Here is a 221,830-nt window from a genome sequence, read left to right on the forward strand (position 1 = left end):
TTCCCCGCCGGCGCGATCATCGCGGGACTCGGTGCCGCGGTGCTCATCCGCAGCTTCGGTTCGGCGAAGGTTGCGGTGATCGGCACCATTCTGACCAGCCTGGGCCTGCTCGGCGCGGGCATTGCACCTTCCGTTATCTTCTTCGCACTCGGTCTCCTCCTCGGCGGGGCAGCGGATGCCATCACTGACGTCGCCCAGAACGCACACAGTCTGCGCGTGCAGCGTGGCTACGGGCGTTCGATCATCAACTCCTTCCACGCGATCTGGTCGATCGGCGCGGTGCTCGGCGGATCGATGTCGGCTCTGGCGATCGCGTTGGCGCTGCCACTCGGCATCCATCTGACGATCTCTGCCGTCGTGTTCTGCGCCGTCTCGCTCATCGCGCTGCGAATGTGTCTGCCCGGCCGTGATGATGTCGTCGAAGAGGAGGCGATCGCCGGCGGCTCGGAGATCGGCGGCGCGCTGCGTCTCGGCATCTCCGGAAAGACGGTCGCCGTCATGGGTGCGCTCGTGCTGATCGCGATCGCTGGCGCCGTGGTCGAGGATGCCGGAATGTCCTGGGCGACCCTCTACCTCGGTGCCGATCTCGGCGCCCCCGCGGCGATCGCCACCACCGGATATATTGCCCTCGTCGGCGCCCAGTTCATCGGCCGGATAATCGGCGACGGCATGGTCGACCGCTTCGGCCAGCGCACGGTCGCCCGCTTTGGCGGAATCCTCATCGCTGTCGGCATGGGGCTGGCCTTGGCGTTCCCGAGCATTCCGGGCACGATCCTGGGATTTGCGGTGGCAGGGTTCGGCTCAGCGACGCTGATCCCGGCAGCCATGCAGGTCGCCGACTCGCTGCCGGGCCTGCGGCACGGCGCCGGCCTCACGATCGTGTCGTGGCTGCTGCGTCTCGGCTTCCTGTTGTCGCCGCCGTTCGTCGGGTTCGTGGCCGACAATGCCGGGTTGCGCGCGGGACTGCTCGTCGTGCCGATCGCCGGTGTCGTCGCGATCGTGTTCGCGGGGGTGCTGGAGGCGCGCCGCAGGCCGTGACGCGGGTGGCGCGGGTGGCCTGTGCCGCGCCGCGGGCGATGTCACGGGAAGAAAAACCCGGCTTGTGCGCGAGTTTGAGCTGTGTTTTCCTTCCCGCCACGGGCGTGGATCGCGATGGCTCGCACAGCAGCACATCCACTTTCTTGCCTCTAAAGGCTCGACCTTTTCCCTGGGTGCTCGGTGGCGACAGTGAGATCCTCGACTGGGGGTCGGGAGAAGCGTCTATTCACTCGAGCTCAGCGACTTGCGCTCGTCGAACGTGATGGTGGGTGCGCCATGTGTGCGCTCCCACCCGAAATGGTCAAAGTGCATCACATTCGCTGGTGGAAACGACACCACGGACGAACCGACCTGTCGAACGGAATCCTGCTGTGCGAAACCTGCCATCACCGCATTCATGACAATGGCTGGGGGATACGCGTCGACGGGGCGGGCACTGCTGCGCACGTCTGGTTCATCCCGCCGTCGTATGTCGACCCCGCACAGACGCCACGGCTCGGTGGTCGAGCGCGATTCGACATCGCGGCATGAGTGCCGGGGCTTCCCTAACGATACTGAACGATATATCGTTAACGTCCATCGTTCCCACGATCGAGGAGGTCAACATGAACGGTTCGTTCCCGACAGGCGGATTCAGCGGCGCGGCAGGTTTTGGCGGTCCGGGTGGTTCCGGTGGCCCGGCATCTATGATTTTCGAGGCCATGGACCAGCTCCGCAAATCATTCGAACAGCGCCCCGGTGGTTCTTCGCGCATGGCGCGCGGCGACGTGCGTGTGGCGGTCATCACGCTTCTGACCGAAGAGCCCATGCACGGCTACCAAATCATCAACGAGATCGCCGAGCGCTCCGGCGGTGCCTGGAAGCCGAGTGCCGGTTCCGTTTATCCGACCCTGCAGTTGCTTGCGGACGAGGGCCTCATCACCGCCGAGGAGCAGAACGGTCGCAAGACGTACTCGCTCACCGGAACCGGACGTGAAGAAGCAGAGATCGCCGCGGAAAAGCCGGCCCCGTGGGAGGCGTTCTCCTCTCGTGACGGCGCACACATCACGGCATTGCCGAAGGCCGGGATGGATCTCGCCGGTGCCGCCGCTCAGGTAGCCCGCACCGGTTCGCCCGAACAGGTGCAGGAAGCGGTGACCGTGCTCGAGGAGGCCCGACGTAGGCTGTACGCGATCCTTGCTCAGGACTGACACCACGCCTGAAACCAGGAGCCGCGAAAGGATGACTCGATGACGGATGCCGCGGGTCAGGGTGCCCATCGCGCCCGTTATCGCCGGATCCTTGGGTTCGCTGCTCGGCAGCTCACGCAGCTCTGGTGGTTCGAGCTCTTTCTTCCGCGGATCGGGCTCTCGCGGATCGCGGAGCGCACCCGCGCTGACCGGATGCGACGCCTCGCGCAGCGCTTCCACATTCTCGCCGTCGACCTCGGCGGGCTGATGATCAAGGTCGGCCAGTTCCTCTCTTCCCGCATGGATGTGCTGCCTCCCGAGATCACGGAAGAACTCGCTGGCCTGCAGGACGAAGTCCCCGCGGTGCCCTTCGTCGAGATCCGAACACTCGCCGAGGCGGAGCTGGGTGTGCCACTGGAGCGTGCGTTCGCATGGGTTGACGAGCAGCCGCTGGCCGCGGCATCCCTCGGCCAGGTGCATCGCGCGCACCTCTCCGAACTTGACGCCGCCGACACCGGGTTTCAGCACGTCGTCGTGAAAGTACAGCGCCCCGGTATCGAAGAGATCGTCGCGACAGATCTCGCGGCCCTCCGCCGTGTCGCGGGCTGGCTGCGTCGCATCCGCCTCGTTTCCAACCGTGTCGATGCGCCCGCCCTCGTTGAGGAGTTCGCGCAGACGAGCCTCGAGGAGATCGACTATCTGCACGAGGCCGCCAACGCCGAACGGTTCGCCGAGAACTTCGCGGACGACCCGCGAATCGATACTCCGGAGATCATCTGGGAGCGCGTGACGCGCCGAGTGCTCACGCTCTCCGATGTCACCGCGATCAAGATCAACGACACGGCCGCACTCCGCGCAGCCGGCATCGACCCGAGCGAGGTCGCGAGTGTCTTCGCCGAGGTCATGTTCGACCAGGTCTTCACGCATAGCTTCGTGCACGCCGACCCGCACCCCGGCAACATCTTCGTCACGCCGATTCCAAAGCGAGCGGATGCCGCCGGCCCCACCTGGCGACTGACGTTCATCGACTTCGGGATGATGGCCGAGGTGCCCGACAATCTGCGCGACGGACTGCGCACGCTGCTCATTGCCGTCGCGGGCCGCGATAGCAAGGGGCTGGTGGCTGCCGCCCAGGCGATTGGCGTGCTGCTTCCGTCTGCCGATACTGCCGAGCTCGAACGCGCACTGACCGCGTTGTTCGCCCGCTTCGGAGGGATGGGCTTCGCTGAGCTGAGCAAGGTCGATCCGCGCGAGTTCCGCGACTTCGCTAACGAGTTCGGCGACATGGTGCGCTCGCTGCCGGTGCAGCTGCCGGAGAACATGCTGCTGCTCTTCCGTTCGGTCGCGCTGACCTCGGGAATGTGCAGCGGACTGGACCCTGCCTTCAACGTCTGGGATGCCGCGGAACCCTACGCCGCGCGCTTGCTCCGCGACGAGGCAGGCAACATCGTGCAGGAGTTCGCCCGCCGCGCGCTCACGACCGCCGATGTCACGTGGCGGCTACCGCAACGCATCGACAACGTCATCACCCGCATCGATGACGGAACGGTGACGTTCGACACCTCCCGCCTGGAACGACGCCTCGACTCGCTCATGCGGATCGGTCGCCGTGCAGTCGCTGCCGTGCTGTTCGCAGGACTACTCGTCGGAGGAGCGCTGCTGCTCGCGCCGTTGCCGGCGCTCGGAACCGCGCTCATGGTCGTGTCGGCGGTGCCGCTGCTGTACGCGGCGTTCGCCGGGCGGCGCTGAGTCGGACGGTACCGAGCAGGACGGTACCGAGCAGGACGGTACCGAGCAGGACGGTACCGATCAGAACGGCGTCTCGTCCGATACCGACCATTCCGCATTAGGAGTCGACCACGAATCGGTCGCGGCTGCCGCCGGAGCGGTAGAAGCAGGTGCCGCTGGCACCGGCGCCGCACTGCCGCCCGATCGATCGCCGCGGGCGACCTGTGCGGTCGCGTACTTGAGCGACGGGCCGATCTCGTCGATCTGCAACTCCATGCTCACGCGGCTGTTGCCCTCGCGGTCTTGATAGCTGCGCTGCTGCAGTCGTCCCGATGCGATCACTCGGCTGCCCTTGGTCAGCGATGCGGTGATGTTGGTCGCGAGATCGCGCCACGCGGAGCAGCGCATAAACAGCGCTTCGCCGTCTTTCCACTCGTTCGCCTGACGGTCGAACGAGCGCGGCGTGCTGGCAATTGTGAAGCTTGCGACCGCGACCCCGGACTGCGTCTGGCGCAGCTCGGGCTCGGCGGTGAGGTTTCCCACGATGGTGAGGACTGTCTCATTCATGTTGTTCACTCCGGTTCCGTATGTTCTTCATCTCGTGTCGAGACCGTCTCATCGGTGAGACGTGATCACTGTAGAGCGAGCATCCGACATTCGCGCCTCGAATCGAGCGCCACCCGCGCACGTGTCGCCGAGTCGCACGGGGCCGACAGGTGCGATGATCGTTGGGAGTTGAGGGTTAGGTCGGGGTGAGAATGAGTGCATCGGATACGCGGCACGCGATTGCTGAGGCAGCGGCGCAGGAGATTCTCGCGCGCGGGTACGCAGGGGCATCTCTGTCGGCGATCGCCGCGAGGCTGAACCTGACCAAGGGTGCGCTGGTGCACCATTTCCCCGCCAAGTCCACTTTCGCGAGTCACCTCGTGGGAGTCGTGCGCGCGGCCACCCAACAGGCGATCGATTTCTCCACGAGCGCGTACCCGGACTCCGGGTCCCGCCGCCTGATCCTCTACTTCATGCTCATGAGTCGATGGCGGGCGCACGAAGCGCAGTACGCCGCGGGGATGAGTCTCTTCTCCGACAAGGCATCGCCAGCATTCGAATCCGGTGACGTCATCGACAGTTGGCTGGCGCTCAGCATCGATGCGCTTGAGGCCTCACGGAAGTGCGGTGAGATCGTCACGGACATCTCCACGCAGGAGGCCGCAGAGCTCTTCCTCGTCACGAACCTGGGCGCGCAGATCTTCAGCCGGTACGTACGTGCGGATCTTCCGGGGGCGGCGCCGTTGCGGTTCGTGCTGTTGTCGCTGCGCGTCGTCGGGGATGCTGACGTGGACGTGCACGCCGAGGAAGTGCTCGCCCGTTTCGAGGGCAAGCTGCCCGATCTCGCAGCCGGCATTCTCGCGTAGCGCACGGGGGTTTCCGGATCAAGGATCCTCTTGACACGGCATCCACCTCGTCGTAATGTACAACCAAATGGTTGCACAACATGAATTGAGCGAAGCGGAGGTCGACCGTGTGTTCCACGCACTGGCGGCATCCACCCGGCGTGACATCCTGCGCCGAACGATCGAGCGGGAGCACTCTGTCTCCACGCTGGCGTCCGAGTATGAGATGTCGTTCGCGGCAGTGCAGAAGCATGTCGCCGTGCTCGAAGCCGCGCACCTCATCATCAAACGTGCTGAGGGACGCGAGCGGCTCGTCCGCGCGAACCCTGAAATGATCGCGCGCGCTCGGGCGCTCCTAGCCCGCTACGAAGAGCTGTGGCGCACCCGCATCTCCCGCCTCGACGACCTGTTGGCGTCCGAAGCACCGAACTCCTCGAACACCTCTGATCCATCCGACCCAGATTCACCGAAGAGAAGGAACTGAAATGCCTGTCACCGACATCAGCACAGACGCTGAGAACCGCACTATGACTCTCATCGCTGACTTTGCGGCCCCGGTCGAACGCCTCTGGAAGGCATTCACCGATCCGAGCCAGCTCGACCGCTTCTGGGGTCCTCCCGGATGGCCGTCGACTTTCCACCAGTTCGACTTCACCGTCGGCGGCAAGGCGGTCTATTACATGACCAGCCCGCAAGGCGAACGCTCCGGCGGATCGTGGGAGTTCCTGAACATTCTCGAACCTCACGGATTCGAGGTCATCGACGCCTTCGTCGACGCCGAGGGCAATCCGCTCGAAGGCTTCCCGTCGATGCGCATGTCGTTCGCCTTCGAGTCGACCGCCGACGGCAGCCGCATGATCAACACCACCCACTTCGACTCTGCCGAAGCGTTGGAACAGGTCGTCGCGATGGGCGCCGTCGAGGGTTCGCGCATGGCGATGAACCAGCTGGATGCCGTGCTGCAAGACCTGCGCGAATACGCCCAAGGCAAGGGCACGCGTGTCGAGTTGCTCGACGACACGCACGTGCGCATCACTCGTCTCGTCGACGGTCCGCGCGACCTCGTCTGGCGTGCCCATCACGAACCCGAACTGATGAAGCAGTGGCTGCTCGGGCCCGACGGCTGGGAGATGACGGAGTGCGTCATCGCGACCGCGCCCGGCGACGCGCACCGCACATCCTGGGCGCCGGTCGGCGACACCGAGGGTGAGGCATTCGGGTTCGAGGGCGAGGCTGTGCTCGTTGACGCACCGAGCCGCGAGGTGAGTACCGAGCGGATGCAGGGCATGGAAGGTCCTGGAACGGTGAACGACCTGAACCTCTACGAAGAGGACGGCGCGACGCTCATCACTCTGTTGATCGAATACCCCGACAAGGAGATGCGCGACATGATCCTCGCCACCGGCATGACCGACGGAATGGAAACGTCGTACGCGCGGCTGGAGAGCGCCCTGCTTACGGTGTGAGTTGCGGGGCGAATGCGCCTACCGCCCCATCGCCCGCTGGGCGGCGAGTCGGATCGGCGCATTCGCGCCCCCGTAACCGTCGTACTCTCCACGTCGCTCGACCACCTCGAAGAACACGTCACCAATCGTGCGTGTGTAGAAGTGGATGAATTCCCCCGCGGAATCCCGGTCGTAGAGCAGATCCAGCTCGCGCAGCGAGGAGAGCAGTTCTTCCGAAAGGCCGAACCGCGCTGACAGATCGTCGTAGTAGTTCGCCGGAATCCGCAGATGATCGATGCCCCGCTCGCGCGCACGCCGCGCGACTGTGAAGACGTCATCCGTCCTGACCGCGATGTGTCGCGCGGGCGTCGGCGCCGTGGGAGGCGCCAGGTTGATCGGCAGACGCACGATGCCGTCCGGCGTACGCATCACCTGGCTACGAATCAGCCCGCGCGGGCCGGGCACATCGGCGGGCGGTTCGGCTCGCAGCGACAGCACGCTCGACATGAACAGCACCGCCTCATCGAAGTCCTGCCAGGCGTACGCGAGGTTGATGTGGTCGATGTCGCCGACCAGCGGGTTCACTGCGCCGGTGCCGCCATCGAACTCCTGCAGCCACGACTCCGCGATGGGCAGCGAGCTCCAAAACACCTGCGTTCCATCGGGAGCAGCGACGCCACGCAGCTCTTGCTCGCCTTCATACGTCCGACGGAATATAGCGGTAGAGCCCAGTGCGATCGCGCGTTCGACAGCGGCCTCGGCGTCTGCCACCTGCAGTCCGATTCCCGACAATCGTGGCTCATCATGGCGCACCTGCTCGTTGAGGATCACGCGTGCAGAACCGGCGCTCCACAGACGGACGGGCTTGGTCCGGTGGCGTCCCTCGAAAGCAAACCCGAGCTGGGCGAGCAACTCATCGACCTCGGCGAGATCCGCTCCGGCGACCTCCACGAAATCGAGGCCACTCGCCTCTGACGCGTCGCCCAGGCGCCCGTCGCTCCAGTCGTTCGCGGCTGCCGTGCGGTCGGCCAGCCACACCAGCGACCGCTGCGCATGCGCGGCCGTGCGCACTGTGTCGGTCTGGCGATAGGTGTCATTGAACACCTCGAGCGACCACGGACCGGTGTAACCGGCGCGCACAACATGCGTCATGAACTTCACCAGATCGAAGTCGCCCTCGCCAGGGAACAGCCGGTGGTGGCGGCTCCAACTGAGCACGTCCATGTCGAGAGTCGGAGCATCCGCCAGCTGCAGGAAGAAGATCTTCTCGGCATCGATCTCCTCGATCCCGGCCGGGTCATGCCCGAGCGAGAGAATGTGGAAACTGTCGAGGCAGATCCCGAGGTTGGGCCGATCGGCCTTCTTCACAATCGACCAGGTGCGTCGGTAGTCATCGACGTACTTTCCCCAGGCCAGCGCCTCATATGCAAGCCGAATGCCGTGCACCGCTGCCCTGTCGGCCAGCTCGCCCAACTGCCGCGCTGCCACTTCGTCATCGTCGATCGTGGCCGTGCCGACGTTGCTGCAGACCAACATCAGATCGGTGCCGAGGCGCTTCATGATTTGGAACTTCGCCTCGGCCCGCCTCAGTGTGTCGGCGAAGACGTCATCTGCCACGCCCTCCACGTCGCGGAATGGCTGGAACATGTCGATCCGCAGTCCGAGTCGGTCACAGAGTGCGCGGATCTCCTCTGGTGACTCGGGCGCGGCGATGAGATCGGCATCCATGATCTCGACGCCATCGAAGCCAGCTTCGGCGCAGGCGTGGAGTTTGTCGACGAGTCCGCCGGATAGGCAGACGGAAGCGATTGAGGTGAGCATGGCAGTGAACGTACCAGTTTGTACATTAATTTCCCAGGGGTGTTGCCTAATCAATGTACTAACCGGTACATTCGGTTCTGCATCACTCAACTCGAGGGACAAAGGCGTCGTGACTCAAGAACATCAACCCCAACGCACCGGCACTCTGCGCCGCATCGCGCGTGTCATCACCGGCATAGAACTCACCATCGGCGCTGTCGCCGTCATGGTCATCCTCGTCCTGGTGTTCTACCAGGCACTGCAGCGATATCTGCCGATCGAAAGCATCGCGTGGACAGGTGAGCTCTCCCGCTTCGCCCTGCTCTGGGCGACCTTCTCCGCGATGGGCATACTCGTCACGAGCCACGGCCACATCGCTCTCGAACTCGTCGACTCGATCCGCAACCCCATGGTGGTGCGCATCATCCAGGTGTTCGCACTCCTGGTCGTCGCCGCTGCCGGTTTCGGGCTCAGCCTCGAAGCGTGGGCGCTCGTAGAGACTCAGGGAATCGTGAAGTCACCCGTGCTGCGCATCCCGATGTCGTGGGTCTACGTCCCCGTACTCATCGGCACCATCAGCACCACGATTCGCGCGCTCATATCCGCCGCCGATATTGCAATGCACGGCCCCGTGGCCGCCGTTGTTGAGGAAGACCTTCCGGAGGCTGCAGGACTATGACTCTTCTTTTCCTCGCCCTCGCGATCGCGCTTCTTCTGGCGCTGCGCGTACCGGTGCCCTTCGCTTTCCTCGGCCCATCCCTGGTCTATATGGCCATCGAAGGACAGTCGGTCGGCATGGCGCTACGTACCGTCACGAACGCCGCCAGCAGCTTCCCGCTGCTCGCCGTGCCGCTGTTCATCTTCCTCGGCGCTCTTGCCAATCACGCCGGCATCGCCGACCGCCTCTTCCGCTTCGCACAGGAGGGGCTCGCGAACATCCGCGGCAACCTCGGGTACGTCGCCGTCGGCACCAGCGTCGGCTTCTCCTGGATGAGCGGATCCGCAGTCGCGGATGCTGCAGCCCTTGGCAAGGTGCAGATCCCCGCCATGATCCGCGCCGGCTACGGCCGCCGCTTCGCCACAGGCGTCTCCGCGACGTCCTCCCTCATCGCGCCGGTCATGCCGCCGAGCATCCCCGCGGTGATCTACGCCGGACTCGCCGCCGCGTCGACCGGAGCGCTGTTCGCGGCATCCGTCATCCCCGCCTTACTCATGGCCATCGGCATGTGCATCGTCGTCTGGGTGCTTGTGCGGCGCATGCCGAACGTCAAGAAGGGCACCTTCAATAAGGCGGAGTTCCTCGACTCGACGAAGGGCGTCATCCTGCCGTTGCTCGCGCCGTTCATCATTCTGGGCGGCATCCTCGGTGGCTTCTTCACTCCGACCGAAGCGGCAGCCGTCGGCGTCGTCTACATCATCTTCGTCGGCCTGGTGCAGCGCTCGCTGAGTATGAAGAGCTTCATCAAGGCGCTCACCGAGACCGTCACCATCACGGCATCGATCATGATCATCGTGGCTTCTGCGTCGCTGCTCGGTTACATCCTCGCTCTCGAGCGGCTGCCACAGATGCTCACCGAGTTGGTGTTCGCGATCACTGACAGCCCGACCATCTTCCTCATCCTCGTGGCGGTGATGATGCTGATCCTCGGCACCGTCATCGATGCGACTGCGATCCTGGTGCTCACCGTGCCCATCATCCTGCCGATCGCGAACCAGATCGGCGTCGATCCGATCGTGCTCGGCGTGCTGATGATCCTGTCGCTCATGATCGGCCTACTCACTCCGCCGGTCGGCACAGTGCTGTTCGTCACCGCCGCGGTGTCGAAAACGCGCATCGGCGAGGTGTTCCGTGGCTCGCTACCGTTCATCCTTCCGCTGCTCGTTATCTGTGTGCTGATCATCGCGTTCCCGAATGCTGTGATGTGGCTGCCGGAGGTGCTGGGTCTATGACGCTCGCTCCCTCCGCGACACTCGTCGCCGCTCGTCGGCGGGCCGTGCTCATCGGCCTGATCGGCGAGGGAGTATCCCCATCGCTCACGCCAGCCATGCACGAGTACGAAGGTGCGCGGCACGGAATGCACTACGTGTATCGCACGATTGATCTCGCCCCGAACGAGGGCACGACCGCCTCGCTCAGTGCGCTGCTCGCCGCTGCTCGCCGCCTCGGATACGACGGGCTGAACATCACGCATCCGATCAAGCAGGCGATCGTACCGCTGCTCGACGAGCTGACCGAAAGTGCACGTGCCGTCGGTGCGGTGAACACGGTCGTATTTACGGATGCCGGAACCGTTGGCCACAACACCGACGTGTCGGGTTTCGATGCCGCATTGAAGGATGCCTTTGGCACGGAGCGGCTCGGACGGGTCGTGCTGCTCGGCACCGGTGGTGCAGGCTCCGCCGTCGCGACGGCGCTGGCGCAGCATCCGATTGATGAGCTTGTGCTGATCGATCAGGTGACAGAGCGTGCAGAGGCGCTCGCCGCACAGGTCAGAGCGCTGGGCGGTGTGAACGAGAGCGGTGTGAATGTGAGCCGCCCGAACGTGCGCGCAGCCGGTGTCGACGAGTTGGCGCAGCTGGTGGGCGATGCCGATCTGATCGTGAACGCGACGCCAACTGGCATGGCTGCTCATCCAGGAGCACCGTTCGACGTCGCGTTGCTGCCCGACAGTATTCGCGTCGCCGACATCGTCTACCGTCCCGTCGACACCGCGCTGCTGCAGGCGGCCAGCGCCAGGGGCATCCGCACCATGTCCGGGCTCGGCATGGCCATGCACCAGGCAGCCGACGCCTTCGAGATCTTCACCGGGGAGCGCGCAGACCGCAAGGCCATGCTCGCCGACCTGAATGACTTGGTCGCCGCTGAGGCGACCACGACCCCCGCCACCGTGACATCGACACGCGTGGCACCAGAAACAGCACCAAAGACAGCACCAGAAAGAGGAGAATAACCATGAATGCATCACGCACTCGGCGAACAATGTGGCTCGCCCTGATCGCGGCACCGGCAATGATGCTGGTCGCCTGCTCCGGCGCAGGAGACAGCACGACCGGATCCGACACTGGCGATGGTGGCGGCGATGCCGCCACCGTACAGAAACTCACACTCGCCCACAGCTACAACGAGGACCAGCCGCAGCACCGCTGTGGCGCACAGATCATTGCCGATGAGGTCGCTGCCGCTGACGTGGGACTCGAGATCGAGATCTTCCCGTCCAGCCAGCTCGGTGGTGACGCTGATCGCATTGCCTCGGTCGCGTCCGGTGACATCGACATCGATATCCAGGGCGCTTCGGCACTCGGTGCCGTCTACGAACCGATCAGCGCGCTCGACGCCGCCTACGCGTTCGACGACCCCGACCACCTCGCCGCTTTCATGGCGAGCGACGCATCCGATACCGTCACCGCGGCCTTCGAAGAGGCAGCCGGCGTGCACACGCTTGGTGCATGGTCGGCGGGTGCCCGCCAGTTCACCGCGAACAAGGCGATCCGCACGCCGGCGGATCTCGAGGGTCTGCGGATGCGCTTCCCCGGTTCGCCGCAGTTCCTCATGAACGCCAAGGCGCTCGGCGCTGAGGCAACCGAGGTCGCCTACGAAGAGCTCTACCTCGCTCTGCAGCAGGGCACAGTCGACGGCCAGGAAAACCCGATCACCAACATCGTGGCCTCGAACCTGAAAGAGGTTCAGGACTACGTCAGCATGAGCTCGCACCAGCTGAACACCAACTTGGTGATCATGAGCCCGATCTGGAACGACCTGAGCAGCGAGCAGCAGGATGCCCTGACCGCCGCAACCGAGAAGGCCGTCGCCGAGGTCACCACCTGCGTCGCCGAAGACGAGGAGGCCCTCCTCGAGGAATGGCGCACCGGTGATGACTGGGAGGTCGTCGAGGACGTCGACCGCGATGCATTCAGTGAGAAGGCCGAGGAATACCTCTCCGGCGTTCTGACCGGCGACTCGCTCACGGTGTACGAGGCCATTCGCTCCACCTCGGAGTGACTCTTCCTGCATGACGCGTTCGGTCCCCACGTTCACGGGGTCGGTGAGCGCAGATGAACTCGGGATGACTCTCATCCACGAGCACATCTTCGTCACCGACCCCGAGCTCGACCTCAATATGCCTCATCCGGAATGGGATGAACAGGCGATGATCGAGCGTGCCGTGGAGCTTCTATCGGAGCTGTACGAACAGGGCGTGCGCACGGTCGTCGATCTCACCGTCATCGGGCTGGGCCGCGATGTGCGCCGCGTCGCGAAGGTCGCGGCCCGGGTGCCGGTGCAGATCGTGGCCGCGACCGGATGCTACGCCGCAGAAGTTCTTCCGCCGTTCTTCCGGCTGAACGGGCCGGGGCTTGTCGTCGACGGCCCCGACCCGCTCATCGACCTCTTCATCGGCGACATCGAACAGGGCATCGCCGGTACCTCGGTGCGGGCAGGCATGATCAAGATCGCCTCGGATGCCGCGGGCCTGACCCCCGACGCCACGCGAGTATTCGCGGCTGCCGCTGCGGCACACCTGCGCACCGGTGTTCCGATCACGACGCATTCGCATGCGGCATCTCGCGGCGGATCGGCGCAGCAGGACGCACTGGAGCGCCTGGGCGTGCCGCTGGATCGAGTGGTGATCGGGCACAGCGGCGACTCGACCGACATCTCCTACCTGCGCGGCCTCGCCGATCGCGGGTCGTTCCTGGGCTTTGACCGGTTCGGGATGGAGCACGTCGCACGCGATGCGGATCGGGTGCGGATGCTGCTGCAACTGCTAGACGCCGGGTATGCCGCCCGCATCGTGCTGTCGCATGACGCCGCTGTCTTCAGTAGAGTGACGCCGCCGTCATGGCGCGCCGCCCACGTACCGTCCTGGCACATGTCGCACCTGTTCGACACGGTGCTGCCGCAACTGCGCGCGGGCGGGGTCGATGACGCCACACTGCAGCAGTTGATGGTGGTGAATCCGCGGCGGGTGCTGACGGGTGCGACATGATGTGTGCACAGCGAACTGTTCTGGATGCCGAGGGGAAAGAGAAGCGATGACAGGCAGCGTGACCGAACCGGTGGTGCGTAAACGCGACGCCGAGCGCACGCGCGCGGACCTGCTCGCGGTCGCCACAGAGGCCTTCGCGGAGTCAGGTTATGCCGGCACACGGGTCGACGAGATCGCCGAGCGCACGCAGACGACGAAGCGGATGATCTATTACTACTTCGGCGGCAAGGAGCAGCTCTATCTTGCGGTGCTCGAGAACGCGTACCGCGGCATCCGTGAGACCGAGCAGTCGATCCACGCCGGCAATCTTCCGCCGGTCGAAGCACTGCGCCAGATCGCTGAGCTCACCTACGATCATCACCGCAATCACACCGAGTTCATCCGGTTGGTCTCGATTGAGAACATTCATCGCGGCGAGTTCATCAAGCGACTCGACGGACTGCGCACCCTGAACCAGCCGGCGGTCGATGTGCTTGAGGTGGTGCTCGCTCGTGGACGCGAAGAAGGCACTGTGCGCTCGGATGTCGACGCCCTCGACGTGCACCTGCTGATCAGCTCGTACTGCTTCTTCCAGGTCGCCAACCAGCACACCTTCGGGTACCTGTTCGACCGCGACCTGCTCGCCGAGGAGCGCCGCGATCACCTCCGCTCGATGATCGGCGACGTGGTCGTGGCCTGGCTCACCACCGGAGTGTGAGTCTTCTCTGGTAGAGAGGGAACATGGAACTCATCGACCTTCTGCGCGAACTGGATGCCGGACGCACCATCGTGGGCGACTCACCGCTGCACGAAGTGATGCATCGGACGAGCCAGGAGGCGCTGCGCATCACCGGCGAGCTGAACGGCGGATATCACGAGCCGCAGCAGGTACGCAGCCTGCTGGCCGAGCTGTTCGCGAAGAGCGTCGATGAGACGGTCACACTGTTTCCGCCGTTCTCAACGGACTTCGGCAAGAACATCACCCTCGGCAAGCGAGTGTTCATCAACTCCGGATGCAAGTTCCAAGACCAGGGCGGCATCAGCATCGGCGATGACTGCCTCATCGGCCACAATGTCGTCATCGCCACGCTCAACCATGACCTGGCTCCGAGCCGCCGTACCGACCTGCATCCCGCCCCCGTCGTGATCGGGCGCAATGTCTGGATCGGGGCGAACGCGACGATTCTTCCTGGAGTGACGATCGGAGAAGACGCCGTGATCGGCGCGGCGTCGGTGGTCACCAAGGATGTTCCCGCGAGGGCAATCGTCGTCGGCTCGCCCGCCAGGTTCGTGCGCTCAGTCAGCGACTAAGCGGTTCCTGAGCCGTTCGAAAGCTCAGATCAACCGGCGCAGCGCGTCTTCCAGCGAGATTCCCTGGGCGTCGGCGCGGTCCCGCAGTCGCGCGTGCTCATCGGATGTGAGAACGACGCGCAGGTCGACGGGCGACGTCTCGAGCGGGCCGTCCAGACTGTCGAACAGGCTGGATGCCTCAGCCCATAGCGGGGCGGATGCCGATGGTGCTGCGGCAGCCGGTGCCGGGGCAGTTGCGGGGGCAGTCGCTGCGACGGGCGCTGCGGTACTGGCACGCGAACCCATCGCGAACCCGGGCCCACGCTTCGGCTCCTGCTTGGCTTGGTATGCCTTCGCCGCCGAATTCGCGCGCACATCGGCGGCCTCGTTGAGGTCGTGTCCCGCGTGGCCCTTGACCCACTCGAACTTCACGTTGCGACCCTGCATCGCCTCGTCCAGCGACTCCATGAGCTCGCGGTTCAGCACAGGAGCGCCATCTGCCTTGCGCCATCCGCGACGCTTCCAACCAGGCATCCATTTGGTGATGGAGTCGATCACGTACTTGCTGTCGCACATGATCAGCAGCGGCTCATCGGTGCCGGCCGTCGCGATTAGCAGTTCGAGGACCGCTTGCAACTCACCCTGATTGTTGGTGCCGTGCGGGGAGCCACCCGCCGCCCAGTTCGAATCGTCGATGTACCAGGCCCAGCCATTGGGGCCGGGGTTTCCCAGGGCGGAGCCGTCTGCCGCGGCGGTGATCGTCATCCTTCAACCGTAATGGGGATGACCGGTCGTCTACGCCCGCCGGAATCACTCGTCGGCGGGCTCCGGCGGCACGACCGGGAACGAGATCGAAGTGACGCCCGTTCCCAATCCGAGGCTGAGTGGGGAGACGTCTGACTCGGGCAGGGAGTCGACGGATCCCTCGCGCTCCAACGGTTCGCCAGGCAGCGCGGCCCAAGAGCTTTTCTCCGCTGGTTTTTGTGTGAACAGTCCCATGGATTCCTCAGAAGTCGGCGACGATGAGCTTCTTCATCTTCATCATCTTCTCGTACGCACCTGGCCGTGACATGAGTTCGCCCATGTTCTCCGGCACTATCTGCCAGCTGAGCCCGAACTGGTCGGCGAGCCAACCGCAGACTTCGGCTTCGGGCACGGTGGTCAGCGCATCCCAATACCTGTCGATCTCGGCCTGATCGGCGCAGCGCACTTCAAGTGAGACACCGCACGTGAAGGTGAAGTCCTGCTCGACGGCCGAATCCATCATCGAGAACCACTGCCCCGCCAGGCGGAACTCGCCGAACATCACACTGCCGGCATCCGCTGGGCCCGTCTTCTCCGGATAGTCGGCGACGAAGCCGACCGCGGCATCCGGGAACAGTGAAAAGTAGAACGTTGCCGCCTCACGTGCTCTGTTCTGCACGGGACCTGCGAACATCAGCTGCGGAATCAGGAACGGGCGCGGGTCGCCCTCGGGGCTCGTGAGCAGTAGCTGCCAGTTGACGCCGTAACGGTCCTGCACCCAGCCATAGCGGGGGCTGAACGGATATTCGTCGAGCTCCATGAGCACGGCGCCGCCGTCGGACAGCTTCGCCCAGGTCTGATCGAGTTGCGCCTGGGCTGCATCCCGGTCGTCATCGAACCGAAGCGGATCGAAGTTCAGCATGAACGACACCGAGCCGTTCGGCCGATACTCGTCACCCGCGTTGACCAGCGTCAGCAGATAGCCGTCGATCACGAGATCGACCGTCAGGGTCTTGCCCGCGAAATCTGCCTGCCAGTCGGGCACGTCGTCGGGGTATCGCGCGCCGATGGTGGCCGTGGCGCCGGGGAAAATGTCCATGTAGAACGCACCAGCTTCATCGGCGTTCCGGTCGAACCAGACGTTCGGAATGATCTTCTGCGACATGACAGCTCCCTGCTGCGGATGGTCCCTCTCGTGCGATTAAGCGTGCGCCGTCTGCATCGCGGATGCAAGGGGGTTGCGGCGCATCTGGGCACACCTGCCTAGGGTGGGGAGATGGCTCCCCTCACTACATTCGACATCGACTGGGCTTCGTGGCTGGGAACGCTCGTCGCCCTGCTCGTGGGAATCGCCGCCGTCGCAGCTCTCGTGATCACCGTGCGCTTCATCGCCAACCGTGTGCGCGGACGCTCCGCCTGGATCGGCGATCTGGAACGTCGCATCCGCGTGCCAGGCATGACGCTGGCGTTCCTCATCGCCGGATGGATCGCGTGTGCGGTGACCGCTCCGTCGACGCTCTCCTGGTGGGAGGTGCTGGACCGCATCTTGCTGATCTGCGTGGTGCTGGTCGGGGCCTGGCTGCTGTCGACCCTCGTCACGTTCGGCGTGGAACGACTCATGCAGTACGACAGCGCACGGGATGATTCCGGCCCAGAGGCGCGGCGTCGTCAGACTCAGCTCACCGTGCTGAACAGGCTTGTCATTGTGCTGATCTCGATCATCGCGATCGGTGTCGTGCTGTTCTCGTTCCCCGAGGTCAGGGCCATCGGCACCAGCATCCTGGCATCCGCGGGTGTCGTCAGCATCGTGGCCGGCCTGGCGGCGCAATCAACCCTGGGCAACCTCATCGCCGGTGTGCAAATCGCATTCACCAATGCGATCAGAGTCGGCGATGTCGTCGTTGTCGAAGGTGAATGGGGGCGCATCGGAGAGATCAACCTCTCGTACGTCGTCGTCTACATCTGGGACGAGCGCCGCCTCATTCTGCCCTGTACTTACTTCACCTCGCAGCCCGTCGAGAGTTGGACGCGCAAGTCGGACAAGATTCTCGGCACTGTCCTCATGGACCTCGACTGGCGAGTGCCAGTGGATGCTGTGCGCGAGAAGTTCATGGAGATCATTGAAGCGTCAGATGCCTGGGATCGGCGTTCCGCGAACGTGCTGGTCACGGGATCCGAGGGCGGGTACGTGACGGTCAGGTTCAAGATCTCGGCCGCGAACTCGGACGATCAGTGGGATCTACGCTGCCTCGTGCGCGAGAAGATCATCACCTGGTTGCAGCAGGAGCACCCAGAGGCTCTGCCCGTCACGCGCGTGACGCTGGAGAGTCCGGAGTAGCCGAAGCCTCGCGGACCGCATCAACCAGCCTGCGCCACGGACCGTCGAGCGCGGACTCCGGGAGCTCGCGTTCATGCCGCACATCGGGGGTATGGGCGCGGATGCTCCAGATATAACGGTCGGCACCGCGCTGCGTCGGACACGGCTCTTCCCACGGGCAGCGATCGATCAGCTCGACCCAGCGCGGCATCTCTTCGCGAGGCGGCTCGACCTGCCAATGACGCCGGATGCCAGCGATGCCACCGGTGCGGATGACGGCGATGAGGATGCGGGGGCCGTCGTCCGGCTCACTCTGCGGGGCTACGTCGCTCATCTTCCAACACTCCCACGCTCTTCCAGGCAGCGCGCACTGCTGCGGCGACTTCATCGTCGACAGCGGCGGCGAGTGTGGCATCCGCGAACTGGCGGAACGTCGCCGTGCTCGGCAGGCTTCCGGTCAGCGTTCGATACCAGGTGAGGCCCGCACGCTCCCAGGCGTTGCCGCCGAGCGTTGTTGCCGTGAGCGCGAAGGCGCGGTTCGGGATGCCGGAGTTGATGTGTACCCCGCCGTTGTCCTCCGTCGTCTGCACGAAGTCGCGCATGTGTGCGGGTTGGGGGTCCTTGCCGAGCTCGTCGTCGTCGTACGCCGTGCCCGGTTCGAGCATGGAGCGAAGTGCCTTGCCCTGCACCTCGTCGGTGAAGATGCCTGCGCCGATCAGCCAGGTCGCCTGGTCAGCGGTTTGACCCTCGGTGAACTGCTCGGTGAGCGCACCAAACACATCGGCGATCGATTCGTTCAGTGCGCCAGGCTGACCCTGATACTCCAGATTCGCCGTGTGCTGAATGACGCCGTGCGCGAGCTCGTGGCCGATGACCGAGATCGACCCCGTGAAGCCACGGAACACTTCGCCGTCGCCATCTCCGAAGACCATGCGCTGGCCATCCCAGAAGGCGTTGTCGTAGTCGGTTCCGTAGTGCACTGTCGCATCGAGTGGTGCTCCCGAACCATCGAGGGAGTTGCGACCGAACGCAGCGAGCAGCAGCTCGAACGTCGCGCCGAGACCGTCGAACGCCTCGTTCACCGAGGCGTCGTCGACGGGCGGCTCTTCCTCGCGACGCACCACGAGGCCGGGCAGCTTCTCGGTGTTCTGCGCGTCGCTGATCGTGCGGTTCGGAGCATCCGTCAGCTCGACGACGAGGTCACCGTGCTCATCGATCGAAAGGTTGATGCGGGCGCTGAACGGCGGGCGGCCGGCGAGCAGGGTCTGGCGCGCAGCATCCGCCGCCTTCGGGAATCGACCGGATTCCGCGAGGCGCGAGAGCAGGTATGCCGGGATGATGCCGCGTGCGCTGTGGTCCATACGGCGACGATACGCCGGGTGACGGACGTCTGGGGAAAGTGCGGACGCGGAAACTATTTTGTGACGTTCTGTGCCGCACGTGCGTCCTATCTATGACGCGGCTTCCGCGCACAGGCATCCACATCCGGATGCTGACACCGAACAAAGGACCGGAAATGGCGAACGTGACTGGTGGCACCCAGCCCAAGGCTCAGACTGTCGTGACGAACAACGTCGGCGCAGCATCGGGAAAGACGACCATCGATGACAGCGTGGTTGCGAAGATCGCGGGCATCGCTGCTCGTGATGCGGCCGGCGTGTACGCACTCGGCGGAGGTGCCGCCCGCATGGTCGGAGCGATCCGCGATGCGCTCAACACCACTGATCTCACTCAGGGCATCAGCGTGGAGGTTGGCGAGACACAGGTCGCCGTCGATGTGACCGTCGTCGCCGAGTACCCCGTTTCCTTGCAGAAGGTTGCAGATGACGTCCGCGCATCGATCTACCGCGCGATGGAAGATCTCGTCGGCATGGAGGTCACCGAGGTCAACGTGACGATCAACGACGTGCACATCCCCTCGGAAGATGAGGACGCTGCACCGCAGGAGACACGAGTCCAGTGAATGCCACTGTGAGCGGCGCCTTCGCGGCAGGTGCGCTTGCCATCATCTGGATCGTCCTTGGTTTCTGGGCGTTCGTGCTGGTGACCCTCGCTGCGCTCGTCGGCGCGGCCGTCGGTCGCATCCTGGAGGGACGCATCGACGTGCGCGCCCTGGCCGACGTCTTTCGCGGGCGGCGTTCATCGTCATGAGTGCCACGGACCGTTCCGATATCGCGGGCGAAGTCCTGCGGGGACGGACCACGCTCAGCGCTCGCGCTCTCCAGAATCTGGCCGTCGGGGTGGCGAAGGATGCCGCCAGCGTCGGACAGGGTGAGGTCGCGGTGACGCTGTCCGATGATGGTGGATCCCTCCGGGTATCCGTCGTCGTGCCGGCACTGATCACGACGCCGGCCATGTCGATCCCCGATCAGAGCGCCCGCGTGCGCGCAAGGATCATCGTGGGGATGCAGGAAGGCGCCGGCCGTCGGGTACGAGCAGTCGATGTCCGCTTCGCAGGAGTGCGACGCACAGCAGAAAGGAGAGTCGCATAATGGATCGCACCGCCGTTTATCGGCGACTCGTCCGCCGTGAGACGCACTCGTCACGCTCCGTGGCTGCCGTGTTCGTCGCCGCGGTCATCGCCGTGGCATTGTTCGTACTGCTCGGGCTCAGCGCCTGGGCTGCATTCGATGCCGGCTTCCGGGACGCTGCGACGACATGGATCACGGATACCGTGGCCGGCCTCGACGCCGAATCGACGTTGACTGTCGTCGGCATTGTGGCACTGATTCTCGCCGTCATGCTGTTCCTCATCGCGCTCACTCCCGGCCGTCGGGCTCGCCATGCGCGGGTGACGGATCGGATCGCTCTGGTCGTCGACGACGGCGTACTCGCGGATGCCGCAGCGGATGCCGTGACGCGGCAGTGCGCGCTCGCGCGGAACCAGGTGTCCACGACGATGACGCGTCGCGCGCTGACTGTTCGGGTCACGCCGACCAGCGGCCTCGGAGTCAACGGCGATCGTGTTAAGGCGGCGGCGCTCGCCGCGGTCTCCGGTGCGGGCTTCGACAAGGAAGCGAACGTCGACATCGCGCAGCGCGGAGTGATCGCATGACTTCCACGAACCGCACCCTCAATCGTGTTGTGCTCGTGTTGTGCGCGCTGCTGCTCACCGTGGCTGGCGCTGCGGCCCTTCTCTGGGCGTTCCGCCCGGGCTGGGCCGAAGAGTTTCTGACAGAGGCCGAACGGCTCATCGCCGGTGTTCTCGTCGGTGCCGCGGCATCCACGGTCACGATCTCAGGAGTCGGCGACGTTCCCATTGCCCTCATTGCGGCGCTCCTCGCCGCCCTCATACTGGCTGTCGCGCTCACCATCTTCGTGTTCGCTCGAGGACGTGGGGACGTCCGAGAGGTCTCGCGGATGGCAGCCTCCGACGGTCGAACGGACGTCGACCGCAACGTGGTCGACGTCGTTCTCACCGGCGCGCTGACCGCGCGCCCTGATGTGCTGTCCTCTCGCACCGGGGTCTACCTGGTCAGGGGCACACGAACCGTCCGGCTCGCCGTGACCGTCCGCCAGGGTGCGTCCCTCGGCGACGTGCTCGCCGCAGCCGAACGGGCGATCAAGGATTGGGATTCTCTGCTGGGGGGCGAGATCCCGATTCTGATCCACCTCACCGACCGCGGATGGCTGGACCGTTATCGCTCCGCCATCCGCGTTCGGTGAGTCAACCCTGGACGACATCCTCTTCTGAACACAGACTGAACACACAGCACGAAAGGCAACACTCATGAGTTTTCTCGGATTCCTTCTTCTCGGCCTGATCGCCGGAGCGATCGCCAAGCTCCTCCTCCCCGGTAAGCAGGCAGGCGGCTGGTTCATCACCCTGATCCTCGGCGTCGTCGGCGCGATCCTCGGCGGCTGGATCGGAAGCGCGATCTTCGGAGTCGGCGTCGATGCCTTCTTCTCGTTGAGCAGCTGGTTGCTGGCGATCGGCGGATCGGTGATCGTGCTGCTCATTTACGGTGCAATCGCCGGACGGCGCACGACCAAGTGACACGACCATCTCTTGTCCGCCCCGGCCCCCGCATTCTGCGGACGGCCGGGGCGGTTGTGCGTGGAGGGAAGCGCCGCGAATGACAGACGAAGAACAGCGGAGTGCTCGGCTCGCGGCCGCGGATGATCGTATCGTCGCCGGCCGCGCGATCGACGGTGATATTGCGGCCTTCGAGGTGCTGGTGCGTCGATATTCGCCCATGATGCGGGCATACGCCCGACGGGTGATGAGTTCCAACGCAGACGTCGATGACGTCGTGCAGGAAGCATTCGTCATCGCCTGGCAGCGGCTCTCAGAGCTTGAGGATCCGGCGGCGGTGAAGAGCTGGCTCATGCGGATCGTAGGTCGCAAGGCAATGGACCGCGTGCGATCAAGGCGTCCGCAGATCGACATCGATGAGATCGATCACCCGGCAGCCGTCGATGCGACGCCTGATCGCACGGCGGAGCATCGTGCAGGTGTGGAAGCGCTGAGTAAGGCACTGGGGGAGCTGCCCGATGGGCAGCGGCAGAGCTGGGTTCTGCGCGAAATCGGTGGGCTCACCTATGAGGAGCTGTCTGCTGAGCTGGGGATGCCCGTGACCACCGTGCGCGGGCTGCTCGCTCGCGCTCGAAAGCACATTATTGTGCGGATGGAGGAATGGCGATGACCGAAGAAGGCAGACTGCCGCTCGGGCTCGACCCCGGAGACCTGGGTGGACACACCATCGAGGAACTCACCGACTACCTTGATGCCGGCCGTACCCCGGCCGATCCGTCGATCGACGACTCTTCCGGCTGCGCCCTCGCACTTGAGGCATTGGCGCGACTGCGCGCACTCACGCCGGAACTGATGGCGCGGGATGCGGCGGCCGAGCCAGAGCCAGAGCCCGGCTGGATTCAGTCGATCCTCAGCGGAATCATGCTGGACGCTCGCTCCGGTCGGCGTATCCCGCTCGCGGATGCTGACGAAGCATCCGACCTCGCCATCACCGAGGGTGCGGTGCGCGGACTCATCCGCGCGGCCGAGAACGTCTTCCCCGGCATCCTCATCGGCCGCTGCCGACTCAACGGCGACGTGACCGAGCGGGATGCTCCGATCGGTGTCGAAGTCGACGTGAGCGTGCCGTTCGGCGAGCCGATCGTGCAACTGGCAGACCGGCTGCGATCCGAGATATTTGCCCGCCTGCGCGCACACACACGTTTGGCCGTCACAGGGATCGACATCACGGTGCACGACATCTCGACCTGGACGGAGGGAGACCGATGACCGAGCTCGTTCCGGATATCGAAGTTCTTGTTCTGGCGACGCCAGGCGTCCTTGCGCTCTATCGCACCGGCTCCGTGGTGACGAATCTGATCAGCGCGGCAGTCGAGCAGCTGGGAACGTCTGAGGATGCCGCGTCGCGGGTGGTCGTGACGCGCCGTGGAGATGTCGCGGAGGTGGATATAGCGATCGGGATCGAGTCGGCAGCAGGTGCTGTCGAGACCGCGCAGGCAGTGCATGAGCGGGTGCAAGCGCTGCTTCTGTCTCGAGGTGAGCAGGGGGCATTCGTGCGGATCACGGTTGCGCACGTCGCCGACGGGAGGCCGCTGGCGTAGCGACGGCCCGTCGGGAGCACTCTCCCAGCGCTCTGGCGTAAAATCAGCCCAATGACCGATGTGCCTGCAGCCGACACCTCTGACTTCGGCGACGGGCTTGACCCCGCTGATCTCGAGACCACGCTGCGCGTGCTCGCCTCGATGGATCAGATCGACGAAGAGCATCCCGACTATGTCGCCGTCCGCCGCGCGACTGCCGCGATGTTCAAAGCCGTCAAACGCGTGCGCCGCAAGGAGATTCGCGACGCGATCGCCGAGGCAGACAAGGCCGTGGTTGCGAACACCGCCACTGGGGCGCCAGACCGCATCGATGACGAGACCCGCGGGAACGATCTGCAGACGTCGACGGATGCTCCGATCGCAGGCGAGCTGCTCAAGCCGCGCAACTGCTACATCTGCAAGCAGCCGTACACGCTCGTCGACGCGTTCTATCACCAGCTCTGCCCCGAGTGCGCGCGCTTCAGCCACGGCAAGCGCAATGCCCGTACCGACCTCACCGGCAAGCGCGCACTACTCACCGGGGGACGCGCGAAGATCGGCATGCACATCGCGCTGCGGCTGCTCCGTGACGGCGCGCACCTCACGATCACGACGCGCTTCCCGCGCGATGCCGTTCGCCGGTTCTCTTCGCTGCCCGACTCAGCGGACTGGCTGCACCGATTCCGCGTCGTCGGCATCGATCTGCGCGACCCCGCTCAGGTGATCGCGCTCGCAGATTCTGTGGCGGCGCAGGGGCCGCTCGACATCCTCATCAACAATGCCGCGCAGACTGTGCGGCGCTCGCCGGGTGCGTACTCGTTGCTGGCGGATGCCGAGATGCAGCCGCTTCCGGATGGTCCGCTGCCCGAGATGGAGACATTCGGGCACACCGCGGACCCGCACCCGCAGGCGCTGCAGGCATCTGTTGCGGCGAACCCGCTGCTGTCGGTGGCAGCCCTCGGCGGCACGGTCGCCGAGCAGGGTGGGCAAGCGTTGACCGCCGAGGACCTCGCTCGCCTCGCGATGGCCCCCGGGTCGTCGTCGCTGGCGAAGCACGCCGACGGCTCGGCGATCGACGCCGGTGGCCTCGTGCCCGACATCGCGCACGTCAACAGTTGGGTGCAGAACGTCGAGCATGTCGACCCGCTCGAGATGCTCGAGGTTCAGCTCGCGAACACCACCGCGCCGTTCCTGCTGATCAGCCGGCTGCGCGCGTCGATGGCTTCTTCTTCTGCGGACCGGAAGTACGTGGTGAACGTCTCAGCGATGGAGGGGCAGTTCTCCCGCCGCTACAAGGGCCCGGGGCATCCGCACACCAACATGGCCAAGGCCGCTCTCAACATGCTCACGCGCACCAGCGCAGGGGAGATGCTCGAGACCGATGGCATCCTGATGACCGCGGTCGACACGGGCTGGATCACCGATGAGCGCCCGCACGCCACGAAGGTGCGCCTTGCGGAGGAGGGCTTCCACGCGCCGCTCGACCTCGTCGATGGCGCGGCGCGGGTGTATGACCCGATCGTGCAGGGTGAGCTCGGCGTCGATGTGCACGGAGTGTTCCTGAAGGATTACAAGCCGAACCCCTGGTGAGTTCGCGGGCGTTGCGCCGGCCGGGTGTTGCGCCGGCTGGGTGTTGCGCCGACTGAGTGTTGCGCCGACCGGAGCCCGTTACACTTGACGGACTTTTCGGCCGGAAAACTCCGACGTCCGTAACAGGCTCCGACTGGCGTCACACCAGCGGTCCTCAGCGCAGCGACCCGAAGAACTCCCGTAGGTCGGTCAGCAGAATCTCGGGCTCCTCGAGGGCAGCGAAGTGCCCGCCCCGGCCGTCGACATCCGTCCAGCGAACGATGTTGTTCGCCTTCTCCTCCGCGAAGCGCAGCCCCACGTCGTGTGCGAACACGATCACGGCGGTGGGCACGCCCGAGCTCTCCGGCACTGCACCCCACCCGGCATCCTGGGCATAGCCGACGTACGCCGCGGTGCCGCCAGTCGCCGTGAACCAGTACAGCGAAGCGTTGTCGAACAGGAACTGCGCGCCCACGATATCGGCGACCGGAGCGTTGGCGGGATGCGTCCATTCCTGCAGCTTGTCGAGGATCCACGCGAACTGGGCGACGGGGCTGTCCGCGGTCATCGCACCGATCAGGGCGGGCCTGGTCGACTGAATCGCGATGTACCCGAACTCCTTCTTCATGAATTCGCCGACCCTGCGCAGGCGATCCTGCTCGAGGGGTGTGAGCGAAGCCGCAGTCTTGTCGTCGATCTGTCCGACGAAAGTGCCGAGTGATCCGTTCGCATGGATGCCGATCACCCGGTCGGGAGCGAGGCGGCCCATCTCCGGCGCGACACCGGCACCCATGTCACCGCCCTGCACGGCGAAGCGTTCGTAGCCGAGCCTAGTCATCAGCTCGAGCATGACGACGGCGATGTCGCTGCGCTTCCAGTCCTTGCCGACCAGCGGCATCGAGAACCCGAATCCCGGATGCGAGGGGACCACCACGTCGAAGGCATCGGATGCTTCGCCACCATGTGCGACGGGGTCGGTGAGAGGTCCGATCAGCGACTCGAATTCGAGGAAGGATCCCGGCCAGCCGTGCATCAGCAACAGTGGGGTCGCATCCGGGTGTGGGGAGCGCACGTGCACCGCGTGAATGTTCTGACCGTCGATGTTCGTGATGATCTGCGGCAGGGCGTTCAGTCGCTCTTCGGTCGCGCGCCAGTCGTGATCGGCCCAGTGCGCGATGAGCTCCTGCAGCTCGGACGAGGGGATGCCGGTGCTGCGGTCATCGACCGGGAGCGGCTGCTCGAACCGCGCGTTCTTCAGTCGTGAGCGGAGGTCGTCGATGGCGGCATCCGCGATCTCGATGCGGAAGGACTGGATGCGAGCGTCGGTCTGGTTCGTGTTCATGTCTTCACTCTCTCGCTCAAAACGGTCACAATACGTCCTGATAAGGAATGAGGATGGGAACATGACTCGGACCACCGGCCGCACCCTCGCTCTTCTCGCTCTGCTGCAGGTGCGCAGGGACTGGAGCGGCGCCGAACTGCGTGAGCGACTTGAGGTGAGCGATCGCACGCTGCGGCGTGACATCGACGATCTGCGCGAGCTCGGTTACGGCGTTGAAGCCACGCGCGGCCGGCACGGCGGGTACCGACTCGGCGCCGGCGCAGAAGTCCCGCCCCTCACTCTCGCCCCCGATGAAGCTGTGGCGATCGCCGTCGGACTGCGGATCGCAGCGGGCAGCGTGGTGACGGGAATCGAGGATGCGTCGGCGCGGGCTCTCGCGAAGCTGGAACAGTCGCTGTCGCCGGCGACCCGTCAGCAGATCAGCGAGGTAGAGCAGGCAATGGTGCCGCTGGCGGGCGGACGGCAGAACGTCGACCTGTCCGTGGTGACGGTCGTCGCGGCGGCGATTGCCGGACGGTTGCCGTTGCGCATCGACTACACGCGTCATGACGGCACCGAGGTGCAGCGGATCATCGAGCCGCATCGGATCGTGCATACCGCCGAGCGCTGGTATCTCGTCGCCTGGGTTCCCGAGCATGAGGCGTGGCGCACGCTGCGGGTGGATCGCATTCGTCGCCCCGTCGCGCTGCGCGAGGAGTTCCCGCGGCGCGACATCCCTGACGCGGCGCTGCAGGAATTCACGACGCGGAGCATCACGACGGCGCCGTATCCTTATCGCGCGAGACTGCGAATGCACGCGTCGGCTGAGGTCGTATCGCAGCACTTCGACGCAACGGTCGCTGAGGTCGTCGAGGAGGGTGACGGGGCCAGCATCCTCACCGCCGGATCCCAGTCGCCGGAGGAATTCGCGCTCTATGTGGGGATGAGCGGAATCGAGTTCGAGGTGCTCGAGGGGGAAGAAGTACGGCGGGCGCTGGGGGAGATCGGGGCGCGGCTGCTGCGGGGCCAGGCGGCGTCACTCTGAGGGTGTCGACGGCAGGCGCACCGTGACGACGAGTCCGCCGCCCCTTCGTGACTCCAACTCCAGCGTTCCGCCGTGGGCGCGGCTGATTCCCTCGGCGATCGCGAGGCCGAGGCCAGTGCCCACATGGGCCGCGTCCGTGTTGCGAGACCTGGCGGCGCCGCGTTGGAATGGCTCGCGCAGTATCGCGAGGAGGCCTGCGGGGATGACCTCACCGGTGTTCTCGATGATCACGACGGCTCCCGCGGGGCCCGACTCGGTGTGCACGTCGATCCAGCCGTCGGCCGTGAGGTTGTGCACAATCGCGTTGTGGACCAGATTCACGATGAGCTGCTCAAAGAGCGTCGGCGATCCGCTGGTGACGGCCGTCGTGCCCCTGATGCTGATCGTGACGCCCCGCCGGTCGGCGAGCGGATGCAAGGTCTCAACGGCCTCTTCCGCCAGGAGAGACAGGTCCACACTCCGGCGCTCGAAGGTACCGCCATCGGCGCGTGCCAGCAGCAGAAGCGCGTCTGTCAGCGCGATCGCCCGCGCATTGACATCCTGCAGTCGGTCGATGAGCACATCGACGTCGCGGTCGGGATCGTCGCGTGCCACCTCGAGCATCGTCTGCGAGATCGCCAGCGGCGTGCGCAGTTCGTGTGAGGCGTTGGCGGCGAAGCGCCGCTGTTCCTCGACGTGCGCTTCGAGCCTGGCCAGCATCGTGTCGAAGACGTCGGCGAGATCGCGGAACTCGTCCTTCGGCCCGGCCATGTCGACGCGATGCGAGAGCGATCCCTCGGCAGCCAGACGCGCAGCGGCGTTGAGGCGGGTCAGTGGCGCCAGCATCCGTCCGGCCAGGAACCATCCGCCGACCAGACCAAGCGCGAGAAGGAAGAGGAGTGCGGCGGCGGCGGGCGGGGTGAACGCGCGAAGCAGGTCGGTGCGATTGGGGATAAACGGTCCAGGCCCGGTGAATTGCCCATCCGGCACATGGCGCAGCAGGAAGACGCCGACGATAGCCATCAGCAGCACACCCGCGATCATGAGGAAGCCGGCGTAGCTCAACGTGAGCTTCAGCCGAGCGCTCATGCCCGGTCGCCTAGGCAACATCCACGTCCGCATCGATCCGGTATCCCGCGCCAGGTACGGTGCGGATCAGCCACGGTTCACCCAGCCGCTTGCGCAGTGATGACACGGTGATGCGAACGGCGTTCGTGAATGGATCCGCGTTCTCATCCCATGCGCGCTCCAGCAGCTCCTCCGCGCTGACCACCCCGCCGGCCGCGCTGATGAGCACCTCCAGTACGGCGAACTGCTTTCTCGTGAGAGCCACGTATTGGCCGTCGCGATAAACCTCTCGGCGGAACGCATCGAGTCTGAGCCCCGCCATCTCCTGCACTGGGGGACGGGCATGGGCGCGGCGACGATCCAAGGCGCGTAGACGCAGTACGAGCTCTCGCAGTTCGAAAGGCTTGGTGAGGTAGTCATCCGCGCCGAGCTCGAAGCCGGAGGCTTTGTCATCGAGACGGTCAGCAGCGGTGAGCATGAGGATCGGGATGCCGCTCCCGGAAGCGACGATCTCGCGCGCGATCTCGTCGCCTGAAGGCCCAGGTACGTCGCGATCGAGCACGGCGATGTCGTAGGAGTTGATGCTCAGCAACTCAAGAGCAGTGTCGCCGTCGCCGGCAATATCGGAGGCGATCGCCTCAAGGCGGAGTCCATCGCGGATCGCCTCGGCGAGGTAGGGCTCGTCCTCCACGATCAGCACACGCATGGCTGAATCCTACGCATCGGCGCATATCGGGAGCGTATGAAGAAACGCATACGGCCTCGTAACAGCCGGATGCGTTCACTGGAGACATGAACACCACCCCCATGTCTCCCGCAGTGCGTCGACGACGCCGAATCCTGCTCCCCCTCGTGTTTCTGGCCCTCGCGGTGATCGCCGCTTTCGCGGTGCAGCAGTCGTTGGCGGTGGCATCCGCCCCGTCCTCTGCCTCAATCAGCGGAGCAGGAGCATTGGGTGAGGTCACGGAAGCGGACGGGGCCATTCGCGATGGCGGGCAGCCCTCGGTCTTCGATGACGCATCTCCCGCAGTGGAGGGCCTGCGACCGGACCTGCTCGCCGCGCTGCGCAGCGCAGCGACGGATGCGAGAGCGGACGGTGTCGAGTTCTGGGTGAACAGCGGTTGGCGCTCGCAGGCGTTGCAGGCGCAACTGCTGCGCGAGGCCGTCGTAACCTACGGATCGGAGGAGGAGGCAGCCCGTTGGGTGGCGAAGCCGGAGACGTCCTCCCACGTCACCGGGGAGGCCGTCGACATCGGGCCACTTCGTGCGTTGGACTGGCTGGCGCAGCACGGCGCCAACTACGGTCTCTGCCAGACGTACAGCAACGAGTCGTGGCATTACGAGCTGCGTCCGGAGGCCATCGAAGCCGGATGCCCGCAGTCCTATGCAGACCCGACCGAGGACCCCCGGCTGCAGTAAGGGGCCTACAGCCGATCCATGCCGGTGACGGTGACGACGGCTTCGCCCGCCTCATCGGACGCCGCGAGGTCGATCGTCGCGGCGATGCCCTAGTCGTGATCGCCGGTCGGATGCGTTCGCCGACACCGCGCGCGAGCTGAAGGAGAACGCGGAGGAGTCAGCGCGGGTCTACGGACAGGAACTGGCCGCCGCTCGCGGAGATATGGCCTGACCTCCGCCCATGCGCGGCGTGAGCCCCAGCATCCCGCCGTGGGCGAGATCGCGTGGTTCCGCGATCCTGCCGGAAATGTCCTCGTCGCCATGCGAATCTGAGCAGGTGGTTACTGCTGCGGTGCCTCGCGATGGTGGTCGACGGTGAGCTCGTACAGGTCGCTGCGGTAGAGCGATCTGGTTGATTCTGCGATCGCGCCGTGTTCGTCCTTGGCAGTAGCCTTCACCGCCAGGCACGGCGTGCCGGTTTCGATGTCCAGCATTCCGGCGGTCTCGGCATCGGGCAGCACGGCGCTGATCCGCGAGGTCGCGCGCTCGATGCTCGTGCTGTAGTGGTCGCGCAGCACCGTGTAGAGCGAACCGCTGAGGTCGTGCCCGAGCAGCCCGGGGAACCGGTCGGCAGGCAGCGTCGACACGTCGACGCCGATGGGCGCATCATCTCCGAAACGCAGGCGGCGGATGCTGTAGACGTGGGTTCCTTCGGCAACCTGCAGGCTCGCTGCGGTCTCTTCGTCGGCCGGTTCCATCGACATGCCGAGCACTTGCGAGTGCGGCACCCGGCCATGAGAGCGCATCGCCTCGCTGAAGGACATCAGCGTCATGGTTCTGGTCATCGGCCGCTGCGCGACGAACGTGCCCTTGCCGCGGATGCCCACGATGCGCTTGGCGTCGAGGAGGATCGTGAGCGCGCGCCGGGTCGTCATAGGAGAGACGCCGAACTCCTTCGACAGCTCTTCTTCGCTGGGCAGCGCATCGCCAGCGCTCATCGTGTCGATGCGCGAGGAGAGTGTGTGCAGAATCTGCTGATACTTGGCAACCATGTTCGATCTGACCCTATCGGTGTGTGATGACGCGCAACAGCTTTGATTCTGCGGACGGATTCTCGATGCGCAGCAGGCGCTCAGCGCCGTCGAGAGGGCTTCCCTCAGCAGGGACGAATTCGAGGGGGAGGTCAAGAGCGCGCGACCTGATCCCGGGCATGAGCAGATCGAGCGCGGCTGCCGCTCCGCCCGTGAATGTCGTGGTGATCGTCTCGCCATCGGTGGCTGCGGACCTGACTGCCGCGTGCAGGCGGTCAGCGATATGCGCTCCGGCCGCGGTGAAGATCGCCGCGGCGTCGGCGTCGCCCTCGCGGGCATGCAGTGCCAGTGGTGAGCAGAGCGCGGCAAGAGCGCGGGGTCCGGTGCTCAGAATGCGTTCGGACCACAGCGTGATCGGACCGAGTTCGCGGATGCAGAGCTCGAGGATGCTCTGGTGGTCGCTGACGCCTTCGTGGGTGTCGATGGCATCGCGCACCGCGCGCTGGCCGATCCACGCGCCGGAACCGCGGTCATCGAGCAGAAGTCCGTATCCTCCTATGCGCGTGAACGAGCCATCTGCCGTCATGCGCACGGTGACGAGCCCGGTGCCGATCGCCACAACGATGCCCGGGCGGCCTGTCAGGGCGCCCAGGTGCGCGGTCAGCCCATCGTCTGCGATGCGCACCTCGTGAGCGCCGAGCGGATGGAGAGCCGCGGTATCGAAGCGCGATGCATCCCCCCAGACTCCGGTCGCGCCGACCGCGACGCGTTCGCAGCGGATGTCGAGCGCGCAAAGCTGTGTGACCAGCTCCCCGAGGGATTCGGAACTAATCATAGAGTTGACCACAGCATGATCGCTTGCGCGCAGCAGTCTGGCGCGGACGCCGGTTCCCCCGATATCTATGCAGACATCGACGCTGCTCACGCCCCGGTGCTGATTATTGACGATTCCGGTCATGGCTGTTAGCTTATCGCATACACCTAGTGTTTAACCAGATCCCTAGGGTTGTTGTGATCTTGAGCAACGGGAACTCGTTGCAGGGAAATATTCGGACGGAGTAGTCGATGAAATTTCGCAGATTTGCGCAGCTGTCGGTGGCAGCGATCGCTGTTTTCGCCATCGCAGGGTGCGCCCCAGGCGGACAGGCGACGCAGAACAGCGCCGGTGCAGAGGATCGAGAGGTCTCCACGGAGATCGGTCCGGAGGAGGTCACCCTGCGGATGGCGACCACCGCACCTCGCGAGATGGTCGAGGCGTACATCGAAGGGTTCAATGAGCTGTACCCGCAGGTCACCATCGAACCCGAGTACGCGGAGTTCGCGGCGTACAACACCAGCGTCAACCTGACGATGACATCGAACACTCCGCCGGACATCGCCCAGTACGGCGTTGTGATGAAAGAGCTCGTACCGGGCGGTGAGCTGCTGTCGCTCGAGCAGTACCGCGAGGCCTATGGCTGGGATGACGTTCTCCCCGGTGCAGCCCTCGCGTTCTCCGAGTTCAGCGACGACGGCAAGCGCTTCGGCGAGGGAGACCTCTACGGTGTGCCGACGGCTCTTTCCGAGACCGGGATCTTCGTGAACAAGGCCATTGCCGCAGAGCTGGGCATCGAGCTGCCGATCGCGACTCTCGGCGACCTCGAAGACGCGATGGACAAGGCGCTCGCCGCCGGTTACACGCCGATGGAGGCGGGCGGGCTCGACACCGGAACGCTGCACCTGTGGGCCAACCTGCTGGATGTCCTGATGCCGTCGGATGACTTCCGAGCCTGGGTCAACGGCCAGGAAGGCGGCTCGATCACGGGTCCCGGCGCTCTCGCCGCCACAGAGAAGCTCGCCGACTGGGCTGCTCGCGGATTCCTCCCGGCCGACGCGAACGCGAACGGCCAGGCGCAGTCGACAGCGAACTTCGTCGAGGGCGACACGCTGTTCCTGTTCAACGGAACTTGGGCGGTCACGCAGGTCAACGACGTGCTCGGCGACGATGGCGGATTCTTCACCATGCCCGGTGAGACGGCGGATTCTCCCGCCACGATGTCAGGATCTTCGGTCGCGTTCATGGTCTCGAGCCGCACCGAGCACCCGGATGCCGCTGTGGCGTTCCTCGACTACATGGCATCCGCTGAGGGCGGAAAGGTCGCCGTCGATCAGGGCTACATGCCCCCGCACGTCGATACCAAGGTCGAAGCAGAAGGCGCCACCCGCGATCTGCTCGACGCGTTCGCCGCGGTGATGGCTGACGACGGCATGAAGCGCTTCCCGGACTCGGCAGCTCCCGGCATCATCGACCGGATGACACCCGGAATCCAGGCGCTCACGGCGGGCCGCGGCGACCCCGTCGCGTTCCTCGCGGAGCTGCAGGAGTTCCGCGACGAGTACCACTCGGAATGATCGAGTGACCTCTGCAGTTCAGACGCGCGCTCCGCGCGCCGGGGTGACGGCCACGTCGTCGCCCCGGCGCCGGCGCCCGCGTCGTCGCCTTCGAATCGCCGGGTACGGGTTCGTCCTGCCCGCGCTTGCGCTCTACATCATCTTCGCGATCATCCCCGCCGTGCAGACCCTGCAGTACTCGCTGTACGACTGGAACGGCATCTCGCCGAGCACCTGGGTCGGGTTCGAGAACTACGTCGAGGTATTCGCCGATGAGCGGCTCCGTCGTACGCTGCTCAACGCTCTGATCCTCGTGGCGTTCTTCTCGATCCTGCCGATCGGCATCGGGCTTCTCGTCGCCGGCATCGTGGCCAAGATCAAATCGCGCTGGATGACTGCGGCCCGCGTGCTGCTGTTCCTGCCGCAGATCTTCCCCCTCGTCGTCGTCGGCATCGTGTGGCGATGGATGTACGCCGACAGCGGTCCGCTGAACGAGCTGCTGCGTGCGGTCGGTCTCGAGTCCATCACCCGCGCGTGGCTCGCCGACTTCGGCTTCGCCCTCGTCGCGGTCGGTCTCATCGGCACGTGGGTGATGACCGGTTTGTGCATGCTGCTCTTCTCCAGCGGAGTGCAGAAGATCGATCACTCGCTGTACGAGGCCGCTCGCCTGGACGGCGCCGGGCCAGTGCAGGAGTTCTTCGCCGTGACACTGCCGGGCCTGCGCGGTGAGATCCGCGTGGCGCTCACGATCACGATCGTTGCGGCGCTCGCGAGCTTCGACCTGGTCTTCACCACGACCAACGGCGGACCGGCCGACCGCACGCTGGTGCCGAGCCTGGTCATCTACCGACTCGCCTTCACCGAGCACGACATCGGTCTGGCCTCCGCCGTCGGCGCCTGCCTGAGCGCGATGATCCTTGCCGTCGTTCTCATCGTCAATCGAATCACGAGGGAAGAATGACTCGCCATCTCGGCCGCACTCTCGCCTATGCCATCGTCGCTGTGCTCGTCGTCGTCACGATGGTTCCGCTGGTCGCGCTCGTTTTCTCGGCGCTCTACCCTTCGGGCAGCGCTATTCAGGGGATCGGCTGGCCGGACGAGCCCACCCTGTCGAACTTCGCGGAAGCATGGACTTCGGCCGGGATGGACAAGCTGCTCTGGAACAGCGTCATCCTCGCCGTCATCATCGTTCCGCTCACGCTGATCATCGCGACGCTGGCGGGCTTCGGCCTGGCCTGCCTCAATCTGCGATGGAGCAAGGGCGTACTCGCCTTCTTCGTCGCTGGCCTCACGATCCCGATCGAGCTCGTGATCATCCCGCTGTACTACAACCTGCAGTCGGTGGGGCTGACGGACACCTTCACCGGTCTCGTGCTCGTGCAGGTCGCGCTGTACATGCCGTTCAGTGTCTTCTGGATGTACACGCACTTCGCGTCGCTGCCCAGAGAACTCATGGAAGCAGCGCAGATCGACGGAGCCCGTTCGACCACGATCCTCCGTATCGTTCTGCTTCCGCTGTCGGGTCCGGCGATGACGACTCTCGCCGTGCTGGTGTTCATGTGGTGCTGGAAGCAGTTCCTGCTGATTCTGATCCTCATCCAGGATTCGTCCAAGCGCACAGCCCCTGCGGGCCTCGGCTTCTTCATCGGGGAGTTCACGATAAACATTCCCCTGCTGTCCGCGGCATCCATCATCGTGGTGCTGCCCATCCTCGTTCTCTACATCGCCCTCCAGCGCTACTTCGTTGAGGGCCTCACACAAGGAGCACTGAAAGGTTGACTGCCAACATGCATACGCAGACTGCATCCGAGAGCCTGCTTCGCCGCCTGCTGGGCGACAGAGCATCTGACTTCCGCGTTGAGATCGACCCGCAGGCCGGAGGGGATGAAGACTCCTTCGCGGTCTCAGCATCCGACGGAATCGTCACGCTGCGCGGCACGAACGGCGTCGCGATCGCCTCTGCCCTGCGGTTCTATCTGAGCAGCGCGTGCGGCCTGCAGATCGCACGCGATACCGGAGCAGTGGAGCTGCCCGCCCGTCTTCCCGACTTCGAGCTCACCGAGCGCACGTCGCCGTGGGAGCACCGTTACCACATGAACTTCTGCACGTTCTCGTACACGACGGCGTTCTGGGACTGGGAGCGCTGGGAGCGCGAAGTCGATCTGATGGCGCTGCACGGCATCAATCTGCCGCTGAACGTTGTCGGCAACGAGGGCGTCTGGTACCGCGTCTTCCAGGACTTCGGCATGAGCGAGGAAGAAGTGCTCGCATTCATGGGGAGCGCGGCCTTCCTGCCGTTCACCTGGCATGGATCCGTGCGCTACCACGGTGGCCCGATGACTGTGGAATGGATCGACTCGCACGTCGAGCTCGGACAGCGCATCATGGATCGTCAGCGGAGCCTGGGTATGAAGCCGGTGCTGCCGGGATTCGCCGGCTACGTGCCGGAGATCCTCAAGGGCGAGACCTCGTTCGAGGTCGAGTGGATGGACCGGTTCAACTACGTGCTCGGCACCGACGACCCGACGTTCGAGAAGCTCGGCAGTGCGCTGCTGCGCGAGCAGGAGCGACTGTTCGGCAGCGACGGCTATTACGCGATCGACCCCTTCATCGAGGGCCTGCCGCAGCTCCCCGCTGAGGACGGCGTCGAGCCCGGAGCGGCGATGGTCGCCAAGCGCGCCGCGCAGATCACGAAGATGCTGACCGGCCACAACCCGGCAGCGGTCTGGGTACTCATGAGCTGGGCCTTCCAGTACCGCACCGAGTACTGGACGCCGGCACGGATCACCGCCGCGCTGAACGAGATGCCCGTCATGAACACGCTCATCCAGGACACCTGGGGCGAGCACTCGCCGGTGTGGGACAAGACCGAGGAGTTCGAGGGTCGTCCCTGGGTATGGACCATGCTGCACAACTTCGGGGGTCGACCCGGTATGCACGGTGCGCTCGACCTCGTGGCGAACGAGCCGTTCCGAATTCTCAACCAGCCCGCGCGGAGCATGGCCGGCATCGGCCTCTCGCCCGAGGCCCTCGACCATGACCCGGTCGCCTACGAACTGATGGCCGACGCCGTGTGGCGCCGTGAGGCGATCGATCTGGATGCGTGGATCGACGACTATGCGCGGATCCGCTACGGACGGCTGGATGATGGTATCCGCGAGGCCTGGCGCATTCTCCTGCGAGAGGTGTACACACACGGTGAGCGCACCGGTCCTGTGCGCTCGGTCATCATGTGCCGCCCGCGCGTGGAGGGTGACCTCGCCGCTGAATGGACGGGCAACACCACGGAAGACTTCGAGCCGAAGGATCTCTCGGCCGACATGATCCGTGCGTGGGAACTGCTCATCGAGGCAGCGCTCGCAGACGGCGCGACACCAGGGCTCGAGCGCGACATCGTCGACCTCGGACTGGAGGTGCTCTCCCGCACGGCGAACGGCATCCAGATCCGTGCGCGCTCGGCCTTCGTCAAGCGCGATCGAGCGGAGTTCGACGAGGCTGCGGGTGCACTGCTCGACAGCATCCGGTCGATGGATGAGCTCGCAGACCGCTACCCCGGCTATCGGTTCCGCACCTGGCTGGACGCGGCACGCGGCTGGGCGACGAGCGAAGCGGAGGAGCAGATCCTCGTGCACGACGCCACGCTGATCAACACCTCGTGGTTCGCGCCGGGTCTTCCCATCCAGGACTATGCGGGCAAACACTGGAGCGGTCTCATCTCGGGCTACTACGGCGAGCGTTGGGCGCGCTGGGTGCACGCGCTGGAGGCGGCCTGGGAATCAGAACTCGACGTCGATGCCTTCAACGAGCAGTTGTCGCAGTTCGAAGCAGCGTGGCAGCATGCGCCGAAGTTCGAGGCCCCGGTGTCGGAGCGCGTCCTCGATACCGCAGTCCGGCTGCGGGAGTGGAATCGTGCCGTCGCCGCAGTGGCGCAGCCATGACCCGGACGGCCATCACAGGTGGGTGAGATGAGCGATCTGGTCCTCGGAGGCGACCTCGGCGGCTCGACGACGCGCATCGTCATCGCCGATGCCACCGGTGCCGTGCGCGGAGAGGGGACGGCCCCCGGGGGGAATCCCGTGTCGCAGCCTGAGACGGCGCACCTCGCTTTCGCCGCCGCGCTGCGCGCAGCGCTCGGCGACCTGGATCCGGCACGGATCCGCGGAGGCGTGATCGGGATGGCCGGGAGCACTGCGCTGCGAGAGCAGCCCGCGCGACGGGCCGGCTTCGACGCGGCGTGGGCGCAGTGCGGCCTGGCCGGAGTTCCGCGCATCGTCTCGGATCTCGAAGCCGCCTACGCGTCAGCGACCGATCGAGATACCGGTGTCGTGCTCATCGCAGGAACGGGCGCCTCTGCAGCGCTGATCGACGGATGGCAGGTGGTTGAGCGCCGCGGAGGCTATGGATGGCTGCTCGGCGATGAAGGCGCGGGGGTCTGGCTTGGACGCGCTGCGGTGCGTGCGACGCTGGCGGCATTGCAGGAGGGACGGGTCTCGACGCTCGCATCGTTGGTTATCGACCAGTTCGGCCTGACGATGCGACCCGGAGTGCAGCAGAGCGCGGAGGCATGGCCGGGGGAGGCGCAGGCTTCGGCTCTGATCCGGGTCGTGAATGATTCGGGGCCACTGGCTCTCGCGGAGCTCGCTCCTCTCATCACCCTGGCATGCGACGAAGGGTCCTCAGATGCGGCCGAGATCGTCGATGAGGCGGCCCGGCACCTGGTCCGGACGGTGTCCGGGCTGCTCTCGCGGGCCCAGGACGGGCCCGTGGTGCTCGCCGGGAGCATCCTTGAGGAATCGCTGCCGACCGGCAGGGCCGTCCGCGAACTCCTGACGCCCGACTACGGTGATCGGCTGCGCTTCGCGGCGAGCGGCACACAGGGCGCACTGGCGCTCGCAAGACGGGAGCAGCGATGAAGCACGGGGTGTTAGAAGCTCTGGCCGGAGGACTGATCGTGTCCTGCCAGGCATATCCGGGAGAGCCCATGCGTAATCCGGCGACGATGGCTCAGATAGCCCGCGCCGCCGTCATCGGGGGAGCCGCCGGCATCCGCCTGCAGGGCATCGATGACATCAGCGCAGCATCCGACCTCGAGGTGCCGATCATCGGCCTGTGGAAGGACGGCGACGACGCGGTTTTCATCACGCCCACGCTGCAGCACGCGCTCGCGGTCGTGGAAGCGGGGGCCGACGTGGTCGCGATCGACGGCACGCGCCGTCCTCGTCCGGATGGGCTCACTCTCGCGGAGACGATCGCGGGTGTGCGCGCGAGGAGCGACGTGCTGGTCATGGCTGACTGCGGATCGTTGGGTGACGCGCTCGCGGCTGAGGCTGCCGGCGCGGACATCCTCGGGACGACGCTGGCGGGATACACGGGAGAGCGCCCGAAGTCGGCGGGTCCGGATCTGGACCTCATTGCGCAGATTGTCGAACGGTGCCGGAAGCCGGTGATCGTCGAGGGGCGCGTCCGTGTGCCGGCCGATGTCACCGCTGCTCGGGATGCCGGAGCGTGGGCCGTCTGCGTCGGGACGGCGATCACCCACCCGAGCACGATCACGTCGTGGTTCGCGGACGCGATGCGCGCATAGGACGGGCGCCGGAACAGGACGCGCCGAGAACTGCGCCTGCGGCAGCGTCAGCAGCGGCACCTGCCACGCCCACCCGCGATCGGGGTCGGCGTAGAAGTGGAACTCGTCCATCACGACCTGACCGACCTCAGCCGAAGGCCCCTGGTAGCACCGCCCGGTCGGGAGGCCTGCGCCCGATCCGGAGCCAAATTGGGGCATCCGCTCCTCCCATTCGTGCGGAGTGCTCCGTTTCGGATGCCCAGGCTCGCACTTTTTGTTAACCTCCACGAGGTAAACCTCGTGTCATGTCTGCTTTGCGAATCTTGCACCTCACCGACACCCACCTCTTCGGGGATGACACCCTGCACTACGGGGTCGTCGACACTGCCGAACGGCTACGCCTGACGCTCGCGCATATGGCAGATCGCCCCTTCGATCTGGTCGTGTGCTCGGGCGATGTCAGCGAAGACGGGTCTGAGGGTTCGTACCGGCGCGCTCGTGATCTGATTGGCGAACGGGCGCGCGAGCACGGCGCGCGTGCGGTATTTGCGATGGGGAACCATGATCGCCGTGCCCCCTTCCGCGCGGTGCTTGGTGGCGGACAACCGGATGCTGACGAGCAGATCCTCGAAGGTGCAGATGCCCCTATCGCCTCAGTCGCAGAGCACGGCGGCTGGCGAGTGATCGTGCTGGATAGCTCGGTGCCTGGCCGAGGGTACGGCGCCATCGATCAGGCACAGAAGCAATTCTTTGAACAGGCGGTTCACAGCCCGGCCGAACACGGCACCGTCGTGGTCGTGCATCACCCGCCGATTGACGCGCAGACCGATCTCCTGCAGGCTCTCTGCCTCGATGAGCAGGATGCCGCGTGGCTGTTGTCAACGATTCAAGGCACCGATGTTCGGGTCATCCTGAGCGGTCACTACCACTTGCCGGTTGTTGAAACCGTGTGTGGGGTGCCGATCGTCGTCGCCCCAGGGGTAGCAAATATCGCCCGGGCTTTTGATCGCCGCACCGAGGAATCTGCCATCGACGCATACGGCGGAGCGACGGTTGATATCTCGGCTGACCGCGTGCGCGTCGTGCCTTTCGAGCAGCGGATGACGGCGGATGCTGAAGTCTTTCGGTTCACGGAGGATGCCGTAGTTCGCATCATCGCCGCCGCCGGGCGCTAAGCTCGACCCGATTCGTGCGAAGTCCTGAGATTCAGATGCCGCGGGCAGCGCCCAAACCCTCAGAGTGCGTCGTTGTCGTAGCGCAGCACGAACTTCGCTTCGTCGCCGCGTAGCCGGCGGCGCACATAAAACACGGGGGTTCCATCCGCATCGGCGGAGACGCCATCGCGCACCAAAAGCGCGGTTCCCGGGGGCACATCGAGCACATCGGCGTCGTCGAAATCGGCGGCAACAGCACTAAAAGCGCGCCATAAATAGCGCAGGTCAAGGCCGAATCCATCGGCGAATGCGCGCACGACGAGGCCGTGTTCACCGACCCGATCCAGTACCCCCGACCACTGCGCAGAGTGCCAGTACGAGTTGGCGATCCAGCGACGCCCCCCGCGCACCATCACAGTGTCGATCCGGTGCATATCGGCGACCGGAATCCCCAGGTGCCCAGCTGCTTCTTCGGCGAGCGAACCAGATGCAGGCCCGAACGACAAAACCCGCTCATCCACTTGGCGCACGGGGGCTGCGGAGCGCCGGAGTGCTGCCGAATCGAGGGCGTCGGCGGTGGCATCCGACTGTTGACGGGATCGCGGCAGGGTGGCAACAATCTCGACCAGATCGGGAGGGGACACGACGAACGTCCCTACGCCGCGACGGATCTCGACGGCACCCAGGCGCTGCAGTTCGATAATCGCCTGACGCAGGGTAAGTCGAGCCACCCCGAAGCGCTCGGCGAGCGTGGCTTCATTGGGCAACCGTGAACCGGCTGCGAGCGCACCCGACTGAATTTCTTCCCACAGCTCTGTCGCAATCCGACGGTAAACCGGCCCGCTGTTGTCCACACGGCTACGACCACTTTGCATACCGTTCACCTGAAACTCCTCATCGCGTCATCGACGATCCGTAGACATATAGACGTCTTGATCACAGCACGCAGGGATCCGAAAAATTACCTGCAAGAGAAAGGTACGTCATGCGCAGAATGATCGCCTCGACCGGTATGGTCCTCGGCGGAATCCTCCTGGTCGGTTGTGCGACCGGTGCAGGTTCAACTACACCGGCGAGTGACCCCACCTCGGTCGCATCCGATGCAATCGTCGACATCCGCGTCGGCCTCGAACCCACCAGCCTCGATGTGACCACCACCTCGGGCGCAGGCCTCGTGCAAGTCATGCGGGGCAACGTCTACGAAGGTCTCGTCGGTATTACCGAAGACCTCCAGATCGTTCCGGCGCTCGCCTCGGAGTGGGAGGTCAGCGACGACGGCCTGACCTACACCTTCACCGTTCGTGACGACGTCACATTCCACGATGGAACGCCCATGACCGTGGATGACGTCGTGGCATCCCTTCAGGCCGCCAGCGCCGAAGGATCGGTCAACCCGGATGCCAAGCGTATGACCCAGGTGGCAAGCGTCGAATCAACCGATGCCTCCACCGTCGTGATCACGCTCGAAGAGCGCGACATTAACTTCTTGGACACCCTCACCACCGCTGCCGGATACGTTGTGTCCAGTACGTCTGACGCAGACCTTGCGTCCGAAACCAACGGCACGGGCCCGTACACGCTCGACCAGTGGAACCGCGGCGCAACCCTCGCCCTCACGCCGGCCGACGACTACTGGGGTGACGCTCCCGCAAACGGCGGTGTGGTTTTCCACTACATTTCCGATGAGACCACCGCATCTACCGCTCTGCAGAGCGGCGAGATCGACATGATCGCCGGAGCGACAGCGGAAACAGCCGAACTGTTTGGTGCAGACGACGCCTTCCAGGTTGTCGAGGGTGACTCGACCAGCTGGATGACCCTCGGGTTCAACCACACTGTCGAGTCGCTGTCAGATCAGCGCGTACGCCAGGCCCTGCGCCAGGCAATTGACAAGTCAGAACTCGCCGAGATCGTCGGTCAGGCTACTGAAGCCGGAAGCATCACGGTTCCGAGCGACCCGTGGTTCGTAGACATGACTGAGTCGGCGCCGTTCGACCCGGAAGCTGCGAAAGATCTTCTCGCAGAAGCCGGATACAGCGACCTCGACCTGACGCTGACCGTGTCGAATACCTACGACACGATCATCACCGAGTTCATCGCCGCTGAGCTCGCCGACATCGGAGTCAACGTCACGATCGATACCGTCGAGTTCGCCACCTGGCTCGAAGACGCCTATACGAACAAGCAGTTCGAGCTCACGATGGTGCTGCACGTCGACCCGTCGACGGCCACGTACTACGGCAACCCGAACTACTACTGGAGCTACGACAACGCCGAGGCACAGGCTCTTGTTGCCGAAGCGCGCACAGCCACCACCACCGACGTACGCGACGAAAAGATGCGCGAACTCGTCACCCTGGTTGCTGAGGACTCGGCTAGCGACTGGCTCTACACGGCGCAGACCGTCGTTGTCGCGAATGCCGACGTTGCCGGATTCCCTGTGGATCGCATCTCGAACAACTTCCGCGTCAGCGGTATCACCGTCGCGGAGTAACGTGACCATCTCGGCGACCTTGAGCCGGCCACGTGCCGGGCGCGAAGAACTCCTTCGCGCCCGGCACGTCGTGGCCGAAGTACTCGGAGAGATCGGCATCCTGCTGCTCTCCCTGATTGCCGCGAGCATCGTGATCTTCGGCCTTCTGGCGATCCTTCCAGGAGACCAGGCCGCGATGCTGGGCGGGATGGATGCTACGCCCGAACAGATTCTCGCGTTGCGCGCCCAACTGGGCCTAGACCGACCCATCTGGGAGCGGTACTTCGACTGGATCGGCGGCGTACTTACCGGCAACCTCGGAGTCTCCGGGCTCGACGGTCGCGCGGTCGCCGCAGAACTCGGCGAGAAACTACAGGTCACCGTGCCCTTGGGTATCTTGGCCCTGCTGCTTAGCGTCGTCATCGCTCTGCCCGTCGGCATTCTCGCGGCGGTATATCGCGAGAACGCTTTTGGTCGTGCGATTGCGGGGCTCAGCCAGCTCGCCGCAGCCATTCCCACTTTCGTTTTGGGGCTGTTGCTCGTCGTCGCTGTCGCTCTTCCCACACGCCTCCTGCCGGTGCAGGGCTTCCCCGCTGATCGCTGGGCCGACCCCGCAGAAGCGCTGCGCTCACTCATCCTCCCGGCAACGGCCATCGCCATCGGGCAGGCCGCAGTACTGGTGCGCTTCGTGCGCAGCGCCACCATCGACGTGCTCATGAAGGACTGGGTGCGAACCGGGCTCGCCCAGGGATGGCCGCTCAGCTCAGTGCTGCTGCGACAGGGCCTGCGCAATGCGTCGCTTCCGTTGCTCGGCGTGCTGGGGCTCGAAATTGCTGGCGTTCTCATGGGATCGGTCATTGTTGAGCAGCTCTTCGCGCTTCCTGGTGTCGGAGGAATGCTGCTGGCGGATGTCGGTAACCGAGACATCGTCTCTATTCAAAGCACCCTGTTCGTGCTCACCGCGCTCGTCATGATCAGCACGATGGCACTCACCACTCTTTCCCGTGTTCTTGACCCCCGTATCCGGAGGACCCAGTGATCACTCGTTTCATCCGGCATCCGCTGGGCGCCATCGGCCTCGTGCTCGTGGCGATTCCCACGTTGGCAGCCCTGCTCTCGCTGGTGTGGACGCCCTATGACCCGGCCGCCTTCGACCCGATCAACCGCTGGTTGCCGCCCTCGCCAGAACACCTGTTGGGAACGGATGCCGGAGGGCGTGATCTCTTCAGCATTCTGCTTGCCGGTGCCCAATCGACTATGACTGCCACCGTGCTTGCCACAGCGATCGCCGTGGCGGTGGGCCTGCCGCTGGCTATGGCGACCGCCCTCGCGGGGCGGCGACTGGGGGCAGCCCTCGAGCGAGCAATTGATGTGGCCATTGCCTTCCCCACGCTGGTGCTCGCCATCATCCTGGTTACCTCATATGGAGCAAGCCTCTGGGCCTCGTCCGTCGCGATCGGCCTCGGCGGCGCCGTCGTCATCGCCCGCACGATGGTGCCCGAACTGTGTGGTGCGCTCGCCGCTGACTACGTGACGCTCGCCTCTTCTGGCGGGGTCGGCACCCTGGGTATCCTCTCGCGGCACGTCTTGCCCAACGTCGCACCCACGCTTCTGATTCGCGCCACGCAGCTCCTTGCGGCTGCCGCGCTCGCCGAAGCCGGGCTCTCGTACCTCGGTTTCGGAACCCCTGCACCGACGCCGTCGTGGGGTCGGACTCTTGCCGACCTGCAGTCACAGGTGCTCGTGCGCCCCGAAGTGCTGATTGCCCCGAGCCTTGCGATCACCACTCTCGTGATTGGGTTCGCACTGCTGGGCGATGCGCTGCGGGATGCCCTCGAACCCGGCCAGCGCAGCAGGCCCGTCACGCGTGCGCAACGCCGACATGCTGCATCCGTCCCCGACACTGTTTCCGCCCCCGACACCGAGAAGGTGACCGCATGACTCTCTTGGATATCCGCGACCTCACAATCAGCATCGGCGACCGCCGTCTCGTCGATGGGATATCGCTAAGAGTCGAAAGAGGAGAGCGAGTGGGGCTGATCGGTGAATCCGGATCAGGCAAATCACTCACCTGTATGTCGGTGCTCGGGCTGCTGCCTGCGCGCGGACAGGTCAGTGGCAGTATCACGGTCGAGGGTACGCAGATAATTGGCGCCGACCAGCGCACGCTCCGAGACCTGCGAGGTCGGCGGGTCGGCTGCGTGTTTCAAGAGCCGCAGAGCGCGCTCGACCCGCTGCTTCCCATTCGTCGACACCTCGTTGCACCGCTGCGAGCGCACGGACTGCTGCGCCGTGCGGATGCTAGAGCAACCGCCGTTCGCCTGGCGGAAAGCGTGGGGCTTCCTGAACCAGAATCAATGATTCGTCGGTACCCGCATGAACTTTCCGGCGGACAACGCCAGCGCGTCATGATCGCGATGGCCATGTCGACGAGTCCGTCGCTGTTGTTGGCTGATGAACCAACCACCGCGCTTGATGTCACGGTGCAGGCGAAGGTGCTCGACCTGATGGGCGACCTGGTTCAGCAGAGCGGCGCCGGCAGTTTGCTCGTGACACACGACATGGCCGTTGCCGCGTCGCACTGCGATCGCATTGTCGTGATGCGCGCGGGGCGAATCATCGAGGAGGGTACCGCCGAGCAGCTTATCCAGCGCCCGCGAGAGGGGTACACCGCCGATCTCATTGATGCGGCGTATGCGACAGGATGGCAGCCGCAGGTCAAGACCCGTGTGGCGGTGGCCGCATGAACAGCGAACTCTTCAGGGCCGAAAACGTGCGGATGGTGCACCCCGGCATGCGGCGACCGGCGCTGGATGGTGTGAACCTGACGATTGAATCGGGTCGTAACCTCGGCATCATTGGTGAATCAGGATCGGGTAAAAGCACGCTCGCACGCATCATGCTCGGGCTGCAAAGCCCGACATCTGGAACGGTTTTGTACCGCGGCGAACCGGTTCCAACCGGGCGCGGTCGTCGGGCGCGAGAGTTTCGCCGCAGCGTTCAGGTCGTACTTCAAGATCCGTTCACATCGCTGAATCCCCGGATGCCAGTAGGCAAGATCATCGCTGAACCAGTGCGTGCATTGCGGCCGAAGTGGGATGCTGAGGCGCGAACTTTCGAGTTGCTGGCCGCCGTTGAACTTCCGGCAGAGGTCGCACAGCGGCTTCCCCGAGAACTCTCGGGCGGTCAGCGTCAGCGGGTCGCTATTGCTCGTGCGCTCGCCGTGCGACCCAAAGTTGTTATCGCCGATGAACCCGTGAGCGCGCTCGATGTGTCGGTGCGCGCCCATGTGCTGCGGCTTCTTAGGCGACTAGTCGCCCATGAAGAACTGACCATTGCCGTCATTTCGCACGACCTAGGAATCGTCGACGGATTGTGCGCCGATGCAGCCGTCATGTCGGCGGGAAATATCGTCGAGCACGGACCCGTCTCGCAGGTGCTGGATGCGCCGCAGCATCCGTATACCCGCGAACTCATCGCTAGCGTTCCGGTACTTCCGGTACGAAAGACCGCATTTCGAGAGGAGGGCGAGCATGACGCTCCCCGCTGAAACCACTGCACGCCTACATAATTTGCGCCCCGTGGGCGGATTGCCCACCAGCAGCGGAGAGTGGGTGCGTGACGACCTGATGTGGCGTTCGGCAGCACCATTCGCCGCGCGCGCACATGCGAGCGATCTGATCGCCGGACTCGGCGTCACCTGCGTTATCGACCTGCGCGATAGGGGAGAGCGCGACCGCACCCCCGGGGCCTGGCGGCATGACGACCTCGCCGTGCGAGAGATGCCGGTGTTCGACGACCGGCTGCGGGACATCACCTTCGATGGTTTGCCCGAGCTTTACACGTATATGACCGGCGATTTCGCCCCATCTCTGGTCGCCGCATTCGCGGCGATCGCCGAGCAGGCCGAGCAAGGCGTGCTCATTCACTGCACCGCTGGTAAGGACCGCACCGGCATGCTCAGCGCTTTTGTACTGGATGTGTTGGGGGTCGACCGCGCGCTGATACTCGATGACTTCGCGGCATCCCAGAGCCACCTAGGGCCTGAGTATCTCGCTGATCTCTTTGCAGATGCTGACGTCGAGAACCTACCCGGAATCGTCGCCCACCGCGCCACGGCTTCACCGCCCGAGCTTCTCGCCGACGCACTCGACGCTCTGGAATGTGAGTACGGCAGTATTGCGGCTTTCCTGCTGGCACACGGAGTGAGTCAGGCGCAGCTTGAGAGCCTGCGCGCGGTGTTGGTGGTGCAGGGGCGGGACTAGCCCTTCGCAGGCGCGCCCGATTCGTGCCAATCCGGAGGTCTTCGCGCGATCTGGAGGCCACATTGTGGCATCCAGCCCTCCGTATCGGGTGTTTACCCCCGGATCGTGCGACCGAAAATGCCGGATGCCGCGGCTACAGCCGATTAACCCCGCTCACCGTGACCACGGCCTCGCCCGCCTCATCGGACGCCGCGAGGTCGATCGTCGCGGCGATGCCCCAGTCGTGATCGCCGGCCGGATCATCGAGAACCTGACGCACAGTCCAGCTGGCGGCGCCTTCGGTCAACAGCAGCAGCTTCGAGCTGCGCGCGTCGCCGCCGGTGAGGATCTCGTCATGGTCAGCGAAGTAGCCGTCGAGGGCGGCATCCCAGGCATCCGCTCCGAAAGTGGGGTCGAGCGCGGCCAGCGCATCGACGTCCTCGCGGGCGGCGAGCTGTACCCGCCGGAACATCTCGTTGCGCACCAAGATCCGGAAGGCGCGCACATTGCTCGTTAGACGCTTCGGCGCTGGCGGCACGATCGGCTCGTCATCATGGCGTGGAAGGTCGACCACGCCGTTATCGATTCCGGCGCGCAACTCTTCCCACTCATCGAGGAGGCTGGAGTCGACCTGGCGGACGAGCTCGCCGAGCCACTCGATCAGGTCGCGCAGGTCTTCGCTCTTGAGGTCCTCCGGGATGGTCTGCGATGCCGCGCGATACGCATCCGAGAGGTATCGAAGCACCACTCCCTCTGACCGCGCGATCTTGTAGTACGCGACATATTCCCCGAACGACATGGCTCGCTCGTACATGTCGCGCACGACGGCTTTCGGATGCAGTTCGAAGTCGCGGATCCACGGCTGAGCGGCGCTGTATGTCTCGAACGTCGCGCTCAGAAGCTCCTCGAGCGGCTTCGGGTACGTGATCTGCTCGAGCCGCTCCATCCGCTCGTCGTACTCGATGCCCTCACGCTTCATCTCGGCAACGGCTTCGCCCCGTGCGAGGAACTCCTGCTGGCTCAGCACCGCCCGTGGGTCATCCAGCGTCGCTTCCACAATCGAGATCATGTCCAGGGCGAAGGTCGCGGCATCCGGATCGAGTAGTTCGAACGCGGCCAACGCGAACGGCGACAGCGGCTGGTTCAGCGCGAAGTTCGGCTGCAGGTCGACAGTGAGGCTGATCGTTCCGTCGGCGGACTGCTCGACGATGCCCGATTCGCGCAGTGTCCGATAGATCCCGAGTGCTCGGATCGCCAGCATCCGCTGCCGCGCACGTGGCTCGTGGTTTTCATATACCAGCGCGCGCATATTGCCGAACACATCTCCACCGCGGCCGATCACGTTGAGCATCATCGCGCTCGTGATCTGCATGTGGGAGGTGAGTGTCTCCGGCTCAGCGTCGACCAGTTTGCGGAACGAAGGTTCCCCCCACGATACGAACCCGTCCGGCGCCTTCTTGCGGATGAGCTTCCGCTTCTTCTTCGGGTCGTCTCCGGCCTTCTTGATCGCCGCGGCGTTCTCCGTCTCGTGCTCCGGCGCCTGGGCGACGACAGTTCCCGCGGTGTCGAACCCCGCGCGCCCGGCGCGGCCGGCAATCTGGTGGAACTCGCGGGCGTTCAGCTGCCGCATCCGGGTGCCGTCGAACTTCGTCAACGCAGTGAACAGCACCGTGCGGATCGGCACGTTGATGCCGACGCCGAGAGTGTCGGTGCCGCAAATGACGCGCAGCATCCCGCGCTGCGCGAGCTGCTCGACCAGGCGCCGATACTTCGGCAGCATGCCGGCATGGTGCACGCCGATGCCCGCACGCAGGAACTTGGACAGCGTCTTGCCGAACGCCGTCGTGAAGCGGAACTCACCGATGAGCGCGGCGATCGCATCACGCTGTTCACGCGTCGCGATCTTCGTGCTCGACAGTGCCTGTGCGCGCTCCATGGCCGCGGCCTGCGAGAAGTGCACGACATAGATCGGCGACTGGCTGGTACCCAGCAGATCTTCCACCGTCTCGTGGATCGGCGTCATCTCATAGAAGAAGTGCAGCGGCACCGGCCGCTCGACACCGGTCACCGTCGCGGTCTCACGGCCGGTTCGACGGGTCAGATCCTCGGCCAACGCAGTGACATCGCCGAGCGTCGCCGACATCAGCACAAACTGCGCCTGCGGCAGCGTCAGCAGCGGCACCTGCCAGGCCCACCCGCGATCGGGGTCGGCATAGAAGTGGAACTCGTCCATCACGACCTGGCCCACGTCGGCCGCGGGCCCTTGGCGCAGTGCGAGGTTCGCGAGGATTTCTGCTGTGCAGCAGATGATCGGCGCATCGGCGTTCACCGAGGAATCGCCAGTGATCATGCCGACGTTCTCGGGCCCGAACGTGTCGACGAGCGAGAAGAACTTCTCGCTCACCAGAGCCTTGATCGGCGCGGTGTAGTAGCTGCGGCGTCCCTCGGCGAGTGCGGAAAAATGCGCACCGATGGCGACAAGCGACTTGCCGGTACCGGTCGGCGTCGACAGGATCAGGTTCTGCCCCGAGACGATCTCGATGACCGCCTCATCCTGCGCCGGGTAGAGCTGGATGCCGGTGGACTCGGCCCATTCGACGAATGCCATGTACACGGCATCCGGGTCAATGGCTCCTGCATCGTCGCGCAGGGAAGTCGGATCGAGGCGCGCGGAGGAAGTCATGGTTCTTCGATCATCCCCCACTGAGCTGACCGGCGCCGTCAGCCAGCGGCGGTCGCTGCGCGCAGCGCGATCTCGATCATGTCGCCGAAGGTCTGCTCGCGCTCCTTAGCTGTCGTCTCTTCGCCGGTCACGAGGTGGTCCGAGACCGTGCAGATACTGAGAGCCTGACGGCCGTAGTACGCCGCCAGTGTGTACAGCCCGCTCGTCTCCATCTCGACGCCCAGGGCGCCGTGTTTGATGAAGGCCTCGTTCAGCTCGGGGCGGGTGCTGTAGAACTGGTCGCTCGAAAACAGCAAGCCGACGTGAACACTCGAGGAAAGTGGCATCTCCTCGCTCGCCTCGACGGCGGCGCGCAGCAGCCCGAAATCGGCGACCGGTGCGTAATCGAGTCCGTTGAACCGTACGCGGTTGATGCCGGAGTCGGTGCAGGCGCCGTTTGCGATGATGATGTCGCGCATCCCGACCTTCTCAGTCAGGCCCCCGCACGAGCCGACGCGCACGATCTTTTGTACGTCGTATTCGTTGAACAGCTCGTTGGCATAGATCGCCATCGACGGCTGACCCATACCCGACCCCTGTACGGAGACGCGATGGCCGTTCCACGTGCCGGTGAATCCCAGCATCCCGCGGGTCTCGGTGTACAGCACCGCGTCGGAAAGGAACGTTTCGGCGATCCACTTCGCCCGTAGCGGGTCACCGGGGAAGAGGACGATGGGGGCGATCTCGCCAGTGGCGGCAGCGATGTGGGTGCTCATGCCTCACACCTTCTTCACGACGCTCGACTTCAGCAGCATGGCGCCGAAGCCGTCGATCTTGCAGTCGATGTCGTGTCCGTTCACGGGATCGATGAGGCGGATGCCGCGCACCTTCGTTCCCGCCTTGATGCTCAGCGATCCCTTGACCTTGATGCTCGTCGTCACGGTGACCGTGTCGCCATCGGAGAGAACGTTGCCGACAGAATCTTTTACGACCGTCGCGGCGGGCTCGCCGCTCTCGGATGCATCCGATGCGTCGGATGGCGACCATTCGTGGCCGCACATCGGGCAGACGAGCAACGCGCCCATCTCATAGGCATGCTCACTGGAGCACTCGGGGCACAGCGGGAGTGAATCAGACATAGCCCCAGCGTATCCGGGTGGTGCCCGCCCGCCTCATCCTTCCCGCCGCCGCACGATCTCGTTGATCCAGATCGGTGCGAATGGGGACGTGCAACCCGGGGGAGTCGGATAGTTGTGCCAGGTCGAGGCCGTCTGGCGTCTTCGCCACGCGCTCGGATGTCAGAGACCAGGCCGCGGCGGCGACCGTCGGGTCGGCATCACCGAACCAGCGCAGCCGCATCTCCTCGGCGAGCGGGGTCTTCTTGGCGATGTAGCTGACGAACCAGTCGTTGACCTTCGGCGGACGCGTCTCGCGGAGCATCGTGTCGAGCTCGTCGGCGGAGAACTCCCCGCGGCTTGCAGATCAGCAGCGCGAGCAACCGTGGCGCGGTCTCGCGGCCTCAGATCACCTGGACGGCGCAGCGGATGCCTGGGGCGTCGGCGATGCGTCGATCCCGGGTCAGCAGCACGCACTCCAGCACCTCGGCGAGGGCGACGTACGTCGCGTCGTAGGTGGACAGATTCTCTCGCAGCTGCATCGCGCGCGGGATCAGCATGCTGGATGAGTACCGGGAGGCTTCGAAATGGGCGAGGTCGTCGACCGTCGCGTGCAGTCGCCCGGTGTTGACCTTTCGGCCAAGCCAGAGCCCTCGAAGCGCGGACGCGACTTCCACATCGAGCAGATCGGGCGCGGCCAGGTCTGCACTGTCGATCCGCCCCGACACTGCCGCATCCAGATCGCCAAGAAGATGATCGAGAACAATGGACGCGTCCACGACGAACATCATTCGGCGCGCCCGCGATGGATTGCGTCGAGAATCTCCTCAGCTGTGAGGTGGATCCTGTCGCCGCGGGCGGTGATGGCGGCGGTCAGCTCTGCGTTCGTCTTCGTGCGCGCAATGCGGGTGAGCTCCTGCGTTAGGTGCTGCTGCAGCGACTGACCATTGGCCTCGGCGCGCGCGGTCAGCACGGCGTGCACCTCAGGGGGGAGGTCGCGGATCAGCACATTCGGCATGCTTACAGTATGCATGCGTTGCATCCCTGCCGGTAGAGCATCACAACAGCTGCATCCGGGCGAAGGCACGCACGGGTGGAGTGAGCATTCCATAACTCCCGGGGCCGCCGAGCGGGGCCAGCGTCTCCATCAGCCTTCGGACAGTTTCCCGCGCCTCTTGCTCCGAGCCATCCCCCGCACCCTTGAGCGTTCGCAGCCCCGCCGCGACCTGATCGATGACTCCGTCGACAGCTGCCCCGCTGCCATCGGCGATCGCGAGCAGCGCCAGGGTGCTCGCGTGGTCCGGACCCCAGGTGTAGACGCCCCGCCCCGAGTGGAGTGTTCGCCGTACATCCTCGAGCGCGCGCAGCGGCTTCTCCTTGATCGCTCTCGACTTCACTGTCGGCATGATGCTCCCCTTCAGCCTTCGAGTGAAGTGGGCAGACCGTGCGAGCCCGAGCAGAGCATGCCCTGGCGACGGCGGAGACCCGGATGCGGGAACCCACTCCATCGCCGTTTCCGCCTCGCGGGCCAGCCACTCCGGGAACCCGCCGTGCTCGTCCTGCTCGACACCCTCTGGCCCGAGCCGGTCGGTCAGCCAGCTCACGCCACTCATCAGGAGGCGAGCGGTCTTCGCGTCCATTGGCGGCGATTCGAGGAGCCCGGAATCCGTCAGATGGGCGCGAAGGGCAAGGCGCCGCGCCGGCGGCAGGGTGAGCAGCAGCGACGTCAGTGGAGAAGCGCCGAACTCGCGGGACAATTCAGTCGCGCCGGAGGTGTCTACCTCAGGCAACACGACTCCGAACATGCGAGTCAGCTCCTGTTGCACGTGCGCGTTCCGCAACGGCGCGGGTGCGCTCTGCCATGGCCCCGAGGTCCGTGCGGCTGAGTCGTCGTCGACGATTTGTACGCGCGGTTCGCCGACCTTTGAGTTTCGTGAACTCATCACGTCAACCAGGCGTCCTTCAGCGACGCCGGGAACGTCGATCGTGCGGTCGGCACCGAACGTGACTGATCGGACTTCTCGTTGGTAGCTGTCGTAGTCATGCGCCTCGCCGAGTTCTGAATGCCCGGTCGCCAGCAGGAATGCATCGATGAGCTGCGATTCGGACGCCCGCTGCGACATGTCGAACGTGCGCGTCGTCGGTGGCACGGTCAGCGCCGTCACTCGCACGCGCATGGACGAGCGCAGCATTGAATAACTGTGGTCGTGGTAGCCGTCGTAGAAGCCATTGTCGTAGTCGTCGTCGTAGGACATGACGCCCAAGCTAGGCGCTGACGCCACCGCCGCAGGGTCCAATTCACACGACCCGTGGAGAACTCCCTGTCGCCGCCGACGGTGCAGGAAGAGTGCGTCCGAGCTCAGTCCTCGACGAGCGCTTCGCGAATCCGGCGCAGGTCCTCCAGCAGCGAGCCGATCAGAATCCAGTGACCGGATGCCGGCGGCTTCACTCGCAGCGGGGCGGTCAGCGCGGGGATCGCCGAAGTCTCAGAAGACGGCTCTGGCGCGACATCGGCGATCTGCACGGCGAGCCGCACATCGTGGCCAGCTCGCCGCAGCTGCTCGGCGATCGCATGGACGGTCGGCTCATCGGCGAGCGCGTCGTCGTAGTGGTCGAAGTACGCGCGCGACATTCCGATCACCTGCGTCACGATCGGCGACAGCTTCTGCAGCAGCGCGCGCATCTCGGCAAGATCGCCTCGCGCCGAGCGGCGCGGGTTGAGCGTCAAAGATTCCTCGCCGGTGGTGACGGATGCTTCGGCCGCAGCCTGCATCGGCCGCAGCAACCTGGCCTGCAGCATCAGCTCCTGTAGCCGCGCCGGTTCCTGCACGCTCGGCAGGGCAACGGCGAGCCGGTCGAGGCTGGCGGCGAGCTCGGCGCCGAGCAGCCCGAGGTCGCGCCGTGCGGGAGCGGTGAGCACGGGTGGCACGATCAGGGCATTCACGATGATGCCGGTCACGACGCCGATGAGCGTCTCGAGGATCCGGTCCGTCGCATATTGCGGGCTTGATGACCCGAGGGCGAGTACGAGCATCGCCGAGATCGCGACCTGGTTCCCCATGCCGGGCGTTGCGCGGAAGACCCATGCCACGAGCATCGCCACCACGATCGCCAGCAGCACCACCCAGCTCTGCGGGCCCAGCAGCAGGCTCAGTCCGGTGGCGATCACGACGCCGACGATTACGCCGATGCTGCGTTCGATCGCCTTGGTGAACGACTGGTTGACGCTGGGCAAGACGACCAGCAGCGCGCCGATCGCAGCGAACACCGGTAGGGGGCCAGGGATCAGCCACCCCGCGATCAGCCACGCGCCGATCGTTGCCACGGCCGACTTCACGACCTGCAGTAGGGGAGCGCGCTTCGTGCTGCGCATCGCCGATGTCATCCGCATCTCCCCACGTTAGCGCCGGATCACAGAAAGATATCGACAACTGAGGCGACCCTAACCACGTGTTAGATTAGGCGAGGCTTACCAAAGTCTCACCCCCACATCACGAACCCGAAAGGGAAGCCTGTGCGCATCTCCCGTCTTCTGGGCATCGGCGCCGCCGCGGTCCTCACCGTTGGCCTTGCCGCCTGCTCGACGCCCGCCCCCGAAGGCGCCGCTCCAGAAAGCTCTGACTCCGCGGCCGGCTCGAACCCGGCATCCGACAGCGCATTCCCCGTCACGGTGAAGCACATCTACGGTGAGACGACCATCACCGAGAAGCCCGAGCGCGTCGCGACCCTCGCATGGGCCAACCACGAAGTTCCCCTCGCACTCGGCATTGTTCCGGTCGGCATGGGCAAGGTCAGCTGGGGCGATGACGACGACAACGGCGTGCTCCCCTGGGTTGAGGAAGAGCTCACCTCGCTCGGCGTCGACGTCTCGTTGTTCGGCGACACGAAGGCTGAAGAAGCCGGCGACATTCCGGTGCTGTTCGATGAGACCGACGGCATCGACTTCGAGGCCGTCTCTGACACGACTCCCGACGTCATCCTCGCCTCATACTCCGGCATCACGCAGGAGGAGTACGACACCCTCTCCAAGATCGCACCGGTGATCGCGTACCCGGACATCCCCTGGGCCACCTCCGTCGAGGACATGATCACGTTGAACTCGACCGCACTCGGCTTGGCCGACGAAGGCGAAGCGCTGATCGAAGAGATCCACATCGAGACGGATGCTGCGCTCGAGGCGCACCCCGCGCTGAGAGACGCGAAGCTGCTCTTCACCTACCTTGACCCGAGCGACCTCAGTCAGATCGGCTTCTACACGCCCGCTGACACCCGCCCCGGCTTCCTGCTCGATCTCGGACTGCCCGAGCCCGAAATCCTCGTCGAGAACGCGGACAGCATCGAGTTCTACCTGTCGCTGAGCGCCGAAGAGGCCGACAAGTTGAACGATGTCGACGTGCTCATCACCTACGGCGACGAGTCAGTAATTGCCACGCTCCAGGCCGACCCGCTGCTGTCGAAGATTCCCGCGGTCGCTGAAGGCAGGATCGCCGTCCTCCCCGATGCGACGCCGATCGCGGCATCCGCGAACCCGTCGCCGCTGTCCATCAAGTGGGGCATCGACGAGTACTTCGCGATGCTCGAGGCCCCATTGCTCGAGGCTCCGCTGCTCGCGGAGTGACCTCAGCCGCCACGACCTTGACACCGGGCGCCGCGAATCTGCGGCGTCCGGCGCTGGCGCGTGTGCTGTGGCTGCTGCTCGGCGTCGGAGTCATCCTCGTCCTCAGCATCCTCTCGGTCTCATTCGGCGTTCGCGCCGTCTCGATCGATGACATCTCGGCGGCGCTCACCGGGCATGACGACACCATCGCGCAGGCCGCGATTATCAAGCGCATCCCGCGGACGGTGCTCGCCATTCTCGTGGGCGCAGCCCTCGCCCTCTCCGGAGCGACCATGCAGGCGGTGACCCGCAACCCCATCGCGGATCCAGGCATCCTGGGCGTCACCAGCGGCGCGTCGCTCGCGGTCGTGTTCGGCATCGCCTTCCTCGGCGTCTCCAGCGCATACAGCTACATGCTCCTCGCGATCATCGGCGCTGCCGTGGCTGCCGTCTTCGTCTACTCCGTCGGCTCGCTCGGACGCGGCGGTGCCACACCGCTCAAACTGGCCCTCGCAGGAGCGGCGACCGCAGCCGCGCTCGGCTCGCTCATCAGTGCCATCATGCTTCCCCGCGTCGACCTGCTGCAGACCTTCCAGTCCTGGCAGATCGGCGGGGTCGGCGGTGCGGAATGGCCGCGCATCGCCATCACCGCGCCCGTGCTCGCGATCGGCGCCTTGATCTGCTTCGCCTGCGCGCGCGGCATGAACTCGCTCGCACTCGGAGACGACATGGCCGCTGGCCTCGGCGAGAATGTCTTCCGCACCCGGCTCATCTCCGCGGGCGGCGCGGTCATCCTCGCCGGCGCCGCCACCGCGATCGCCGGTCCGATCGGATTCGTCGGACTCGTCATCCCGCACATGTGTCGGATGCTCATCGGCACCGACCACCGCTGGCTGCTGCCCTTCTCGGCCATTGCCGGCGCTGCGCTGCTACTCGCCAGCGACATCGTCGGGCGCGTCATCGCCCCCTCGAATGAAGAGATTCAGGTCGGCATCATCACCGCGGTCATCGGCGCCCCCTTCTTCATCTGGATCGTGCGCCGCCAGAAGGTGAGAGAGCTGTGACCCTTCTTCAGACTCAGGGACCGGCCGTGATTGTCGCCGGACGCCGCTCCCGCCACCGCCGCCACGCCGTGGCCAGCATCGTGCTGGGCGTGCTGCTGTTCACGCTCGCCGCGGTGGCACTCATGGTCGGCAACACCTTCTACACGCCCGGCGAAGTCATCCGCGTCATTCTCGGCGAGACGGTCCCAGGAGCATCCTTCACCGTCGGAGAGTTGCGCCTGCCGCGCACAGCTCTCGCGATTCTTGCCGGAGTCGCCTTCGGCATCGCCGGTGTCTCCTTCCAGACGCTGCTGCGCAACCCGCTCGCCTCACCCGACATCATCGGCATCACCGAGGGTGCGAGCGCGGCGGCGGTCGTCGGCATCATCGTGCTCGGAGTCAGCGGCCCGATGGTGTCGATCCTCGCACTCGCGGGGGCACTCATCACCGCGATCGCGATCTACCTGCTTTCGAAGAAGGGCGGCTTCTCCGGCATCCGGCTGATCCTGATCGGAATCGGCATCGGGGCCATGCTGCAGAGCGTCGTCTCCTACGTGCTCTCACGCGCCGCACAGTGGGACATCCAGACGGCCATGCGCTGGCTCACCGGAAGTCTGAACAACGCCAGTTGGGAGGATGTCGCCCCGCTTGCGATCGCCAGCGTGGTCATCCTGCCGCTCCTGTTCAGTCAGGCAAAGGCGCTGGGGATGCTCCAGCTCGGCGACGACTCGGCCTCCGGCCTCGGCGTTCGAGTGAACGCCACACGGCTGACGTTCATCATCGGCGCCGTCGCGCTGCTCGGGTTCGCAACTGCCGCCACCGGCCCGATCGCCTTCGTCGCGTTCATGTCCGGCCCGATCGCCGCACGTATCACCGGCCCCGGCGCGAACCTGCTGCTGCCGACGGCTCTCGTCGGCGCGGTACTCGTGCTCGGTGGTGATCTGATCGGCCAGTTCCTGTTCGAGACGCGCTACCCCGTCGGCGTCATCACGGGCGTGCTCGGTGCGCCGTACCTGATCTATCTACTCATCCGCACCAACCGCTCGGGAGGCTCGCTGTGACCGAGGCCCACACTCTGTCGGCAGAGGGGATCACCCTCGGATACGGCGACCGCACCGTCATCGAAGGTCTCGACCTGGCCATCGCGCCAGGAAAGATCACGTCCGTCGTCGGGGCGAACGGATGCGGGAAGTCCACGCTGCTGCGTTCGCTCGCACGATTGCTCTCACCGTCATCCGGCCAGGTCGTCCTCGACGGCCGATCCGTGCATTCGCGCCCCACCAAAGAGATCGCACGCGTGCTCGGCCTGCTGCCGCAATCGCCGATCGCTCCGGAGGGGATCGCCGTCGCCGACCTGGTCGGGCGGGGGCGGCATCCGCACCAGAAGATGCTGGCGCGCTGGAACGCCCACGACTACGAAGTGGTCGCCGACGCACTCGAGGCGACCGGCATCACCGACCTCGCCGATCGCAGCGTTGACGAACTCTCCGGCGGGCAGCGTCAGCGCGTCTGGATCGCCATGGCGCTCGCGCAGGAGACCGACATCCTGTTGCTCGATGAGCCCACCACATTCCTCGACGTCGCCCACCAGGTGGAGGTGCTCGACCTGCTCACCGACCTGAGCGTCTCGCGCGGCACCACGATCGTCATGGTGCTGCACGACCTCAACCTCGCCGCCCGCTACTCCGACGAGCTCGTCGCGATGAAGAACGGGCAGGTGCATGCCCTGGGAGCGCCCAGCGTGATCCTCACCCACACGCTGGTCGAAGAGGTCTTCGGCATGGCGAATCAGATCACCACCGACCCGGTTTCCGGAAAGCCGATGGTCACACCAATCGGGAGGCATCATGTCCGCTGAACTCCGTCAGTCGAAGAGCGCGAGTACTCGTCCCTCCTATGTCCTCGCCCGCGCAGAGGTGCGTGGCGTCGATCGGGTGTCGCCGAACTTCGTCCGCGTCACCTTCGGTGGTGCGGAACTTGCCGAATTCGGCACACCCGGCGATGTCTACGACGCGCGGATCAAGCTCGTCTTCCCGCCGGCATCCGGCATCCTGCCTCCTGTCGCGCGTGACAACGACGACTGGTGGGGTTCGTACCTCGCCGTGCCTGAGGACGAGCGTGGATCGATGCGCACGTACTCGGTGCGCTCACTCAACGTGTCGGATGCCGGCACCGAGGTTGTCGTCGACTTCGTGCTGCATCTGCAGCCCGGACTCACCGGACCGGCGTCACTGTGGGCGAGCGCCGCGGCGGTGGGCGACGAGCTGCTGGTCGTGGGTCCACGGCGTGGGCGCGAGGATCGCAGTGGGATCGAGTACGCACCGGGGTCGGCATCCTCGGTCATCCTCGTCGGCGACGAGACGGCCGCTCCTGCGATCGCGCGCATTCTTGAGGATGCTCCGCGGAGCCTTCGCGGACTGGCGTTCATCGAGGTGCCGACCGCGGAAGACGCGCTCGCAATCGATGCGCCAACAGGCGTCGAGGTGCACTGGCTGCCGCGCGGGTCTGCCTCGCACGGCCAGCGCGTGATCCCGACGGTACTGGACTACCTCGGCGACAGCGATGCGACCGGCGAGATCAAGATCACCGACCTCGAGGGGGAGGAGCTGGTCTGGGAGACCCCGGAGTACTCGGGCAGCGGCGAGGACGTCGCGCCTTCTGCTTCGGGTGACGATCGGTACTTCTGGATCGCGGGGGAGAGCGGCGTCGTCACGACGCTGCGCCGTCACCTCGTGAAGGACATCGGCATCGACCGCTCGCGGGTCGCCTTCATGGGGTACTGGCGGCGCGGCGTCGCTATGCGCTGATTTTGCTCGCAGCCGCCCCGCCCGAGATCAGGACAACCGCCCGAGATCAGGACGTTTCGTGCGGAATCGTCCTGATCTCAGGAGAACCTCCTGATTTCGGATGCTGTGGCGAAGCCCCGGCGCGTGGTTCGATGGATGCATGAACGAGGAGCAGTAGATGGCGCGGGAGATGGCGCGGGAGACCCGGGCGATTTGGGCGACGCTCGTCTGCTTCCTCGTCGGCGCCGGCGTTGGCACGCTCGTGCTGTGGGGAAACCCTCGGCCGATCGCCGGAGACGGGTCCGTGGGACTGCCCGCAGCGTTCGTCGCCGGAGCGATTGCCGCGGCATCCTTCGTCGTCAGTACTTTCCTGCACCGCCGCGGTGAGAATGCCGCGATGCCGCGGTGGCAGGTCATCATTTCGGCATCCTCTGCCGTCGCCCTGACTGTCGCCTTCGCCGGAGTGACCGCGCTCGGGGTGCTGCTGGCGAGTGAGGTGCTCGGCGTCGGTCTGCAGGGCCTGGAGCTTCCCGCGTTCGGCGGCGGCATCATCACCGGCGTTGCCAGCGCCGTCGGCGGACGACTCGCATTCGATGCGGGCATTGGCCTGCGCACCACCGACCTCGCCACACTGCTGTTCAGCTACCTCGTGATCGGCACGCTCTTCGCGATGCTCACGGCCGCGGACCCGCGCTGGTGGGAGACGAACTTCTCGCAGCTCGGCATCGGCATCGGCGCCTGGGCATTCAACGGGACGCTCGTTGTCGCCGGCATCCTCATCTCGACCGTCGGGATGTACATCGGCCGTGACCTGCACCGTCTGCGCGGCGACGACTGGTTCGGGCGCATCGCCACCGTGGCGTTGCTGTGGGTGGGTACCGGAATCTCACTCGCCGGCGTCGGCCTGTTCCCCCTCGAGGAGAACATTGTGATGCACAACATCGCCGCGGTCGCCACGCTCGTGCTGTTCGTCGCCGCCGGAGTCGCGACGACTGCGGCGATGCCTGGGCCGCCGCGTCCGCTGCTGCTCACCACCGTCGGCATTGCGCTGATGCTCGTGGTCGCGTTCGTGCTGGCCGACAGCTTCCACCTGTACTCGGTCACTGTGCTCGAGGCGATCGTGATCGGCCTGGGGCTGCTCTGGCTCACCACGCTCGTGCGTATTCTTGCGGCGCTGGCGCCGGAGGGCAGCAGGCCGTCGGAGCGTGAGTCGCTGCTGCACGCGTGAGCTGCACTCGCCGTGTGAGCACCCAGATCCCACCCTCCCGAAATCAGGAGCTCAGCCCCAGATCAGGATGATCTGCGTGGAATCGTCCTGACCTGGGGACATGATCCTGATTTCGGATGCAGGGATGCAGGGATGCAGGTGCTGCGGCGCTCAGGCGCTCTCGCGCACGACCAGTTCGGTGTCGAGAATCACCGACCGAGGCGGCGCCCCGGCGATCACGTCGAGCAGAACGTGCACCATCTGCGAGCTGATCTGCTCCCAGGGCTGACGCATGGTCGTGATGGCAGGTTCGTGCGTTGCGGCCAGGCCCGAGTCATCGAAGCCGGCGACGGCGACATCCTCGGGCACGCGCAGTCCGGCCCGTCGCACTGCGGCAATCGCGCCGGCAGCCATGCGATCATTCGCGGCGAACACGGCATTCACGCCGCGTTCGAGGAGCCTGGTCATTGCCATCTGGCCGGATTCAAACGAGTAGTCGCCGGTCTCCACGAGTGCGTCATCGAACCGACCGCCGAGCTCCTCACGGAAGCCGACCAGCCGGTACCGGCCACCGGGGGTGTCATCCGGCCCCGCGATCATACCGATCCGCTCATAGCCCTTCTCGCGTAAGTAGGCGACCATCGTCCTCGCCGATGCCACCTCTTCCACCGAGACGGTGGACAGCTCGCTTTCGTGCCCCAGCGGAACGCCACAGCTCACAATCGGGATGCCGTCGTCGAGGAGCTGCTCCAGCAGCGGCTCCGACTCATGAGACGAGATCAGCAGCACACCGTCGACGTGCCCGGCGCTGATGAAGTGCGCCACGCTGTCGCGTTCGGCCGGGGTGCCGGCAACGAGGAGCACGAGCGTCATCGAGCGCTGCGCCAGAGCCTCAGCGGCCCCGCGCAGCAGCAGGGCGAAGGTCGGATCGTCGAACAGCAGCTGCTGCGGCTCGGTGAGCAGAAACGCCATCGAGCCTGCGCGACCGGTGGCGAGGCTGCGTGCGTGATGATTCGCGGTGTATCCGGTGGCGAGGATCGCTTCGTCGACCGCGACGCGCGCATCGGGCGACACCCAGTGCCCGCCGTTGATCACGCGCGAGACCGTGCTGCGGGAAACCCCGGCCTGCACGGCCACATCGCGGATCGTCGGCTTTCGCCTCGCCGTCACTTCGCTCACCGAAATGACTCTACCCACTCCCTCGCTGTGAGGCACGCGACGCACTGGGACCGGTCTCAGTTGTGTAACAGTTCACGTCGGAGATGCCTCGATCCATGCGCTGTTGAGGTAGAACTGAGACCGGTCCCAGTACGCGTTTGCTTCGAACTGAGACCGGTCCCAGCCGGAATAACCGGCCGGGCCGAGCACCACGCACCGACCCAATGGAGTGACGATGACCACCCCCCACGCCTGGCCCGAACTTCGGGGAATCGCCTACGGCGGCGACTACAACCCCGAGCAGTGGTCACGTGAGACCTGGCGCGAAGACGTCGTGCTCATGCGCGAGGCTGGCGTCAACATGGTCAGTGTCGGCATCTTCTCCTGGGCGCTCATCGAGGTCGCGGAGGGCGAGTTCGACTTCTCCTGGCTCGACGAGCTGCTCGACCTCCTGCACAGCAACGGCATCGCCGTCGACCTCGGGACTCCGACGGCGTCCCCGCCAGCCTGGTTCTTCGCCAAATATCCTGACGCCCGCGTCATCGACCGCGACGGTCGCGTCATGGGCTTCGGCTCGCGCGGCATGGCATCGCACTCCTCGCCCGCCTACCGCGAGGCCATCGTCCGCTACGCCGACACTCTCGCTGCGCGGTATGCGAAGCATCCGGCAGTCGTGCTCTGGCACGTGCACAACGAGTACGGCGTTCCGGTCGGCGAGGACCACTCCGCGCACTCGGCCGCGGCCTTCCAGCTCTGGCTCCAGGAGAAGTACGGCACACTTGACGCGTTCAACAGCGCGTGGGGCACCGCCTTCTGGGGCCAGCACTACACAGCGTGGGAGCACATCAACACCCCCGCCGCAGCACCCAGCGTCGTGAACCCGGCTCAGCGATTGGACTTCGCACGCTTCACCGACCACCAGTTGCGCGCCTGCTACATCGCTGAGCGCGACGCGATTCGCGTGCACGCCGACCAGCCGATCACCACGAACTTCATGGCGAACCAGAGCTGGACCACTGACCTGTGGGCCTGGGGCCGCGAGGTCGATGTCGTCTCCGACGACCACTACCTGTGGGCACCGGATGAGGACGCGCACATCGGCCTTGCCATCGCGGCAGATCTCAGCCGTTCGGTCGGCGGGGGCAAGCCGTGGATTCTCATGGAGCACTCCACCTCTGCCGTGAACTGGCAGCCCCGCAACATCGCCAAGCGCGCGGGGGAGATGGCGCGCAACTCACTCGCGCACCTCGGCCGCGGCGCCGACGGCATCCTGTTCTTCCAATGGCGTGCCGGCCGCTCGGGGGCAGAGAAATTCCACTCCGCGATGCTTCCGCATGCGGGCGTGAACTCGCGCGTCTTCCGTGAGGTCACTGAGCTCGGCGCTGACTTGGGTCGTCTCGCAGAGGTTCAGGGCTCGACGGTCAAGGCCGACGTCGCGATCCTGTGGGACTTCGAATCGTTCTGGGCTCAGGATCTCGAATGGCGACCTACCGATGATCTGTCGCACCAGGAACGCATCCGTGCTTTCTACGAGCGGCTGTGGCGTGATGGCATCACGTGCGACTTCGCGTTGCCGGGGCAGGATCTCTCGGGCTACAAGCTCGTCATCGCACCAGCCCAGTACCTATTGACTGCGCCGGATGCCGACAACCTCACCCGCTACGTCGCTGGCGGCGGCACGCTGCTCGTTTCGTACTTCTCGGCCGTGGTCGATGAGAACGACGCCGTGCACCCCGGTGGATTCCTCGCCCCGCTGCGCGACGTGCTCGGTGTCGACGTCGAAGAGCACCTGCCGCTGCGCGAGGGTCAGACGGCGGCCGTCACGAGATCCGCCGGCGAAAGCCTGAACGCCGATCACTGGCAGGAAGCGTTGCGTCTGCATGCTGTCGATGGAGTGCACGGCGCTGAGGTATTCGCCACCTACCAGGAGGGTCCCGCCGCCGGCGAACCAGCCATCACGCGCAACTCGCGCGGCCAGGGCACCGGCTGGTACGTCAGCACCCGCCTGGACGCGGAGGGGCTGAACAGCCTCATGCAACAGGTGTATGCCGATGCCGGCATATCTCCGAGTGGGTTGCCCGAAGACCTCGAAGTCATCACGCGTCACGGCGAGGATGCGACCTACCTGGTCGCCGTCAACCACGGTGATGAGGATGCGGTGCTCCCCGTCGCCGGGCAGAATCTGCTCGCCGACACAGGCGGCACCGGCACCGAGGAAAGCTTCACGATCCCTGCGGGCGGCGTCGCAGTCATCCGCTCTTCGAAGACCCGCACCGCCTGACAACTGAATCGCGCGAGGTCACCCGACCCCGCTGCACACCCCCGGTCGTGACGATGCGACTCGCTCTGCGAAACGCATCGTTGGCCACAACAGAATGGAACCAGCATGCGCAAGTACATCGGAGTCGGCGCCTTCGCTCTGGCGGCGGCTGTCGCCCTGACCGGTTGCAGCTCGACCGCGCCCGAGGCAGCCGAGGAGGCCCCCGCCGGCGACGCCGCGGAGCTCGTCATCTGGACGGATGCCGAGCGTGAAGCCGCACTCACTGTCGCCGCCAAGGCGTTCGAAGAGGAGACCGGCGCGAAGGTCACCCTCGTGCAGAAGAACTTCGAAGACCTCCGCAACGACTTCATCGCGCAGGTGCCGACCGGCGAAGGCCCCGACATCACGGTCGGCGCGCATGACTGGCTCGGTGCACTCGTCGCGGCCGGCGTTGTTGACACGATCGACCTCGGCGACGCCGCCGGCGAGTTCGAGCAGGTTGCTCTCGATGCAATGACCTACGACGGCCAGCTCTACGCGCTGCCGTACTCGCTCGAAGCGGTCGCTCTTATCCAGAACGTCGACCTTGTGGGAGATGCGGCTCCGGCCACCTGGGACGAGATGATCCAGAAGGGCATCGATTCGGGCGCCGAGCGTCCGTTCGTGATCAACACGGCCGGCGAAACCGGTGACGGCTACACGATGTACGGCTTGCAGACCTCGTTCGGCGCTCCGGTCTTCGTGCAGGATGAGTCCGGCTCGTACACTAACGAGGTCGGCATGGGCGGCGCCGCGGGCGAGGCCTTCGCGACGTGGCTCGGAGCCAACGGCTCCAACGGCACCGGCTACATCTCCACCACGGTCGATTACGACATCAACAACGAGCTGTTCACCTCAGGCAAGGCGCCCTACACGATTCAGGGGCCGTGGGCGATGAGCCTGTTCGAGGACATGAACGTCACGGTCAACGCGATCCCGTCCGCCGGTGGCGAGGCCGCGGCGCCCTTCGTAGGTGTGCAGGGCTTCTACCTCTCCAGTGCGAGCAGCAACGCACTCCTCGCCCAGGAGTTCCTGGTGAACTACCTCGGCACTGAAGACGCGCAGCGCGCTCTCTACGAGGCCGACCCGCGCATTCCTGCATGGACGAGCCTTGCCGAGGAGGTCTCGTCTGACCCGATCACCGCCGGCTTCGTCGCATCCGCTCAGGGTGGCGTGCCGATGCCGTCGATCCCCGAGATGGGTTCGGTCTGGGATCTGTGGAACGCCGCGCAGGTGCAGATCATCAACGGATCCGACGCGGTCTCGACGTGGAACACCATGGTCACCGACCTCCAGGCCACACTGGCTGGTTGATCCATCAGGTCGGGAGGCGTGCGCGCCTCCCGACCTTCAAGAAGGAGTGATGGATGTCGACTGAGGCACCGACCGAGACCGCTCAGACCGAGCGGGCACCGCTGCGTGAATCCCACGCCAAACGCTGGCGCGGCCCCGGCTGGGGATTCATGATCAAGCTGGCGCTGATGGCGTTGGTCAACGCTTTCGGCATCCTCACGGCGATTTCCGCGTGGCGCGCCGAGTCATGGGTCGTGCTGAGCGTCGTCGTGCTGCTCGTCGTCGTCGTCGACATCGTCTACTTCGGCAAGCGTGCGCTGCCGATGAAGTACCTGCTGCCTGGATTGATCTTCCTGCTCATATTTCAGGTATTCATCTTCGGGTACACGGCGTACATCGCATTCACCAACTACGGCACCGGTCACATCGGCTCGCAGGAGCAGGCGGTTGAGGCGGCACTCATCCAGGGCGAGCGTCGGGTCGATGACTCGCCCACCTACCCGCTCTCGGTCGTACAGCGCGGAGACGAACTGGGCTTCGCGATCGCCACAGACGACGGTGAAGTACTGGTCGGCTCTGCGATCGAGCCTCTTTCCGAGGCATCCGGTGCCGATCTCAGCAGCACCGGCGCACCCGGCGAGGTGCCGGGCTGGACGGTCATTCCGCGGGCCACGGTGCTGACCGACTCTGTACTGCAGGCGCAGATCAACGACCTTCGAGTCCCCGTCTCGGATGACGCGAACGACGGTTCCGTGCGTACACGTGACGGGTCATCCGGAGCGATCTACGAGTCCACGCTGGTGTGGGATGCCGATGCGCAGGCCATCACCGATACCACCAGCGGCACCGTCTACGCCGCGACCGACGATGGCTCATTCGTGGCGGAGGATGGCACCGCGCTGCCCACCGGCTGGTACGTGAATGTCGGGTTCGCGAACTTCCTCACGCTGTTCACCGACTCCGCGCTCGCGGGGACACTCGGCAGTGTCACGATCTGGACGTTCGCGTTCGCCATCTTGTCGGTCGGGCTGAGCTTCGCCATCGGTCTCGGTCTCGCGATGGTTTACAACGATCCGCGGGTGAAGGGGCGTCGCATACTGCGGGCGCTGTTCATCCTGCCGTACGCCTTCCCTGCATTCATGGCCGCACTTCTGTTCCGCGGCATGTTCAATGCCGAGTTCGGCATCATCAACGACCTGTTCCTCTTCGGCGCCCACATCAACTGGCTCGGTGATCCATGGCTCACCCGAGCCGCGGTCATCTTCGTGAACGTCTGGCTCAGCTATCCCTACTGGTTCCTGGTGTGCACGGGTGCACTGCAGTCGTTGCCAGGCGACACGCTGGAAGCGGCAGAGATCGACGGCGCGAACCGCTGGCAGCGCTTCCGCTCGATCGTGCTGCCACTGCTGCTCGTGTCGACGGCGCCGCTGCTGATCGCCTCGTTCGCGGTGGCGTTCAACAACTTCACGGTCATCTACACCTTCAATAACGGCGGACCGGCGATACCGGGAGCACCGTACGCACTGGGCTCGACAGACATCTTGGTGTCGGCGATCTACGACGTCTCTGGCGTCTCCGGCGGTGCCTCTGACTACGGTCTCGCGAGCGCACTGTCGATCGTCGCCTTCATCGTGGTCGGCATCATCTCGGCGCTGAGCTTCCGCCAGACCCGCAAACTCGAGGAGTACCAGTGATGTCCACGCAGACCAGAGCAGTGGTGACAGGTTCTTCAGCGGATGCCGCGGCAGTTCGAGCCGGCGCGAGGCGGCGTCGATGGTGGGCTGAGGTCGGCTGGAAGTACATCCTTGCGGCCGTCGTGCTGTTCTTCGCCGCCTTCCCGCTCGTGTACGTGCTCTCGGCTTCGCTCAATCCCAAGGGCAGCCTCGCGGCAAGTAACGACCTGTTCGCCATCGTTGGTATATCGAACTACATCGCACTGGGTGAGTCCCGATACTGGGTGTGGTTCGGCAACACCTTGCTGATCGGCGTCATCACCGCGGTGAGTTCGGTGGTCATGGGGGCCGCCGCGGCGTATGCGTTCTCGAGATTCCGATTCACAGGGCGGCGCGTGAGCCTGACGACGCTGCTGGTTGTGCAGATGTTCCCGCAGGCACTCGCATTCATCGCCATCTTCCTGATGCTGCTCACGATCGGCGAGGTCGTGCCGGCGCTCGGCATCAACTCGAAGCTCGCGCTGATCTGTGTGTACCTCGGCGGCGCGTTGGGTGCGAACACCTTCCTCATGTACGGGTTCTTCAACACGATTCCGATCGAGATTGATGAGTCCGCGAAGATCGACGGCGCCAGCCACGCGCAGATCTTCTGGAAGCTGATCATGCCGCTGGTCGTGCCGATCCTCGCGGTTGTCGCGCTGCTGTCGTTCCTCGCCTGCTTCGGCGACTTCATCCTGTCGAAGATCATCCTGACCAGCGAGGACAACTGGACGCTCGCGGTCGGTATGTACCAGTGGGTGTCGAACCAGCTCACCTCACGTTGGGGGCTGTTCGCTGCGGGAGTCGTGATGGCAGCGATCCCGGTGCTCGCACTGTTCTTCTCGTTGCAGAAGTACATCGTCGGCGGGCTCACTCAGGGCTCCGTCAAGGGGTAGTCCCCGGCATTCGCTCGTCTCCTTCATCCTCGAAAGGTCGTCATGCACCGTCGCACACGCCGCTTACTTTCGGCAGCTCTCTCCACTGTCACCGCACTCGCCATGATCGGCATTGCGATACCCGCGGCGGGTGTCACCGCTGGTGCTGCCTCCGAGCCGGTCGAGGCCACGATCACCGTGCCACGGGTCGAGAATCTGCCTAGCGACTTCATCGGCGGTGTGGACGTCTCGTCCGTGCTGTCGCTGGAAGCGTCTGGCGTTGTCTTCCGTGACGCCGACGGTGCGCCGGGCGACCTGTTCGAGATCCTCGCCGCTGCGGATATCACCGACGTGCGCGTGCGGGTATGGAACGACCCTTTCGATGCATCAGGGAACGGTTACGGCGGCGGTGACGTGGACGTCGACCGCGCGATCGAGATCGCCCAGAGAGCGACGGATGCCGGACTCGGCGTGCTCGTCGACTTCCACTACTCCGACTTCTGGGCAGACCCAGCCAAGCAGCAGGTGCCGAAGGCGTGGGAAGGGCTGAACGCCGACGAGGTCGCTGCGCAGGTCGGTGTCTTCACCAGCGACGCCGTGCGCCGGATGGTCGCAGCAGGAGTCGATGTGCAGATGGTGCAGATCGGTAACGAGACGAACAGCGGCGTGGCCGGAGTGCGCGGCTGGGACGACATGTCGAAGGTATTCTCCGCCGGCTCTGCCGCGGTGCGTGCCGAAGCCCCGGATGCCCTGGTCGCCCTTCACTTCACCAACCCAGAGCGGGCGGGCTTCTACGCGAATGTCGCCGCGCAGCTGGATCTGCGCGATGTTGACTACGACGTCTTCGCTTCGTCGTATTACCCGTTCTGGCACGGCACACCTACGAACCTCACCGCAGTACTGAAGGACATCGCCGACACCTATGACAAGAAGGTCATGGTCGCAGAAACCTCGTGGGCGTTCACGCTTGAAGACGGTGATGGCCACGGCAACGTGATCGACCTGCCAGAGGAAGCGACGCAGTACCCGGTGAGCGTGCAGGGTCAGGCGAATGCCGTACGCGCGGTCGTGCAGGCAGTGGCCGACGTCGGAGATGCCGGTATCGGTGTCTTCTACTGGGAGCCGGCATGGCTGCCCGTCGGCACTGCGGAACAGCTCGAACAGAACCGCGTGCTGTGGGAGCGCGACGGATCCGGGTGGGCGTCGAGTTTTGCCGGCGAATACGAACCGGATGACGCCGGTCAGTGGTTCGGTGGATCAGCATGGGAGAACCAGGCACTGTTCGGATTCGATGGCACAGCATCCGACGCGCTGAACATCTTCTCCTATGTGCGCACCGGTGCCACAGCTCCCCGACAGGTCGAGTCGGTGCAGCCGGTCGCACTGCAACTCACCGAGGGCGACACCGTGGTGCTGCCCGGTGAGGTCACTGTGCAGTACAGCGATGGAACCTCCGAGCAGCAGGCGGTGACGTGGCCGGAGGCCGTGCAGTACATCGAGGGCGTCGGAAACTACACGGTCGTCGGGCGAACGGGCGCCGGTCTTGAGGCATCCGCCACGATCATGGTTACCGCGCACAACTTTCTGCTCAATCCCGGATTCGAGGAGTCAGACACGAGCATGTGGGCGGTGACCGGGGCTGGGCTGACGCTGCGTTCCTGGGATGACCCGCACGGTGGGTCCTACTCGGCGCACTTCTACGCGGCATCCGCATTTTCCTTTGAGCTGTCGCAGACGGTGACGGGATTGCCGGAGGGCGCTTATGTCGCTCGCGCCGCGTTGCAGGGCGACGGCGAGGGTACCGACGGGAACGTCACACTTTCGCTGGCGACAACGGAGCAGACAGGCACACCGGTCGCCTTCACGCTCGACGGATGGCGTGCGTGGTCGACTCCGACCACCGAGGCAGTGCACGTCGGTGCCGATGGTGTCGCAACGCTGAGTCTGACGGGCGCATTGCCCGCTGGCGCGTGGGGCACGATGGACGACTTCGAGCTGGTGCAGATGCCGGAACCTGGCGCCGACACCACGCAGTTGCGTGCGCGGCGGGATGTCGCCGCTGCGATCGATCCGGCGCAGTATGTTGCTGATTCGACGGCCGGATTACAAGGCGCGATCGAGCGCGCGGACATCGTGCTCGCCGCGGCGAACCCGCATGACGAGGCGGTGGCGGGTGCGCTTCAGGAGCTGAACGCTGCCCTCGACGCTCTCGTACTGTTCGATGACGCGCCGGCCGCGCCGGCCCGCGGGGTGTTGTCGCACGACAACGGACACGACACCGGGCTGCTCGACGGTGACTTCACCATGACGATGAATCTGTGGTGGGGGCAGAACGCCACCAAGCTGCGTCTGTTCGAGAACGGCGAGCAGATCGCGACCGTGCCGCTGACGTACGGCGGCACCGCAGCGCAGACGGCACAGATCGCCGTGAGCGGCAAGGCGAATGGCAGCTACGTCTACACCGGAGAGCTCGTGAACTCGCGCGGCATGACCGCTGTGCAGTCCGTCACCGTCACGGTGAAGGATGCCGCCCCCGGGGTGCCGGTCCTCTCGGCCGAAAATCGGGATCGCGACGGGAACTACACGGTCACTGCCAACATGTGGTGGGGCACGAACGCGACCGGCTACCGCCTCTTCGAGGACGATGTGCTGCTGGCCGAAGGGGCGCTTTCCTCGCAGACCCCGGCCGCGCAGCGCGTCTCGGTGCCGGTCACCGATCGGACGGCCGGGACGTATACGTACCGCGTCGAGTTCGTGAACTCCGCCGGAGTCAGTACGAGCAAGGCGTTGACGGTCACCATCGGGTAGGGCTGGCCCCCGGCCTCTGGCCCTGCCAGGATCGAGTGACTGCACCGATCAATACGAAGGGACGACGATGTCCGATCAAGTGTTCATCTTCATTGCACTGGGGCTGTATTTCGCGGCCATGCTCATCATTGGCTACATTGCATTTCGCAAGACGGCCGATCACGAGGACTACATGCTCGGCGGGAGAAACCTGCCCCCGTGGGTCGCGGCGCTCAGCGCCGGAGCATCCGACATGTCCGGCTGGCTCGTCATGGGGCTGCCAGGAGCCATCTATCTCTCCGGACTCATCGAGGCGTGGATCGCCGTCGGACTCACTATCGGCGCGTATCTGAACTGGCTGCTCGTGGCCCCGCGCCTGCGCGCGTACACACAGGTGTCGCGGAACTCGATCACGATTCCGAGCTTCTTCGAGAACCGGCTGCGTGACTCGTCACGGCTGCTGCGCATCCTCGCCGGCGTCGTGATCCTGGTGTTCTTCACGCTGTACATCTCTTCGGGCATGGTCGCCGGTGGCTTCTTCTTCGAGAGCTCGTTCAACTCCGACTACCTGCTCGGCATGGTTCTGGTCGCGGGCATCACACTGCTGTACACCCTGTTCGGCGGCTTCCTCGGAGCCTCGTTCACCGACGTCGTGCAGGGGCTGATGATGCTGATCGCCCTGATCGTCGTTCCGATTGCTGCGATCATCGCCGTCGGCGGTTTCGGCGAAGTGGCCACCTACGTCGAAGACCTCGCCCCGAACCACATCTCGCTCATTGGCGGAACGGCTCTGACCGGTGGAACGATTCTGGCTATCATCTCGTCGCTCGCGTGGGGCCTTGGCTACTTCGGCCAGCCGCACATCATCGTGCGGTTCATGGCGCTGCGTAACCCCGGTGAGGCGAAGGCGGCACGCCGTATCGGCATGAGCTGGATGATCATCTCTCTGACCGGCGCAGTGTTCTCCGGCTTCGTCGGCATCGCCTATATGGCACACCAGGGCATCGACCTCGCGAACGCTGAGACGGTCGTGCTGGTGATGGCGCAGACGCTGCTGCACCCATTCGTCGCCGGTCTCGTGCTGGCAGCGGTGCTCGCGGCGATTATGAGCACGATCTCGAGCCAGTTGATCGTCGCCTCTTCCGCGCTCGTGGAAGACCTCTTCAAGATCGTCAAGAAGGAGCCCTCGCCCAAGTTGCTGATGACGCTCGGGCGGATGACCGTGCTTGGCGTCGCCATCATCGCCGGGCTGCTGGCGATCGTGCCCAATGACACGATTCTCGGGCTGGTCTCGTTCGCGTGGGCAGGCTTCGGGGCGGCGTTCGGTCCGCTGATCCTGCTCAGCCTGTTCTGGCGCAAACTCACCAACTGGGGTGCGCTGGCCGGCATGTTCGTCGGTGCTGCTGGTGTCTTCATCTGGAAGGCCATGTGGCCGGAGATGTACGAGCTGCTGCCGGCATTCATCTGCGCGATGATCGTTGCGGTGGTGGTGAGCCTGCTCACCCATCGCGAAGGATCCGAGCAGCAGAACGAGATCCTGCAGGAGTTCACCGATACTGGCACCCTGCTGACTGTGAACGGTGTCGGGCGCGGTGCGCGGACGGACCGGATGACGCCGTAGCGGCTGTCATCTAACCACCCGAAATCAGGAGCAACGCCCGAGATCAGGACGATTCGTCCAGAAACGTCCTGATCTCGGGGCATCTTCCTGATTTGGGATGCCGATGTGCGGCCCTACTTGGCCAGGAACGCAGCCAGCGCAGCGTTGACCTCGTCGGCGTGGGTCCACAGCAGTCCGTGCGGGGCGCCCTCGATCTCGACATAGTCAGCTTCGGGGAAAGCCTTGTGGAAACGTCGGGCGGTGGCATCGATCGGCAGGATGTTGTCGCCGGTGCCGTGCAGGATCAGTGCGGGCTTGCCGCTCGCGCGAACGGCCTCGACATCGCCGCGGAAGTCCTCGAGCCAGGCCGGGACGACCGCGTATGCGGCAACGGGGGCGCTGCTGGTCGCAACGTTCCAGCTGCCGGTGACGGCCTCCGGGCTGATGCGCGTGCCGAGATTCTCGTCGAGGTTGTAGAAGTTCTGGAAGAACTGTGTGTACCAGGCGTAGCGGTCACCCTTGGCGGCAGTGGCGATGCCGTCGAACACGTCCTGCGGTACGCCCTCTGGGTTGTCGTCGCGCTGCACGAGGAATGGCTCGAGTGAGGCGAGGAAGGCGAGCTTCGCGACGCGCTCGTGTCCGTAGCGGGAAACATAGCGGGCGAGTTCTCCGGTGCCCATCGAGAAGCCGACGAGGATGACGTCGCGAAGGTTCAGGGTCTCGAGCAGTGTGTTCAGATCTGCGGCGAAGGTGTCGTAGTCGTATCCGCTGTCAACCTTGGATGACTGGCCGAAGCCGCGGCGATCGTAGGTGATGACGCGGTAACCGTTTGCGAGCAGCTCGCGGGTTTGGCGCTCCCAGCTGTGTCCGTCGAGCGGGTAGCCGTGGATGAGCACGACCGGCTGGCCGGAGCCCTGATCTTCGTAGTAGAGCTCGATGGCGGTGCTGTTCTCGGTTCCTACGGTGATGTTTCCCATGATCATGCCTTTCGCTTGCGGAAGAGAACGAGCGTTCTCCAGTGATGAGTCCAAACATAGAGAACGATCGTTCTCGTGTCAAGTAGGATGGAGAAATGAATTCGGAAGAAGCTCGCGAGCGCATCCTCGACGCCGCAGAGGGGCTCTACTACGCCAAGGGATACGCGGCTGTCGGCATGGACGAGCTGCGCACCGCCGCGGGCGTCTCGCTGAAGCGCGTCTACACGCTGTTTCCGTCGAAGAACGACATCATCATCGCCGTCCTCGCGCGCAAGCATGAGGAGTGGGAGAGTTTGCTGACCGGCGCCGTGGCGGTCGCTGGCGACGATCCACGCGCGCGCTTGCTGGCCGTGTACGACTTTCTGGAGGGCTGGTTCTGCACCGACGACTTCCGCGGATGCGCGTTCATCAACGCGTTCGGCGAACTCGGCGGCACGACGCCCGAGATCGCTCAGATCGTCCGCGAACACAAAGCGTCGTTCCAGCAGTACATGGCCGGACTCGTCGCCGAGATCGGCGCTCCTGATGCACTTGCCGCGCAGTTGTCGATCCTCGCTGAAGGTGCGCAGAGCACGGCTGCGATCTCCTCGGATCCGAGGGTTGCGGCCCAGGCGCGTGGGGCCGCTGAGGTGCTCATCGCCGCGGCGATGGCCGCGGTCTGAGGCATCCGCCCGCGCGGAAATAGGGCATCTGCCCGATGTCAGGCGGGTGCCTTAGAGCGGAATGTTGACTCAGCGCATCAAAACGAAGCGCCGAGGAGGAGTCAGCACCATGTACGAGCACCCGGCGATACGCCGCCTCTGGTCAGAACTGCCTGACACCGTGCGCTCTGACGACTGGGCGACGATCCTCGACGCGATGCTCGACCCGTCGATCGACGCGCTGCGTGCGGCGATCGACGTCTCCGAGAAGCACGACATCCCGGCGACAATGCGCGGCGTCACCCGTCTCGAACTGGCGCGGATGCTCGTCGCGACGGGTGACAGAAGCGGCGCTCAGGCTGTGCTGGCAGATGCGTCGAAAGCGGCAACGGCAATTGGACACGTGCCACTTCGGGAGAGCGTCGCAGCGTTCGGGCTGGCGAGCGGAATCACTGCCAGCGAGCGTATGACCGACGAGCTCGAACTCACGACCCGTGAGCGCCAGGTGCTCGCACTGGTGGGCGAGGGCCTCAGCAACAGGCAGATCGGAGAGCGGCTCTTCATCAGCGCGAAGACTGCGAGCGTGCACGTGTCTGCGATCCTGCGAAAGCTGGGTGTCGCCACCCGCACCGAGGCGGCGTTGGTGGCGGCCAGGCGCTGACAACCTGGCGCTCGCACCCTCGGCGTGAGCTTCCGGTCGGCGCTCTCGCAGGTTTCCTGTCTAGCGTCGACGCATGGCGCCAACCGAATCGACCTGGGAATACGCACCCCATTCGGCGGTCGCTACCTTGACGCTCATCGGCGGATGGGTCGTCTGCGCCATTCCGCTTCTCATCGTGTTCGGCGCACTGGTGTTCGCTACGCCCTGGGATCCGGACGATCTGACACCGCAGATGTGGCTTGCGCAGGTGGACGGCTACCGCGAGACGCGGACATTCGCGCTGACTCTGCTCGCACCCCTCGCGTGCCTTGCACTGATTACGACGATCGGCGGGATGCTGCGGCGCTGGGTCGCGCCACTCGTGTTCGCCGGTGGGCTGTGGCTGAGCGTCGGCATCCTCGCTCTCGGCGCCACGGTCGGGTTGGGGCAGGAGATCGAGGCAGGTCTCGCGTATGCCGAGGAACCGGTGCCGGGGGATCTCGAGATACTCGCTCCTCCTGCGCCGACTTTCACGACGACCGAGATCGAGGCCGCCGTACGCGATCGGCTCGATCGCAGCCTCGAGGCCGCCACTGGTCCGGTTGTCTTCGCGGACGCCGAGCCGGTCTCCGGGGCGGATGCCATCGTGATCGACTTCGTCGCGTGCGAGACCGGCGGCAGTGCTGCGGCCGTCAGGATCGAGATCCGCACCGGCGACAACGTGGCGAGCGAAGAGGCTATCCTCAGCGCCTGGGTTGCGGACGGATTCACCCGGGATCGCGCGGCCGGCACGAACCTCCTCTACGGCGATGAGACAAGCGCGATCCAGCAGGGAAGCCTGCGTGGCAATTCGGATGGCCTACTGCGGCTGACGATCCAGAGTCGCTGCGCTCTCAGCTGATGCTCGGCATCCGCTCGCAGCGAAACGCACAGCGTGTTCTGAACACGGCCGCGTAACGTCGGTCTCATGACGACCCTTCAGGTCAGCGAAGACGACATCCATCAGGCCCGCGAACTCCGAGACGAGTTCCAGCGCTTCCTGCGCGAGTACGAGTTCGGGATGCGCGAGGTCGAGACGAAGATCTCGATCCTGCGAGATGAGTTCCTGCACGATCACGCCTACAACCCGATCGAGCATGTGAAGAGCAGGCTCAAGACGCCCGACAGCATCGTGGAGAAGGTCGCCCGAAAGGGGATCGAAGAGCCGGACTTCGCACGTATCCGCAAGGAGATCACCGACATCGCCGGTGTTCGCGTGACGTGCAGCTTCGTCGCCGACGTCTACCAGTTGTTCGATCTGCTGACCGAGCAGGATGACATCACAGTGCGCGCGGTGAAGGACTACATCAAAGAGCCCAAGGCCAACGGCTACAAGAGCCTGCACGTGATCATCGAAGTGCCGGTGTTCCTGTCGACCGGGCCACTGATGGTTCCCGTCGAGGTGCAGTTCCGCACGATTGCGATGGATTTCTGGGCGAGCCTGGAGCACAAGATCTATTACAAGTTCTCGAACCGGGTGCCTTCGCATCTCGTGGAGAGCCTGGCGGACGCCGCGGATGCGGCGAGCGAGCTCGACAGCCGCATGGAACGCCTGCACCGAGAGGCGCACGGCGTGCCCAGGCGGCAACTGGATCCGCCCCCGCCCCGCGTCATGAAGGTGTAGCGGCGTTCGTCGATCGAGAACACACAAACCGTCCCTCCGGACTAGCAGGAAGGACGGTTTGTGTGTTCTCGGCAGCTCTTTAGCCGACGGCACAGCCCAAGCACTCTCGCACGGCCGTCGCTCAGGTCTGCGGAACGTCGAGGCGCACGATGAGGCAGGTGCTCGACGCGGTGGCCAGGATCAGTCCAGCCGCGTCGCGGAGGTCAGCCTCGGTGAATGCCGCGTTCCGGCCGCCCTTCGTTACCCAGCCGTGCGCGGTGACCGTGCCGGTATCGGCGGTCACGGGCCGCAGAAACGAGACCTTGAGATCGAGGCTCGTGTACCCGACACCAGCCGGCAGCGTCGAGTGGGCGGCGCAGCCGCACGCCGCGTCGAGGATGGTGGCGAAGAAACCGCCTTGGACGGAGCCAAGCGGGTTGTAGTGCGACTCGTTAGGCTCGGCGGTCATCACGATGTCGCCGTTTTCGACGCTCACGACGCGCAGGCCGATGTGGCTGCCGATTGGCGGATACGCCACCGCACCAGTGGCCATCGCTCGGAGGTACTCGAGCCCCGACCGTGCGAACACCTTTCTAGCGTCGCTTTCCGCCGGGTGGTACTCGAGCGTCTGCGTACGGATCTCGGGGTCGGTCATCGCATCTCCTTCGAGGCGATCGGTGTGCAGCAGCCAGGCAAGCGGCCCTGGTCTGCTCTTTCGACGGTGCCTCAGGCCAAGAACTCCCGCACGGCCGTGGACATCGCTGTCACGCCGATCTCGATGGTCGGGTGGATCTCCGGCGCGAAGAACGGCGAGTGGTTCGTCGGAATGTCGCTGTCGACGGTGCCACCGGCCACTGCGGCGGCGTACGTTGCCGGATCAAGCCCGCCCCAGAACCAGAACACCAGCGGTGCGCCGGCATCCCGAGCGAACCAGGACACGTCTTCACTGCCGGTGAACATGCCCGGATCGATCACGGATCCTTCGCCGAGCACGTGAGTCAGCGCGGTGACCACTCGTGAGGTCGCGTCCTCGTCGTTGATCGTCGCCGGGAGAGTGTGATCGGTGCGGATTTCGGGCTCGCGCTCAGCGCCGGATGCCGCAGCCTCTGCGCGGACGATGCGCTCGACGCTCGCGAGCACCTTCTTGCGCATTTCGTCGTTGGGGTAGCGCAGGCTCAGCTCGAGCGTCGCCTCGGTCGGGATGATGTTGTTCTTGAGCCCGGCGTGGATCGAGCCGACGGTGACGACCGCCACGTCCTTGGGATCGATCTCGCGGGATGCGATCGTCTGCAGCCGCATGACGGTGGCCGCCGCCATCACGATCGGGTCGATGGTGGTGTGCGGACGGGAGCCGTGCCCGCCGCGGCCATGCAGGGTCACGGTGAGGCCATCGGATGCCGCCATCTGCGTGCCGCTGCGCACGCCGATGATTCCGGCCGGGAACGGAGTGACGTGCTGGCCGAGCACAATGTCGGGCTTCGGGTAGCGGTCGAGGATTCCGGCATCCAGCATCGCCCGCGCGCCCGCACCATACTCCTCGGCCGGTTGGATGAGCACGACCAGTGTCCCTGACCATTCGCCGCGCTCGGCGACGAGCTTTTCGACGGCGCCGACCATTGCGGTCACGTGCATGTCGTGGCCGCATGCGTGCATCACGGGCACGGTGTGCCCGGCAGGATCTATGCCGGTCGCGGTGCTCGCGTAGGCCAGCCCGGTCTGCTCCTCGACGGGGAGAGCATCCATGTCTGCGCGTGCCCAGACCACGGGACCATCGCCGTTGCGCAGCAGAGCGACGACCCCGGTGATGCCGACACCTTCTTCGACCTCGAGTCCGAGATCGCGCAGATGCTGGGCGGCGATGCCCGCGGTGCGTGTCTCCTGGAACGACAGTTCCGGATGCTGGTGCAGATCGATGTACAGCGCCTCAAGGTCGATGCTCATGGCCTCGACTCTATCTGCGGGAGGGGCTGTGGTGTCCTCATCTCAGGACGCTGCGCGAACGTAACTTTCCAACTCCGGCCCCGGGCGGAGAACGCCGTTCACGATCGCACGGATCGCGAACTCGCTCGCTTCGCCGAGTTCGACGATGTCAGGATGCAGCAGCCACTGCAGTTGCAGTCCGTCCATCACCGCGAGGATGGCGGCGGATGCCGCGGACACAGTGTCTGGTTCTGCCACGCCCTGCTGGACGCACAGCGCGTGAAACGCAGTCGAGACCTCATGGCGGAGAGTCGTGTAGCGCTCCTCGAAGAAGCTGCGCGCCGCGTGGTCGTCGGTCACAGACTCAGCGGACAGCACCGTGTACGCCTGCACGATGCCAGGCCGCTGGGCGTTGGTGAAAGCTGTGCGAACCAGGTGCAAAAACAGCTCGGCCCCGCCGGGGATGTGCTTTTCGAGCAGTTCGGCGACATCGTCTTGGTCGCGGAAGGCGAGCACCTCGAGCAGCAGGTTCTGTTTCGAACCGAAGTGATGGAGCACGCCGGCGTGCGTCAGCCCGACCTGCTCCGCGACGTCGGAGAGGGTGCCGTTCGTTGAGCCCTTGTTGCCGAAGATGTCGATCGCGGCTTTCAGGATCTCGGTGCGCTTCTCGAGCGTGGCGGGGCGCGTTCGCGTCGTCTCTTTTGGGTCGGTGGCCACGGCATCCTCCTGGGGCGAGTGTAACGGTCTGGTAATGGTGACTTGCAAAGCTTACTTACTTGTAGGTAATCTCACTAAAGTTTACTTTCTCGTGAGTAAGTAAAGCCCCTGCACAAAGACCGTGTCCAAGGAGAAGCAATGAAGCTCAGCAGATCTCTGATCGCCATCGGCGCGATCGCCGCCCTCAGCACTGGCGTCCTCGCCGGCTGCTCCTCGCCGTCGTCCGACGGCTCCAATTCGAACGACCCCAGCGGTGCGGCGCTCACCATCGCCAAGCCCGACGGCGCGATCACCACCGAATCGCACAACCCCTACCTCGGCGACTCCTCCGCCTCGAAGTACGGCTACGCGAAGGTGATCTTCGAGCCCCTCGCCCTCGTCAACCCGACTGGCGACCTCGCCACCACCCCGTGGCTGGCCGAATCGGTCGAATGGAACGACGACTACACCGAGGTCACCGTCGTGCCCCGCAGCGGCGTCAACTGGAGCGATGGCACGCCCTTCACCGGCGATGACATCGTGTTCACCTTCGACCAGTTCCTCAGCGGCAAACTCGCCGACTCCCAGGGCCTGCACTACGAGGGCGCGACCGTCGACGGCGATGCCATCACCTTGAAGTTCGCCGACTCGAAGTACACCGCCCAGGCACGCGTGCTGCACACGCCGATCGTCCCCAAGCACATCTGGGAGAACATCGAAGACCCCAACACCGACCCGCTCACTGCAGACGGGCTCGCCGTCGGCACCGGCCCCTACGCGCTATCGAGCTGGACCACGGAGTCGGTCACCCTCACCGCGAACGAGGACTACTGGGGTGGCGAGCTCGCGGTCCCCGAACTGCACTACGTCTCCTACGGCGACAACGCTGCACTCACGACCGCGCTCGCATCCGGCGAAGCAGACTGGGCACAGGCATTCATCCCGCAGATCGAAGCAAGCTATCTGTCCGTCGACGAGGACAACCACTACCTCGTCTCATCGACGGCCGGTGCAGGAACGCTGTTCTTCAACCTGCAGACCAAGCCGTTCAACGATCCGGCACTTCGCGAGGCTCTGGCGTGGACGATCGATCGTCAGGCCTACGTCGACATCGCACGTGAGGGCGCGAGCGAGGTCATCTGGAACGCGACGGGACTCGGATCCCTGCTCGAAGACGAGATCATTCCCGAGTACCAGGGCGCTGACTACTCCGTCGACATCGACAAGGCGAAGCAGATCCTCACGGATGCCGGCTACACCTGGAAGGACGAAGACCTGATCGACCCCGACGGCGAGGCAGTGTCCTTCTCGATCTCGGTCCCTGCCGGATGGAGCGACTGGAACACCGAGCAGGCCCTCATCGCGGAAGAGCTTGACGAGGGGCTTGGCATCGAAGTCAAGATCGACCAGCCCGACTGGGGCGGCTGGGATGCCGCACGCCAAGAGGGCACGTTCCAGGCGATCATCCACTGGCTCGAGGACACCGGAAACGCCTACGGTCTCTACACCTCAACGATGGACCCCAAGTGGATCGTCGACGGCAAGGCGCAGTTCAACTTCGGTCGCTTTGACGACCCGGAGGTCACCGCGGCACTGAACACCTACGCGAACGCGTCCTCTGATGAGGATCGTGCAGCCGCCCTGACGGTGATGGAGACGGCTTTCGCTGAGAACGTACCGGCGATCCCGCTCGGCTCACACCCTCTGCTGGGTCAGTACAACACCCGCAACTACGTCGGATGGCCGACCGAGAGTGATCAGTACGCCTCGGCCGACCCGACTCAGCCGGGCATCGTCCAGATCCTGACGGCACTGACCCCCGCGTCCTAAACCCTCCCGCGAGACTTCGCGTGTGTCACCGTTTCCCTCGGATTCCGTGACACACGTGAAGTCTCGCGGGTGCGGTGAGCATGAAAGTGATACCCATGTCAGACCCACTTCTTTCCGTACGCGACTTCTCGGTCGTGTACGACGTGGACCCGCCCGTGGCGGCGGTGAAGAACGTCAGCCTCGAACTGCAGCGCGGCGAGATTCTCGGCCTTGCCGGAGAATCCGGATGCGGCAAGACCACCCTCGCCTACGGCATCCAGCGCCTGCTCAAGGCGCCCGCTGTGATCACGAGCGGCTCCGTCACCTTCCACGACGGAATGGGTGATGACATCGACGTCGGCACCCTCGACGCCGAGCAGATGCGACGGTTCCGCTGGGACAAGATTTCGATGGTGTTCCAGGGGGCGATGAACGCGCTCAACCCCGTGGCCACGATCGGCTCCCAGCTCGGGGACGTCTTCGAGATCCATCGCCCAGGCATGAGCAGGCGGGAGCACCGTGAGGCGGTCATCGAGCTGCTCGAGATCGTCAAGGTGGGCGCGCAGCGCATCCGCTCCTTCCCGCATGAGCTATCCGGCGGCATGCGCCAGCGCGTGATGATCGCGATGGCGCTGGCTCTGCGACCGCAGCTGATGGTGATGGACGAGCCGACGACCGCGTTGGACGTGCTCGTCCAACGCGAGATTCTGCGTCAGATCTCGCAGCTGCGCGAGGCCTTCGGCTTTTCGGTCATCTTCATCACCCACGACCTCCCGCTGCTGCTGGAGATCAGCGATCGCATCGCGATCATGCGCGAAGGCGAGATCGTCGAGCTCGACACCGCAGAGCGCATCTGGAACGCCCCGCAGGACGAGTACACCCGTACGCTCCTGTCGTCGTTCCCGCGCCTGACCGGAGAGAAGGGGGTGGTCCTCCGATGAGCATTCTCGAGGTCCGAAACATCACGAAGATCTACAACGTCCGAGGTGCCGGTCAGATCACCGCGCTCTCCGACGTCAGCTTCACCCTGGAGTCAGGGCGCACCCTGGGCCTGGTCGGCCAGTCCGGCAGCGGCAAGTCGACGATCGCGAAGATCCTCACTCAGTTGGAGAGGCCCACCAGCGGCGAGGTGCTGCTCGACGGTGCCCCGATCCCGCGTCGCGGCAAGGGTCTGCGCACGTACCGTCAGCAGCTGCGCATGGTCTTCCAAGACCCCTTCGCCTCCCTCAACCCGTACCACTCGATCCGGTATCACCTGGAGCGTCCGTTGCGTCTGGACGCCGTCGTGCCGAAGGACGAGACCGAGGCCGAGGTGCGCCGCCTGCTCGAGCGCGTGCGGCTGGATCCGGATACTGTGATCGATCGCCGTCCACACGAACTCTCCGGCGGGCAGCGTCAGCGCGTCGCGATTGCTCGAGCGTTGGCATCCCATCCTTCGATCCTCGTCGCTGACGAACCGGTGTCGATGCTCGACGTCTCCATCCGGCTCGGAGTGCTGAACCTGCTCGCCGACCTGCAGCGAGAGGAGGGACTCGGCGTGCTGTACATCACGCATGACCTCGCCACCGCTCGCCATTTCAGTGACGAGATCATGGTGCTCAACCAGGGTCGCGTCGTCGAGCACGGCCCGGCCGATGATGTCATCCTGCGGCCGAAGGACCCGTACACGCAGGAGCTGCGCGCCGCATCCCCCGACCCTGAGCGATTCTTCGCCGACACCCTCGGAGGTGCACGATGACCACCGTTGAACCCCAGGCCCCTCTCGCCGAACAGCATGAGAGCGTAAACGCCGTCGAGATCGGCACCACGGCGACGAAGGTCATCGCCGGTCGCTCGCGCATCCCGTGGCGCTTCCTCGGCGGACGCGCCGCGTTCTACCTCTTCACGCTGTGGGCGGCTCTCACGATCAACTTCTTCCTGCCCCGCATGATGAAGGGCGATGCGGTCACCCAGTACCTCGCGCGCAACCGGGACGTCTCCCCGGAAGCGGCCGACGCGCTGCGTGCCCTGCTCGGCCTCGACACAGACAAGAGCCTCTTCCAGCAGTACCTGGACTACTGGGGATTGCTGCTGCATGGAGACCTCGGCGTCTCGCTGCTGCATGGCCTGCGCCCAGTCACCGAGGTGATCAGCCAGGCGTTGCCGTGGACGATCGGGCTGGTCGGCTTCGCGACGATCGTCTCTTTCGCAATCGGCACGATCGGTGGCGCGATCATCGGATGGCGCCGGGGCAGCCGCCTGGAGGCGTTCATCCCGATCACCACGTTCCTCAGCACCATCCCCTACTTCTGGCTGGGTCTGCTCGCGATCGCCGTCTTCTCGGTGAACCTCGGCTGGTTCCCGATCGGCAAGGCCTATGGCGTCGGGATGGTGCCCGGCTGGAACCTGGAGTTCATCGGCCAGGTCATCCACCACGGCACGCTTCCCGCAGCGACCATCGTCATCGCCTCGCTCGGCGGATGGATGCTCGGGATGCGAAACATGATGCTCACCGTTCTCGATGAGGACTACATCACTGTCGCGCAGGCGAAGGGCATGCCGAACCGGCGTGTGCTGTGGCGGTATGCCGCCCGCAACGCCGTGCTGCCGCAGATTCAGAGCTTCGCGCTGTCGATCGGCTTCATCGTCGGCGGCACGATCGTCATGGAGATGGTCTTCAGCTATCCCGGCGTCGGCAAGCTTCTTCTGGATGCCACGAACGCGAAGGACTACGCGCTCATGCAGGGCGTCTTCCTCGTCCTCACCCTGTCGGTGCTGGTGGCGAACATCCTCGCTGATATCGCCTACGCATTCCTTGACCCGCGTACGCGCCAGACGGAGGCCTGAGCGATGACCATCACTACATTCCTGACGAAGACCGCCAGCGCCTTCGCGATGTTCCGCAATGCGAAATCGATCACTGGCCTGTCGATCCTCGCGTTCTTCGTGCTTGTTGCGATCTTCGCCGATGTGCTCGCACCCTTCTCGCCGACGAAGATTGACAACTCGGCCCGGTTGCAGCCGCCCTCCGCAGCTCACTGGCTGGGGACGACCCATATCGGTGAGGATGTTCTCAGCCAGGTCATCCACGGCACCCGCGGTGTCATCGTCGTCGGCTTCCTCGCAGCTCTCATCGCAACCCTCATCGCGATCACCGTGGGTGTGATCGCGGGCTACCTCTCCGGGTGGAAGAGCGAGGCGCTGTCGGCGCTGACCAACGTGTTCCTAGTGATTCCCGGCCTTCCACTGATCATCATCGTCTCCTCACTGTTCGAAGACCCGCCGTTGGTGCTCATCGCCGGGGTGCTGGGGCTCACCGGATGGGCGTGGGGAGCGCGCGTGCTGCGCGCGCAGACCATGTCGTTGCGCAACCGAGACTTCGTCCAGGCCGCTCGCGCCAACGGAGAGCCGTTGCGCCGCATCATCACCGTCGAGATGCTGCCGAACCTCATGGCACTGATCGCCGCGAGCTTCGTCGGCACGGTGACTGCCGCCATTCTGGCGCTGACGACGCTGTCGTACATCGGGGTGATCCCGATGACCACCTACAACTGGGGCACGATCCTGAACTGGGCCTCGGCGCAGGGCGCCTTCGGTCAGAATCAGTGGTGGTGGTACATGCCTCCGGGGCTCTGCATCGCAGCCATCGGCGTCGCCCTGTCGCTGATCAACTTCGGCATCGACGAATACGTCAATCCGCGGTTGCGCTCCGCCGGCGAACGCGCCCGCGCCATGAAGAAGAAGGGGCTCGACGTCAACGACGCCGTCACCGTCGTGCGCACCGAATCCTCCCTGAAGACCATGACAGAGATCAAGAAGTGATGACACACCCCACACTGAGAACCGTCCCCTACCTGAACGCCGATCTGCCCATCCCGGAGCGGGTCGCCGACCTCCTCGGGCGCATGACGCTTGAGGAGAAGATCGGGCAGATGCTGCAGCTCGACGCGCGCGATGATCTCGACGATCATGTGCTGCGCCGCTCGGTCGGATCGATTCTGCACACCTCTCCGGAGCGTCTCTTGCGCGCGAACGAGCTGACCGCTCAGACGCGGCTGCGCATCCCGCTGATCGTCGGGGAAGACTGCATCCATGGCCACTCCTTCTGGCCGGGTGCGACGATCTATCCGACCCAGCTCGGAATGGCCTCTTCATGGGACGCTTCGCTCATCGAGCGCGTCGCCCGTGCAACCGCGGTCGAGGTGGCAGCCACCGGCATCCACTGGACATTCTCACCAGTGCTCTGCATTGCCCGTGACCTCCGCTGGGGGCGCGTGAACGAGACGTTCGGCGAAGACCCGTTCCTCATCGGCGAACTCGCCTCCGCCATGGTGCGGGGATATCAGGGCAAAGGGCTCGACGACCCGACCGCGATTCTCGCCTCGGCCAAGCACTTCGCCGGATACTCCGAGACCCAGGGCGGACGCGACGCCAGCGAGGCGGACATCTCGCGCCGCAAGCTCCGTTCGTGGTTCCTGCCACCGTTCGAGCGCGTCGCACGGGAAGGATGCCGCACCTTCATGCTCGGATATCAGAGCACCGACGGCGTCCCGATCACGATCAACGACTGGCTGCTCAACGACGTGCTGCGCGGTGAGTGGGGCTACACCGGCACGCTCATCACCGACTGGGACAACGTCGGCCGAATGGTGTGGGAACAGCACGTGCAGCCCGACATCGCGCACGCCGCCGCCGCCGCGGTGAAAGCCGGCAATGACATGGTCATGAATACGCCGACCTTCTTCGAAGGTGCGCTGGATGCTGTCGCCCAGGGCTTGCTCGACGAGAACTCCTTCGACGCTGCTGTCGAGCGGATCCTGACGCTGAAGTTCGAGCTCGGCCTTTTCGAGAACCCGCGGCTTCCTGTCGAAGCTGTCGAGCAGCTCGTCGGGACGGCCGCGCACGCGGAGCTGAACCTCGAGGTCGCCCGCCGCTCGCTCGTGCTTTTGGAGAACGACGGTACGTTGCCACTTGCGCCGGCTGCGCCTGGTGGGCCACTTGCGCCAGCGACCGTGAAGCGCGTCGCCGTCGTCGGGCCGCTCGCGGATGATGCGCAGGAACAGCTTGGCGACTGGGCCGGTGGCTCCGGTCAGGCCGGCTGGCTCGACGGACAGCCACGCGAGATGATCACGACCGTGCTCGACGGTCTGCGCGAGATCGCGCCATGGGAGGTCGTGCACGCACGCGGTGCGGACATCCTCACTCTCGAACCCGACCCACGCGGCGTGACCTGGCCGGATGGCCAGCCTCGGCCTCCGGTCGTGTCGCCCTGCGCACCGGATGCCGATCAGATCGCTGCGGCTGTCGCGGCGGCCGAGTCTGCGGATGCCGTCATCGCTGTCGTCGGCGATGCGTTGGGCCTTTACGGCGAGGGCCGCTCGACCGCGACGCTCGAACTAATCGGCGGGCAAATCGCCCTGCTCGACGCACTGATCGAGACCGGTAAGCCGGTGATCGTCGTGCTGCTCGCGTCGAAGCCGCTCGTGCTGCCGGCATCCGTTTCGCGTGCCGCGGCGGTGCTGTGGGTGGCGAACCCGGGCATGCAGGGCGGACGCGCGATCGCCGAGCTGCTGACGGGTGTGACCGAACCAACCGGCCGTCTGCCGATCTCGTTCGCCAGGCATGCCGGTCAACAGCCGACCTACTACAACCAGATCCGCGGGCAGCACGGTGACCGCTACGCCGACCTCACGCAGTCGCCGGCATGGGCGTTCGGTGAGGGTCTGTCGTACACGACGGTTGCGTATTCCGATCTCGTGGTCGAAGAGGCGACGCTCGCGGCATCCGACACCGTCGTCGCACAGGTGACGGTGACGAACACCGGTGAGCGTCCGACGATCGAGACAGTGCAGGTGTACGTACGGGACGCCATCACCAGCGTCAGCTGGGCCGACAAGGAGCTCAAGACCTACCGCCAAGTGGCACTGGCGCCGGGAGAGAGCGCCCGGGTGCGGATCGATCTGCCCGTCGCGGACTGCACGATCGTGGACGCCGCAGGCAACAGAGTCGTGGAACCAGGAGAGTTCGAGCTGCTGGTGGGCCCGAGTTCGCGGGATGAGGTGCTGCTACGCACCGGTTTCGTGGTCGCCTGAACGCGGATCGTTCCCCGGCTACAGTGGATCTGCCCCGGTCGGGGCGTTCACCTCTGGAGTCTTCATGACCACTGCCGCTGACGATCGCGCCCGCTATCGCGCGAATCCGTCTGTTCTCACCGCTCTGAAGAACCCGCGGATGCTGACGCGCGAAGTCCTCGCGGGGCTCGTGGTCGGTCTCGCCCTCATCCCCGAGGCCATCGCGTTCTCGGTGATCGCCGGAGTCGACCCCAAGGTCGGCCTGTTCTCGTCATTCATCATGGCGGTGTCGATCGCGTTCCTCGGTGGACGTCCGGCAATGGTCACCGCGGCCACCGGTGCCGTCGCACTGGTCGTCGCTCCGGTGGCGCCGGCCTACGGCCTGGACTACCTCATCGCCACCATCCTGCTCGCCGGGCTGTTCCAGGTGCTGCTCGCTGTGCTCGGAGTCGCGAAGCTCATGCGCTTCATCCCCCGCAGCGTCATGACCGGGTTCGTCAACGCGCTGGCGATCTTCGTGTTCAGCTCGCAGGTGCCGCACCTGCTGAACGTGCCCTGGCTGGTGTATCCGCTGGTGGCGCTTGGCATCGTCGTCATGATCTTCATGCCGAAGATCACCAAGATCATCCCGGCGCCACTGATCTCGGTGATCATCGTGACCGCCGTGGTCATGGTTTTCGCGATCAGGGTGCCGACGGTCGGCGATCAGGGCGAGCTGCCGCAGAGCCTCCCCGAGCTTTTCATCCCGAATGTGCCGCTCACCTGGGAGACGTTCACGATCATCGCGCCATTCGCGCTCGCTGTCGCCGTGGTTGGCCTCATGGAGACGCTGATGACGGCCAAGCTCGTCGACGAGATCACTGACACGCACTCTCGCAAGACGCGTGAGGCCTGGGCGCAGGGCGTATCGAATATGTTGTCCGGGTTCTTCGGCGGCATGGGCGGATGCGCCGTGATCGGCCAGACCATGATCAACGTCAAGGAATCCGGCGCGCGCACCCGCATCTCGACGTTCTGCGCCGGGATCTTCCTGTTCCTTCTCGTCGTCGTATTCGGCGACTTCGTCTCGACGATTCCGATGGCCGCGCTCGTCGCCGTCATGGTCATGGTCGCGATCGGGGCATTCGACTGGCACAGCATCCGTCCGTCGACTCTGAAGCGGATGCCGAAGAGCGAGACCGCGGTCATGCTCGTCACCGTGCTCGCGGTTGTCATCACCAACAACCTGGCGATCGGGGTCATCGCCGGGGTGCTCATGGCGTCCGTGCTGTTCGTCAGGCGGGTCGCACACTTCGTGACGGTGGTCCGAACGGTGGCGGGCGACACTGCGCACTACGTCGTCGACGGCCAGCTGTTCTTTGCCAGCAGCAACGACCTGACCACGCAGTTCGAGTATGCCGACGATCCGGGCCGTGTCGTCATCGACCTGTCACGATCGCGAATCTGGGACGCGTCGACCGTCGCCGCACTGGACGCAATTCAGACCAAGTACGCACAGCACGGCAAGTCCGTCGAGCTGGTGGGGCTCAACGACGCCAGCGGAATGTTCCACGGCCGGCTGAGCGGCGGCTTCCCGCCCGCCTGATCCGCGGAACCTGCTGATCCGCGGAACCGCCTGATCCGCGGGAACGGTGCGGGTCAGCGTCGCGCGGTCGTCCCGCGAACCCGCAGTTCGAAGGGCAGTGCCTCGTGCTCCTGAGGGGTGGTCGAATCCGCGCTCAACCTGGCGAGCACGGCATCTGCTGCCCGCTCGCCCTGCTTGAACGGGAACTGGTCGACAGTGGTGAGGCGGAAGACCCGGCCCAGGTCGTGGCCATCGATACCGATCACCGACAGATCTTCGGGAACGCGGTAGCCGAGGTCACGTGCGGCGAGGATGGCGCCGACCGCCATCTCATCGGATGCCGCGAACACCGCCGTCGGGCGGGCGCCCGGGCGCCCGAGCAGCTGCTTGCAGGCGCGATAGCCGCCCTCGACCGTGAAGTCCGCTGGCTCGAGCAGGGCGGGGTTCAGGGTGATCCCGGCATCCGCCAATGCCTTCTCGAAACCGAGGCGGCGATTGGTGGGGATGTGGAAGTCGATGTCGAACTCTGGGTTCGCACCGATATGCGCGATCTCGGTGTGACCGAGGCCCAGTAGGTGCTCAGTGGCGAGCTGGGCGAGGGCGAAATCGTCGACGGTGAGGGTGTCGAGCTTCGGATTCGGGCCACCGATCGCGATGACGGGCAGCCCGAGCGCGAGCAACCGCGTGGTCTCTGCCTCGTCGAGTTCGATCGACACGGCGATCACGGCATCCACTCGCTGCCTGCGCAGCGCCGTCTCGAACACGTCCTTGCGGGCATCCGCATCCGCCGTGATGTTGTAGAGCGTGATGTCGTAGCCATGGCGCATCAGGGCGCTGGAGACACCGGAGAGCACGGTGCTGAAGAACCAGCGATCCAGGAACGGCACGACGACGCCGATGTTCCGGGTGCGGCCGGAAGCGAGGCTCGATGCGCGTGACGAGACCACGTAGCCGAGCGATTGCGCGGCTACGTGGACTCGCTCACGGGATACTGCTGACACATAGCCGCGACCGCTGAGCGCGCGCGAAACCGTCGCCGTGGAGACTCCGGCCAGCTTGGCGACCTCATCGATGCTGACCATGTGGCGGGGTCAGGCCTTCAGATACCAGGCGGCGGTGTCCGTCGGCAGTGCGGTGCCATCAAAAGCCTGACTCTGCACGACGAACGTCACGCCTTCGCCCAGCTCGAGCGGAGCATCACTCAGGTTCACTGCCACGTGCAGGTCGCCGCGGCGGAACGCGACAGCATCCGTGCCGAGGTCTTCCCACACCAGCGAACCGGTGCCCAGCGCGCGTTCGCGACGCAGGCGCAGCAGTGCCTTGTAAAGGTTGAGGGTGGAGGTGGCATCCGGCTCCTCGACGTCGCGGGCGAATGCCGCCCACTCGGCCGGCTGCGGCAGCCACGCATCACCGGAGTCGTTGAAACCGTAGGCAGGAGCATCCGCTTCCCAGGGGATGGGCACGCGGCATCCGTCACGCCCGTAGCGCTCACCATTCGTGCGGAACCAGGTCGGATCCTGACGGAACTCGTCGGGGATCTCCATGGCCTCTGGAAGACCGAGCTCTTCACCCTGGTAGAGATACGACGAGCCGGGGAGTGAGAGCATCACCGTGGTCGCTGCGCGTGCGCGGGCCAATCCTGTTGCCTGGTCGGGCTTGCCAGCAGAGAGTGGGCCGATCCCATCGCCCTGCGGGCTGTCGGCGGTGAGTGCGAGGCGCGAAGCGTGACGGATGACGTCATGGTTCGACAGTACCCACGTGCTGGGCGCGCCGACCTCACCGAACTGAACCAGCGACTCGCGGATGACGCTGCCGATGCGCTCGGCATCCCACTCGGTCATCATGTACGGGAAGTTGAATGTCTGGTGCATCTCGCCCGGCCGCACCCAGAGTGCGGTCTGCTCGAGCGTCGGCAGCCAGGCTTCGCCGCAGAGTGCGCGTTCGCCGTCGTACTCGGCCAGCACGTTGTGCCAGTCACGGTAGATGTCGTGAACGCCGTCCTGTCCCCAGTACGGCACGTCGTCCACGCCGCCCATCGAGCCGGCATCTGCCGGAGGCGTGTAATCGGGCAGGCCGTCGGCCTTGATCATGCCGTGGGCGACATCGACGCGGAAGCCGTCGACGCCGCGATCGAGCCAGAAGCGCAGGACGGAGCGGAACTCCTCACGCACCTCTTCGTTGGTCCAATCGAAGTCGGGCTGCGTCGCATCGAAGATGTGGAGATACCACTGGCCGAGGTTTCCATCGGCCTCGGTCACCCGCTCCCACATGCCACCGCCGAAGACGCTCTCCCAGTTGTTCGGGGGCAGCTCGCCGTTCTCGCCCTTGCCGTCGCGGAACATGTAGCGCGCACGCTCGGGGCTTCCGGGCGCGGCCTTTAGCGCCTGCTGGAACCAGACGTGCTGGTCGGAGGAGTGGTTCGGAACGAGGTCGACGATAACGCGGATGCGGCGAGCGTGAGCCTGCGCGAGCATCTCGTCGAAGTCGGCAAGGGTGCCAAAGATCGGGTCGACGTCGCGGTAATCGGTGACGTCGTAGCCGGCATCCTTCTGCGGACTCGTCATGAACGGGCTCAACCAGATCGCGTCTACGCCGAGATCTTGCAGCGCATCGAGACGGCTGGTGATGCCAGGCAGGTCACCGATTCCGTCGCCGGAGGCATCGGCGAATGAACGCGGGTAGATCTGGTAGATCACGGCGCTGCGCCACCACTCGGAACCGGGCGCGGCGGACTGCTCAAGCTCTGTCATGCGATGAGCCTACTGCAAGCGCTTACAGAAACGCTAGGGCGCCGATCGAATCGGTTCGGTGTCAGTCGTTGATCACGACGTTGACAGGCGCGCCACCGCTCAGCATCCGCTCGATCTGCGTGCGGACCAGGCGGGCGATGCGCGGGTTCATCGCGGTGGATGCCCCGCCCACGTGCGGCGAGATGAGTACGCCGTCAGTCTTCCAGAGCGGATGCTCCGCCGGAAGCGGTTCCGGATCGACGACGTCCAGGGCTGCGCGGATGCGTCCGTTCTGGCGCACGAGCGCATCGCTGTCGACGAGTGTGCCGCGTCCGACATTGACCAGCAGAGCGCCGGCGGGCATCAGGGCGAGCAGCTCGTCGCCGAACAAGTGATGCGTCTCGGCTCCGCCGGGAAGCGCGAGGATGACGATCTCGGCGTCAGGGAGCAGAGTGGGCAGCTCCTCGATCGAGTGCACCTGCACCCGGCCGAGGCGTTCGTGCCATACCGGGCGTGCGGTGCGTGCGACCACGGTCAGCTTGATTTCGAACGGTTCGAGCCGCACGGCGATCGCTTCTCCGACACCACCGAAGCCGACCAGCAGCACCTTGCGGTCGGCGAGGCTCTCGGCGAACACCGGCGACCACTCGCCCTGCTGCTGAGCGAGCACAAACCGCGGGAACTGCCGCTGCGCGGCAAGGGTCAGCGCCAGAGCGATCTCTGCGGTGGACGTCTCGTGCACACTGGCGGCGTTCGCGAAAGGGATGCCGGTGGGAAGGGCATTCGCCACTCCGTCGTATCCGATCGACTGGCTCTGGACGAGTCCGATGTCGAGGCCGGCAAGATTGCCGAGCACCGTCGAGCTGCCCATGTACGGCGTCACCGCGAGGTCGATGCGCTCACGCGGCGCTGGCGACTTCATGTCCCAGACCTCAAGTTCGACGCCCTCGGGGAGAGTGCCGATGTTTTCAGCCAGGCGGGCGGTGGGGACGGTGACGAAGAGGTTCACACCCTGAGCCTATCGACCGCGGAGGGCCTATCGATCGCGGACGGGCGGGGGAGTACTCTCGGCCACAACGGCGACGCTCGGTCGCGCAGATTCTCGAGGAGGAGCAATGATTCCGGAGATCAACTACTGGGCGGTGCTGCTGGCCATGCTTTCGAGCATGATCGTCGGATCGATCTGGTACACCCCGAAGGTATTCGGCACGAGATGGGCGAGACTGGCGAACGTCGATATCTCGGGCTCAGCCAAGAGCGCCGTGTGGCCGATCATCACCACGGTGCTCGTGAGTTTCATCACGGCATGGGTGCTGGCCGGAGCATCCGCCATCGCCTGGCACTTCTACGAGGGGTCGTTCTTCAGCGCGGCTGTGGTGACGTCGATCCTGCTGTGGGCAGGGTTCACCGCCGCCCGGTTCATCACGCATGATGCCTTCGAAGGGCGTCCGACCCAGCTCACGACGTTGAACATCGCGCACGAGCTCGTCACCCTCGTGATCATGGCCGTACTTATCGGGGTGTGGCCGCCAGCCGGCATCTAGTTCTGACGCGTTGCGGCTGCGGGAGGCTACGCGGCGACGCGGCTGACCGCGGCGATCGCGCTCGTGAAGAACGCCAATCCGTCGATGCCGCTGCGCATGGCGGTGGCAGTGTCGGGGCCGAATCCAGGCTCGGTGGCGTGCTCGGGGTGCGGCATGAGCCCGACGACGTTCCCTGCCTCGTTGCGGACGCCGGCGATATCGCGCAGCGAGCCGTTCGGGTTGACCCCGGCGTAGCGGAAGGCCACCAGGCCCTCGCCCTCCAGGCGGTCCAGCGTCTCGTCATCGGCGATGTAGCCGCCCTCGCCGTTCTTCAGCGGGATGATGATTTCTTGGCCCTGGGTGAACTCGTTGGTCCAGTCCGAAGTGGTGTTCTCGACGATTAGCTTCTGGTCGCGTCGCACGAAGTTCTGGTGGTCGTTGCGGATCAGGCCGCCGGGCAGCAGGTGCGCCTCGACGAGCATCTGGAACCCATTGCAGATGCCGAGAACGGGCATGCCCTTGGCCGCGGCATCCTTCACCTCGGCCATGATCGGCGAGAGCGCAGCGATTGCACCGGAGCGCAGGTAGTCGCCGTAGCTGAAACCGCCAGGCAGGACGAGCGCGTCCACGCCTTCGAGATCATGGGAGCCATGCCAGAGCGCGACGGGCTCGGCACCGGCGAGGCGCACGGCGCGCTGAGCGTCGCGATCGTCCAGGGAACCCGGCCAGGTGATGACGCCGATGCGGACGGTCACTCGACGACCTCGATGCCGACGACGTCCTCGATCACGGAGTTCGAGAGCACCTCATCGGCGATTCTCTTCACCTCGGCGAGTACAGCTTCGGTCACTTCGCCATCGACTTTGAGTTCAAAGCGCTTGCCGATGCGGACGTCACTGAAGTCGGTCACGCCGAGGCGTGCGAACGCGCCGGAGACGGCCTTCCCCTGCGGGTCGAGCAGTTCAGACTTGGGCATGACGTCGACGACGATGGTGGGCATTGAAGGCTCCAGAAGTCGCGGGAAGGCGGGCATGCCCAGTCTACCGTCCCGCCAGCTCTCGCTCAGCGCCGGAGCGGTGTCAGGATCACGCGCACAAGAAGGCCGGCCAGCAGCGCCCAGAATGCGGCACTGATTCCGACGAACGAGAGCCCGGATGCCGCGATGAGGAAAGTGACGACGGCCGGCATCCGCTCTGCGGGTTCAGCCACGGCCTGGTGCACAGAGGAGCCGAGGGCGGCGAAGAGCGCGAGACCGGCAACGGCCGGAATCACGGCGGCAGGGGCAAGGAGTACGAGCGTCGAGAAGGCCGCGGCGCAGCCGCCGAGAACGATGTAGGAGAAGCCCGTCGATACGCCAGCAACCCAGCGGCGCCTCGGATTGGGGTCTGCTTCTGGGGCTGCGGCGAGAGCAGCGCTGATCGCCGCGAGATTGATTCCATGGCCGCCCGCGGGGGCGCCGAGTGCCGTGCCAATGCCCGTTACGAACATCGCCGGACGCCACGGCACCTCGTAACCGTAGCTGCGCATGATTGCGACGCCTGGCACGTTCTGCGAGGCCATCGTCACGACAAACAGCGGCAGGGCGATGCCGACGAGCGCGCCGACGGTGAAGGTCGGGGCGACGAGTTCAAAGCGGGGGATGAGAAGCCCGGTGTCCACGGCAGCCCCACTGCGGATCAGCTCCACGCCGACCACGATGGCGGCAGCGACGAATGCCAGGGGGACTGCCCAACGCGGCGCGAGTCTGGCGAAGATCAGCCAGGTGACCACCACCGGAATCACACCCCAGGGATTCTCAGCGATGCCGACGATGGGGGCGAGGCAGAGGGGGAGCAGGACCCCCGCGAGCATCGCCTGGGCGATGGATGCCGGAATCCGCGCGATGAGTTGGCCGAACCCTGGCCATAGTCCTGCGAGCAGAGTGAGCGCTGCCACCGTGAGAAATGCGCCAATGGCGGCGGGCCATCCGCCTTCGACCACTCCGGTTGCGGCGAGAAGTGCGGCACCGGGCGTCGACCACGCGACGGTGATCGGCATCCGGTATCGCCAGGCCAGGATGACGCAGGCCAGCCCCATCGTGAGACTGAGAATCAACAGGCCGCTGGCTGCCTGAGCCGGTGTCGCGCCGACGGCGTCGAGTCCGGTGAGCACGACGGCGAATGAGCTGGTGAAGCCGACGAGTGCGGTGACGATGCCCGCAAGGACCGGTCGAGACAGCGGGGCGGGCGCGTCGGTCATAGGGGTGAGGCTAGCGCGAGACGGCACTCACAGGGAACTGATTGCATGCGTTGGAATACAATCCTTCATGCGGTCGTTGCCCACTTGAGACCGCAAACGGTTCAGCCTGATCTCAAAACAGAAGGAATACCAGTGACTCGCACCATCGGATACATCGTCGGCAGCATCTCGAGCACGTCTATCAACCGTCGCCTGGCGCGCGTGCTGACGAACCTCGCTCCCGAGGGTGTCGAGCTCGTGGAGATCTCGATCAAGGATCTGCCCTTCTACTCGCCCGACTACGACGGCGACTTCCCTCAGGTTGCGCTCGACTACAAGAAGGCAATCGCCGACGTCGACGGCGTCATCATCGTCACCCCTGAGTACAGCCGCTCCATCCCCGGCGTGCTCAAGAACGCCCTCGACTGGTCAACCCGCCCCTACGGCGAGATGTCCTTCTTCGGCAAGCCGGTCGCCGTGATCGGCACCTCAGGCTCGGGTGTCGCGACCGCTGCTGCTCAGCAGCACCTGCGCGCGATCCTTGGCCACTTCAGCGCGGTTACCATGGGTCAGCCCGAGGGCTTCATCCAGGACCGTCCGGGCCTCTTCACCGAAGACGGCCAGGTCACCGATGACAGCACCGCCGGCTTCCTCGTCGGCTACCTCGAGGCATTCAACGGCCTCATCGCTCGCGTGCAGCACTCCGCCGAGCTCGTGAACGCCTAATCGTTCTTGCTTGATCGGATGCCCTGCAGCCTCGTGCTGCGGGGCATCCGTCGTTTTCGCGCATCCGTCGCCCTCGCTGTCGCGCCCTCCGTGTGCGGAGAACAAGAACCCGGCTTCCCATGCGGATTCAGCCAGGTTTTTCTTCCCGCGCCAGCGGGGCCTGCGCTACGCCAACCCATTCCGCAGCGCCAGCACCACGGCCTGCACCCGATCGCGGGCACCGAGCTTCTGCAGCACGCGTGAGACGTGAGTCTTCACCGTTGCTTCGCCGATGAACAGTGCTGCCGCGATCTCCGCATTGCTCATCGCTTCGGACAGGAGCGCGAGAACTTCTGCCTCACGCTCGGTAAGCGGCTCGATGAGATCGAGTGAACAGGCGGATGCCGTGGCCACAGCGCCGTCGCCCGTCGCGGCCGTCGCATACCGCTGCACGACACGCCTGGTGACCTCTGGTGCCAGCATCCCGGAGCCTGCGGCGAGCACGCGCACCGCGGCGACCAGATCCTCCGGGCCACCGTTCTTCAACAGGAAACCGCTCGCGCCAGCATCCAGAGCGCTGAACAGATAGTCATCGCGATCGAAAGTCGTCACGATCGCGATAGCGGCGTGCACGTTCGGATCGGAGATGATCCGTCTGGTCGCCTCGATGCCATCCATATCGGGCATCTGTACATCCATGCAGATGACATCCGGGTCCAGAATGGATGCCGCAGCCACCGCTTCGGCGCCGGTCGACGCTTCGCCGACCACGGTGATGTCGGGCTGGATGTCGAGGATGGTGCGGAACCCGGCACGCAACATCGCGTGATCGTCGACGAGAAGAACGCGGATCGGGTCGGTCATGCGGGGGCTCCTGCCAGTTCAGCGTGCGCGTCCAGCGGAACCTGCACGCGCACGCGCCAGCCTCCGCGCTCGCGAGGTGCAGATTCAATCGTGCCACCCGAGGCCAGGGTGCGCTCACGCATGCCCAGCTGCCCCATTCCCGGCCGGGGCGCGAGTACCAGGCGGCCCGTGTTCACCACTTCGAGCTCGACGTCCTCTGCTGTGTAGCGCAGACGCACGTCGGCTGTAGCTCCGATGCCCGCATGGCGGCGGGCGTTGGTGAGTGACTCCTGTGCGATGCGATACAGGTTTACCTGCACGACCGACGGCACTGGCCGTTCTTCGCCGACGACCGTGTATTCGGTCGGGAGTCCTGCGCCATTCGACGCCGTGACGAGTCGCGCGATGTCGGCGAGCGAGACGGTGGACGCAGCATCTTCGTAGTCCCCGTTCGACCGCAGGGTCTCCAGTAGGTGTCTCAACTCGCTGATGGCTTCGCGTGCCGATTCTTCGACGCTGGAAAGGATCTGCTTCGACCGAGCGGGATCCTGATCGAGGACCATACGCGCGGCCCCTGCCTGCACGCCCATCACCGATACATGGTGCGCGACGACGTCATGAAGCTCGCGCGCGATGCGGACGCGGTCGAGCGCCACCGCCTGAGCTGCAGTGACCTCGCGTTCGCGCTCCAGGTCTTCTGTGCGCTGCTCGAGGGACTGGCGCTGCATCGCGGCTTTCCAGGCATGCTCTCCGAAGTAGTAGGCGCCGCCGAAGTAGAGCACGTTCACCAACAGTTGCAGCATCATGAAGGCGAGATACGGCGACATTGCCCCCGCGACAATCTCCTCTTCGTTGGCGGTGTCGATCGCGTCGCGGTACATCGTGATCATCAGCCAGATGAACATTCCGACGATGATCGACACCCGCACGATCATCGCCGCACGGCGGTTGGCCATCCACGCGCCTACCGTGTACAGCCCGATGAACATCGCGATGTTGCCGGCATACATCTCCGGCACCCGCAATGTCGCGGCGAAGAAGTACGCGACTGAGACGATGACCGCGACCTGAGCAGGCCAGATGCGGCGCGCGGCGAGCGGAAGCGCGAGCACGAGCAGGTAAACGATCGCCTGCCACAGTGGTGCCTGCTCTTCGCCGTACAGGCCGGAGACCGCCGACAGCGCGGCGCTAATGATGCCGGCGACGAACACGACGCCGGCGAGCAGCAGGTCGGACTGTCGTTGGCGCGCGGTCAGCGCGCGTGATGATGCGGACATGCTTCCACGGTACGGGCAAGCGGATGCCGGGACATCCGCCGTACGACGGACTCGGCGGCCCGACGCAACTTGCTATTGAAAAGCGCGGTTGTTGTTCGCAAGCTTGAAGAATCGATACGACAAAGGAGCCAGCATGCCCACGAAGGTCTTCGTCAATCTCCCCACGTCCGATGCGATCCTCGCGAAGGGCCTCGCCGCCGAACAGGGCGGCGCATTGTGACTGGCCGCATCATCATTGATCTGTTCACCACACTCGACGGCGTCGCGCAGGCGCCCGGCGGCCCAGAGGAGGACGCCTCTGACGGCTTCCCCTTCGGCGGCTGGCAGGCCGGAGTTCCAGACGAGGCCGTCGGGAAGTGGGTCCTGGAGGGGATGTCGACGCTCGACGCGCTGTTGCTCGGCCGCCGCACCTACGACCTGTTCGCGTCGTACTGGCCGCGCCACACGACGGGCCCGGAGGGTTGGATCGGGCAGCTGTTCGATCGCGTTCCGAAGTACGTCGCCTCGCGCGACGCAGACATCGATCTGGAATGGCAGGGCAGTTCGCGGGTCGGCGCAGACCTCAAGACCGAACTCGCCGGGCTGCGCGAAAGTCACCGCGACGTGCATGTGATCGGCAGTATCGACCTCGTGCAGACTCTGCTCGCTGAGCAGCTCTTCGATGAGCTGCAACTCTGGGTATATCCGCTCGTACTCGGTCGGGGCAAGAGAGTGTTTCCAGGCGGCTCTGCCGCCGCGAATCTGACGCTGCTCGGTGCTGAGGTTGGCGAGAACGGAGCAGTGAGTCTGCGCTACGCGCCCGCTCCTGGTCCGGTGCGCACCGGCGTCAGGGGGTCATAGCGCCAACGCGATCGTGCGTTTATAGGTGCAATTCCTAGGTAGATTTGCGGTACATTTCGGCGTACACTGTGGTCATGACCACCACCGTGAGCTCCGACCAACGACCGGGTCTGCGTGCGTACGAGGACTCGATCAGGCTTCCGTTCCCCGAGCTTGTTTCCAAGTTGCGCGAGATGCTCGGGGTGCGGCTGGTGGCCTACATTGGCGGCGTGAAGTCCGCGAGGTCTGTCTCCGCGTGGGCTGACGGCGCCGGGCAGCCTAGCGAGGTCGACCGCGAGCGGCTGCGTCATGCATTCCATGCTGGCGCGTTGTTGCGCGAGCGATACGACACAGTGACTGTGCAGTCGTGGTTCAAGGGTATGAACCCGTCGCTAAACGACGAGGCCCCCGCACAGGTGCTACGCGAAGAAGAACCGCTGACCGGCGCGCGAGAGGTAGTCGCCGCGGCGAAGTCGTTCGCATACATCGGATGATGTGCGAGGAACGCGAGCTGGAGCTCGAGGTCGCGGACGGTCTTGGAGATGTTTGGCATGTCGGCTACGGGCCGGATCCATGGGCGTGGGTGCCGTGGCGATACGCCAATGACGAAGGTCTCTTCGGAGGGCGCTGGGATGACCAGTTAGGTCAGTTTCGCGCGCTCTACACTGCCGACAGTCTGCTCGGGTGCTTGCTCGAATTGCTCGCGAGATTCCGCCCAAGCCGAACTGTGCTCGACGGGCTCGACGACATCGTCGACGATGACGGCAGCATTGGTCAGTTCCCCGAGGGTGCTGCAGGAACCATTGGTTTCTCATGGCTCGACGGTCGCGAATATGCCTCTGCCCGCCAGGTCGGTCGGTACTGTTTCATCACCCACTCCCGTAGCCTCGCGGCGCTCATTGCCCACTATCCACTCGATCGCCACGGACTCGCGACGAACGATATGGATGCAGCACTCTTGAAAGATGCGCACGACCGCGTGCTGACAAGATCGATCGCGCGCTGGCTCTACGACCTACACGGCGACGATGACGCCGGGGTGGTGGTCGACGGCGTGCGTTTCCAATCACGACACGGTGACGAGATTCGTGCCTGGGCTGTGTTCGAGCGTGCCGACGATCCCGCGAGAAGCCCTCGGATACGCCCCACGAGCGAGCCTGCACGCGTTCATTCAAATCTTCCAGAGCTACGTGAAACATTCAGTCGCTTCGGGCTGAGATGGGACGAAGGTTGAGAGCGCCGTCGCTCGACGCCCGCCTGCGTCTGGCGCCGAGCGCAGTTCTCATGGGGTGAACAAGGCGACATTTGTGGGTGGCTGACGTTCTTTATGCAAGCATTGCGTCATGTCCAGCACAGCCAAGCTGACCGCGACCCTTGTCGCCTTCGTCTTTGTCGCAACCGCGCTCGCCGGGTGCACTGCAGCGACGCCGCCGCAGGCAGATCCGTCACCGAAGCCCACCGCGAGCCACGCTCCGAAGCCGAACGCCACGCCGGCCTCAGCCGAGACTGACGCCGATGCCTGCCCCCACTTCCGCGCCAAGATCCACATCGGCGGCATGAGCGCGAGCATCAGGGGGACGCTCGTGGACAACGGCGCACGTGGCCTCGCCGCGGGCACGGTGGGCCTTGACGACGAAGGCAACATCGTGTCCTACACAGTCGCCCCCGGTGACGCTCTGGACGCGATCGGCGCGCGGCTCTGCATCGAGTACGCGTATCCTCTCGCGGAGCTGAACCACACGCGGACGATTCATCCTGACCAGGTGCTGCGACTCAACCCCGACCCCGAAGTTCCATGGGTGCCCTATTACAACCCCGTCGACGCGGCAGCCGGGTTCCAGCAGATTCCCTACCAGCAGGCGATCGAGGCGATGGCTGCAGCGGGGGACGCGGGCGACGTTGACACCATGCGCGCGATCTGGACCGACGAGTTGTCCGGAATGTTCACCGACCAGGCGGTCATCGACATGATCCAGCAGGCGATTGATACCGGTGACATTGACGTGCTGAGCCAGATGTTCTCCTGAAGGTACATTTACGCAATTCTGCGGAGCCTTGAGTTCTACGGTTTGTCGGATCGGTGCCAACTTCATGCAGGCTCTGCTCGCCATCCCTTGACCCACGCTCGAGGTGCTGCGCTTCGTTGACCTCGATGGAGGCCGCTCTGCCATTGACGTCGTGTCGACCTACACCTCGAAGGCAGCCTGCGACGCCGTGCTCGAAAGCGGAATCGATGGTGGGATGGACGAGAACTTCGACCGTCTCGAAGAACTGCTCACCGGTCAGTGACACTCGCCGCAGAAGACCCCCCGCATGTGACTTCGATGGCCAGGCGAGGGGGTCGGCTGTCGCCGTCGACCATGCGCCGGCTCGGGTTCAGACGTGCGCGCCGAGCACCCGTTCGAGCATCAGCGCGACGCCATCTTCGGTGTTGGATGCGAGTGAGATCTCGTCCGCGGAATCCTTCACCACAGCATCCGCGTTGCTCATTGCCACGCCGTGTCCTGCCCACCGCAACATCTCGACATCGTTCGGGGCGTCACCGAAGGCGAGCACTTCGCCTGCGGCGATCCCCAGGTGTGCGCACAGCTGCTCGAGCCCCCACGCCTTGGTGACGCCTGCTGCCATCACCTCGACGAATGGCGCGCCGGATACCGTCGCCTCGAAGCCGCCGAGGCCGAGGCCAGCGATTGCAGCGAGGATCTCAGTAGGAGGAAGCTTCGGATGCCGGATCACGAGCTTCAGACTCGGTGCCGACAGCACTTCCGAGAGCGGCACTTCGGTCATGCCCGCCGGATCGCGCTTGTGATCGGATGCTTCGGCGATCGCCGCGTATCCCTGCTGGGGGAAGAATCCCTCGCCCGCATCGCGCACACTGACGTGCAGCAAACCGGGCACGCGCTCTGCAAGCGCGGCGGCCAGCGCCTGCTGAGCGTCAACGGTCACCGCGCGCTCGAACAGTAGCTCACCCGTGGTCAGGTGGATCGCGAAGGCACCGTTGCCGCACAATGCCCACTCCTCGAACCCCGCACCGTCAGCGATCGCACGGATGCCGATCGGCTGCCGCGCGGTGACCGGCACCACGTGGATGCCCGCGGCCCGCGCCGCGTCCAGTGCCGCGCGCGTGCGCGGTGAGACTGTGGAGTCTGCGCCGAGAAGGGTGCCGTCCAGATCGCTGGCGATGAGTCGCGGCAGCACGCTCACGCGAAGATCATTGGCATGTCGTCATCATCATCGGTGCCGCCGAAGTCGAGGTCGACGACCACCGGAACATGGTCGCTGGGCTGGGTGCCCTTGCGCTCGTCCCGGTGGATGGATGCTCCGGTCACGGCATCGGACAGTGCCTTCGAGCCGAGCACGAAGTCGATGCGGACACCCTCGTTGCGAGGGAACTTCAGGCGCTGGTAGTCCCAGTAAGTGAAACCCTCCGGCAGCAGCGGACGCACGACGTCGATGAGACCGGCATCCTGGAACGCGAAGAACGCCGCGCGCTCCTCGGGAGAGACGTGCGTGGAGACGCCCTCGACGATGTCAGGGTCGCCGTTGTCAGCGTCGAACGGGATGATATTGAAGTCGCCGACCAGAGCCAGCGGCAGGTCGGGGTTCTTCTTCAGCTCGGCGGCAGTGTGCTGGCGCAGCTGCTCGAGCCAGTGCAACTTGTATGCGTAGTGCGGGTCATCAAGGGAACGGCCGTTCGGCACGTACAGGCTCCAGATCTTCACGCCGTCGATGGTCGCGCCCAGCGCACGCGCCTCGAGCGGAGCATCCGGTCCCTCATGGCCCTTCGCGAAGCCAGGCATCCCGGTGAATGCCGTGTCGACGTCGGTGACTGGCAGTCGGCTCGCGATCGCGACACCGTTCCACTGATTCAGCCCGTGCACCTCGACGTGGTAGCCGGCCTCCTCGAACGGTGCGTACGGGAACTGCTCAGGCTTGCACTTGATCTCCTGCATCGCGAGCACGTCGATGTCTTCCCGCACGGCGAACTCGACGGTGCGGGTGACACGGGTGCGGATGGAGTTGACGTTCCAGGTGGCCAGGCGCATGCATCCAGCCTACTTGCGGGGTCGGACGTCAGTGCTCCGAAGGGTCGGCGGTGCCAATGAGGATGCCGCGGGCGAGCGAATGGAAGTGTCGGTTGAATCCGAGCACCGCCGGCGTCGATCCAGGGGTGATGTCGAGGGTCTCGACATCGAGGGCGTCGACAACGAAGAAATACCGGTGGATGCCGGTGCCCTTCGGCGGTGCGGCGCCGATGAAACGCTCCAGGCGTGACTCGTTCGGCAACACCGTCGCGCCGTGCGGAAGAGCGGCCAGATCGCCGTCGCCGCTTGCCAACGAGGTGGTCGTCGCGGGCAGGTTGAACGCGGCCCAGTGCCAGAACCCCGAGCCGGTCGGAGCATCCGGGTCAAAACATGAGATCGCGAAGCTCTGGGTGCCAATTGGTGGCGTCGACCATTGCAGCGTCGGCGAGCGATCCTCGCCGCCACGGTCGGCCGACCAGGCGAACAGCGGCAACGCACCGCCAGGCTCGAAATCAGGGCTGGTGAGCTCGAGCGGCGCGAAGTCGCGCAGCGTAGCGAGCTGCGCATAGGGGTCGTACGAGAACATGAGGCCTCCAGGAATCTGATCCACCGCCACGATAGGCGAACGGCGCATGCGTGGCCAGCGGCGCCGCGCCCTACACTTAATGCCGTGACTCTCGACGCTGACCGCCAGTCCCTGCTCGCTCTCATCAAGGATGAGGCGGTGTTCCACGGCGACTTCATCCTTTCCAGCGGTAAGCAGGCGACGTACTACGTCGATATGCGCAGGCTCACCCTCGACCACCGCGCAGCCCCGGCCATCGGTCGAATCATGCTCGACCTGGTTGGCAACCTCGACGTCGCCGCTGTCGGCGGCCTGACGCTCGGTGCCGACCCGATCGCGAACTCGGTGCTGCACGCATCCGTTGCCGCCGAGCGCCCGGTGGACGCTTTCGTCGTGCGTAAGGAGCCGAAGGATCACGGGCGGGGTCGGCAGATCGAGGGCGCGGACATCGCGGGCAAGCGCGTTGTCGTCCTTGAAGACACGTCGACCACCGGACAGTCCGCGCTCAAGGCTGTCGAGGTGTTGCGCCGCGAAGGTGCGGAGGTCGTCGCCGTCGCCGTGATCGTCGACCGCAAGACCGGCGCGCAGGCAGCGATCGAAGCCGAAGGACTGGAGTGGCGCGCGGCGTTCGATCTCGATGATCTCGGGCTTGCCCCGCAGTGACCCGTTACGCACTGGCTGTCGACGTCGGCGGCACCAAGCTCGAGGCTGCGCTCGTTTCTGATGCCGGTGTGCTCGTCGAGGGCAGCCGTAACCGCCAGCCCACCGGTCGCGCCGCAACTTTCGAATCGATGGATGCCGCGATCGCCGCGGTCACGGAGCATGCCCTCGCAACTCTGCCCGCTGGTGCTGAGCTCGCCGAGGCCGGCGTCGGTAGTGCCGGTCCTGTTGACCGCACGACCGGCCAGATCTTCCCGGTGAACATGCCCGCGGTGCGCGGCTACAAACTGGCGGACGCCGTGCGGTCCGCAGCATCGGCCGTCGTCGGACGCGACGTGCGCACGGTCTTCGGGCACGACGGTGGCGCGCTTGCGCTCGCCGAGTCCTGGTTCGGTGCGACGCGTGAAGCGCGGGCATCCCTGTCGATCGTCGTCTCCACCGGCGTCGGCGGCGGCTTCGTTGTCGGCGGCGCGTACATCGCTGGAGCATCCGGAAATGCCGGACATCTCGGCCAGGTGCGTCGCGAGGGTGGTCTGACACTCGAGGAGATCGCGTCGGGACCCGCCAGTGCAACATGGGCGCAGACCCAGGGCTGGACCGGTTCGACCGGCGAGGACCTCGCCAGGGATGCAGCGTCCGGCGATGCCGTCGCCCGCGCCGCGATCGAGCGCTCGGCGCGCGCAGTCGGGGAGGCGCTGGCGGATGCCGCGACCCTCGTCGACCTCGATGTCGTCGCGATCGGTGGCGGATTCTCCCGCGTCTCAGACGACTACATCGATCTCGTGCAGCAGGCACTCACTGCCAGTGCCGCACACGAGTACTCCCGTCGCGCGCGCGTGGTGCGCTCGGGGCTGGGGGATGAGGGTCCACTGATCGGTGCCGCGGCGTTCGTGCTGCGGTAGACGGCTCGAGCCCACGCGTCGGTGGGTTGACCCGAGTTCGTACCACCTGCAGGGTCGAACAGACCTGCAGCTCGGAAGACGACGGAAGGACCACGGATGCGCGTACTCGGCATGCTCTCGGGCACCTCGCACGACGGGATCGACGTCACGGTCGTCGACTTCACCGAGACCGATGGTGCGCTCCACGCCGCCGTGCTTCACGAGGACAGCGTCCCCTATTCGCCGGGCCTTCGGGCGCGACTCGTCGCTGCCCTTCCGCCAGCGCCGACGACGCTGGCCGAGATCTGTGAGCTCGACACTCTGATCGGGCAGGCTTTCGCCGAGGTGGCAGCGGATGCCGCAGCATCCGTCGGCGGGATCGACGCAGTCTGCACCCACGGCCAGACCGTCTACCACTGGGTCGAAGGTGGCCGAGCGCGTGGCACACTCCAGATCGGCCAACCCGCCTGGACTGCGGAGCGCGTTGGCGTGCCGGTCGTTTCGGACGTCCGCATCCGCGACATCGCCGTTGGCGGACACGGCGCCCCGCTGGTGTCATTCCTTGACGAGCTGCTGCTCCGGGGCCGCGCGGGCACGTCGGCTGCGCTCAACCTCGGCGGCATCGCGAACATCACGATCGTCGGGCCCGACGGCATCTCGGCTTACGACGTGGGTCCGGCGAACGCTCTCGTCGACGCGGTTGTGGTCGCCGAACAGCTGAACGATCTCGGTTACGACGAGGATGCCCGTATCGCCCGATCGGGCGCGGTCGATGTCTCACTGTTGGAGTCGCTGCTTGCCGATCCGTACTACGCGGTCGCCGCTCCGAAGAGCACGGGTAAGGAGCACTTCCATCTCGACTACGTGCGCGGGCACCTGGCGGGCCGGGCCGTTCCGCTCGCCGATGTCGTGCGCACCCTCACCGAGCTCACCGTACGCACGGTCGCCCAGGACATCCGCGCCGCTCGCGCCGGTTTTCTTGCCGTCTCAGGCGGCGGATGCCACAACCCGTTGATCATGGACGGGCTGCGGGCCGCGCTCCCCGAGGTGGAGGTCGTGCTCGCTGACGCGCTCGGCGCCTCAGCGGACAATAAGGAGGCGATCCTTTTCGCGCTGATCGGCTGGTGCACGATGCACGGAGTACCCGCCGTCACCCCCGGTGGAACCGGCGCGCGCGAGCCGCGCATCCTCGGCACGATCACTCCCGGTTCTGGTCCGCTCCTGATGCCGCAACCCGTCGCCGAGTTGCGCACCCTCACCCTTAGTTCGACCGGAAGTTGAGCTGGTCCGTCCGACACGGTGGGTCTGCCCGGCCGCATGAAATCAGCGTTTCCGGTCGTCGTCCCATGGGCCTTCCCACCAGTTGCCGGATCGGGTGTCATCGTCGGGCCCGCGTCGACGCGAACGAACAAACTGCACGATGATGATCGTCAGCGAAGACACCCCGATCAGGATCATCACGAGAAAGAGCAGATCCTGCTGGGTCACGGTCGCTTCCCCTCTGCGGCATCCGCCACGATCTTCGCGATGCGGGATGCCCGGGTCTCGGGTCGTTTCGCCGTCGCGATCAGGGCGCCCATGTCAGCTCGCAGCAGCCTCGGGGAGCAGATCGGCAACCGAGTTGACGATCTCGTCCGGGCGGAACGGGTACTTCTCGATCTCGGCCTGATCGCTGATGCCGGTGAGCACGAGCACGGTGTGCAGACCTGCCTCGATGCCGGCCACGATGTCGGTGTCCATGCGGTCGCCGATCATGCCGGTCTTCTTGGAGTGCGCGCCGATCTTGTTCAAAGCAGAGCGGAACATCATCGGGTTCGGCTTGCCGACGACGTACGGCTCGCGCCCGGTGGCCTTGGTGATGAGTGCTGCGACGGCACCGGTCGCCGGCAGGGCACCCTCGGCGCTGGGGCCGGTGGCGTCCGGGTTGGTGATGATGAAGCGCGCGCCGTTGTTGATCAGGCGGATCGCCCTCGTGATCGCCTCGAAGGAATAGGTGCGAGTCTCACCGACGACGACGAAGTCGGGGTCGGTCTCGGTCATGATGAACCCGGCGTCGTGCAGGGCCGTGAGGATCCCGGCCTCGCCGATGACGAATGCGGATCCGCCCGGCACCTGCTGCTGCAGGAATGCCGCGGTGGCCAGAGCTGACGTCCAGATGCGTTCCTCAGGAACATGCAGGCCGCTGGAGCGCAGACGCGCGGAGAGGTCGCGCGCAGTGAAGATCGAGTTGTTCGTCAGCACCAGATACGGGATGCCGCTGCTCTCCCAGCCGGCGAGCAATTCAGCAGCACCAGGAATGGCGTCGTTCTCATGGACGAGCACGCCGTCCATGTCAGTGAGCCAGCATTCGATTTCAGAGCGATCAACCATGTGCTCAGCCTAGAGGCTGAGGGGGTGAAATTCCGCCGTCAGCGACCGGCCACATAGAGCTGGCGCTGCGGGCCTTCGAAGCGTGCAACAGCGATCTTCAGATCGGTGATCTCGGTGGCGAGAGCGTCGATGCGCGCGCCGAGCGTCAGAACGATTCCAATCGCACTGACGATCACGGTGATCACCTCAAGGGACACGTACACGGCTCCATTCTCCACAGATCGCGGGCGGTTCGCCACCGACAATACAACCGATTTATGCCGTGGGATCAGCGATTACGTGATCGGTGGATAGAGCGTGAAGTGCGCCAGATGTGGAGAACGAGTGGAGCCCGGATGCTAGGCGCTGAGCCAGACGATCCCGGATGCACCGTCCGGCAGCGCCGCCGGTGCGCCGTCGAGCTCGATACCGTCCGGGGTCACTCGCACTAAGGAAGAGACCGCAAGCCCGAGCGCTTCGAGCGCGCGCAACAGCTCCGCATCGGTGTCGGCGACACGCAGCACGCGACCCTGGTGTCCGAGTGGCGCGTCAGCAAGCAGCACAAATGGTTCGCGAACGACTTCGCCCGCGGCATCCGGAATGGCGTCCCCGTGTGGATCGAATCGAGGCCGACCCAGACGTGCGTCGATACCCTCCAGCAGTCGGTCGCTGATGGTGTGCTCGAGAACCTCAGCCTCGTCGTGCACTTCATCCCACGCGTAATCGAACTCCCGCACAAGCCAGGTCTCGATGAGCCGGTGCCGACGCACGATGGCGAGGGCACGCTCTGCGCCGGCATCCGTCAATCGCACCGCGCCGTAAGGGACATGCGAGACGAGTCCGGAAGCAGCGAGCTTCTTCACCATCTCGGTCACGCTCGATGGCGCGATGCCGAGTTTCGCAGCGAGCACGGATGGAGTGATCGGAGCGTCCTGCCACTCGGTATGCGCGTATACCGTCTTCAGGTAGTCGTCTGCTGCCGGGGATGCCACGGCTCCAGACTACGCTGACTGAGTGACCGAGACTCCTGAGCGCACCACCCACGGCCTCGGCCCCTGGGAAGGCGAGTGGCCTGAGGGCGACCAGTACGACCCTGAGCTGCTGGAGAACGGCGACACCCGCAACGTCATCGACCGCTACCGCTACTGGCGGATGGACGCGATCGTCGCCGACCTCGACACGCACCGGCATCCGTTCCATGTCGCGATCGAGAACTGGCAGCACGACATGAACATCGGTTCCATCGTGCGCAGCGCCAACGCGTTCCTCGCTGACACCGTGCACATCATCGGTCGTCGCCGCTGGAACAAGCGTGGCGCGATGGTCACCGACCGCTACCAGCACGTCGTCCACCACGAGGATGTCGCTACCTTCGCCGCGTGGGCCGCGGCAGCAGGCATCCCGATCATCGCGGTCGACAATGTCGACGGCGCAATCCCCGTCGACCGGGCGGACCTTCCCGAGCGGTGCGTGCTGCTGTTCGGCCAGGAAGGGCCGGGGCTGACGGATGAGGCGATCGCCGCGGCCTCCGGCCACATCGAGATCACCCAGTACGGCTCGACGCGCTCCATCAACGCCAGCGCTGCGGGCGCCGTGATCATGTACGAGTGGTGCCGCCGCTACGCGAATTAGCCTCAGCGGAAACGCGCTGAAACGCTGAGCTGATCGCCGGTCTCGATGCGCACATCGTGGAGGCGTGTCGGCGTGCCGTCTTCGGCGATGATCTCGTTGAGGTCGAACGTCTGCCCGATGACCCCGCGAATGCGCTTGCGCGCGAACAGCAACCCCGCTTTGACAAACAGGTTGCGGCTGCCGACCGTGAGATCACGCACGGTGATGACGGCATCCCGCGTTACCTGGATGCGCGCATCGGCGCGTGCTGACGCCATGAGCAGCTTCCAGCGCAGTCCGGCATACGCCGTGACGCGGATGCCGTCGTCGCCGTCGTCGGTCAGATCGAGTTTCACGCGGCCGAGGTGCGCACCCGCCTCACGCAGCATCGGGCCTGTGACGGAGGTGATGAGGGGGACAAGATCCTTCGTCGCGATGGTCGCGTGGAAGATGCCGTGCAGCCCGTCGAGGTCACCGTCCGGGACGAGCATGTGGATGCTCTCAGGTAAATCGGGTTCGGTGGGTTCGGCGAAGGTCAGCCAGGCGATCGGGACGTCAAAGGCCTGCACATCGATGCTCAACGGAGTCTGTTCGATCCGCATCGGTCGAGCCGTGAAGCGGAACGTCTTCACGATGCCGGACTCCCGGGTGAGGGAGTCGGGTTCGTCTTGTTCAGCCGCTGCGCTGGAGGGAGCCGGATGCGCGGGCGGGGTGGAATGCCACCCGAGCCGCAGCCTCACACCGGTGGCATCCAGCGTCAGATGCTCGAGGTCGTTGCCGGCGAGACTGGCTGTGACCGTGATGTCATCGAGCCCTTTCAGCTCGACGTCCCCCGAGTCCTTCGCTGCGTGCTGGATGACGGCGCGCACCCAGCGCGCGACGGTCGCGGAGTCGCCGGGCCAGGATGCAGTCATACGACCATCCTGGCTCACCGGCCGCCAGCGTCAATCGCGATCGTTGCCGAATGAATGGCGGTACAGGGCGTTAACATCGCGATCCAGATTGTCGATGCGGCGGTGGATGCTGCCGAACTCCGCCTTCATGACATGGATGAACAGCGTCGACACGATCGTCAACATGCCGAAGATTGCTGCGGCGAATACGCCGATCAGCACCCAGACCTGGGGTTCGTTCATCGTCAGCATCCCTTCATTGTCGTCGCCTGCTCATCAGAATGCCAGAGACATTCGGCCCTACCCACGAACTGTGGACAACTCCGAATTACGTGCGACCGTGCAGAACAGGTGGCCTACGCCGAAGCGCTCAGCCACCTGCCGGTCTTCACGCGCCAGCCCAGCGTCGCGAAGCGCGCGAGCATGTAGACGCCGAAGAAGCAGACGGCGAGCCAGGTGATCCCGGCCGTGCCATCGACTCCGACGAGCGTGAAGATCCACAGTGCGGGCAGGAACGGCACGAGGTTCAGTGCACCGGCGATCGCCAGGTAGCGCACGTCACCTGATCCCATCAGCACGCCGTCGAGTACGAACACGATCCCTGCGATGGGCTGCGCCACCGCGAGCACGAGCAGCGCAGGTTGGATCAGCGCCGCGAGCGCGGGGTCCCCGGTGAACGCGAGTCCGATCACCCCAGACAGCGCCGCGATCACGAGACCGACGATCACGCCGAACCACGCACCCCATGCGACCGTTCGGGCGAGTACGTGCTTCACGGCCGGGATGTCCCCAGCGCCGAGGCCTTTCCCGATCAGCGCCTGGGCTGCAATAGCGAGGGCGTCCAGGGCGAATGCCGCAGCGGAGAAGATCGTGAAGATCACCTGCCACCCGGCGAGCTCAGTGGTACCGATGCCGGTGGCGACGCCCACCGTGATGAGGAGTGCGACACGCAGGCTCACGGTGCGCAGGAACAGCCAGCCACCAGAGCGCGCTGAGCCACGTACGCCGTCGCGCTGCGGACGGAAAGTGGCCGAGTGCTTACGCGCCATCCTCCCGATGATCACGACATAGGCGGCGACCATGCCCCACTGCGCTGTCACCGTACCGATGGCGGATCCGGCGATGCCCCAGCCGAAGCCGTAGATGAACACGACGTTGAGCAGTGCATTCGCGCCGAACCCCGCTCCGGCGATCCACAGCGGTGTCACGGTGTCCTGCATCCCGCGCAGCAGACCGGTCGCGGCGAACACGATCAGCATCGCCGGAAGTCCCCACATGCTGATCACAAGATAGGTGTCGGCCTGTGCTGCGACTTCTTCGGTGGCGCCGAAGAGGGAGACCAACCAAGGTGACGACAGGGCTCCGACGACGGAGAGCACCGCTCCGAGCCCGAGCGCGAGCCACATGCCATCTATGCCTACGGAGACGGCGTCCTTGTGCTCGCCAGCTCCGAACTTCCGTGCGACGGCCGGTGTTGTCGAGTACGCGAGGAAGATCATTAGTCCGACGATCGTCTGCAGTACGGCGCTTGCGATGCCGAGTCCCGCGAGCGGCACAGTGCCGAGATGGCCGACGAGCGCAGCATCCACTATCAGGAAGGCAGGTTCGGCGACCAGCGCGCCGAGTGCGGGGACGGCGAGCCGCAGGATCTCCCGATTGAGGGATGCAGGGCGCGCGGTCATCCCTCGAGCCTATCGACGGGCGCGGGCGCAGTTGCGCTCAGAGCAGTTCAGCGCGCAGCTGCTCCGGAGACTTCGGCGAGAGGAGTCCTGGGGCGATGTCGTACACGGTGTACGCGCCCACCTGGCCCGCGATGCTCATGCGGTGCACGGCGCGCGCATAGGCGACCAGGACGCTGGCGGTGAACTCCGGGTTGCTGCCGAGCGTGAGGCTGTACTCGACGGTCTGCGTCGCCCCGTCGCCGGTAACACCACTGCGGATTACGAAGCCGCCGTGCGGCATGGCGGAGTGGTCGCGCGCAAGTTCCTCGGCGGTGATGAACGTAACGGTCGTGTCGTAGTCCGCGAAGTAGTCGGGCATTGAGACGATCGCCTGGCGAGTGGCATCGGCATCCGCACCGTCATCCAGGACCACGAAGCAGTCGCGGGTGTGCTTCTGTCGCGTCGTGAGCTCGGGACGATCGCCTGCACGCACCGCTGCGATGGCGGTCTCGCTCGGCACGGTGTACTGCACACCCCCGGCGACGCCGGCGACTCGTCGGATCGCGTCGGAGTGCCCCTGGCTGAGGCCGCGGCCCCAGAAGGTGTAGGTGTCGCCATCGGGCAGTAGCGCTTCGCCGAAGACGCGGTTGAGGGAGAACATTCCCGGGTCCCAGCCTGCCGAGATCAATGCCGTCGTGCCGGCAGTGCGCGCCGGAGCGTCGACCGCGGCGAAGTGTTCGGGGATGCGTGCGTGCGTGTCGAAGCTGTCGACGATGTTGAACCGCGTCGCCAGCTCGGGAGACTGCGCCGGTAGATCGTTCTTTGAACCGCCGCAGAGGATCAGCACGTCGATATCGTTCGTGTGCTCGGTGAGGGCATCCATCCGGTACACGGCGATCTCAGGGTCGCGGGTCTCGACGGTTGCCGGATCGCGACGTGTGTAGACGCCGATCAGCTGCATGTCGGAGCTGCGATCGATGGCAGCTTCGACGCCGCGGCCGAGGTTGCCGTAGCCGACGATTCCGATGCGGATCTGAGCGGTCATGCGTGCATGCTCCTTTGAAGGATAGGCGGGACGGAACCCAGCGTATCGGGGTCGGATGTGCCTCTCGCGTGGGAGTCACGGCGTGGTTGTCGCCGAAGACAGTGGCGGCCGAACACTCGGCCATCCGCCGGGCTTCTTGTTCCGCCGGGTGTGACGACGTCGGAGGCCGGACATAGGCTGGGACGTATGACTGATGTTCTCCCTGCAGGTCTTGCCACCGAAGAGTTCAGCTCCGAGATTCGCCCGCAAGACGACCTCTATCGGCACGTCAACAACGAGTGGTTCAAGAAGACCGAGATTCCGGCTGACAAAGCCCGCTGGGGCTCGTTCCATCTGCTCGCAGAGCAGGCTGAGAAAGACGTCCGCACGATCATCGATGAGGCGCAGGCTGCCGAAGGCGGCACTCTCGAGCGCAAGATCGGCGATCTGTTCACGAGCTTCATGGATACCGAGCGCATCAACGCCGCGGGCTCCGCACCGCTCGCGCCCACTCTCGCCGAAATCGACGGCATCGACAGCATCCCCGCCTTCCTGCAGACCGCCGGCGCCTACGAGCGCGACGGACGCGCCCACCTGATCGGGTTCTACGTCGACGGGGATCCCGGCAACCCCGAGCGGTACCTGCCTGTCCTCGTGCAGTCCGGACTCTCGCTGCCCGACGAGAGCTACTACCGCCTCGACAGCTTCGAGGGAACCCGTGCTGTCTACCGTGCGCACCTCGAGCGTCTGCTCGCGCTCGCCGGAATTTCGGATGCTGCTGGTGACGCCGAGCGCTCCTTCGCACTCGAGACCGAGCTCGCCTCCCACCATTGGGACAATGTCGCCAGCCGCGATGCCGTGAAGACCTACAATCTCAAGACCTGGGACGAGTTCCTGACCCTCACCGGCGTCGACCTCGCGCCCTGGCGGGACGCCGCAGGTCCCACGAACGCGGATGCCTTCGCCGAGGTCGTCGTCTCCCAGCCGAGCTTCTTCGAAGGCCTCGGAACGCTGTTGACCGTCGACCGTCTCGATGACTGGAAGGCGTGGCTGCGCGCGCAGGTTGTGCACGCCGCCGCCGCCTATCTGACCGACGACTTCGTGCAGGAGAACTTCTCGTTCTACGGCACCGAGATTTCCGGGGTTCCCACGATCCGCGAGCGCTGGAAGCGTGGCGTCTCGGTGACCGAGGGTGCCCTCGGCGAAGCCATTGGCGAGGTCTATGTCGCGCGCCACTACCCGCCGACGGCCAAGGCAGCAATGGATGAGCTCGTCGCGAACCTCATCGAGGCGTACCGTCAGAGCATCACGACGCTGGAGTGGATGAGCCCTGAGACCCGCGAGCGCGCGCTCGCCAAGCTCGATGCCTTCACTCCGAAGATCGGACACCCCGACCAGTGGCGCGACTACTCCTCGTTGGTCAGCGATCCCGCCGATCTGTTCGGCAACGTCCGCCGCGCGAACGTGTTCGAGCACGACCGCAACGTCGACAAGGTGGGCAAGCCTATTGACCGGAACGAGTGGCACATGCCGCCGCAGATGGTCAACGCCTATTACAACCCCTCGATGAACGAGATCGTCTTCCCCGCGGCGATCTTGCAGTACCCGTTCTTCGACGCCGGCCGTGATGCCGCCGCCAACTACGGTGGTATCGGCGCGGTGATCGGTCACGAGATCGGCCACGGCTTCGATGACCAGGGCAGTCGCTACGACGGATCGGGCAAGCTCGATGACTGGTGGACGGATGCTGACCGCGCCGCGTTCGAGGACCGCACGAAGGCACTGATCGCACAGTACGACGCACTCGTCCCTGCCGGGCTCCCGGACGAGAACCACGTGAACGGTGCCCTCACGATCGGTGAGAACATCGGCGACCTCGGAGGCCTGAGCATCGCGCTGAAAGCGTACGAGTTGTCGCTCGGCGGCGTTGAGGCTCCGGTCATCGACGGCCTCACCGGAGTGCAGCGGTTGCTGCTCAGCTGGGCGCAGGTTTGGCAGCAGAAAAGCCGGGATGCCGAGACCATCCGCCTGCTCACGATCGACCCGCACTCGCCGAACGAGTTTCGTTGCAACCAGATTGTCCGCAACATCGACGCCTTCTACGCGGCGTTCGATGTCACCGAAGGGGATGCGCTGCACCTGCCCAGCGACCAGCGTGTGACGATCTGGTGACTGTTGCCCATAGCGCGTGACGTGAACCGGGTGCCGGGGCTACGATAGCCATGCCGCTGGGGAGCGCCCTCCCAGTGGTATCCCCCGATAGCTACCTTCCTGGGAAGGAACACGCGTGGGCACTCCCCCCGAGCCTGCGATGTTGCGCCGATCTTTGCGCAGCACTCGACGTCTGCCGCGCCGTGCGGCCATCGGCAGACGGACATTCACCTCGACCACGCGTGCACTTGAGCAGTTGGCGGATGCCGGCGCCCAAGTATCCGTGTACGTCACTGACCTCGACAATGACACCGAGGTGCTCACCGGTGACGATCATGTGACGATGCCCATCGCGGGGCTCGGCGTGGTGCCACTGCTGATCGAGGTTGCCGCCGGGTTCGAGGCGGGGACGCTAGATCCGTTGGAGATCGTCGAGCGCTCCTCCACCGAAGCCGTAACGACCTCAGGCATGTGGCGCCATTTGCGGGCGCCGGCGCTGCCGCTCGGCGACCTCGCGGTGTTAGCGGCCAGCACAGGGGATCCGATCGCGGTCAACATCCTGCTGCAGAGGGTCGGACACCACCGAGTGCTCCGCAGAATCGAATCGCTGGGTCTTCGCCGCACCGCCGTGCTTGATCGCTTTCGTGACGTACGAGGGCCGGATGACGCGCCGCACGTCGCAGTCGGCACGACACGCGAGCTTGCCGGACTCTTCTCAGCCCTGGTGAATTCGAAGGTTGTGGATGCTGCGGTCAGCTCTCAGGTTTCGGAGTGGCTGAGCTTGAACCATGACCTGACCCTGGTCGCCGCGTCCACAGGGCTGGACCCGTTCGCTCACGACCATGATCCGCACGGGCTGTTGTTCATCAACAAGACGGGGCGTGACCGCGGTGTTCGTGCGGAAGCAGGTGTACTGGCCGGGCCCCGCGCCGGTGTCGCATACGCGATGGTCGTCTGTTTCGATGACCTCTCCATCGCCCACCGGCTGCGCGCACATGATGCGTTCCGGCTGCTCGGGCTCGAACTGATGGAGTACACCCACTAGCAGACGCGGCCACCTTGCAACCCTGCACACTTGCAGGGCGATCGAACGGATGCAGGGCCATCCGGCGGCGTGTCGCCCTGCATCCGTGCATCGGCCCTGCAGGTGTACCCGGGCGCGCCCGGGAGTGGGGCCATCGAGCCCGGCCTCAGGGCCCATCGAGCTCAGACCCGGACGCGGCGGGCGCCCTCGCCGAGCTCGGCGAGGGGACGCGCGGCATTCGCCGCGATGAGGGCCGCGATGAGGGCCTCGGTGCGGGGCAGGCTTCCGGCGGTGGTGGTGGCGATCGTGCTCCTGATTGCGATGCTATCCAGCGCCGTTCGCGGGGAACTATTCGCGTGACGAAGGGTGACGGTTACTTGTCGGGCAGTTGCGGTCCGAACCGCTGCAACGGATCGAGGCCGGCGATGACCGGGGCCAGGGCATCGGATAGTGCATTCAACTGTTCTGGGGTGAGGTGGTCGAGCACCAGGCGGTGAACCGTATCGAAGTGGCCAGGGGTGGCCAGCACGGTCTGTCTGCGTCCCTCTCCGGTGAGGCGGATCTGAACGCTGCGGCGGTCATCGACGCTGCTCTCGCGCTCGACCAGGCCGCGCTGCTGCAGGCGGCTGACGACCTTGGATGCGCGGGGAAGTGTCGCGTTCGTGGCTGCAGCCAGATCGCTCAGGCGCATCTCTCCGCTGCGGAGGAGCGCGCCGAGGAGCATGTACTCATAGTGCGTGAGCGACGAGTCGCGCTGCAGTTGCGCATCGAGAGCAGCGGGCAGTAGCTCGGCCGTCGTGATGAGCGATATCCACGCTCGTGATTGCTCAGCGGTCATGCGGGTGAGTTTTCCGGCCATGCATCCATTCTGTCGGGAATAGTTGTCACGGCAAGCGTGTTCCAGCTATTAGTTGCCGAAGCAACAATGCTGAGGCTCGCGAACGAGAGGCAAGACAATGACTGCGATCACCGTCATCGGAACAGGGAACATGGGGCAGGGCATCGCCGGCATCGCGGCGAAGAGTGGCGCGAGCGTGCAGATCCTGGCGCGCGACCTCGAGAAGGCCGGCACTGCAGCAGCGGCGATCGGCGCGACCGCCGGAGTCGTCGGCGACGCCATCACCGGCGAGATCGTCGTGCTCGCCGTTCCTTACCCGGCACTCGCTGAGCTCGCGAAGACCTACGCAGGCCAGCTCACGAACAAGGTCGTCGTCGACATCACCAACCCGGTGGACTTCGCCACCTTCGACGGTCTTGTCGTACCGGCCGATTCTTCCGCCGCGGCCGAGCTCGCAGCCCTGGTTCCCGGCGCCAAGGTGGTCAAGGCGTTCAACACGAACTTCGCCGCGACCCTCGCATCGGGCGAACTCGGCGGCGCACCGACCGTCGTGCAGATCGCCGGTGACGACGAGGCTGCCAAGAAGCTCCTTGCTGAGGTGGTGACCAGTGCCGGCCTCGTGGTGGCGGATGCCGGTGGGCTGAAGCGTGCGCGTGAGCTCGAAGCACTGGGCTTCCTGCAGATGGTGCTCGCCGTGCGCGAGCAGATCGGCTGGACCGGCGGCTTCGCCGTCAAGGCCTGATCTCTGCACCCTTCGCCCGCGAGCCCCTTTGCCGGCTTGCGAGTGGTCGTTTGTGGCTCACTTCTAGCGCGAAATAGAGCCACCAGCGCCCACTCGCAAGGGGTCATGCGTACGATCGACGGATGGACGACTGGACACCGCACCGCCGCGACGACGGCGAACTGCTCGGCTGGATCCACCCCGCGGGAGATAGTTGGGTTGCCGTTGACGTGCTCGGCCGGCCCGTCTCCGACCCGATCGAATGGTTGGATGCCGAGGCTGCCCTCGAGACGCACGGTCTCGGCTGGCTGGCAGACCCGTGGATGCTAGACGGCGAGGCCGCCCGCCCGCTGCGCGTGCGCATGGTCGAAGTCATCCCCGCTCGGGGTGGTGCTCCGGGGCGCATCGTGGTGAAGGTCGACGACTTTGGTGACATGACTCGAGACGCCGCCGAGCAGTTCATTCTGCCGTGGCCCCTGCCCGCGCGCCTGCGCCCGCCACTCCCCACCGACCCCGACCCCTTCGCCCGCTAGCTCCTGCGGTTCACCCCTACCCCTTGCGAGTGGCCACTTGTGGCTCGGTTCTGCGTCAGAAACGAGCCACAACTACCCACTCGCAAGCAGGGAAGAGGGCTAGGGGAGGGAGGGATGCCGCTCTACGGCGGGGGCCTTCGGGATGAACAATGACAGCACCAGGGCGATGGCGCCGGCGATGATCGCAAGCCAGAAGCAGACGTCGAAGGCCTCACGAGTCGGTACTGCGACGCCATCGACTTTGACGCTCATCGAGGCGAGCACACCGCCCATGACGGCTGAGGCGCTGGATGTTCCGACCGAACGAAACAGGGCGTTGAGGCCGTTTGAGGCGCCGGTCTCATTGGCGGGCACCGAGCGCATGATGATCATCGGCATGGCGGCGAAGGTGAAGCCGATCCCGACGCCAATGATCGCGTTGGCGATCAGGATGTGCACCCACTCGGTCGACCAGATCAGCACGAAGACATACGCCAGTACGATCGCGGCGGCACCGGCGGTGAACAACGGGCGCGGCCCGACTGTGCGCTCCAACCAGCCAGACAGCGGTGAGATCACCATCATGACGAGTCCGGCAGGCATCACGATGAAAGCCGCTGTGAGCATGTCGAGCCCGAAGCCGGAGCCGGTTTCGACGGGCAGTTCCAGCATCTGTGGGAACGTCACATTGGACGAGAACAGCGCGAAGCCCATCCCGATCGCAGCGATGTTCGTGAATAGCACGGCGGGTCGCGCCGCGACGCGCAGATCCAGCAGCGGATCCTTTGTCCGCAGCTGATACCAGCCCCACAGCAGCATCACGAGTACGCCGCCGATGCTGAGCGTCAGGCCGATCGGTGACGTCCACCCCCACTCCGCTCCGCGCGACACATACAGCAGCAGACCGCTGAGGCCGATCGCCAACCCGATCGCGCCGAGTACGTCCAGGCGACCGGGTGAGAGCAGCACGTCTTCCGGTACAAACAGGTACACGAGCACGAGTCCGATGACGCCAAGCCCGGCAGCGAGCCAGAACAGAGAGTGCCAATCGGCGTTGAGTGCCAGGTAGGCCGCAAGAGGCATCCCGAGCGCTCCGCCGACACCCATGGTTGCGCTCATCAGCGCGACCGCGGTTCCCAAACGGTTCGCCGGCAGGACGTCGCGCATGATCGCGATGCCGAGTGGAATGACGCCGGTGACCGTGCCCTGGAAAGCGCGACCGACAATCACGCCGACGATGGAAGTGGAAAGCGCTGCGATCACTGAGCCGATGATCAACAGCACCATCAGCACGACGATGACGCGGCGCTTGCCGTACATATCGCCCAGGCGCCCCGATATCGGCGTCGCGATCGCAGCGACCAGCAGCGTGATCGTGACGACCCAGGTCGTGTCTTCGCGCGAGGCGTTCAGGAGTATCGGCAGCTCAGCCTGGAGCGGTACGACCAGAGTGAACATGAACGATGAGACCAGGCCGGTGAACGCGAGCACTGCGACGGTGAGTCCACGGTTTGGACGACGTGAGAGCCGCTTTCTGGCTCTCTCGTCGTCGTCTCCCATCACGTCAGGCTATCGGTGTAGTGACGAGGTGAGGGCCATCGACCCTGTTCTTCCCGGCGTACCGCGGTCAGGAATCAGTCCTGGTGCAGGCTCGGCGGTGCAGTGGAGGAGCGCAGAATCAAGGTCGGCTCGATTCTCGGCACATCACCCAGTGGCTCAGTGTCTTCGATCTCTGCGATGACGCGACGCGCAGCGGCCGCGCCGACCTCTTCGAATGGTTGCCGCACCGTCGTCAGCGCGGGCGAGGCGTACGCCGCCAGAGCAATGTCATCGACGCTCACGATCGAGACGTCTTCTGGTACGCGGCGACCGGCCTCGTGCAGTGCGCGGATGACACCGAACGCCATCTCGTCGCTGCTGACGAAGACCGCGGTGGCGCCGGGGATCGCCGCGATCGTACGACCGGCGCGATATCCAGATTCTGAAGTCCAGTCGGCGGGAATGACGGGTGGAGGCTCGATGCCGTGCTCTCGCAGCACACGCTCCCAGGTCTCCCGACGCTGGACGCTCTCCGTCCAGTACTCGTCGCCGGAGACATGCCATACGGTCTCGTGACCGAGATCGAGCAGATGCTCGACAGCGAGGCGGGCGACCTCAGTCTGGTCCACAGCGAATGCGGCGTCTTCCTCGGGGGAGACCCGCACGTTGCGTGTCGAAGGAGTGCGTTCTGTTCGCGCCCTCATCCCTGGGTGATCCAGCGACACTGGCACTCCCAGGATGACGCCTTCGGCACCCTGCCGTTCCAGACGGTCGAAGGCCGCCAGGATGTCTTCGATCGTGGCGTGATCTGAGACGGATGCCGTGGTCACGGTGAAGTTGTTGTCCGCGGCCACGCGCTCGATGCCGACGCCGAGGGCTGCGGTCGAATAGCGGTTCGTGCTCAGCACGATGACCCCGAGAATGCGGGTGCGGCCTGAGGCAAGTGAAGCGGCGGCGGCGTGAACCCGGTAGCCGAGTTCCTCCACCGCGTTGAGCACCTTGCGAGCGGTCTCGGGGCGCACATTGCTCTGCCCCGACATGACGCGGGACACGGTCTGGGCCGAGACGCCGGCGACACGGGCGACGTCGTTCTGATTGGGAGCGCGATCAACGGGAGCCCGGCGGGGAGACATGCGTCCCATGCTAGCGATCACGGGGACTCAGGGCGAGCTTCATTTCCTCCAATGGTGCGATAATGTGAACGCAAACAGTTTTTGTCATGCCGAACCGCGCAGTGACGCCTCTCGGGACGAATGAGCTCTCCAGATGCGTCGTGCGCGGGCGCACGCGGCAGGTATCCATTCACCCTTCGGATCGCTCCGGAGTGAGATAGTCACGCAGGAGTCCCTGATGAATCACGCATTCTCGCCTTCCCCGGGCGTCGACCCGGCGATCACCTGGCGCGATGGCCAACTCATCCGCAATGGCCGTCCGCACCGCATCCTCGCCGGAGCGATGCACTACTTCCGTGTGCACCCCGACCAGTGGGAAGACCGCCTGCGCCGCCTCGCCGCTATGGGCGCAAACACGGTTGACACATACGTGGCCTGGAACTTCCACGAGCGCATCGAAGGTGAGCCCCGTTTCGATGGCTGGCGCGACCTGGAGCAGTTCATCCGGCTGGCCGGCGAGGTGGGCCTGGACGTGTTCCTCCGCCCCAGCCCCTACATCTGCGCCGAGTGGTCGAACGGCGGTCTGCCGCACTGGTTGACCGGACGCGTGAGCGCGCTGCGCACCAGCGACCCTGAGTACCTCGCAGCCGTCGACCGCTGGTACGACGAGCTGATCCCGCGGATGGTCCCACTGCAGGCGGCATACGGTGGCCCCATCGTGGCAGTGCAGATCGAGAACGAGTACGGCTCGTTCGGCAGTGACCACGCATACATCGAGCACCAGCGCGATGCGCTGCTCTCGCGGGGAATCGTGGAACTGCTGACCACAGCTGATGGCATCACCACAGACATGATCACGCACGGCTCGATCGAAGGTGCGCTGCCCACCTTCACTTTCGGCACCGGGGTCGCGACGGCCGACGAGCTGCGCAAGCCCAACGACGCGCTGATGTGCAGCGAACTGTGGGGCGGATGGTTTGACCACTGGGGCGAGCAGCACCACGTGCGTTCGGCCGAGAGTATGGTCGGCACCGTCAACGAACTGCTTGCGGCCGGCGGCTCCGTCAGCATCTACATGGCACACGGTGGCACGAACTTCGGGCTCTGGAACGGCGCCAATTATGACGTCGCACTCCAGCCGACCATCACCAGCTACGACTCGGATGCGCCAATCGGCGAGGCAGGTGCACTGAATGACAAGTTCGAGGCGCTGCGCGCCGCGTTCGCTCCGTTCCACGATGGTGAACTGCCGGAGCGTCCGGCACCCGTGCCGGTTCAGCCCGCACAGACGGTCGCGTTGAACCCGACGATCTCCCTGCGTGAGCTCGTCGAGACGTTGCCGAGCGTCGGCGAGATGACCGCGATGCCGCAGACTTTCGAACAGCTCGGCGTGGAGGACGGCATCGTCGTCTACCAGGCGCAGATTGACGTCCCCTCGGATGCGACGGTGAACGTCGATGGGCTGCACGACCGCGCGACAGTGTTCATCGACGGTGAGCGTCTCGGCACGCTCGAGCGCGACGGTCAGCTCTCGCTGATACTTCCCGGCGGCGCCCGCAAGGCACAGCTGACGATCGTGGTCGAAAGTCTCGGCCGCATCAACTACGGGCCGTACACCGGTGAGGGCAAGGGAATCATGCGCGGGGTGCGAATCAACAACCGTCGCTACGTGCACGGGTGGTCGCACCGCGCGCTGCCGCTCGACGCCCCGAGCGCCACCGGCGTCCCTGCCCTTTCTGAAACCCCCGCCGCCGACGGTGTCGCCCGCGCCTCGATCGTGGTCGAGACTCCGGCGGATGCCTGGCTCGCGTTCCCTGGCGGCGCCAAGGGCATGGTCTGGCTGAACGGCTTCCTGCTCGGTCGTTACTGGAAGGTCGGCCCGCAGGAGACGCTGTACGCACCGGCTCCGCTGTGGAAGACCGGCGCCAACGAGATCGTGGTGCTCGACACCGACGGCCTCGGCTCCACAGTCGAGGTGCGCGAACAGCCGAACTTCGGTCCGACTGAGGAGTTCATCGGCTCCTGACGCCAGTTCCCCGCTCCTACCACCCGCGAGACTTCGCCTACGTCATCGTTCTGACGGATTTCGATGACATGAGTGAAGTCTCGCGGGCGTAAAGGGGGGAATTGGTCACACTTTGGGGACGACGAACGTCTCCTTCATGAACCGCCACACGGCGGACATTGAAGGAGAAGACCCGATGCTTGCAACACGCGACGAACAGCTCGAGGACTTCACCGGCACGATCGTCACACCCGATTCGCCGGACTATGCCCGGGCAGCGCGCACGGCGCTCGCGTTCGCGAACCCATCGCTTGTGTTGCGTCCGGCCGATATCGCTGACGTCCAGCGCGCGGTGCGTCTTGCCGCGGCATCCGATCTTCCACTCGCTGTGCGAGGGGGAGGCCATTGCGCTGCAGGCCTCAGCACCGTCGACGTGGGCATCGTCATCGACCTCGGTGCTCTCGACTCCGTGGAGCTTCTCGACAAACGACGAGTGAAGGTCGGCGGCGGGGCTCGCTGGCAGCAGGTGGCAGACGCACTGGCGCCACACGGGTTGGTGATCTCGTCCGGGGATACCGCAGATGTCGGCGTCGGCGGCCTGACGCTCTCCGGCGGAATCGGATGGCTCGTGCGCCAGCACGGCCTCACTCTCGATCATCTCCGCGCAGCCGAGCTGGTAACCGCAGCGGGTGAGGTGATCGTCGTCGACGAGACACATCACGCCGAGCTGTTCTGGGCCCTGCGCGGTGGTGGTGGCGCGTACGGTATCGTGGCGACCTTCGAATTCGAAGCGCACCCGGCCCCGACATTCACGTTCGCCGCTGTCACGTTCCCGGCCGACCGGACAGAGCAGCTCGTGCCTGCCTGGTCGCGTTTCATGCGCACCGCACCGAAGCAGATCAGCTCGACCCTGGTTCTGGCGAACCCATTTTCCGGCGGTCTCGATGCGCCCGTCGAGGTGACGATCGCGAGGTGCGACGCCGGTGCCATCGATGACGCATCGTAGGTATCTGACGGCGGTCGCCTATCGGATGCTCGGCTCGCGGACCGATTCTGAGCGGGATCAGCCCTTGACTGCACCGGCAGCCAGGCCCGACTGCCAGAAGCGCTGCAGGCTGAAGAACAGGATGATCAGCGGGATCACGCCCAGCAGGGCGCCGAGCATGACCGCTCCCTTGTCAGGGGCGAAGTAGCTCATCATGCCGTAGAGGCCGAGGGTCACCGGCTTCAGTTCCGAGCTGGAGATCATCATCAACGGCAACAGGAAGTTGTTCCAGGTGGCCACGAAGACGAACAGGAAGATTGTCACCATCGCCGGAGTCAGCAGACGCAACACGATGGTGAAGAAGATCCGGCCCTCGCTTGCGCCGTCGATGCGCGCGGCCTCGAGCAGCTCGGTCGGCACGGAGGATTCGGCGTAGACCATTCCGAGGAAGACGCCGAACGGAGACACTGCCGAGGGGATGATGATCGCCCACATGGTGTTCGTCAGCCCCAGGGCGTGGAACTCCATGTACAGCGGCACTGTGAGGAGGGCGACCGGCAACAGCAGGCCCGCCATGATGATGCTGACGGCGATCTTCTTGCCGGGAAAGACGAACTTCGCGATCGCGTATCCGGCCATGATCGCAAACAGTGTGCCGATGACACCTGCCATGGTCGAGTACAGGATCGAGTTGCCGACCCAGCGCCAGAACATGCCCTGCGTCCAGCTCATGAGGCTGTCGTAGTTGGTGTCCAGGTTCCAGTTCGCGAACCAGAATCCGAAGGTGTTGGTCAGGTCGGCGTTGTTCTTCGTCGACGCCACGATGACCCAGTAGACCGGCATCAGGAAATACAGCAGCGCGACGACGAGCGCGATGATTCCGAAGGTCTTCGCGACCGGACTGGGGGCGACGGAACGCGGCGGCATGTCCGCATTCGCAGGAGACACCTTGGGCGGCTTGCGCTTTGTCGCGGGCGCGGTGATCAGTTTTGTGGTGCTCATGTCAGTTCGCCTTCTTGCGCTGCGCAAATGAGTAGATGACGGCGAGAGCCCCGGCGATGATCGCCATCAGCAGGGAATAAGCGGATGCCGGACCGCTGCCCGAGGGCGAGATCTCACCCATCATCGAGTTGTAGGTCAGCATCATCGGCGTGTAATCCAGGCCCATCCAGGAGTTCGCGCCCTCCATGATGACCGGCTCGTTGAAGAGCTGGACCGTGCCGATAATCGACAGCAGAATCGCCAGTAGCGCGGCGCCGCGCACCATCGGGACCTTGATCTTCGTGGCGATCTGAAAGCCGTTGGCGCCATCGAGGCGTGCGGCTTCGTACAGCTCGCGCGGGATGGACTGGAGCGCGGCGAGGAAGATCAGCATGTTGTACCCGGTGTAGGTCCAGGTGGTCATGTTGGCCATCGAAGCGAGGATCGTGGTCGGGGCCATGAAGTTCGTGCCTTCGGGCAGGAACTGCATGAACGGCGAGACCTCGGGCGTGTACATGTACAGCCAGATCATTGCCGCGATCACGCCGGGGATCGCGAACGGGAGGAAGAAGGCGAGCCGGAAGACTGCCGGTCGTCGAACGATGAACGAGTCCAGTAGCAGCGCCAGTGCGAGGGCGAGGATGATCATCACCGGGATCTGGAATGCCGCGTAGATGACGACTCGCCCCATGCCGCCCCAGAAGGCGCCGTTGGTTGCTGCCGCGATCAGCTGGTCGAATCCGACGAAGGTGTCGACCAGCTCGCCACCACCGAACAGACCGCCACCCGCTGGAACCTGCGCGAAGAACGCTGATCGGACCGAAATGATGATCGGGATCAGGAACACCACGATGAACAGGACGGCGAACGGAGCCATGAAGAGCCAGCCGTTGCGCGCTTCCTGTCGCGTGCGGAATCCCTTTCTCGTGCGCGGCCGTGGGCCGATGGTCTCAGCGGAAGTGGTCACAACGTGATCTCACCTTTCGAAAGAAATAAGTCCGGCGGAGGACACATTATCGTCGTGTCCTCCGCCGGAACTGCGTGCTCAGAGAGCGGGGGAAATTACTTGGCTACCGGCAGGCCGAGGTCTGTCAGCGACTTGACCGCGGTGTTCTGGGCGGTGGTGAAGATGTCCGCGACCTGCGCGTCGCCTGCGACGACAGCCGCTGCAGTCTCGTTCATAGCCGCGAGGGTCGAGAATCCGGGAGCGTAGGGGAAGTCCGGGTTCATGTTTGCGGTAGCAGTAGCGAGCTCTTCGAGCACTTCCTGGCCACCGAACTGGCGGAGCATCTTCTCGCTGGTCGCTGGCGTGCCCGCGGCCGCGACGACGAGACCCTGAGATGCGAGGTCATCGATCTGCGTGTTGAACCAGTTGTTGAACTCCATGGCCTCGGCCGGGTACTCGCAACCGTTCAGGACTGCGACACCGGAGCCGCCGTCGGGGCCGGTCTGCTGGCCTGCACCGAAGTCGGGCAGCTGCGCGATGCGCCACTGGCCCTCGGCCGGGGTGCCATCGAGCGAGTCGAGCAGGAAGCCCGCCTCCCACGCGGCGCCGATGTGGCCGATGAGGCTGCTGTCGTTGAGGGCGATCGTGAATGGCTCGCCCCAGCGGTCGGCCTTCAGCGTCTGGTCGGTGTCGAGCAGGTTCTGCCAGAACGCGGCGACGGTCTGTGAGCCCTCACCCTCAGTGTTGACGACCCACTCGTCACCCTCGGTGGAGAACCAGGTGTCGCCGGCCGCAGCGGACTGCGCGGCGAGCCAGTGGGTGGCCTCGTCCGCGGAGAACGCGGTGAGGTACTTGCCTGCGGCTGCTGCCGTGGCCGACTCCGCCGTGAGTTCTTCGATCGTGGCTGGAACCTCAAGGCCCAGGGCCTCGAACTCTGCCTCGTTGTAGAAGTAGACCAACGGACCGACGTCCTGGGGCAGGCCGACGATGACGTCTCCGACGCGCATGCCGGCGAAGGCTCCAGCCGAGAAGTTGTCTGCGTACTTCTCCGCCTCGGTCGTGACGTCTGCGAGGAGACCCTTCACGTAGAGCTGAGGGGCTTCGGAATAGCCGACCTGGGCGAGGCACGGTGCGTTGCCGGCCTTCACGTCGGTCTCAAGCTTGAGGATCATGTCCGTCGCAGCACCGTCGAACTTGGTGGTCTTGACCTGGATGTCGGGGTGCTCTTCGTTCCAGCGCTCGGTGATCTCAGCGACCGTGGTCATGTCGGCGCCGTTGTCGAGACGGTGCATGTACTCGATCGTGATCGATTCGCCTGCGGAGTTGTCGCTGCCGGTGTCGTCGGCCGAGCTGCATGCTGCGAGACCGAACGCCGAGATGGCGCCGACGGTGACGACGGCTGCGGTGCGCGTGATTCGTTTGGTTGCCATGAAGTGTTCTCCCCTTTGAGGGTCATGTGACTGACTGTCAGAGCGGATGCCGTGAGACATCCGTGTCCGTGAACCATTAAACCCCGAAATGTTTGCGCTCACAAGCGCGCCCGGCCTGGCTGTGTCTGAACTGTTATTCATTGGTGTCGTGCGCTGACATTCTGAACGCGGAAGGTAGCGCGACAGAGGTGGTTTCCGGTAGCGGCCAGTGAAGGGGCAGACTGTGACTGTGCGAAGCATCCGTGAACTCGACACCATTGAACTCATCCTCCAAGCGCAGTCGCTGCTGGACGCCATCCGCGGGCCGGAGCGCGTCGTCGACGCCGGCACCCTGCGCGCTCTCGAGCAGTCCGGCAACTACGTCGTCGGACTCTTCGACGATGAATCCGGTGAGGACGAGATGGTCGGTGCGTCGGTCGCCTTCTTCGGCGCCCCCGACCAGCGCTCGATGCACTCGCACATCACCGCCTTGCTGCCCGGCTACCGTGGGCGGGGCTGGGGGCGCGAACTCAAGGAACATCAGCGGCAGTGGGCGTTCTCGCGCGGTGTCGGGCACATCACGTGGACGTTCGATCCGCTCGTTGCCCGTAACGCACACTTCTTCCTCACCGTGCTCGGCGCACGCGTGACCGGCTACGCGGTCAACAACTACGGCATCTTCGGCGGCGGAGACGCGGGAGATGAGAGCGACCGGCTCGATGTCCGCTGGGCGCTCGCCGACATCGCCAAGCCGCCGGCAGACGGAGCTGTCGAGGCCACGCTAGAGATTCCCGCAGACGTCGAGAAGATGCGCGAGACGGATCCGGCCGCGGCCCACGAATGGCGCCTGCGCCTGCGCGGTGAGATGGAGGAGCTGCTCGGCCGCGGTCTGCGCATCGCCGGCTTCGACGTTGCGCGGGGATATCTGTTCACTGCCTGAGTCGAGTGCCGCGGCATCCGCAGGTGGGTGACGCGTGAGGCGGTACCACTTTTTGCGATAAGCGGTACCATTAATTCGTGGCGATGAATTTACGGCTCAGGGATGATGCGGTCGTCGCGTTGCGCGCGGAATCCGAGCGCACGGGCTTGAGTCAGCAGGAGATCCTTCGGCTCGCAGTCGACGAGCACCTGGGCATCTCCGGATCTGTCCGCGCGCCCACCTACCCGGAGTGGGTGACTCTGCCGGAGCGGGTGTACCGGCCAGTCACGCCTGCTCTGCGGCTGCCGGATGGGTTGTCCACAGCGGATCTGCTTGATCGTGACGACCGGGTCTGAGGATGCTGATCTATCTCGATACCAGCGCCGTACTCAAGCGTGTGTTCCAGGAAGATGAATCCGAGGCACTGCGCGACGCGATCAGCAGGGCGGTGGCTGAGGGGAACGGGCTGATCTCGTCCGCCCTCACCCGAGTGGAACTGGGGCGCAGTATGCGCCGACGCATCGACGCCATGAGCCTTCAATCGTTGAATACAGCGTTCGACCTGGCGATGGGGGACATCGCGTTTGCGCCGATGGTGTCGGCGGTCGTCGAGAGCGCCCGGATCATCGGTCCGCCGATGCTCCGCTCCCTCGATGCGATTCATCTCGCCACTGCGATCGCCGTCGGCGCGCAGGAGATGTGGACCTACGACGAGCGCCTGGCGACAGCCTCCGAGGAGATCGGCATCGCCCCGCGGATGCCGTCGTGACGTCTTCTGGTTTCATAGACGGATGACCTCCGAGGAAGATTTCGCGCAGCATCCGGCCGATACCGAGTGGCACCGCTGGGCGCCGATCGGTCAGACGCTCGACACGTCCCGCGTTCCAGGCAGTGGTCCGGTGCCGAGTATCTCGGCATTCGAGCTGCTCCCGATCGAACCGATGCTGGTGCCGGAAAAGCCGCGACACGGCGAGACGGATGCCGCAGAATGCGGGCACTGCAAACCGTCGAAGCGCGTGATCTGGCAGGACGATGAATGGCAGGTGCGCTCCGGCTTCGAAGGCGGAGTCGGCTTGCCGTTCGTGGGCTCGATCTCGCCGAGTCGCCACGTCAAGCTCGAGGATGCGCCGATCGAGGTGCTCGCGGGCCTCGGCCCGGTGCTGCAACGAGTATCAGAGGCGACCAAGGCGATACCGGCCGTTGCCCGATGCCACTTCTCGCGCTGGAATGACGGCTCAGCGCACCTCCACCTGTGGGTCTATGCGCGACCGGCAGGCATGATGCAGGGGCGTGGCGCGATTCTTCCGTACTGGGAGCAGTCCATGCCTGCGATGCCAGAAGAGTTGATGAACGAGTACATCGACATCGTCGCGCAGTCACTCGCCGCAGGCGGTGGAGAGGCGTTCCCAAACCGCTGAGCAGATTGTCTGAGGTTCGTTTGTCCGACGTCCGTGGCATCCTGAACCGCATGGATGATGCAATGGGGCAGCCCGGCGGGTCGGTCGAGAAGCCGGCCGTGTTCTTCCGCGACGCGGTGGAGTTCCGCGCGTGGCTGGAGCGTCATCACTCCACCGCGACGGAACTGTGGATGGAGCAGCGCAAGGCTCACGTCGCCGACCGTGGTCTGAGCTGGGCGGATGCCGTTCCCGAGGGGCTGTGCTTCGGATGGATCGATTCTCTCTCGCAGCCCATCGATGACGATCGCCGACGGCAGCGTTGGACACGTCGAAAGCCGGGCAGCACCTGGTCGAAGATCAACATCGCGCACGTCGAGCGGCTCATCGCCGACGGACGGATGACGCCTGCGGGTCTCGCCGCGTTCGAAGCGCGCAGCGCCGCACGCACCGGAACCTACTCGCACGAGAATGACGAGGCGGAGCTCGAACCCGAGGTGCAGGCGGTGCTCAGTTCGTCGGGCGCAGCGCAGGCCTTCCTCGATGCAGCGACGCCCGGGTACCGCAAGACTGTGCGGCACTGGATCGCGACGGCCAAGCGTCCCGAGACCCGCATCTCGCGTGCCGGGCAGTTGGTCGTAGATAGCGCGGCGGGGCGGCTCGTCTCGTTTGCGCGGGTCGGGAAGGATCCGGCCTGGCTGACGCGCGCTGCCGCTGCGGCGGCATCCGTCGAGGGCTGAACCGATGTGGTGGCGCGGATAAGATGGAGGATGCCGCGGCATGTGCGCGCGCGGAAACATCCCACCCCTCTTCCGACCATTGGAGCCACCGTGGCCGAACAGTCCCGCCTTGACAAGGTCATTAGCCTCGCCCGCCACCGCGGGTTCGTGTTCCAAGCAGGTGAGATCTACGGCGGTTCGCGCTCAGCGTGGGACTACGGTCCTCTCGGCACCGAGCTCAAGGAGAACATCCGTCGCCAGTGGTGGCAGAGCTTCGTCCGCGGACGCGGTGACATGGTGGGTCTGGACTCCTCGATCATCCTCCCCAAGCGTGTGTGGGAGGCGTCTGGCCACGTCGCGACGTTCAGCGACCCGCTCGTCGAGTGCCTGAACTGCCACAAGCGCTTCCGCGCCGACAATCTCGTCGATGAGTTCGAGGCCCGCAAGGGACGTAAAGCTGAGAACGGTCTCGCTGATGTTCCCTGCCCGCACTGCGGCAACAAGGGACAGTACACCGAACCTAAGGCCTTCTCTGGCCTGGTGAAGACCTACCTCGGTGTCGTCGATGACGAATCTGGCCTGTACTACCTGCGCCCCGAGACTGCGCAGGGCATCTTCGTGAACTTCGCGAACGTGCTCACCGCGAGCCGCAAGAAGCCGCCGTTCGGTATCGGCCAGGTCGGCAAGGCGTTCCGCAACGAGATCACCCCCGGAAACTTCATCTTCCGCACTCGCGAGTTCGAGCAGATGGAGATCGAGTTCTTCGTTCCGCCGGCCGAGGCTCAGGAGTGGTTCGAGCACTGGGTCGAAGCGTGCTGGGCGTGGTTCGTGGACCTTGGCCTCAACCCCGAGAACATGCGTCAGTTCGACGTTCCCGAGGATGAGCGTGCGCACTACTCGGCCGGCACCATCGACTTCGAGTACCGCTTCAACTTCGCTGGCTCCGAATGGGGCGAGTTGATGGGCGTCGCCAACCGCACCGATTATGACCTCAACAGTCACTCCGAGGCATCCGGTCAGAGCTTGTCGTACTTCGACCAGGCATCCGGCGAGCGCTACACGCCGTACGTGATCGAGCCGTCCTTCGGTCTCACGCGTTCGATGATGGCGTTCCTCGTCGACTCCTATGTCGAGGAAGAGGTGCCCAACGCCAAGGGTGGCACCGACACCCGCACGGTTCTCAAGCTCGACCCGCGTCTGGCTCCGGTCAAGGTTGCCGTGCTCCCGCTGTCGCGCAATGAGCGACTGTCGCCGCTGGCGCGTGAAGTCGCCGACTCGCTGCGTGGCCGCTGGGCGATCGACTTTGACGACGCCGGCGCCATCGGTCGCCGCTACCGTCGTCAGGATGAGATCGGCACGCCGTTCTGCGTCACGGTCGACTTTGATTCGCTCGATGACCACGCGGTCACCGTGCGCGATCGCGACACGATGGCGCAGGAGCGCGTCCCCGTCGACACGCTGAACGACTACCTTGCGGAGCGTCTGAAGGGCGCCTGAGTCCAGGCGGCCGGCTGAACGCTGAATCCGAGACCTGCGCATTCGGTGGCATGGGACGATAGAAGCGTGGAGACCACGACTTTCGCCGCGACCGACGGCTTCCCGCATACAGCCCTCGTCGGGGTCACCGGCCCCGACGAGACCATCGCTGTGCAGGGTGATCCGCACGCCGCGCTCGCGCTCGCCTCGGTGAGTAAGCCGCTCAGCGCATGGGGCGTGCTGATCGCCGTCGAACGCGGGCTCGTTGACCTTGATGAGCCCGCTGGGCCCGAGGGATCGACGCTGCTCAACCTGCTCGATCACACCAGCGGGCTGCCCTTCGAGGGCGAGCAGATCCAGGCATCCCCGGGTACACGTCGTATCTATTCGAACGCCGGCTTCGACGCCCTCGGCGCGCACGTCGCGGCCGCCGCCGGAATGGAGTTTTCTGATTGGATGGCTCGCGAGGTCGCGCAGCCGCTCGGAATGCGCGATATCGATGTGACCGGGCGCCCATCCGCCGGATACCGGGCGGCGATCGCTGATCTGCTGATCTTCGGCCGTGAGGTGCTGCGGCCTACGCTGATCCCCACAGCGCTCCGTGACCTCGCCCTCATGGTCTCGCGGCCAGGGCTCCGGGGAGTCGTTCCCGGTTACGGCTCATTCGACGATAACCAGTGGGGTCTGGGGTTCGAACTCAAGGGGACCAAGAGCCCGCACTGGCTGAGCGACTCGTTCGCACCAGAGACGGCGGGACACTTCGGAGGGCAGGGTAGTTTTCTTTTCATCGACCGCTCCCGGAACCTGGCCGCAGCGTTCCTGTCGGGGGTGGCCTTCGGCGAGGAGCATAAGCGCATCTGGCCGCCGCTCACCGATGAAATCGTCGCACGGTACGGGACGCACGCGAGACCATGATCGACGAGCCCATGACCGTCGTCAATGCCGCGGATCGAGACGCGCGCTCTCGCCGACGCACGTGGGTGACCGGCGGAGCACTGCTGCTGCTCACCGCGTTGGTCGGCTTCGTCGCACGCTTCGACCTCGCCCAGTTCCATTACTGGAACGACGTGTTCTGGGCTGTCGGAGTGCTCGTGCTGGTGATCGGGTTCGGCCGCGCCGGAAGCATCACCGGTCGACGGCCGTTGGCGACGATCGTGACGGTGCTGCAGTTGGTGTTCGCGAGTCCTCTCGCAGCCGGTTACCTCAGCAGCCTTGTGCCGAGCGACCCGGGTAATCCATACGCCGAGGAAGACGCGTGGATCGCAGTGATGTTCCCGTATTTTGCTGTTGTGCTGGTACTCACCGTCGCCGCTGTGATTCTGATCGGAATCGCGAATGCACTGCCTCGGCACTGGAGTTGGGCACCCGCCTTGGTGCTGGCGGCATCAGCCGCCTCGAGCGCAGCATTGAGCCTGTTCTCAGCGGGCGACGGAACGCTCGGCATTGTCACCCGGATGCTCTACGAGGTCCCCGGGGTCGGAATCGCATTGCTCGGGGCGCTTGCGATCGTGCTCGGCCTCCGTGCGAAGAGGACTCGCTGACCTAACCGGTGAGGGTGATGGCAGCGTAGTCGTCGCCGCCGGCTTCGGTCCAGGCGAGCGTGCGAACCAGGATGCCGCGGAGCACGTCCAGATCGACCTTCTCGAGGTCCTTGATGTACAGGCATCCCTTGCCGACCGTGTGCGGGCCGAGCTGCGCGAGTGCGTCGCTGTGCCGGTCGGTGCTGTCGAGATAGATCGTCGACGCGCTCTTGCGTGGGGCGAACGCGAGGACGGGCATATCGCCTTCGCTGCCGGTGGGGTAGCGGTAGTGGCAGCTGCCGAACCCGATGATCGTGCCCCAAAGAATCGGCTCGCGACCAGCGATCTCCTGAAGAAGAGACGTCAGCGTCTCGGCATCCCGCCGCCGCACGGCCGGCGCGACGGCAGCGATGAACGCGCCGACGCCTTCGCCGGTGAGCTTCATTTTGTGGCCTTGGCTGCGGCCTTCATCGCCTTCTTGTGCTCGCGCACTTTCGTGAGCGACTCCGGTGAGACGATGTCGGCGACGCTGCGAAGCGAACCCTCCTCGCCATAGGGTGCGGATGCTTCGCGCCAGCCCTCGCCCGTGAAGCCATACTGCTTGCCGAGCAGTGCGAGAAAGATCTTCGCCTTCTGCTCGCCGAAGCCTGGCAGCTTCTTCAGGCGGCGCAGCACCTCTGCGCCGTCCGGGTCGCCCTGCGACCACAGTGCCGCGGCATCCCCGTTCCATTCGGCGACGAGTTCGTGGCAGAGCGTCTGCACCCGTGCGGCCATCGATCCGGGGAATCGGTGCACAGCCGGCGTCTGTTTGAATGCCTCGAGGAAAGCTTCGGGATCCATGCCGGCGATGGCTGCGGCATCCACTGCGCCGGTGCGCTGCTCGATCTTGAGTGGACCGGCGAACGCGGTCTCCATCGGCACCTGCTGGTCCAGCAGCATCCCGACCAGCAGAGCCAGCGGGTTGTCGGTGAGCAGCGTATCGGCGGCGGTGTCTCCGGTGATGTGAAGGGCCATGCGTTCTATCCTCTCTCACGACCGGATTTTGGTGCGCAGACGCATCGGGGATGCGGTCGCGAGCGTCCGGGAGTTACTGGCTGATTCTGGGCAAAGTGCTGAGGATGCCTTTGGTTCCGCACGTGAGTATGCAACCTCGCTCGATCTTCCGGTCATGAATCCTGCGACAGCAAGCTTTGCAGGTCGTGTTCCTTCCGGTTCTTGGCCTCTTTGCATTCCTGGCGTTCGCACTGGCAAGTGTTGCCTGGTTCGCGGGCGAGTTAGTGCTGCTCTCTGTCCCTCAAGCGGCTCTGCTGGCTGTCCCCGTGTTTTTGACAGTGATGTTCTCCTTCCCGTTCTATCCGCGCGCGGTCTTTCGGCAACGTTGGCTCCCAGTCGCGCTGCTCCTAGTCGCGGGACTGGTCAGTGCCATGGCCTCGTTGCTCGCACCGTCCGCGGCGGATGATGCTTGGTTGGCTTTCTCTGCGCCGCCGCTGCTGATCGGCACGATGACCGCGCTCGTTATTTTGTCTGTTATTGGAACCATCGCGACCGTCCGAGGTGAGGACGGAGACGAGATCATTGACCCCTTACGAGCACAGGATGAAACGAAGCCGCGACAGGGGAGGCGAGTATTCCTCGTGTTCGTAAACTGGCTCTTCCCGCTCCTAGCCATCGTGATCTTTGCAATGACCTGGGGCTTCACCGCACTGCGATCCTGATCGCCGCCACAGCCCGCTGGCATCCGCCCGATTTCCCCCTTTCCCGGAATCCATCGGCGCGATATCATCATGATATGAGCGAAATGTTGCGCGAGTTGCGCGAGCGAGCTGGGCTCAGCCAAGCGCAGCTCGCGTCGCGCAGCGGTGTTGCGCAGCCAAACATCGCTGCTTATGAGTCTGGGCGGCGGAATCCGTCGGAGGCAATGGTCGATAGATTGCGGTCGGCCATGCGCCCCTTGCCTCATGAGGCGCTCGAACAGCATCGTGACGCACTAAAGGAGCTCGCTACGGAGTACGGGCTGAACAACGTGCGAGTGTTCGGCTCAGCCGGGCAGGGCACGGACACCACGCAGAGCGACCTCGATATTCTTGTCACCCGTTCGCCGAACGTCGGATTGCTGACGATCGCTGAGTTCTCCTTCGCCGCCGAACAGTTGCTCGGGGTTCCGGTCGACGTGGTCACAGACGGAGGGCTCCCCGCTGATCACCCGATCCTCCGGTCAGCGGTGGCCGCGTGAGCGATAGGGACGAACGGTCGCTGCGTGAGATCGTGCGGTTGTGCGACAACGGCATGCGGCTCGCCGAGCGAGGCCGCGAGTGGTACGTCTCGGATGATCTCAATACACCGGGGCTTGCGTCCGAATCGATCATCATCAAGGTTGGTGAGAATGTCGCGCGGTTGAGCGATGAAACGATCGTCGCGAACCCGCAGGTGCCCTGGTCGAGCATCAAGCGCATGCGCGATCGGCTCGCGCATCACTACGAGGCGACCGATTACGACGCGGTGTGGGCCACACTCAACGTCGATCTTCCTCGCGTGCGTGAAGCGGTCGCATCGATCCTCGCCGAAGTGACCGATGATTGACCACAGATCTGCATCGCTGGACGAACCCGTCAGAACGAGATCGGCGGCAGGTCCCCTTCGCGGGCGACCTCGCCGTCATCCCAGGTGAAGGTCGAGGTGGCGGAATCGAACGGGCCAGCACTTGAGCCACCATCGGGCACCCACTCCCAGGTGACTTCGATTGCATCATCGGCGGTGCGAGTCACCTGAGGCATGCGACCGTAGATCTCTTCTGTGGCGGTGCCGGTGTACTCACCCTCGTGGAACAGCATGATTGCGAACGGGAAGCCGGCGAGGCAGCAGTCGGTCAGCGGAACAACGGCCCACGAAAGGGTTGCGCAGGCGTCATAGGTTTCGGCGGCCCATCCCATGAGGTCGCGGGCATCCCAGGCACCGGATGGCGCGGTGGGCAATCCAGCCGATGCCGCAGCAACAGCCTGGGCGCCGGTGACATTCGCACAGGTATCGGCGGTGATCTCAGGAGCCTCCGCGCGCACGAGCATAACGGCGGTCTGGCCGTTCCAGATGCGGTCGGTGTCGGGCAGATCGGCGCCGGGATAGTACTCGGGGGTGCCGCCCGGGAGCTCGGTACCGGCGGGATAGTAGTCGCCGAACGGGGCGCCGATCATGGAGAACCCGAAGCCGCCGCTTTCGAGCGATGAAGGGGAACCGTGCTCGGCAATGTTCGCGACGGTGCCGTCGTCGTACGTTGCGTTGGGTAGAGCGATTGTCACGCACAGCTCTTCGGTCGGGCTTTCGGCCGTGGGGCACCAGCGACCAGTGGCATCTTCGGCGGACGGCTCTGGTGCCACGGTTGGCGTCGGCGACGCGGACGCAGTCGGGGTCGCGGGCACATTCGCGGCCGAGGTTGTTTCGGGAGTCGCAGGCGCGCAAGCCGTGAGGCCAAGAGATGCGGCACCGATTACAAGAAGTGTAAGGACGCGGGACAGGGCTGCGTTTAACGGCACAGGATCACTCCGAGGTGTTGGCGGACAACCTTGCCACGTTAACACGCGGATCAAGCCGTCTCAGTCTTGGAGGCGGCGTGCTCAGGCGATTTTGGATGCCGTGGCGTCCGCTGCTGCCGGAGCGATGCCGTAGATCGTTTCCAGAGCCGTGGTGAACTCATCGCCGCGTCCTTCGGCGGCCAGCTCGTGAGCGCGCGTGGTCGGTGTGTGGGTCAGAACACCCGCGAGGTGCCGCATGGCCTGCTCAACTCTGCCGTCTTCGTCGCCGCGGGCGCGCGCACGATCGATCTCGGCCTCCATCAGGGCGAAGATGTGCGAGCGGAATGCGACAACCGACCCGGTGACGCTCTGGCGATCGCCGACGACGTTGAATGTGTCGGCGGCTTCGCGAACCACCGAGCGCGCCGCATCCGTCGCCTGTAGCTCTTCGAGCGGCGCGTGCAGACGAATGGTCTCGAGATCCAGTAGCGCGACACCCTCGAGACCGGCGACCGCGGGGTCCACGTTGCGGGGCATGCCGAGGTCGATCACGAGTTGGGAATGCTGTCCCATCGGGCATCCCGCTGGCACGGGGCCGGTCGGCGCCTGCAAATGCTCCGGGCCGAGAACCGGCTCGGTCGCCGTCGTGCAGGTGATCAGCAGACTCGAAAGCGATGCCGTACGGGCGTAGTCCTCTTCGGCGACCGCAGCGATGTCATGTTTCTTCGCGAAGAGTTCGGCGCGGCCAGACGGCGAATAGACGGAGATGTTCGTGGCGCCGCGCTCACGCAGGGTGGCGAGTGTGACGGCGGCATAGGCTCCGGTGCCGACCAGCAGTACGCGCTCGGCAGACCAGTCCGCGATGCGGCTGTCGGCCAGCTCGAGCGAGAGTCGCACGAGGGAACGGCCGGCACGGCCGAGGGCCGTAACATTCTTGACCTTGCGCTGAGCCTGACTTGCGCGCTGGAACAGTCGCTCGAGTTCGGGCGAGGTGGTGCCGTCCTTGCGTGCCGCGTTCAGCGCGCGGCGCACCTGGCCGGCGATCTCGCCCTCGCCGGAGACGACGGATTCCAGCCCGGATGCCACGGCGAACAGGTGTTCGGCGACGCGGCGTCCGGAGTGCACGGTGTAGGCGCCGTCGAGTTCCGACGCCGGGATACCGGCTGACTGCTCGATCGCCTCGAGCACCGCTTCGACGCCCACAGCTCCGGCAGCGGTCAGTGGCTCATCGACCTCGACGTAGGCCTCAAATCGGTTGCATGTCGACACGACGACAGCACCCTGTACGCATGGAGCGATGCGCAGAAGGTTCGGCGCAACGTCATCAGGGGTGCGGCTCAGTCGTTCGAGCATTTCAAAGGAGGCGGTCTTGTGGCTCGCCGTCACACACAGCAACACGCCACCATCTTACGTCGAGTACCAAAGAGCCAGCTGAAAGGACGGTTCTCGGGACTGAATGGGAGAATGTCGACATGCCTTCCTCTCACGCCCCGTTGTTGCGCGCGCTCGCCGGAGATCGACCCGAGCTGACCCCCGTCTGGTTCATGCGTCAGGCCGGCCGCTCGCTCCCGGAATACCGAGAGCTCCGCGTCGGCACTCGGATGCTGGATGCCTGCCTCACCCCTGACCTCGCTGCAGAGATCACGCTGCAGCCAGTGCGCCGTCACGGCGTCGATGCTGCGGTGTTCTTCAGCGACATCGTCATCCCGTTGAAGCTGGCCGGCGTCGATGTCGTGATCGAGCCTGGCCGAGGCCCGGTGTTCGCAGAGCCGGTGCGCACCCGTGCCGACGTCGACAAGATCACCGCGATCGACCCCGACTCGCTCGACACCACCGCGATCACCGAGGCCGTGCGCATCGTCACGGCCGAGCTGGGTGACACCCCACTGATCGGTTTCGCCGGTGCACCGTTCACCCTGGCCGCCTATCTGGTCGAGGGTGGACCCTCCAAGGAGCACCTGCGTGCCCGCGCCATGATGCACACCGATCCCGAGGCCTGGAACCGTCTGGCCGGCTGGCTCGCGCGCGTCTCTCGACGATTCCTCGAAGCGCAGCGCGATGCGGGAGCTGCGGCCCTGCAGCTGTTCGACTCGTGGGCAGGCTCCCTCAAACCCGCCGACTACCGCACCTTCATCGCGCCACACTCGACAGCCGCGGTCACCGACCTCGGCGTCCCCGTGATCCACTTCGGCGTCGGCACAGGGCCCTTCCTCGATGACATGCGCCTGGGCGGCATCGCATCCGCTGTCGGCGTCGATTGGCGTCAGCCGCTCGACGAAGCGGCCCGTATTCTCGGCCCCGACGTCACGCTGCAGGGCAACATCGACCCGGCTCTGTTGTCCGCGCCGTGGGCCGTGCTCGAAGCGCACGTGCTTGACGTGCTGGAGCGCGGTCGTGCCGCTCGCGCTCACATCGTCAACCTCGGCCACGGTGTTCCACCCGAGACCGACCCGGCCCAGCTGACCCGCATCGTTGAGCTGGTGCACGCGCGCTCGGAGGGGGCGCAGGCATGACCGAAGAGGCAGCCGATCTCGCATCCCGTGCAGCTCAGCGCCACGTCGTCGTCATCGGTGGCGGTATCGGCGGGCTTGTTGCAGCGCGTGAGTGCGTCAAGGTCGGGATGAGGGTGACTCTCATCGAGGCATCCTCCGCTCTTGGTGGTGCGATCCGTCGCGCTGAGCTCGACGACGTGGTGGTGGATGCTGGCGCCGAAAGCTACGCGACTCGCGGCGGGCACGTGCGCACGATGCTCACGGAGCTCGGCCTGACTGATCTCATCGTGACCCCGAATCCGGCGGGTGCCTGGCTGGTCGGTGCCCCCGGCGTGGACGCGGCACCGCTGCCCAAGGGTGGTCTTCTCGGCATCCCCGCGAATCCGTTCGCTGACGATGTCCGCCGCATCATCGGCTGGGGTGGCGCGTGGCGTGCGTATGTCGACCGTCTGCGTCCGCCGCTGACCATCGGCAAGGAACACAGTCTCGGAAAGCTCGTAGCGACGCGGATGGGCGACAAGGTGCGTGACCTGCTGGTCGCGCCAGTGACAGCAGGGGTCTACTCGGCGCACCCCGATGACGTCGACGTGGAGATCGCTGTCCCCGGGCTCAATGAGGCCCTCACCCGTGCCGGATCGCTCTCTGGCGGCGTCGCCCAGTTGCTCGCGGATCGCACCGGCGGGGCGAAGAAGGCACCTGGATCCGCAGTCGAGGCGCTGGCCGGCGGCATGAGCACACTCGTGGATGCGCTGGCTGCGGATCTGATCGAGCTCGGCGGCGTGATCCGCACTGGCGTGGAAGTAAATGCGCTCGAGCGCCAGGGCGACGGCTGGACGGTCTCCTGTCCCATGCCGTCCGACGGCGCAGAAGACGCCAAGACCGCTCCCAAGGACGCACCAGAGCCCGCTCCGGAGGCCGTCATCGAGACGCTCTGGGCGGATGCTGTCATCATCGCGACCGCAGAGCCCAGCGCCCGCGCGCTCCTGGCCGGTCAGGTCGGCGGGCTCGGCGACGCCGGTGACGCCCCACAGATCGAGATCGTGAGCCTGCTGCTCGACGCGCCCGCACTGGATGCTGCGCCGCGCGGCACCGGCGTGCTGACCGCTCCGGGCAGTCACACCGCCAAGGCACTCACACACGCCACGGCGAAGTGGGGGTGGCTGCGCGAAGCCGCGGGAAATCGGCACGTCGTGCGGGTCTCTTTCGGATCTCAAGGTGAACCTGCAGCGACAGCTCAACTCGATGATGATGCCGCGGCCCGCCTCGCGCTGAGTGAGGCCTCGGCCCTGCTCGGGGTGCCGCTACCCGCGTCAGCGCTCATCGCCTCACACCGAGCGCAGTTCACGCAGTCGCAGCCGGCATCCCTCATCGGAGCGGTGGACCGTCGACGCGAGGTGCGCGCTGCTGTGCAGAAGGTCGACGGTCTTGCCGTTGTGGGTGCGTGGCTGGCCGGCACTGGCCTCGCACAGGTCATCCCGGATGCGAAGCAAGAGGCTGATCGCCTTCGTCGCGCCTTGCTCTGGAACTGAACGCACGCCGGTTGTCCAGGCCTCCGATGTGTCGATGCCGTTTTCGGCATATGGCGTTACGCTGGTAATCCTGGCCGCCGGTGTCTACGCCAGCGGCTCGACCGGAACAACGTGAGGAGACCCCATGAAGGGGAAGATCGGACTCGTCGTCGGACTCGGCGTCGGATACGTACTCGGCACGCGCGCCGGACGTGAGCGCTACGAACAGATCAAGACGCAGTGGTTGAAGCTCTGGCACCTTGACCCCGTGCAGAATCAGGTCGCCAAGGTCAAGGGCTACGTCGGTGAGAAGGCCGCGGCTGTCCCCGGTGCCGTCTGGACCGGCCTGGTCAAGGTCGCCAAGGCGGCCGGCAACGCAGACACTCCCGGCAAGAAGCTCGACTCCGCCATCGTCGCCGGCAAGAAGGTCGCATCTGACCTCGAGGATGCGGTGGAAGACGCAGTAGACGAGGCCCAAAAGAACGCAACGGCCGCGAAGAAGAAGGCGGCGGCGAAGAAGCCTTCGGCAGGCTCAGCGAGCGGCAAGAGCGGCAACTGACATGGCCCGCGGATATCGTGACCGTGCAGACGACAGCCTCCTGACGCTGCTCGGCGACCTGCCCGACCTCGTCAGCAAGCTCGTCAAAGCCGAGATCGACGCGGCCAAAACGTGGATCTCTCGCACCGCGAAGGATGCCGGAATCGGCAGCGTCTGGTTCCTGGTGGCGCTGTTCTTCCTGTTCTGGCTCATCCCGATGATTCTCGTCTTCGCCGTTGCCGGACTGTCCTCCTGGTGGCCGGTGTGGCTCTCAGCGCTGGCGGTGATCGGCCTGTTACTGCTCTGCCTGATGGTGTGTGCAGTGCTGGGGCTGCTGAAGTTCCGCAAGGTCCTGCGCCGGGAGAACCCTGGCCAGGCTGTCGCGACCGATATTCGACTTGTGAAGGAGGCCGGCGATGACACTCTCTGACCAGAACCTGCCCCGCACCGCCGTTGCCCCCGGGATCACTGATCCCGTGGCATCCGCTCGTGCAGAGCTCAAGGCGGCGCTTGCCGCGATCGAGGTCAAGGGCAACTTTCCCCGGCGCATCGAGAAAGCGTCCACACGGGGAGCGGCCAAGGCTCGCGCTTTCGCCGACCGCAACCCGGTCGCTGCCGTCGCTGCTGCCGTCGGCATCGCTGCGGCCGCAGGCGGACTCGTCTGGATGATCGCCCGCACGCTCGCGCGCTGACTGCTCCCGACTGCAACGCATTCGCTCCTGCCTCCAGAAAGAGGCAGACTGGATGCATGTCCGAAGCAGCAGAAGACAACCCGTCCGGCTTCACTCTCTGGGCGGTATGGCGCCGCAACCCGGATGCGCCCGTGATCGAGACGGATGCCACAGAGCTGGAGACGATCTCCGGTTACATTGAGGACTCCGGCGTCACCATCCGCGGCTTCTACGATGTCTCGGGTCTCAAGGCTGACGCCGACCTCCTGGTCTGGCTGCACGGCGACACCGCAGAAGACCTGCAGAAGGCGCTGCGGCGCCTGCGCCGCACTGAGCTCCTGCGCACGCTTCTGCCCGTCTGGAACGTCATGGGGGTTCACCGTGACGCCGAGTTCAACCGCGCGCACGTACCGGGGTTCCTGCGTGGTGTCGAGCCCAAGGGCTGGCTGTGCCTGTATCCGTTCGTGCGTACGCCGGAGTGGTACCTCGTCCCGGACGAGGAGCGTCGCGCGATGCTCGCCGATCACGGTCGTAAGGGCGCCGCGTTCATGGGCGTCGTCGCGAACACCGTCGCGGCTTTCGCGCTCGGCGATTACGAGTGGATCCTGCCGCTCGAGGCTGATGACGTCACCGAGCTCGTCGACCTGATGCGCGACCTGCGCTACACCGAGGCTCGCCGCTTCGTGAAGGAGGAGGTCCCGTTCTACACGGGACGCCGCCTCCGTTTTGACGAGATCGCGGACGTTCTCCAGTAGGCATCATGACCACTCCGATCCTTCAGCGCCCGATCCGTCTGGGCACACGCCGAAGCGCCCTCGCTCTGGCCCAGTCTGGTCACGTCGCCACCGCACTCGAGAAGATCTCCGGACGCAAGGTCGAACTCGTCCCGATCGTCTCCGAGGGTGACACCAACAGAGCATCGCTCTCCGAGATCGGCGGGCTCGGCATCTTCGCCACCCGCCTACGAGAAGCGCTGCTGGCCGGTGAATGCGACATCCTCGTACACTCGCTCAAAGATCTGCCAACGGATGTGCCGGCCGGGTTGCTCATCGCGGCAACCCCCGTTCGCGAAGACGCCCGTGATGTCGTGATCACCCGCGATGGCACGCCGCTGCACCAGCTGGCAGCCGGCGCGAAGGTCGGCACCGGCTCACCGCGCCGTATCGCGCAGGTGCATCGCCACGCGCCACGCGCCGAGGTCGTCGACATCCGAGGCAATGTCGACTCGCGCCTGGCGCGGGTGGAGTCTGGTGAGTTGGATGCCGTGATTCTCGCCGCTGCCGGGCTCTCCCGCCTCGGTTCGGAAACGACCCTCGCGCGGGAATACCTAGGCCTGGCCGAGTGGCCCACAGCTCCGGGACAGGGCTCTCTTGCGGTCGAGACGACAATGGATGCTTCCGCTGAGCTGCTCGCGGCACTCGCACAACTCGACGATGCTGACACGCGGCTCGCCATCACCGCGGAGCGCGGCATCCTCGAAGGTTTGGATGCCGGATGCCAGGCGCCGATGGCCGCGCACGCGGTCGTGACCGGCGACTCCATTCACGTGCGTACAGCCGTCTACGCGCCCGAGGGAGAGCGGCAGATCGGCCTCGACGTCACTGAATCCCTGAGCCGGGGGTATATTCGTCTGAACGGCAGTGGCAATGGAGCGGATACTGCCGATGGTGCGGACCCGAATCACGCAGCACGCGAGATCGGACTTTCTATCGCCCGTCGGCTGCTCGCACAAGGGGCGGCTGAACTCGTCTCCCGAGAGCAACTCTGATGATCAGCACACCCGAAACGAACCATGAGAAGCCGTTGACCGGCTGGCGCGTCCTCGTTCCGCGAGGAGGCCCCTGGGGCGACGGCGTCGCCGCGAGCCTTCGTGCGCAGGGCGCAGTGCCCGTTGTCGCACCCCTGATCAACTTTGGACCCACGAACGATCAGGTGGCGTTGGACGACGCTCTGGAGAAGCTCGCTGCCGGCGAGTTCGACTGGCTGACGGTTACCAGCGCGACGACCGTGGACGTGCTGTTCGCGCATCGCGCTGCCGTGCCGAAGTCGACTAAGATCGCGGCGGTCGGTGAAACCACAGCGGCCGCGCTTCAAGCGGTCGGCTACGAGGTTGCGCTGGTGCCGGAGCGAGACAATTCGGCCGAAGGCATGGCCGAGCAGCTGATCGGCCTCGAGCCGGAGCCGCGCCGCATCCTGACTCTGCGCAGTGAGATCGCAAAGCCGGTGCTCACGCGCTCGCTCATCGATGCCGGCCATGACGTCTCGAGCGTCGTTGCCTACCGCACGGTCGGGGTGCCGGTCACCGATCGCATCCGCCGCGATGTCGACAGCGGACGCATCAACGCCATCCTCATCACCAGCGGCTCGGTCGCACAGCAGGTGCGCGAGCAGTTCCCCGACATTCCTGACGACACCCTGCTGGCAGCCATCGGCCCTCGCACGGCCAATGACGCACGCAAGGCAGGGCTGCCCATCACGGTGGTGGCAGACAAGCAGACCGTGGATGCGCTCATCGATGCCGTCTCGCACTTCACCCTTCCGCACGCGGCCGATGAGTTCGCGCCGTGAGTTTTCCTGAGATCCGCCCGCGCCGGCTTCGCCAGTCGCCGGCCGTGCGGAACCTGGTGCGCGAGACGTCGCTCGAGGCACGTCATCTCGTGCTTCCGATGTTCGTGCGCGAGGGGCTTAATGAAGCCGTGCCGATCAGTTCGATGCCCGGCGTTGTGCAGCACTCGATGGAGTCGCTCCGTCGGGCAGCGGTCGAGGCGGCAGAAACCGGCGTCGGCGGTGTGATGCTGTTCGGTGTTCCCGCCACGCGCGATGCGATCGGCTCTGGTGCCGATGATCCGAACGGCATCCTGAACCTGGCCGCCGCCGCTCTCGTCGAAGAGGTCGGTGATGCGCTCGTCGTGCAAACCGACCTGTGCCTCGATGAGTTCACCGACCACGGTCATTGCGGAGTACTGGCCGCCGATGGCTCGGTAGACAACGACGCGACACTTCAGCGGTATGTCTCGATGGCGCTCGCGCAGGCGCGCGCCGGTTCTCGCCTGCTTGGCCTGTCCGGGATGATGGACGGCCAGGTCGCGGCAATCCGCCAGGGACTCGACCGTGAGGGCTTCACCGACACACTCTTGCTCGGCTATGCGGCGAAGTACGCGAGTGCGTTCTACGGACCCTTCCGTGAGGCCGTGGATTCGCAGCTGCAGGGCGACCGCCGCACCTACCAACTCGACCCAGGCAACCGACGCGAGGGGCTGCGTGAGGCGCTCATCGATGAGGCCGAGGGTGCGGACATCGTGATGGTGAAACCGGCCATGGGGTTCCTCGACGTGCTGCGTGAGGTACGCGATGCCGTGCACATTCCGGTGTGGGCGTACCAGATCTCCGGCGAGTACGCGATGATCGAGGCCGCCGCAGCCAACGGCTGGATCGATCGTGAAGCTGCCGTGCTGGAGTCACTGCTTTCCATCCGCCGCGCCGGCGCGGACGCCGTGCTGACGTACTGGGCGACCGAGGCCGCGCAGTGGCTTCGTGACTGATCCGGTTTCCTGACTGATCCGGCTTCCTGACTGATCCGGTTTTCCTGACTGAGGAGCTCCTGATGACTGACCGCAACGACGACCTGTTCACCGCCGCACAAGCCGTAACCCCAGGAGGGGTGAACTCACCGGTGCGGGCGTACGGCTCCGTCGGCGGGACGCCTCGGTTCCTGGCATCCGCCAAGGGTGCAACGGTGACGGATGCTTCAGGCATCGAGTACATCGATCTCGTGGCCTCGTGGGGTCCGGCGCTGCTGGGTCACGCACATCCGGAGGTCGTCGCCGCCGTGCAGGACGCCGCGACCCGCGGACTGTCGTTCGGCGCGCCCACCGAAGGCGAGGTGCAGCTGGCACGGATGATCACCGAACGCGTGCGACTCGGCGACCTCGCACCCATCGAGCGGGTACGCCTGGTCTCGACCGGCACCGAGGCGACGATGACGGCGATCCGTCTCGCGCGCGGCGTCACGGGACGCGACCTGCTGGTGAAGTTCGCCGGTCATTATCACGGCCACTCCGACGGGCTTCTGGCCGAAGCGGGCTCCGGCGTCGCGACGCTCGCTCTGCCCGGCTCTGCCGGTGTGCCAGCGCCGATCGCCGCGCAGACACTGGTGATCGGTTACAACGACCGTGCGGCGCTGGAGACTGTCTTCGCCGAGCATGGCGACCGCATCGCGGCTGTCATCGTCGAAGCAGCTGCGGCCAACATGGGAGTCGTCGCCCCCGAGCCGGGCTTCAACCGCTTCATCGCCGATACCGCGCACGCGCACGGCGCGCTGATGATCCTCGACGAGGTGCTCACCGGATTCCGCGTGCACCACGCCGGGTACTGGGCGCTGCAGGCATCGCTGGGCGAGGAATACCTGCCCGACATCATCACCTTCGGCAAGGTCATCGGCGGGGGCATGCCGCTGGCAGCACTGGGCGGTCGCGCCGAGGTCATGGACCAGCTCGCGCCGGTCGGCCCGGTCTATCAGGCAGGAACCCTGTCGGGTAATCCGCTGTCGGTCGCGGCAGGACTTGCAACGCTGCGCCTTGCGACACCGGCGGTCTATGCCAGGGTGGATGCTGCCGCAGCCCGCGTCGCGAACGCCCTCGATGCTGCGCTCACTGACGCAGGTGTCGTGCACGCGGTGCCCCGCGCGGGCAACCTCTTCGGTGTCGTCTTCGCCGCGGAAGCCCCCCGCAACTATGCGGAGGCGCTGGCGCAGGAGTCGTTCCGCTACCCGCCGTTCTTCCACGCGATGCGCGAGCAGGGTGTCGCCCTGCCGCCGAGCGTGTTCGAGGCCTGGTTCCTCACCGCAGCGCACGATGACGAGGCCCTGACGCGTATTGAGCGTGCACTGCCTGCGGCGGCCGCTGCCGCGGCATCCGCTGCCGCGGCATCCGCCCGGTCATAACTCTTGGCGCACTGCCACAACATGATTGTTGTGGCTCTGTGAGCAAGTTGCCGACCGTTTATCGGGTGGCGCTGGCAGACTGGAACAATGGTGACGCTGCTCCTGGATCAGACACAGCTGGAGGTTGTGCTCTCACCGGTCGAGCGCGCGGCGACATTTCACCGTGAGAACCTGCGGATCTCTCGCGACACGATCACCAAGGTGCAGTTGACGGATGACGCCTGGACCTGGCTCCGCGGCGTTCCGGGGCCAGGTACGCGGATCCCAGGCCTGATCGCCGCCGGCACCTGGAAGGCCGCTGCCACCACCGACTTCGTCATGCTCCGGGGTCGTCGACCGAGTGTCATCATCGACCTTGAGGGTGATGAGCACTTTGACCGACTCATCTTCACCACGCGTCACGGACTTTCGCTGACTCAGGCGCTGCGACTCGACGTCTCAGACAAGCCGGTCGATGTCGTAAAGATCGCCAGCACCGCACCGATTCCGGTCGTGAAGGGGCGCCAGCGCCCGGTGATCAGGCCGCGTCCGGCGTGACGTCAGCGCTGGTCGCCTTCGGTCACGTCAGCGTCTGTAGTGACGTCATCGGACGCTTCGACGGGTTCGACGGGTTCGGCTGTCTCGTCTGATTCAGGCGCGGCGGACGCTGCGCCTTCGGTGCCAGAATTCGGCGCCGGCGAGGAGAACACGCTCGCCATAGCGGCGAGGCCGGCAAGACCGGGAAGGGGACGATCGGCTTCGGCGGGGTCAGTCTCGGTCTCGTCTGCAGGCTCAGCGATCGGCTCCGGAGCTTCGACGGGTTCAGCGGTTTGCTCGGGCTCGGCGGCCCGCTCGGGTTCAGCGGTCGGTGCATCGATGATCGGCAGAGCGGTCGTCGCATCCGCCACCACGGGCGTAGCCGGCGGCACGTAGCGGTCGTTCACCAGATCGAGGAAGACATCCTCAAGAGTCGGCCCGCGCTGCTGCAGCGTGGTGAGGGCGACTCCGGCGCGAGCGGCGATTGCGCCGATCGTCGCCGCGTCACTGCCGCGCACCGTGAGCCCTGAACGCAGCACCTCGACCTCGAAGCCCGCTTCGTGCAGCGTGGTGGACAGTGCAGAGCGGTCAGCGGCATCCACCACAACCGGTCCCGTTCTCGGGTCGGCGAGGTTCTCCATGGTGTCGGCAAACTTCAGCTCGCCGCGTGCGATGACGAGGATCTCGTCGACGGTCTGCTCGATCTCCGAGAGCACGTGGGATGAGACCAACACTGTGCGGCCTTCATCAGCGAGGCGACGGATGAGAGTGCGCATCCAGCGGATGCCCTCAGGGTCGAGCCCGTTCGCTGGCTCATCGAGCACGAGTACACCCGGGTCGCCCATCAGCGCGGTGGCTGCGCTCAAACGCTGACGCATGCCGAGCGAGAGAGCGGCGATGCGGGTCTCGACGTCTGCGCCGAGCCCGACAAAGGAGATGAGTTCGCCGACGCGGGCGAGCGGGATGCCATTGGCCTTCGCCGCCGCGCTGAGATGACGCTCGACCGTGCGTCGGGGGCGGAAACCGGGGTCTTCCAGCATGGCACCGATGACACGTGCGGGATTGCGGAGGTCCGCGTAGCGAGTACCACCGATCGTCGCACTGCCAGATGTCGGTCGCTCGAGTCCGAGAAGCATCCGCAGTGTGGTGGTCTTTCCTGCGCCGTTCGGGCCGAGGAATCCGGTTACGACACCGGGGCGAACTCGTGCAGAGAAGTCCGAGACGGCAGCGACGGCGCCGAAGCGCTTGGTCACGTGGTCGAACTCGATCAACTGTCCGTCGGGCATCCGGGGCCTTTCCTGCATGGTCTTTCCCCCTATCCTGCCGGAAAACACGCAGAATCTCGCGTTGGGAGTGCGCAGACTGAGCAGAACGGTCGATGTAACGTGGCTTGCGTGACTGACTTCGACGAGGCATCCGCTGTTCTGGTTCGCACCGAGGGAGCGCTCGGACGGCTGACGCTGAACCGGCCGAAGGCGATCAACGCGCTCAATATCGACATGATTCGACAGCTCACGGCCGCGCTTGTCGCCTGGCGGCATGACACCGACATCGACATCGTTGTCATCGAAGGCGCGGGGGATCGCGGGCTATGCGCGGGCGGTGACGTGCGGGTGCTGTACGACGAGATCACCGCGGGCCGCCCGGAGGGAACCGTCGACTTCTTCCGCTCGGAGTATGCGCTTAATCTCATGATCGCCGAGTATCCCAAGCCCGTCGTCGCCTTCGCGGACGGCATCACCATGGGAGGCGGCATCGGTCTCGCAGGCCACGCGGCGATCCGCATCGTCACCGAGCGCAGTCGTCTGGCGATGCCGGAAACGCGAATCGGATTCACACCCGACGTCGGTGGGACGCTCCTGCTCGGTCGCGCGCCGGGTCGGATCGGCGAGTACCTGGGGCTGACCGGCGGCACAATGTCAGGCGCGGATGCCATCTATGCCGGATTCGCCGACCACTATGTGCTGTCGCAGCACCTGCCCGAACTGCGTGAGGCGCTGGGCAAGCGCGCTGATCCGACGAGCCCGGCCGAGCTCGTGCTGCTCTTCGATGAGACACCAGAGCCCTCGGTGCTCGTGGAGCAACGGGAATGGATCGACGAGGTGTTCTCGGCAGACACAATCGGTGAGATCATGCAGCGGCTGTCTGCGCGGCCGGAGCCTGCGGCATCCGCCGTGGCCCAGACGCTCGCCGAGCTGTCGCCGACCGGCCTCGCCGTCACACTCGATGCTGTGCGTGAGGCGCGCGAGGGCGATCTGCGCGAGGCGCTGATCGGCGAGTACCGCCGAGTGCTCTGGTTCGGTGCTGAGCACCCTGACCTCGTGGAGGGGATCAGGGCGCAGTTGGTCGATAAGGATCGCTCGCCGAAATGGCAGCCGGCGACGATTGCCGACCTCGCGCCGGATGCCACGGCTGCCGCCCGCGCGTACGTGCCGGAGTTGGCACTGTTCGACTGACGCGTTGTCGGTTCTTGTTGTACCGGGTGGAGAAAACCGGGTGTCATCTGCGGATCGTTTCGCCCTGAGCGGATAATTCGGCCGAACCGTTCTCAATGTCCGAGGTCCGTGACACGCTATCTTGTGGCCGCTTCGGCCCCTCTCCCACAAGGACGTCTCATGCTCGGAAAACTCCTCGTCCGCTACCTCTCAAAATATCGGTGGCTGCTCGTCGGCGTACTGGTGTTCCAGTTCGCCAGTGCACTCGCCACGCTCTACCTGCCCCGTCTGAACGCCGACATCATCAACAACGGCGTTGCGCAGGCAGACACCGGCTACATCTGGCGTACCGGTGCGTTCATGCTGCTCGTCTCGCTCGGTCAGATCGTGTGCGCGATCATCGCGACCTACTTCGCGGCGAAGGCGGCCATGAGCGTCGGACGTGACATCCGCGCCGACGTGTTCTCCCGCGTCAGCGGCTTCTCCGAGCGAGAGGTCTCGCATTTCGGAGCCGGTTCGCTGATCACCCGCAACACCAATGACGTGCAGCAGGTGCAGATGCTGGCGATGATGGGCGCGACGATGCTCGTCACCGCGCCTCTGCTCGCGATCGGCGGCATCATCATGGCCGTTCAGCAGGATGTCGGACTCAGCTGGCTGATCGCCGTCTCAGTGCCCGCCCTGCTCATCGCCGCCGTGCTCGTCATTGGCCGCATGGTTCCGCTGTTCCGCCGCAACCAGAAGCAGCTCGATGCGATCAACCGGGTCATGCGCGAGCAGCTCACCGGCGTGCGGGTCGTCCGCGCATTCGTGCGCGAAACCATCGAAGAAGAGCGCTTCCGCGACACGAATACCGCTCTCATGATCCTCGGTCGCAAGATCGGTTCGCTCTTCGTTCTGCTCTTCCCCGTGTTCATGCTGATCCTCAACGTCACCGTGGTCGGCGTGATCTGGTTCGGCGGTATCGAGATCAACGCGGGCAATGTCGAGGTCGGCACGCTCTTCGCCTTCATGCAGTACATCGGCCAGATCATGATGGGCGTCATCATGTCGAGTTTCATGGCGATGATGATCCCGCGCGCTGCCGTCTCGGCCGAGCGCGTCGGCGAAGTGCTCGACGCCGATTCGAGCATGGAACGACCGGAGAACGGAGTGATCGAGTTCACTGCGCCCGGCACAGTCGCGCTCGAGGACGTCGAGTTCACCTACCCGGGTGCAGACGCACCTGTGCTGTCGGGCGTCACATTCAGTGCCAATCAGGGCGAGACGGTCGCGATCGTCGGTTCCACCGGCGCCGGAAAGACCACACTCATCTCGCTCCTTCCCCGGCTGTTCGACGTCACGGGCGGCACCGTCAAGGTCAACGGAGCAGACGTGCGCGAGGCCGATGTCGAGGCACTCTGGAAGAGCATCGGGCTGGTGCCGCAGCGACCATTCCTGTTCACCGGAACGGTGGCATCGAACCTTCGGTACGGCAGAGAAGAGGCCACTGACGAAGAACTCTGGCACGCACTCGAGATCGCGCAGGGACGCGACTTCGTCGAGGAAATGCCGGACGGCCTCGAATCGCGTATCGCCCAGGGCGGTACGAACGTCTCAGGTGGGCAGCGGCAGCGACTCGCGATCGCCAGGGCGATCGTGCATCGGCCGCAGATCCTCATCTTCGATGACTCCTTCTCGGCGCTTGACCTGACAACAGATGCCAGGTTGAGACAGGCGCTGTGGCGCGAGTTGCCCGAGGTGACGAAGATCGTCGTCGCACAGCGTGTGTCGACGATCACTGATGCTGATCGGATCGTCGTTCTGGAAGGCGGCACGATGATCGGTGCCGGAACCCACGAGGAGCTTCTCGCTTCGAATGAGACCTACCGAGAGATCGTCGAATCGCAGCTGGGGGTGGACGCATGAGTACGCCGGAACAACTCACCGCAGAAGAGCAGTACGAGGCAGAGCTCGCCGATGCGGCGCGCCTGGAGGCGGGTGGCTGGGATGCCCCTGCCCCGGGGAAGGCCGACAACTTCGGCAAGAGCTTCGCCCGGATGATCGGGCTGCTCAAGCCCTCCGCCCTCGCGTTCGTCTTCGTCTCGATCCTCGGCGCGATCGGCGTCCTGCTCACGGTGGCTGCGCCGAAGGTTCTCGGCGAGGCGACCAACATCATCTACGAGGGCTTCATCTCGAAGACGCTCGGCGACAACGGTGTTCCCGCCGGAACGTCGCAGGAGCAGGTCATCGAGATACTGCGGTCGCAGGGTCAAAATGACTTCGCGAACATGGTCGCTGCCTTCACCGACTTCCAGGTCGGCGCAGGCATCGACTTCGAACGGCTGCGGGGGATCATCATCGCGGTGCTGGCGATCTACGTCGGCGCGGCGCTGCTGACCTGGATCCAGGGCTACGTCATCAACGTGATCATGGTGCGCACCATGTGGCGACTGCGTGAATCCGTCGAGGCGAAGATCAACCGTCTGCCCCTGTCGTACTTCGACAAGGTGCAGCGCGGTGAGCTGATCTCCCGTGTCACGAACGACATCGACAACATCACGACCGCGATGCAGCAGTCCCTCTCGGGCGCCGTGACATCGGTGCTCACCGTCATCGGCGTGCTCGTGATGATGTTCACGATCTCGTGGCAGTTGGCGCTCGTGGCGCTCGTCGCACTTCCCCTGATGGGCGTCATCTTCGGAGTCATCGGGCCGCGCTCGCAGAAGGCGTTCGGTATGCAGTGGCGCAAGGTCGGTCGACTCAACGCCAGGGTCGAGGAAGCATTCTCCGGCCACGCACTGGTCAAGGTCTTCGGTCGCGAGAAGGACGCCCTCGACCAGTTCCAGGCTGAGAATGAAGAACTGTTCCAGGCAAGCTTCAAGGCGCAGTTCCTGTCGGGCGTCATCATGCCGGCCATGACATTCGTCGGCAGCCTGACCTACGTCGGCATCGCCGTTCTCGGCGGACTGATGGTCGCGAGCGGTCAGCTCCGACTCGGTGACGTGCAGGCGTTCATCCAGTACTCGCAGCAGTTCACACAGCCGCTGTCGGAGCTGGGTGGCATGGCGGCCGTCGTGCAGTCCGGCACGGCGTCGGCCGAGCGGGTGTTCGATTTCCTCGATGCCGAAGAGCAGGAGCCGGATGCGGAAGACGCACCCGCCCTGCGCAAGGGCGACGGCGCAGATGGAGGCGGCGTGATCGAGTTCGAGAACGTGTCCTTCTCCTACACGCCAGAGCGTCCGCTGATCACGGATCTGTCGTTCCGGGTCGAGCCGGGACAGACCGTCGCGATCGTAGGGCCGACCGGCGCGGGTAAGACCACGCTGGTAAACCTCATCATGCGCTTCTACGAGCTCGACTCGGGCCGCATCCTGCTTGACGGCCAGGACATCGCCGCGGTCACGCGCGACGATCTGCGTTCGCGCACCGGCATGGTGCTGCAGGATCCGTGGCTGTTCGCCGGATCCATCCTGGAGAACATCCGATACGGTCGCGCCTCTGCGAGCGATGAGGAAGTGCTCGCTGCGGCCAGGGCAACCTACGTCGACCGCTTCGTGCATGCGTTGCCGGATGGGTACGAGACGGTGCTGGAAGAAGATGCAGCCAACGTCTCTGCCGGTGAGCGCCAGCTCATCACGATCGCACGTGCGTTCGTGGCACAGCCGTCGATCCTCATTCTTGATGAGGCGACGAGCGCCGTCGACACCCGCACCGAGCTGCTGGTGCAGCACGCCATGGCGGCGCTGCGACAGGGGCGTACCTCCTTCGTGATCGCGCACCGCCTGTCGACGATCCGCGACGCCGATCTCATCCTCGTGATGGAACACGGCGACATCGTCGAGAAGGGCTCGCACGAGCAGCTCATCACGGCACAGGGTGCGTACTGGCGGCTGTACCAGTCGCAGTTCGAGCAGGCCGCGACCGACATCGACGCGGAGGAAACCCTCACCGGTTCCATCCCGGTCATCGTCACCGGTGAGGCCGGGGTCGAGGCTGAGGCCGAGGCGCAGGTCTGAATCTCTGAGGTCTGAGATGAACGACTGTGGCCGGCTGCAAGTGCAGCCGGCCACAGTCGTTTCATTTGTCAGCCGGCTTCAGTGAGCCCGAGAATCTCCAGCGGATGCATCAGGCGCCACAACGGGCTCGGTCCTTCGAGCTCATCGGCGAGTGAGACGCTGGAGTCCGTGGCATTCACGGGGCCAGTGACCGTGAGCGTACCGATCGCGTCACCGTCGGCGCGCTGGTCGCTCAGGTCGAAGTCCACTTCCGCGCTCGCAGATACACCGTTCCACAGCACGACGTTCGCGTCACCGTCGGTGACCACGTCCACGCTCGTGCCCCACGGGGTACTGACAGTGCCGACAACGGTGCCTTCTGCCACAGCCGGAGCAGTTGCCGCCAATGCAGCCTCCACGCCGGCGAACAGTGAGCGCGTCACTTCGAGCCGTTGGTCGTTGTCGTCCTGGTTCAACACCGACGCATACAGGTGCACCGTCGTATCGCCGATCGTGATGTCCTTCGCGGTGAGCAGGCTCCAGCCCACGAGGGTTCCGGTCTTGATGCCGACGACACCCGGGTCTGCGAGCATGCCGTTGGTGTTTTCGACCAGGCCGGCGCCGGGGATCTCGACACTTGCGGTGCCGACGATCTCGGCGAACACGGGGTTCTGCATCGCACGCTCTGCGAGCCGCAGCAGTGCCTCCGGCGTGGCGATATTGTCCTCATCAAAGCCGGAGGGGGTCACCACTGTGATCCCGGAAAGGCCGCGGTCGGCGAGCCATCTCTCTGCGGCTTCGGCAAACTGTCGGTCGGAGCCCCAGAGCTCGCGGGCCAGTCGATCGACATAGTTGTTGGCGGAGCCGAGTAGCGTGCCCTGCAGCATCTGATACTCCGTCAGCACACCGTCGACCGGAACATCCAGCGCCGACTGATTCGCGCGGCGGTAGTTCCAATAGTCGAGTGTGTCGCCGTAGGTGAACGCGAACTCCGGGCCCGATTCGCCGAGCTGTAGCGGCATCTCATCCAGCACCATCAGGCTGGTCACGACCTTCGTGAGGCTCGCTATCGAGGCCGAATCAAGAGTGGATGCCGCAGAGGAGACCCCGGCGACACTCACACCGGCGCTGCCGCCGGCGGGCCAGCTGAACGTAGCAGCTTCGGAGGCCACGGTCTGGAATTCAACGGCCTGCACCGTCGGAGGCACTTCGTTCAGTGGCCACAGCAGCATCGTCGCGGAATAGGCGATGGCGAGAACAGCGACGGTGCCTAGCGGTGCCATCCAGGTACGCAAGACGCCGGAGCGCAGAGAAGCATTCGCGAGCAGGTCGGGCCCCGTCTCGCGCATCGTTACCGCATCGAGATCTGCCGGGCGGGTGCCTTCGCTGACATCGTCGACGTCGAGCCAGGTGAGGGCGGTGACTGGGTGCGTGGCACCCGCCCACTCTGCGTCCGGGGCCGTCTCGTCCACCGCGCGCTCGAGCACGTTCAGATCAGCGTCGGCGTCGAAGTCGAAGACTGTGGCGGCAGCGGAGGGCGCATCCGGTGTCTCCGCGGCATCCGGTGTCGGTTCTGGCGTGTCTGAGGCGGTCTCTGCCGTGTCTAACAGTGCCTCCAGGGCATCTGGCACCGTCTCCGGGGAGTCGCTGGGCGGCAGGGCTGGGGGGCTCGCGGCATCGACCGCTCCCGTACGCGCGCGAAGGGCACGCCGGCTGAGCGTGCCAGTATCGGGCGTCGCATCGTCAGGGGTCACCCGCCTACGCTATCGAATCCCGCTCCTCGTGTGCGCAGGGGCACCGGCATCCTGACAGTTGGGTAAGATCGTCAGCACAACCACGGGAGTCCGATGAGTCGGGCTGAGAGGAAGCGAACCACGCTTCGACCGTCGAACCTGATCTGGGTCATGCCAGCGCAGGGAGGAGTTCAAATGAACACGTCTACACGCACGCCCACTGCCGCCCGCACCGGGCTCATGCGTCCAGAGATCTGGCGTTGGCGCATCGTCGACATCGTCGTTGCCAGCGTTCTCGGAGTCGCCTGCGGCTTCCTGTTCCTGGCATGGAATGTGGGTTATCTCGGGCCGAAGGCGCTGCTCGAGCCGCTCCTGCCCGGTGTGCAGGGGCTTCTTGACGGTCCGTGGCTCATCGCCGGCGTTCTCGGCGGCCTCGTCATTCGCAAGGCGGGAGCCGCGATCTACACCGAGGTGATCGCTGCAGTGGTCTCCGCGCTTGCGGGAGCCCAATGGGGCGGTTTCCTCACGATCGAGGCAGGACTCGTGCAGGGCCTTGGCGCCGAGATCATCTTCCTGCTCTTCGCCTACCGCTTCTGGTCACTGCCGGTGGCTCTCCTGGCCGGCGCGGGCGCCGCACTTGCCGGCGGTGTCAACAACCTGATCCTTTGGTACGCAGGCTCGGGGGCGACCTTCACCATCGTCTACCTCATCAGCACGGTCATCTCAGGGGCCGTCCTTGCCGGCGCGCTCGGCTGGGTGCTCGCGCGCGGTCTCGCGGCCACCGGAGCCCTTGATCGGTTCGGCTCCGGCCGCGAGGTGCGGAACCGGGTCTGACATGCCAGCCGGTAACGTCCGGCCCGCAACGGTCGAGGCACGCGGGTGGGGATGGCGTCACGCGAGCAGGCTCGCGTGGGCGCTGCACGACGTCACGTTCCGCATCGAACCTGGCGAGCGGGTGCTCCTCCTCGGGGCATCCGGCGCCGGAAAGTCGACGCTGCTGCACGGGCTGGCCGGGGTGCTCGGCGGCGACGAAGAGGGCGAGAGCGCCGGCGAGTTGTTGGTTGATTCGGCTCCGGCCGCCGCAACTCGCGGCCGCTCCGGGCTCGTGCTCCAGGATCCAGACTCGCAGGTCATCCTCGCGCGGGTAGGAGACGACGTCGCGTTCGGCTGCGAGAACATCGGCATACCGCGGGAGGAGATCTGGCCGCGGGTGCGTGCAGCCCTCGACGCCGTCGGCCTTGACGTGCCGCTCGACCGGCCCACCAAGGTGCTGTCCGGAGGGCAGAAGCAGCGCCTCGCGCTCGCAGGCATCCTTGCGATGCAGCCGGGCCTGGTGCTGCTCGACGAGCCGACGGCCAACCTCGATCCGGACGGTGTCATTGAGGTGCGCGACGCCGTGCAACGCATGCTGACAGCGCATCCCGCCACGCTGATCGTCGTCGAGCATCGCCTGGATGTGTGGCTGCCGCTGATCACGCGGGTGATCGTCGTCGGTGAGGGGGGAGTGATCGCGGATGGGGCGCCGGACCAGGTGCTCGGGACCGCCGGTGCGGAACTCGCCGCCGCAGGCGTGTGGGTGCCGGGTCATCCGCCGGCCTTGCCGCAACCGCCACGTGCTGAGCCGGGAGCGATCCTGCTCGCCGCGCACGACCTCTCCGTTGCTCGGGTGAAGGGTGTGACTGTGGCATCCGATGTCGACCTGGTGGTGCGTGCCGGTCAGGCGCTGGCGATCACCGGGCCGAACGGCGCGGGAAAATCCACCTTGGGACTCGCTCTTGCCGGTCTCCTTCCTCCGGCGGGGGGTCACGTGGAAGCATCCGGTGCGTTCGCCGATGGTGCGGGTTCCGCGCCCATCCGCTGGACGTCGAGGCAGTTGCTGACGCGCATCGGGATGGTATTCCAGGAGCCGGAGCATCAGCTGCTGGCGAAGACCGTACGAGACGAGCTCGCGGTCGGTCCGCGCGCGCTCGGGTTGAGTGCGGATGAGATCGCTGCGCGCACACACGAACTGCTCACGAGGCTGCGGCTGGCGCATCTCGCGCTGGCGAATCCGTACACGCTGTCCGGCGGAGAGAAGCGTCGTCTGACCGTTGCGGCTGCGCTCGCGACCAGACCACGGATGCTCGTGCTCGACGAACCCACGTTCGGCCAGGATGCGCGCACGTGGGCCGAACTCATGGCGATGCTGGCCGTGCTGCGCGATGAGGGTGCGGCGATCGTCACGATCACGCATGACCTCGACGTGGTGCGCGCGCTGCGCGCGGAACGCTTCGAGCTGAGTGGCATCCGATGACGTTGCTCGAGAATCGTGCACGTACCGGCGTCGTCGCGCAGATCAATCCGGTGGCGAAGCTGGGCGTCAGCGCGCTGATCGCGATCCCGCTGATTCTCACCCTCGACGTCGTCTCCGCTGCGGTCGCCCTGGTGCTCGAGTGCGTGCTGTTCTTCTTCGCCGGTATTGGTTGGCGGGAGTTCTGGGTGCGCACCTGGCCGGTCTGGCTGGCAGCTCCGCTGACCGGCGTCACGATCGCTCTGTATGGCGAGACGAGCGGGGAGATCTACCTGGAGTGGTTCGTCGTGCGCGTCAGCGAGGGGTCGCTGGCGCTGGCTTTGGCGACGATGTTCCGTGTTCTCGCGATCGCTCTGCCTTCGGTGGTTCTCTTCCTCACGGTCGATCCGACGGACCTCGCCGACGGACTGGCGCAGATCCTGCGGCTGCCTGCCCGGTTCGTGCTTGGAGCGCTCGCTGGCCTGCGCATGGTGGGGTTGTTCCTCGACGACTGGCGTGCGCTGGAGCTGGCCCGCCGGGCGCGCGGCGTCGCCGACCGTGGTCGTATCAAGCGCTTCCTCGGGATGGTGTTCGCGCTGCTGGTGCTTTCGATCCGTCGGGGTGCGAAGCTGGCGACGGCGATGGAGGCGCGCGGCTTCGGCGCGCCGGGGCAGCGCACCTGGGCGCGCGAGTCCACCTTCGGTGCGAGGGAATGGATGCTGCTGCTGATCGGCGCCCTGATCTCCGCGATAGCGGTGACAGCCGCGGTCATAACCGGCTCCTGGAACTTCATCCTCGGCCCGAGTTCTTAACCCCTTCCTCCCCCTTGCGAGTGGTCAGTTGTGGCTCATTTTCCACGCGAAATAGAGCCACGACTACCCACTCGCAATCAGGCGCGGGTCGTCAGGTGCTCGTTGTTTTGGGGCAGCGTGTCGGCTAGCTCTGGGGCATCCCCGATGGTGATTCCGGCGAAGGTCATCGGGACTCCGATGGCCGTCCAGAGGGAGGCGCGGTCCATGAGTTGAGCATGCACGTGTGGCTCAGTGCTGTTGCCTGAGTTCCCGCAGAGACCGATCTGTTCGCCCGCTCGGACCGTCTCGCCGACTCGAACCGTGACTGACCCGCGCTGCAAGTGTGCGACGGTCGCGTGCACGCCATCCGCGCCGCGGATCGTGACGTGGTTGCCGACGATGAACCCCGGGCCTCCCGACTCACGGATTGCACCTTCGAACAACAGATAGATCACGGCGAGCAAATTGGACCGCGCTCGGTGATCGCGCCGCCAGTCGGATGCGCGCACCACCACTCCATCGCACATGGCGAACACCGGCGCTCCGAACGCGGGATACTCCGACGGTGCACGCATCGCTGAGCCGCCGCCGAAGGGCGGACGGACCTTATCGACCGGCTCGTTGACGAGATCGATCGCGTACGTCTGGCCGTATGCACGGACTCCGTGGCTCGGGACCTTCGAAGCGGGGCTGTTCATCGCAAGCCACCGTCCGCGCACCGGAGAGGAGACTTTCACTGTTTCCCGCTTGGGAAGAAAAACAGGCGCGGTGAATGCGAGCACGATACAAATTGCCAGCACGCAAAGTGCGATCGGCGACAGGATGCCACGCGCCTGCCGCGCGGTCTCGCCCAGGGTGAGGAACGTGGACAGGGCGACTGCGATCAAAGTTGCGGTCGATGCGTAGTAACCAGGGATGCGGAGGCGATAGACGGCAATGAGCGCCCGCCTCATCGCTCGGCTCCGAGCATGCACGCCAGCAGGGGGACGATCCGTGCCGCTGGAACCGCGTAGTTGCCGCGCCCGCTCTGACGTACCCATCCGGCGCTGAGTAGTTGTCGCAGGTGGTGGTGTAGCTGACCGGTCGTTCCGAGTGTCTCGATCGCCGCGAGATCGGCAGTTGCGTGCACCCCGGAAAGGATGTGTCGCAGCAGTTCCACCCGAACCGGATGCCCCAATGCTGCGAACACTGATGCCTGCTCTGTCCAGTCCGTCTCCAGCATCCCCGCGGTTCCGACGCTCTGCTGCCATGACACCGGAGCCCCCGTGGGCAGAGTCAGCGATCCCACCAGCATCACAGCGCCATCGACGGTAGAGGGGGTATCCGCGAGGCGTGACTGCAATCCAGCCAGCGCCCAGAACGCGTCCGCATCGACAGGTGATCCTTCTGTCTGCTCCTGCACGTCGAGGGCATCGACCCGTTCCGTCAGGACACGCACGGCGTCGCGCAGTGCTGCCAGTTCATCATTCATGCATCAATAGTACGTTAATACGTATTAGCAAACAATGAGTTGGTGGTCGCTACAGCCCGTCGAGCTCGCGCACCAGTCGTTTCGGAGCGGTCACCCGATACGAAGCATCGACGAGTTCGGCGATCTCCTGCCAATCCGTCGATTCGTCGAGGTCGATTCCGAGCCATCCGGACGGGCCGAGATATGCGGGCACCCAGAATCGTCTGTCTTGTCGCAGCGCGGGATCGTCGCCGGGATCGGGTCGCACCATGATTGCTGCGTCGTGGGCGATCCACTCATCGTTTATGCGTTGGGAGCCTCCGAAGTAGCAGAACACCTTCTGCGTGAAGAAGGCCGGGCGACCATGGCTGACCTTCTCGTCGGCCTCAGGCAACGCGAGCGCAATGGTGCGCACCCGCGCCAGCAGTGGATCGTCTTCCGTGAACATGAGGGGATGAGACATCAGCTGACCTCCGTCAGTCGCGTTGACCTGCGACGCCGAGGAATCGGATGAAGACCGAGATCCATCCGAAGATGAGCGCGAAGACGACGATCTCGAACGCGGTCAGCCCGAAGAATCCGACGACGAAGAGCAGCGTGGACACCAGCACTGCGGCAAGGAAGACCCAAGATGCGATGAAGTATGCGCGTGGCATCCCGCGGAGTATCCGGTGTCCGCTTGCGAGCATCCCGATATACATGACGGCCATACCGCCCGCGCAGAGGTTGTGGATCAGCAGGCTCACGTTTACTGGGACGAGGCCGACCCCAGCGAGCATGATGCCCAAGATGATGAACATCCTCGCGATGATCTTGGGACCGTCTTCGCGCGCGAGGATCCGCCGTTCAAGGAGGGCGTTCATATCATTTGTGAGATAAACGGCGAAGGCGGTGACAAGGAGGCCGCCGATGGCCAGGGTGCCGTTGAACACCAGACTCGACACACTCCAGAAGGTGCCGAGGTGGCTGAAATGCGTTTCCCACCAGAGGGGATCCGGGGTCGTGAGCATCGCCGCGAAAGTGCCGATGCTGACAAAAGCCATCAGCAGTGAAGACATCCGCCGCGTCGTCATGCGCGACACCGACAGATAGGTGAGGTATGCGCTGAGCCCGAGGCTCACCGCCATCAAAACGACCGTCCAGAACAGCTCGACCTTCAACCCGATGAACCCGAGGCTGAGGATGAGGAAGGCCGCAAGCGCCGCCAACACGGCAAGCACGAGGTGTACAAGCACCACTGCGATCGTGTTGACGGTGAAGGTCGCGGCAGACAGCGAGTGTCGCCATTCCTGCCCAGGCATTCCTCGCACGCGCCAGTATCCGATGCCGCCGGCGATCGCCGCGACCACTCCCGCCGCAATGGAAACGATGCTCCCGAACGACCAGTCGCCGAACAAGCTGAGCGGGGGCAGAGTGACGCCGATGACGATGCCGAGGACTGCTCCTAAAACGCCAGCGGAGAGGGCGGCGTAGATGGCGTGCGACTCCACACGAAGGGAGTGCGCTGGCTCCGCCACCACGCGCGCTGTGGATGCATCGACTGCGGACATGATGGAGGGTCTCGTTCCAGGCGTCAGAGTTTGGAGGTGCGGTCGGTGAGAGCGGTGCCCGCGAGGATTCCGAGGGCGATCGCGACCATTGTAGCGATCGTGGTCACGAGGGTGATTGCTCCAGCGCTGTCGCGGGTCACTGCAATGCGGATGTCAGCCGGGCCAACCCGTCGATCACCTTCTCGCGCAATGGTCGCCTTGCCCATGCCTCTGGGTCCAGCCGGATGCTGTTGCGACGGTAGTTGTCCTCGACGAGCTTCAACTGGTCGACGAACTTCCGCCCGCGCACCAACACCGAGACCTCCATGTTGAGACTGAATGAGCGGATGTCCATATTGCTCGATCCGATGACGGCAACCTCGTCGTCGATCGAGAAGTGCTTGGAGTGCAGTACGGTCGGCGACCGGTACAGGTAGACGGCGACCCCCGCGTCCAGAAGGGCTGCGTAGTACGAGCGTTGCGCGTGATGGACGAGCACCTGATCTGCGACTTCCGACACGAAGAGCTCGACATCCAGGCCGCGCGCGGCCGCGGTGAGGATGGCCAGCATCGTCGACTCATCCGGAACGAAGTACGGGCTGGTGATGCTCACCCGCGAGCGTGCGTTCTGGATGAGCATGACGAAGAGCTTGAGATTGTTGTCGTTCTCGAAGCTGGGGCCGCTCGGAATCACCTGCGCGTCGATGTTGTCGAGCGGCGTATCGCTGAGTGGTTTTTCGTTTCCCGAATCGGATGCCGCGATCGCGGCGGCCTGCACCGGATAGGTGTGAACGGGGAGGAGCTCGTCTGTTTCGCTGAACCAGTCTGTGATGAACACCGCATCGAGCTCGCCGACCACGGGCCCCTCGAGTCGGACCATGAGTTCGATCCAGTGCAACCCGCGGCGAACATTCTTCGGCTTCAGGTACGTCGAGTCGATGAGGTTCTGCGAGCCGGTGTATCCGACGTGCCCGTCGATGACGACCAGCTTGCGATGATTGCGGAGGTCCGGGCGCTGCCATTGCCCGAGATGAGGGCGCAACGGCAGCATCGGCCTCCACTGCGCACCCATCTGCGCGAGTGCTTCTTGCGTCGCTTTCCGGTGCGGGAACATCAACCCCGAAACGTGGTCGGAGAGCACCCGCACGATGACTCCCCGGGCGACCGCGCGCGCGAGCGCGTCGAAGAACGGCTGCGTGGTGGTGTCTCTCACCAGAATGTAGAACTCGACGTGCACATATTCGCGGGCGGCGTCAATGTCGCCGATCATCGCATCGAACGATCCCTGGTAGTCCTCAATCAACGTCGTTCTGTTGCCCGCGACGATCGGGAGCGCACCGAGTATCTCGTTGAGTATCACGGCCGTGTCCAGCCAGTCAGGGGTCGATGGCGACGCCCGGTGTGCGGTGACGCCCGAACGGGCGAGCATCAGCGCATTGACCTCCTTTTGCTTCTCGCGCCGCCGCCTGGGAAGTCGACCGAAGCCGATGAGGAAGAAGGCGATTGCCCCGAGAAGGGGGATGAAGATGATCGTCAGGATCCAGGCGATCGCTGTGGCGGGCTTTCGGTGCAGCGAGATCGCCACCGCCGCCACGAACCCCATGATGACGTGAACGCTCAGCAGGATGATCCCCACGATGTCCGAAGTGCTCACGATGCGAGGACTTCCGGAACAGTCATCCGCTGGTCGGTCGTCTTATGCATCCTTGCTCCAGTCATCACGTTGCATTCCACAGCGCCCGGTAATAGTCGAGACGTTCACGGTCAGGGTCGAGGCCGTACGCGTCGATGAGTGCGTCCTCCCAGCCTGGGCCGCAATTCCACTCGGTGCTCATCGAGGCCACGGCGATGTCCGCCCAGCGGTCGGCGGTGCCGAGGACAGCGAGATCGACGTGGGCGAAGGGGCTGCCGTCGGCGTTGAGGAGGGTGTTCGGCATGCAGGCGTCGCCGTGGCACACCACAAGCCGATCGATCGGCGGCGCGTCACGGAGTCCTTCGGGAATGCGGATGCCACGGGCCTGAGCGTTCGCGATCCGGGATGCAACGCTCCACTCCCAGCGACACTCGTCGACCGGGAGTGCGTCGTGCAGCGCCCGCAAGCCCTCGCCGACGGCGCGCACAGCGACGGCTGGTTCTGTGATCCAGCGTCCGTCGACGGCGCTGAGTCCGTCGAGCGCGACGGTCACGAGCCACTCGTGCGTGGCATCCTCGCCCTGCTCGACCACTTCGGGCACGGTGATCCACTCTGACGCCCACCGCATGCGCTCGGCCTCGTCGCGCATGTTCGCCTCGGGGTCGAGCGGGCCCCACTTGATGAAGCGACGGTCGTCCGTGCGGAACGTCAGCCCGCCATTGTTGTTCTGCCACACCGGTTCGAGACTGGCGGCGTGTGCAAGAGCCCGCACGCGCGCAGGGATCTCGATATGTCCCGACGGAATGCTCACCGCCCCATCATCGCGTGTTTCGCGTGGGTTCACAGCAACGGAAGCAGGCAGTCCTCCAACACGACGGCGTGGTTGTGCTGCTCGTCGTGTGCGGCGTACACGAGCGTGACGATTGGATGTTGGCGCAGCTCGACCGCCAACGACTCCAGCGCCGACGCAGTCTCGTTCTCCAACTCTGCGCGGTATCGCTCGGCGTAGATGCCCCAGTCCGCATCGGATGCCGCGTGCCAGTCTCTCCGCAGCTCAGGGCTGGGCGCGGTGTCCTTGGCCCAGAGATCGATCGCCGCGTGCTCCTTCGAGACTCCGCGGGGCCAGAGTCGATCGACGAGCACACGGAACCCGTCGACGTTCTCGGCGGTATCGTAGGCTCGCTTGCGACGCAGTTCCATGACTACAGCCAACACCTCGGCCGTCACATAAGCCATAGGTGGTACTGAGGATTGCGTATGCTGGGACTGAGTTGCAAAACGTTCGAAGGAGAACACATGCAGATCCAGGGATCTGGGGCACTGATCACCGGAGGGGCTTCGGGGCTCGGCCTCGCAACGGCTCGCGTTCTCGCGGCTGCCGGTGCGCACGTCACGCTGCTCGATCTGCCGTCATCCGCAGGTGCCGATCTCGCCGTAGAACTCGGCGGGACGTTCGCGCCCGCCGACGTCACGAACGTCGAAGACGTGCAGGCAGCCGTGGCTGCGGCGAACGAGCAGGCGCCGCTGCGCATCGTCATCAACTGCGCCGGCATCGCACCGCCCGCCAAAGTGCTCGATCGTGAGGGCAACCCTGCCGTGCTCGCCGACTTCGAGCGTGTCATCCGCATCAACCTCGTCGGCACGTTCAATGTGACTTCGCAGGCATCCGCCGTCATCGCGAAGAACGAGCCACTCGATGGCGGCGCCCGCGGCGTCATCGTCAACACGGCATCCGTCGCGGCATTCGACGGGCAGATCGGCCAGCCCGCGTATTCGGCGTCGAAGGGTGGCGTGCACGCCATGACGCTTCCGATCGCGCGCGAGCTTGCCCGCTACGGCATCCGGGTCTGCACGATTGCTCCGGGCATCATGGAGACCCCGATGCTCGCCGGCCTGCCGGAGGCCGCGCAGGCATCGCTCGGTGCGCAGGTTCCGTATCCCGCACGGTTGGGCCGGCCCGATGAGTATGCCGCGCTGGCCGTGAGCATCGTCACCAACGATTACCTGAATGGTGAGACCATCCGCCTCGACGGCGCCATCCGCATGGCGCCGAAGTGAACGAAGAGCAACGAAGGAGCAGCATGAGCACTCTGGCAGGCAAGACGATCCTGATGTCGGGCGGCAGTCGCGGCATCGGCTTGGCCATCGCGCTGCGCGCAGCGGCGGATGGCGCGAACATCGCGATGCTGGCGAAGACGGACACCCCGCATCCGAAGCTCGAAGGCACGATCCACACCGCTGCCGAGCAGATCCGCGCGGCCGGTGGGAACGCGCTGCCGATCGTCGGCGATGTGCGCGAGGATGACGACATCACTGAGGCCGTCATGAAGACGCAGGGCGAGTTCGGTGGCATCGACATCGTCATCAACAACGCCAGTGTGATCGATCTGTCGCGCTCGCTCGATCTCGGCGCGAAGAAGTACGACCTCATGCAGGACGTCAACGTGCGCGGCACCTTCATGCTGTCGCGCGCGGCGATCCCGCAGCTGCGGGGGTCAGCGAACCCGCACATCCTGTCGTTGTCGCCGCCGCTGAACCCGACCCCGAAGTGGCTCGGAGCGCACACCGGTTACTCGCTGGCGAAGTTCGGCATGACCATGGTCACGCTCGGGCTTGCCGCTGAGTTCGAGAAGGACGGCATCGCAGCCAACACGCTGTGGCCGCGCACGACCATCGCGACGGCCGCCGTGCAGAACCTGCTTGGCGGCGACAAGGTGATGGCTGCGAGCCGCACGCCGAATATCTATGCGGATGCCGCCTACGCCGTGCTGATCAAGACGGCAGCCGGGTACACCGGCCAGAGCCTGATCGTGGAGGACGTGCTGGAGGCGGACGGTGTGACCGACTTCTCCGGCTACGCCGCGATCCCCGGCACGCCGGACAATCGCCTGTTCCCCGACATCTTCCTGGACTGAGGTAGCCGGGCACCGCACGTGTGCCGAATTTCAGATGCCGTTCTGTCCGCGCCGCGTGTCGCGGCAGTCGGGCAGTGCGGCGCGCCGAGATCGGTGCGTACCGTCTGGGGTTTGGCACGGATGCGACGCGGCGGGGCAGGTCAAACGAGCAGGTACACGGCGCCGACGATCGTGAGGCCGATCACGATCTTGTCGAACACGTGCTGCTTCATTCGGCGCGCCAGTCGTATCCCGAGTAGGGCTCCGATCACGACGAGGGGCACGAGTACGGCATCCATCAGCAGCACGGGGCCGTCGAAGAGCCCGATGCCGGCGAGGAACGGCACCTTGAACAGGTTCACGATCGCGAAGAACCAGGCCGAGGTGCCGAGGAACACCTGCACCGGCGTGCGCATCGCGAGAAAGTACATCGACATGACGGGGCCCGCGGCATTCGCCACCATCGTCGTGAATCCGGCGAGTGAGCCATAGGCGGATGCGGCGACGATGCCGCCGCCGGAGGCGGGCGTGGCATCCACTCGACCATGCTCTCGAAGACTCTGTCGCCAACGCCGCCACAGCGTCACTGTGATCATCGCGAGAAGGATGACGCCGATCGCACGACGCACGACGGCATCATCTCCGAGTGCGAGAAACGCGAAGCCAGCCAGCAGCCCCACCACGACCGCCGGCGCCAGCCGCAGCAGCGTCGGCCAGTGCGCGTGCCTTCGGTACGCGATCAGCGCGAACATGTCGCCGACGATCAGCAGGAGCAGCAGTGCGGCCGTCGAGGTACGCGCCGGAAGCACGGTCGCGAACAGAGCGACGGGCAGGATGCCACCACCGGGGATCGCGGTCTTCGCGAGGCCGATCATCAGCGCGGCGACGGCCAGAACGACCCAGGCCCACGGCAGCAACTCAGGCAAAAGGGTCCGCTCAGCCGCTGATAGCGGCGAATGCGGCAGCGAAGCGTTCGGCGCGCTGGGTGAGGTCGGCCCAGTTTGACGACTTGATCGATGCAGAGTTCGCGAGGTCGCCGCCAGCACCCACGGCCACCGCGCCCGCGGCAAACCAGTCCGCGAGATTGTCCGGCGATACGCCGCCGGTGGGCATGAGTGGAGCGTCCGGGAACGGTCCGCGCAACGCCCCGAGGTAGGCCGGCCCGCCGAGGGATGCCGGGAAGATCTTCACGACGTCAACCCCGAGCGCGAGCGCGCTCATGACCTCGGTCGGCGTCATCGCCCCGGTCATCACGACGCGGCCGGTGTCGAGCATTGCGCGCGTGAGGTCGGGCAGCGTGCCGGGGCTGACGAGGAACTCGGCGCCGGCGTCGGCTGCAGCGGTCGCCTGCGCAACTGTGGTCACGGTGCCCGCGCCGATGTAGGCGGCGTTGCCGTGCCGTGCGATCAGCTCGCGGATGACGGCCGGGGCGTCAGGTGTGGAATACGTGACTTCGATTCCGGCGACCCCGCCGCGGATGATCGCGTCGGCGGCTTCGAGTGCGAGCTCGGGGGAAGGAGCGCGCAGGACGGCGAGAACCCCGGTGGTGCGGGCGCGGGCGAGACGGTCAGTCATGGGGGCTCCTTCATTGGCGTACGTGCGTCCCATTCTCGCGGAGTGAAACATGTAATTACAAGCTCGGTCGGACGATCCCCGTGTCGGTGACATCCATCGCGCCAGTCTATGGAAGACCACCCCAGCCGCTTCCCACCTGTCACCGCGTACCCTTGGATACATGACTGAGTCCTCCGCCATCCGCTCGACGGGTCCCGCCAAACCGCAGGTGCGTCCTCGGACCGAGGGCTGGACCCAGAAGAAGGATGCCGAAGGGCGTCCGCTGCTGCAGTTCGCGAGCCCGAAGCGGGGCAAGCCGCCCGTGCACCTCGCCGATCTCACGCCCGAAGAGCGCGTCGAGAAGGTCAAAGAGCTGGGCCTGCCTGGCTTCCGAGCCAAGCAGTTGTCTGCCCACTACTTCACGCACTACACGTCCGACCCGGCAGAGATGACCGATCTGCCCGCCGCTCAGCGCGAAGAGCTCGTCGCCGGCATGTTGCCTCCGCTGCTCACCGAGGTGCGCCAGCTGAAGACGGACAAGGGCGACACGATCAAGTTCCTCTGGCGTCTGCATGACGGCGCCCTCGTCGAGTCGGTGCTCATGCGCTACCCCGGCCGCATCACGCTCTGCGTGTCGAGCCAGGCCGGCTGCGGCATGAACTGCCCGTTCTGCGCCACCGGCCAGGCAGGGCTGACCCGCAACATGTCGTCGGCGGAGATCATCGAGCAGATCGTCCGCGCGAACCGTCTGATTGCCGAAGGCGGTCTCGGCGGCAAGAAGGCTGATGATCACAGCATGGATCGCGTCTCCAATATCGTCTTCATGGGCATGGGTGAGCCGCTCGCCAACTACAAGCGAGTGATGGATGCTGTGCGCGTCATGGTCGCTGAGCAGCCCAACGGCCTGGGCATGAGTGCCCGCGGCATCACCATCTCGACCGTCGGACTGGTCCCCGCCATCCGCAAGCTCTCGGACGAGGGCATTCCGGTGACGTTCGCGCTGTCGTTGCATGCTCCCGATGACCACCTGCGTGATGAGCTCATCCCGGTGAACTCGAAGTGGAAGGTCGACGAGGCTCTGGATGCTGCCCGCGAGTACTACGAGAAAACCGGGCGTCGCGTCTCGATCGAGTACGCGCTCATCAAGGACATGAATGACCACGCGTGGCGCGCCGACCTGCTCGCCACGAAGCTCAATGAGCGTGGCCGCGGCTGGGTGCACGTGAATCCGATTCCGCTGAATCCGACTCCTGGTTCAGTGTGGACCGCATCCACTCGCGAGGTGACGAACGAGTTCGTGCGTCGACTCAATGACGCCGGCGTCCCGACGACCCTCCGCGACACCCGCGGCAAGGAGATCGACGGCGCCTGCGGCCAGCTTGTGGCGACCACCGAAGACGAGGCCGCCGCAGCGGCCATGTAAGACCACCCCGCCCGCTCGCGGGAACCGCGCGGTGACACGCGGATGCGCGGCGCGTAGGATCGCAGCATGGATGCGACACGACGCTCGACCGGCTGGGTTGCTCTCATCGGCACACTTGCGATTACCGCGTACGCCGTTCTCGCCGCCCTGCAGATCATCGTGTTCACTCCGCTTGCGGCAGTACCTGGGCACACCCTCAGTGAGATTCGCGCCGAGATGGCGGCCGCAGGTGAAGCCCCGGGAGATGCCGGGGTGCTGATCATCCTCGGCATTGGTGTGGCGATCGCCGTCACCGTCGCGGTGCTCGTCATCCGAACTCATGGGCGCCCGGTGCTCGCGGCGCTACTCTTTCTTGCGGTGCTGACGATGGGTGCGCCGGCATTCTTCATCGCCTCCTTCGGCCCCGGAATGTCGCTGTCTGACACGTTTATGGTCTCCGGAGGCGTCACACTGTACGGCGTCGCCCCGTTCTACATCGTCAGCGCACTCGCGGGTATCGCGTGCATCGTGCTCGGCATCAGCGCGGCCATTCGTCCGCACCCGGTGGCCGTGACAATCTGACATTCTTCGCCCGCGACCCCCCGCGGAGGCTCTAGCGTTGAACCATGGTCAACTATCGCTTCCTCGGAAACAGTGGTCTCAAGGTCTCTGAGATCACCTACGGCAACTGGGTCACGCACGCATCGCAGGTTGGAGATGACGCTGCGGTCAAGACGGTGCATGCGGCGCTGGATGCCGGCATCACCACGTTTGACACTGCGGACACCTACGCGAACACGGCGGCGGAGGTCATCCTCGGCAAGGCGCTGGAGGGCCAGCGCCGCGAGAGTTTGGAGATCTTCACCAAGGTCTATTTCCCCACCGGACCCAAGGGTGCGAACGACACAGGTCTCAGCCGCAAGCACATCTTCGAGTCGATCAACGGATCGCTCACGCGCCTCGGCACCGACTACGTCGACCTCTACCAGGCACACCGCTTCGATTACGAGACGCCGCTGGAGGAGACGTTCCAGGCATTCGCCGACGTGGTCCGGCAGGGCAAGGCGCTGTACATCGGCGTTTCGGAGTGGACGGCGGAGCAGCTGCGCGAAGGACACGCGCTCGCGAAGCAGCTCGGTGTGCAGCTCATCTCGAACCAGCCGCAGTATTCGATGCTGCACCGTGTGATCGAGGGCAAGGTCGTGCCGGCATCCGAAGAGCTTGGTATCTCACAGATCGTCTGGTCGCCGATGGCGCAGGGCGTGCTCAGCGGCAAGTACTTGCCCGGTCAGCCGGTGCCGGAAGGATCGCGTGCGACTGATCCGCACAGCGGCGCCGACTTCATCAAGAGCTTCCTGCGCGATGACATCCTCACCGCCGTGCAGAAGCTCAAGCCCATCGCCGAGCAGGCGGGGCTCACGATGCCGCAGCTCGCGATCGCCTGGGTGCTGCAGAACAAGAACGTCGCGGCAGCCCTGGTCGGAGCATCCCGCCCCGAGCAGCTCGCTGACACCGTCAAGGCATCCGGGGTCACTCTCGATGCAGATACACTCGCCGCGATCGATGTCGCGTTGGGCGACGCGGTCAACAGCAACGCCGAGGACACGTACTCGGTCTCGCCGAAGCGCCGCCTGGTCTGAGCCCGGCGCGGATCAGTCGAGTGTGATGTCGACCTGGAGTTCGGCGGTCAGCCGCTCCAGGTCGGCGCGCAGCGACGCAAGATCGGCGGATGCCGGAATCCTTGCCGACACCGTCGCCTCGAACAGGCGGCCGCCAGCCATCGCGGCATCCTTCGTCTCGGTCGTCATGTCCTGGATGCTGAGCTCGTGCGCATGCAGCACTGCCGACACCTCGCGCACGATGCCAGGGCGGTCGTTGCCCAGGATCTGCAGCGTAATCGGCTGCTCGGTCGCGGTGCGAGCACCCGCTCCGGTGTGAACCGCAATCGTGAGTAGCCCGTCGAGGGCGCGCAGCGCGGACTCAAGATCGGACTGGCGGTCATCGGCGACGGATACCTGAATCACGCCAGCGAAAACACCCACGAGTTCGGCGAGCTGGCTGTTCTCCCAGTTGCCGCCATGCCCATCGACAACATCGGCGACGGCGGCGACGAGGCCGGGGCGGTCGGATCCGGCGACGGTGAGGATCAGAGTGGTCATGTCTGAAGCGTAGCCGCGCAGGCTCAGCTGTCCCAGACCCCGGTCTCGAGAAAATCATCCATCTGCGCGCGATGCGGCGCGAGGTCCCAGCCCTGATCAGCGACCCACTCGTCCGAGTAGTACGTGCCCGCGTATCGCGCGCCGCCGTCACAGATGAGCGTGACGACACTGCCCTGCTCGCCCGCGGCGCGCATTCGTGCGATCAGTTGGAACGCTCCGATGAGGTTCGTGCCGGTCGAGCCACCGGCCCAGTGCAGCGTGCGATCCTTCAGCAGGCGGATGGCTGCGATGGATGCCGCATCCGGGATCTGCAGCATCTCATCGATGACTCCCGGGACGAACGATGGCTCGACGCGCGGCCGACCGATGCCTTCGATGCGGCTCGGGGTGCCGGTGGTGTAGTCGGCGGCTCCGGTGCTCCAGCCGCCGAAGAACGCCGAACCCTCGGGGTCGACAACGGCGATGCGCGTCGGATGCTGGCGGTACCGCACGTAGCGTCCGAACGTCGCGCTGGTACCGCCGGTGCCTGCACCGATCACGATCCAGTTCGGGATCGGATGCCGCTCACGCGAGAGCTGGCTGAACACGCTCTCGGCGATGTTGTTGTTACCGCGCCAGTCGGTGGCCCGCTCTGCGTACGAGAACTGGTCGAGGTAGTGGCCGCCGCACTCGGCGGCCAGGCGCTCCGCCTCCGGATACATGTCCGGCGCAAGATCCACGAAGTGGCAGCGACCACCGTAGAACTCGATCAGATCGATCTTCTCCTGGCTCGTCGACCGCGGCACGACGGTGATGAACGGCAGCCCCAGCATCCTCGCGAAGTAAGCCTCGGACACCGCGGTCGATCCACTGGATGCCTCGACGAGCGTGGTCCCCTCGTGGATGCGTCCGTTGACCAGCCCATACAACAGCAGCGATCGGGCAAGTCGATGCTTGAGGGATCCGGTCGGATGCACCGACTCATCCTTCAGATACAGGTCGATTCCCCACTCGGGCGGGAGGGGGAACACGTGCAGATGCGTGTCCGCGCTGCGATTGGCGTCAGCTTCCAGCAGTGCGATGGCGTTGCTCGCCCAGGAGGTCATGGGTTCGAGCGTAGCTGCGCGCTCATAGTGCCACGTACAGGGCGACTGCGCCGCCGGCGAGCGCGACGATGACGAGTGCCAGCACGAGCGGGACGACCCAGCGGGGGCGGCGTGTGAGAGGACGGATAGTCGGTGACGGCTTGGTCAGCGGGCCAGGTGTCAGGGCAGCACGGCCGGTGAGATCGATCAGCGCGGGCGGGGGCCCGCTGGGGGCGGGCTGCTTCTCGTTCCGATCGTCGCTCTTGTTCTCATTCATCGGAGTACCCGCCTTCACCGGTGTCGCCGTCGTATCGGAAGACGCGATCGCTGAGCGCGCAGGAGGTGGCGTCGCTTCGTGCTCGTCGACCATCGTCCGCATCCCCTCTGAGCAATCGCCATCATCCTCAGAGACATCCTCAGAGAGAAACTGTACCGGCACGCGATGTGCCGCCATGGCCGTCGACGTGCAGCAGGGAGGCCTGCGATTGCTCCTGGCGCAGCTGGAATTCGAAGCGTGAGCGATCACCGCGGTGCAGCGCGATGAAGTACTCGATCGGAGTACCAGTGGCATCCCGGCTGATGCTGCGCAGTCGCAGTAGCGCCGACCCTGCGCTGACGTCCAGATGTTGGGCCTGGTCATGGGTCGCGACCGTCGCCTCGGCCGAACGCACGCCGTCGGTCGCCTGGATGCCGTGCTCGGCGAGCACGCGGTAGAGGGATGCATCGGAAAGATCCACGCCGAGCGTGACAGCGCCGACAGCATCCGGCATCCACGTCGTCGAATATGACCACGGCTGGCCGTCCACGTGCCGGAGGCGCTCGAGAGCGATGACGGGGGAGCCCACCGGAACCTCGAGGGCCTCCGCGACGTCGGCGTCAGCATCCTCGCGTTCATGGCGCAGGATGTCGCTGCGCACGTGACCGCCACGTTGTTCGACGTCGTCGTAGAGCCCGATCAGCGTGTGCACCAATGATTCGGCCGTGCGGGGGCGCGAGACGAAAGTGCCTTTGCCCTTGACTCGCTCGACAAGTCCTTCATGCTCCAGCTGCGCGAGCGACTGACGCACGACGGTGCGCGAGATTCCGTAACGCTCACAGAGCCGGTGCTCGCCGGGAAGCGGGTCGCCGGGCTTGAGGCCGTCACGGGCGATGCTGTCGATGATCAGCTGGCGCAGTTGGTCGTACATCGGAGCGGCGGAGTGCCGATCGATCGCGTCGTCCGCTGTCGGGTTCGAGGCCATCTAGTACGCCACCCCCGCGTGCAGGATGACGTTGGCGTAGGGGGTGAACTCGCCAGAGCGTACGAATGCGCGCGCCGTGTGGGTGCGCTTCTTGAACTCCACATGCGGCACGAGTTCGATCTCGATTCCCGGCAGACGTTCACGAAGAGCCGCGAGCACCTCTGGACTCGTCTCAGCGATCTCCGCGGCCACTGTCGCGCCTTCGACGACCATCTCGGCAAGCACGGTGTCGAGCACGTCGAAGAACGCGGGTGCGCCGGGGCGATAGGCGAGATCGATCCGCTCGGAGCCAGGGGGAATCGGAAGCCCGGCATCCGTCACGACGATGAGGTCGGTGTGCCCGGTCTCGCTGATGACGCGGGAGAGGGCGGGGTTGATCGTGGTCGAGGTCTTGCGCATGCGAACTCCTGATCAGGCGGGGGTGCGCGATGCCAGGAAAGCATCGACGTCGCGGCGGAGAGGAAGGCTGGGGGATGCGCCCTGCTTCGTGACGGTCAGCGCGCCGGCAGCAGTGGCCAGGCGCACAGCGTCGGTCAGTGAGGCGCCGTTTGCGAGGGCGGCGCCGAGGTAGCCGGCGTATGCGTCACCGGCAGCTGTGGTGTCGACGGCCTCGACCGGCAGCGGCGGCACGATCTCGGTACCGTCTGCGGTCACGACGCACGACCCCTGTTCGGCGAGTGTGATGACCGCTGCGCCGACGCCCTGGGCGAGGAACCAGCGACCGGCCTGCTCGGCGGTGGCGGCATCCTTCACCTCGATGCCGCTGAGTACGGATGCTTCCGTCTCGTTCGGCGTGACGATGTCGATGTTGCCCCACACCTCTGCGGGCAGGGGTGCGGCAGGAGCCGGGTCGAGAATCACGGTCATGCCGTGCTCGCGTCCGCGCGCGGTGATGTGCAAAGTGAGGGCCGACGGCGTCTCGAGCTGAGTGAGCAGCACCGAGGTCGTCGCAGCCAGCGCGTCGAGTGCGGCGTCGATCTGCGTCGTGCTCAGCTCGGCGTTGGCGAGCGGCACCATGACGATGTCGTTCTGCGCGGAGGCGTCGACACGGATGTGCGCAATGCCGGTGGGGCCGGGGACTGTGCGCAGGTGAGTGAGGTCGACTCCGGCCTCGCTGAGACCGTCGATGACGAGGTCATGGAAGAGGTCGTCGCCGACGCATCCGACGAAGCTCGTCGTCGCTCCCGCGCGCCCAGCAGCGACCGCCTGGTTGGCACCCTTGCCGCCGAGCATCAACGTGAACTGATCACCGAGAATGGTTTCTCCTCGCGCAGGAAGGCGCTGGGAGAAAGTGGTCACATCCGCAGTGACGCTGCCGACGATGACGACGCCGGTGCGTGCGTCAATGGCCGTCTCGATGCGTGCATCGATGGGGGAGGCGGTCATGGGGCTCCTGATCTTCTTTGACTTCGCTGAGTCCTGTCATTACATTAGCCGAGTCAGTACCTGTAACGACAGGTTGACCACAAGGAGCCGAACCCATGTCTGCTGTCGCCGCCATCGCCCCACGCCTGTACGTCGACAGCGCCGATCTCGAGCGGGTCTCACTGCTGCTGGATGCCGGAGTCGTGCACGGTGTGACCACCAATCCGACGATCCTTGAGCGCGGCGGACGCACCGCTCGGGAGATCCCCGATCTCTATGCCCGATGGGAGTCGGAGGGGGCGAAGGAGATCTTCTTCCAGACCTGGGGCGCTGACCGTTCCGAGCTGCTGCGCAATGCTGCGATGATTCGCGCGCTCGGTGAGCGGGTGGCGGTGAAGGTTCCGGCGACCGCCGATGGCTTCGCCGTGGCATCCGCTCTCGTCGGCGACGGTGCGACGGTTCTTGTCACGGCCGTGTACTCGGTGGCACAGGCGCTCGCCGCGGCGAGCATCGGGGCGACGTACATCGCGCCCTATCTTGGTCGTCTGCGCGATGCCGGGGTCGACGGCGATGCGCTGATTCCCGAGATGCAGGCGGTGTGTGCGGGCAGCGCGACCAATGTGCTCGCTGCGAGCCTGCGTTCTGCGGATGACATCACCAGGCTGCGGCTGGCAGGCGTGCCGTACTTCACTGCCGCACCGGATGTGCTCGACCAGGTGCTGTTCCACGAGGTCAGCGACAGCTCGGCCGCCGAATTCGAAGCCGCAATGGGGCGCATCGGGGCCTGAGCCCCTCGCCAAGCGCGACGGGGTCAGGCGTCGGCCGCGGCCTGACGCAGCCAGCGCTCGACGCCGGCGATATGCGCTGTGGCGAGGGACGTCGCAAGGCTCGGATCGTGCTGGGCGATCGCTTCGGCAATGGCTCGGTGCTCCGATAGCGTGCGCTCGACCGCTCCCTGCTCGGTGAGACCGCGCCACACTCGTGCGCGTACCGTCTGACTGCTGAGGTTCTCGATGAGGCTGGCGAGATAGGTGTTGCCGGCCATGCGGACGATGTCGCGGTGGAAGCGGATGTCATGTTCGACCAGTTCGTCGATCGTCACCGCGGCGCCGACACTGTCGAGTTCCTGATGCAGTGCGTCGATCGCTTCGTGCGAGCCGAGCGTGGCGGCCAGGCCAGTGGCCTGAGATTCCAGCATCCGCCGCACGGCGAAGATCTCGAGCATCGAGTCGTCATCGTGCATGTCGACGACGAATGAGATGGCTTCCAGGAGCAGGTGCGGCTCCAGGCTCGTGACATAGGTGCCGTCGCCACGGCGTACATCGAGAACTCGGATTACTTCGAGCGCCTTGACTGCTTCGCGCATGGAATTACGGGAGAGTCCGAGCCGCTCGGCGAGTTCCTTCTCGGGTGGGAGACGGTCTCCGGGGGAGAGCGCTCCAGACACGATCATCGCTTTGATCTTCTCGATCGCCTCGTCAGTGACAGCCATAGCGTCATTCTAGCCAATCATCGGATGTCTGCGGCAGGATGGGCTCATGCGCGTTCTCGACTCACACCTGCACCTCTGGGATCCGGCCCGTCTTGACTATGACTGGCTCACCGGTCCGCTGCGGGCGCGGTTCGATGCGGACGAGTTGGCTGCCGCTGTGGGCGGCCTCAGTGACGCACGTGGCTTCGTCTTCGTGCAGGCCGGTAGCGCCGAGGACCAGTACCTCGACGAGGTCGAGTGGGTGACCTCGCTGGCATCACGGGTGAATGTGCGGGGAATCGTCGCCGGCGCACGGCTCGATTGTGGCGCAGCGACGCTCGAATACCTGGATGCCGTGGCAGCCAAGCCGCTCGTCGTCGGCGTGCGTCACCTGCTGCAGGGGGAGCCAGCCGGTTTCGCCGGGACGACCGAGTTCCGTGCCGGAGCGGTTGCACTCGTGGAACGGGACCTGACGTTCGACGCGTGCGTTCGAGGGACAGCGCAGTTGCGTGATGTGGCGGCCCTCGCTGCGGAGCTGCCCGAGCTGCGGGTCGTGCTCGACCACCTCGGTAAGCCGTCGGTCGGCACGGCTGAGGCACCGGTCGCACCGTCGACGCAGTGGTCGGATGGGATGCACGCGCTCGCCGCGAACTCCCAGGTGTTTTGCAAGCTCTCCGGGCTTCCGGCCGAGGCCGGTGGAGCATGGGATGCCGCGCAGATGGTGCCCTTCCTCGACGTCGCGCTCGCGGCGTTCGGGCCGGACAGACTGATGATCGGAAGCGACTGGCCGGTGTCGGCGGTGCGTGCAGCCGGGGATGCAGCGACCATTGATCCTGCTGCCATCCCCGCGTGGACGGATGCCGTGGCATCCTGGGCCGCGTCTCGCGATCTCGACACCGACGCGATTCTCTGGCGGGGCGCGGAGCGGTTCTACGGGATCGGGTAGCGCGGGCGGCGGCCCCGCGCCCGCGGCCCCGCGCGTCTGCGCCTACTCCGCGCGCAGGCGCAGCTGCGCCATGCCGCCGTCGACCTCGATGAAGGTGCCGGTCGTCGACCCGGCGGACGGGGAGACCAGGTACGCCACGGCCGCGGCGACCTCATCCGGGCTGACCAGGCGGCCATGCGGCTGACGCGCCTCGAGCGCCGCGCGCTCAGCGGTGGGGTCATCCGCCTGGCCGAGCAGGCGTCCGACCCACGGGGTGTCTGCGGTGCCGGGGTTGACGGCGTTGACCCGGATGCCCTCACGCAGGTGATCGGCAGCCATCGCGCGGGTGAGCGCGGAGACCGCTCCCTTGGATGCGGTGTACAGCGCACGCTGCGGCAAGCCGGTAGAGGATGCGATGGATGCCGTGTTGCACACCGCCGCAGCTGGCGACTTCCGTAGCCAGGGAAGTGCCGCCGAGGTCACGCGGGCGATGCCGGTGACGTTCACCGAGAGTACCCGCGCCCACTCCTCATCGTCGTTCGCGCTGATGTCGCCGGTCGCGCCGATGCCGGCGTTGTTCACGACGATGTCGATGCGTCCGAATTTCTCGGCGACGGCGGTGACCGCAGCATCCACGCTGGCGCGATCCGAGACGTCAGCGGTGAACGCGGCGAAGCGCTCGTCGGCACCGGAAGGGTCACGGTCAAGCACAGCGATCTGCGCTCCGTCGGCGTGCAGTCGCTTCGCGATCGCGTCGCCGATCCCGGATGCACCGCCGGTGACGATCGCAACGAGGCCCTCGAGGGCCGAGCCCTGAGCGAGCGGAGCGGTCATTTCTGCGCCTCCCATGCCACGAAGTTCTGGCGCTGATGACCGAGGCCATCGATCTCGATGTCGACCACGTCGCCGGCCTTCAGATAGGGGAACTTGCCCGACAGTGCCACGCCCTGCGGCGTGCCGGTGAGGATGAGGTCGCCGGGCTCGAGCGTCACGTACTGCGACAGGTGGTGCACGATGTGTTCGATCGAGAAGATCATGTCGCGGGTGTTCGAATCCTGGCGGGATTCGCCGTTCACGAAGCTGCGCAGGCCCAGGTTCTGATGATCGACCTCGTCGGGGGTGACCAGCCAGGGGCCGGTGGGATTGAAGCCGGCGGCGATCTTGCCCTTCGACCACTGCCCCCCAGAAACGTCCATCTGGAAGGCGCGCTCGGAGACGTCGTTGGCGACGACGAATCCCGCGACGTGATCGAGTGACTCCTCGGTGCTGTCGAGATACGCGGCGCGCTTGCCGATCACAATGCCGAGCTCGACCTCCCAGTCGGTCTTCTCGCTACCTCGGGGAATCGTCACGTTGTCGTTCGGTCCGACCACTGTGTTCGGTGTCTTCAGGAAGATGATCGGAATCTTCGGTGGCTCGGAACCGGATTCGGCCGCGTGGGCGGCATAGTTCATGCCGATGCAGATGACGGCGCTGGGTCGTGCGATGGGAGCGCCGATGCGCAGATCTGCGGCACCCTCAAGCTCGTCGAGCTCGCCGGCGGCGAGGGCTGCCGCCACTCGCGAACGGAAATCTCCGGACAGAAAATCCCCGTTCACATCGGATGTCACCGGTCGCAGGTCGAGGTGGCGATCACCGTCAACCAGGACGGGAATTTCGGATCCAGGGGCGCCAAGCCGCGCGAACTTCATGGTTCTCCTACCTCGTTGGGGAGCCGCAGTCGGGCGGCATGTCTGATTGACAGTATAGACATCCGATGTTTACACTCCAAGAGATCCGTGCAGAAACTTCGTGCTGCACCAGGAGAGGAACCCCCGTGAGCCGCATCGTCGCACTCGAGACCACTGACATCCGTTTTCCGACTTCATTGAGCCTGGATGGCTCGGATGCCATGAACCCTGACCCCGACTACTCGGCGGCATACGTGATCATCCGCACCGACGCCGCAGATGACATCGCTGGCCACTCGTTCGTCTTCACGATCGGTCGTGGCAACGATGTGCAGGTCGCCGGCATCGATGCGCTCGCAGGTCATCTCGTCGGACGCGAGATCGAGCCGCTCCTGGATGACATGGGGACGACTTTCCGTGACATCATCGGCGACTCGCAGCTGCGCTGGCTAGGCCCGGAGAAGGGCGTCATGCATATGGCCATCGGCGCGGTGATCAATGCGCTCTGGGACATCAAAGCCAAGCGTGCGGGCCTGCCGCTGTGGCAGTTGCTGGCGCGGATGACGCCCGAGGAGATCGTCTCGCTCGTCGACTTCCGCTACCTCACCAACGCACTCACACCCGAGCAGGCGCTCGAGATCCTGCGTGCCGCCGTCCCCGGACGTGAAGAGCGCGAGGCCGAATTGCTCGCCACCGGTTACCCCGGCTACACCACCAGTCCCGGTTGGCTCGGATACTCCGATGAGAAGCTCGAGCGCTTGGCGCGCGAGGCCCTCGCCGATGGCTTCACACAGATCAAGCTCAAGGTCGGTGCCGACCTCGACGACGACATCCGCCGCTTCCGCAAGGCACGTGAGGTGCTTGGCCCTGACTTCCCGATCGCGATCGACGCGAACCAGCGCTGGGAAGTCTCCGAGGCGATCGAATGGGTCGGCGCTCTCGCCGAGTTCAACCCGGCATGGGTGGAAGAACCCACCAGCCCCGATGACGTTCTCGGCCACGCCGAGATTGCCCGCGGCATCGCTCCGATTCGCGTCGCAACCGGCGAGCACGCTCAGAACCGGGTGATCTTCAAGCAGCTGCTGCAGGCGAACGCCATCGAGGTCATGCAGATCGACGCGGTGCGCGTCGCGGGCGTCAACGAGAACATCGCCAACCTGCTGCTCGCGGCGAAGTTCGGGGTGCCCGTCTGCCCGCACGCCGGCGGCGTCGGCCTGTGCGAAGCAGTGCAGCATCTGTCGATGTTCGACTTCGTTGCCATCACCGGCACACGAGAGGGGCGCCTGATCGAGTACGTCGATCACCTGCATGAGCATTTCGTCGTTCCGACGGACATTCAGGGTGGTTCCTACATGCCGCCCATTGCTGCGGGTGTCAGCATGGAGATGAAGGCGGAGAGCATCGCGAAGTATGCCTGGACGGGTGCGCATGTCACGGACTGAGTGGAACATCCCGGCTCTCGGGTACGGCGCAGCAAACGTCGGCAATCTCTTTCGTGCACTGACGGATGCCGAGGCCTGGGCGGTGCTGGAGGCTGCGTGGGAGAGCGGCATCCGCTACTACGACACCGCACCGCACTACGGGCTCGGACTCTCCGAGCGTCGCCTCGGGGCGTTCTTGCAGACCAAGCCGCGCGACGAGTTCGTGGTCTCGACCAAGGTCGGTCGTCTGCTGCGTGCCAATCCCGATTTCGACGGCGGACTCGACACTGACAACGACTTCTTTGTGCCGAATGATCTGCAGCGAGTGTGGGACTTCTCGGATGCGGGCATCCGCACCTCCCTCGACGAATCGCGGGAGCGCCTGGGGCTCGACCGGATCGACCTCGTCTACCTGCATGATCCAGAGCGGCACGACCTCGACCTCGCGCTGGCTGAAGCGTTCCCCGCCCTCGAGCAATTGCGGGCCGAGGGGGCTGTCAGTGCGATCGGTGTCGGGGCCATGACCAGTGCGGCGCTCGCCCGTTCGGTGCGCGAGGCCGACCTCGACATCGTCATGATCGCCGGCCGCTACACGCTGCTGGAGCAGCCGGCCGTCGCCCAGGTGCTGCCAGCTTGTCGCGAACGCGGCACCGGGGTGGTCGCGGCATCCGTCTTCAACTCCGGCCTGCTCGCGAAGGCTGAGCCCACCCGCGATAGTCGCTACGAGTACGGCGGGGTGCCCGACGACATCTGGGACCGTCTGCAGCGCATCGTCGCCGTCTGCCGCGCGCACGACGTCTTGCTGCCGGCTGCCGCCATGCAATTCCCGCTGAGGGATGCGGTGACCCGCTCGGTTGTTGTTGGCAGCTCTCGCCCGGAACAGGTACGTCAGAACGCGGCGCTCGCCGCCGCCGAAATCCCCGCCGCATTCTGGGATGAGCTCGTCGCCGAAGATCTCATCCCCGAGTGAATCGACGGGAGTAAAAGGAGAAACCATGCTCGAAGGAATCAACCCGTTGCTGACCGGTGAGCTGCTGCTGCACCTCGACCGGATGGGGCACTCCGATGCCGTCGTGATCGCGGACGCGCACTTCCCGGCCTGGGGACTAGGAGAACGCGCCATCGATCTGCCGGGGACGACGACGCCCGAGGTCCTTGCCGCGATCCGCTCGGTGATCCCGCTGGACGATGCACCGGGACTCGACCTGATGGCCTCGGCCGACGGCGAGATTCTCGACGTCCAGCGCGAGCTCATGGCCGCCGCCGGAACAACGCTCGAGACGACCCAGTTCGTCGAGCGCTTCGCCTATTACGACATCGCCGAGGCCGCGTACCTCATCGTGCGCACCGGCGAGACGCGCAAGTACGGCAACGCGCTGCTGCGCAAGGGTGTCGTCGGGCATCCCTCCGCGTGAAGGTGCCCGACCGGATGCCCGCGTGGGGATCAGTGCAGATCGATCGTGCCCACGGCGTGCAGTGCGTCGCGAATGTAGCGGTTCGCGTGCGCGGCGAGGTCGTCGGAGTCCTGCCAGAGGTTGCGCCAGATGCCGAGGGTGTTGCTGAGTTCGGCGCTGACCACGGCCGAGGAGAAAGACTCGAACACGACGGGTCCGTCGTAGGCGACGTCGTGCAGTGCGCGGAAGAACGTCGCGAAGTCGACGGTGCCGGTGCCGAGGTATCCGCGGTGGCTGTCACCGATGTGTACGTAGCCGAGCTTCCCGGCCTTCGCGACGTCGTGCACGGGTTGGAAGAAGTCGGACTCCTCGATGTTCATGTGGTACGTGTCCAGATGCACGCTGACATCACCGGAGATGCCCTCGATGAACCCCAATGCGCCACGACCAGTGTTGAAGACGTTCGACTCATAGCGGTTCACAACCTCGAGCGACAGGCGGATGCCGCGCTCGGCCGCGATTGCCGCAAGGTCCGAGATTGCGGCCTGGCTGTTCGCGATGCCCTTCGGCGTCGCGGGCGTCATGTACTTGCCCATCGCCGAGTAAATGACGCCGCACAGCACTTCGCCGCCCATCGTGGCGACGTGGTCGAGGCAGCGCTCCAGCGTCGATACACCCGCGGCGACGACGGCGGGGTCTTCGCTGGTGAGGTCAGTTGCCGCTGTCAGGCCGAGGGACGCCGTCACGGCGAGGTCGTTGTCGCGCAGCATCCGCCCGGCGAGTTCCGAGTCGAAGGCTGCGGCATCCATGAGGGGGATCTCGATGAGATCGAAGCCGGCATTCTTGGTCCCCTCGATCGCGCGCCGCAGGCCCGCCTCGTCGAAGGTTCCGGTGAAGACCAGTCCGTGCGCACCAATGAGCATTTTCATTCCCGTCTCTGCGCATCCGCGCGCATCTGTGACCAAGTTGTTATTACAGGTTTAGCATGGGCATGGCATCGTTAGGTACATTCAGATACAACTTGCATCGAAGCGGATGCTGATAGAGAATTGATCCGATGTTTAAGACGGCACGTACAGCGTCCACGCATCATGACAGACAACGACCTTCAAGGGGGCAGGTGAACATATGAGCGATCCCATTCTCCGAGTGGAAGGCATCAGTAAGGGCTTCCCCGGGGTGCAAGCACTCCAAGACGTGCACCTCGAGGTGCGCGCTGGTGAAGTGCTCGTGCTCGTGGGTGAGAACGGCGCCGGTAAATCGACGCTCATGAAGATCCTCTCCGGGATCTACATGCGTGACGAGGGCACGATCACCTTTGAGGGCGAGCAGGTTGAGCTGACCAGCCCGCTTCAGGCGCAGCAGCTCGGCATCACGATCATCCACCAGGAACTGAATATGATGCCCGACCTCACCGTCGCGCAGAACATCTTCATTGGTCGGGAGCCCAAGTTGGGGCTGCTGCTGTCCGAGCGGACGCTCAACCGACAGACTGCCGAACTGCTGAAGGGCCTGGGTATTGCGCTCAACCCGAAGCAGAGTGTGGGAGAGCTCACGGTTGCCGAGCAGCAGATGGTCGAAATCGCCAAGGCGCTCTCCTTCGACGCCAAGGTCCTCATCATGGATGAGCCGACGTCGGCTCTCACCGACAGCGAGGTCGAGACACTTTTCCGCCTGATCGAGCAACTCAAGGCGAACGGCACCGCCATCGTCTACATCTCACACCGTATGGACGAGCTTCGCCGTCTCGCTGATCGTGTCTCCGTGCTTCGCGACGGTCAATACATCGGATCACTCGAGAAGAGCGAGATCAGCATCCCGAAGATCATCGAGATGATGGTCGGTCGTGTCATCGATGAGGGAACGCGACCGACGGCACGCGATCACGCGAACGACCCCGTCGTTCTCGACGTGGCGAATCTGTCGACCAAGTCGCTCCTGAAGGATGTCAGCTTCCAACTGCGGCGGGGCGAGATCCTCGGGTTCGCCGGCCTCATGGGGGCAGGTCGCACCGAGACAGCCCGCGCCGTGATCGGCGCCGATCCGCGCAGCGCAGGGACCATCTCCATCAATGGTCGAGAGGCCAAGATTCGCCAGCCCGAGGATGCCGTGAAGCGCGGTGTCGGCTACCTCTCCGAGGATCGCAAGAAGCTCGGTCTCATGCTCGAGCAGGACGTCACGTTCAACACCGTCCTGGCATCCCTCGGCCGCTACGCCAACGCGATCGGCTGGATGGGCGACAGCAAAGCGAAGAACCAGACCAAGGAGTACGTGCAGCAATTGCGCGTGAAGACGCCCTCGGTCAATCAGATGGTCAAGCTGCTGTCGGGCGGAAACCAGCAGAAGGTCGTCATCGCCCGTTGGCTGATGCGCGACTGCGACATCCTCATCTTCGATGAGCCGACTCGAGGAATCGACGTCGGCGCGAAGGAAGAGATCTACCGGCTGATGCAGCAGCTCGCTGACGCCGGAAAGTCCATCATCGTCATCTCGTCGGAGCTACCAGAGATTCTGCGCGTCGCCAACCGTATCGCAGTGTTCGCGAACGGTCGGATCGCCGGCACGCTCCGCAACGAAGAAGCCAGCCAGGAGAAGATCATGCAACTTGCAGCCCACGGGGAGGAAGACTGATGAGTACCCCACAGCAGCCCGGATCGACGACGACCGTCATCCAGCAGGCCGTCACAGAAAACACCGACAAACGCGATATCGGCGGCTTCCTCAAGCGTCAGGTGCAGCAGTCACTGGCGTTCGGCACGCTCATCGTGCTGGTGATCTTCTTCTCGATCGCGAGCCCGAGCTTCTTCACGTTCAGCAACATCGCCACGGTGCTGCTGTCGACAGCGGTCATCGGCATCCTCGCCCTTGGCACCACGTTCGTCATCATCACTGGCGGTATCGACCTGTCGCTCGGCACCGGTATGGCGCTGTGCGCGGTGATGACCGGTGTTTTCATCACCAACATGGGTCTGCCGGTCTGGCTCGGTGTGCTCGGCGGCATCGCCACGGGTGTGCTGATGGGGCTCGTCAACGGTGTGAACGTCACCTACCTGAACCTGCCGCCGTTCATCGCGACGCTGGCCATGATGATGATCGCCGGCGGCCTTGCCCTGGTCATCTCCGGGGTCGCACCGATCTACTTCTCCACCTCAGCGCCGGACTTCAAGAAGATCGCACTGGGCACGATCATCCCGGGCATCCCTAACGCCGTGTTGATCACCGCAGCTCTTGCGATCGTCGCGTTCATCGTGCTGTCCAAGACGCTGCTGGGTCGTTACACCTTCGCGATCGGCTCCAACGAGGAAGCGACGCGCCTGTCGGGTGTGAACACTCGCCGCTGGACGATCCTCATTTACATGTTCGCGGGCGCTTTCACCGGCATCGCGGGTGTCATCATCGCCTCACGGCTGGATTCGGCTCAGCCGCAGATCGGAACCGGATACGAACTGCAGGCGATCGCCGCGGTGATCATCGGCGGTACCTCACTGCTGGGCGGACGAGGCTCCATCATCGGCACCGTGATCGGCGCGCTCATCATGAGTGTGCTCGTCAATGGCCTGCGCATCCTGTCGATCCAGACCGAGTGGCAGAACGTCGTCGTCGGCGTCGTCGTGCTGCTGGCAGTGTTCCTCGACTCGCTGCGCAACCGCCAGCGAAATTGATCCTCGGGTGGTGGCGATCCCCGTGCCCGCCACCATCACGATCGGCTTCGGCCGAAAACCGCGGAGTGATCCGCACCGGCACACACCACCGGAATGTCCACATCGTCGGTCGTGAGATCGACACCCACAGAACAATGGAGTTTCCATGCGATTTGGCAAGAAGACCGCATTCGCGGCACTCGTGGCCGCATCCGCGCTTGTGATGGCGGGCTGCGCAGGCAGCGGCGACGTCATCGATGAGGGCGCCGGCACTGACGGCGGCGGCAGCAGCGACGAGATGTACATCGCCCTCGTTTCGAAGGGCTTCCAGCACCAGTTCTGGCAGGCCGTCAAACAGGGTGCAGAGGAGAAGGCCGAAGAGCTCGGTGTTCGCATCACGTTCGAAGGCCCGGCCGCGGAGACCGAGCTCGCGCAGCAGCTCGAGATGCTCACCACGGCGATCGACAAGAACCCGGATGCCATCGGGTATGCGGCTCTGGACCCCCAAGCCTGTGTCGCCCCGCTCGAGAAGGCGGCAGCGAACGATATTCCGGTCGTCTACTTCGACGCCCCCTGCGACGGTGATGTCGGCCTGAGCCTGGCGGCAACCGACAGTGAAGTCGCCGGCGCGCTGGCTGCAGATCACATGGCTGAGATCATCGGCGGCGAAGGCGAGGTCGCGATCGTTGGTCACTCGCAGATCAACTCGACCGGTGTCGAGCGTCGCGATGGATTCGTCAACCAGATGGAGGCCGAGTACCCGAACATCGAGATCGTCGACATCCAGTACGGCGACGGTGACCACCTGAAGTCGGCAGACATCGCCAAGGCTATGATCGCCGCGCACCCCGACCTCGCCGGCATCTACGGCACCAACGAAGGCTCCGCCATTGGCGTCGTCAACGCGGTTGGCGAGCTCGGCCTGGAGAAAGGCAAGCTGACGATCATCGGCTTCGACTCCGGAGCTGCGCAGATCAACGCCATCAAGGACGGCACCATGGCCGGTGCCATCACTCAGGACCCGATCGGTATCGGCGCTCAGGTCGTTCAGGCGGCGTACGACGCAGCCAACGGCGAGGCCGTCGACGAGTTCTACGACACCGGCTCGTACTGGTACGACGCCACGAACATCGAGGACCCGAAGATCGCCGCGGTTCTCTACGAGTGATCTGACCAGTCAGATGCGGCCCTCACCTTCGGGTGGGGGCCGCTTTGCTGTCAGGAGTGGAAGACCGTGTGCAGGTCGCCGGCGACCTCACGCCCGCCGAGGCCTTCGATCTCGAAGAGCACGGAGATGCCTGCGACGTGCGACCCGAGTCGCTCGATCAGCTGACGCCCGGCGGCAAGCGTACCTCCGGTGGCGAGCACGTCGTCGATGAGCAGCACGCGTGAGCCTGCTGGCAGATCGTCGTGCATTTCAATCGTCGCCGTGCCATATTCCAGGGCGTAGTCGATGGATGCCGCGGGGCGAGGAAGCTTGCCCGCTTTGCGGATCGGAATCAGGCCGACGCCTGCGACGATGGCGGCAGCGCTGGCGATCAGAAACCCGCGGGCCTCGATGCCGGCGATGACGTCGAACTGTCCGATGAAGGGCGCGATGATCGCCTCGGTCGTGGCGCGGAGCGCGTTAGCATCCGCCAGCAGCGGGGTGATGTCACGGAACAGGATGCCGGGTTCTGGGTAGTCCGGGATGCTGCGGATGAGGGATTCGGCATGGGCCAGAGCAGGGGAGAGTTCGGCGGAGGGCACTGAAAGATCGTACTCCAGCGTCCTGAGACGGCTCTGCGCTTGACAATCGTGGGAGCGCTCCCATATGGTTGCTCAACAACACGTGGGAGCGCTCCCACGTGAAACCCAAATGCCCAACCACTGCACCATCTCTCACAAAGGAGTGACCGTGAATACACGTGCCCGCCGACGCATACTGACCACAGCAGCCTTCGCATCCATCTCTGCCCTCGCCCTCGCCGGGTGCTCGTCTGGCGCCAGCGACGCAGACGCAGGCGCCGACACCGACGAGCAGATCACCCTGTCCGTCACAACGTTCGGCGTCTTCGGCTACGACGACCTCTACAAGGAATACGAGGCCGCCAACCCGAACATCAAGATCGAAGCATCCAACATCGACACCGGCGGCAACGCGCGCACCGACACCTTCACGAAGATCGGTGCGGGCGGCGGACTCAGCGACGTCGTCGCGATCGAAGAAGGCTGGCTCGGCGCCATTATGGATGTCTCTGACATCTTCGTCGACCTGCGTGACTACGGCATCGAAGATCGCAAGGGCGACTGGCTGGAGTGGAAGTACGACCAGGGAACTGACGCCGAAGGGCGCGTGATCGGCTACGGCACTGATATCGGTCCGAGTGGCATCTGCTACAACGGCCCTGCCTTCGAAGCCGCAGGGCTCGCCAGCGACCGCGAATCCGTCGCAGAGCTGCTCACCGGCGACTGGGAGAACTACTTCGCCGTCGGCGCCGACTACACCGAGAAGACCGGCAAGGCGTGGTACGACCACTCCGGATTCGTCTGGAACGCGATGGTCAACCAGATGGAGGAGGGCTACTACACCGCCGACGGTGAGCTGAACATCGAAGGCAACGCTGAGATGAAGGAACGTTTCGAGCTGCTGGGGGCAGCGACCGAGGGTGGACAGTCCGCGGCGGAGGCCGCATGGGACTGGAACGGCGGCAAGTCGTTCGTCGACAGCAGCTTCGCGACGTTCGTCTGCCCCGGATGGATGCTGGGAAACATCGCCGGCAAGCTCGAATCAGGTGGCGGTGACGCGTCGACGGGCTGGGACTTCGCCGACGTGTTCCCTGGGGGTGCGACCAACTGGGGTGGCGCATTCCTCACTGTTCCGGAGAGTTCGGAGCACAAGGAAGCAGCCGCGGCCCTCGCCGACTGGCTGACGCAGCCGGCGCAGCAGGTGAAGCAGTCCACGGCTGCTGGTAACTTCCCGTCGACGATCGCGGCGCAGGAAGAGATCGCAGCTGCCGCGACGCCGAACGAACTCTTCAACGGTGCACCGACCGGCGCGATCCTTGCGGAGCGCGCGAAGGGCATCGTCGCGCAGTTCAAGGGTGCCGATGACTCCGTCATTCAGGAGAACGTGTTCGGTCCGCCTCTGAGCGGTCTTGACCGTGGGGAGTCGAACACTCAGCAGGCATGGGATGAGGCCATCTCGCTCCTGAACGAGCTCGTCGGCTGATCCTTCGACAGGCTCGGTGACCGGTCAGCCGGCCACCGAGCCTGTCACAGCACTGCTCATGCATTGCGCACCAAGACGGCACACAAGGAAGAAACAATGACACTTACCGCTCCGCCCGAGCAGCGTCAGGACACGGCATCTCGTCGACGTCCGACAGTCACGGCGAAACCCTCCTGGCGTCATCGCGCATCCCGGTTCGATCAGAAGGCCTCGCCCTACTTCTATATCTCGCCGTTCTTCCTGGTGTTCGGCATCGTCGGGCTGTTCCCCCTCATCTACACGGTTTACGTTGCCGTGCACGACTGGGATCTGCTCAAGGGCGAGGGAGATTTCGTCGGATTCGGCAACTTCGTCGAGATCCTCGGCGACAGCATGTTCTGGAACTCGATCTCCAATACCCTGAGCATCTTCTTGCTCTCCGCGATCCCGCAGCTTGCGGTCGCCCTGATCGTTGCCTACCTGCTGGACCGCGGACTCCGCGCGCCGACGTTCTGGCGTATGAGCATCCTCATTCCCTTCGTCGTCACGCCCGTCGCTGTCGCGATCATCTTCTCCAGCATCTTCAGCGAGGCTGACGGACTCGCCAACAACCTGCTGAACCTGATCGGCATCGTCGATCAGGAGTGGAAGCACGACACTTTCCTCTCGCACGTCGCGATCGCCACGATGGTCAACTTCCGCTGGACCGGGTACAACGCACTCATTCTTCTCGCCGCGATGCAGGCGGTGCCGCGTGACCTTTACGAGTCCGCCGCCCTTGACGGCGCAGGCCCCATCCGGCGCTTCGTTTCGATCACGATCCCGACGATCCGACCGACCCTCATCTTCGTGATCATCACAGCGACCATCGGGGGTCTGCAGATCTTCGCCGAGCCGCGACTGTTCGACGTCTCCACTGCCGGCGGCATCGGCGGCAGTGACCGCCAGTTCCAGACCACGGTGCTGTTCCTCTGGGAGATGGCGTTCTTCCGCCGGAATCTGGGCGAAGCATCCGCCGTCGCGATCTTGCTGTTCCTTCTGATCATCGGAATCGGCGTGATCAACTTCCTCATCTCGAGGAGCATTTCGACGGGTGACGCACCCAAGAACAGGGCTGCGCGACGTCGCGCCCGCCGTAACGCGAAGGAGTTGACTCGATGAGCGCCACCCAGGCACTGAGTGTGCCCGAGAAGATCAGGCGTCGTCGAGGCATAACGGGCGGCAATGCTGGCATCGGCAGTCGTCCCGGATTCCTCACCTACGGACTGCTGGCCGCGTTTATCATCGGCAGCGTGTACCCGCTGTGGTGGTCGGTCGTCGTCGCCAGTGGCACGAACTCCACCCGCGGCGAAACGCTGCCGATGATCCCCGGTGGCAACTTCTTCGCCAACGCCGCCAAGGTGTTCGACGCCATCCCGTTCTGGCTGGCACTGGGCAACTCGTTCGTCATCTCGAGCGTGATCACACTTTCGGTCGTGACCTTCTCCACGCTTGCGGGCTACGCGTTCGCGAAGCTGCGGTTCAAGGGCCGCGACGGCCTGATGATCTTTGTCATCGTGACCATGGCGATCCCGACCCAACTCGGGATCATCCCGCTGTTCATGGTGATGCGCGAGCTGGGCTGGACCGGATCGATCGGTGCCGTCATCGTGCCGACGCTGGTCACCGCGTTCGGTGTGTTCTTCATGCGCCAGTACCTCGTCGATGTCATCCCGGACGAGCTCATCGAAGCCGCACGCATGGATGGTGCAAATCAGTTCCGCACCTTCCTCACTGTCGGTCTTCCCGCCGCACGGCCCGCGATGGCCATTCTGGGACTGTTCACCTTCATGACGGCGTGGACGGACTACCTCTGGCCGCTCATCGTGCTCTCGCCGCAGAATCCGACACTGCAGACGGCGCTGAGCCAGCTGCAGTCCGGCTATTACGTTGACTACTCGATCGTGCTCACCGGTGCGGTGCTCGCAACCCTGCCCCTGCTGATCCTCTTCGTGGTCGCAGGCAAGCAGCTGGTCAGTGGCATCATGGCGGGCGCGGTGAAAGGATGAGCCCTATGACCCGGTCCTTCCCCAAGAACTTCCTCTTCGGTGCGGCCACCGCGGCGTACCAGATCGAGGGCGCCGCCCACGAGGACGGCCGCACGGACTCGATCTGGGATGCCTTCGCGCGCGTGCCGGGTGCCGTCATCGGCGGTGACAACGGGGATGTGGCATGCGATCACTATCACCGCTACCCCGAGGACGTCGCGCTCATGAAGGAGCTCGGCCTGCAGACCTACCGCTTCTCCACGTCGTGGTCACGGGTGCGCCCGGACGGCGGCGCGGTGAACCAGGTCGGAGTCGACTTCTACAGTCGTTTGGTCGACGAGCTGCTCGGCGCCGACATCTTGCCGTGGCTGACGCTCTACCACTGGGACATGCCGCAGGCGCTGCAGGAGAACGGTGGCTGGACGAACCGCGACAGCGTCGATCGCTTCCTCGAGTACGCGGGCACCATGCACGACGTGATCGGCGATCGCGTGAACGTCTGGACCACACTGAACGAGCCGTGGTGCTCGTCGTTTCTCTCCTACACCGGCGGCGAGCATGCGCCGGGGCACACGAGCATCGCCGAAGGGCTGCTCGCCGCGCACCACCAGCTGCTCGCGCATGGTGCGACGATCCGCGAGTTGCGCGGCCGCGACGCATCGCTCGACCTCGGCATCACGCTCAATCACACGGTGACCGACCCGGCAGATCCGCAGAACCCGGCCGACGTCGACGCTGCGCGTCGCGTGGACGGTCAGTTCAACCGCTGGTTCCTCGACCCGATCTACCGTGGCGAGTACCCGGCTGACATCATCGAAGACATCCGCGCGGTCGATGCGGGTGCGGTGGCGCAGTTCGAGGCGGCGATCCACGACGGCGACCTCGAGACGATCTCGCAGAAGATCGACACGCAGGGAGTGAACTACTACCACGGGGACTTCTTGGCAGGCACCGCTCCGGCGGTCCCACCGGTCTCGGGTGGGCCCTCAACCGAGCGGAAGGGGCGTAGCCCGTATCCGTCGAGCGAAGGCATCCATTCTGTGGAACGCGGGCTCGCACGCACCGCCCAGAACTGGGAGGTGCAGCCGGAGGGTCTCACCCGCCTGCTCGAGCGCATCTGGACGGAGTACGCCCAGCCTGCTGGCACCGTGCTCTACATGACCGAGAACGGCGCGGCCTACGACGACGTCATGATCCGGGAAGAGGGCGAAGCGCGCGTGCACGACGCCGATCGCACCGAGTTCCTGCGTCTGCACCTGGGCGCAGTGTTGGATGCGGCGGAAGCCGGCGTCGACGTGCGCGGGTACTTCTACTGGTCAATGTTCGACAACTTCGAGTGGGCCTGGGGTTATGACAAGCGTTTCGGTATCGTGCGCGTCGACTACGACACCCAGGAACGCAGCATCAAGGACAGTGGTCGGGAGTACGCTCGGATCATCGCCGCTCGTTCTCTCTGAACGCACGGAGAAAGGGAGAGCTGTGCCGCCACGCGCGACCATCGAAGAGGTGGCGGTTGCCGCCGGAGTGTCACGATCGACGGTGTCACGTGTCGTCAACGGCTCGACAGCGGTGAGCCCTGAGGCGCTCGAAGCCGTGCGGACGGCGATCGCGACGCTCAACTATGTGCCCAATCGGGCGGCCCGTTCGCTCGCCTCCCGGCAGACGCATGCGATCGCGCTGATTGTTCCGGAAGACACGACGCGCTTCTTCGGCGAGCCCTTCTTCGCGTCGATCGTTGCGGGTATCACCAGTGCTCTCGGCGGATCCGACTACCTGTTGAATTTACTCATCGCCAGTGACGACCCCGGCGCGAAGATGGCCAGTTTCGTGCGCAATGGGGGCGTTGATGGTGCGCTGATCGTCTCGCACCACACCAGCGATGCATTCATCGAGCAGATCGCGGATGCTGTGCCGGTGGTGTTCGGCGGCCGCTCGGCGCATCCTCGCCCCAGCGATTACGTCGTCGATGTCGACAACGTCGCGGCGGCGCGCGCAGCCACCCAGCACCTCATCGACATCGGGAGAAAGCGCGTCGCGACGATCTCCGGTTCATTGACGATGATCGCTTCGCTCGATCGCGTGCAGGGCTTTCGCGATGTGCTCTCGGAAGCGGGGCTCACACCGTTCGCCGAAGCCGAGGGCGACTTCAGTGAGGAGAGCGGCGGCGAGGCCGTCAGGCGCATCCTCGAAGTGGGGGTGCCGGATGCGATCTTCATCGCCAGCGACCTCATGGCGCGCGGTGCGCTGACCGTGCTGCGCGCCAAGGGGATCCGCGTGCCGGAGGACATCGCCATTGTGGGCTTCGATGATTCAGCGGTCGCGCTCAGCAGCGTTCCCCAGCTGACCACGGTGCGCCAGCCGATGTACGCGATGGGCGAGACGATGGCAGCAGTGCTGATGTCGCGCCTGAACGGCGGAGAGCCGCCGCAGACCACGATTCTGCCGACCGAGTTGGTGGTGCGCGCTTCGGCGTGAGGCCCGTCGTTCGTCCGAGATCAGGCCAGCTGCGCCTTCAGCGTGTTGTGCCAAGGGTCGAGGAAACTCAGCGACTGCCCATCGTCCTGCACCTGGGTGCCGAAGTGTGTGAGCCGTTCGTTCAGCTCGCCGAGTGCATCCGCGTTCGGCAAGGCGAGATCCACCTGACCGAGGCCGAGCGCCGGCATCCGCGGGCCTGCACCACGCGAGTTCCAGACGTTCATCGCCATGTGATGGTGATACCCGCCCGCGCTCACGAACAGCGCCTGGTTGCCGAGGGATGCGGTGGCGTCGAAGCCGAGACGGTCCACATAGAATTCGCGGGCGGTGGCGACGTCGCCGACCGAGAGGTGCACGTGTCCGATCTGCGCGGGGTCCGAGTCGGTGGGCGTCTCCTCGGTGAAATGCTCCTTCAGGAACGTGTTCGGGTCGAGGTAGAGGGTGGCCATCTCAACTTCGCCGTGCGTCCATGACCACTCCGAGCGGTCGCGGTCCCAGTACAGCTCGATGCCGTTGCCTTCGGGGTCGGTGAGATAGAACGCCTGGCTGACCAGGTGGTCGGCGCTGCCGGTGAAGGTCTGCGGCGCGCGCTGAGCGACCGAGAGGAGAGCGGATGCGAGCGCTGCCTGCGATTCGAACACGATGGCTGTGTGGAACAGACCTGCGGAGCCGGTCGCCGCGTGGGCGAGTGTCGGCTCGTGCTGGAGGATCACGATCGGCGTCCCCGCGCGGCCGAGCACTACCGAGTCGCGCGCGGCGCTCTGCACCTGGAGCGTGATGACGTCGCGGTAGAACGCGGTCATTGCGTCGAGGTCACCGACGAGCAGGGTGACGGCTCCCATTGTGGTTGCCGCGGCAAGTTTTTCGTTCATGTGAGGTGGAACGGTCGGCATCCGTGATCTATTCCCGCCTAGGCGTGGCCCATTCGGGCGAACGCTCCCAGTACGAGGCGCTCGGACTGGATGAGGTATCGCTCCAGCGCATCGGCCGCAGCATCCGGTCCTTCGTCGAGCAGTGCAGCCAGCACCACGCGGTTCTTGCGAACGAACGGCTCGTGCAGCGCGCGCGGATCATCGATCTCGAGGAACACCAGTCGCAGTTCCGCGGCCAGGTTCCGGTAGGTGCGGGCAAGCCGGGGGCTGTCGGCGAGCGCCACGATCGCATCGTGGAAGGCCATGTTCGCGCTGCCCACGCGGCGCCATTCCTCACGGGGCAGGTGGAGTTCGGCTTCAGCGAGGGCATCCTTCATCAGTTGCACCGACGGATGCTCCGGTTCTGACTGGCGAAGTGCCGTGCCCTCGATGATGCGGCGTGCGCGATAGATGTCGATGACGTCAGCGATCGTGGGAGCCGCGACCGAGACGCCGCGATTCGGGATGTGCTCGATGAGCCCTTGCTCTGCCAGTACTCGGAACGCCTCGCGCAGCGTGTTGCGCGACACCTCGAATCGTTCGGCCAATGCCGATTCGGACAGGCGGGAGCCTGGGGCGAAATCACCATCGATGATGCTCTGTCGCAGCACATCGGCTAATACTCCCTGTTGGATCACGCCTTCATATTATGCGCCTGGCGCGGCGCGCGTAGCATGCCGGAAACATAGTTGTAGAACAATCAGCTTGAACTTGTTCTACACTCGGTGTCATCCGACACCCAACAATGACGATGGGAATCCCCTCCATGTCCGAGCAATCTCAGACTGAATCGCAGCTCGCCGCCGTAAAGAAGCGCGTCGGCCGCAGCGCCGTCATCGGCGCGATCTTCCTGATGGCGACATCCGCCATCGGCCCCGGTTTCATCACGCAGACCGCGACCTTCACCGCCCAGATGGGATCCGCGTTCGCATTCGCCATTCTCGTCTCGGTGCTGATCGACATCGCCGTGCAGTTGAACGTCTGGCGGATGATCACGTCGTCCGGTAAGCGCGCCGGCGAGCTCGCGAACGCAGCGATTCCCTACTCTGGGCACCTGATCGCGATCCTCGTCCTGATCGGTGGCCTTGCTTTCAACATCGGAAACATCGCCGGTGGTGGCCTCGGTTTGAACGCACTGCTGGGCATTGACCCGAAGATCGGCGGGATGCTGACCGCTGCGCTGGCAATCATCATCTTCCTGGTCAAGAAGGCCGGCAAAGTGATGGACATCGTGCTGGTCGTCCTGGGTGTCGGCATGATCGTGATGACAGTCATTGTCGCGATCCTTGCGCAGCCTCCGATCGGTGACGCGCTGCGACAGACGATCCTTCCGGACGAGCTGAACTTCGCCACCATCACCACGATCGTGGGTGGCACCGTCGGCGGATACATCACCTACTCGGGTGCGCACCGCTACCTCGATTCCGGCCAGACCGGACCTCAGCACGCCGGCCGTGTCATGCGCGCTGCTGCGAACGGCATCATCATCACCGGCATCATGCGCTACGTGCTGTTCCTGGCGATCCTGGGTGTCGTCGCCTCCGGTGTTGCGCTTGACCTTTCCAGCCAGGCGGCAAACCCCGCCGGCCAAGCTTTCGGGGCTGTGCTGGGAGACGCCGGCCTGCGCATCTTCGGCGCGATCTTCTGGGCCGCAGCCCTCAGCTCGGTCATCGGCGCGGCCTACACATCGGCGACGTTCCTCTCGGCGTTCAACCGCCGACTCGCAGCTGGTTGGCCGCTGCAGCTCGCGACCGTGGCGTTCATCGTCGTCTCGCTGATCGTGTACCTGTCGATCGGAACTGCCCCCGCAGCGATCCTGGTGTTCGTCGGTGGCTTCAACGGGCTCATCCTGCCGATCGGTCTCACCGTGTTCATGTACATCGGCTGGTTCCGACGAGACCTGCTTGGAACACGCAAGTACCCGCTGGTGCTGCTGATCGCAGGTACGCTGGTCACCCTGCTGACCTGGTATATGGGTATCGTCTCGGTCGGCCCCATCTTCGCCTTCCTCGGAATCGGAGCGTGATCCTGTGGTGAGCATCGACTTGAACTCGGACCTCGGCGAGAACGTCCCCAGCCGAATCGTCAGCGATGACGTGAGCATGCTGCGCATCGTCACGAGCGCGAACGTGTCGTGCGGCTTCCATGCCGGGAGCCCCGAAGGCATTCGCGAGACCTTGGATGCAGCCGTGCGGGGCGGCGTCGTGATCGGCGCCCACCCCGGCTACCGCGACTACGAGAACTTCGGTCGCACGAACGTTGAGATCGATTCGGCGACGCTACAGGCGCACGTCGAGTATCAACTCGGCGCGCTCATGGGTCTCGCCTCATCCGTCGGCGGCAAGGTCTCGTATGTGAAGCCGCATGGTGCGCTGTACAACGCCATCGCTCGCGATGAGCGGCAGTCTGCCGATGTGGTCGCGGCTATCAAGGCGATCGATCCGAGCCTCGTGCTGCTCGGCCTCGCCGGCGGTGTCGTGCTGGATGTCGCTTCCCGCGCCGGACTCGCAGTTGCCGCGGAGGCCTTCGCCGACCGGGCGTACCTGCCCGACGGGCAGCTCGTCTCGCGCACCCAGGACGGGGCCGTGCTGCACGATGCCGCCGCGGTCGCCGCGCGCATGGTGCGACTCGCATCCGAAGGCGTCATCCGGGCGATCGACGGCACCGATGTGCGCGTCGATGCGCAGTCGATCTGCGTCCACGGTGACAGCCCCGGATCGATCGAGATGGCCGCAGAGACGAAGCGGATGCTGCAGGACGCCGGCATCACGATCGCCCCGTTCGCCTGATGCGCATCCTTACGGCATCCGATCGCACGCTTCTCGTCGAGGCCGCCGACCTCGACGAGGCGATGCGCCTGAACCTCGCCTGGGATGGTGTGCCCGGCATCGTCGAGCGAATTCCGGGTGCGCGAACGGTGCTCGTACGATTCGATCCGGTGCGGACCTCTGCCGCCGCTCTGGCCGCAGTGCTGGAAGCGACCGAGGTGGATGCCGAGCACACCACGCATGCACGCGAGGTCACGGTTCCAGTGCACTACGACGGGGAGGACCTCGCCGAGGTCGCAGGGCTCCTGGGCGTCTCTGCCGAGGAACTCGTGAACCGGCACCTGGCCGCCGATTGGCAGGTCGCGTTCTCGGGGTTCGCGCCCGGATTCGGCTATGTCGTGAGCGGTGACCCGCTGTTCGATGTGCCGCGGAGGTCGTCGCCGCGCACGCGCGTTCCGGCTGGCTCGGTGGCGCTGGCCGGACAGTTCACCGGGGTGTATCCGCGTGAGAGTCCCGGCGGCTGGCAGTTGATCGGACGCACGGATGCCGTGATGTGGGACATCGACCGAGAGCCGCCGGCGCTGCTCGCGCCGGGTGTCTCGGTGCGGTTCGAGCGGGCTGGGCGAGACGCCATCGTCGGGCAGACCTCGGAAAACAGAGACGACCTGGCGAGTCGTCGGGGTGTCGCTGCTCGCCACGCCGGCGCCACGCCAGGTCGTCTGGGTCTTCCCACGGGAGTCACCGTCGAGATCGTCCGCCCGTCGCTGCAACTGCTGGTGCAGGATGCCGGTCGGCCAGGGCATGCGGCCCTCGGCGTCTCTGCATCCGGAGCCGCCGACCGCACGGCGCTGCGCGATGCGAACCGTGCGGTGGGCAACGACCCCGCCGCCGCGGTGCTCGAGAGCGTCGGCGGTGCGGTGCTGCGCTTCCACGGTGACGGTGTCGCCGCGGTCACGGGTGCCATCGGCACACTCACACTGACGGATGCTGACGGCATCGTCCGCACGATTGGCCACGGTGAGCCCTTCGCCACAGCTGACGGCGACCTCCTCGCCCTTGGTCACCCGAGCCACGGACTTCGCTACGTCATTGGCGTCCGTGGCGGATTCGCCGCGGCATCCGCTCTGGGTAGCCGCGCCAGCGACACCCTTGCCGGACTTGGGCCCGCTGCGCTCGCATCCGGCGATGTCATCGCCATCGGCGATGCCGGCGTGCATACGGTCGCCCCCCGTCCGGTGGCGCGAGAGCTGCCAGCATCCGGCGACCTCGTTGAGCTGACGATCACGCTCGGCCCGCGTGATGACTGGTTCACCGCGGCGGCGCTGGAAGTCCTGACCGGACAGGAATGGCTCGTCACTCCTCGCTCCGATCGGGTCGGCATCCGCCTGCAGGGCGACGTGCCGCTGGAGCGTGCCGAGCAGGGCGAACTGCCCAGCGAGGGCGCGGTGACCGGTGCCATCCAGGTGCCACCCGATGGGCAGCCGGTGCTGTTCCTGCCCGACCATCCGCTCACCGGCGGCTACCCGATCATCGGCGCGCTCACCGACCGCTGTCTGGATACTGCGGCACAACTGCCCCCCGGCGCGCGCATCCGTTTTCGCATTGAAGAAGGTCTGTCATGAAGAAGGTACTGATCGCCAACCGTGGCGAAATCGCGGTGCGCGTGATCCGCGCGTGCGCCGAAGCCGGATACGTCTCGGTCGCCGTGTACGCCGACCAGGATGCCGATGCGATGCACGTCCGTCTCGCCGATGAAGCCGTCGGCCTGGGCGGTGCGACCGCCGCCGAGACGTACCTCTCGATCGAGGCGGTGCTGCGTGCGGCAGTGACGTCCGGGGCGGATGCCGTGCACCCTGGCTACGGGTTCCTGTCCGAGAGCGCGGAGTTTGCTCGTGCAGTCGAGGATGCTGGTCTCACCTGGATCGGTCCGGCACCGGACAGCATCGATGCGCTCGGTGACAAGATGACCGCGCGTCGGATCGCGCAGAGAGTGAACGCGCCGCTCGCCGCTGGCACCGATGAGCCTCTCGCCGGCCCTGCCGACGCCGTGGCTTTTGCTGAACAGCACGGGTTGCCCATCGCGATCAAGGCGGCATTCGGCGGTGGCGGCCGAGGACTCAAGGTCGTGCGCGACCTCGCCGACGTCGCCGAGGCGTTCGACGCTGCAACCCGCGAGGCCGTCGTGGCCTTCGGCCGGGGCGAGTGCTTTGTTGAGCGTTTTCTGGAGAGCCCTCGCCACATCGAGGTGCAGGTACTCGGTGACGGACGCGGTGCGATCACGGTCGTCGGCGACCGCGACTGTTCGATGCAGCGTCGTAATCAGAAGCTGATCGAAGAGGCGCCGGCTCCGGGATTGACGGTCGAGCAGCGCACACAGATCCATGATGCCGCCCGTCGGATCTGTGCGGAGGTCGCGTATCGCAGCGCGGGCACGGTCGAGTTCCTGCTCGCGGCCGACGGGACGATCTCCTTCCTCGAGGTCAACACGCGTCTGCAGGTCGAGCATCCGGTGACCGAGGAGGTCACCGGGGTCGACCTGGTTGCCGAGCAGTTCCGGATTGCCGAGGGTCACGGCCCGTCGTTCACCGAGACCCCGGTGCCTCAGGGGCACGCATTCGAGTTCCGGATCAACGCGGAGGATCCGGGGCGCGGCTTCTTGCCGAGTCCTGGACTCGTCGAATCTCTGCGAATCCCCGGTGGTCCCGGCGTCCGCTGGGACAGCGGAATCGAGGCGGGTGACACCGTCCAGCCTGCGTTCGATTCGATGATTGCGAAGCTGATCGTGCACGCCAGCGACCGGGATGCGGCGCTCGTGCGCGCCCGGCGGGCCCTGCGCGAACTGTCGGTCGAGGGGCCGGCGACGGTGATCCCGTTCGATCGGCTGGCTGTCGATCAGCCCGAGTTCGCAACCGCGACCTTCGCGGTGCACACGCAGTGGATCGAGAGCACGCTGCTTCCTCGTCTGGAGCCGCAGGTGCGCCCGGCCCCGATCGAGGATGCCTCGTTGCAGCGCTTCGCCGTCGAGATCGACGGACGTCGCGTGATGCTGGGCGTGCCCTCGGCCCTGCTGCGCGGATTTGCGGCCGGATCGGTCACAGCGGATGCCGTCGCTACGGTCGATCCTGCCGCGCTGCGGGCATCCGTTCCGGGCAGCCTCGTGCGGTGGCTTGTCGATGACGGCGCGACTGTCGCCGAGGGCGATGCCGTCGCCGTGCTCGACGCGATGAAGATGGAGACTCAGGTCGCCGCGCACCGGGCGGGGACGCTGGTGCACGGTGCCGCGGTCGGCGCGATGGTTGCCGCCGACGCGGAGATCGGCCGCATCGGCTGAGCAGGACGCTCCGCCTGGTGCCGAGGCATCCGCACACGACGAAGGCCGGGCACCTATGGATGCCCGGCCTTCGTGATCACTACTCTGGGTCGCCGCCCAGAGGGCCGACGGCGGGGATCGGGCCGCCGTCATCCGCACCGGTCTTGCGTGCACGGGCGATCGTGTTGCCCAGGTGGTAGACCAGCAGAGCCGCGAACGTGCCGATGACGATGGCGCCGAGCTCGAAGCCCTCCCACTTCATCGCGAAGCCGCCCACCGCGATCACGAACGAGACAGCGACCGTGTACTGGTTCACCGGACGTGAGAAGTCCACGCGGTTGTCGACCCAGATCTTGATGCCGATGACACCGATCAGGCCGTACAGTGCGGTGGTGACACCGCCGAGCACACCAGCGGGAACCGTGTTGAAGATCATCCCGATCTTGGGGGAGAACGCCAGCAGGATCGCAGCAAAGCCGGCGACCCAGTATGCGGCAGTGGAATATACGCGCGTCGCGGCCATCACGCCGATGTTCTCGCCGTAGGTGGTGGTCGCGGATCCACCGAAGCCGCCGGCGAGGGTGGTGGCGAGGCCATCAGCGATGAGCGCGCGACCGGTGTGCTTGTTGATCGAGGGGTCGTTCGCCATGGTGGCGACACCTCGCACGTGTCCGATGTTCTCCGCGATCAGCACGAGCACGATCGGCAAGAACATGGGGACGAACTTCCACGCCTCCGGGTCGGTGACCGCAGCGAGGTGGAATTCGGGCAGGCCCACCCATGCGGCATCCGCGATCGGCTGGAAGTCGACCTTTCCGGTGAACACGCCGACCAGGTACCCGACGATCACGCCAAGGAAGATCGAGATGCGCCCGAGGAAGCCGCGGAACAGCACGCTGAACAGGATGGTCGCCGACAGTGTGATGGTCGCGAGCACCGGGTCGAGGTTGAAGTTGTTCCAGGCGGCAGGGGCGAGGTTGAAGCCGATGAGCGCGACGATGGATCCGGCGACAACGGGCGGCATGAGCTTGTCGATCCAGCCGCTGCCGACGGCCTGAACCAGGAAGCCGATACCAGCGAGCAACAGGCCGACGACGAGCACACCGACGAGTGCCTGGGCGATCTGCTGGCCAGTCTCGAGTGACTGGCCAGCGTTGATCGCGGTGATCGGTGCGAGGAAGGCGAACGACGAGCCCAGGTAGCTGGGGAGCCGGTTGCGCGTGATCACCAGGAACAGCAGGGTGCCGAGTCCAGAGAAGAGCAGAGTCGTCGATACCGGGAAGCCGGTGATGATCGGCACCAGGAAGGTGGCGCCGAACATGGCGACGATGTGCTGTGCGCCGATCGCGAAGGTGGCGGGCCAATTCAGGCGCTCTTCTGGCTTGACGACTTCGCCGGGGGCGACGGTGTGGCCGTCGCCATGAATCTTCCACACGGGCATGCGGGTGCTCCTCAAGTTTCGGGTAGTGGGAGTGCTGGAGCAACACTATCGATTCCTGAGTGTTCCCTGGGATGCTGGCGCGGTTCTGCACTGGGCGCGTCCGTGTCGGATGTCGAGGGTAGAACAGTGGCAACAATGGTAGAAGGGTGCGAAAATGGATGCCATGAGCCTGAACATCAAGAACGAGCGGGTGCATGAGATGGTGCGCCAGCTTGCCGAGCTCACCGGGCAGAGTCAGACGAGCGCGGTTGAGGATGCGGTGCGGCGGAGGCTCGAGGAGATGGGCGGCGCGAAAGAAGCGGAAGTCGCGCGACGGCTAGCAGCAATTCGTGGGGCAGTTGTGGAGTTCAATAAAGATCTGCCGCCCAGACCCACGTATGAGGAGATCATCGAAGACATGTATGACGACATGGGTCTTCCGCGATGATCGTCGATACGTCCGCGTTGATGGCAATCCTGCAGGCGGAGCCGGAGGCCGAGCGCTATAGTCAACTGCTCGCGCGAGAGGACAGCGTCATCTCCGCTGGAACGCTGCTGGAGGCGCGAATTGTTGTGCAGGCCAGGGGTGCTGACAAGATCGCGGCGCTGGAGACCACGATTCGAGGAAGCGACACTCGTGTGGTCGCAGCAGATGAGGAGCAGGCTCGAATCGGATCGGATGCCTACCGTCGCTACGGTCGCGGATCAAAGCACCCCGCCAAGCTCAACTTCGGGGACTGCTTCAGCTACGCGCTTGCGATCGCGCTCGACGAGCCGCTCCTCTTCAAGGGCGACGACTTCATCCACACCGACGTGCGGGTAGCCGCGCCCTGATTACGCGGTCAACCGGGTGATGAGCTCGCGGTAGCGGTCAGCGGTGCGCACGACAATCTCCTCGGGCAGCACGGGCGGGGTGCCCTGCTTGTCCCAGTTCGACGCCAGCCAGTCGCGGACGATCTGCTTGTCGAAGCTCGCCATCCGCTCGGCCGGTGTCGTACCGGACTCCCACGTTGCGGCATCCCAATAGCGGGACGAGTCGCTCGTGAGCACTTCGTCGCCCAACCGCAGGGTGCCGTCGGCATCCGTGCCGAACTCGAACTTGGTGTCGGCGAGGATCAGGCCGTGCTCTTCGGCGATCGCCGCGGCACGAGCGTAGATCGCGATCGATGCGTCACGCAGTTCGGCAGCGCGCTCCGCGCCGACCAGTTCTACGGTCTTCTCGAACGTGATGTTTTCGTCGTGCTCGCCCATCGGCGCCTTGTATGCCGGGGTGAACAGCGGCTCGGGTAGGCGGTCGCCGTTCTCCAGGCCAGCGGGCAACGGGATGCCGCAGACGGTTCCACTCTCGACGTACTCGGCCCAGCCCGACCCGGTGATGTACCCGCGGACGACGCACTCGATCGGCAGCATTTCCAGCGACTGCGCGAGCATCGCACGGTCGGCGACAGCATCCGGCATCTCACCCTCGGCGAGGTGATTCGGGAAGTCGAGCTGCGCGAACCACCACAGGCTGAGCTGAGTCAGCAGTGCACCCTTCTCGGGGATGCCGGGGGAGAGCACGAAGTCGAAGGCGCTGACGCGGTCGCTCGCGACGACGAGGATGCGGGTGTCGTCGGCATCCTCCGAGGCATAGAGGTCGCGGACCTTGCCGGAGTAGAGGTGTCGCCAGCCGGGGATGCTCAGAGGAGTGCTCATCCGCCCATTATCCCGTGTCCGCCCCATTGTTGTGGGCCAGGTGTAGCGTTGCCGCGTGACTCAATCCGCAGCATCCTCCATGGCGTCCTCGGCGGCACCGGAACGTAGCCCGTGGCCAGCGCTGTGGGCGTTGGTCATCGGTTTCTTCATGATCCTCGTCGACACCACGATCGTCTCGGTTGCGAACCCGGCGATCAAAGCAGCGCTCGACCCGGAGTCGAACAACCTCGACCGGGTCGTGTGGGTCACCAGCGCCTACCTGCTCGCGTACGCCGTGCCACTGCTGATCACCGGCCGGCTCGGTGACCGATTCGGTCCCAAGAACATCTACCTCATCGGCCTCGCGGTGTTCACTCTGGCGTCCCTCTGGTGCGGGCTGTCAACGACACTGGACGGACTCATCTGGGCGCGTGCCGCGCAGGGGATCGGCGCAGCGCTGCTGACCCCGCAGACGATGGCGGTCATCACTCGAACCTTCCCGCCGGAGCGGCGAGGCGCGGCGATGGGGCTCTGGGGCGCAGCATCCGGCGTCGCGATGCTCGTCGGCCCGCTGGCCGGCGGATTCCTCGTGGACGGTCTCGGGTGGGAATGGATCTTCTTCATCAACCTGCCGGTCGGCGTCGTCGGATTCATCCTGGCGTGCATTCTCGTGCCGAAGCTTGAGACGCATTCCCACCGCTTCGACATTCCCGGAGTTTTCCTCAGTGCGATCGCGCTGTTCCTCATCGTCTTTGGCCTGCAGGAAGGCGAGGCCCACGACTGGGGCATGATCTGGGGGCCGATTTCGGTCTGGGGTCTGATCGTCGTCGGTGTTGTCGTGCTCGGGCTGTTCCTCTGGTACCAGGTGCGCACCAAGAACGAACCGCTCGTGCCCATGGAGTTGTTCCGCAACCGCAACTTCGCGTGGTCGAACGTCGCGATCGCCACGGTCGGATTCACGGTGACGGCGCAGGCACTGCCGCTGATGTTCTTCCTGCAGACGGCACGTGGGCTCACTCCCACCGAATCCGCGCTGTTGCTGATTCCGATGGCGCTCGCCGCAGGTGTGGTGTCGCCATTCGCCGGTGCGCTGCTCGACCGCATCGACCCGCGGACCATGCTCATTCCAGGACTGCTGCTCGTATCAATTTCGCTGTTCACGTTCGCCATGATGATGAACACCCAGATTCCGATCGGCTGGCTGCTGGTTCCATCAGCGCTTCTCGGCTTCGGCAACGCTGGCATGTGGGGCCCGCTTGCCACCACAGCAACTCGCGACCTGCCGCTGCACCAAGCCGGTGCCGGATCGGGCATCTACAACACCATGCGTACGATCGGTTCGGTGCTGGGCTCCGCCGCGATCGCCGCATTCATGCAGAGCCGACTTGAGGAAAACCTGCCCGGCGTGAAGGATGCGACGGGCGGCTTCGGTGAGGGCCAAATGCCAGATGCGATCGCGGCCTCCTTTGCGGATGCCATGGCGCAGACGATGCTGCTTCCGGCGGCGTTCATTCTGCTCGGCGTCGCGGCGGTGCTGTTCCTGCGTCGCCCGAAGCACCTGACTCGCACCGCATCAGAGGATCTGGTGGACGAGCCGGTGGTCGAATAACCGATCCGTTCGCGCGTCCGTTTGCGCTCGGGGTTCTGATCTGGTGTCCTGTTGCGATGACGATTGAGCTCACCCGCCCCACGACCGACCTCTTCGACTCCTGGGCGGCGGCCGTCGCCGAGTTCGACGGCGCGCACATCGACGGCTCGGGTCTCAGCGCGCCGGTCATCGGTGATCCCGAGACGCTCGACGCGTTCATTGAGAAGGCGCGTCGCGATGCCGACACCAGCATCCCCGCGCCCGAGGGCTGGGTGCACAGCGACCTGTACTGGATGACCGATGCCGGAGAAGTCGTCGGCTTCATCGCGGTGCGGCACGAGCTGAACGACTTCCTGCGCCGGGTCGGTGGCCACATCGGCTATTCCGTGCGACCCACGCGTCGACGTCAGGGAATTGCCCGTGCCGGTCTCGCGCTCGTACTCGAGCGTTCGCGTGAGCTGGGCCTTGACCGCGTGATGCTCACCTGCGACGACGATAACCCCGGGTCATTCCGCACGATCGAGGGAGCCGGCGGCGTGCTCCAAGATACGATCGATGCCACCGAACAGGGCCACCCGCAGCTGCGCCGCTACTGGATCACGCTGTAACGGCGCAGCGCACGTCTCACCGTGGGTTCGCGTGATTGAAGCCTGCTCGCGCTGCTGAGACCCAGTCCGAATTACTCCGCGACGCGGGCGGCGATGTCGCTACGGAAATGGGCGCCATCGAGGCCGATGCGGCCCATCGACTCGTAGGCCTGAGCGCGCGCGGCGGTGAAGTCTGATCTGACGGCAACGACGTTGAGCACACGGCCGCCGGTGGCGACCAGGTCTCCGCCCGGAGCATCCGGGCCGGCGGTCGCCGCATGGATAATTCGCACGCCTTCGACGCTGGCGGCATCCGCAAGGCCAGAGATCTGCCGACCAGTCTGCGGCGCCTCCGGGTAGCCTTCGCTGGCGAGCACCACGGTGATCGCGACGTCGTCGGAGAATTTGGGCTGCGGCTGATCTTCAAGATTTCCGGATGCTGCGGCCAGCAGCAGCTCCGACAGGGGAGTGATCAGACGTGGCAGGACGACCTGGGTCTCGGGGTCACCGAAGCGTGCGTTGAACTCGATGACCTTCACGCCGGAGGCAGTGAGGATGAGGCCGGCATAGAGGAGGCCGATGAACGGGGTGCCCTCGGCATCCATCTGACGGATGACCGGCAGTGCGACCTGCTCGGTGACGAGTTCGACGAATTCTTGTTCGCTGCCGAACTGCTCATTCAGCCACGGCAACGGCGAGTACGCGCCCATGCCGCCCGTGTTAGGGCCTTCGTCGCCGTCGTAGGCACGCTTGAAGTCTTGGGCGGGGCTGAGCGCACGCACCGTGTCTCCGTCGCTGAGAAAGAAGAGCGACACCTCAGGGCCAGCGAGGAACTCCTCGATAAGTATCGGGCCTGCGGGCAGGTAGTGTGCGGCGTGCGCGAGGGCCTCGGCACGGTTAGAGGTCACGATGACGCCCTTGCCTGCGGCCAAACCGTCGGCCTTCACCACGTAGGGGGCACCGAGGTCGTCGAATGCGGCCTCGACGTTGGCGATGGATGTGGCGCGCACAGCGCGTCCGGTCGGCACTGATGCGGCATCCATGATCCGTTTGGCGAAGGCCTTCGATCCCTCCAGCTGGGCCGCGGCCTTGCCGGGGCCGAACACGGGAATGCCGCGTTCACGCAACGCATCTGCAACACCGGCGACGAGCGGAGCTTCGGGGCCGATGACGACGAGGTCGACAGCGTGCTCGTTCGCGAAGGTGGTGACCGCACCGCCGTCGAGCTGGTCGACGACGACGAGTGTCGCATCCTGAGCCATGCCGGCGTTGCCGGGTGAGCAGAGGATCTCATGCTCGGCCGCTTCTGCTCGAAGGGCGAGGATGATCGCGTGCTCACGGGCACCGGAACCGAGGACGAGGATCTTCACAGTCCCAGACTACCGAGCCGGGCGGCGACCGTCAGTTCGTCACCGATCGCTCGTCTGTCTCATCCCACGGCACAGTCCACCCGCACGCGTCGAACAGACGATCAAGCACCATCGCCGTGAAGCCCCAGATGATCGTGCCGTCGACATCGAATGCAGGCCCTTTGAAGCTCAACGGGCCGCGGCTGGTCACAGAGCGGAAGCGCGTCGCCGGGTCCAGAAGCTGAGCGACCGGCACCCGGAACACTTCGACGGTCTCAGCGTGATCGACAGCCGCCACCTTCGATGGCGTGGTCCACCAGCCGAGCACGGGTGTGACTCGGTGGTTGCTGATCGCAAGAGGAATCTCGGGGAGGGTCGCGAGCACCTCGACCCCGGTCGGATCCAGCCCGGTCTCTTCTTCAGCCTCGCGCAGCGCCGTGTCGACGACGTCACGATCGCCTGCATCACGCCCGCCGCCAGGGAACGACACCTGTCCGGGGTGCGATGAGAGGGTAGACGCGCGCCGCTGCAGCAGTACGTCGAGATCTCGCGCGACCGCGGCGTCGACCGTGCGGGCGGGGATGCTGTCGAGCACCCCGAACAGGATGAGCACCGCCGATTCGCGGGCAGCGCTCCAGTCGGCCAGCTGGGGGAGCACTCGAGCGGCCCAATCGCCGGTCTGCGCCGCGTTCAGCAACTGGGCACGGGCGCCGTCTGGATGCTGAATGTCACTCACGCTTTGACCCTACGCGGTGCGTGGGACGGAGGATCCGGGAAGATGGACACATGGCCAAGAAGATCGACATTGCCGACGGGCGGGCGGCGCTAGATGCGGTGCGCACCGCGAACGCGGCAGGAGAGAAGCCCGCGCGCATGGCATCGGCGACGGCCGTGCGATACCTGCTGCAGTTGCTGGATGAGAAGGCCCCTGGCAACAGCGTCGAGGTTCGGGTGCCGCCATTCGGTGCGGTGCAGGTTGTGCAAGGGCCTCGGCACACACGCGGCACCCCGCCGAACGTGATCGAGATGGATGCCGCGAGCTGGATCGCCGTCGCGACCGGTTCGGAATCCTGGGTCGAGGTCGTCGCGGCAGGCAGGGTGCAGGCATCCGGCACTCGTGCCGATCTGTCAGATCTGCTGCCGCTGCGGCCCTAGTGGCCCCGTCTCCGCAGACACCATCCGCTGGCGCATCCATAGATGAACAGTGGGACAATGGAAGCATGTCTGTCCCCGAGCCCCACGAGATCGTCAAAGCAACCGTTCGGCGTGTGCCGCGGTACGGCGTGTTCATGGCCATCGGCGTCGTGCTCGGCATCGGCGCCGCTGGCATCCTGACCATGATGGGCAGCTACGAGCCATCGGCGGCGATTGGCGTGGTCTACCCGCCGAGTCAGGTCTTCGGGTTCGCCCTGCTCTGGACGGCCCCGATCGGGCTTGCCCTCGGCGCCCTCTTCGCGATGCTGCTCGAGCGCATCGCGCGCCGCCACGACCGCGTCGTTCAGGTCGACCGCTCAACGATCATCGAAGCGGACTGATCCCCCACCCCTCGCACCCCTTGCGAATGGTCGTTTGTGGCTCAATTCTGCGTGATTTTCGAGCCACAACCGGCCACTCGAAAGCCTGGCCCGGCGCTAGGCCAATTCGGCGATGACCGGGCGGATGGCGGCGTCGAACGCCACCACGTCTCGTCGCAGTCCATCGGTGACGGCGACTGAGAGAGCGCCGATCCACCAGATCCCGCGCTGCGAGAACGGCAGTACCTGCACGTTAAGTTCAAACGAATGCGCACGCCTGCCGATCTCGCGTTCGAACTCGGCAATCGCGCTCGCATACGCACGATAAGAACCGCCACCGGTGGCAGTGTTCATCGAATCGACGTAACGGTTGTGCGCAGTCTGGGCGTACTGCTGGGCGGCTACCGCGAGCGGAGTGATCGCCTCGCGCAGCTGCCCGGCGCCGGTGGCGGGCAGCGCGACGATCGTGTCGAATCCGTCGACGAGTTCCAGCGGTACATCAGAGTGATGCGCGCGCGGCTCGACGGTCATGTTCCAGTACTCGCGCCACTGGGCTTCCAGCTCTGGGGTGGCATCCGTCGCGTCCGGCGCTCGCACCTGAAGATCACGCAGGCTCGGCAGGTCTTCTGGCTCACGGATGCCGAGCATTTGGCGCAGCGCGAGCGCGACGAGCACCGGAACTCCGGCGTCTTCGCGGATCAACCACTGCGGCTTGTCGGCCATGGCCCCATCCTAGGGAGATCGCGTGGCGTCTGCGGGGCCCGGGGTGGCTTACTGGATGGGACAGCTGTTGCCGGTAGTGCGCCCGAACCCTAAGTTCAGGATTCAGCTGGCATGTTCAACGTCGCTGGCATCCGATACGAAAGATCAAGGGAGATCACGTGAATTCCTTTTTGCGTTCAGGGATCGCGCTGGTGGCAGCCGCGGTGCTCGGCGCCGGTCTATTTGCTGCGAGCTCAGCAACCGTCGCTGCCGGCAACGGCAACGGCAATGGAAACGGCAATGGAAACGGAAACGGCAACAAGCCGGTCACCGCTTCGGACATCTACCTCGACGGGGTGGCAGATTACGGCGTGTGCCGCGGTACCAATGCTGACTGCTACCACAACTGGGGCAACGGCTGGGTGGAGGGTGAGGAGAAGAAGATCCTCATCTGGAGCCGCACCGGTGGTCCGCGCCATGCGCACCTCGGCACGCCGCTCGCACCGGGACTGAACCCGGCTCTGAACGCCGACAATGTCGCACAGGCTGGTCTGAAGAGCTGGGCAGAGGAGCGTGGAATCGCGGTGGACTACACCGAAGACCTCGCAGCATTCTCCCGACTCGGCAACTATCAGGCGATCGTGTTCCTCAGCCCCACCCGTGACAGCCTGGACGACGCAGCCCAGACCTCTCTCCAGAAATACATCCGCGGTGGCGGTGGGTTCGTGGGCATCCACAATGCGCTCGGCACCGAGTACAACTGGCCGTGGTACGAAGGCCTGCTCGGCGGCACGAACTTCTTTGACCACGCCCCTAACCGTGCGGGGACTGTGGAGGTCATGAACACGAAGGACGTGACGACGAGCTTCATGCCCAAGACATGGGCGTTCACAGACGAGTGGTACAACCTCTACCCGTACCCCAGCTACGTCAACGTGCTGCTTGAGGTCGACGCGGCGACCAGCCTCAACGGCCGCACAAGCGGCCACCCAGGGCACGGTGAGAACCACCCGGTCAGCTGGTGCCAGTACTACGACGGCGGTCGGTCATTCGTCACCAGCCTCGGCCACGCGGCAGAGAACTGGACGGATGCTGAAACAGAGAACGACGAACTCTTCAAGAGCCACGTCATGGAAGGTCTCGAGAGCGTGATGGGGATCCAGCCTTTCTGCAAGTCCTGATCCGCGAGGTGGGCCCGAATGAGCGACACGCTGTTCGGGCCCACATTGCGTTCCCTCACACCACGCATTAGCTTCAGTCTCGGGCAGGTCGAAGAAGCTGCCCGACGAAGGGTCCCGATGTTGCGTCTCTCCAGCTCCCCAGCTTCCAGCGGTCCAGCGTCTGTGCTTACGCGCATTCTTTCGATACTCGATGCGGTCAAGCGTGCAAACGGCACGGTCTCCGTGACCGTCATCGCCACAGCGACCGGCATCCCGAAGTCGACCGCCGCGCGTCTGGTGAGTGAGCTGGTCTCGCAGCGCTATCTCGCGCGTGACAGCGAGGGTGTCACGTTAGGCCTGAGGCTGTTCGAACTAGGCGCATTGGCCACCATGCCGCGGCGACTGGTCGCTGCGGCCGCACCGATCATGAGCCAGCTGGCACAGCACACCGGCGAACGTGTCGGACTGTGGGTGCAGCAGGGCGTCGATATGGTCTCCCTCGCGGCCGCTCCCGGGCGGCTTCCGATGCTGCCCACCTGGGCGGGGATGCGCTCGCCGGCGTTGACAACTGCGAGCGGCAAGGCGTTCCTCGCCTTCTGCGACGACCAGCACGTCATCGATCGCGTCAGCGCGCCGCTGTTCGCGGAAGAGGCCAAGCATTTCCAAGAGGAACTTCTGGCCGTTCGGACATCGATGCTCGCCACCGATGCCGGCGCGTCTTATCAGGGCGTTTTGGCCGTTGCGAGCCCGATCATCAGTTCAGACAACAGCGTCATCGGTGCGATCTCTGTCGCGGGTCCTGCAGGTGGAATGCGCCCAGACAACATCGCTCCGCTGGTGCGTGCCGCTGGCGTCTCGCTGGCCAGACGCCTCGCTGCGGCCTGAGCGCCATGCGCACCGCACCCTGGACGGAGACCGTCAGCGTTCTCGATCGGATGACCGCCATCCTCGACGCCTTCAGTGAGATCGGCGAGGCAGGAGAAGGATTGGGCGTGACCGAGCTTGCTCGGCGCGCGAACCTTCCGAAGTCGACCGTCTCTCGCATCGCGGCCGATCTCGTCGCGGAAGGATATCTCGACCGCGTCGGTGGTCGACTGTATCTGGGCCTGCGACTTTTCGAACTCGGCCAGAGTGTGGAGCGACCGCGGCGGCTTCGTCGGCTCGCCATCAGCGCCATGGCCGGCCTGCGCGATACCACCGGGCACAATGTGCAGCTGGCGATCGCCGATGGTGAGGACGTCGTCGTGATCGCCAATGCGCGAGGAAGGGATGCCGGGTTCCCCGCCGCGCGCATCGGCGAGCGGCTGCCCCGTGCCACGACAGCGCTCGGTGCCGTCTTCACCGCATTCGAGCAGCGAAGAGAGCAGACGGCCGGTGCTCACGACGCGGTGACGACCTATGAGGCCTTCCATGGCAGCCACCTGTGCGTGGCGAGCCCGGTGCAGGAACGCGGGCACACGGTCGCTGCGCTGGCATTGAGCGGCACGATCGGTGCGCTCGATCCCGTCGACGCCGCACCGATCGTGCGGCGCGCGGCAACGACGATCAGTCGCCTCATCGCCGCCTCCTAGAACTCAGCCGAGACAACGCCGGGCGCCATGCGCGCGCCCGCCACACACAACGAAGCGGGGCGAGCGCTTTCGCGTCCGCCCCGCCCCGCCTTCAAACGTTCAGATCATTTCGAGGAGTCGCGAATGCTCTGGTAAGCCTCGAGCGTCTCACCGGAGTAGTAATCCTTGAAGAACGACTCCGCCTTCTTAATGAACGCGTCGATGTCGATCTCGTCCTTTTCGATGACGGTGAAGTCGGGGTTGTCGCGGTAGCCCTGAATGATCTCTTCGGTCTCCTCGTCGACACAGGTGCGGTTCTCGCCCCGGATCTCGTGGATCGTCTTCTCCAGCAGTTCGGTCTGCTCTTCGTTCAGCTTCTCGTACGTCTTGTCGCCGACGACGACGAACTGGATGCCGACGTTGTGGTCGTTCAGTATCGCGACGTTGAGCACGTCGTCGTAGCTCGACGAGTGGGTTGCAACAATCGGGTTCTCCTGACCGACGGCGATGCCCTGCTGCAGGGCCGTGTAGACCTCTTCCACGGCGACCGAGACCGGGCTGTCGACTCCCAGCGCTTCGGCGTTCGCGAGGAAGCCGGGCGAGTTCGGGAAGCGAATCGGCACGCCGGCGAGGTCGTCAGGACTGCGGACCTCGACGTCCTTGGTCGTGAAGGTGCGGTTACCGAACAGCCAGCCGTCGACAATCTTCACACCGGTCGCGTCGTGGAAAGCGGTGAAGAGGTCTTCTGATCCTTCATCCATCCAGGAGAACGCATGGTCGGTGTCGTCAAAGGCGTACGCCGCGTCGACCGCTTCGATCGGAGCGAAAGTGGTGGCGAGCTCTGATCCGCCGAGCAGATCGATGTCGATGTCGCCGGCCTGCACCATCGGGAAGCGGTCGGCGTGCGGGCCGAGCTGGCTCGAGGGATACAGGTCAACGGTGAAGCCCAGCCCCGAGGACTCCAGGCGATCCTTGAGCAGTTCAACACCGCAGTAATAGTTGGGGGTCTGCTCGTTCTGGGTGAGCGAGACGGCGAGTGTGACCTCGTTGGTGCCCGATTCGCCCGCCGGCTCAGGTGAAGTAGCGGCACTGCACCCAACCACCATGAGCGCGGTTGCCGCGAATGCCGATGTGGCGACGATGCTTCGACGCATCGTGATCTTGCTGACCATGTGATTCTCCTCTGTTCGGGCGCTTCATTGCGCTGGTCTGCTGTGTGTGATGACTCTTACTCGTGGGTGTCCGATTGCCAACTGCGCTCTCGGCGAATGGAACGGTTACGCGGCGATCGCGTCCGCGGCGCGGACGGCGAGCTCGTAGCCGTAGGCCCCGGCCCCGGCGATGACCGTGGTCGCGACCGATGACATCAGGGAATGCCGATGCGCTTCATCTCGGGCATGGATGTTCGAGATGTGAATCTCGACGATGGGAATGTTGAGGATGCGAAGTGCATCGAGAACGGGGACAGACTGAAAGCTCAGCCCCGCGGGATTGATCACGACGGCAGCACCGTCACGGTACGCATCATGCAGCCAGCCGATGATCTCGTGCTCGGCATTGGACTGCGCGAACATCAACTCGAATCCGACCTCGGCGGCGACTCGAATGCACTCGGACTCGATGTCCTTGAGGGTTGTTGTCCCGTAGATCTCGGGTTCGCGATGGCCCAGCATGTCGAGGTTGGGGCCGTTGAGTACGTAGAGCTTCCTGGTCACGGTCGAGTCCTTTCGGTGACTCACGTCAGAGGTTGAGGAGGGTGGGCACGATCGTGACGATCGCGGGGAAGAGCGTCAGCAGCAGGAGCACCAGACCAAGCGGAATCAGGAACGGAAGGACGCCGCGGAACAGCTCGCCCATAGGCCTTCGGGTGACCGATCCGACCACGAACAGCACCGCGCCGACCGGCGGCGTCAGAGAGCCGATCATCAGGTTGATGATCATGATCACGCCGAGGTGCACCGGGTCGATTCCGTAGGTCGCGCTGATCGGCATCAGGATCGGCACGAGAACGAGGATCACCGGCGCCGCCTCCAGGAAGATGCCCAGCAGGATCAGCAGCACGTTGAGCAGCAGCAGGAAGACGATGGGGTTGTCAGTGAGAGTGGTGAGGGCTTCGCCGAGATTCCGGGAGACCTGCTCGCGGGTGAGCACTTGGCCCAGCAGGTTCGAGGCGCCGAGGATGAGCAGGATGCCACCGGACATCAAGACGGTCTCCTTCATGGCCATCCAGAGCTTGCGCCACGTGAGCGTTCGATAGACAGCACCGAGGGCGAGCACGACGGCTGCCGCGATCCCGGCGCTTTCGGTGGGGGTGAACCATCCGCTGAAGATGCCGCCGAGGATGATCACCGGGATCGTCATCGGGCCGATCACGCGGACCGTTGCGCGTCGCAGCATCGCGCCGCTGAACGAGCGACTTCCTGCGATCTCCGGATGCATGCGCACCCAGATGAAAATATAGATGGCCAGGCCGATCGCCATGAGGAGCGCCGGAAGTACGGACCCCGCAAACAGGGCGCCCGTCGAGATGGATGCCGTCGCTGCGAACAGGACGGCGGGGATGCTCGGAGGCATCACGGTGCTGAGCAGCGAGGCGGCCGAGGTGAGGCCTGCGGAGAAGCCGTAGGGGTAGTTCGCCTTGAGCATCTGCGGAATCTGCACCTTGCTCGTGGAGGCGGCGTCGGCCAACGCCGACCCACTGATCCAGGAGAACCCGACCGCGGTGGTGAGGTTGACATAGGCGAGGTTGCCGGGCAGTCGCGGCAGTAGTGCCTTTGCGAAGTCGTACAGCCGCGTGGCGATGCCGAGGTGGTTCGCGATCGTGCCGACGAAGATGAACAGCGGGACCGCGAGCAGCGGGAAGCTGTTGATCCCGTTGACCATGGAGGTGGTCGCGTACCCCGCGGAGAGGTTGTGGCTGTAGAAGTAGAGCATGCTCGGAGCGATCATCGCGAAGGCGACGGGTACGCGCAGCAGCATCAGCACGACCATGAGCAGGACAAAGAGCCAGAGATCCATGGATCAGCCCTCCATTTCGGAGATCTCGAGCTGACGCTCTGGTCGGTTCGCGTGGGGAATCTTCCATATCGAGTGGATGCCGGTGGAAAGGCCGCCGATGAAGGCGAAGATGTAGAGGATCCCCAGCGGTATGCCCATTGCCGCGCTGACACGGGTCCATTCGAGCCCGATCTTCACGGAGGCGTCGTAGACGAGAGCGATGCTTGTGACCACCATGATCACCGCTGCAATCACGCGCAGCGCCACGAAGAGCTTCTTGCCACGCAGCACGCCGTCGAATACCTCGATGACGATGTGGCCGTTGCGTCCGGTCAGGTAGCCCATCATCATGAACGTCATCGCGATCATCGACAGCAGCGCGAGCTCACCGGAGCCGACCCAGCTCAGGGCGGGAAAATATCGACCGATCACCTGATGCATGACGCCAAAGAAAATTCCTGCGAAAAGCGCGACGGAGATGATCATTTCGGCGTTCGAGAGTGCGCGGATGAACCGTGACTCCTGCGGAACGCCCAGGTTCACATCGGGTGTGGTGAAGACGGTCTCGGTGGGACCGTAGATCGACTCTTCCGGGTCCTTTTTCGGTCCCATGATCTGTCCTCTCTGTCGTGGCGATTCGCTGACCGCCGTGGCCACTCTGTCTGTGGTGGTTGTACTCACCAAGCCATGTCCCAGCGAATGGGACGAGCCCAGAGCGCACGGGTGCCGCGCCGCCATGGAGGCGACGCGGCACCGGATCGTGCGCGTTGGGCTACTTGGCCACGGTAACGCTCACCGTCGATCTGACCTCTTTCTGCACGCCGTCTTGCACCGCATGTGTGACGACAGTCAGCTCAGTCACTCCGATCGGCACGTTGTTGTCGAGATCGGCCTTGTCGAACTTGATGACCAGGTGGTTCTTGCTGCCCGTCACCTTCGACGCGGTGATCGGCTGCAGTCCCAGCGCGGTCTCCAGGAACACGTCGCCCTCCTGCGTGTATCCCTTCGGGAGATCGAGATGTGCAGTGATGGTGCCCTTCGCCGTGGTGAAGAGACCGTCCTGCACGCGGAGGTTCACCTTTCCTGAGGGAATCGAGAACGCACCGGGAATGTCCTCGGATGCGGCGTACACCTCGATCTTGCCGGTGGGACGCGGGTCGGTGCAGTCGTTGAAGAAATAATCGCCCGCCTTGTCGAAGGTGTGCTGGTAACTCTCTCCCGGCTGCAGACGTGCATTGAACTCACCCTCGAAGAACTGGGTGGCGCAGTGCTCGAGCTTGTTCGGATACTGCGCGAAGGTGTCCGCTCCAGGATTCAGGAACGTCACCGCGGTGCCGACCGGGACGCGCAGGTGCGTGGGCTGCATGGCCGCCTGGTTGGTGCTGTCCGCAGCCTTGACCGTGTCGGAGGTGCGATCAGCGCGAGCCAGCAGCACCGTGTTGTCGACGGTGCTGCCTTCGACGGCGTTCCCGCTGACGGGTCGGCGGATCGACAGCGGTGCCGTCAACGGGCCTTCCTGGCTGCCGGAGGCCGTGACGTAGTCGCCGCCGAGCTTGAACGCCCACAACGAGTCGCCCTTGGTCACCGAACCGCCGTACGGGTTCGTTGTACCCGCCGCGAGAACGGCGACGTACTGTTCGCCGTCGATCTCATAGGTGACGGGTGCGGAACCGATGCCGTTGCCGGTCTGGAAATCCCAGAGCACGTCACCCTTGTTGGCATCCATCGCGAGCAGGCGCCCGTCGATCTGGCCGACGAAGACCAGGTCGGATGCTGTCGCCAGAGGGCCCTGACCGTGTGACATGTCCGTGCCGAGGTGCTGGGTCCATTCGACCGCACCGGTGGAGGCGTCGTAGGCGACGATGCCGCCGGTCTGGTACTGGCCGATCGCGCGCTGACCGTTGGCGGATGCGCCGTTCCAGTGCGCCACGTTGTTCGTGCCGTACGGGAAGTACACGAGGTTCGTGCTGTGGCTGTAGGCGTTGTTCGACCAGTCGCCGCCGCCGTTCTGGCTGGTGGTGGAGAGGATCGGGAGATCCCACTGCGGGTCGTACATGCAGCCTTCGCGGTTTCCTGCGCTCCCTTCCGGATATGTCAAGTGATCCTGGTCAGCGGCGACATAGCTGTCGGGGTTGAAGACGAGCTCGCCGTCTTCGTTCGGCTGGTACCCGTTGTAGTTGGGCACACCACGCCACGGGTCACCAGGAACCGTATCCGCGCCGAGTGACTGCCAGACGACGCACTCTGGGAGCAGTCGCTGAGCGGGGAAAGGCTGCGTGGCGGAGTTCGCCTGGCGATCATCGGTGATCACGGGCCTTTCGGTTACCGGCAGAACCGGCTCGCCGTTCGTGCGGTCCAACACGAACTGGTGTCCAGACTTACTGCCGTAGAAGATCACCTGTCGCTCTTCGCCGTTCACCTCGATGTCGGCGAGGTTCGGGGCGTGCACGTTGTCCATGTCCCAGATGTCATGGCGGATCGACTGGTAGTGCCATTTGTACTCGCCCGTCGCGGCATCGACTGCCACGAGAGTGTCGGAGAAGACATTGTCACCGGGCCGACCGGAGCCATCCTGCGAGGTGTTGCAGCTGCGCGGGTTGCCGAATGTCATGTAGTACATGTCAAGTTCGGGGTCGACAGCGCCATGCATCCAAGAAGTCGCGCCGCCCTCGACCGCACAGTCGGTGCCGTCCTCATGCACGGGGCCCCACGTCGCCGAGGCGTCGAAGGTGTTGCCGTTCACATCGGTGAACTCTTCACCGCGGTTGGGGCCGCCGAAGAAGTGCCAGACGTAGCTGCCGTCGTCGGCGTTGAGGGCGACCACCGCGCCTCGATCGCCGTCGGCGGCGTGCGCATATACGAGGCCTTCCGAATAGACGGTCGCGACCTTGGCGACGCGTCCGAGGTTCTCACCGTTTGGGCCTGTCGGTTGAACAGCCCAGATTTCTTCGCCGGTCGTCTGATCGAGGGCAACGACGCGGTTATCGCCGGCAAGCGTGTAGATGCGTCCTTCGCCGGCAGACACCCCGCGGCGTGTGCTCGACATGCCGTAGTCATTGTTCTCCCACTTCCAGGAGGTCTCGCCGGTGGCGCCGTCTACTGCGGCAACGCCGCCGCTGGGTGTGTCGAGATAGATCACGCCGTCGACGACGATCGGCGTCGTCTGCTGGCCCATGTCGTCAGATGCTGGCGCCGCCGCAGAGAGGTGGGTCTGCCATGTGGGAGCCAGTTGGTCGAGATTGCTCTTCGTGATCTGAGCGAGGGCAGAGTAGTGCTGGTTGCCGAGGTTTCCCCCGACGGTGGGCATGTCTTCCTGCGTCGGCGCGGTGGCGGTCAGGCCACCGCCGACGGGATCATCGGTGGCGAATACGGGGCTGACGGCGAGTGAGAGCGTCACTGCCGCCGCGATCCCCGCCACCCCCAATCGTGTCGCGAGATGTGTGGACATCGTGAGCTCCTTGGTCGTCATCGGTCCCAGAACTCTTCGGAAGCTATCGATCTTGCGCAGCCCAGCCAACCCTCGGCCCATCGGGTGGGACGGACGCGGATTCTCGACCGCTCCGGCGGCGGTAGTCTTGTCACGTGGCTGCCTCCCCCACTAACCCCTATTCCGAAGCCGGCGTCGACACCGCAGCAGGTGATCGTGCGGTCGCGCTGATGAAATCTTCTGTGCGCGCAACGCACGGACCCGAAGTGCTCGGGGGGTTCGGCGGCTTCGCCGGTCTCTTCGACGCCAGCGCCCTGCTTGGGTACACCAAGCCGCTGCTGGCGACCAGCACCGACGGCGTCGGCACGAAGGTCGCGATCGCGCAGGCCATCGACAAGCACGACACGATCGGGCAAGACCTGGTCGGCATGGTCGTCGATGACATCGTCGTGGTCGGTGCCAAGCCGCTGTTCATGACCGACTACATCGCCTGCGGCAAGGTCGTTCCCGAGCGCATCGCCGACATCGTGCGTGGCATCGCGGATGCCTGCACCGCGACCGGCACGGCACTCGTCGGCGGCGAAACGGCAGAGCACCCGGGCCTGTTGGGTGTGAACGATTACGACGTCGCAGGCGCTGCCACCGGCATCGTCGAGGCTGATGCCGTACTCGGAGCCGAGAAAGTGCAAAGCGGCGATGTCGTGCTGGCACTGGCATCCAGCGGACTGCACTCGAACGGCTATTCGCTTGTGCGTCACATCATCACCGGTGCAGGCATCGGCTACGGCGACACCGCCGCCGACTTCGGTGCAACCTGGGGTGAGACGCTCCTCGAGCCGACACGCCTCTACACACTTCCGTTGCTGCGTCTGCTCGACACACTCGCCGACGGTGCAGTGCACTCGCTCAGCCATGTCACCGGTGGCGGTATCGGCGCGAACCTCGCACGCGTGCTGCCACAGGGCAGCTGGGCAGAGGTCGACCGCTCCACGTGGTCGCCGAGCCCGATCTTCCGCGTGCTCAGCGACATCGCCGGATCCACCTTGGAGTCCGCCGAAGGCACCTGGAACCTTGGCATCGGCTTCCTTGCCGTGATCGACGCCGGCCAGAAGGATGCTGCCATCACCGCGCTCGCCGCAGAGGGCATCCATGCCTGGCAGGTCGCCACAGTCGGAACCGGTGCACGCCCGGCCGGAGAATTCGAAGAGGGCGCCAAGGGCGTCGATGGCGGTGCGGTGCGTCTGGTTGGCGCATACGCGGATGGAGCGAAGTAACACCCCATGTGTGGAATCGTCGGAGTGGTCGCAGGCGGACCGGTCAACCAGGATATCTACGACGCGCTCCTGCTTCTGCAGCACCGCGGGCAGGATGCCACGGGTATGGCCACAGCGGAGCCCAATGGTGTCATGCACATCACGAAGGCCGAAGGCATGGTGCGCGAGGCCTTCCGCACCCGCGACATGCGCACGCTCCTCGGCAACGTCGGCCTCGGCCACGTGCGCTACGCCACCAAGGGCACGGCCTCGAGCGAAGAGGAAGCCCAGCCGTTCTACGTGAACTCGCCGTATGGCATCATCCTCATCCACAACGGCAATCTCACCAACACTCGTGAGCTCACCGCGACCATGGCCAAGCGTGATCGGCGCCACCTGAACTCGTCCAGCGATACCGAACTGCTGCTGAACGTTCTCGCCGGTGAACTGCAGGCCACGACTTCGGACGTCGACCTCGACCCCGAGCGCATCTTCGAAGCGGTCAGTCGCACGCACCAGCGCATCGAAGGCGCCTACGCCGTGATCGCCGTGATCGCCGGTTATGGTCTGCTCGCGTTCCGCGATCCCTTCGGTATCCGCCCACTGATTCTGGGACGCCGCGACGGCGTAGAGCACGACGAATGGGTCGTCGCCAGCGAATCGCTTGTGCTGGAGAACGGTGACTACGAGGTTGTCCGCGAGGTCGCACCGGGCGAGGCCATCTTCATCAACGATCAGGGTGAGCTGTTCAGCCGGCAGTGCGCCCAGAACCCCATACTCACTCCCTGTGCCTTTGAGTACGTGTACCTCGCTCGTCCAGACTCGACGATGAACGGCATCGCCGTGTATGAGTCGCGTCTGCGGATGGGTGACCGTCTCGCCGACACGATCGCCAAGCACGTGCCGATGGACAAGATCGACGTCGTCATGCCGATTCCAGACTCTGCACGGCCCTCGGCGATGGAAGTCGCCCGCAAGCTCGGCATCGAGTACCGCGAAGGTTTCTACAAGAATCGCTACGTCGGCCGCACGTTCATCATGCCGGGCCAGGCGGTGCGCAAGAAGAGTGTGCGACAGAAGCTCAACGCGATGTCGACGGAGTTCCGCGGCAAGAATGTGCTGCTGATCGACGACTCGATCGTGCGCGGAACGACGAGCAAAGAGATCATTCAGATGGCTCGGGATGCCGGTGCCCTCTCGGTCACGTTCGCCTCAGCTGCCCCACCGGTGAGGCACCCGCATGTGTATGGCATCAACATGCCGTCCAAGCACGAGCTGATCGCCTACGGCCGTACGATCCCGGAGATCGCCGAAGTGCTCGGCGCCGATCATCTCGTCTACCAAGAGGTCGAAGATCTGAAGGCCGCGATCATCGAGGGCTCTGACGTCACAGACCTCGACATGAGCTGCTTCGACGGTCGCTATGTCACGGGAACAATCACTGAGGAGTACCTCGCCTGGGTGGAGAGCTCCCAGACTTCGTGACGAATACGCGTCCGCTGTGACCACTGCGCGTCCGCTATGGCGAGGGCGTGTTCTTGCCGTTCTCGGCATCCTGCTGTGTGCGTTCTCGCTGCGATCAGCGGTAGCGTCGCTGTCGCCGGTGATCGACTACATCGCGGCTGACTTCCCACTGCCCGCGGCGGTTGTCGGTCTGATCGGCACGGCGCCACCGGTGTGCTTTGCTATCTTCGGGCTCTGCACGCCGTTGCTTGTGCGCCGGCTGGGCCTGGAGCGGGTCACGATCATCGCGCTCTCCGCGATCGCCGCGGGCCTGGTGCTGCGCGGGTTCTCGATCGACTCGGTGTCGCTTCTGCTCACCACCGCCCTGATCTTCGCTGGCGTCGGCATGGGCAACATCCTTGTGCCGCCGCTGGTAAAAAAGTACTTCCCTGATCGCATCGGCACGATGCTGACGCTGTACACGACGGCGATGGCGTTCTCGACGTTCCTGCCGCCGCTTGTCGCGGTTCCGGTGGCGGATGCTGCGGGCTGGCGCGTGTCGTTGGGGCTGTGGGGCGTGTTCGCGATCGCCGGTGTCCTGCCATGGATCGCCATGCTCGTGACCGGGCGCGCGGTGGCGCAGCCCGCTGCGAACGCTCCGCTACGCGTACCAGAGACTGCCTCGGTCGCAGCATCCGATCCGGCGGAACTGTCGACAGGACCGATCGCCGTGGCACCCGCGAATTCGGGGGCATTCTCTCGCCTAATCCGGCTGCCTCTTGCCTGGGCGATCGCCGTCGTCTTCAGCACCTCGTCGATCATCGCCTATGTATCGTTCGCATGGTTGCCGACGATTCTCTCCGACGTCGCGGGTGTCTCGGCGAGTACCGCGGGTCTGCTGCTGTCGGTGTTCGCTCTCATGGGGCTACCCGCATCGTTGCTCGTGCCTGTGCTGGTGGTGCGCTTCCAAGCCACTCGTCAGGCGTACGCGGTTGCTTCGGTGTGCGGGCTACTCGGCGTTGCCGGGCTTCTGTTCTGGGCGAACCCGATCACAGTATGGCTGTGGGTCACGCTCTTCGGCATTGTCGGCGTGATGTTTCCGCTGGCGCTCGTCCTCATCAGCATCCGCTCGCGCACGCCGGAGAGCGCGGTGGCACTGAGCAGCTTCGTGCAGAGCGTCGGCTACATCATCGCCGCAGGTTTCCCTCTGTTGATCGGCGTGCTGCACGAGGTCACTGAGACCTGGACGATTCCGTTGCTGGTCATCGGCGGCGTGCTCATCGCCTCGATCCCGTTCGGGTTCATCGCGGGTCGACGTCGTACGGTCGAGGAAGAGTGGGAGCTGCGCCACGGGCGCTGGTAGCAGCGCACGACGAAGGCCCCGCTACCGAAGTTGCGGGGCCGAGCGCGAAAAAAGGTCAGGCCTTCTCGAGCTTGTCTTCGTCTTCCTCTGCGTACTCGTCAGCCCATTTGTCGACGTAGGCGTTCTCGTCGTCGGAGGGATGCGCAAGCTCACGCTCCAGCGCTGAGGTGTTCAAGGACGGACTGTACGCCTTGAGTTCTCGGGCGATTTTAGTGTGTTTCGCCTTTTGACGGCCACGGCCCATGCGCGAGACCCCCTTACGAGTTAGGATGCGGGCGTTTAGAGTGCCCGATGCAGTTCACGACACCGGCGAAGGCCGGTAAGAGTAACATTAAGAATAGCACGAGGGTCAGGTCCTCTGGCCTTCGCCGGCAGGTGAAGGGAACGATTCTCATGGCAGACGCAGCCTCCTCCACGTCCGACGAAGTGGCCCAGAATGCCGCACTGCAAAGAGCAGTCATCGTCGGCATGCAGCCCGGTCAGGCCACGCACGTCCTGCAGGAAGCAGCGCGCTATGCGAAGTTGCTGAGCGCCCCGCTCGTGGTTGTGCACGTGGATGTCACGCGCTTTGTCACTTACGAAGATCCGGACGGCTACGTGCACTCTGCACCGATCGATCTGAATCTCGAAGCCGGCGTCGCCGAGTTCCAAGAAGTCCAGGCTGAAGCTGATGTAGCCCTTGGCAACACCGGGCTGACCTGGACGGCACGTCAACTTGTCGGTGACCCCGCCCTGGCGATCAAGCAACTCGCAGACAAGCTCGATGCGCAGCTCATCGTCATCGGAACACGTAAGCGTGGCATCGGCGAATCGATCCGCGAGTTCTTCACCGGATCAGTTGCCGCGCGTCTCGCTCACCGCCAGCACCGCTCGGTGCTGGTCGTGCCATTGGAGGAGTCGGTACCAGACGACCAGCCGGAAATCTGGACCGAGTAGCGCTCAGTGACCGGATGAGCCGAGCGCTTGCACGACGCGGCGAGCCGCCGCATCCAAGGCATTCTCCAGATCGGTGACGACCGTCGAGGCCAGGGTTCCACCACGGGCGACGTGCGTGCGCAGATCGGTGCGAGTTCGCGCGCGAAAGGCGTTGATTGCCGCGTCAGCGCGATGCAACTCCTCGCGGCTGGTGACACGCTCATCGGACATCGGGGAGGACGTCGACGGCCGA

The 221,830-nt window shown here is 65.2% G+C and carries 233 protein-coding genes, 1 pseudogene and 1 riboswitch (2 of these 235 cut by a window edge); of the genes and pseudogenes, 142 read left to right on the forward strand and 92 right to left on the reverse strand.

Annotated elements, in window-relative coordinates; translation table 11 throughout:
• The 4 genes from ACSU1G_RS11195 to ACSU1G_RS11210 form a co-directional block, all read left to right on the forward strand.
• Positions 1–1,038, forward strand: partial view of an MFS transporter gene (locus tag ACSU1G_RS11195; RefSeq protein ID WP_439280024.1) — the 3' portion only. Its footprint begins 168 nt before the window's first position; only the last 1,038 of its 1,206 coding nucleotides appear in the window; its start codon lies off the left edge, out of view; the stop codon is at positions 1,036–1,038.
• Between the two features lie 297 nt (positions 1,039–1,335).
• Entirely contained in the window at positions 1,336–1,569 is a 234-nt protein-coding gene (locus ACSU1G_RS11200; RefSeq protein ID WP_439280025.1) for an HNH endonuclease, read from the forward strand.
• A gap of 74 nt (positions 1,570–1,643) precedes the next feature.
• Entirely contained in the window at positions 1,644–2,228 is a 585-nt protein-coding gene (locus ACSU1G_RS11205) for a PadR family transcriptional regulator (RefSeq protein WP_439280026.1), read from the forward strand.
• Positions 2,229–2,267: 39 nt separating this feature from the next.
• Positions 2,268–3,956: an ABC1 kinase family protein gene (locus ACSU1G_RS11210; RefSeq protein WP_439280027.1), complete on the forward strand. Its 1,689-nt coding sequence runs from the start codon at positions 2,268–2,270 to the stop codon at positions 3,954–3,956.
• A gap of 60 nt (positions 3,957–4,016) precedes the next feature.
• Here the strand turns inward: ACSU1G_RS11210 and ACSU1G_RS11215 are convergent, their stop codons facing one another.
• Entirely contained in the window at positions 4,017–4,502 is a 486-nt protein-coding gene (locus tag ACSU1G_RS11215; RefSeq protein WP_439280028.1) for a single-stranded DNA-binding protein, read from the reverse strand.
• A gap of 191 nt (positions 4,503–4,693) precedes the next feature.
• Here ACSU1G_RS11215 and ACSU1G_RS11220 point away from each other — a divergent pair, with 191 nt between their 5' ends.
• The 3 genes from ACSU1G_RS11220 to ACSU1G_RS11230 all read left to right on the forward strand — a co-directional run bounded on the left by ACSU1G_RS11220 (position 4,694) and on the right by ACSU1G_RS11230 (position 6,792).
• Entirely contained in the window at positions 4,694–5,347 is a 654-nt protein-coding gene (locus ACSU1G_RS11220) for a TetR family transcriptional regulator (protein WP_439280029.1), read from the forward strand.
• A 67-nt stretch (positions 5,348–5,414) separates the two neighbouring features.
• Entirely contained in the window at positions 5,415–5,810 is a 396-nt protein-coding gene (locus tag ACSU1G_RS11225) for an ArsR/SmtB family transcription factor (protein ID WP_439280030.1), read from the forward strand.
• 1 nt (position 5,811) lies between these two features.
• The gene (locus ACSU1G_RS11230; RefSeq protein WP_439280031.1) at positions 5,812–6,792 is read left to right on the forward strand and encodes an SRPBCC family protein; all 981 of its coding nucleotides are present in this window, start codon (positions 5,812–5,814) and stop codon (positions 6,790–6,792) included.
• Positions 6,793–6,810: 18 nt separating this feature from the next.
• Here ACSU1G_RS11230 and ACSU1G_RS11235 read toward each other — a convergent pair whose 3' ends face one another.
• Positions 6,811–8,592 carry a bifunctional sugar phosphate isomerase/epimerase/4-hydroxyphenylpyruvate dioxygenase family protein gene (locus tag ACSU1G_RS11235; RefSeq protein WP_439280032.1) on the reverse strand — a complete coding sequence of 594 codons (1,782 nt, stop codon included), beginning with the start codon at positions 8,590–8,592 and terminating at the stop codon, positions 6,811–6,813.
• Between the two features lie 109 nt (positions 8,593–8,701).
• Between ACSU1G_RS11235 and ACSU1G_RS11240 the strand changes: the two genes are divergently transcribed.
• Genes ACSU1G_RS11240 through ACSU1G_RS11270 form a run of 7 tightly spaced genes read left to right on the forward strand, consistent with a single transcriptional unit; the run spans position 8,702 to position 14,846 of the window.
• Entirely contained in the window at positions 8,702–9,250 is a 549-nt protein-coding gene (locus tag ACSU1G_RS11240) for a TRAP transporter small permease (protein ID WP_439280033.1), read from the forward strand.
• Positions 9,247–10,521, forward strand: coding sequence for a TRAP transporter large permease (locus ACSU1G_RS11245; RefSeq protein ID WP_439280034.1), 1,275 nt, complete (start codon positions 9,247–9,249; stop codon positions 10,519–10,521). The genes ACSU1G_RS11240 and ACSU1G_RS11245 overlap by 4 nt, the downstream gene beginning before the upstream one ends.
• Positions 10,518–11,522, forward strand: a complete 1,005-nt coding sequence (locus ACSU1G_RS11250; RefSeq protein ID WP_439280035.1) for a shikimate dehydrogenase — start codon at positions 10,518–10,520, stop codon at positions 11,520–11,522. Before ACSU1G_RS11245 ends, ACSU1G_RS11250 begins: the two co-directional genes overlap by 4 nt.
• A gap of 2 nt (positions 11,523–11,524) precedes the next feature.
• Entirely contained in the window at positions 11,525–12,571 is a 1,047-nt protein-coding gene (locus ACSU1G_RS11255; protein WP_439280036.1) for a DctP family TRAP transporter solute-binding subunit, read from the forward strand.
• Positions 12,572–12,581: 10 nt separating this feature from the next.
• Positions 12,582–13,556: a phosphotriesterase family protein gene (locus ACSU1G_RS11260; RefSeq protein ID WP_439280037.1), complete on the forward strand. Its 975-nt coding sequence runs from the start codon at positions 12,582–12,584 to the stop codon at positions 13,554–13,556.
• 46 nt (positions 13,557–13,602) lie between these two features.
• Positions 13,603–14,253, forward strand: coding sequence for a TetR/AcrR family transcriptional regulator (locus tag ACSU1G_RS11265; RefSeq protein WP_439280038.1), 651 nt, complete (start codon positions 13,603–13,605; stop codon positions 14,251–14,253).
• 23 nt (positions 14,254–14,276) lie between these two features.
• Positions 14,277–14,846, forward strand: a complete 570-nt coding sequence (locus tag ACSU1G_RS11270) for a sugar O-acetyltransferase (RefSeq protein WP_439280039.1) — start codon at positions 14,277–14,279, stop codon at positions 14,844–14,846.
• A 24-nt stretch (positions 14,847–14,870) separates the two neighbouring features.
• Here ACSU1G_RS11270 and ACSU1G_RS11275 read toward each other — a convergent pair whose 3' ends face one another.
• From ACSU1G_RS11275 to ACSU1G_RS11285, 3 genes are read right to left on the reverse strand one after another with little or no spacing between them, the layout of a single operon-like run.
• Positions 14,871–15,590 (reverse strand): ribonuclease H family protein, encoded by a 720-nt coding sequence (locus ACSU1G_RS11275; protein ID WP_439280040.1) that lies wholly within the window; start codon positions 15,588–15,590, stop codon positions 14,871–14,873.
• 45 nt (positions 15,591–15,635) lie between these two features.
• Positions 15,636–15,824: a hypothetical protein gene (locus ACSU1G_RS11280; RefSeq protein WP_439280041.1), complete on the reverse strand. Its 189-nt coding sequence runs from the start codon at positions 15,822–15,824 to the stop codon at positions 15,636–15,638.
• Positions 15,825–15,831: 7 nt separating this feature from the next.
• Positions 15,832–16,734: a VOC family protein gene (locus ACSU1G_RS11285; protein ID WP_439280042.1), complete on the reverse strand. Its 903-nt coding sequence runs from the start codon at positions 16,732–16,734 to the stop codon at positions 15,832–15,834.
• 111 nt (positions 16,735–16,845) lie between these two features.
• Between ACSU1G_RS11285 and ACSU1G_RS11290 the strand changes: the two genes are divergently transcribed.
• The gene (locus ACSU1G_RS11290; RefSeq protein WP_439280043.1) at positions 16,846–17,907 is read left to right on the forward strand and encodes a mechanosensitive ion channel family protein; all 1,062 of its coding nucleotides are present in this window, start codon (positions 16,846–16,848) and stop codon (positions 17,905–17,907) included.
• On the opposite strand, the gene ACSU1G_RS11295 is transcribed toward ACSU1G_RS11290, so the two are convergent.
• Together ACSU1G_RS11295 and ACSU1G_RS11300 are read right to left on the reverse strand one after the other, a co-directional pair.
• A complete protein-coding gene (locus ACSU1G_RS11295; protein ID WP_439280044.1) occupies positions 17,876–18,220 on the reverse strand; it encodes a protealysin inhibitor emfourin in 345 nt (114 codons plus the stop codon). The two genes, ACSU1G_RS11290 and ACSU1G_RS11295, sit on opposite strands and share 32 nt — an antisense overlap.
• Positions 18,195–19,247 (reverse strand): M4 family metallopeptidase, encoded by a 1,053-nt coding sequence (locus ACSU1G_RS11300; RefSeq protein WP_439280045.1) that lies wholly within the window; start codon positions 19,245–19,247, stop codon positions 18,195–18,197. Before ACSU1G_RS11300 ends, ACSU1G_RS11295 begins: the two co-directional genes overlap by 26 nt.
• Positions 19,248–19,402: 155 nt before the next feature.
• Here ACSU1G_RS11300 and ACSU1G_RS11305 point away from each other — a divergent pair, with 155 nt between their 5' ends.
• The 10 genes from ACSU1G_RS11305 (at position 19,403) to ACSU1G_RS11350 (ending at position 25,032) form a co-directional block, all read left to right on the forward strand.
• Positions 19,403–19,849, forward strand: a complete 447-nt coding sequence (locus tag ACSU1G_RS11305; RefSeq protein WP_439280046.1) for an Asp23/Gls24 family envelope stress response protein — start codon at positions 19,403–19,405, stop codon at positions 19,847–19,849.
• Positions 19,846–20,037, forward strand: a complete 192-nt coding sequence (locus ACSU1G_RS11310) for a hypothetical protein (RefSeq protein WP_439280047.1) — start codon at positions 19,846–19,848, stop codon at positions 20,035–20,037. Before ACSU1G_RS11305 ends, ACSU1G_RS11310 begins: the two co-directional genes overlap by 4 nt.
• Positions 20,034–20,378 (forward strand): hypothetical protein, encoded by a 345-nt coding sequence (locus ACSU1G_RS11315; RefSeq protein ID WP_439280048.1) that lies wholly within the window; start codon positions 20,034–20,036, stop codon positions 20,376–20,378. The genes ACSU1G_RS11310 and ACSU1G_RS11315 overlap by 4 nt, the downstream gene beginning before the upstream one ends.
• A complete protein-coding gene (locus ACSU1G_RS11320) occupies positions 20,378–20,941 on the forward strand; it encodes a hypothetical protein (RefSeq protein WP_439280049.1) in 564 nt (187 codons plus the stop codon). The genes ACSU1G_RS11315 and ACSU1G_RS11320 overlap by 1 nt, the downstream gene beginning before the upstream one ends.
• The gene (locus ACSU1G_RS11325; protein WP_439280050.1) at positions 20,938–21,552 is read left to right on the forward strand and encodes a hypothetical protein; all 615 of its coding nucleotides are present in this window, start codon (positions 20,938–20,940) and stop codon (positions 21,550–21,552) included. The genes ACSU1G_RS11320 and ACSU1G_RS11325 overlap by 4 nt, the downstream gene beginning before the upstream one ends.
• A gap of 64 nt (positions 21,553–21,616) precedes the next feature.
• Positions 21,617–21,883, forward strand: coding sequence for a GlsB/YeaQ/YmgE family stress response membrane protein (locus ACSU1G_RS11330; protein ID WP_439280051.1), 267 nt, complete (start codon positions 21,617–21,619; stop codon positions 21,881–21,883).
• Between the two features lie 79 nt (positions 21,884–21,962).
• Complete coding sequence (locus tag ACSU1G_RS11335) at positions 21,963–22,532, forward strand: RNA polymerase sigma factor (protein WP_439280052.1); 570 nt, start codon at positions 21,963–21,965, stop codon at positions 22,530–22,532.
• Positions 22,529–23,131 (forward strand): hypothetical protein, encoded by a 603-nt coding sequence (locus ACSU1G_RS11340; RefSeq protein WP_439280053.1) that lies wholly within the window; start codon positions 22,529–22,531, stop codon positions 23,129–23,131. The genes ACSU1G_RS11335 and ACSU1G_RS11340 overlap by 4 nt, the downstream gene beginning before the upstream one ends.
• Complete coding sequence (locus tag ACSU1G_RS11345; protein WP_439280054.1) at positions 23,128–23,463, forward strand: hypothetical protein; 336 nt, start codon at positions 23,128–23,130, stop codon at positions 23,461–23,463. Before ACSU1G_RS11340 ends, ACSU1G_RS11345 begins: the two co-directional genes overlap by 4 nt.
• 51 nt (positions 23,464–23,514) lie before the next feature.
• Complete coding sequence (locus ACSU1G_RS11350; protein WP_439280055.1) at positions 23,515–25,032, forward strand: SDR family NAD(P)-dependent oxidoreductase; 1,518 nt, start codon at positions 23,515–23,517, stop codon at positions 25,030–25,032.
• A 154-nt stretch (positions 25,033–25,186) separates the two neighbouring features.
• Here the strand turns inward: ACSU1G_RS11350 and ACSU1G_RS11355 are convergent, their stop codons facing one another.
• Entirely contained in the window at positions 25,187–26,353 is a 1,167-nt protein-coding gene (locus tag ACSU1G_RS11355; RefSeq protein WP_439280056.1) for an epoxide hydrolase family protein, read from the reverse strand.
• A gap of 61 nt (positions 26,354–26,414) precedes the next feature.
• Between ACSU1G_RS11355 and ACSU1G_RS11360 the strand changes: the two genes are divergently transcribed.
• Positions 26,415–27,377, forward strand: a complete 963-nt coding sequence (locus tag ACSU1G_RS11360; RefSeq protein WP_439280057.1) for a helix-turn-helix transcriptional regulator — start codon at positions 26,415–26,417, stop codon at positions 27,375–27,377.
• Here the strand turns inward: ACSU1G_RS11360 and ACSU1G_RS11365 are convergent.
• Together ACSU1G_RS11365 and ACSU1G_RS11370 are read right to left on the reverse strand one after the other, a co-directional pair.
• Positions 27,369–28,445 (reverse strand): sensor histidine kinase, encoded by a 1,077-nt coding sequence (locus tag ACSU1G_RS11365; RefSeq protein WP_439280058.1) that lies wholly within the window; start codon positions 28,443–28,445, stop codon positions 27,369–27,371. The two genes, ACSU1G_RS11360 and ACSU1G_RS11365, sit on opposite strands and share 9 nt — an antisense overlap.
• Before the next feature lie 10 nt (positions 28,446–28,455).
• Entirely contained in the window at positions 28,456–29,130 is a 675-nt protein-coding gene (locus tag ACSU1G_RS11370; RefSeq protein ID WP_439280059.1) for a response regulator transcription factor, read from the reverse strand.
• Between the two features lie 86 nt (positions 29,131–29,216).
• On the opposite strand from ACSU1G_RS11370, the gene ACSU1G_RS11375 reads away from it, so the two are divergent.
• Positions 29,217–29,843 carry a M15 family metallopeptidase gene (locus tag ACSU1G_RS11375; RefSeq protein WP_439280060.1) on the forward strand — a complete coding sequence of 209 codons (627 nt, stop codon included), beginning with the start codon at positions 29,217–29,219 and terminating at the stop codon, positions 29,841–29,843.
• Positions 29,844–30,163: 320 nt separating this feature from the next.
• Here the strand turns inward: ACSU1G_RS11375 and ACSU1G_RS11380 are convergent, their stop codons facing one another.
• On the reverse strand, positions 30,164–30,874 hold the full coding sequence (locus tag ACSU1G_RS11380) for a GntR family transcriptional regulator (RefSeq protein WP_439280061.1): 711 nt from the start codon (positions 30,872–30,874) through the stop codon (positions 30,164–30,166).
• A gap of 13 nt (positions 30,875–30,887) precedes the next feature.
• The gene (locus tag ACSU1G_RS11385) at positions 30,888–31,811 is read right to left on the reverse strand and encodes a BadF/BadG/BcrA/BcrD ATPase family protein (RefSeq protein ID WP_439280062.1); all 924 of its coding nucleotides are present in this window, start codon (positions 31,809–31,811) and stop codon (positions 30,888–30,890) included.
• Positions 31,812–31,918: 107 nt separating this feature from the next.
• On the opposite strand from ACSU1G_RS11385, the gene ACSU1G_RS11390 reads away from it, so the two are divergent.
• The 7 genes from ACSU1G_RS11390 (at position 31,919) to ACSU1G_RS11420 (ending at position 39,961) form a co-directional block, all read left to right on the forward strand.
• A complete protein-coding gene (locus ACSU1G_RS11390; protein ID WP_439280063.1) occupies positions 31,919–33,244 on the forward strand; it encodes an ABC transporter substrate-binding protein in 1,326 nt (441 codons plus the stop codon).
• Positions 33,245–33,248: 4 nt separating this feature from the next.
• Positions 33,249–34,184: a carbohydrate ABC transporter permease gene (locus tag ACSU1G_RS11395; RefSeq protein WP_439280064.1), complete on the forward strand. Its 936-nt coding sequence runs from the start codon at positions 33,249–33,251 to the stop codon at positions 34,182–34,184.
• Complete coding sequence (locus ACSU1G_RS11400; RefSeq protein WP_439280065.1) at positions 34,181–35,002, forward strand: carbohydrate ABC transporter permease; 822 nt, start codon at positions 34,181–34,183, stop codon at positions 35,000–35,002. The genes ACSU1G_RS11395 and ACSU1G_RS11400 overlap by 4 nt, the downstream gene beginning before the upstream one ends.
• 8 nt (positions 35,003–35,010) lie before the next feature.
• Positions 35,011–37,161, forward strand: a complete 2,151-nt coding sequence (locus ACSU1G_RS11405) for an alpha-N-acetylglucosaminidase (RefSeq protein ID WP_439280066.1) — start codon at positions 35,011–35,013, stop codon at positions 37,159–37,161.
• A 27-nt stretch (positions 37,162–37,188) separates the two neighbouring features.
• Positions 37,189–38,136, forward strand: coding sequence for an N-acetylglucosamine kinase (locus ACSU1G_RS11410; RefSeq protein WP_439280067.1), 948 nt, complete (start codon positions 37,189–37,191; stop codon positions 38,134–38,136).
• On the forward strand, positions 38,133–38,807 hold the full coding sequence (locus ACSU1G_RS11415) for an N-acetylmannosamine-6-phosphate 2-epimerase (RefSeq protein WP_439280068.1): 675 nt from the start codon (positions 38,133–38,135) through the stop codon (positions 38,805–38,807). The genes ACSU1G_RS11410 and ACSU1G_RS11415 overlap by 4 nt, the downstream gene beginning before the upstream one ends.
• Positions 38,808–39,109: 302 nt before the next feature.
• Positions 39,110–39,961, forward strand: coding sequence for a metallophosphoesterase (locus tag ACSU1G_RS11420; protein WP_439280069.1), 852 nt, complete (start codon positions 39,110–39,112; stop codon positions 39,959–39,961).
• Between the two features lie 59 nt (positions 39,962–40,020).
• Here the strand turns inward: ACSU1G_RS11420 and ACSU1G_RS11425 are convergent, their stop codons facing one another.
• Positions 40,021–40,815 carry a GntR family transcriptional regulator gene (locus ACSU1G_RS11425; protein WP_439280449.1) on the reverse strand — a complete coding sequence of 265 codons (795 nt, stop codon included), beginning with the start codon at positions 40,813–40,815 and terminating at the stop codon, positions 40,021–40,023.
• A 110-nt stretch (positions 40,816–40,925) separates the two neighbouring features.
• Here ACSU1G_RS11425 and ACSU1G_RS11430 point away from each other — a divergent pair, with 110 nt between their 5' ends.
• From ACSU1G_RS11430 to ACSU1G_RS11455, 6 genes are read left to right on the forward strand one after another with little or no spacing between them, the layout of a single operon-like run.
• Positions 40,926–42,434, forward strand: coding sequence for an ABC transporter substrate-binding protein (locus tag ACSU1G_RS11430; protein ID WP_439280070.1), 1,509 nt, complete (start codon positions 40,926–40,928; stop codon positions 42,432–42,434).
• Between the two features lies 1 nt (position 42,435).
• Positions 42,436–43,452, forward strand: a complete 1,017-nt coding sequence (locus ACSU1G_RS11435; RefSeq protein ID WP_439280071.1) for an ABC transporter permease — start codon at positions 42,436–42,438, stop codon at positions 43,450–43,452.
• The gene (locus tag ACSU1G_RS11440) at positions 43,449–44,354 is read left to right on the forward strand and encodes an ABC transporter permease (RefSeq protein WP_439280072.1); all 906 of its coding nucleotides are present in this window, start codon (positions 43,449–43,451) and stop codon (positions 44,352–44,354) included. Before ACSU1G_RS11435 ends, ACSU1G_RS11440 begins: the two co-directional genes overlap by 4 nt.
• Positions 44,351–45,160, forward strand: coding sequence for an ABC transporter ATP-binding protein (locus tag ACSU1G_RS11445; protein ID WP_438252703.1), 810 nt, complete (start codon positions 44,351–44,353; stop codon positions 45,158–45,160). The genes ACSU1G_RS11440 and ACSU1G_RS11445 overlap by 4 nt, the downstream gene beginning before the upstream one ends.
• Positions 45,157–45,963, forward strand: a complete 807-nt coding sequence (locus tag ACSU1G_RS11450; RefSeq protein ID WP_439280073.1) for an ABC transporter ATP-binding protein — start codon at positions 45,157–45,159, stop codon at positions 45,961–45,963. Before ACSU1G_RS11445 ends, ACSU1G_RS11450 begins: the two co-directional genes overlap by 4 nt.
• Complete coding sequence (locus tag ACSU1G_RS11455) at positions 45,947–46,678, forward strand: tyrosine-protein phosphatase (protein ID WP_439280074.1); 732 nt, start codon at positions 45,947–45,949, stop codon at positions 46,676–46,678. The genes ACSU1G_RS11450 and ACSU1G_RS11455 overlap by 17 nt, the downstream gene beginning before the upstream one ends.
• Before the next feature lie 133 nt (positions 46,679–46,811).
• Here ACSU1G_RS11455 and ACSU1G_RS11460 read toward each other — a convergent pair whose 3' ends face one another.
• From ACSU1G_RS11460 to ACSU1G_RS11495, 8 genes and pseudogenes are all read right to left on the reverse strand, one after another.
• Positions 46,812–49,340 carry a DEAD/DEAH box helicase gene (locus ACSU1G_RS11460; RefSeq protein WP_439280075.1) on the reverse strand — a complete coding sequence of 843 codons (2,529 nt, stop codon included), beginning with the start codon at positions 49,338–49,340 and terminating at the stop codon, positions 46,812–46,814.
• A 38-nt stretch (positions 49,341–49,378) separates the two neighbouring features.
• On the reverse strand, positions 49,379–50,095 hold the full coding sequence (gene deoD, locus ACSU1G_RS11465) for a purine-nucleoside phosphorylase (protein WP_439280076.1): 717 nt from the start codon (positions 50,093–50,095) through the stop codon (positions 49,379–49,381).
• Between the two features lie 3 nt (positions 50,096–50,098).
• The gene (locus ACSU1G_RS11470) at positions 50,099–50,458 is read right to left on the reverse strand and encodes a zinc ribbon domain-containing protein YjdM (RefSeq protein WP_439280077.1); all 360 of its coding nucleotides are present in this window, start codon (positions 50,456–50,458) and stop codon (positions 50,099–50,101) included.
• A gap of 33 nt (positions 50,459–50,491) precedes the next feature.
• Positions 50,492–50,832 (reverse strand): annotated as a pseudogene (locus ACSU1G_RS11475) (DNA alkylation repair protein); the annotation flags it as partial.
• Between the two features lie 6 nt (positions 50,833–50,838).
• A complete protein-coding gene (locus ACSU1G_RS11480; RefSeq protein WP_439280078.1) occupies positions 50,839–51,222 on the reverse strand; it encodes a type II toxin-antitoxin system VapC family toxin in 384 nt (127 codons plus the stop codon).
• The gene (locus ACSU1G_RS11485) at positions 51,222–51,452 is read right to left on the reverse strand and encodes a FitA-like ribbon-helix-helix domain-containing protein (RefSeq protein WP_439280079.1); all 231 of its coding nucleotides are present in this window, start codon (positions 51,450–51,452) and stop codon (positions 51,222–51,224) included. The genes ACSU1G_RS11480 and ACSU1G_RS11485 overlap by 1 nt, the downstream gene beginning before the upstream one ends.
• A gap of 40 nt (positions 51,453–51,492) precedes the next feature.
• Entirely contained in the window at positions 51,493–52,689 is a 1,197-nt protein-coding gene (locus tag ACSU1G_RS11490) for a hypothetical protein (RefSeq protein WP_439280080.1), read from the reverse strand.
• 104 nt (positions 52,690–52,793) lie between these two features.
• A complete protein-coding gene (locus tag ACSU1G_RS11495) occupies positions 52,794–53,825 on the reverse strand; it encodes an FUSC family protein (RefSeq protein ID WP_439280081.1) in 1,032 nt (343 codons plus the stop codon).
• Positions 53,826–53,948: 123 nt separating this feature from the next.
• Here ACSU1G_RS11495 and ACSU1G_RS11500 point away from each other — a divergent pair, with 123 nt between their 5' ends.
• From ACSU1G_RS11500 to ACSU1G_RS11525, 6 genes are all read left to right on the forward strand, one after another.
• A complete protein-coding gene (locus tag ACSU1G_RS11500; RefSeq protein WP_439280082.1) occupies positions 53,949–55,052 on the forward strand; it encodes an iron-siderophore ABC transporter substrate-binding protein in 1,104 nt (367 codons plus the stop codon).
• Positions 55,049–56,095, forward strand: a complete 1,047-nt coding sequence (locus ACSU1G_RS11505) for a FecCD family ABC transporter permease (RefSeq protein ID WP_439280083.1) — start codon at positions 55,049–55,051, stop codon at positions 56,093–56,095. Before ACSU1G_RS11500 ends, ACSU1G_RS11505 begins: the two co-directional genes overlap by 4 nt.
• The gene (locus tag ACSU1G_RS11510; protein WP_439280084.1) at positions 56,092–57,135 is read left to right on the forward strand and encodes a FecCD family ABC transporter permease; all 1,044 of its coding nucleotides are present in this window, start codon (positions 56,092–56,094) and stop codon (positions 57,133–57,135) included. The genes ACSU1G_RS11505 and ACSU1G_RS11510 overlap by 4 nt, the downstream gene beginning before the upstream one ends.
• Positions 57,132–57,932: an ABC transporter ATP-binding protein gene (locus ACSU1G_RS11515; RefSeq protein ID WP_439280085.1), complete on the forward strand. Its 801-nt coding sequence runs from the start codon at positions 57,132–57,134 to the stop codon at positions 57,930–57,932. The genes ACSU1G_RS11510 and ACSU1G_RS11515 overlap by 4 nt, the downstream gene beginning before the upstream one ends.
• Positions 57,922–58,881, forward strand: a complete 960-nt coding sequence (locus ACSU1G_RS11520; RefSeq protein ID WP_439280086.1) for a siderophore-interacting protein — start codon at positions 57,922–57,924, stop codon at positions 58,879–58,881. The genes ACSU1G_RS11515 and ACSU1G_RS11520 overlap by 11 nt, the downstream gene beginning before the upstream one ends.
• Positions 58,882–59,038: 157 nt before the next feature.
• Complete coding sequence (locus tag ACSU1G_RS11525; protein WP_439280087.1) at positions 59,039–60,088, forward strand: DUF998 domain-containing protein; 1,050 nt, start codon at positions 59,039–59,041, stop codon at positions 60,086–60,088.
• Positions 60,089–60,238: 150 nt separating this feature from the next.
• Here the strand turns inward: ACSU1G_RS11525 and ACSU1G_RS11530 are convergent, their stop codons facing one another.
• Positions 60,239–61,246, reverse strand: a complete 1,008-nt coding sequence (locus ACSU1G_RS11530; RefSeq protein ID WP_439280088.1) for a LacI family DNA-binding transcriptional regulator — start codon at positions 61,244–61,246, stop codon at positions 60,239–60,241.
• Positions 61,247–61,460: 214 nt separating this feature from the next.
• On the opposite strand from ACSU1G_RS11530, the gene ACSU1G_RS11535 reads away from it, so the two are divergent.
• The 6 genes from ACSU1G_RS11535 (at position 61,461) to putP (ending at position 71,812) form a co-directional block, all read left to right on the forward strand.
• Positions 61,461–63,506: a beta-galactosidase gene (locus ACSU1G_RS11535; protein ID WP_439280089.1), complete on the forward strand. Its 2,046-nt coding sequence runs from the start codon at positions 61,461–61,463 to the stop codon at positions 63,504–63,506.
• Positions 63,507–63,611: 105 nt separating this feature from the next.
• Positions 63,612–64,838 carry a sugar ABC transporter substrate-binding protein gene (locus tag ACSU1G_RS11540; protein ID WP_439280090.1) on the forward strand — a complete coding sequence of 409 codons (1,227 nt, stop codon included), beginning with the start codon at positions 63,612–63,614 and terminating at the stop codon, positions 64,836–64,838.
• Between the two features lie 53 nt (positions 64,839–64,891).
• Positions 64,892–66,511, forward strand: coding sequence for an ABC transporter permease subunit (locus ACSU1G_RS11545; protein WP_439280091.1), 1,620 nt, complete (start codon positions 64,892–64,894; stop codon positions 66,509–66,511).
• Positions 66,511–67,425, forward strand: a complete 915-nt coding sequence (locus tag ACSU1G_RS11550) for a sugar ABC transporter permease (RefSeq protein WP_439280092.1) — start codon at positions 66,511–66,513, stop codon at positions 67,423–67,425. The genes ACSU1G_RS11545 and ACSU1G_RS11550 overlap by 1 nt, the downstream gene beginning before the upstream one ends.
• A 42-nt stretch (positions 67,426–67,467) precedes the next feature.
• On the forward strand, positions 67,468–70,212 hold the full coding sequence (locus tag ACSU1G_RS11555; RefSeq protein ID WP_439280093.1) for a glycosyl hydrolase 53 family protein: 2,745 nt from the start codon (positions 67,468–67,470) through the stop codon (positions 70,210–70,212).
• 67 nt (positions 70,213–70,279) lie between these two features.
• Complete coding sequence (putP, locus tag ACSU1G_RS11560; RefSeq protein WP_439280094.1) at positions 70,280–71,812, forward strand: sodium/proline symporter PutP; 1,533 nt, start codon at positions 70,280–70,282, stop codon at positions 71,810–71,812.
• A 113-nt stretch (positions 71,813–71,925) separates the two neighbouring features.
• Here putP and ACSU1G_RS11565 read toward each other — a convergent pair whose 3' ends face one another.
• Positions 71,926–72,768, reverse strand: coding sequence for an alpha/beta fold hydrolase (locus ACSU1G_RS11565; protein ID WP_439280095.1), 843 nt, complete (start codon positions 72,766–72,768; stop codon positions 71,926–71,928).
• 95 nt (positions 72,769–72,863) lie between these two features.
• Between ACSU1G_RS11565 and ACSU1G_RS11570 the strand changes: the two genes are divergently transcribed.
• From ACSU1G_RS11570 to ACSU1G_RS11585, 4 genes are all read left to right on the forward strand, one after another.
• A complete protein-coding gene (locus ACSU1G_RS11570; RefSeq protein WP_439280096.1) occupies positions 72,864–73,430 on the forward strand; it encodes a TetR/AcrR family transcriptional regulator in 567 nt (188 codons plus the stop codon).
• A 109-nt stretch (positions 73,431–73,539) separates the two neighbouring features.
• Complete coding sequence (locus ACSU1G_RS11575; RefSeq protein WP_439280097.1) at positions 73,540–74,070, forward strand: response regulator transcription factor; 531 nt, start codon at positions 73,540–73,542, stop codon at positions 74,068–74,070.
• Positions 74,071–74,143: 73 nt separating this feature from the next.
• Positions 74,144–74,950, forward strand: a complete 807-nt coding sequence (locus ACSU1G_RS11580) for a hypothetical protein (protein ID WP_439280098.1) — start codon at positions 74,144–74,146, stop codon at positions 74,948–74,950.
• A gap of 66 nt (positions 74,951–75,016) precedes the next feature.
• The gene (locus tag ACSU1G_RS11585) at positions 75,017–75,712 is read left to right on the forward strand and encodes a GTP pyrophosphokinase (RefSeq protein ID WP_439280099.1); all 696 of its coding nucleotides are present in this window, start codon (positions 75,017–75,019) and stop codon (positions 75,710–75,712) included.
• Positions 75,713–75,833: 121 nt separating this feature from the next.
• Here ACSU1G_RS11585 and ACSU1G_RS11590 read toward each other — a convergent pair whose 3' ends face one another.
• From ACSU1G_RS11590 to ACSU1G_RS11600, 3 genes are all read right to left on the reverse strand, one after another.
• Entirely contained in the window at positions 75,834–76,346 is a 513-nt protein-coding gene (locus ACSU1G_RS11590) for a PaaI family thioesterase (protein ID WP_439280100.1), read from the reverse strand.
• A gap of 71 nt (positions 76,347–76,417) precedes the next feature.
• Positions 76,418–77,632 carry an amidohydrolase gene (locus ACSU1G_RS11595; protein ID WP_439280101.1) on the reverse strand — a complete coding sequence of 405 codons (1,215 nt, stop codon included), beginning with the start codon at positions 77,630–77,632 and terminating at the stop codon, positions 76,418–76,420.
• A gap of 42 nt (positions 77,633–77,674) precedes the next feature.
• Positions 77,675–78,328, reverse strand: a complete 654-nt coding sequence (locus tag ACSU1G_RS11600; RefSeq protein WP_439280102.1) for a TetR/AcrR family transcriptional regulator — start codon at positions 78,326–78,328, stop codon at positions 77,675–77,677.
• 138 nt (positions 78,329–78,466) lie between these two features.
• On the opposite strand from ACSU1G_RS11600, the gene ACSU1G_RS11605 reads away from it, so the two are divergent.
• From ACSU1G_RS11605 to ACSU1G_RS11635, 7 genes are all read left to right on the forward strand, one after another.
• Positions 78,467–80,137, forward strand: coding sequence for an ABC transporter substrate-binding protein (locus ACSU1G_RS11605; RefSeq protein ID WP_439280103.1), 1,671 nt, complete (start codon positions 78,467–78,469; stop codon positions 80,135–80,137).
• Positions 80,138–80,232: 95 nt separating this feature from the next.
• On the forward strand, positions 80,233–81,057 hold the full coding sequence (locus ACSU1G_RS11610; RefSeq protein ID WP_439280104.1) for an ABC transporter ATP-binding protein: 825 nt from the start codon (positions 80,233–80,235) through the stop codon (positions 81,055–81,057).
• Positions 81,054–81,854 carry an ABC transporter ATP-binding protein gene (locus ACSU1G_RS11615; protein WP_439280105.1) on the forward strand — a complete coding sequence of 267 codons (801 nt, stop codon included), beginning with the start codon at positions 81,054–81,056 and terminating at the stop codon, positions 81,852–81,854. The genes ACSU1G_RS11610 and ACSU1G_RS11615 overlap by 4 nt, the downstream gene beginning before the upstream one ends.
• Complete coding sequence (locus ACSU1G_RS11620; RefSeq protein WP_439280106.1) at positions 81,851–82,942, forward strand: ABC transporter permease; 1,092 nt, start codon at positions 81,851–81,853, stop codon at positions 82,940–82,942. Before ACSU1G_RS11615 ends, ACSU1G_RS11620 begins: the two co-directional genes overlap by 4 nt.
• A 3-nt stretch (positions 82,943–82,945) precedes the next feature.
• Positions 82,946–83,917 (forward strand): ABC transporter permease, encoded by a 972-nt coding sequence (locus ACSU1G_RS11625; RefSeq protein ID WP_439280107.1) that lies wholly within the window; start codon positions 82,946–82,948, stop codon positions 83,915–83,917.
• Positions 83,917–86,187 (forward strand): glycoside hydrolase family 3 N-terminal domain-containing protein, encoded by a 2,271-nt coding sequence (locus ACSU1G_RS11630; protein WP_439280108.1) that lies wholly within the window; start codon positions 83,917–83,919, stop codon positions 86,185–86,187. Before ACSU1G_RS11625 ends, ACSU1G_RS11630 begins: the two co-directional genes overlap by 1 nt.
• Before the next feature lie 64 nt (positions 86,188–86,251).
• Complete coding sequence (locus ACSU1G_RS11635) at positions 86,252–87,751, forward strand: SulP family inorganic anion transporter (protein ID WP_439280109.1); 1,500 nt, start codon at positions 86,252–86,254, stop codon at positions 87,749–87,751.
• Positions 87,752–87,804: 53 nt separating this feature from the next.
• Here ACSU1G_RS11635 and ACSU1G_RS11640 read toward each other — a convergent pair whose 3' ends face one another.
• The 3 genes from ACSU1G_RS11640 to ACSU1G_RS11650 all read right to left on the reverse strand — a co-directional run bounded on the left by ACSU1G_RS11640 (position 87,805) and on the right by ACSU1G_RS11650 (position 91,468).
• Entirely contained in the window at positions 87,805–88,812 is a 1,008-nt protein-coding gene (locus ACSU1G_RS11640) for a LacI family DNA-binding transcriptional regulator (RefSeq protein WP_439280110.1), read from the reverse strand.
• A gap of 9 nt (positions 88,813–88,821) precedes the next feature.
• Positions 88,822–90,480: a glycoside hydrolase family 13 protein gene (locus ACSU1G_RS11645; RefSeq protein WP_439280111.1), complete on the reverse strand. Its 1,659-nt coding sequence runs from the start codon at positions 90,478–90,480 to the stop codon at positions 88,822–88,824.
• A gap of 61 nt (positions 90,481–90,541) precedes the next feature.
• A complete protein-coding gene (locus ACSU1G_RS11650) occupies positions 90,542–91,468 on the reverse strand; it encodes a 2-hydroxyacid dehydrogenase (RefSeq protein ID WP_439280112.1) in 927 nt (308 codons plus the stop codon).
• A 106-nt stretch (positions 91,469–91,574) separates the two neighbouring features.
• Here ACSU1G_RS11650 and ACSU1G_RS11655 point away from each other — a divergent pair, with 106 nt between their 5' ends.
• On the forward strand, positions 91,575–92,003 hold the full coding sequence (locus ACSU1G_RS11655; protein WP_439280113.1) for a DUF1761 domain-containing protein: 429 nt from the start codon (positions 91,575–91,577) through the stop codon (positions 92,001–92,003).
• 26 nt (positions 92,004–92,029) lie between these two features.
• Here the strand turns inward: ACSU1G_RS11655 and purQ are convergent, their stop codons facing one another.
• The 3 genes from purQ to ACSU1G_RS11670 all read right to left on the reverse strand — a co-directional run bounded on the left by purQ (position 92,030) and on the right by ACSU1G_RS11670 (position 94,220).
• The gene (gene purQ, locus ACSU1G_RS11660) at positions 92,030–92,737 is read right to left on the reverse strand and encodes a phosphoribosylformylglycinamidine synthase subunit PurQ (RefSeq protein WP_439280114.1); all 708 of its coding nucleotides are present in this window, start codon (positions 92,735–92,737) and stop codon (positions 92,030–92,032) included.
• Complete coding sequence (purS, locus tag ACSU1G_RS11665) at positions 92,734–92,982, reverse strand: phosphoribosylformylglycinamidine synthase subunit PurS (protein WP_439280115.1); 249 nt, start codon at positions 92,980–92,982, stop codon at positions 92,734–92,736. The genes purQ and purS overlap by 4 nt, the downstream gene beginning before the upstream one ends.
• A 62-nt stretch (positions 92,983–93,044) precedes the next feature.
• Complete coding sequence (locus ACSU1G_RS11670; RefSeq protein ID WP_439280116.1) at positions 93,045–94,220, reverse strand: benzoate/H(+) symporter BenE family transporter; 1,176 nt, start codon at positions 94,218–94,220, stop codon at positions 93,045–93,047.
• A gap of 132 nt (positions 94,221–94,352) precedes the next feature.
• On the opposite strand from ACSU1G_RS11670, the gene ACSU1G_RS11675 reads away from it, so the two are divergent.
• Positions 94,353–94,925, forward strand: coding sequence for an NADPH-dependent FMN reductase (locus ACSU1G_RS11675; protein ID WP_439280117.1), 573 nt, complete (start codon positions 94,353–94,355; stop codon positions 94,923–94,925).
• Positions 94,926–95,090: 165 nt separating this feature from the next.
• Here ACSU1G_RS11675 and ACSU1G_RS11680 read toward each other — a convergent pair whose 3' ends face one another.
• Together ACSU1G_RS11680 and ACSU1G_RS11685 are read right to left on the reverse strand one after the other, a co-directional pair.
• Entirely contained in the window at positions 95,091–95,768 is a 678-nt protein-coding gene (locus ACSU1G_RS11680; RefSeq protein ID WP_439280118.1) for a response regulator, read from the reverse strand.
• On the reverse strand, positions 95,765–97,024 hold the full coding sequence (locus ACSU1G_RS11685) for a sensor histidine kinase (protein ID WP_439280119.1): 1,260 nt from the start codon (positions 97,022–97,024) through the stop codon (positions 95,765–95,767). The genes ACSU1G_RS11680 and ACSU1G_RS11685 overlap by 4 nt, the downstream gene beginning before the upstream one ends.
• Positions 97,025–97,240: 216 nt before the next feature.
• On the opposite strand from ACSU1G_RS11685, the gene ACSU1G_RS11690 reads away from it, so the two are divergent.
• The 4 genes from ACSU1G_RS11690 to ACSU1G_RS11705 all read left to right on the forward strand — a co-directional run bounded on the left by ACSU1G_RS11690 (position 97,241) and on the right by ACSU1G_RS11705 (position 99,870).
• Complete coding sequence (locus ACSU1G_RS11690) at positions 97,241–97,864, forward strand: dihydrofolate reductase family protein (RefSeq protein ID WP_439280120.1); 624 nt, start codon at positions 97,241–97,243, stop codon at positions 97,862–97,864.
• 74 nt (positions 97,865–97,938) lie between these two features.
• Positions 97,939–98,337 carry a hypothetical protein gene (locus ACSU1G_RS11695; protein ID WP_439280121.1) on the forward strand — a complete coding sequence of 133 codons (399 nt, stop codon included), beginning with the start codon at positions 97,939–97,941 and terminating at the stop codon, positions 98,335–98,337.
• Positions 98,337–99,077, forward strand: coding sequence for an RES domain-containing protein (locus ACSU1G_RS11700; RefSeq protein WP_439280122.1), 741 nt, complete (start codon positions 98,337–98,339; stop codon positions 99,075–99,077). Before ACSU1G_RS11695 ends, ACSU1G_RS11700 begins: the two co-directional genes overlap by 1 nt.
• Before the next feature lie 109 nt (positions 99,078–99,186).
• The gene (locus ACSU1G_RS11705) at positions 99,187–99,870 is read left to right on the forward strand and encodes a hypothetical protein (protein WP_439280123.1); all 684 of its coding nucleotides are present in this window, start codon (positions 99,187–99,189) and stop codon (positions 99,868–99,870) included.
• Between the two features lie 349 nt (positions 99,871–100,219).
• On the opposite strand, the gene ACSU1G_RS11710 is transcribed toward ACSU1G_RS11705, so the two are convergent.
• From ACSU1G_RS11710 to ACSU1G_RS11720, 3 genes are read right to left on the reverse strand one after another with little or no spacing between them, the layout of a single operon-like run.
• Positions 100,220–101,047 (reverse strand): HAD family hydrolase, encoded by an 828-nt coding sequence (locus tag ACSU1G_RS11710; protein ID WP_439280124.1) that lies wholly within the window; start codon positions 101,045–101,047, stop codon positions 100,220–100,222.
• Positions 101,044–101,889 (reverse strand): exodeoxyribonuclease III, encoded by an 846-nt coding sequence (locus ACSU1G_RS11715; protein WP_439280125.1) that lies wholly within the window; start codon positions 101,887–101,889, stop codon positions 101,044–101,046. Before ACSU1G_RS11715 ends, ACSU1G_RS11710 begins: the two co-directional genes overlap by 4 nt.
• Positions 101,890–101,917: 28 nt before the next feature.
• Complete coding sequence (locus ACSU1G_RS11720; RefSeq protein ID WP_439280126.1) at positions 101,918–102,454, reverse strand: YbhB/YbcL family Raf kinase inhibitor-like protein; 537 nt, start codon at positions 102,452–102,454, stop codon at positions 101,918–101,920.
• Positions 102,455–102,538: 84 nt separating this feature from the next.
• Between ACSU1G_RS11720 and pyrE the strand changes: the two genes are divergently transcribed.
• The 3 genes from pyrE (at position 102,539) to ACSU1G_RS11735 (ending at position 105,255) form a co-directional block, all read left to right on the forward strand.
• Complete coding sequence (gene pyrE / locus ACSU1G_RS11725) at positions 102,539–103,096, forward strand: orotate phosphoribosyltransferase (RefSeq protein ID WP_439280127.1); 558 nt, start codon at positions 102,539–102,541, stop codon at positions 103,094–103,096.
• Positions 103,093–103,995, forward strand: a complete 903-nt coding sequence (locus tag ACSU1G_RS11730; RefSeq protein ID WP_439280128.1) for an ROK family protein — start codon at positions 103,093–103,095, stop codon at positions 103,993–103,995. The genes pyrE and ACSU1G_RS11730 overlap by 4 nt, the downstream gene beginning before the upstream one ends.
• A 96-nt stretch (positions 103,996–104,091) precedes the next feature.
• Positions 104,092–105,255 carry an anhydro-N-acetylmuramic acid kinase gene (locus ACSU1G_RS11735; protein ID WP_439280129.1) on the forward strand — a complete coding sequence of 388 codons (1,164 nt, stop codon included), beginning with the start codon at positions 104,092–104,094 and terminating at the stop codon, positions 105,253–105,255.
• Positions 105,256–105,297: 42 nt separating this feature from the next.
• Here ACSU1G_RS11735 and ACSU1G_RS11740 read toward each other — a convergent pair whose 3' ends face one another.
• From ACSU1G_RS11740 to ACSU1G_RS11760, 5 genes are all read right to left on the reverse strand, one after another.
• Positions 105,298–105,462: a hypothetical protein gene (locus tag ACSU1G_RS11740; RefSeq protein ID WP_439280130.1), complete on the reverse strand. Its 165-nt coding sequence runs from the start codon at positions 105,460–105,462 to the stop codon at positions 105,298–105,300.
• On the reverse strand, positions 105,459–105,554 hold the full coding sequence (locus ACSU1G_RS11745; protein ID WP_439280131.1) for a YdeI/OmpD-associated family protein: 96 nt from the start codon (positions 105,552–105,554) through the stop codon (positions 105,459–105,461). Before ACSU1G_RS11745 ends, ACSU1G_RS11740 begins: the two co-directional genes overlap by 4 nt.
• Position 105,555: 1 nt before the next feature.
• Entirely contained in the window at positions 105,556–106,344 is a 789-nt protein-coding gene (locus ACSU1G_RS11750; protein ID WP_439280132.1) for an HAD-IIA family hydrolase, read from the reverse strand.
• Between the two features lie 38 nt (positions 106,345–106,382).
• Positions 106,383–106,547, reverse strand: a complete 165-nt coding sequence (locus ACSU1G_RS11755) for a hypothetical protein (RefSeq protein WP_439280133.1) — start codon at positions 106,545–106,547, stop codon at positions 106,383–106,385.
• Positions 106,548–106,682: 135 nt separating this feature from the next.
• On the reverse strand, positions 106,683–107,315 hold the full coding sequence (locus ACSU1G_RS11760) for a metal-dependent transcriptional regulator (RefSeq protein WP_439280134.1): 633 nt from the start codon (positions 107,313–107,315) through the stop codon (positions 106,683–106,685).
• A gap of 22 nt (positions 107,316–107,337) precedes the next feature.
• Between ACSU1G_RS11760 and ACSU1G_RS11765 the strand changes: the two genes are divergently transcribed.
• Positions 107,338–107,955 (forward strand): TrmH family RNA methyltransferase, encoded by a 618-nt coding sequence (locus tag ACSU1G_RS11765; RefSeq protein ID WP_439280135.1) that lies wholly within the window; start codon positions 107,338–107,340, stop codon positions 107,953–107,955.
• A gap of 2 nt (positions 107,956–107,957) precedes the next feature.
• Here the strand turns inward: ACSU1G_RS11765 and ACSU1G_RS11770 are convergent, their stop codons facing one another.
• The 4 genes from ACSU1G_RS11770 to ACSU1G_RS11785 all read right to left on the reverse strand — a co-directional run bounded on the left by ACSU1G_RS11770 (position 107,958) and on the right by ACSU1G_RS11785 (position 111,533).
• Positions 107,958–108,848 carry a hypothetical protein gene (locus tag ACSU1G_RS11770; RefSeq protein WP_439280136.1) on the reverse strand — a complete coding sequence of 297 codons (891 nt, stop codon included), beginning with the start codon at positions 108,846–108,848 and terminating at the stop codon, positions 107,958–107,960.
• Positions 108,849–108,878: 30 nt separating this feature from the next.
• Positions 108,879–109,079: a hypothetical protein gene (locus ACSU1G_RS11775; RefSeq protein WP_439280137.1), complete on the reverse strand. Its 201-nt coding sequence runs from the start codon at positions 109,077–109,079 to the stop codon at positions 108,879–108,881.
• A gap of 104 nt (positions 109,080–109,183) precedes the next feature.
• A complete protein-coding gene (locus tag ACSU1G_RS11780) occupies positions 109,184–110,509 on the reverse strand; it encodes an MATE family efflux transporter (protein WP_439280138.1) in 1,326 nt (441 codons plus the stop codon).
• 37 nt (positions 110,510–110,546) lie between these two features.
• Complete coding sequence (locus tag ACSU1G_RS11785; RefSeq protein WP_439280139.1) at positions 110,547–111,533, reverse strand: diaminopimelate dehydrogenase; 987 nt, start codon at positions 111,531–111,533, stop codon at positions 110,547–110,549.
• Between the two features lie 186 nt (positions 111,534–111,719).
• Here ACSU1G_RS11785 and ACSU1G_RS11790 point away from each other — a divergent pair, with 186 nt between their 5' ends.
• Positions 111,720–113,684, forward strand: a complete 1,965-nt coding sequence (locus ACSU1G_RS11790; protein ID WP_439280140.1) for a M13 family metallopeptidase — start codon at positions 111,720–111,722, stop codon at positions 113,682–113,684.
• A gap of 115 nt (positions 113,685–113,799) precedes the next feature.
• Positions 113,800–114,708, forward strand: a complete 909-nt coding sequence (locus ACSU1G_RS11795) for a serine hydrolase (RefSeq protein ID WP_439280141.1) — start codon at positions 113,800–113,802, stop codon at positions 114,706–114,708.
• 352 nt (positions 114,709–115,060) lie between these two features.
• Here the strand turns inward: ACSU1G_RS11795 and ACSU1G_RS11800 are convergent, their stop codons facing one another.
• Entirely contained in the window at positions 115,061–115,546 is a 486-nt protein-coding gene (locus tag ACSU1G_RS11800) for a MarR family winged helix-turn-helix transcriptional regulator (RefSeq protein ID WP_439280142.1), read from the reverse strand.
• Positions 115,547–115,643: 97 nt separating this feature from the next.
• Here ACSU1G_RS11800 and ACSU1G_RS11805 point away from each other — a divergent pair, with 97 nt between their 5' ends.
• Positions 115,644–116,267 (forward strand): NADPH-dependent F420 reductase, encoded by a 624-nt coding sequence (locus tag ACSU1G_RS11805; RefSeq protein WP_439280143.1) that lies wholly within the window; start codon positions 115,644–115,646, stop codon positions 116,265–116,267.
• Between the two features lie 122 nt (positions 116,268–116,389).
• Positions 116,390–116,779 (forward strand): hypothetical protein, encoded by a 390-nt coding sequence (locus ACSU1G_RS11810; protein WP_439280144.1) that lies wholly within the window; start codon positions 116,390–116,392, stop codon positions 116,777–116,779.
• 99 nt (positions 116,780–116,878) lie between these two features.
• Here ACSU1G_RS11810 and ACSU1G_RS11815 read toward each other — a convergent pair whose 3' ends face one another.
• Together ACSU1G_RS11815 and ACSU1G_RS11820 are read right to left on the reverse strand one after the other, a co-directional pair.
• Entirely contained in the window at positions 116,879–118,318 is a 1,440-nt protein-coding gene (locus ACSU1G_RS11815) for an MFS transporter (RefSeq protein ID WP_439280145.1), read from the reverse strand.
• Positions 118,319–118,392: 74 nt separating this feature from the next.
• Positions 118,393–119,430 (reverse strand): LacI family DNA-binding transcriptional regulator, encoded by a 1,038-nt coding sequence (locus ACSU1G_RS11820; RefSeq protein ID WP_439280146.1) that lies wholly within the window; start codon positions 119,428–119,430, stop codon positions 118,393–118,395.
• A 217-nt stretch (positions 119,431–119,647) separates the two neighbouring features.
• Between ACSU1G_RS11820 and ACSU1G_RS11825 the strand changes: the two genes are divergently transcribed.
• Positions 119,648–121,435: a glycoside hydrolase family 35 protein gene (locus ACSU1G_RS11825; RefSeq protein WP_439280147.1), complete on the forward strand. Its 1,788-nt coding sequence runs from the start codon at positions 119,648–119,650 to the stop codon at positions 121,433–121,435.
• Between the two features lie 175 nt (positions 121,436–121,610).
• Positions 121,611–122,420 carry an FAD-binding oxidoreductase gene (locus ACSU1G_RS11830; protein ID WP_439280148.1) on the forward strand — a complete coding sequence of 270 codons (810 nt, stop codon included), beginning with the start codon at positions 121,611–121,613 and terminating at the stop codon, positions 122,418–122,420.
• 57 nt (positions 122,421–122,477) lie between these two features.
• Here the strand turns inward: ACSU1G_RS11830 and ACSU1G_RS11835 are convergent, their stop codons facing one another.
• From ACSU1G_RS11835 to ACSU1G_RS11845, 3 genes are all read right to left on the reverse strand, one after another.
• The gene (locus tag ACSU1G_RS11835; protein ID WP_439280149.1) at positions 122,478–123,401 is read right to left on the reverse strand and encodes a carbohydrate ABC transporter permease; all 924 of its coding nucleotides are present in this window, start codon (positions 123,399–123,401) and stop codon (positions 122,478–122,480) included.
• 1 nt (position 123,402) lies between these two features.
• The gene (locus tag ACSU1G_RS11840) at positions 123,403–124,347 is read right to left on the reverse strand and encodes a carbohydrate ABC transporter permease (RefSeq protein WP_439280150.1); all 945 of its coding nucleotides are present in this window, start codon (positions 124,345–124,347) and stop codon (positions 123,403–123,405) included.
• A 95-nt stretch (positions 124,348–124,442) separates the two neighbouring features.
• Positions 124,443–125,756, reverse strand: a complete 1,314-nt coding sequence (locus tag ACSU1G_RS11845; protein ID WP_439280151.1) for an ABC transporter substrate-binding protein — start codon at positions 125,754–125,756, stop codon at positions 124,443–124,445.
• Positions 125,757–125,985: 229 nt separating this feature from the next.
• Between ACSU1G_RS11845 and ACSU1G_RS11850 the strand changes: the two genes are divergently transcribed.
• From ACSU1G_RS11850 to ACSU1G_RS11885, 8 genes are all read left to right on the forward strand, one after another.
• Complete coding sequence (locus tag ACSU1G_RS11850; protein ID WP_439280450.1) at positions 125,986–126,675, forward strand: GNAT family N-acetyltransferase; 690 nt, start codon at positions 125,986–125,988, stop codon at positions 126,673–126,675.
• Between the two features lie 77 nt (positions 126,676–126,752).
• Positions 126,753–127,010, forward strand: a complete 258-nt coding sequence (locus ACSU1G_RS11855; RefSeq protein ID WP_439280152.1) for a hypothetical protein — start codon at positions 126,753–126,755, stop codon at positions 127,008–127,010.
• 2 nt (positions 127,011–127,012) lie between these two features.
• Positions 127,013–127,423: a type II toxin-antitoxin system VapC family toxin gene (locus ACSU1G_RS11860; RefSeq protein WP_439280153.1), complete on the forward strand. Its 411-nt coding sequence runs from the start codon at positions 127,013–127,015 to the stop codon at positions 127,421–127,423.
• Between the two features lie 22 nt (positions 127,424–127,445).
• Positions 127,446–128,072: a hypothetical protein gene (locus tag ACSU1G_RS11865; protein ID WP_439280154.1), complete on the forward strand. Its 627-nt coding sequence runs from the start codon at positions 127,446–127,448 to the stop codon at positions 128,070–128,072.
• Positions 128,073–128,122: 50 nt separating this feature from the next.
• A complete protein-coding gene (locus tag ACSU1G_RS11870; protein ID WP_439280155.1) occupies positions 128,123–128,788 on the forward strand; it encodes a YdeI/OmpD-associated family protein in 666 nt (221 codons plus the stop codon).
• Between the two features lie 90 nt (positions 128,789–128,878).
• Positions 128,879–130,264 carry a glycine--tRNA ligase gene (locus tag ACSU1G_RS11875; RefSeq protein WP_439280156.1) on the forward strand — a complete coding sequence of 462 codons (1,386 nt, stop codon included), beginning with the start codon at positions 128,879–128,881 and terminating at the stop codon, positions 130,262–130,264.
• 66 nt (positions 130,265–130,330) lie between these two features.
• The gene (locus ACSU1G_RS11880; protein ID WP_439280157.1) at positions 130,331–131,158 is read left to right on the forward strand and encodes a serine hydrolase domain-containing protein; all 828 of its coding nucleotides are present in this window, start codon (positions 130,331–130,333) and stop codon (positions 131,156–131,158) included.
• Complete coding sequence (locus tag ACSU1G_RS11885) at positions 131,155–131,784, forward strand: hypothetical protein (protein ID WP_439280158.1); 630 nt, start codon at positions 131,155–131,157, stop codon at positions 131,782–131,784. Before ACSU1G_RS11880 ends, ACSU1G_RS11885 begins: the two co-directional genes overlap by 4 nt.
• A 1-nt stretch (position 131,785) precedes the next feature.
• Here the strand turns inward: ACSU1G_RS11885 and ACSU1G_RS11890 are convergent, their stop codons facing one another.
• Complete coding sequence (locus tag ACSU1G_RS11890; protein ID WP_439280159.1) at positions 131,786–132,208, reverse strand: DUF1801 domain-containing protein; 423 nt, start codon at positions 132,206–132,208, stop codon at positions 131,786–131,788.
• Positions 132,205–132,777: an HhH-GPD-type base excision DNA repair protein gene (locus ACSU1G_RS11895; protein ID WP_439280160.1), complete on the reverse strand. Its 573-nt coding sequence runs from the start codon at positions 132,775–132,777 to the stop codon at positions 132,205–132,207. Before ACSU1G_RS11895 ends, ACSU1G_RS11890 begins: the two co-directional genes overlap by 4 nt.
• Before the next feature lie 185 nt (positions 132,778–132,962).
• On the opposite strand from ACSU1G_RS11895, the gene ACSU1G_RS11900 reads away from it, so the two are divergent.
• From ACSU1G_RS11900 to ACSU1G_RS11910, 3 genes are all read left to right on the forward strand, one after another.
• Positions 132,963–133,478, forward strand: coding sequence for a hypothetical protein (locus ACSU1G_RS11900; protein ID WP_439280161.1), 516 nt, complete (start codon positions 132,963–132,965; stop codon positions 133,476–133,478).
• A 74-nt stretch (positions 133,479–133,552) separates the two neighbouring features.
• Positions 133,553–133,996 (forward strand): helix-turn-helix domain-containing protein, encoded by a 444-nt coding sequence (locus tag ACSU1G_RS11905; RefSeq protein WP_439280162.1) that lies wholly within the window; start codon positions 133,553–133,555, stop codon positions 133,994–133,996.
• Positions 133,997–134,049: 53 nt separating this feature from the next.
• On the forward strand, positions 134,050–134,343 hold the full coding sequence (locus ACSU1G_RS11910) for a HepT-like ribonuclease domain-containing protein (protein WP_439280163.1): 294 nt from the start codon (positions 134,050–134,052) through the stop codon (positions 134,341–134,343).
• A 29-nt stretch (positions 134,344–134,372) separates the two neighbouring features.
• Here ACSU1G_RS11910 and ACSU1G_RS11915 read toward each other — a convergent pair whose 3' ends face one another.
• Positions 134,373–135,056: an LppP/LprE family lipoprotein gene (locus tag ACSU1G_RS11915; RefSeq protein ID WP_439280164.1), complete on the reverse strand. Its 684-nt coding sequence runs from the start codon at positions 135,054–135,056 to the stop codon at positions 134,373–134,375.
• 315 nt (positions 135,057–135,371) lie between these two features.
• Positions 135,372–136,667 (reverse strand): glutamyl-tRNA reductase, encoded by a 1,296-nt coding sequence (locus ACSU1G_RS11920; RefSeq protein ID WP_439280165.1) that lies wholly within the window; start codon positions 136,665–136,667, stop codon positions 135,372–135,374.
• A gap of 74 nt (positions 136,668–136,741) precedes the next feature.
• Here ACSU1G_RS11920 and hemE point away from each other — a divergent pair, with 74 nt between their 5' ends.
• The 11 genes from hemE to ACSU1G_RS11975 all read left to right on the forward strand — a co-directional run bounded on the left by hemE (position 136,742) and on the right by ACSU1G_RS11975 (position 145,957).
• Entirely contained in the window at positions 136,742–137,782 is a 1,041-nt protein-coding gene (gene hemE, locus ACSU1G_RS11925) for a uroporphyrinogen decarboxylase (RefSeq protein ID WP_439280166.1), read from the forward strand.
• Positions 137,779–139,290 carry a protoporphyrinogen/coproporphyrinogen oxidase gene (locus tag ACSU1G_RS11930; protein ID WP_439280167.1) on the forward strand — a complete coding sequence of 504 codons (1,512 nt, stop codon included), beginning with the start codon at positions 137,779–137,781 and terminating at the stop codon, positions 139,288–139,290. Before hemE ends, ACSU1G_RS11930 begins: the two co-directional genes overlap by 4 nt.
• A gap of 124 nt (positions 139,291–139,414) precedes the next feature.
• Positions 139,415–139,828, forward strand: coding sequence for a hypothetical protein (locus tag ACSU1G_RS11935; RefSeq protein WP_439280168.1), 414 nt, complete (start codon positions 139,415–139,417; stop codon positions 139,826–139,828).
• A gap of 1 nt (position 139,829) precedes the next feature.
• The gene (locus ACSU1G_RS11940; RefSeq protein WP_439280169.1) at positions 139,830–140,237 is read left to right on the forward strand and encodes a phage holin family protein; all 408 of its coding nucleotides are present in this window, start codon (positions 139,830–139,832) and stop codon (positions 140,235–140,237) included.
• Positions 140,224–140,499, forward strand: a complete 276-nt coding sequence (locus ACSU1G_RS11945; RefSeq protein WP_439280170.1) for a hypothetical protein — start codon at positions 140,224–140,226, stop codon at positions 140,497–140,499. The genes ACSU1G_RS11940 and ACSU1G_RS11945 overlap by 14 nt, the downstream gene beginning before the upstream one ends.
• A 56-nt stretch (positions 140,500–140,555) precedes the next feature.
• The gene (hemQ, locus tag ACSU1G_RS11950; protein ID WP_439280171.1) at positions 140,556–141,233 is read left to right on the forward strand and encodes a hydrogen peroxide-dependent heme synthase; all 678 of its coding nucleotides are present in this window, start codon (positions 140,556–140,558) and stop codon (positions 141,231–141,233) included.
• A 5-nt stretch (positions 141,234–141,238) separates the two neighbouring features.
• Positions 141,239–142,246 (forward strand): hydroxymethylbilane synthase, encoded by a 1,008-nt coding sequence (gene hemC, locus ACSU1G_RS11955; RefSeq protein ID WP_439280172.1) that lies wholly within the window; start codon positions 141,239–141,241, stop codon positions 142,244–142,246.
• Positions 142,246–143,046: a uroporphyrinogen-III synthase gene (locus ACSU1G_RS11960; protein ID WP_439280173.1), complete on the forward strand. Its 801-nt coding sequence runs from the start codon at positions 142,246–142,248 to the stop codon at positions 143,044–143,046. Before hemC ends, ACSU1G_RS11960 begins: the two co-directional genes overlap by 1 nt.
• Positions 143,043–144,020: a porphobilinogen synthase gene (gene hemB, locus ACSU1G_RS11965; protein WP_439280174.1), complete on the forward strand. Its 978-nt coding sequence runs from the start codon at positions 143,043–143,045 to the stop codon at positions 144,018–144,020. The genes ACSU1G_RS11960 and hemB overlap by 4 nt, the downstream gene beginning before the upstream one ends.
• A 62-nt stretch (positions 144,021–144,082) precedes the next feature.
• Positions 144,083–145,420: a glutamate-1-semialdehyde 2,1-aminomutase gene (locus tag ACSU1G_RS11970; RefSeq protein WP_439280175.1), complete on the forward strand. Its 1,338-nt coding sequence runs from the start codon at positions 144,083–144,085 to the stop codon at positions 145,418–145,420.
• An 87-nt stretch (positions 145,421–145,507) separates the two neighbouring features.
• Positions 145,508–145,957: a hypothetical protein gene (locus tag ACSU1G_RS11975; RefSeq protein WP_439280176.1), complete on the forward strand. Its 450-nt coding sequence runs from the start codon at positions 145,508–145,510 to the stop codon at positions 145,955–145,957.
• Between the two features lie 2 nt (positions 145,958–145,959).
• Here the strand turns inward: ACSU1G_RS11975 and ACSU1G_RS11980 are convergent, their stop codons facing one another.
• On the reverse strand, positions 145,960–147,222 hold the full coding sequence (locus ACSU1G_RS11980) for an ATP-binding cassette domain-containing protein (protein ID WP_439280177.1): 1,263 nt from the start codon (positions 147,220–147,222) through the stop codon (positions 145,960–145,962).
• A gap of 108 nt (positions 147,223–147,330) precedes the next feature.
• On the opposite strand from ACSU1G_RS11980, the gene ACSU1G_RS11985 reads away from it, so the two are divergent.
• The 3 genes from ACSU1G_RS11985 (at position 147,331) to ACSU1G_RS11995 (ending at position 152,369) form a co-directional block, all read left to right on the forward strand.
• Positions 147,331–148,392, forward strand: a complete 1,062-nt coding sequence (locus tag ACSU1G_RS11985) for an enoyl-CoA hydratase/isomerase family protein (RefSeq protein WP_439280178.1) — start codon at positions 147,331–147,333, stop codon at positions 148,390–148,392.
• 159 nt (positions 148,393–148,551) lie between these two features.
• On the forward strand, positions 148,552–150,279 hold the full coding sequence (locus tag ACSU1G_RS11990; protein WP_439280179.1) for an ABC transporter ATP-binding protein: 1,728 nt from the start codon (positions 148,552–148,554) through the stop codon (positions 150,277–150,279).
• Positions 150,276–152,369: an ABC transporter ATP-binding protein gene (locus ACSU1G_RS11995; RefSeq protein ID WP_439280180.1), complete on the forward strand. Its 2,094-nt coding sequence runs from the start codon at positions 150,276–150,278 to the stop codon at positions 152,367–152,369. Before ACSU1G_RS11990 ends, ACSU1G_RS11995 begins: the two co-directional genes overlap by 4 nt.
• 68 nt (positions 152,370–152,437) lie before the next feature.
• Here ACSU1G_RS11995 and ACSU1G_RS12000 read toward each other — a convergent pair whose 3' ends face one another.
• Complete coding sequence (locus tag ACSU1G_RS12000; RefSeq protein WP_439280181.1) at positions 152,438–154,102, reverse strand: D-alanyl-D-alanine carboxypeptidase; 1,665 nt, start codon at positions 154,100–154,102, stop codon at positions 152,438–152,440.
• Between the two features lie 72 nt (positions 154,103–154,174).
• Positions 154,175–154,286, forward strand: a riboswitch (TPP riboswitch).
• On the opposite strand from ACSU1G_RS12000, the gene ACSU1G_RS12005 reads away from it, so the two are divergent.
• The 3 genes from ACSU1G_RS12005 (at position 154,277) to ACSU1G_RS12015 (ending at position 157,162) form a co-directional block, all read left to right on the forward strand.
• Positions 154,277–154,915: an ECF transporter S component gene (locus tag ACSU1G_RS12005; protein WP_439280182.1), complete on the forward strand. Its 639-nt coding sequence runs from the start codon at positions 154,277–154,279 to the stop codon at positions 154,913–154,915. (Overlaps the previous riboswitch by 10 nt.)
• A 1-nt stretch (position 154,916) precedes the next feature.
• Complete coding sequence (locus ACSU1G_RS12010; protein ID WP_439280183.1) at positions 154,917–156,374, forward strand: ABC transporter ATP-binding protein; 1,458 nt, start codon at positions 154,917–154,919, stop codon at positions 156,372–156,374.
• Positions 156,371–157,162, forward strand: coding sequence for an energy-coupling factor transporter transmembrane component T family protein (locus tag ACSU1G_RS12015; RefSeq protein ID WP_439280184.1), 792 nt, complete (start codon positions 156,371–156,373; stop codon positions 157,160–157,162). Before ACSU1G_RS12010 ends, ACSU1G_RS12015 begins: the two co-directional genes overlap by 4 nt.
• A 77-nt stretch (positions 157,163–157,239) precedes the next feature.
• Here the strand turns inward: ACSU1G_RS12015 and ACSU1G_RS12020 are convergent, their stop codons facing one another.
• From ACSU1G_RS12020 to ACSU1G_RS12050, 7 genes are all read right to left on the reverse strand, one after another.
• On the reverse strand, positions 157,240–158,094 hold the full coding sequence (locus ACSU1G_RS12020) for a M23 family metallopeptidase (protein ID WP_439280185.1): 855 nt from the start codon (positions 158,092–158,094) through the stop codon (positions 157,240–157,242).
• Positions 158,091–158,612, reverse strand: coding sequence for an ArsR/SmtB family transcription factor (locus ACSU1G_RS12025; RefSeq protein ID WP_439280186.1), 522 nt, complete (start codon positions 158,610–158,612; stop codon positions 158,091–158,093). Before ACSU1G_RS12025 ends, ACSU1G_RS12020 begins: the two co-directional genes overlap by 4 nt.
• A 49-nt stretch (positions 158,613–158,661) precedes the next feature.
• Positions 158,662–159,054 (reverse strand): MmcQ/YjbR family DNA-binding protein, encoded by a 393-nt coding sequence (locus ACSU1G_RS12030; protein ID WP_439280187.1) that lies wholly within the window; start codon positions 159,052–159,054, stop codon positions 158,662–158,664.
• Between the two features lie 13 nt (positions 159,055–159,067).
• A complete protein-coding gene (locus ACSU1G_RS12035; RefSeq protein ID WP_439280188.1) occupies positions 159,068–160,141 on the reverse strand; it encodes a hypothetical protein in 1,074 nt (357 codons plus the stop codon).
• Positions 160,142–160,277: 136 nt separating this feature from the next.
• Positions 160,278–161,774: a cardiolipin synthase gene (gene cls / locus ACSU1G_RS12040; protein WP_439280189.1), complete on the reverse strand. Its 1,497-nt coding sequence runs from the start codon at positions 161,772–161,774 to the stop codon at positions 160,278–160,280.
• 64 nt (positions 161,775–161,838) lie between these two features.
• Positions 161,839–162,564: a phosphotransferase gene (locus ACSU1G_RS12045; protein WP_439280190.1), complete on the reverse strand. Its 726-nt coding sequence runs from the start codon at positions 162,562–162,564 to the stop codon at positions 161,839–161,841.
• A gap of 29 nt (positions 162,565–162,593) precedes the next feature.
• Complete coding sequence (locus ACSU1G_RS12050; RefSeq protein WP_439280191.1) at positions 162,594–162,989, reverse strand: DUF488 domain-containing protein; 396 nt, start codon at positions 162,987–162,989, stop codon at positions 162,594–162,596.
• A gap of 60 nt (positions 162,990–163,049) precedes the next feature.
• Between ACSU1G_RS12050 and ACSU1G_RS12055 the strand changes: the two genes are divergently transcribed.
• Together ACSU1G_RS12055 and ACSU1G_RS12060 are read left to right on the forward strand one after the other, a co-directional pair.
• A complete protein-coding gene (locus ACSU1G_RS12055; RefSeq protein ID WP_439280192.1) occupies positions 163,050–163,811 on the forward strand; it encodes an SDR family NAD(P)-dependent oxidoreductase in 762 nt (253 codons plus the stop codon).
• Between the two features lie 23 nt (positions 163,812–163,834).
• The gene (locus ACSU1G_RS12060; RefSeq protein WP_439280193.1) at positions 163,835–164,668 is read left to right on the forward strand and encodes an SDR family oxidoreductase; all 834 of its coding nucleotides are present in this window, start codon (positions 163,835–163,837) and stop codon (positions 164,666–164,668) included.
• A 140-nt stretch (positions 164,669–164,808) separates the two neighbouring features.
• Here the strand turns inward: ACSU1G_RS12060 and ACSU1G_RS12065 are convergent, their stop codons facing one another.
• Positions 164,809–165,573 carry a sulfite exporter TauE/SafE family protein gene (locus ACSU1G_RS12065; protein WP_439280194.1) on the reverse strand — a complete coding sequence of 255 codons (765 nt, stop codon included), beginning with the start codon at positions 165,571–165,573 and terminating at the stop codon, positions 164,809–164,811.
• Positions 165,574–165,583: 10 nt separating this feature from the next.
• Positions 165,584–166,222, reverse strand: coding sequence for a bifunctional 4-hydroxy-2-oxoglutarate aldolase/2-dehydro-3-deoxy-phosphogluconate aldolase (locus ACSU1G_RS12070; protein ID WP_439280195.1), 639 nt, complete (start codon positions 166,220–166,222; stop codon positions 165,584–165,586).
• A gap of 160 nt (positions 166,223–166,382) precedes the next feature.
• Here ACSU1G_RS12070 and rlmN point away from each other — a divergent pair, with 160 nt between their 5' ends.
• The 3 genes from rlmN (at position 166,383) to ACSU1G_RS12085 (ending at position 169,243) form a co-directional block, all read left to right on the forward strand.
• Positions 166,383–167,624, forward strand: coding sequence for a 23S rRNA (adenine(2503)-C(2))-methyltransferase RlmN (rlmN, locus tag ACSU1G_RS12075; RefSeq protein WP_439280196.1), 1,242 nt, complete (start codon positions 166,383–166,385; stop codon positions 167,622–167,624).
• Positions 167,625–167,690: 66 nt separating this feature from the next.
• Positions 167,691–168,185, forward strand: a complete 495-nt coding sequence (locus ACSU1G_RS12080; RefSeq protein WP_439280197.1) for a hypothetical protein — start codon at positions 167,691–167,693, stop codon at positions 168,183–168,185.
• A 44-nt stretch (positions 168,186–168,229) separates the two neighbouring features.
• The gene (locus tag ACSU1G_RS12085) at positions 168,230–169,243 is read left to right on the forward strand and encodes an aldo/keto reductase family protein (RefSeq protein WP_439280198.1); all 1,014 of its coding nucleotides are present in this window, start codon (positions 168,230–168,232) and stop codon (positions 169,241–169,243) included.
• 12 nt (positions 169,244–169,255) lie between these two features.
• On the opposite strand, the gene ACSU1G_RS12090 is transcribed toward ACSU1G_RS12085, so the two are convergent.
• The 6 genes from ACSU1G_RS12090 to ACSU1G_RS12115 form a co-directional block, all read right to left on the reverse strand.
• On the reverse strand, positions 169,256–169,762 hold the full coding sequence (locus ACSU1G_RS12090) for a glycine cleavage system protein R (RefSeq protein ID WP_439280199.1): 507 nt from the start codon (positions 169,760–169,762) through the stop codon (positions 169,256–169,258).
• Between the two features lie 23 nt (positions 169,763–169,785).
• Positions 169,786–170,847 carry a PLP-dependent cysteine synthase family protein gene (locus ACSU1G_RS12095; protein ID WP_439280200.1) on the reverse strand — a complete coding sequence of 354 codons (1,062 nt, stop codon included), beginning with the start codon at positions 170,845–170,847 and terminating at the stop codon, positions 169,786–169,788.
• Positions 170,848–170,869: 22 nt separating this feature from the next.
• A complete protein-coding gene (locus tag ACSU1G_RS12100; RefSeq protein ID WP_439280201.1) occupies positions 170,870–171,103 on the reverse strand; it encodes a hypothetical protein in 234 nt (77 codons plus the stop codon).
• 139 nt (positions 171,104–171,242) lie between these two features.
• The gene (locus tag ACSU1G_RS12105) at positions 171,243–172,067 is read right to left on the reverse strand and encodes a GntR family transcriptional regulator (RefSeq protein WP_439280202.1); all 825 of its coding nucleotides are present in this window, start codon (positions 172,065–172,067) and stop codon (positions 171,243–171,245) included.
• Positions 172,068–172,466 (reverse strand): D-ribose pyranase, encoded by a 399-nt coding sequence (gene rbsD, locus ACSU1G_RS12110; RefSeq protein WP_439280203.1) that lies wholly within the window; start codon positions 172,464–172,466, stop codon positions 172,068–172,070. It lies immediately after the preceding gene.
• Between the two features lie 12 nt (positions 172,467–172,478).
• Complete coding sequence (locus ACSU1G_RS12115) at positions 172,479–173,453, reverse strand: ribokinase (protein ID WP_439280204.1); 975 nt, start codon at positions 173,451–173,453, stop codon at positions 172,479–172,481.
• Positions 173,454–173,548: 95 nt separating this feature from the next.
• Between ACSU1G_RS12115 and ACSU1G_RS12120 the strand changes: the two genes are divergently transcribed.
• Entirely contained in the window at positions 173,549–174,220 is a 672-nt protein-coding gene (locus ACSU1G_RS12120; protein ID WP_439280205.1) for a transaldolase family protein, read from the forward strand.
• 23 nt (positions 174,221–174,243) lie between these two features.
• Here ACSU1G_RS12120 and ACSU1G_RS12125 read toward each other — a convergent pair whose 3' ends face one another.
• The gene (locus ACSU1G_RS12125) at positions 174,244–174,924 is read right to left on the reverse strand and encodes a FadR/GntR family transcriptional regulator (protein WP_439280206.1); all 681 of its coding nucleotides are present in this window, start codon (positions 174,922–174,924) and stop codon (positions 174,244–174,246) included.
• A gap of 46 nt (positions 174,925–174,970) precedes the next feature.
• On the opposite strand from ACSU1G_RS12125, the gene ACSU1G_RS12130 reads away from it, so the two are divergent.
• Complete coding sequence (locus tag ACSU1G_RS12130) at positions 174,971–175,849, forward strand: amidohydrolase family protein (RefSeq protein ID WP_439280207.1); 879 nt, start codon at positions 174,971–174,973, stop codon at positions 175,847–175,849.
• A gap of 42 nt (positions 175,850–175,891) precedes the next feature.
• On the opposite strand, the gene ACSU1G_RS12135 is transcribed toward ACSU1G_RS12130, so the two are convergent.
• On the reverse strand, positions 175,892–176,662 hold the full coding sequence (locus ACSU1G_RS12135; RefSeq protein ID WP_439280208.1) for an SDR family NAD(P)-dependent oxidoreductase: 771 nt from the start codon (positions 176,660–176,662) through the stop codon (positions 175,892–175,894).
• Positions 176,659–177,519, reverse strand: coding sequence for a fumarylacetoacetate hydrolase family protein (locus tag ACSU1G_RS12140; RefSeq protein WP_439280209.1), 861 nt, complete (start codon positions 177,517–177,519; stop codon positions 176,659–176,661). The genes ACSU1G_RS12135 and ACSU1G_RS12140 overlap by 4 nt, the downstream gene beginning before the upstream one ends.
• 125 nt (positions 177,520–177,644) lie before the next feature.
• On the opposite strand from ACSU1G_RS12140, the gene ACSU1G_RS12145 reads away from it, so the two are divergent.
• Genes ACSU1G_RS12145 through ACSU1G_RS12155 form a run of 3 tightly spaced genes read left to right on the forward strand, consistent with a single transcriptional unit; the run spans position 177,645 to position 180,334 of the window.
• Positions 177,645–178,940, forward strand: a complete 1,296-nt coding sequence (locus ACSU1G_RS12145; RefSeq protein ID WP_439280210.1) for an L-fuconate dehydratase — start codon at positions 177,645–177,647, stop codon at positions 178,938–178,940.
• Positions 178,927–179,889, forward strand: coding sequence for an aldo/keto reductase (locus ACSU1G_RS12150; protein WP_439280211.1), 963 nt, complete (start codon positions 178,927–178,929; stop codon positions 179,887–179,889). The genes ACSU1G_RS12145 and ACSU1G_RS12150 overlap by 14 nt, the downstream gene beginning before the upstream one ends.
• A 25-nt stretch (positions 179,890–179,914) precedes the next feature.
• Positions 179,915–180,334 (forward strand): RbsD/FucU family protein, encoded by a 420-nt coding sequence (locus ACSU1G_RS12155; RefSeq protein WP_439280212.1) that lies wholly within the window; start codon positions 179,915–179,917, stop codon positions 180,332–180,334.
• A 29-nt stretch (positions 180,335–180,363) separates the two neighbouring features.
• On the opposite strand, the gene ACSU1G_RS12160 is transcribed toward ACSU1G_RS12155, so the two are convergent.
• Positions 180,364–181,242, reverse strand: coding sequence for a sugar phosphate isomerase/epimerase family protein (locus tag ACSU1G_RS12160; protein ID WP_439280213.1), 879 nt, complete (start codon positions 181,240–181,242; stop codon positions 180,364–180,366).
• Positions 181,243–181,441: 199 nt separating this feature from the next.
• On the opposite strand from ACSU1G_RS12160, the gene ACSU1G_RS12165 reads away from it, so the two are divergent.
• From ACSU1G_RS12165 to ACSU1G_RS12175, 3 genes are all read left to right on the forward strand, one after another.
• A complete protein-coding gene (locus ACSU1G_RS12165) occupies positions 181,442–182,944 on the forward strand; it encodes a sugar ABC transporter ATP-binding protein (RefSeq protein ID WP_439280214.1) in 1,503 nt (500 codons plus the stop codon).
• Positions 182,944–183,975: an ABC transporter permease gene (locus ACSU1G_RS12170; RefSeq protein WP_439280215.1), complete on the forward strand. Its 1,032-nt coding sequence runs from the start codon at positions 182,944–182,946 to the stop codon at positions 183,973–183,975. Before ACSU1G_RS12165 ends, ACSU1G_RS12170 begins: the two co-directional genes overlap by 1 nt.
• 145 nt (positions 183,976–184,120) lie before the next feature.
• Positions 184,121–185,122 carry an ABC transporter substrate-binding protein gene (locus ACSU1G_RS12175; RefSeq protein ID WP_439280216.1) on the forward strand — a complete coding sequence of 334 codons (1,002 nt, stop codon included), beginning with the start codon at positions 184,121–184,123 and terminating at the stop codon, positions 185,120–185,122.
• Between the two features lie 50 nt (positions 185,123–185,172).
• Here ACSU1G_RS12175 and ACSU1G_RS12180 read toward each other — a convergent pair whose 3' ends face one another.
• Positions 185,173–185,703 (reverse strand): adenine phosphoribosyltransferase, encoded by a 531-nt coding sequence (locus ACSU1G_RS12180; RefSeq protein ID WP_439280217.1) that lies wholly within the window; start codon positions 185,701–185,703, stop codon positions 185,173–185,175.
• A gap of 148 nt (positions 185,704–185,851) precedes the next feature.
• Here ACSU1G_RS12180 and ACSU1G_RS12185 point away from each other — a divergent pair, with 148 nt between their 5' ends.
• From ACSU1G_RS12185 to ACSU1G_RS12205, 5 genes are all read left to right on the forward strand, one after another.
• Positions 185,852–187,165 (forward strand): ABC transporter substrate-binding protein, encoded by a 1,314-nt coding sequence (locus ACSU1G_RS12185; RefSeq protein WP_439280218.1) that lies wholly within the window; start codon positions 185,852–185,854, stop codon positions 187,163–187,165.
• 96 nt (positions 187,166–187,261) lie between these two features.
• A complete protein-coding gene (locus ACSU1G_RS12190) occupies positions 187,262–188,305 on the forward strand; it encodes a carbohydrate ABC transporter permease (protein ID WP_439280219.1) in 1,044 nt (347 codons plus the stop codon).
• A complete protein-coding gene (locus tag ACSU1G_RS12195) occupies positions 188,302–189,192 on the forward strand; it encodes a carbohydrate ABC transporter permease (RefSeq protein ID WP_439280220.1) in 891 nt (296 codons plus the stop codon). Before ACSU1G_RS12190 ends, ACSU1G_RS12195 begins: the two co-directional genes overlap by 4 nt.
• Positions 189,193–189,197: 5 nt before the next feature.
• Entirely contained in the window at positions 189,198–190,628 is a 1,431-nt protein-coding gene (locus ACSU1G_RS12200) for a GH1 family beta-glucosidase (RefSeq protein ID WP_439280221.1), read from the forward strand.
• Between the two features lie 22 nt (positions 190,629–190,650).
• Complete coding sequence (locus ACSU1G_RS12205; protein ID WP_439280222.1) at positions 190,651–191,646, forward strand: LacI family DNA-binding transcriptional regulator; 996 nt, start codon at positions 190,651–190,653, stop codon at positions 191,644–191,646.
• 20 nt (positions 191,647–191,666) lie between these two features.
• Here ACSU1G_RS12205 and ACSU1G_RS12210 read toward each other — a convergent pair whose 3' ends face one another.
• On the reverse strand, positions 191,667–192,518 hold the full coding sequence (locus tag ACSU1G_RS12210) for a VOC family protein (RefSeq protein WP_439280223.1): 852 nt from the start codon (positions 192,516–192,518) through the stop codon (positions 191,667–191,669).
• A gap of 38 nt (positions 192,519–192,556) precedes the next feature.
• A complete protein-coding gene (locus ACSU1G_RS12215; protein ID WP_439280224.1) occupies positions 192,557–193,195 on the reverse strand; it encodes a GntR family transcriptional regulator in 639 nt (212 codons plus the stop codon).
• A 128-nt stretch (positions 193,196–193,323) separates the two neighbouring features.
• Between ACSU1G_RS12215 and ACSU1G_RS12220 the strand changes: the two genes are divergently transcribed.
• The 4 genes from ACSU1G_RS12220 to ACSU1G_RS12235 are packed head-to-tail and all read left to right on the forward strand — an operon-like array spanning position 193,324 to position 198,656.
• The gene (locus tag ACSU1G_RS12220; protein WP_439280225.1) at positions 193,324–194,583 is read left to right on the forward strand and encodes an NRAMP family divalent metal transporter; all 1,260 of its coding nucleotides are present in this window, start codon (positions 193,324–193,326) and stop codon (positions 194,581–194,583) included.
• Between the two features lie 4 nt (positions 194,584–194,587).
• On the forward strand, positions 194,588–195,346 hold the full coding sequence (locus tag ACSU1G_RS12225; RefSeq protein WP_439280226.1) for a LamB/YcsF family protein: 759 nt from the start codon (positions 194,588–194,590) through the stop codon (positions 195,344–195,346).
• Positions 195,346–196,947 (forward strand): carboxyltransferase domain-containing protein, encoded by a 1,602-nt coding sequence (locus tag ACSU1G_RS12230; RefSeq protein ID WP_439280227.1) that lies wholly within the window; start codon positions 195,346–195,348, stop codon positions 196,945–196,947. The genes ACSU1G_RS12225 and ACSU1G_RS12230 overlap by 1 nt, the downstream gene beginning before the upstream one ends.
• Positions 196,944–198,656: an acetyl/propionyl/methylcrotonyl-CoA carboxylase subunit alpha gene (locus ACSU1G_RS12235; RefSeq protein ID WP_439280228.1), complete on the forward strand. Its 1,713-nt coding sequence runs from the start codon at positions 196,944–196,946 to the stop codon at positions 198,654–198,656. Before ACSU1G_RS12230 ends, ACSU1G_RS12235 begins: the two co-directional genes overlap by 4 nt.
• 79 nt (positions 198,657–198,735) lie before the next feature.
• On the opposite strand, the gene ACSU1G_RS12240 is transcribed toward ACSU1G_RS12235, so the two are convergent.
• Positions 198,736–200,076, reverse strand: coding sequence for a uracil-xanthine permease family protein (locus tag ACSU1G_RS12240; RefSeq protein ID WP_439280229.1), 1,341 nt, complete (start codon positions 200,074–200,076; stop codon positions 198,736–198,738).
• A 163-nt stretch (positions 200,077–200,239) separates the two neighbouring features.
• Between ACSU1G_RS12240 and ACSU1G_RS12245 the strand changes: the two genes are divergently transcribed.
• Both ACSU1G_RS12245 and ACSU1G_RS12250 read left to right on the forward strand, forming a co-directional pair.
• The gene (locus tag ACSU1G_RS12245) at positions 200,240–200,503 is read left to right on the forward strand and encodes a type II toxin-antitoxin system VapB family antitoxin (RefSeq protein WP_439280230.1); all 264 of its coding nucleotides are present in this window, start codon (positions 200,240–200,242) and stop codon (positions 200,501–200,503) included.
• A complete protein-coding gene (locus ACSU1G_RS12250) occupies positions 200,500–200,889 on the forward strand; it encodes a type II toxin-antitoxin system VapC family toxin (RefSeq protein ID WP_439280231.1) in 390 nt (129 codons plus the stop codon). Before ACSU1G_RS12245 ends, ACSU1G_RS12250 begins: the two co-directional genes overlap by 4 nt.
• Here the strand turns inward: ACSU1G_RS12250 and ACSU1G_RS12255 are convergent, their stop codons facing one another.
• Positions 200,890–201,750, reverse strand: a complete 861-nt coding sequence (locus tag ACSU1G_RS12255; RefSeq protein WP_439280232.1) for a phosphoribosylaminoimidazolesuccinocarboxamide synthase — start codon at positions 201,748–201,750, stop codon at positions 200,890–200,892. It lies immediately after the preceding gene.
• A 79-nt stretch (positions 201,751–201,829) separates the two neighbouring features.
• Here ACSU1G_RS12255 and ACSU1G_RS12260 point away from each other — a divergent pair, with 79 nt between their 5' ends.
• On the forward strand, positions 201,830–203,338 hold the full coding sequence (locus tag ACSU1G_RS12260) for a DHA2 family efflux MFS transporter permease subunit (protein ID WP_439280451.1): 1,509 nt from the start codon (positions 201,830–201,832) through the stop codon (positions 203,336–203,338).
• A gap of 56 nt (positions 203,339–203,394) precedes the next feature.
• Entirely contained in the window at positions 203,395–203,925 is a 531-nt protein-coding gene (locus ACSU1G_RS12265) for a GNAT family N-acetyltransferase (protein WP_439280233.1), read from the forward strand.
• A 71-nt stretch (positions 203,926–203,996) separates the two neighbouring features.
• Here the strand turns inward: ACSU1G_RS12265 and purD are convergent, their stop codons facing one another.
• Positions 203,997–205,274 (reverse strand): phosphoribosylamine--glycine ligase, encoded by a 1,278-nt coding sequence (purD, locus tag ACSU1G_RS12270; protein WP_439280234.1) that lies wholly within the window; start codon positions 205,272–205,274, stop codon positions 203,997–203,999.
• 31 nt (positions 205,275–205,305) lie between these two features.
• Positions 205,306–205,989, reverse strand: coding sequence for an NUDIX hydrolase (locus tag ACSU1G_RS12275; RefSeq protein WP_439280235.1), 684 nt, complete (start codon positions 205,987–205,989; stop codon positions 205,306–205,308).
• A gap of 50 nt (positions 205,990–206,039) precedes the next feature.
• Here ACSU1G_RS12275 and ACSU1G_RS12280 point away from each other — a divergent pair, with 50 nt between their 5' ends.
• Positions 206,040–206,408, forward strand: coding sequence for a sterol carrier family protein (locus ACSU1G_RS12280; protein WP_439280236.1), 369 nt, complete (start codon positions 206,040–206,042; stop codon positions 206,406–206,408).
• A gap of 65 nt (positions 206,409–206,473) precedes the next feature.
• A complete protein-coding gene (locus tag ACSU1G_RS12285; protein ID WP_439280237.1) occupies positions 206,474–206,788 on the forward strand; it encodes a potassium transporter Trk in 315 nt (104 codons plus the stop codon).
• Positions 206,789–206,884: 96 nt separating this feature from the next.
• Here ACSU1G_RS12285 and ACSU1G_RS12290 read toward each other — a convergent pair whose 3' ends face one another.
• Positions 206,885–207,490 carry a zinc-binding alcohol dehydrogenase gene (locus ACSU1G_RS12290; protein ID WP_439280238.1) on the reverse strand — a complete coding sequence of 202 codons (606 nt, stop codon included), beginning with the start codon at positions 207,488–207,490 and terminating at the stop codon, positions 206,885–206,887.
• Positions 207,491–207,648: 158 nt separating this feature from the next.
• Here ACSU1G_RS12290 and ACSU1G_RS12295 point away from each other — a divergent pair, with 158 nt between their 5' ends.
• The 3 genes from ACSU1G_RS12295 (at position 207,649) to ACSU1G_RS12305 (ending at position 210,200) form a co-directional block, all read left to right on the forward strand.
• A complete protein-coding gene (locus ACSU1G_RS12295) occupies positions 207,649–208,650 on the forward strand; it encodes a ThuA domain-containing protein (protein ID WP_439280239.1) in 1,002 nt (333 codons plus the stop codon).
• 162 nt (positions 208,651–208,812) lie between these two features.
• Positions 208,813–209,514: an IclR family transcriptional regulator gene (locus tag ACSU1G_RS12300; RefSeq protein WP_439280240.1), complete on the forward strand. Its 702-nt coding sequence runs from the start codon at positions 208,813–208,815 to the stop codon at positions 209,512–209,514.
• A 5-nt stretch (positions 209,515–209,519) separates the two neighbouring features.
• Complete coding sequence (locus ACSU1G_RS12305) at positions 209,520–210,200, forward strand: IclR family transcriptional regulator (protein ID WP_439280241.1); 681 nt, start codon at positions 209,520–209,522, stop codon at positions 210,198–210,200.
• Positions 210,201–210,304: 104 nt separating this feature from the next.
• On the opposite strand, the gene dctP is transcribed toward ACSU1G_RS12305, so the two are convergent.
• From dctP to ACSU1G_RS12330, 5 genes are all read right to left on the reverse strand, one after another.
• Positions 210,305–211,351, reverse strand: coding sequence for a TRAP transporter substrate-binding protein DctP (dctP, locus tag ACSU1G_RS12310; protein ID WP_439280242.1), 1,047 nt, complete (start codon positions 211,349–211,351; stop codon positions 210,305–210,307).
• A gap of 105 nt (positions 211,352–211,456) precedes the next feature.
• Positions 211,457–211,894 carry a type II 3-dehydroquinate dehydratase gene (locus ACSU1G_RS12315; RefSeq protein ID WP_439280243.1) on the reverse strand — a complete coding sequence of 146 codons (438 nt, stop codon included), beginning with the start codon at positions 211,892–211,894 and terminating at the stop codon, positions 211,457–211,459.
• Between the two features lie 25 nt (positions 211,895–211,919).
• The gene (locus ACSU1G_RS12320) at positions 211,920–213,197 is read right to left on the reverse strand and encodes a TRAP transporter large permease (RefSeq protein WP_439280244.1); all 1,278 of its coding nucleotides are present in this window, start codon (positions 213,195–213,197) and stop codon (positions 211,920–211,922) included.
• A gap of 3 nt (positions 213,198–213,200) precedes the next feature.
• Positions 213,201–213,788 (reverse strand): TRAP transporter small permease, encoded by a 588-nt coding sequence (locus ACSU1G_RS12325; RefSeq protein WP_439280245.1) that lies wholly within the window; start codon positions 213,786–213,788, stop codon positions 213,201–213,203.
• A gap of 160 nt (positions 213,789–213,948) precedes the next feature.
• Entirely contained in the window at positions 213,949–216,624 is a 2,676-nt protein-coding gene (locus ACSU1G_RS12330; RefSeq protein WP_439280246.1) for an outer membrane protein assembly factor BamB family protein, read from the reverse strand.
• Positions 216,625–216,758: 134 nt separating this feature from the next.
• Between ACSU1G_RS12330 and purM the strand changes: the two genes are divergently transcribed.
• From purM to ACSU1G_RS12345, 3 genes are read left to right on the forward strand one after another with little or no spacing between them, the layout of a single operon-like run.
• Complete coding sequence (gene purM / locus ACSU1G_RS12335; RefSeq protein WP_439280247.1) at positions 216,759–217,877, forward strand: phosphoribosylformylglycinamidine cyclo-ligase; 1,119 nt, start codon at positions 216,759–216,761, stop codon at positions 217,875–217,877.
• Between the two features lie 6 nt (positions 217,878–217,883).
• On the forward strand, positions 217,884–219,341 hold the full coding sequence (gene purF, locus ACSU1G_RS12340) for an amidophosphoribosyltransferase (RefSeq protein ID WP_439280248.1): 1,458 nt from the start codon (positions 217,884–217,886) through the stop codon (positions 219,339–219,341).
• 16 nt (positions 219,342–219,357) lie between these two features.
• A complete protein-coding gene (locus ACSU1G_RS12345) occupies positions 219,358–220,662 on the forward strand; it encodes an MFS transporter (protein WP_439280249.1) in 1,305 nt (434 codons plus the stop codon).
• 55 nt (positions 220,663–220,717) lie between these two features.
• Here ACSU1G_RS12345 and ACSU1G_RS12350 read toward each other — a convergent pair whose 3' ends face one another.
• Positions 220,718–220,906: a DUF3073 domain-containing protein gene (locus ACSU1G_RS12350; RefSeq protein WP_439280250.1), complete on the reverse strand. Its 189-nt coding sequence runs from the start codon at positions 220,904–220,906 to the stop codon at positions 220,718–220,720.
• A 149-nt stretch (positions 220,907–221,055) separates the two neighbouring features.
• Between ACSU1G_RS12350 and ACSU1G_RS12355 the strand changes: the two genes are divergently transcribed.
• Positions 221,056–221,598, forward strand: coding sequence for a universal stress protein (locus ACSU1G_RS12355; RefSeq protein WP_439280251.1), 543 nt, complete (start codon positions 221,056–221,058; stop codon positions 221,596–221,598).
• Positions 221,599–221,601: 3 nt separating this feature from the next.
• Here ACSU1G_RS12355 and ACSU1G_RS12360 read toward each other — a convergent pair whose 3' ends face one another.
• Positions 221,602–221,830: the 3' end of a PadR family transcriptional regulator gene (locus ACSU1G_RS12360; RefSeq protein ID WP_439280252.1), read on the reverse strand. Its footprint extends 404 nt past the window's final position; only the last 229 of its 633 coding nucleotides appear in the window; its start codon lies beyond the right edge, outside the window — the gene reads right to left on this strand; it ends in the stop codon at positions 221,602–221,604.

The organism is Microbacterium sp. A93, assembly GCF_051842835.1.

What these genes read in the sequence shown, in the direction of transcription:
- ACSU1G_RS12140 (WP_439280209.1), bottom strand. Translation starts at nt 177,519, where the DNA reads ATGAAGTTCGCGCGGCTTGGCGCCCCTGGATCCGAAATTCCCGTCCTG.
- ACSU1G_RS11285 (WP_439280042.1), bottom strand. Translation starts at nt 16,734, where the DNA reads ATGTCGCAGAAGATCATTCCGAACGTCTGGTTCGACCGGAACGCCGAT.
- ACSU1G_RS11250 (WP_439280035.1), top strand. Translation starts at nt 10,518, where the DNA reads ATGACGCTCGCTCCCTCCGCGACACTCGTCGCCGCTCGTCGGCGGGCC.
- ACSU1G_RS11805 (WP_439280143.1), top strand. Translation starts at nt 115,644, where the DNA reads ATGACTGCGATCACCGTCATCGGAACAGGGAACATGGGGCAGGGCATC.
- ACSU1G_RS11540 (WP_439280090.1), top strand. Translation starts at nt 63,612, where the DNA reads ATGCGCAAGTACATCGGAGTCGGCGCCTTCGCTCTGGCGGCGGCTGTC.
- ACSU1G_RS12150 (WP_439280211.1), top strand. Translation starts at nt 178,927, where the DNA reads ATGTCACGGACTGAGTGGAACATCCCGGCTCTCGGGTACGGCGCAGCA.
- ACSU1G_RS11270 (WP_439280039.1), top strand. Translation starts at nt 14,277, where the DNA reads ATGGAACTCATCGACCTTCTGCGCGAACTGGATGCCGGACGCACCATC.
- ACSU1G_RS11890 (WP_439280159.1), bottom strand. Translation starts at nt 132,208, where the DNA reads ATGAAGCTCACCGGCGAAGGCGTCGGCGCGTTCATCGCTGCCGTCGCG.
- ACSU1G_RS12130 (WP_439280207.1), top strand. Translation starts at nt 174,971, where the DNA reads ATGCGCGTTCTCGACTCACACCTGCACCTCTGGGATCCGGCCCGTCTT.
- ACSU1G_RS11400 (WP_439280065.1), top strand. Translation starts at nt 34,181, where the DNA reads ATGACTCGCCATCTCGGCCGCACTCTCGCCTATGCCATCGTCGCTGTG.
- ACSU1G_RS11555 (WP_439280093.1), top strand. Translation starts at nt 67,468, where the DNA reads ATGCACCGTCGCACACGCCGCTTACTTTCGGCAGCTCTCTCCACTGTC.
- ACSU1G_RS11290 (WP_439280043.1), top strand. Translation starts at nt 16,846, where the DNA reads ATGGCTCCCCTCACTACATTCGACATCGACTGGGCTTCGTGGCTGGGA.
- ACSU1G_RS12175 (WP_439280216.1), top strand. Translation starts at nt 184,121, where the DNA reads ATGCGATTTGGCAAGAAGACCGCATTCGCGGCACTCGTGGCCGCATCC.
- ACSU1G_RS11380 (WP_439280061.1), bottom strand. Translation starts at nt 30,874, where the DNA reads ATGGTTGCCAAGTATCAGCAGATTCTGCACACACTCTCCTCGCGCATC.
- ACSU1G_RS11245 (WP_439280034.1), top strand. Translation starts at nt 9,247, where the DNA reads ATGACTCTTCTTTTCCTCGCCCTCGCGATCGCGCTTCTTCTGGCGCTG.
- ACSU1G_RS11525 (WP_439280087.1), top strand. Translation starts at nt 59,039, where the DNA reads ATGGCGCGGGAGATGGCGCGGGAGACCCGGGCGATTTGGGCGACGCTC.
- ACSU1G_RS12210 (WP_439280223.1), bottom strand. Translation starts at nt 192,518, where the DNA reads ATGAACGAAAAACTTGCCGCGGCAACCACAATGGGAGCCGTCACCCTG.
- ACSU1G_RS11960 (WP_439280173.1), top strand. Translation starts at nt 142,246, where the DNA reads ATGATCAGCACACCCGAAACGAACCATGAGAAGCCGTTGACCGGCTGG.
- ACSU1G_RS11280 (WP_439280041.1), bottom strand. Translation starts at nt 15,824, where the DNA reads ATGGGACTGTTCACACAAAAACCAGCGGAGAAAAGCTCTTGGGCCGCG.
- ACSU1G_RS11225 (WP_439280030.1), top strand. Translation starts at nt 5,415, where the DNA reads ATGGTTGCACAACATGAATTGAGCGAAGCGGAGGTCGACCGTGTGTTC.
- ACSU1G_RS11570 (WP_439280096.1), top strand. Translation starts at nt 72,864, where the DNA reads ATGAATTCGGAAGAAGCTCGCGAGCGCATCCTCGACGCCGCAGAGGGG.
- ACSU1G_RS12265 (WP_439280233.1), top strand. Translation starts at nt 203,395, where the DNA reads ATGACGATTGAGCTCACCCGCCCCACGACCGACCTCTTCGACTCCTGG.
- ACSU1G_RS11780 (WP_439280138.1), bottom strand. Translation starts at nt 110,509, where the DNA reads ATGACCGCGCGCCCTGCATCCCTCAATCGGGAGATCCTGCGGCTCGCC.
- ACSU1G_RS12160 (WP_439280213.1), bottom strand. Translation starts at nt 181,242, where the DNA reads ATGAAAATGCTCATTGGTGCGCACGGACTGGTCTTCACCGGAACCTTC.
- ACSU1G_RS12240 (WP_439280229.1), bottom strand. Translation starts at nt 200,076, where the DNA reads ATGCCCGTGTGGAAGATTCATGGCGACGGCCACACCGTCGCCCCCGGC.
- ACSU1G_RS11940 (WP_439280169.1), top strand. Translation starts at nt 139,830, where the DNA reads ATGGCCCGCGGATATCGTGACCGTGCAGACGACAGCCTCCTGACGCTG.
- ACSU1G_RS12120 (WP_439280205.1), top strand. Translation starts at nt 173,549, where the DNA reads ATGTCTGCTGTCGCCGCCATCGCCCCACGCCTGTACGTCGACAGCGCC.
- ACSU1G_RS11300 (WP_439280045.1), bottom strand. Translation starts at nt 19,247, where the DNA reads ATGGACCACAGCGCACGCGGCATCATCCCGGCATACCTGCTCTCGCGC.
- ACSU1G_RS11910 (WP_439280163.1), top strand. Translation starts at nt 134,050, where the DNA reads ATGCGGCTCGCCGAGCGAGGCCGCGAGTGGTACGTCTCGGATGATCTC.
- ACSU1G_RS11585 (WP_439280099.1), top strand. Translation starts at nt 75,017, where the DNA reads ATGACGACCCTTCAGGTCAGCGAAGACGACATCCATCAGGCCCGCGAA.
- ACSU1G_RS12260 (WP_439280451.1), top strand. Translation starts at nt 201,830, where the DNA reads ATGGCGTCCTCGGCGGCACCGGAACGTAGCCCGTGGCCAGCGCTGTGG.
- ACSU1G_RS11430 (WP_439280070.1), top strand. Translation starts at nt 40,926, where the DNA reads ATGCGCAGAATGATCGCCTCGACCGGTATGGTCCTCGGCGGAATCCTC.
- ACSU1G_RS11980 (WP_439280177.1), bottom strand. Translation starts at nt 147,222, where the DNA reads ATGCCCGACGGACAGTTGATCGAGTTCGACCACGTGACCAAGCGCTTC.
- ACSU1G_RS11205 (WP_439280026.1), top strand. Translation starts at nt 1,644, where the DNA reads ATGAACGGTTCGTTCCCGACAGGCGGATTCAGCGGCGCGGCAGGTTTT.
- ACSU1G_RS11680 (WP_439280118.1), bottom strand. Translation starts at nt 95,768, where the DNA reads ATGACCGACCCGATCCGCGTTCTTCTCGTCGACGATCACGCGATGTTG.
- ACSU1G_RS12190 (WP_439280219.1), top strand. Translation starts at nt 187,262, where the DNA reads ATGACACTTACCGCTCCGCCCGAGCAGCGTCAGGACACGGCATCTCGT.
- ACSU1G_RS11685 (WP_439280119.1), bottom strand. Translation starts at nt 97,024, where the DNA reads ATGTCCGCATCATCACGCGCGCTGACCGCGCGCCAACGACAGTCCGAC.
- ACSU1G_RS11320 (WP_439280049.1), top strand. Translation starts at nt 20,378, where the DNA reads ATGGATCGCACCGCCGTTTATCGGCGACTCGTCCGCCGTGAGACGCAC.
- ACSU1G_RS12125 (WP_439280206.1), bottom strand. Translation starts at nt 174,924, where the DNA reads ATGGCTGTCACTGACGAGGCGATCGAGAAGATCAAAGCGATGATCGTG.
- ACSU1G_RS12230 (WP_439280227.1), top strand. Translation starts at nt 195,346, where the DNA reads ATGCGCATCCTTACGGCATCCGATCGCACGCTTCTCGTCGAGGCCGCC.
- ACSU1G_RS11770 (WP_439280136.1), bottom strand. Translation starts at nt 108,848, where the DNA reads ATGACTGCATCCTGGCCCGGCGACTCCGCGACCGTCGCGCGCTGGGTG.
- ACSU1G_RS11230 (WP_439280031.1), top strand. Translation starts at nt 5,812, where the DNA reads ATGCCTGTCACCGACATCAGCACAGACGCTGAGAACCGCACTATGACT.
- ACSU1G_RS11295 (WP_439280044.1), bottom strand. Translation starts at nt 18,220, where the DNA reads ATGAGCGACGTAGCCCCGCAGAGTGAGCCGGACGACGGCCCCCGCATC.
- ACSU1G_RS11265 (WP_439280038.1), top strand. Translation starts at nt 13,603, where the DNA reads ATGACAGGCAGCGTGACCGAACCGGTGGTGCGTAAACGCGACGCCGAG.
- ACSU1G_RS11340 (WP_439280053.1), top strand. Translation starts at nt 22,529, where the DNA reads ATGACCGAAGAAGGCAGACTGCCGCTCGGGCTCGACCCCGGAGACCTG.
- ACSU1G_RS12005 (WP_439280182.1), top strand. Translation starts at nt 154,277, where the DNA reads ATGAACACGTCTACACGCACGCCCACTGCCGCCCGCACCGGGCTCATG.
- ACSU1G_RS11825 (WP_439280147.1), top strand. Translation starts at nt 119,648, where the DNA reads ATGAATCACGCATTCTCGCCTTCCCCGGGCGTCGACCCGGCGATCACC.
- ACSU1G_RS11315 (WP_439280048.1), top strand. Translation starts at nt 20,034, where the DNA reads ATGAGTGCCACGGACCGTTCCGATATCGCGGGCGAAGTCCTGCGGGGA.
- ACSU1G_RS11590 (WP_439280100.1), bottom strand. Translation starts at nt 76,346, where the DNA reads ATGACCGACCCCGAGATCCGTACGCAGACGCTCGAGTACCACCCGGCG.
- purF (WP_439280248.1), top strand. Translation starts at nt 217,884, where the DNA reads ATGTGTGGAATCGTCGGAGTGGTCGCAGGCGGACCGGTCAACCAGGAT.
- ACSU1G_RS11495 (WP_439280081.1), bottom strand. Translation starts at nt 53,825, where the DNA reads ATGCGGATGACATCGGCGATGCGCAGCACGAAGCGCGCTCCCCTACTG.
- ACSU1G_RS11885 (WP_439280158.1), top strand. Translation starts at nt 131,155, where the DNA reads ATGATCGACGAGCCCATGACCGTCGTCAATGCCGCGGATCGAGACGCG.
- ACSU1G_RS11610 (WP_439280104.1), top strand. Translation starts at nt 80,233, where the DNA reads ATGTCAGACCCACTTCTTTCCGTACGCGACTTCTCGGTCGTGTACGAC.
- ACSU1G_RS11820 (WP_439280146.1), bottom strand. Translation starts at nt 119,430, where the DNA reads ATGTCTCCCCGCCGGGCTCCCGTTGATCGCGCTCCCAATCAGAACGAC.
- ACSU1G_RS11370 (WP_439280059.1), bottom strand. Translation starts at nt 29,130, where the DNA reads ATGCGTGTGCTGATCGTGGAGGACGAGCCCTACCTCGCCGAGGCGATC.
- ACSU1G_RS11455 (WP_439280074.1), top strand. Translation starts at nt 45,947, where the DNA reads ATGACGCTCCCCGCTGAAACCACTGCACGCCTACATAATTTGCGCCCC.
- ACSU1G_RS11990 (WP_439280179.1), top strand. Translation starts at nt 148,552, where the DNA reads ATGCTCGGAAAACTCCTCGTCCGCTACCTCTCAAAATATCGGTGGCTG.
- ACSU1G_RS11745 (WP_439280131.1), bottom strand. Translation starts at nt 105,554, where the DNA reads ATGGGCGCCCTGATCGCGACGGCGAAACGACCCGAGACCCGGGCATCC.
- ACSU1G_RS12135 (WP_439280208.1), bottom strand. Translation starts at nt 176,662, where the DNA reads ATGACCGCTCCGCTCGCTCAGGGCTCGGCCCTCGAGGGCCTCGTTGCG.
- ACSU1G_RS11365 (WP_439280058.1), bottom strand. Translation starts at nt 28,445, where the DNA reads ATGAGCGCTCGGCTGAAGCTCACGTTGAGCTACGCCGGCTTCCTCATG.
- ACSU1G_RS12100 (WP_439280201.1), bottom strand. Translation starts at nt 171,103, where the DNA reads ATGAATGAGAACAAGAGCGACGATCGGAACGAGAAGCAGCCCGCCCCC.
- ACSU1G_RS12155 (WP_439280212.1), top strand. Translation starts at nt 179,915, where the DNA reads ATGCTCGAAGGAATCAACCCGTTGCTGACCGGTGAGCTGCTGCTGCAC.
- ACSU1G_RS11345 (WP_439280054.1), top strand. Translation starts at nt 23,128, where the DNA reads ATGACCGAGCTCGTTCCGGATATCGAAGTTCTTGTTCTGGCGACGCCA.
- ACSU1G_RS11815 (WP_439280145.1), bottom strand. Translation starts at nt 118,318, where the DNA reads ATGGGAGACGACGACGAGAGAGCCAGAAAGCGGCTCTCACGTCGTCCA.
- ACSU1G_RS11550 (WP_439280092.1), top strand. Translation starts at nt 66,511, where the DNA reads ATGTCCACGCAGACCAGAGCAGTGGTGACAGGTTCTTCAGCGGATGCC.
- ACSU1G_RS11715 (WP_439280125.1), bottom strand. Translation starts at nt 101,889, where the DNA reads ATGCGCCTGGCCACCTGGAACGTCAACTCCATCCGCACCCGTGTCACC.
- ACSU1G_RS11405 (WP_439280066.1), top strand. Translation starts at nt 35,011, where the DNA reads ATGCATACGCAGACTGCATCCGAGAGCCTGCTTCGCCGCCTGCTGGGC.
- ACSU1G_RS12195 (WP_439280220.1), top strand. Translation starts at nt 188,302, where the DNA reads ATGAGCGCCACCCAGGCACTGAGTGTGCCCGAGAAGATCAGGCGTCGT.
- putP (WP_439280094.1), top strand. Translation starts at nt 70,280, where the DNA reads ATGTCCGATCAAGTGTTCATCTTCATTGCACTGGGGCTGTATTTCGCG.
- ACSU1G_RS11930 (WP_439280167.1), top strand. Translation starts at nt 137,779, where the DNA reads ATGACCGAAGAGGCAGCCGATCTCGCATCCCGTGCAGCTCAGCGCCAC.
- ACSU1G_RS11785 (WP_439280139.1), bottom strand. Translation starts at nt 111,533, where the DNA reads ATGACCGCTCAGATCCGCATCGGAATCGTCGGCTACGGCAACCTCGGC.
- ACSU1G_RS11425 (WP_439280449.1), bottom strand. Translation starts at nt 40,815, where the DNA reads ATGCAAAGTGGTCGTAGCCGTGTGGACAACAGCGGGCCGGTTTACCGT.
- ACSU1G_RS12170 (WP_439280215.1), top strand. Translation starts at nt 182,944, where the DNA reads ATGAGTACCCCACAGCAGCCCGGATCGACGACGACCGTCATCCAGCAG.
- ACSU1G_RS11615 (WP_439280105.1), top strand. Translation starts at nt 81,054, where the DNA reads ATGAGCATTCTCGAGGTCCGAAACATCACGAAGATCTACAACGTCCGA.
- ACSU1G_RS11625 (WP_439280107.1), top strand. Translation starts at nt 82,946, where the DNA reads ATGACCATCACTACATTCCTGACGAAGACCGCCAGCGCCTTCGCGATG.
- ACSU1G_RS11620 (WP_439280106.1), top strand. Translation starts at nt 81,851, where the DNA reads ATGACCACCGTTGAACCCCAGGCCCCTCTCGCCGAACAGCATGAGAGC.
- ACSU1G_RS11945 (WP_439280170.1), top strand. Translation starts at nt 140,224, where the DNA reads ATGACACTCTCTGACCAGAACCTGCCCCGCACCGCCGTTGCCCCCGGG.
- ACSU1G_RS12060 (WP_439280193.1), top strand. Translation starts at nt 163,835, where the DNA reads ATGAGCACTCTGGCAGGCAAGACGATCCTGATGTCGGGCGGCAGTCGC.
- ACSU1G_RS11390 (WP_439280063.1), top strand. Translation starts at nt 31,919, where the DNA reads ATGAAATTTCGCAGATTTGCGCAGCTGTCGGTGGCAGCGATCGCTGTT.
- deoD (WP_439280076.1), bottom strand. Translation starts at nt 50,095, where the DNA reads ATGAGCACCCACATCGCTGCCGCCACTGGCGAGATCGCCCCCATCGTC.
- ACSU1G_RS11445 (WP_438252703.1), top strand. Translation starts at nt 44,351, where the DNA reads ATGACTCTCTTGGATATCCGCGACCTCACAATCAGCATCGGCGACCGC.
- ACSU1G_RS11305 (WP_439280046.1), top strand. Translation starts at nt 19,403, where the DNA reads ATGGCGAACGTGACTGGTGGCACCCAGCCCAAGGCTCAGACTGTCGTG.
- ACSU1G_RS12015 (WP_439280184.1), top strand. Translation starts at nt 156,371, where the DNA reads ATGACGTTGCTCGAGAATCGTGCACGTACCGGCGTCGTCGCGCAGATC.
- ACSU1G_RS12220 (WP_439280225.1), top strand. Translation starts at nt 193,324, where the DNA reads ATGTCCGAGCAATCTCAGACTGAATCGCAGCTCGCCGCCGTAAAGAAG.
- ACSU1G_RS11645 (WP_439280111.1), bottom strand. Translation starts at nt 90,480, where the DNA reads ATGACAGAGCTTGAGCAGTCCGCCGCGCCCGGTTCCGAGTGGTGGCGC.
- ACSU1G_RS11970 (WP_439280175.1), top strand. Translation starts at nt 144,083, where the DNA reads ATGACTGACCGCAACGACGACCTGTTCACCGCCGCACAAGCCGTAACC.
- purS (WP_439280115.1), bottom strand. Translation starts at nt 92,982, where the DNA reads ATGCCCACCATCGTCGTCGACGTCATGCCCAAGTCTGAACTGCTCGAC.
- ACSU1G_RS11410 (WP_439280067.1), top strand. Translation starts at nt 37,189, where the DNA reads ATGAGCGATCTGGTCCTCGGAGGCGACCTCGGCGGCTCGACGACGCGC.
- ACSU1G_RS12235 (WP_439280228.1), top strand. Translation starts at nt 196,944, where the DNA reads ATGAAGAAGGTACTGATCGCCAACCGTGGCGAAATCGCGGTGCGCGTG.
- ACSU1G_RS11700 (WP_439280122.1), top strand. Translation starts at nt 98,337, where the DNA reads ATGTGCGAGGAACGCGAGCTGGAGCTCGAGGTCGCGGACGGTCTTGGA.
- ACSU1G_RS11565 (WP_439280095.1), bottom strand. Translation starts at nt 72,768, where the DNA reads ATGGGAAACATCACCGTAGGAACCGAGAACAGCACCGCCATCGAGCTC.
- ACSU1G_RS11695 (WP_439280121.1), top strand. Translation starts at nt 97,939, where the DNA reads ATGACCACCACCGTGAGCTCCGACCAACGACCGGGTCTGCGTGCGTAC.
- ACSU1G_RS12250 (WP_439280231.1), top strand. Translation starts at nt 200,500, where the DNA reads ATGATCGTCGATACGTCCGCGTTGATGGCAATCCTGCAGGCGGAGCCG.
- ACSU1G_RS12255 (WP_439280232.1), bottom strand. Translation starts at nt 201,750, where the DNA reads ATGAGCACTCCTCTGAGCATCCCCGGCTGGCGACACCTCTACTCCGGC.
- ACSU1G_RS11935 (WP_439280168.1), top strand. Translation starts at nt 139,415, where the DNA reads ATGAAGGGGAAGATCGGACTCGTCGTCGGACTCGGCGTCGGATACGTA.
- ACSU1G_RS12030 (WP_439280187.1), bottom strand. Translation starts at nt 159,054, where the DNA reads ATGTCTCATCCCCTCATGTTCACGGAAGACGATCCACTGCTGGCGCGG.
- ACSU1G_RS11415 (WP_439280068.1), top strand. Translation starts at nt 38,133, where the DNA reads ATGAAGCACGGGGTGTTAGAAGCTCTGGCCGGAGGACTGATCGTGTCC.
- ACSU1G_RS11480 (WP_439280078.1), bottom strand. Translation starts at nt 51,222, where the DNA reads ATGTTCGTCGTGGACGCGTCCATTGTTCTCGATCATCTTCTTGGCGAT.
- ACSU1G_RS11535 (WP_439280089.1), top strand. Translation starts at nt 61,461, where the DNA reads ATGACCACCCCCCACGCCTGGCCCGAACTTCGGGGAATCGCCTACGGC.
- ACSU1G_RS11995 (WP_439280180.1), top strand. Translation starts at nt 150,276, where the DNA reads ATGAGTACGCCGGAACAACTCACCGCAGAAGAGCAGTACGAGGCAGAG.
- ACSU1G_RS11655 (WP_439280113.1), top strand. Translation starts at nt 91,575, where the DNA reads ATGATTCCGGAGATCAACTACTGGGCGGTGCTGCTGGCCATGCTTTCG.
- ACSU1G_RS11870 (WP_439280155.1), top strand. Translation starts at nt 128,123, where the DNA reads ATGGATGATGCAATGGGGCAGCCCGGCGGGTCGGTCGAGAAGCCGGCC.
- ACSU1G_RS12245 (WP_439280230.1), top strand. Translation starts at nt 200,240, where the DNA reads ATGAGCCTGAACATCAAGAACGAGCGGGTGCATGAGATGGTGCGCCAG.
- ACSU1G_RS11605 (WP_439280103.1), top strand. Translation starts at nt 78,467, where the DNA reads ATGAAGCTCAGCAGATCTCTGATCGCCATCGGCGCGATCGCCGCCCTC.
- ACSU1G_RS12320 (WP_439280244.1), bottom strand. Translation starts at nt 213,197, where the DNA reads ATGGATCTCTGGCTCTTTGTCCTGCTCATGGTCGTGCTGATGCTGCTG.
- ACSU1G_RS11235 (WP_439280032.1), bottom strand. Translation starts at nt 8,592, where the DNA reads ATGCTCACCTCAATCGCTTCCGTCTGCCTATCCGGCGGACTCGTCGAC.
- ACSU1G_RS11845 (WP_439280151.1), bottom strand. Translation starts at nt 125,756, where the DNA reads ATGGCAACCAAACGAATCACGCGCACCGCAGCCGTCGTCACCGTCGGC.
- ACSU1G_RS11720 (WP_439280126.1), bottom strand. Translation starts at nt 102,454, where the DNA reads ATGTTCTCGTACGACCCCTATGCGCAGCTCGCTACGCTGCGCGACTTC.
- ACSU1G_RS12285 (WP_439280237.1), top strand. Translation starts at nt 206,474, where the DNA reads ATGTCTGTCCCCGAGCCCCACGAGATCGTCAAAGCAACCGTTCGGCGT.
- ACSU1G_RS12035 (WP_439280188.1), bottom strand. Translation starts at nt 160,141, where the DNA reads ATGTCCGCAGTCGATGCATCCACAGCGCGCGTGGTGGCGGAGCCAGCG.
- ACSU1G_RS12025 (WP_439280186.1), bottom strand. Translation starts at nt 158,612, where the DNA reads ATGAATGATGAACTGGCAGCACTGCGCGACGCCGTGCGTGTCCTGACG.
- ACSU1G_RS11705 (WP_439280123.1), top strand. Translation starts at nt 99,187, where the DNA reads ATGTCCAGCACAGCCAAGCTGACCGCGACCCTTGTCGCCTTCGTCTTT.
- ACSU1G_RS12280 (WP_439280236.1), top strand. Translation starts at nt 206,040, where the DNA reads ATGGCCAAGAAGATCGACATTGCCGACGGGCGGGCGGCGCTAGATGCG.
- ACSU1G_RS12115 (WP_439280204.1), bottom strand. Translation starts at nt 173,453, where the DNA reads ATGACCGCCTCCCCCATCGATGCACGCATCGAGACGGCCATTGACGCA.
- dctP (WP_439280242.1), bottom strand. Translation starts at nt 211,351, where the DNA reads ATGGTCAGCAAGATCACGATGCGTCGAAGCATCGTCGCCACATCGGCA.
- ACSU1G_RS11800 (WP_439280142.1), bottom strand. Translation starts at nt 115,546, where the DNA reads ATGGCCGGAAAACTCACCCGCATGACCGCTGAGCAATCACGAGCGTGG.
- ACSU1G_RS12095 (WP_439280200.1), bottom strand. Translation starts at nt 170,847, where the DNA reads ATGACCTCCTGGGCGAGCAACGCCATCGCACTGCTGGAAGCTGACGCC.
- ACSU1G_RS11260 (WP_439280037.1), top strand. Translation starts at nt 12,582, where the DNA reads ATGACGCGTTCGGTCCCCACGTTCACGGGGTCGGTGAGCGCAGATGAA.
- ACSU1G_RS11350 (WP_439280055.1), top strand. Translation starts at nt 23,515, where the DNA reads ATGACCGATGTGCCTGCAGCCGACACCTCTGACTTCGGCGACGGGCTT.
- ACSU1G_RS11200 (WP_439280025.1), top strand. Translation starts at nt 1,336, where the DNA reads ATGGTCAAAGTGCATCACATTCGCTGGTGGAAACGACACCACGGACGA.
- ACSU1G_RS11835 (WP_439280149.1), bottom strand. Translation starts at nt 123,401, where the DNA reads ATGAGCACCACAAAACTGATCACCGCGCCCGCGACAAAGCGCAAGCCG.
- hemQ (WP_439280171.1), top strand. Translation starts at nt 140,556, where the DNA reads ATGTCCGAAGCAGCAGAAGACAACCCGTCCGGCTTCACTCTCTGGGCG.
- ACSU1G_RS11470 (WP_439280077.1), bottom strand. Translation starts at nt 50,458, where the DNA reads ATGTCTGATTCACTCCCGCTGTGCCCCGAGTGCTCCAGTGAGCATGCC.
- ACSU1G_RS11450 (WP_439280073.1), top strand. Translation starts at nt 45,157, where the DNA reads ATGAACAGCGAACTCTTCAGGGCCGAAAACGTGCGGATGGTGCACCCC.
- ACSU1G_RS11635 (WP_439280109.1), top strand. Translation starts at nt 86,252, where the DNA reads ATGACCACTGCCGCTGACGATCGCGCCCGCTATCGCGCGAATCCGTCT.
- ACSU1G_RS12355 (WP_439280251.1), top strand. Translation starts at nt 221,056, where the DNA reads ATGGCAGACGCAGCCTCCTCCACGTCCGACGAAGTGGCCCAGAATGCC.
- ACSU1G_RS11520 (WP_439280086.1), top strand. Translation starts at nt 57,922, where the DNA reads ATGTCCGCTGAACTCCGTCAGTCGAAGAGCGCGAGTACTCGTCCCTCC.
- ACSU1G_RS11860 (WP_439280153.1), top strand. Translation starts at nt 127,013, where the DNA reads ATGCTGATCTATCTCGATACCAGCGCCGTACTCAAGCGTGTGTTCCAG.
- ACSU1G_RS12010 (WP_439280183.1), top strand. Translation starts at nt 154,917, where the DNA reads ATGCCAGCCGGTAACGTCCGGCCCGCAACGGTCGAGGCACGCGGGTGG.
- ACSU1G_RS12085 (WP_439280198.1), top strand. Translation starts at nt 168,230, where the DNA reads ATGGTCAACTATCGCTTCCTCGGAAACAGTGGTCTCAAGGTCTCTGAG.
- rbsD (WP_439280203.1), bottom strand. Translation starts at nt 172,466, where the DNA reads ATGCGCAAGACCTCGACCACGATCAACCCCGCCCTCTCCCGCGTCATC.
- ACSU1G_RS11750 (WP_439280132.1), bottom strand. Translation starts at nt 106,344, where the DNA reads ATGGTTGATCGCTCTGAAATCGAATGCTGGCTCACTGACATGGACGGC.
- ACSU1G_RS11385 (WP_439280062.1), bottom strand. Translation starts at nt 31,811, where the DNA reads ATGACCGGAATCGTCAATAATCAGCACCGGGGCGTGAGCAGCGTCGAT.
- ACSU1G_RS11580 (WP_439280098.1), top strand. Translation starts at nt 74,144, where the DNA reads ATGGCGCCAACCGAATCGACCTGGGAATACGCACCCCATTCGGCGGTC.
- ACSU1G_RS12070 (WP_439280195.1), bottom strand. Translation starts at nt 166,222, where the DNA reads ATGACTGACCGTCTCGCCCGCGCCCGCACCACCGGGGTTCTCGCCGTC.
- ACSU1G_RS11545 (WP_439280091.1), top strand. Translation starts at nt 64,892, where the DNA reads ATGTCGACTGAGGCACCGACCGAGACCGCTCAGACCGAGCGGGCACCG.
- rlmN (WP_439280196.1), top strand. Translation starts at nt 166,383, where the DNA reads ATGACTGAGTCCTCCGCCATCCGCTCGACGGGTCCCGCCAAACCGCAG.
- ACSU1G_RS11490 (WP_439280080.1), bottom strand. Translation starts at nt 52,689, where the DNA reads ATGTCCTACGACGACGACTACGACAATGGCTTCTACGACGGCTACCAC.
- ACSU1G_RS11975 (WP_439280176.1), top strand. Translation starts at nt 145,508, where the DNA reads ATGGTGACGCTGCTCCTGGATCAGACACAGCTGGAGGTTGTGCTCTCA.
- ACSU1G_RS12325 (WP_439280245.1), bottom strand. Translation starts at nt 213,788, where the DNA reads ATGGGACCGAAAAAGGACCCGGAAGAGTCGATCTACGGTCCCACCGAG.
- ACSU1G_RS11325 (WP_439280050.1), top strand. Translation starts at nt 20,938, where the DNA reads ATGACTTCCACGAACCGCACCCTCAATCGTGTTGTGCTCGTGTTGTGC.
- hemC (WP_439280172.1), top strand. Translation starts at nt 141,239, where the DNA reads ATGACCACTCCGATCCTTCAGCGCCCGATCCGTCTGGGCACACGCCGA.
- ACSU1G_RS12055 (WP_439280192.1), top strand. Translation starts at nt 163,050, where the DNA reads ATGCAGATCCAGGGATCTGGGGCACTGATCACCGGAGGGGCTTCGGGG.
- ACSU1G_RS12305 (WP_439280241.1), top strand. Translation starts at nt 209,520, where the DNA reads ATGCGCACCGCACCCTGGACGGAGACCGTCAGCGTTCTCGATCGGATG.
- ACSU1G_RS11595 (WP_439280101.1), bottom strand. Translation starts at nt 77,632, where the DNA reads ATGAGCATCGACCTTGAGGCGCTGTACATCGATCTGCACCAGCATCCG.
- ACSU1G_RS11905 (WP_439280162.1), top strand. Translation starts at nt 133,553, where the DNA reads ATGAGCGAAATGTTGCGCGAGTTGCGCGAGCGAGCTGGGCTCAGCCAA.
- ACSU1G_RS11865 (WP_439280154.1), top strand. Translation starts at nt 127,446, where the DNA reads ATGACCTCCGAGGAAGATTTCGCGCAGCATCCGGCCGATACCGAGTGG.
- ACSU1G_RS12090 (WP_439280199.1), bottom strand. Translation starts at nt 169,762, where the DNA reads ATGACCACTCTGATCCTCACCGTCGCCGGATCCGACCGCCCCGGCCTC.
- ACSU1G_RS11335 (WP_439280052.1), top strand. Translation starts at nt 21,963, where the DNA reads ATGACAGACGAAGAACAGCGGAGTGCTCGGCTCGCGGCCGCGGATGAT.
- ACSU1G_RS11460 (WP_439280075.1), bottom strand. Translation starts at nt 49,340, where the DNA reads ATGACTTCCTCCGCGCGCCTCGATCCGACTTCCCTGCGCGACGATGCA.
- ACSU1G_RS11275 (WP_439280040.1), bottom strand. Translation starts at nt 15,590, where the DNA reads ATGACGATCACCGCCGCGGCAGACGGCTCCGCCCTGGGAAACCCCGGC.
- ACSU1G_RS12330 (WP_439280246.1), bottom strand. Translation starts at nt 216,624, where the DNA reads ATGTCCACACATCTCGCGACACGATTGGGGGTGGCGGGGATCGCGGCG.
- ACSU1G_RS12290 (WP_439280238.1), bottom strand. Translation starts at nt 207,490, where the DNA reads ATGGCCGACAAGCCGCAGTGGTTGATCCGCGAAGACGCCGGAGTTCCG.
- ACSU1G_RS11485 (WP_439280079.1), bottom strand. Translation starts at nt 51,452, where the DNA reads ATGCCGAATGTGCTGATCCGCGACCTCCCCCCTGAGGTGCACGCCGTG.
- ACSU1G_RS11810 (WP_439280144.1), top strand. Translation starts at nt 116,390, where the DNA reads ATGGACGACTGGACACCGCACCGCCGCGACGACGGCGAACTGCTCGGC.
- ACSU1G_RS12350 (WP_439280250.1), bottom strand. Translation starts at nt 220,906, where the DNA reads ATGGGCCGTGGCCGTCAAAAGGCGAAACACACTAAAATCGCCCGAGAA.
- ACSU1G_RS11670 (WP_439280116.1), bottom strand. Translation starts at nt 94,220, where the DNA reads ATGACCGACGCGCCCGCCCCGCTGTCTCGACCGGTCCTTGCGGGCATC.
- ACSU1G_RS12050 (WP_439280191.1), bottom strand. Translation starts at nt 162,989, where the DNA reads ATGGCTTATGTGACGGCCGAGGTGTTGGCTGTAGTCATGGAACTGCGT.
- ACSU1G_RS12020 (WP_439280185.1), bottom strand. Translation starts at nt 158,094, where the DNA reads ATGAGGCGGGCGCTCATTGCCGTCTATCGCCTCCGCATCCCTGGTTAC.
- ACSU1G_RS12165 (WP_439280214.1), top strand. Translation starts at nt 181,442, where the DNA reads ATGAGCGATCCCATTCTCCGAGTGGAAGGCATCAGTAAGGGCTTCCCC.
- ACSU1G_RS11575 (WP_439280097.1), top strand. Translation starts at nt 73,540, where the DNA reads ATGTACGAGCACCCGGCGATACGCCGCCTCTGGTCAGAACTGCCTGAC.
- ACSU1G_RS11215 (WP_439280028.1), bottom strand. Translation starts at nt 4,502, where the DNA reads ATGAATGAGACAGTCCTCACCATCGTGGGAAACCTCACCGCCGAGCCC.
- hemE (WP_439280166.1), top strand. Translation starts at nt 136,742, where the DNA reads ATGCCTTCCTCTCACGCCCCGTTGTTGCGCGCGCTCGCCGGAGATCGA.
- ACSU1G_RS11210 (WP_439280027.1), top strand. Translation starts at nt 2,268, where the DNA reads ATGACGGATGCCGCGGGTCAGGGTGCCCATCGCGCCCGTTATCGCCGG.
- ACSU1G_RS11895 (WP_439280160.1), bottom strand. Translation starts at nt 132,777, where the DNA reads ATGGCCCTTCACATCACCGGAGACACCGCCGCCGATACGCTGCTCACC.
- ACSU1G_RS11220 (WP_439280029.1), top strand. Translation starts at nt 4,694, where the DNA reads ATGAGTGCATCGGATACGCGGCACGCGATTGCTGAGGCAGCGGCGCAG.
- ACSU1G_RS11360 (WP_439280057.1), top strand. Translation starts at nt 26,415, where the DNA reads ATGACTCGGACCACCGGCCGCACCCTCGCTCTTCTCGCTCTGCTGCAG.
- ACSU1G_RS11255 (WP_439280036.1), top strand. Translation starts at nt 11,525, where the DNA reads ATGAATGCATCACGCACTCGGCGAACAATGTGGCTCGCCCTGATCGCG.
- ACSU1G_RS11330 (WP_439280051.1), top strand. Translation starts at nt 21,617, where the DNA reads ATGAGTTTTCTCGGATTCCTTCTTCTCGGCCTGATCGCCGGAGCGATC.
- ACSU1G_RS11375 (WP_439280060.1), top strand. Translation starts at nt 29,217, where the DNA reads ATGAACACCACCCCCATGTCTCCCGCAGTGCGTCGACGACGCCGAATC.
- ACSU1G_RS11355 (WP_439280056.1), bottom strand. Translation starts at nt 26,353, where the DNA reads ATGAACACGAACCAGACCGACGCTCGCATCCAGTCCTTCCGCATCGAG.
- ACSU1G_RS11640 (WP_439280110.1), bottom strand. Translation starts at nt 88,812, where the DNA reads ATGGTCAGCATCGATGAGGTCGCCAAGCTGGCCGGAGTCTCCACGGCG.
- ACSU1G_RS11775 (WP_439280137.1), bottom strand. Translation starts at nt 109,079, where the DNA reads ATGCTGACGATGAACGAACCCCAGGTCTGGGTGCTGATCGGCGTATTC.
- ACSU1G_RS12080 (WP_439280197.1), top strand. Translation starts at nt 167,691, where the DNA reads ATGGATGCGACACGACGCTCGACCGGCTGGGTTGCTCTCATCGGCACA.
- ACSU1G_RS11735 (WP_439280129.1), top strand. Translation starts at nt 104,092, where the DNA reads ATGCGCGTACTCGGCATGCTCTCGGGCACCTCGCACGACGGGATCGAC.
- ACSU1G_RS11830 (WP_439280148.1), top strand. Translation starts at nt 121,611, where the DNA reads ATGCTTGCAACACGCGACGAACAGCTCGAGGACTTCACCGGCACGATC.
- ACSU1G_RS12200 (WP_439280221.1), top strand. Translation starts at nt 189,198, where the DNA reads ATGACCCGGTCCTTCCCCAAGAACTTCCTCTTCGGTGCGGCCACCGCG.
- ACSU1G_RS12105 (WP_439280202.1), bottom strand. Translation starts at nt 172,067, where the DNA reads ATGGCCTCGAACCCGACAGCGGACGACGCGATCGATCGGCACTCCGCC.
- ACSU1G_RS11790 (WP_439280140.1), top strand. Translation starts at nt 111,720, where the DNA reads ATGACTGATGTTCTCCCTGCAGGTCTTGCCACCGAAGAGTTCAGCTCC.
- ACSU1G_RS11630 (WP_439280108.1), top strand. Translation starts at nt 83,917, where the DNA reads ATGACACACCCCACACTGAGAACCGTCCCCTACCTGAACGCCGATCTG.